This is a genomic window from Leptolyngbya sp. DQ-M1, assembly GCF_039962505.1.
In the GTDB taxonomy this organism is placed as follows: Bacteria; Cyanobacteriota; Cyanobacteriia; order Leptolyngbyales; family Leptolyngbyaceae; genus Leptolyngbya.
On record NZ_JAMPLJ010000001.1, the window covers coordinates 1,029,851 to 1,236,535 of the forward strand.

General features: G+C 48.6%; 187 protein-coding genes, 2 tRNA genes, 3 pseudogenes and 1 riboswitch (1 of these 193 running past the window's edge). Of the genes and pseudogenes, 106 read left to right on the plus strand and 86 right to left on the minus strand.

The genetic code is table 11. The features are described 5' to 3' along the window. On the plus strand, positions 1-611 hold the 3' portion of the coding sequence (locus NC981_RS05035) for a glutathione S-transferase family protein (RefSeq protein WP_348241782.1). Its footprint begins 355 nt before the window's first position; 611 of the gene's 966 nt are visible here — the last part of the coding sequence; its start codon lies beyond the left edge, outside the window; the stop codon is at positions 609-611. On the opposite strand, the gene NC981_RS05040 is transcribed toward NC981_RS05035, so the two are convergent. Beyond that, entirely contained in the window at positions 608-1,510 is a 903-nt protein-coding gene (locus NC981_RS05040) for a hypothetical protein (RefSeq protein WP_348241783.1), read from the minus strand. The genes NC981_RS05035 and NC981_RS05040 overlap by 4 nt on opposite strands. A gap of 51 nt (positions 1,511-1,561) precedes the next feature. Beyond that, positions 1,562-2,048 (minus strand): annotated as a pseudogene (locus NC981_RS05045) (glutaminase). Positions 2,049-2,094: 46 nt separating this feature from the next. On the opposite strand from NC981_RS05045, the gene NC981_RS05050 reads away from it, so the two are divergent. After that, entirely contained in the window at positions 2,095-3,369 is a 1,275-nt protein-coding gene (locus NC981_RS05050; protein WP_348241784.1) for an ATP-binding protein, read from the plus strand. 19 nt (positions 3,370-3,388) lie between these two features. Next, positions 3,389-3,940, plus strand: coding sequence for a Uma2 family endonuclease (locus NC981_RS05055; protein ID WP_348241785.1), 552 nt, complete (start codon positions 3,389-3,391; stop codon positions 3,938-3,940). 117 nt (positions 3,941-4,057) lie between these two features. On the opposite strand, the gene dusB is transcribed toward NC981_RS05055, so the two are convergent. The 3 genes from dusB to NC981_RS05070 form a co-directional block, all read right to left on the minus strand. Continuing rightward, positions 4,058-5,110 carry a tRNA dihydrouridine synthase DusB gene (dusB, locus tag NC981_RS05060; RefSeq protein ID WP_348241786.1) on the minus strand — a complete coding sequence of 351 codons (1,053 nt, stop codon included), beginning with the start codon at positions 5,108-5,110 and terminating at the stop codon, positions 4,058-4,060. Positions 5,111-5,197: 87 nt separating this feature from the next. After that, positions 5,198-5,812, minus strand: coding sequence for a triacylglycerol lipase (locus NC981_RS05065; protein WP_348241787.1), 615 nt, complete (start codon positions 5,810-5,812; stop codon positions 5,198-5,200). Between the two features lie 82 nt (positions 5,813-5,894). Continuing rightward, positions 5,895-6,329: a Na-translocating system protein MpsC family protein gene (locus NC981_RS05070; RefSeq protein ID WP_348241788.1), complete on the minus strand. Its 435-nt coding sequence runs from the start codon at positions 6,327-6,329 to the stop codon at positions 5,895-5,897. A 162-nt stretch (positions 6,330-6,491) separates the two neighbouring features. On the opposite strand from NC981_RS05070, the gene NC981_RS05075 reads away from it, so the two are divergent. Continuing rightward, a complete protein-coding gene (locus NC981_RS05075) occupies positions 6,492-7,406 on the plus strand; it encodes a tetratricopeptide repeat protein (protein WP_348241789.1) in 915 nt (304 codons plus the stop codon). Between the two features lie 278 nt (positions 7,407-7,684). Here NC981_RS05075 and aroF read toward each other — a convergent pair whose 3' ends face one another. After that, positions 7,685-8,539, minus strand: a complete 855-nt coding sequence (gene aroF / locus NC981_RS05080) for a 3-deoxy-7-phosphoheptulonate synthase (protein ID WP_190375457.1) — start codon at positions 8,537-8,539, stop codon at positions 7,685-7,687. Positions 8,540-8,931: 392 nt separating this feature from the next. After that, positions 8,932-14,724, minus strand: coding sequence for an AAA family ATPase (locus NC981_RS05085; protein WP_348241790.1), 5,793 nt, complete (start codon positions 14,722-14,724; stop codon positions 8,932-8,934). 318 nt (positions 14,725-15,042) lie between these two features. Here NC981_RS05085 and NC981_RS05090 point away from each other — a divergent pair, with 318 nt between their 5' ends. Further along, entirely contained in the window at positions 15,043-16,020 is a 978-nt protein-coding gene (locus tag NC981_RS05090; protein ID WP_348241791.1) for a TIGR03885 family FMN-dependent LLM class oxidoreductase, read from the plus strand. A gap of 1 nt (position 16,021) precedes the next feature. Here the strand turns inward: NC981_RS05090 and NC981_RS05095 are convergent, their stop codons facing one another. After that, a complete protein-coding gene (locus tag NC981_RS05095) occupies positions 16,022-16,519 on the minus strand; it encodes a sterol desaturase family protein (protein WP_348241792.1) in 498 nt (165 codons plus the stop codon). Positions 16,520-16,609: 90 nt separating this feature from the next. Here NC981_RS05095 and NC981_RS05100 point away from each other — a divergent pair, with 90 nt between their 5' ends. Beyond that, a complete protein-coding gene (locus NC981_RS05100; protein ID WP_190375461.1) occupies positions 16,610-16,930 on the plus strand; it encodes a c-type cytochrome in 321 nt (106 codons plus the stop codon). A gap of 73 nt (positions 16,931-17,003) precedes the next feature. Beyond that, positions 17,004-17,423, plus strand: a complete 420-nt coding sequence (locus NC981_RS05105) for a hypothetical protein (RefSeq protein WP_348241793.1) — start codon at positions 17,004-17,006, stop codon at positions 17,421-17,423. Here NC981_RS05105 and NC981_RS05110 read toward each other — a convergent pair. Continuing rightward, positions 17,420-18,718: a glycosyltransferase family 2 protein gene (locus NC981_RS05110; RefSeq protein WP_348241794.1), complete on the minus strand. Its 1,299-nt coding sequence runs from the start codon at positions 18,716-18,718 to the stop codon at positions 17,420-17,422. The genes NC981_RS05105 and NC981_RS05110 overlap by 4 nt on opposite strands. On the opposite strand from NC981_RS05110, the gene NC981_RS05115 reads away from it, so the two are divergent. Next, positions 18,701-19,384, plus strand: coding sequence for a TPM domain-containing protein (locus NC981_RS05115; protein WP_348241795.1), 684 nt, complete (start codon positions 18,701-18,703; stop codon positions 19,382-19,384). The two genes, NC981_RS05110 and NC981_RS05115, sit on opposite strands and share 18 nt — an antisense overlap. A 70-nt stretch (positions 19,385-19,454) precedes the next feature. Here NC981_RS05115 and NC981_RS05120 read toward each other — a convergent pair whose 3' ends face one another. Continuing rightward, the gene (locus NC981_RS05120) at positions 19,455-20,498 is read right to left on the minus strand and encodes a D-alanine--D-alanine ligase family protein (protein ID WP_348241796.1); all 1,044 of its coding nucleotides are present in this window, start codon (positions 20,496-20,498) and stop codon (positions 19,455-19,457) included. Positions 20,499-21,126: 628 nt separating this feature from the next. Between NC981_RS05120 and NC981_RS05125 the strand changes: the two genes are divergently transcribed. The 3 genes from NC981_RS05125 to NC981_RS05135 all read left to right on the plus strand — a co-directional run bounded on the left by NC981_RS05125 (position 21,127) and on the right by NC981_RS05135 (position 26,736). Further along, positions 21,127-25,020 carry a PA14 domain-containing protein gene (locus tag NC981_RS05125; protein WP_348241798.1) on the plus strand — a complete coding sequence of 1,298 codons (3,894 nt, stop codon included), beginning with the start codon at positions 21,127-21,129 and terminating at the stop codon, positions 25,018-25,020. 162 nt (positions 25,021-25,182) lie between these two features. Next, positions 25,183-26,130 (plus strand): XdhC family protein, encoded by a 948-nt coding sequence (locus NC981_RS05130; protein ID WP_348241799.1) that lies wholly within the window; start codon positions 25,183-25,185, stop codon positions 26,128-26,130. A gap of 21 nt (positions 26,131-26,151) precedes the next feature. Further along, positions 26,152-26,736: an L-threonylcarbamoyladenylate synthase gene (locus NC981_RS05135; RefSeq protein ID WP_348241800.1), complete on the plus strand. Its 585-nt coding sequence runs from the start codon at positions 26,152-26,154 to the stop codon at positions 26,734-26,736. Between the two features lie 273 nt (positions 26,737-27,009). Here NC981_RS05135 and NC981_RS05140 read toward each other — a convergent pair whose 3' ends face one another. After that, complete coding sequence (locus tag NC981_RS05140) at positions 27,010-27,222, minus strand: hypothetical protein (protein WP_348241801.1); 213 nt, start codon at positions 27,220-27,222, stop codon at positions 27,010-27,012. 43 nt (positions 27,223-27,265) lie between these two features. Between NC981_RS05140 and NC981_RS05145 the strand changes: the two genes are divergently transcribed. Next, entirely contained in the window at positions 27,266-28,045 is a 780-nt protein-coding gene (locus NC981_RS05145) for a DUF2993 domain-containing protein (RefSeq protein ID WP_348241802.1), read from the plus strand. A 37-nt stretch (positions 28,046-28,082) separates the two neighbouring features. Here NC981_RS05145 and pstB read toward each other — a convergent pair whose 3' ends face one another. The 4 genes from pstB to pstS all read right to left on the minus strand — a co-directional run bounded on the left by pstB (position 28,083) and on the right by pstS (position 32,004). Next, positions 28,083-28,889: a phosphate ABC transporter ATP-binding protein PstB gene (gene pstB, locus NC981_RS05150; RefSeq protein WP_348241803.1), complete on the minus strand. Its 807-nt coding sequence runs from the start codon at positions 28,887-28,889 to the stop codon at positions 28,083-28,085. 41 nt (positions 28,890-28,930) lie between these two features. Beyond that, complete coding sequence (gene pstA, locus NC981_RS05155) at positions 28,931-29,806, minus strand: phosphate ABC transporter permease PstA (protein ID WP_348241804.1); 876 nt, start codon at positions 29,804-29,806, stop codon at positions 28,931-28,933. Positions 29,807-29,837: 31 nt separating this feature from the next. Beyond that, entirely contained in the window at positions 29,838-30,794 is a 957-nt protein-coding gene (gene pstC, locus NC981_RS05160) for a phosphate ABC transporter permease subunit PstC (RefSeq protein ID WP_348241805.1), read from the minus strand. A 91-nt stretch (positions 30,795-30,885) separates the two neighbouring features. Then, complete coding sequence (gene pstS, locus NC981_RS05165) at positions 30,886-32,004, minus strand: phosphate ABC transporter substrate-binding protein PstS (RefSeq protein WP_348241806.1); 1,119 nt, start codon at positions 32,002-32,004, stop codon at positions 30,886-30,888. Between the two features lie 517 nt (positions 32,005-32,521). Here pstS and NC981_RS05170 point away from each other — a divergent pair. Beyond that, a complete protein-coding gene (locus NC981_RS05170) occupies positions 32,522-32,818 on the plus strand; it encodes an RNA-binding protein (RefSeq protein ID WP_190375499.1) in 297 nt (98 codons plus the stop codon). Positions 32,819-32,882: 64 nt separating this feature from the next. On the opposite strand, the gene NC981_RS05175 is transcribed toward NC981_RS05170, so the two are convergent. After that, a complete protein-coding gene (locus tag NC981_RS05175) occupies positions 32,883-33,413 on the minus strand; it encodes a DUF937 domain-containing protein (protein WP_190375500.1) in 531 nt (176 codons plus the stop codon). Between the two features lie 145 nt (positions 33,414-33,558). Here NC981_RS05175 and NC981_RS05180 point away from each other — a divergent pair, with 145 nt between their 5' ends. After that, the gene (locus tag NC981_RS05180) at positions 33,559-35,154 is read left to right on the plus strand and encodes a DUF697 domain-containing protein (RefSeq protein WP_348241807.1); all 1,596 of its coding nucleotides are present in this window, start codon (positions 33,559-33,561) and stop codon (positions 35,152-35,154) included. Position 35,155: 1 nt separating this feature from the next. Here NC981_RS05180 and NC981_RS05185 read toward each other — a convergent pair whose 3' ends face one another. After that, a complete protein-coding gene (locus NC981_RS05185) occupies positions 35,156-35,302 on the minus strand; it encodes a hypothetical protein (protein ID WP_348241808.1) in 147 nt (48 codons plus the stop codon). A 125-nt stretch (positions 35,303-35,427) separates the two neighbouring features. On the opposite strand from NC981_RS05185, the gene NC981_RS05190 reads away from it, so the two are divergent. Then, the gene (locus NC981_RS05190) at positions 35,428-36,408 is read left to right on the plus strand and encodes an ABC transporter ATP-binding protein (RefSeq protein WP_348241810.1); all 981 of its coding nucleotides are present in this window, start codon (positions 35,428-35,430) and stop codon (positions 36,406-36,408) included. On the opposite strand, the gene wecB is transcribed toward NC981_RS05190, so the two are convergent. Both wecB and NC981_RS05200 read right to left on the minus strand, forming a co-directional pair. Continuing rightward, a complete protein-coding gene (gene wecB, locus NC981_RS05195) occupies positions 36,405-37,532 on the minus strand; it encodes a UDP-N-acetylglucosamine 2-epimerase (non-hydrolyzing) (RefSeq protein WP_348241811.1) in 1,128 nt (375 codons plus the stop codon). The genes NC981_RS05190 and wecB overlap by 4 nt on opposite strands. Positions 37,533-37,750: 218 nt before the next feature. Continuing rightward, a complete protein-coding gene (locus tag NC981_RS05200; RefSeq protein ID WP_190375505.1) occupies positions 37,751-38,125 on the minus strand; it encodes a hypothetical protein in 375 nt (124 codons plus the stop codon). A 421-nt stretch (positions 38,126-38,546) separates the two neighbouring features. Between NC981_RS05200 and NC981_RS05205 the strand changes: the two genes are divergently transcribed. The 3 genes from NC981_RS05205 to ribD all read left to right on the plus strand — a co-directional run bounded on the left by NC981_RS05205 (position 38,547) and on the right by ribD (position 43,838). Next, complete coding sequence (locus tag NC981_RS05205; RefSeq protein WP_348241812.1) at positions 38,547-41,993, plus strand: HEAT repeat domain-containing protein; 3,447 nt, start codon at positions 38,547-38,549, stop codon at positions 41,991-41,993. Positions 41,994-42,210: 217 nt separating this feature from the next. Beyond that, on the plus strand, positions 42,211-42,747 hold the full coding sequence (locus NC981_RS05210; protein WP_190375507.1) for a hypothetical protein: 537 nt from the start codon (positions 42,211-42,213) through the stop codon (positions 42,745-42,747). Further along, positions 42,747-43,838 (plus strand): bifunctional diaminohydroxyphosphoribosylaminopyrimidine deaminase/5-amino-6-(5-phosphoribosylamino)uracil reductase RibD, encoded by a 1,092-nt coding sequence (gene ribD, locus NC981_RS05215; RefSeq protein WP_348241813.1) that lies wholly within the window; start codon positions 42,747-42,749, stop codon positions 43,836-43,838. Before NC981_RS05210 ends, ribD begins: the two co-directional genes overlap by 1 nt. Here the strand turns inward: ribD and NC981_RS05220 are convergent. From NC981_RS05220 to NC981_RS05240, 5 genes are all read right to left on the minus strand, one after another. Continuing rightward, on the minus strand, positions 43,821-44,045 hold the full coding sequence (locus NC981_RS05220) for a hypothetical protein (RefSeq protein WP_348241814.1): 225 nt from the start codon (positions 44,043-44,045) through the stop codon (positions 43,821-43,823). The genes ribD and NC981_RS05220 overlap by 18 nt on opposite strands. A 172-nt stretch (positions 44,046-44,217) precedes the next feature. Further along, positions 44,218-45,174 carry a DUF362 domain-containing protein gene (locus NC981_RS05225; RefSeq protein WP_348241815.1) on the minus strand — a complete coding sequence of 319 codons (957 nt, stop codon included), beginning with the start codon at positions 45,172-45,174 and terminating at the stop codon, positions 44,218-44,220. 74 nt (positions 45,175-45,248) lie between these two features. Next, entirely contained in the window at positions 45,249-49,421 is a 4,173-nt protein-coding gene (locus NC981_RS05230; protein ID WP_348241816.1) for a DEAD/DEAH box helicase, read from the minus strand. A 72-nt stretch (positions 49,422-49,493) separates the two neighbouring features. Then, complete coding sequence (locus tag NC981_RS05235; RefSeq protein ID WP_348241817.1) at positions 49,494-52,517, minus strand: hypothetical protein; 3,024 nt, start codon at positions 52,515-52,517, stop codon at positions 49,494-49,496. A gap of 266 nt (positions 52,518-52,783) precedes the next feature. After that, positions 52,784-53,986, minus strand: a complete 1,203-nt coding sequence (locus tag NC981_RS05240) for an argininosuccinate synthase (protein ID WP_348241818.1) — start codon at positions 53,984-53,986, stop codon at positions 52,784-52,786. Between the two features lie 193 nt (positions 53,987-54,179). Between NC981_RS05240 and NC981_RS05245 the strand changes: the two genes are divergently transcribed. The 5 genes from NC981_RS05245 to NC981_RS05265 all read left to right on the plus strand — a co-directional run bounded on the left by NC981_RS05245 (position 54,180) and on the right by NC981_RS05265 (position 57,805). Further along, positions 54,180-55,103: a glycosyltransferase gene (locus NC981_RS05245; protein ID WP_348241819.1), complete on the plus strand. Its 924-nt coding sequence runs from the start codon at positions 54,180-54,182 to the stop codon at positions 55,101-55,103. A gap of 105 nt (positions 55,104-55,208) precedes the next feature. After that, positions 55,209-55,670, plus strand: coding sequence for a TspO/MBR family protein (locus NC981_RS05250; RefSeq protein ID WP_348241820.1), 462 nt, complete (start codon positions 55,209-55,211; stop codon positions 55,668-55,670). Positions 55,671-55,930: 260 nt separating this feature from the next. Next, a complete protein-coding gene (locus tag NC981_RS05255; RefSeq protein WP_348241821.1) occupies positions 55,931-56,218 on the plus strand; it encodes a type II toxin-antitoxin system HigB family toxin in 288 nt (95 codons plus the stop codon). After that, the gene (locus tag NC981_RS05260) at positions 56,218-56,451 is read left to right on the plus strand and encodes a hypothetical protein (RefSeq protein WP_348241823.1); all 234 of its coding nucleotides are present in this window, start codon (positions 56,218-56,220) and stop codon (positions 56,449-56,451) included. Before NC981_RS05255 ends, NC981_RS05260 begins: the two co-directional genes overlap by 1 nt. A gap of 286 nt (positions 56,452-56,737) precedes the next feature. Next, positions 56,738-57,805, plus strand: coding sequence for a CHAT domain-containing protein (locus tag NC981_RS05265; RefSeq protein WP_348241825.1), 1,068 nt, complete (start codon positions 56,738-56,740; stop codon positions 57,803-57,805). Between the two features lie 30 nt (positions 57,806-57,835). Here the strand turns inward: NC981_RS05265 and NC981_RS05270 are convergent, their stop codons facing one another. From NC981_RS05270 to NC981_RS05290, 5 genes are all read right to left on the minus strand, one after another. Further along, positions 57,836-58,549: a carbon dioxide concentrating mechanism protein gene (locus tag NC981_RS05270; RefSeq protein WP_348241827.1), complete on the minus strand. Its 714-nt coding sequence runs from the start codon at positions 58,547-58,549 to the stop codon at positions 57,836-57,838. Positions 58,550-58,558: 9 nt separating this feature from the next. Then, a complete protein-coding gene (locus NC981_RS05275; RefSeq protein ID WP_348241829.1) occupies positions 58,559-60,592 on the minus strand; it encodes a ribulose bisphosphate carboxylase small subunit in 2,034 nt (677 codons plus the stop codon). An 81-nt stretch (positions 60,593-60,673) separates the two neighbouring features. After that, positions 60,674-60,973 (minus strand): EutN/CcmL family microcompartment protein, encoded by a 300-nt coding sequence (locus NC981_RS05280; RefSeq protein WP_190375520.1) that lies wholly within the window; start codon positions 60,971-60,973, stop codon positions 60,674-60,676. Between the two features lie 6 nt (positions 60,974-60,979). Continuing rightward, positions 60,980-61,321, minus strand: a complete 342-nt coding sequence (locus NC981_RS05285; RefSeq protein WP_017290237.1) for a carbon dioxide-concentrating mechanism protein CcmK — start codon at positions 61,319-61,321, stop codon at positions 60,980-60,982. Positions 61,322-61,398: 77 nt separating this feature from the next. Continuing rightward, the gene (locus NC981_RS05290) at positions 61,399-61,707 is read right to left on the minus strand and encodes a carbon dioxide-concentrating mechanism protein CcmK (protein ID WP_190375521.1); all 309 of its coding nucleotides are present in this window, start codon (positions 61,705-61,707) and stop codon (positions 61,399-61,401) included. 487 nt (positions 61,708-62,194) lie between these two features. On the opposite strand from NC981_RS05290, the gene NC981_RS05295 reads away from it, so the two are divergent. The 7 genes from NC981_RS05295 to NC981_RS05325 all read left to right on the plus strand — a co-directional run bounded on the left by NC981_RS05295 (position 62,195) and on the right by NC981_RS05325 (position 72,327). Beyond that, positions 62,195-64,030 (plus strand): NAD(P)H-quinone oxidoreductase subunit F, encoded by a 1,836-nt coding sequence (locus NC981_RS05295; RefSeq protein ID WP_348241832.1) that lies wholly within the window; start codon positions 62,195-62,197, stop codon positions 64,028-64,030. Between the two features lie 20 nt (positions 64,031-64,050). Continuing rightward, positions 64,051-65,571: an NADH-quinone oxidoreductase subunit M gene (locus NC981_RS05300; RefSeq protein ID WP_348241834.1), complete on the plus strand. Its 1,521-nt coding sequence runs from the start codon at positions 64,051-64,053 to the stop codon at positions 65,569-65,571. 2 nt (positions 65,572-65,573) lie between these two features. After that, positions 65,574-66,713 carry a CO2 hydration protein gene (locus NC981_RS05305; protein WP_348241836.1) on the plus strand — a complete coding sequence of 380 codons (1,140 nt, stop codon included), beginning with the start codon at positions 65,574-65,576 and terminating at the stop codon, positions 66,711-66,713. Then, entirely contained in the window at positions 66,710-67,162 is a 453-nt protein-coding gene (locus NC981_RS05310) for a hypothetical protein (RefSeq protein ID WP_348241838.1), read from the plus strand. The genes NC981_RS05305 and NC981_RS05310 overlap by 4 nt, the downstream gene beginning before the upstream one ends. Positions 67,163-67,525: 363 nt before the next feature. After that, positions 67,526-69,424, plus strand: coding sequence for an NAD(P)H-quinone oxidoreductase subunit F (locus NC981_RS05315; RefSeq protein ID WP_348241840.1), 1,899 nt, complete (start codon positions 67,526-67,528; stop codon positions 69,422-69,424). 48 nt (positions 69,425-69,472) lie between these two features. After that, complete coding sequence (locus tag NC981_RS05320; RefSeq protein ID WP_348241842.1) at positions 69,473-70,990, plus strand: NADH-quinone oxidoreductase subunit M; 1,518 nt, start codon at positions 69,473-69,475, stop codon at positions 70,988-70,990. Positions 70,991-71,022: 32 nt separating this feature from the next. Next, positions 71,023-72,327, plus strand: a complete 1,305-nt coding sequence (locus tag NC981_RS05325) for a CO2 hydration protein (protein ID WP_190375528.1) — start codon at positions 71,023-71,025, stop codon at positions 72,325-72,327. Between the two features lie 108 nt (positions 72,328-72,435). Here the strand turns inward: NC981_RS05325 and NC981_RS05330 are convergent, their stop codons facing one another. Further along, on the minus strand, positions 72,436-72,837 hold the full coding sequence (locus NC981_RS05330; RefSeq protein WP_190375529.1) for a fasciclin domain-containing protein: 402 nt from the start codon (positions 72,835-72,837) through the stop codon (positions 72,436-72,438). A gap of 450 nt (positions 72,838-73,287) precedes the next feature. On the opposite strand from NC981_RS05330, the gene NC981_RS05335 reads away from it, so the two are divergent. Beyond that, positions 73,288-74,235 (plus strand): LysR family transcriptional regulator, encoded by a 948-nt coding sequence (locus tag NC981_RS05335; RefSeq protein ID WP_348241844.1) that lies wholly within the window; start codon positions 73,288-73,290, stop codon positions 74,233-74,235. A 47-nt stretch (positions 74,236-74,282) separates the two neighbouring features. Here NC981_RS05335 and NC981_RS05340 read toward each other — a convergent pair whose 3' ends face one another. Continuing rightward, positions 74,283-75,473: a Coenzyme F420 hydrogenase/dehydrogenase, beta subunit C-terminal domain gene (locus NC981_RS05340; protein WP_348241846.1), complete on the minus strand. Its 1,191-nt coding sequence runs from the start codon at positions 75,471-75,473 to the stop codon at positions 74,283-74,285. A gap of 334 nt (positions 75,474-75,807) precedes the next feature. On the opposite strand from NC981_RS05340, the gene NC981_RS05345 reads away from it, so the two are divergent. Next, a complete protein-coding gene (locus tag NC981_RS05345; RefSeq protein ID WP_348241848.1) occupies positions 75,808-76,500 on the plus strand; it encodes a response regulator transcription factor in 693 nt (230 codons plus the stop codon). A 198-nt stretch (positions 76,501-76,698) separates the two neighbouring features. On the opposite strand, the gene NC981_RS05350 is transcribed toward NC981_RS05345, so the two are convergent. Then, the gene (locus tag NC981_RS05350; RefSeq protein WP_348241850.1) at positions 76,699-77,670 is read right to left on the minus strand and encodes a stage II sporulation protein M; all 972 of its coding nucleotides are present in this window, start codon (positions 77,668-77,670) and stop codon (positions 76,699-76,701) included. 85 nt (positions 77,671-77,755) lie between these two features. Between NC981_RS05350 and NC981_RS05355 the strand changes: the two genes are divergently transcribed. The 6 genes and pseudogenes from NC981_RS05355 to NC981_RS05380 all read left to right on the plus strand — a co-directional run. Then, a complete protein-coding gene (locus NC981_RS05355) occupies positions 77,756-78,574 on the plus strand; it encodes a DUF975 domain-containing protein (protein WP_348241852.1) in 819 nt (272 codons plus the stop codon). Positions 78,575-78,616: 42 nt separating this feature from the next. Further along, positions 78,617-79,387, plus strand: a complete 771-nt coding sequence (locus NC981_RS05360; protein ID WP_348241854.1) for an RDD family protein — start codon at positions 78,617-78,619, stop codon at positions 79,385-79,387. A gap of 42 nt (positions 79,388-79,429) precedes the next feature. Continuing rightward, complete coding sequence (locus NC981_RS05365; RefSeq protein WP_348241856.1) at positions 79,430-80,011, plus strand: TIGR00730 family Rossman fold protein; 582 nt, start codon at positions 79,430-79,432, stop codon at positions 80,009-80,011. Positions 80,012-80,221: 210 nt separating this feature from the next. Beyond that, a complete protein-coding gene (locus tag NC981_RS05370) occupies positions 80,222-80,737 on the plus strand; it encodes a hypothetical protein (protein WP_348241857.1) in 516 nt (171 codons plus the stop codon). After that, complete coding sequence (locus NC981_RS05375) at positions 80,703-82,937, plus strand: Ig-like domain-containing protein (RefSeq protein WP_348241859.1); 2,235 nt, start codon at positions 80,703-80,705, stop codon at positions 82,935-82,937. Before NC981_RS05370 ends, NC981_RS05375 begins: the two co-directional genes overlap by 35 nt. Before the next feature lie 229 nt (positions 82,938-83,166). Beyond that, a pseudogene (locus NC981_RS05380) lies at positions 83,167-83,619 on the plus strand (class I SAM-dependent methyltransferase); the annotation flags it as partial. 300 nt (positions 83,620-83,919) lie between these two features. On the opposite strand, the gene NC981_RS05385 reads toward NC981_RS05380, so the two are convergent. Further along, on the minus strand, positions 83,920-84,876 hold the full coding sequence (locus NC981_RS05385) for a hypothetical protein (protein WP_348241861.1): 957 nt from the start codon (positions 84,874-84,876) through the stop codon (positions 83,920-83,922). A gap of 139 nt (positions 84,877-85,015) precedes the next feature. Then, a riboswitch (cobalamin riboswitch) is annotated at positions 85,016-85,157 on the plus strand. 17 nt (positions 85,158-85,174) lie between these two features. Here NC981_RS05385 and NC981_RS05390 point away from each other — a divergent pair. Continuing rightward, positions 85,175-85,921, plus strand: coding sequence for an energy-coupling factor ABC transporter permease (locus NC981_RS05390; protein WP_348241863.1), 747 nt, complete (start codon positions 85,175-85,177; stop codon positions 85,919-85,921). Further along, positions 85,918-86,205, plus strand: coding sequence for an energy-coupling factor ABC transporter substrate-binding protein (locus tag NC981_RS05395; protein WP_348241865.1), 288 nt, complete (start codon positions 85,918-85,920; stop codon positions 86,203-86,205). The genes NC981_RS05390 and NC981_RS05395 overlap by 4 nt, the downstream gene beginning before the upstream one ends. 46 nt (positions 86,206-86,251) lie before the next feature. Here the strand turns inward: NC981_RS05395 and NC981_RS05400 are convergent, their stop codons facing one another. Both NC981_RS05400 and NC981_RS05405 read right to left on the minus strand, forming a co-directional pair. After that, positions 86,252-87,295, minus strand: coding sequence for a SpoIID/LytB domain-containing protein (locus NC981_RS05400; RefSeq protein ID WP_348241867.1), 1,044 nt, complete (start codon positions 87,293-87,295; stop codon positions 86,252-86,254). An 86-nt stretch (positions 87,296-87,381) separates the two neighbouring features. Further along, positions 87,382-87,704, minus strand: a pseudogene (locus tag NC981_RS05405) (c-type cytochrome). Between the two features lie 973 nt (positions 87,705-88,677). Here NC981_RS05405 and NC981_RS05410 point away from each other — a divergent pair. From NC981_RS05410 to NC981_RS05425, 4 genes are all read left to right on the plus strand, one after another. After that, positions 88,678-90,036, plus strand: coding sequence for a CmpA/NrtA family ABC transporter substrate-binding protein (locus tag NC981_RS05410; RefSeq protein ID WP_348241869.1), 1,359 nt, complete (start codon positions 88,678-88,680; stop codon positions 90,034-90,036). A gap of 52 nt (positions 90,037-90,088) precedes the next feature. After that, complete coding sequence (gene ntrB, locus NC981_RS05415; protein WP_190375547.1) at positions 90,089-90,913, plus strand: nitrate ABC transporter permease; 825 nt, start codon at positions 90,089-90,091, stop codon at positions 90,911-90,913. Positions 90,914-90,935: 22 nt separating this feature from the next. Continuing rightward, on the plus strand, positions 90,936-92,909 hold the full coding sequence (locus tag NC981_RS05420; protein ID WP_348241871.1) for a nitrate ABC transporter ATP-binding protein: 1,974 nt from the start codon (positions 90,936-90,938) through the stop codon (positions 92,907-92,909). Positions 92,910-93,000: 91 nt separating this feature from the next. Continuing rightward, complete coding sequence (locus tag NC981_RS05425; protein ID WP_348241873.1) at positions 93,001-93,840, plus strand: nitrate ABC transporter ATP-binding protein; 840 nt, start codon at positions 93,001-93,003, stop codon at positions 93,838-93,840. Between the two features lie 48 nt (positions 93,841-93,888). Here NC981_RS05425 and NC981_RS05430 read toward each other — a convergent pair whose 3' ends face one another. Further along, on the minus strand, positions 93,889-94,818 hold the full coding sequence (locus tag NC981_RS05430) for a hypothetical protein (protein WP_348241875.1): 930 nt from the start codon (positions 94,816-94,818) through the stop codon (positions 93,889-93,891). 473 nt (positions 94,819-95,291) lie between these two features. On the opposite strand from NC981_RS05430, the gene NC981_RS05435 reads away from it, so the two are divergent. Next, positions 95,292-95,867 (plus strand): NYN domain-containing protein, encoded by a 576-nt coding sequence (locus NC981_RS05435; protein WP_348241877.1) that lies wholly within the window; start codon positions 95,292-95,294, stop codon positions 95,865-95,867. 205 nt (positions 95,868-96,072) lie between these two features. Here the strand turns inward: NC981_RS05435 and NC981_RS05440 are convergent, their stop codons facing one another. The 3 genes from NC981_RS05440 to NC981_RS05450 form a co-directional block, all read right to left on the minus strand. Then, on the minus strand, positions 96,073-98,451 hold the full coding sequence (locus NC981_RS05440; protein WP_348241879.1) for a response regulator: 2,379 nt from the start codon (positions 98,449-98,451) through the stop codon (positions 96,073-96,075). Positions 98,452-98,557: 106 nt separating this feature from the next. Next, positions 98,558-98,965, minus strand: coding sequence for a universal stress protein (locus NC981_RS05445; protein WP_348241881.1), 408 nt, complete (start codon positions 98,963-98,965; stop codon positions 98,558-98,560). 126 nt (positions 98,966-99,091) lie between these two features. Then, positions 99,092-99,481, minus strand: a complete 390-nt coding sequence (locus NC981_RS05450) for a response regulator (protein WP_348241883.1) — start codon at positions 99,479-99,481, stop codon at positions 99,092-99,094. Positions 99,482-99,698: 217 nt separating this feature from the next. Between NC981_RS05450 and NC981_RS05455 the strand changes: the two genes are divergently transcribed. Continuing rightward, positions 99,699-100,385, plus strand: coding sequence for a DUF305 domain-containing protein (locus NC981_RS05455; protein ID WP_348241885.1), 687 nt, complete (start codon positions 99,699-99,701; stop codon positions 100,383-100,385). Between the two features lie 372 nt (positions 100,386-100,757). Here the strand turns inward: NC981_RS05455 and NC981_RS05460 are convergent, their stop codons facing one another. After that, entirely contained in the window at positions 100,758-102,398 is a 1,641-nt protein-coding gene (locus tag NC981_RS05460; RefSeq protein ID WP_348241887.1) for an iron ABC transporter permease, read from the minus strand. A gap of 86 nt (positions 102,399-102,484) precedes the next feature. Here NC981_RS05460 and NC981_RS05465 point away from each other — a divergent pair, with 86 nt between their 5' ends. Then, on the plus strand, positions 102,485-103,552 hold the full coding sequence (locus NC981_RS05465) for an ABC transporter ATP-binding protein (protein WP_348241889.1): 1,068 nt from the start codon (positions 102,485-102,487) through the stop codon (positions 103,550-103,552). A 9-nt stretch (positions 103,553-103,561) separates the two neighbouring features. On the opposite strand, the gene NC981_RS05470 is transcribed toward NC981_RS05465, so the two are convergent. Further along, entirely contained in the window at positions 103,562-104,224 is a 663-nt protein-coding gene (locus NC981_RS05470) for a hypothetical protein (RefSeq protein ID WP_348241891.1), read from the minus strand. 239 nt (positions 104,225-104,463) lie between these two features. Between NC981_RS05470 and NC981_RS05475 the strand changes: the two genes are divergently transcribed. Next, the gene (locus NC981_RS05475) at positions 104,464-105,306 is read left to right on the plus strand and encodes a transglutaminase family protein (protein WP_348241893.1); all 843 of its coding nucleotides are present in this window, start codon (positions 104,464-104,466) and stop codon (positions 105,304-105,306) included. Here NC981_RS05475 and NC981_RS05480 read toward each other — a convergent pair. From NC981_RS05480 to NC981_RS05495, 4 genes are all read right to left on the minus strand, one after another. Continuing rightward, positions 105,286-106,050, minus strand: coding sequence for a proteasome-type protease (locus NC981_RS05480; protein ID WP_348241895.1), 765 nt, complete (start codon positions 106,048-106,050; stop codon positions 105,286-105,288). The two genes, NC981_RS05475 and NC981_RS05480, sit on opposite strands and share 21 nt — an antisense overlap. 81 nt (positions 106,051-106,131) lie before the next feature. Then, on the minus strand, positions 106,132-106,704 hold the full coding sequence (locus NC981_RS05485; RefSeq protein ID WP_190375561.1) for a TIGR04376 family protein: 573 nt from the start codon (positions 106,702-106,704) through the stop codon (positions 106,132-106,134). Between the two features lie 57 nt (positions 106,705-106,761). Then, positions 106,762-107,829, minus strand: a complete 1,068-nt coding sequence (locus NC981_RS05490; protein ID WP_348241897.1) for a hypothetical protein — start codon at positions 107,827-107,829, stop codon at positions 106,762-106,764. A gap of 284 nt (positions 107,830-108,113) precedes the next feature. Continuing rightward, entirely contained in the window at positions 108,114-108,611 is a 498-nt protein-coding gene (locus NC981_RS05495; protein WP_190375563.1) for a hypothetical protein, read from the minus strand. Between the two features lie 60 nt (positions 108,612-108,671). Here NC981_RS05495 and fmt point away from each other — a divergent pair, with 60 nt between their 5' ends. Further along, positions 108,672-109,688: a methionyl-tRNA formyltransferase gene (gene fmt, locus NC981_RS05500; protein ID WP_348241899.1), complete on the plus strand. Its 1,017-nt coding sequence runs from the start codon at positions 108,672-108,674 to the stop codon at positions 109,686-109,688. Here the strand turns inward: fmt and NC981_RS05505 are convergent. The 3 genes from NC981_RS05505 to NC981_RS05515 form a co-directional block, all read right to left on the minus strand. After that, positions 109,636-109,992: a DUF6464 family protein gene (locus NC981_RS05505; RefSeq protein ID WP_190375565.1), complete on the minus strand. Its 357-nt coding sequence runs from the start codon at positions 109,990-109,992 to the stop codon at positions 109,636-109,638. The genes fmt and NC981_RS05505 overlap by 53 nt on opposite strands. Before the next feature lie 96 nt (positions 109,993-110,088). Continuing rightward, positions 110,089-111,621 (minus strand): DUF4335 domain-containing protein, encoded by a 1,533-nt coding sequence (locus NC981_RS05510; protein ID WP_348241901.1) that lies wholly within the window; start codon positions 111,619-111,621, stop codon positions 110,089-110,091. Further along, positions 111,618-112,253 (minus strand): DUF3038 domain-containing protein, encoded by a 636-nt coding sequence (locus NC981_RS05515; protein ID WP_190375567.1) that lies wholly within the window; start codon positions 112,251-112,253, stop codon positions 111,618-111,620. Before NC981_RS05515 ends, NC981_RS05510 begins: the two co-directional genes overlap by 4 nt. 515 nt (positions 112,254-112,768) lie before the next feature. Here NC981_RS05515 and psbP point away from each other — a divergent pair. The 3 genes from psbP (at position 112,769) to NC981_RS05530 (ending at position 115,101) form a co-directional block, all read left to right on the plus strand. Then, positions 112,769-113,311: a photosystem II reaction center PsbP gene (gene psbP / locus NC981_RS05520; protein WP_190375568.1), complete on the plus strand. Its 543-nt coding sequence runs from the start codon at positions 112,769-112,771 to the stop codon at positions 113,309-113,311. Between the two features lie 4 nt (positions 113,312-113,315). Further along, entirely contained in the window at positions 113,316-113,999 is a 684-nt protein-coding gene (locus tag NC981_RS05525) for a nucleoside triphosphate pyrophosphatase (RefSeq protein ID WP_348241904.1), read from the plus strand. Positions 114,000-114,072: 73 nt separating this feature from the next. Continuing rightward, positions 114,073-115,101 (plus strand): serine/threonine-protein kinase, encoded by a 1,029-nt coding sequence (locus NC981_RS05530; protein ID WP_348241906.1) that lies wholly within the window; start codon positions 114,073-114,075, stop codon positions 115,099-115,101. On the opposite strand, the gene NC981_RS05535 is transcribed toward NC981_RS05530, so the two are convergent. Beyond that, complete coding sequence (locus tag NC981_RS05535) at positions 115,089-115,517, minus strand: pentapeptide repeat-containing protein (protein ID WP_348242048.1); 429 nt, start codon at positions 115,515-115,517, stop codon at positions 115,089-115,091. The two genes, NC981_RS05530 and NC981_RS05535, sit on opposite strands and share 13 nt — an antisense overlap. A 109-nt stretch (positions 115,518-115,626) precedes the next feature. On the opposite strand from NC981_RS05535, the gene NC981_RS05540 reads away from it, so the two are divergent. Next, positions 115,627-116,082 carry a YraN family protein gene (locus tag NC981_RS05540; protein ID WP_348241908.1) on the plus strand — a complete coding sequence of 152 codons (456 nt, stop codon included), beginning with the start codon at positions 115,627-115,629 and terminating at the stop codon, positions 116,080-116,082. 9 nt (positions 116,083-116,091) lie between these two features. Here NC981_RS05540 and NC981_RS05545 read toward each other — a convergent pair whose 3' ends face one another. Then, positions 116,092-116,481 carry a hypothetical protein gene (locus NC981_RS05545; RefSeq protein ID WP_190375573.1) on the minus strand — a complete coding sequence of 130 codons (390 nt, stop codon included), beginning with the start codon at positions 116,479-116,481 and terminating at the stop codon, positions 116,092-116,094. Positions 116,482-116,662: 181 nt separating this feature from the next. Here NC981_RS05545 and queA point away from each other — a divergent pair, with 181 nt between their 5' ends. Continuing rightward, positions 116,663-117,739, plus strand: coding sequence for a tRNA preQ1(34) S-adenosylmethionine ribosyltransferase-isomerase QueA (gene queA / locus NC981_RS05550; RefSeq protein ID WP_348241910.1), 1,077 nt, complete (start codon positions 116,663-116,665; stop codon positions 117,737-117,739). Here the strand turns inward: queA and priA are convergent. Then, positions 117,731-120,151, minus strand: coding sequence for a primosomal protein N' (gene priA, locus NC981_RS05555; RefSeq protein WP_348241912.1), 2,421 nt, complete (start codon positions 120,149-120,151; stop codon positions 117,731-117,733). The two genes, queA and priA, sit on opposite strands and share 9 nt — an antisense overlap. A gap of 687 nt (positions 120,152-120,838) precedes the next feature. Between priA and NC981_RS05560 the strand changes: the two genes are divergently transcribed. The 4 genes from NC981_RS05560 (at position 120,839) to NC981_RS05575 (ending at position 123,514) form a co-directional block, all read left to right on the plus strand. Further along, on the plus strand, positions 120,839-121,984 hold the full coding sequence (locus NC981_RS05560; RefSeq protein WP_190375637.1) for an RNA polymerase sigma factor, RpoD/SigA family: 1,146 nt from the start codon (positions 120,839-120,841) through the stop codon (positions 121,982-121,984). Between the two features lie 21 nt (positions 121,985-122,005). Next, positions 122,006-122,527, plus strand: coding sequence for a GNAT family N-acetyltransferase (locus NC981_RS05565; protein WP_348241914.1), 522 nt, complete (start codon positions 122,006-122,008; stop codon positions 122,525-122,527). Between the two features lie 40 nt (positions 122,528-122,567). Then, complete coding sequence (locus NC981_RS05570) at positions 122,568-122,774, plus strand: glycogen debranching protein (RefSeq protein ID WP_190375576.1); 207 nt, start codon at positions 122,568-122,570, stop codon at positions 122,772-122,774. Between the two features lie 62 nt (positions 122,775-122,836). Continuing rightward, a complete protein-coding gene (locus NC981_RS05575; protein ID WP_190375577.1) occupies positions 122,837-123,514 on the plus strand; it encodes a TrkA family potassium uptake protein in 678 nt (225 codons plus the stop codon). Between the two features lie 35 nt (positions 123,515-123,549). On the opposite strand, the gene NC981_RS05580 is transcribed toward NC981_RS05575, so the two are convergent. Next, positions 123,550-124,173, minus strand: coding sequence for a nitroreductase family protein (locus NC981_RS05580; RefSeq protein ID WP_348241916.1), 624 nt, complete (start codon positions 124,171-124,173; stop codon positions 123,550-123,552). 216 nt (positions 124,174-124,389) lie between these two features. On the opposite strand from NC981_RS05580, the gene NC981_RS05585 reads away from it, so the two are divergent. Continuing rightward, a complete protein-coding gene (locus NC981_RS05585; RefSeq protein WP_348242049.1) occupies positions 124,390-124,974 on the plus strand; it encodes a spore photoproduct lyase family protein in 585 nt (194 codons plus the stop codon). A 9-nt stretch (positions 124,975-124,983) separates the two neighbouring features. Here the strand turns inward: NC981_RS05585 and NC981_RS05590 are convergent, their stop codons facing one another. Beyond that, positions 124,984-125,262 (minus strand): hypothetical protein, encoded by a 279-nt coding sequence (locus NC981_RS05590; RefSeq protein WP_348241918.1) that lies wholly within the window; start codon positions 125,260-125,262, stop codon positions 124,984-124,986. A 289-nt stretch (positions 125,263-125,551) separates the two neighbouring features. Here NC981_RS05590 and NC981_RS05595 point away from each other — a divergent pair, with 289 nt between their 5' ends. Together NC981_RS05595 and NC981_RS05600 are read left to right on the plus strand one after the other, a co-directional pair. Next, on the plus strand, positions 125,552-126,433 hold the full coding sequence (locus tag NC981_RS05595) for a spore photoproduct lyase family protein (RefSeq protein ID WP_348241920.1): 882 nt from the start codon (positions 125,552-125,554) through the stop codon (positions 126,431-126,433). A gap of 125 nt (positions 126,434-126,558) precedes the next feature. Beyond that, positions 126,559-127,122, plus strand: a complete 564-nt coding sequence (locus NC981_RS05600) for a pentapeptide repeat-containing protein (RefSeq protein ID WP_190375580.1) — start codon at positions 126,559-126,561, stop codon at positions 127,120-127,122. Between the two features lie 599 nt (positions 127,123-127,721). Here the strand turns inward: NC981_RS05600 and NC981_RS05605 are convergent. Beyond that, positions 127,722-128,183, minus strand: coding sequence for a response regulator (locus tag NC981_RS05605; protein ID WP_348241922.1), 462 nt, complete (start codon positions 128,181-128,183; stop codon positions 127,722-127,724). 216 nt (positions 128,184-128,399) lie between these two features. Between NC981_RS05605 and NC981_RS05610 the strand changes: the two genes are divergently transcribed. Genes NC981_RS05610 through NC981_RS05620 form a run of 3 tightly spaced genes read left to right on the plus strand, consistent with a single transcriptional unit; the run spans position 128,400 to position 132,882 of the window. Next, on the plus strand, positions 128,400-130,754 hold the full coding sequence (locus NC981_RS05610) for an ATP-binding protein (RefSeq protein WP_348241924.1): 2,355 nt from the start codon (positions 128,400-128,402) through the stop codon (positions 130,752-130,754). Positions 130,755-130,810: 56 nt separating this feature from the next. Further along, a complete protein-coding gene (locus NC981_RS05615) occupies positions 130,811-131,935 on the plus strand; it encodes a hypothetical protein (protein ID WP_348241926.1) in 1,125 nt (374 codons plus the stop codon). Beyond that, entirely contained in the window at positions 131,932-132,882 is a 951-nt protein-coding gene (locus NC981_RS05620) for an NAD-dependent epimerase/dehydratase family protein (RefSeq protein WP_348241928.1), read from the plus strand. The genes NC981_RS05615 and NC981_RS05620 overlap by 4 nt, the downstream gene beginning before the upstream one ends. Here the strand turns inward: NC981_RS05620 and NC981_RS05625 are convergent. Next, on the minus strand, positions 132,872-133,942 hold the full coding sequence (locus NC981_RS05625; protein WP_348241930.1) for a tetratricopeptide repeat protein: 1,071 nt from the start codon (positions 133,940-133,942) through the stop codon (positions 132,872-132,874). The genes NC981_RS05620 and NC981_RS05625 overlap by 11 nt on opposite strands. Before the next feature lie 45 nt (positions 133,943-133,987). Here NC981_RS05625 and NC981_RS05630 point away from each other — a divergent pair, with 45 nt between their 5' ends. Next, positions 133,988-134,314, plus strand: a complete 327-nt coding sequence (locus tag NC981_RS05630) for a YbjQ family protein (RefSeq protein ID WP_190375586.1) — start codon at positions 133,988-133,990, stop codon at positions 134,312-134,314. Between the two features lie 172 nt (positions 134,315-134,486). After that, positions 134,487-135,137 (plus strand): hypothetical protein, encoded by a 651-nt coding sequence (locus NC981_RS05635; RefSeq protein ID WP_348241932.1) that lies wholly within the window; start codon positions 134,487-134,489, stop codon positions 135,135-135,137. A 118-nt stretch (positions 135,138-135,255) separates the two neighbouring features. Here the strand turns inward: NC981_RS05635 and NC981_RS05640 are convergent. Continuing rightward, positions 135,256-135,329 (minus strand) — tRNA-Arg (locus tag NC981_RS05640). Between the two features lie 38 nt (positions 135,330-135,367). Here NC981_RS05640 and moaC point away from each other — a divergent pair. Further along, positions 135,368-135,874, plus strand: a complete 507-nt coding sequence (gene moaC, locus NC981_RS05645; RefSeq protein WP_348241934.1) for a cyclic pyranopterin monophosphate synthase MoaC — start codon at positions 135,368-135,370, stop codon at positions 135,872-135,874. A gap of 58 nt (positions 135,875-135,932) precedes the next feature. On the opposite strand, the gene NC981_RS05650 is transcribed toward moaC, so the two are convergent. Next, positions 135,933-136,085, minus strand: coding sequence for a hypothetical protein (locus tag NC981_RS05650; protein ID WP_190375588.1), 153 nt, complete (start codon positions 136,083-136,085; stop codon positions 135,933-135,935). Between the two features lie 77 nt (positions 136,086-136,162). Here NC981_RS05650 and NC981_RS05655 point away from each other — a divergent pair, with 77 nt between their 5' ends. Beyond that, on the plus strand, positions 136,163-136,963 hold the full coding sequence (locus tag NC981_RS05655) for an SAM-dependent chlorinase/fluorinase (RefSeq protein WP_348241936.1): 801 nt from the start codon (positions 136,163-136,165) through the stop codon (positions 136,961-136,963). Here the strand turns inward: NC981_RS05655 and NC981_RS05660 are convergent. The 5 genes from NC981_RS05660 to NC981_RS05680 all read right to left on the minus strand — a co-directional run bounded on the left by NC981_RS05660 (position 136,953) and on the right by NC981_RS05680 (position 142,078). Continuing rightward, positions 136,953-137,768: an inositol monophosphatase family protein gene (locus NC981_RS05660; protein ID WP_348241938.1), complete on the minus strand. Its 816-nt coding sequence runs from the start codon at positions 137,766-137,768 to the stop codon at positions 136,953-136,955. The genes NC981_RS05655 and NC981_RS05660 overlap by 11 nt on opposite strands. Beyond that, positions 137,765-138,355, minus strand: coding sequence for a Uma2 family endonuclease (locus NC981_RS05665; RefSeq protein ID WP_348241940.1), 591 nt, complete (start codon positions 138,353-138,355; stop codon positions 137,765-137,767). Before NC981_RS05665 ends, NC981_RS05660 begins: the two co-directional genes overlap by 4 nt. Beyond that, a complete protein-coding gene (locus NC981_RS05670; protein WP_348241942.1) occupies positions 138,355-139,740 on the minus strand; it encodes a BCD family MFS transporter in 1,386 nt (461 codons plus the stop codon). The genes NC981_RS05665 and NC981_RS05670 overlap by 1 nt, the downstream gene beginning before the upstream one ends. A 152-nt stretch (positions 139,741-139,892) precedes the next feature. Then, a complete protein-coding gene (chlP, locus tag NC981_RS05675; protein ID WP_348241944.1) occupies positions 139,893-141,116 on the minus strand; it encodes a geranylgeranyl reductase in 1,224 nt (407 codons plus the stop codon). A 194-nt stretch (positions 141,117-141,310) separates the two neighbouring features. Next, positions 141,311-142,078, minus strand: a complete 768-nt coding sequence (locus tag NC981_RS05680) for a site-specific DNA-methyltransferase (protein ID WP_348241946.1) — start codon at positions 142,076-142,078, stop codon at positions 141,311-141,313. Between the two features lie 603 nt (positions 142,079-142,681). Here NC981_RS05680 and NC981_RS05685 point away from each other — a divergent pair. From NC981_RS05685 to NC981_RS05710, 6 genes are all read left to right on the plus strand, one after another. Continuing rightward, complete coding sequence (locus tag NC981_RS05685; protein ID WP_348241948.1) at positions 142,682-142,954, plus strand: hypothetical protein; 273 nt, start codon at positions 142,682-142,684, stop codon at positions 142,952-142,954. 104 nt (positions 142,955-143,058) lie between these two features. Then, positions 143,059-143,754 carry a deoxyribose-phosphate aldolase gene (gene deoC / locus NC981_RS05690; RefSeq protein WP_348241950.1) on the plus strand — a complete coding sequence of 232 codons (696 nt, stop codon included), beginning with the start codon at positions 143,059-143,061 and terminating at the stop codon, positions 143,752-143,754. A 38-nt stretch (positions 143,755-143,792) separates the two neighbouring features. Further along, positions 143,793-144,632 (plus strand): DNA repair protein RecO, encoded by an 840-nt coding sequence (recO, locus tag NC981_RS05695; RefSeq protein WP_348242050.1) that lies wholly within the window; start codon positions 143,793-143,795, stop codon positions 144,630-144,632. 3 nt (positions 144,633-144,635) lie between these two features. Further along, positions 144,636-146,159 carry an MFS transporter gene (locus tag NC981_RS05700; protein WP_348241952.1) on the plus strand — a complete coding sequence of 508 codons (1,524 nt, stop codon included), beginning with the start codon at positions 144,636-144,638 and terminating at the stop codon, positions 146,157-146,159. Between the two features lie 77 nt (positions 146,160-146,236). Continuing rightward, positions 146,237-147,478, plus strand: a complete 1,242-nt coding sequence (locus NC981_RS05705; RefSeq protein ID WP_348241954.1) for a glycosyltransferase family 4 protein — start codon at positions 146,237-146,239, stop codon at positions 147,476-147,478. Positions 147,479-147,725: 247 nt separating this feature from the next. Then, complete coding sequence (locus tag NC981_RS05710) at positions 147,726-148,166, plus strand: hypothetical protein (protein ID WP_190375598.1); 441 nt, start codon at positions 147,726-147,728, stop codon at positions 148,164-148,166. Between the two features lie 128 nt (positions 148,167-148,294). Here NC981_RS05710 and lysS read toward each other — a convergent pair whose 3' ends face one another. Then, complete coding sequence (gene lysS / locus NC981_RS05715; RefSeq protein ID WP_348241956.1) at positions 148,295-149,794, minus strand: lysine--tRNA ligase; 1,500 nt, start codon at positions 149,792-149,794, stop codon at positions 148,295-148,297. Between the two features lie 127 nt (positions 149,795-149,921). Here lysS and cysE point away from each other — a divergent pair, with 127 nt between their 5' ends. The 5 genes from cysE (at position 149,922) to NC981_RS05740 (ending at position 153,938) form a co-directional block, all read left to right on the plus strand. Further along, positions 149,922-150,680 (plus strand): serine O-acetyltransferase, encoded by a 759-nt coding sequence (cysE, locus tag NC981_RS05720; RefSeq protein ID WP_348241958.1) that lies wholly within the window; start codon positions 149,922-149,924, stop codon positions 150,678-150,680. A gap of 121 nt (positions 150,681-150,801) precedes the next feature. Next, positions 150,802-151,425 carry a DUF4142 domain-containing protein gene (locus NC981_RS05725; protein ID WP_190375601.1) on the plus strand — a complete coding sequence of 208 codons (624 nt, stop codon included), beginning with the start codon at positions 150,802-150,804 and terminating at the stop codon, positions 151,423-151,425. A gap of 131 nt (positions 151,426-151,556) precedes the next feature. Then, a complete protein-coding gene (locus tag NC981_RS05730; RefSeq protein ID WP_348241960.1) occupies positions 151,557-151,787 on the plus strand; it encodes a DUF2997 domain-containing protein in 231 nt (76 codons plus the stop codon). Between the two features lie 4 nt (positions 151,788-151,791). Next, positions 151,792-152,391, plus strand: a complete 600-nt coding sequence (locus tag NC981_RS05735; RefSeq protein WP_348241962.1) for a molecular chaperone GrpE — start codon at positions 151,792-151,794, stop codon at positions 152,389-152,391. Next, entirely contained in the window at positions 152,388-153,938 is a 1,551-nt protein-coding gene (locus tag NC981_RS05740) for an Hsp70 family protein (protein ID WP_348241964.1), read from the plus strand. The genes NC981_RS05735 and NC981_RS05740 overlap by 4 nt, the downstream gene beginning before the upstream one ends. A gap of 21 nt (positions 153,939-153,959) precedes the next feature. Here NC981_RS05740 and NC981_RS05745 read toward each other — a convergent pair whose 3' ends face one another. Next, positions 153,960-154,376: a secondary thiamine-phosphate synthase enzyme YjbQ gene (locus NC981_RS05745; RefSeq protein WP_348241966.1), complete on the minus strand. Its 417-nt coding sequence runs from the start codon at positions 154,374-154,376 to the stop codon at positions 153,960-153,962. A gap of 184 nt (positions 154,377-154,560) precedes the next feature. Here NC981_RS05745 and NC981_RS05750 point away from each other — a divergent pair, with 184 nt between their 5' ends. Continuing rightward, entirely contained in the window at positions 154,561-155,214 is a 654-nt protein-coding gene (locus NC981_RS05750; RefSeq protein ID WP_348241968.1) for a GerMN domain-containing protein, read from the plus strand. Positions 155,215-155,224: 10 nt separating this feature from the next. On the opposite strand, the gene NC981_RS05755 is transcribed toward NC981_RS05750, so the two are convergent. After that, positions 155,225-155,581, minus strand: coding sequence for a metalloregulator ArsR/SmtB family transcription factor (locus NC981_RS05755; protein WP_190375643.1), 357 nt, complete (start codon positions 155,579-155,581; stop codon positions 155,225-155,227). 484 nt (positions 155,582-156,065) lie between these two features. Here NC981_RS05755 and NC981_RS05760 point away from each other — a divergent pair, with 484 nt between their 5' ends. The 3 genes from NC981_RS05760 (at position 156,066) to NC981_RS05770 (ending at position 158,938) form a co-directional block, all read left to right on the plus strand. Next, the gene (locus NC981_RS05760) at positions 156,066-157,109 is read left to right on the plus strand and encodes a Gfo/Idh/MocA family oxidoreductase (protein WP_190375644.1); all 1,044 of its coding nucleotides are present in this window, start codon (positions 156,066-156,068) and stop codon (positions 157,107-157,109) included. Positions 157,110-157,759: 650 nt separating this feature from the next. After that, positions 157,760-158,338, plus strand: a complete 579-nt coding sequence (locus NC981_RS05765) for a CAP domain-containing protein (protein ID WP_348241970.1) — start codon at positions 157,760-157,762, stop codon at positions 158,336-158,338. 171 nt (positions 158,339-158,509) lie between these two features. Beyond that, positions 158,510-158,938, plus strand: coding sequence for a SufE family protein (locus tag NC981_RS05770; RefSeq protein WP_190375608.1), 429 nt, complete (start codon positions 158,510-158,512; stop codon positions 158,936-158,938). Between the two features lie 95 nt (positions 158,939-159,033). On the opposite strand, the gene NC981_RS05775 is transcribed toward NC981_RS05770, so the two are convergent. Beyond that, complete coding sequence (locus tag NC981_RS05775; protein WP_190375609.1) at positions 159,034-159,231, minus strand: hypothetical protein; 198 nt, start codon at positions 159,229-159,231, stop codon at positions 159,034-159,036. Between the two features lie 226 nt (positions 159,232-159,457). Here NC981_RS05775 and NC981_RS05780 point away from each other — a divergent pair, with 226 nt between their 5' ends. Further along, positions 159,458-159,655, plus strand: coding sequence for an NblA/ycf18 family protein (locus tag NC981_RS05780; RefSeq protein WP_190375610.1), 198 nt, complete (start codon positions 159,458-159,460; stop codon positions 159,653-159,655). A gap of 108 nt (positions 159,656-159,763) precedes the next feature. Here NC981_RS05780 and NC981_RS05785 read toward each other — a convergent pair whose 3' ends face one another. Further along, positions 159,764-161,062 (minus strand): homoserine dehydrogenase, encoded by a 1,299-nt coding sequence (locus NC981_RS05785; RefSeq protein ID WP_190375611.1) that lies wholly within the window; start codon positions 161,060-161,062, stop codon positions 159,764-159,766. A 148-nt stretch (positions 161,063-161,210) separates the two neighbouring features. Here NC981_RS05785 and NC981_RS05790 point away from each other — a divergent pair, with 148 nt between their 5' ends. Further along, complete coding sequence (locus NC981_RS05790) at positions 161,211-162,194, plus strand: alpha-ketoacid dehydrogenase subunit beta (protein ID WP_190375612.1); 984 nt, start codon at positions 161,211-161,213, stop codon at positions 162,192-162,194. 436 nt (positions 162,195-162,630) lie between these two features. Here NC981_RS05790 and NC981_RS05795 read toward each other — a convergent pair whose 3' ends face one another. Beyond that, positions 162,631-163,119, minus strand: coding sequence for a hypothetical protein (locus NC981_RS05795; protein WP_190375645.1), 489 nt, complete (start codon positions 163,117-163,119; stop codon positions 162,631-162,633). A gap of 542 nt (positions 163,120-163,661) precedes the next feature. On the opposite strand from NC981_RS05795, the gene NC981_RS05800 reads away from it, so the two are divergent. The 8 genes from NC981_RS05800 (at position 163,662) to NC981_RS05835 (ending at position 169,907) form a co-directional block, all read left to right on the plus strand. Beyond that, positions 163,662-163,871, plus strand: coding sequence for a hypothetical protein (locus tag NC981_RS05800; RefSeq protein WP_190375613.1), 210 nt, complete (start codon positions 163,662-163,664; stop codon positions 163,869-163,871). A gap of 24 nt (positions 163,872-163,895) precedes the next feature. Further along, positions 163,896-165,317 (plus strand): protein translocase subunit SecD, encoded by a 1,422-nt coding sequence (secD, locus tag NC981_RS05805; RefSeq protein ID WP_190375614.1) that lies wholly within the window; start codon positions 163,896-163,898, stop codon positions 165,315-165,317. Then, positions 165,317-166,276, plus strand: coding sequence for a protein translocase subunit SecF (secF, locus tag NC981_RS05810; RefSeq protein ID WP_348241974.1), 960 nt, complete (start codon positions 165,317-165,319; stop codon positions 166,274-166,276). The genes secD and secF overlap by 1 nt, the downstream gene beginning before the upstream one ends. 10 nt (positions 166,277-166,286) lie before the next feature. Further along, a complete protein-coding gene (locus NC981_RS05815) occupies positions 166,287-166,694 on the plus strand; it encodes a hypothetical protein (protein ID WP_348241976.1) in 408 nt (135 codons plus the stop codon). Positions 166,695-166,757: 63 nt separating this feature from the next. Then, complete coding sequence (locus NC981_RS05820; RefSeq protein WP_348241978.1) at positions 166,758-167,537, plus strand: tryptophan-rich sensory protein; 780 nt, start codon at positions 166,758-166,760, stop codon at positions 167,535-167,537. A 49-nt stretch (positions 167,538-167,586) separates the two neighbouring features. Then, positions 167,587-168,042 (plus strand): DUF4385 domain-containing protein, encoded by a 456-nt coding sequence (locus tag NC981_RS05825; protein WP_190375618.1) that lies wholly within the window; start codon positions 167,587-167,589, stop codon positions 168,040-168,042. Positions 168,043-168,094: 52 nt separating this feature from the next. Then, complete coding sequence (locus tag NC981_RS05830; protein ID WP_348241980.1) at positions 168,095-169,006, plus strand: phosphorylase; 912 nt, start codon at positions 168,095-168,097, stop codon at positions 169,004-169,006. Positions 169,007-169,040: 34 nt separating this feature from the next. Next, complete coding sequence (locus NC981_RS05835; RefSeq protein WP_190375620.1) at positions 169,041-169,907, plus strand: polyphosphate kinase 2 family protein; 867 nt, start codon at positions 169,041-169,043, stop codon at positions 169,905-169,907. Between the two features lie 74 nt (positions 169,908-169,981). Here NC981_RS05835 and NC981_RS05840 read toward each other — a convergent pair whose 3' ends face one another. Then, positions 169,982-170,449 (minus strand): hypothetical protein, encoded by a 468-nt coding sequence (locus NC981_RS05840; protein WP_348241981.1) that lies wholly within the window; start codon positions 170,447-170,449, stop codon positions 169,982-169,984. A 302-nt stretch (positions 170,450-170,751) separates the two neighbouring features. On the opposite strand from NC981_RS05840, the gene NC981_RS05845 reads away from it, so the two are divergent. Further along, positions 170,752-171,534 carry an RNA polymerase sigma factor SigF gene (locus NC981_RS05845; protein WP_190375622.1) on the plus strand — a complete coding sequence of 261 codons (783 nt, stop codon included), beginning with the start codon at positions 170,752-170,754 and terminating at the stop codon, positions 171,532-171,534. 126 nt (positions 171,535-171,660) lie between these two features. Here NC981_RS05845 and NC981_RS05850 read toward each other — a convergent pair whose 3' ends face one another. From NC981_RS05850 to NC981_RS05860, 3 genes are all read right to left on the minus strand, one after another. Continuing rightward, a complete protein-coding gene (locus NC981_RS05850; RefSeq protein WP_348241982.1) occupies positions 171,661-172,383 on the minus strand; it encodes a GDSL-type esterase/lipase family protein in 723 nt (240 codons plus the stop codon). A 257-nt stretch (positions 172,384-172,640) separates the two neighbouring features. Then, positions 172,641-172,714, minus strand: a tRNA-Pro gene (locus NC981_RS05855). A 110-nt stretch (positions 172,715-172,824) separates the two neighbouring features. Beyond that, positions 172,825-173,985, minus strand: coding sequence for a ferrochelatase (locus NC981_RS05860; RefSeq protein ID WP_348241983.1), 1,161 nt, complete (start codon positions 173,983-173,985; stop codon positions 172,825-172,827). 103 nt (positions 173,986-174,088) lie between these two features. Between NC981_RS05860 and NC981_RS05865 the strand changes: the two genes are divergently transcribed. Next, entirely contained in the window at positions 174,089-174,601 is a 513-nt protein-coding gene (locus NC981_RS05865; RefSeq protein ID WP_348241984.1) for a hypothetical protein, read from the plus strand. Between the two features lie 305 nt (positions 174,602-174,906). Next, positions 174,907-176,745 (plus strand): biosynthetic-type acetolactate synthase large subunit, encoded by a 1,839-nt coding sequence (gene ilvB, locus NC981_RS05870; RefSeq protein ID WP_348241985.1) that lies wholly within the window; start codon positions 174,907-174,909, stop codon positions 176,743-176,745. 205 nt (positions 176,746-176,950) lie between these two features. On the opposite strand, the gene NC981_RS05875 is transcribed toward ilvB, so the two are convergent. Further along, positions 176,951-177,985 (minus strand): hypothetical protein, encoded by a 1,035-nt coding sequence (locus NC981_RS05875; protein WP_348241986.1) that lies wholly within the window; start codon positions 177,983-177,985, stop codon positions 176,951-176,953. 79 nt (positions 177,986-178,064) lie between these two features. On the opposite strand from NC981_RS05875, the gene NC981_RS05880 reads away from it, so the two are divergent. Beyond that, complete coding sequence (locus NC981_RS05880; RefSeq protein WP_348241987.1) at positions 178,065-178,622, plus strand: YIP1 family protein; 558 nt, start codon at positions 178,065-178,067, stop codon at positions 178,620-178,622. Here NC981_RS05880 and pheS read toward each other — a convergent pair. Continuing rightward, positions 178,619-179,620, minus strand: coding sequence for a phenylalanine--tRNA ligase subunit alpha (gene pheS, locus NC981_RS05885; RefSeq protein ID WP_348241988.1), 1,002 nt, complete (start codon positions 179,618-179,620; stop codon positions 178,619-178,621). The two genes, NC981_RS05880 and pheS, sit on opposite strands and share 4 nt — an antisense overlap. Before the next feature lie 68 nt (positions 179,621-179,688). Between pheS and surE the strand changes: the two genes are divergently transcribed. The 4 genes from surE to NC981_RS05905 all read left to right on the plus strand — a co-directional run bounded on the left by surE (position 179,689) and on the right by NC981_RS05905 (position 183,138). Beyond that, the gene (surE, locus tag NC981_RS05890; protein ID WP_348241989.1) at positions 179,689-180,477 is read left to right on the plus strand and encodes a 5'/3'-nucleotidase SurE; all 789 of its coding nucleotides are present in this window, start codon (positions 179,689-179,691) and stop codon (positions 180,475-180,477) included. Positions 180,478-180,479: 2 nt separating this feature from the next. After that, complete coding sequence (locus NC981_RS05895; RefSeq protein ID WP_348241990.1) at positions 180,480-180,845, plus strand: hypothetical protein; 366 nt, start codon at positions 180,480-180,482, stop codon at positions 180,843-180,845. A gap of 37 nt (positions 180,846-180,882) precedes the next feature. Beyond that, complete coding sequence (locus NC981_RS05900; protein ID WP_348241991.1) at positions 180,883-181,257, plus strand: hypothetical protein; 375 nt, start codon at positions 180,883-180,885, stop codon at positions 181,255-181,257. Between the two features lie 120 nt (positions 181,258-181,377). Then, positions 181,378-183,138, plus strand: coding sequence for a tetratricopeptide repeat protein (locus tag NC981_RS05905; RefSeq protein WP_348241992.1), 1,761 nt, complete (start codon positions 181,378-181,380; stop codon positions 183,136-183,138). Between the two features lie 38 nt (positions 183,139-183,176). Here the strand turns inward: NC981_RS05905 and NC981_RS05910 are convergent, their stop codons facing one another. Both NC981_RS05910 and NC981_RS05915 read right to left on the minus strand, forming a co-directional pair. Continuing rightward, entirely contained in the window at positions 183,177-184,730 is a 1,554-nt protein-coding gene (locus tag NC981_RS05910; RefSeq protein WP_348241993.1) for an LCP family protein, read from the minus strand. Between the two features lie 294 nt (positions 184,731-185,024). Beyond that, positions 185,025-187,190: a pentapeptide repeat-containing protein gene (locus NC981_RS05915; protein WP_348241994.1), complete on the minus strand. Its 2,166-nt coding sequence runs from the start codon at positions 187,188-187,190 to the stop codon at positions 185,025-185,027. A 201-nt stretch (positions 187,191-187,391) separates the two neighbouring features. On the opposite strand from NC981_RS05915, the gene NC981_RS05920 reads away from it, so the two are divergent. Then, positions 187,392-188,495 carry a hypothetical protein gene (locus NC981_RS05920; protein WP_348241995.1) on the plus strand — a complete coding sequence of 368 codons (1,104 nt, stop codon included), beginning with the start codon at positions 187,392-187,394 and terminating at the stop codon, positions 188,493-188,495. Here the strand turns inward: NC981_RS05920 and NC981_RS05925 are convergent. Then, positions 188,492-190,546, minus strand: coding sequence for a recombinase family protein (locus NC981_RS05925; protein ID WP_348241996.1), 2,055 nt, complete (start codon positions 190,544-190,546; stop codon positions 188,492-188,494). The genes NC981_RS05920 and NC981_RS05925 overlap by 4 nt on opposite strands. A 177-nt stretch (positions 190,547-190,723) precedes the next feature. Between NC981_RS05925 and NC981_RS05930 the strand changes: the two genes are divergently transcribed. Further along, positions 190,724-192,172, plus strand: coding sequence for a proton extrusion protein PcxA (locus NC981_RS05930; protein WP_348241997.1), 1,449 nt, complete (start codon positions 190,724-190,726; stop codon positions 192,170-192,172). Here NC981_RS05930 and NC981_RS05935 read toward each other — a convergent pair whose 3' ends face one another. The 4 genes from NC981_RS05935 to NC981_RS05950 form a co-directional block, all read right to left on the minus strand. Then, complete coding sequence (locus NC981_RS05935) at positions 192,173-193,015, minus strand: alpha/beta hydrolase (RefSeq protein WP_348241998.1); 843 nt, start codon at positions 193,013-193,015, stop codon at positions 192,173-192,175. It abuts the gene before it with no gap. Between the two features lie 66 nt (positions 193,016-193,081). Beyond that, on the minus strand, positions 193,082-194,038 hold the full coding sequence (locus NC981_RS05940) for an RNA polymerase sigma factor, RpoD/SigA family (RefSeq protein ID WP_348241999.1): 957 nt from the start codon (positions 194,036-194,038) through the stop codon (positions 193,082-193,084). 603 nt (positions 194,039-194,641) lie between these two features. Continuing rightward, a complete protein-coding gene (carB, locus tag NC981_RS05945; protein WP_348242000.1) occupies positions 194,642-197,878 on the minus strand; it encodes a carbamoyl-phosphate synthase large subunit in 3,237 nt (1,078 codons plus the stop codon). Positions 197,879-197,948: 70 nt separating this feature from the next. Then, positions 197,949-198,320, minus strand: coding sequence for a DUF6883 domain-containing protein (locus NC981_RS05950; protein WP_348242001.1), 372 nt, complete (start codon positions 198,318-198,320; stop codon positions 197,949-197,951). A 56-nt stretch (positions 198,321-198,376) separates the two neighbouring features. On the opposite strand from NC981_RS05950, the gene NC981_RS05955 reads away from it, so the two are divergent. Together NC981_RS05955 and NC981_RS05960 are read left to right on the plus strand one after the other, a co-directional pair. Continuing rightward, on the plus strand, positions 198,377-199,702 hold the full coding sequence (locus NC981_RS05955; protein ID WP_348242002.1) for a 16S rRNA (cytosine(967)-C(5))-methyltransferase: 1,326 nt from the start codon (positions 198,377-198,379) through the stop codon (positions 199,700-199,702). After that, entirely contained in the window at positions 199,695-200,108 is a 414-nt protein-coding gene (locus tag NC981_RS05960) for a TerB family tellurite resistance protein (RefSeq protein WP_348242003.1), read from the plus strand. Before NC981_RS05955 ends, NC981_RS05960 begins: the two co-directional genes overlap by 8 nt. A 24-nt stretch (positions 200,109-200,132) precedes the next feature. Here the strand turns inward: NC981_RS05960 and NC981_RS05965 are convergent, their stop codons facing one another. From NC981_RS05965 to NC981_RS05985, 5 genes are all read right to left on the minus strand, one after another. Further along, entirely contained in the window at positions 200,133-200,336 is a 204-nt protein-coding gene (locus NC981_RS05965) for a hypothetical protein (protein ID WP_190378945.1), read from the minus strand. Positions 200,337-200,439: 103 nt separating this feature from the next. After that, positions 200,440-202,725 carry a penicillin-binding protein 1A gene (locus NC981_RS05970; protein WP_348242004.1) on the minus strand — a complete coding sequence of 762 codons (2,286 nt, stop codon included), beginning with the start codon at positions 202,723-202,725 and terminating at the stop codon, positions 200,440-200,442. Positions 202,726-203,046: 321 nt separating this feature from the next. Then, the gene (chlG, locus tag NC981_RS05975; RefSeq protein WP_348242005.1) at positions 203,047-204,051 is read right to left on the minus strand and encodes a chlorophyll synthase ChlG; all 1,005 of its coding nucleotides are present in this window, start codon (positions 204,049-204,051) and stop codon (positions 203,047-203,049) included. A gap of 4 nt (positions 204,052-204,055) precedes the next feature. Continuing rightward, positions 204,056-205,153 carry an ArsA family ATPase gene (locus NC981_RS05980; RefSeq protein WP_348242006.1) on the minus strand — a complete coding sequence of 366 codons (1,098 nt, stop codon included), beginning with the start codon at positions 205,151-205,153 and terminating at the stop codon, positions 204,056-204,058. Positions 205,154-205,267: 114 nt separating this feature from the next. Continuing rightward, complete coding sequence (locus NC981_RS05985) at positions 205,268-205,462, minus strand: cytochrome b6f subunit family protein (protein ID WP_348242007.1); 195 nt, start codon at positions 205,460-205,462, stop codon at positions 205,268-205,270. A gap of 303 nt (positions 205,463-205,765) precedes the next feature. On the opposite strand from NC981_RS05985, the gene NC981_RS05990 reads away from it, so the two are divergent. Then, positions 205,766-206,515 (plus strand): SH3 domain-containing protein, encoded by a 750-nt coding sequence (locus tag NC981_RS05990; protein WP_348242008.1) that lies wholly within the window; start codon positions 205,766-205,768, stop codon positions 206,513-206,515. The last annotated feature ends 170 nt before the right edge of the window (positions 206,516-206,685 follow it).

Sequence of the window (206,685 nt, forward strand, 5' to 3'; positions counted from 1 at the left end):
AAAAGTATACGGGGCGAATTACCGTTCCGGTGCTTTGGGATAAAGAGAAACAAACGATCGTGAATAACGAATCTCGCGAAATTATTCGGATGTTTGACACTGAATTTAACGAGTTCGCAACGCAAGAAATTGATCTTTATCCGCAGGGTTTACGGCAGCGAATTGATGACGTGATCGACAAGATTTATACGCCAATTAACAATGGGGTTTATCGATCGGGATTTGCCACCACTCAAGAAGCTTATGAAGAAGCAGTTAAAGAGCTTTTTCAGAATCTAGATCATTGGGAAACGGTGTTATCAGAGCAGCGGTATTTATGCGGCAATCAACTTACAGAAGCGGATGTTTGTATGTTTACAACGCTGCTGCGGTTTGATTCAGTGTATTACAGCCATTTCAAGTGTAATGTGCGTCGAATTGTTGATTATCCGAATCTGTGGAACTACCTGAAAGATCTCTATCAGCATCCGCAGATTAAGCCAACCTGCAATCTCGACCACATTAAGCGGCACTACTACATGAGCCAAACGCAGATCAATCCGACTCGGATTGTGCCGATCGGCCCTGAGATTGATTTCGACGCGCCACACGATCGTCACCGCTTTCACTAATCAAACCAACCCATTTCTTGATCTGAAACTTTGGGCGACGCAGGATCAGTTGGGAAAACTGGGTGTGCTAAAGCGGCAGCTTGACGCTTTCTCAGAATGTCTTGATGACTTCTGAAGTCTGTATCATTGGCTGGCGCTTTGGGCGCTAATTTCGATTCTGGTTTCGACTGCTTTTCTTGAAGCTTCTGACTTTCTTCGATTAGTTTCTGATTAGACTCTGCGAGTTGCAATGCAGTTTGTTGAGCCTGTGCAAGCTCTGCACGAAGCTGCTCAGCTTTGTCAGCGTTCGTTTGAAGCTGTTTGTTCTCTTCAATTAATTTTTGGTTGGCATCCGCGAGTTTCAGCGCGTCTTTTTGGGCTTTGGTAAGCTCGGCTTGAAGGTGAGCCGCTTTTTCAGTTTGCGATCGAGAATCTTGATGTTCTGCAATCAATTTTTGGTTAGCTTCTGCAAGTTTCAGCGCATCTTTTTGGGCTTGTTCAAGCTCTGCTTGCAGATGAGATGCTTTTTCAGCAGCAGTTTTCTCCGCCTGCTTGAGCTTATTTTGCAACTGCGTCACTTCTTGAGTGTGGTGCTGATTCTCCACTGTTAGCTTTTTATTTTCTTCAGCTAGTTTCAGTGCGGTTTGCTGAGCTTCTTTGAGATCAGATTGAGCTTGATTCGCTTTTTCGAGATTAACTTCGAGCGTTTGGGCGATCGCCGTTTGCTCCTCGATTTGAGTTTGCAACTGTTCGATCGTGTGTTGCAGTTTTTTCTCGTTTTGTTGCGTTTGTTCTAGCTCATGCTTCAGGTCTTCAATTTTTTCGAGCAGTTCTGCATTGTTAGAAGGACTAGCTTCTGGTGCGATCGTCGGAGTTTTGCCGTTTTGAATGGGTGTTTTTCGCTGCCGCTGCGTTGCCATTGTTCGTTCTCTTAGTTGCTATCTTCAACCCTACACCCGATTCAAGATTGCTTAAACCGATGTTGATGAATCTTTGCTTGAGAGCTTTTGTAGGAAGTGAGTACAGCCCATCGGCAAATCAAAGATATGCAGTTGAAAATGGCGGGAAAGTTCTTCGCACACTCTAATACCACGTACACTATTTCCGTGAACATCGAGCAATGGCGAAAAGACAGCAATGCCAACCTGATTGGGAACGACTGCGATAATACCTCCAGAAACGCCACTTTTTGCCGGAAGCCCAACTTTATAAGCCCATTCGCCCGCGATCTTCCAGTGCCATACCGTAGGCAAAGACTTTTGAAATCGATTGAATCGTAAACAGTTGGCTTGAATCTCCAACTTCAAATACTTGCCCATCAACAGTAACAACGCAAATACTCAACCAATCTGGATCGGCTTTCGCAAGCTCCGGAATATAGGTCGCAACTTCGCCGTCTTTGAGATTGCGATACTTTAGATATAGTTCTTCGAGGAAGCCTTGGAACGGATGAGACATTGATTTAACCGACGCAGCAAACAGATAGTATCGCTATTTTCCTAATATGTTTCAAACGACGCGACGACGATTAGCACTTTGGTACACAACGGTAACAGCAGTATTGCTGTTTGTATTTGCGAGTGGATTCTATTTCTATGTCCGATCGACGCTAATCGAGCGGATTGACGATACGTTAAATCACGTTGCCGAAGTGGTGCAGCGATCGCTGGTCATTCAAGCGGTGGGCGATCAAGTCAGCGTTAATGTCGAAGCCAGTTTTCGCGATAATTCGATTTCACTCGAAGATGATCACATTGATCTCGAATGGTTTGATCCGAATGGAAAGCAGCTTTGGTCAACCTTTGCCGACCCGCTTTCTGTGCCGTTACATCTTAATCATGATGGTGAAACCGTTCATGCTTCAGAGACACAGCTTTTACGGCAGGTTACAGAGCGCGTTCAGATTGGGCAGCGAGTATTGGGATATTTGCGCGTGAGTCATCCCTGGTTTGAGGTGACAAAGCCAACTCGTCAGCTATTTCGTGATTTAAGTATTGGGACAGCAACGATGATCGGGATTGTTGCCGCGATCGGTTGGTTTCTTTCCGGCATTGCTATGCAGCCGATTCGTGAATCTTATCAGCGCTTAAAACAATTTACAGCGGATGCTTCCCATGAACTGAGAAACCCGATTGCGATCATCCAAACAAACGTACAAGTTGCACTTTCTGATCCAGATCCAGAGCCACAAACGCAACAGCAACATTTACAAGTGATTGAACGCTTGACTCGACGCTTAGGAAAATTAGTCGATGATTTGCTTTTTCTTGCTCGGCAAGATAGCGGCATTGTTCAACCGCAGCGTAGCACGATCGAACTCGATGAATTACTCGATGAAGTGTTGGAAGAACAAGGAATGACGGCAGCAGAAAAAGAAATTTCACTCTCATACAAAGTCGATCGCAGTCTAGAATATTGGCTGCAAGGCGATCGCGATCAGTTATCAAGATTATTCACAAATTTAATCAGCAACGCAATTAAATACACTCCAGAGAACCGAGAAATCATAGTAGAACTAGCGCAGTTGAAATCTGGATTACAAACGAAAGTGATTGATACTGGAATTGGAATTCCAGAAGATGCGATCGTGCATTTATTTGATCGCTTTTATCGCGTTGATCCAGCCCGTACAAAGGCAACAGGCGGATCAGGATTGGGTTTAGCGATCGCGCAAGCGATTGTCGAAAACCACAACGGACAGATTCAGATTGAAAGTCAGGTCAACCAAGGCACGATCGTTACTGTGACGCTGCCGCAATCTCAGATAGAAATAGCATGATCTCTTGTGCTTGCTTTTTATGTCTACGATCGCTCAGAGAATCATTCGTCGATCGTCCGATGAAGTTCCTGTCTGGCAGATTGCCACATGGAACGATTATCTAGCTTGTTGTAAAACCGCCGAAATCGAGCAACCAGAGCATTTCAAGATCTATTTCAATCAAGGCTATCTGTATATTGATATGGATTGGGAGGGCATTGATCACGCTAGAGTGCGAGAACTGATTACGATGCTGATTGCTTTTTGGTTTAGTCAACATCCCGAACAATCCTTTGACTGTCTCGGAGGCTGTGTTCTCGAAAAGCCGAATCAACGTGCTGCTTCTCCGGATCAGGTTTTGTATCTTGGAAGCAATTCTCCCCGTTGGCAAGAAGGTGAACCTCGACGCATTAACTTACGTCAATGGCACGTTCCGAATTTAGTCTGTGGAGTGGCAGATACAACTCTAGCAACTGATCTCGATGAGAAAAAACAGATTTATGCAGCGCTAGAAATTCCAGAGTATTGGGTGATTGATGTTTCCGGGGCAAGAGTGGTCGCGTTTGCACGACAAGCAGACGGCAGATATTAACAGTGCGAAAGTTCGATCGCACTGCAAGGATTATCAATCCGGTTGATTAAGCAAACATTATCTCGGTTAGCCTACGAGACCAATGGAACGGCTGCTTTGTGGTTTGTGCAACAAATCTCAAATCGCTAAGAGTTCTGCTTCTGGTTCTTCTTGCCAACCTGATCGAGACAATCGCTCGATCGCCTGATTCAACAATTCCAAACCTTGATTCACATTCTCGATTACGCTTAACTGTCCGCGCAGTTCTGCCGCTCCTGCAAAGCCTTTCGAGTACCAAGTCATGTGTTTTCTGGCTTGGCGCACACCGCGATCGCCCTTGTATTCCCAGAGCATTTGTAAGTGATCGCGGGCGCATTCTAATCGCTCGATCGGCGTGGGTTTAATTTTCTCGGTTCCAGTCTTGAGAAAGTAATCAATTTCGCCGACCAAGAACGGATATCCCAACGTTCCCCGCGAACACATCACACCGTCCGCTTGGGTGAATTCCAAGCACTTGACAGCCGCTTCAACCGAGAAGATATCGCCGTTAGCAATCACCGGAATCGAGAGAATTTCTTTGACCTTCGCGATCCATTCCCACTTTGCAGCACCGTTGTATCCCTGAGCGCGGGTGCGTCCGTGAACCGTGATCATTTTGGCTCCCGCATCTTCCATGCGCTTAGCAAAGTCAAGAATATTGATTTCCTTTTCTGTCCAACCGATGCGGGTTTTGACCGTAACCGGAACATCGACCGCTCGGACGACCGATCGCACAATTTCTTCTGCCAGTTCTGGTTGGCGCAACAGCGATGAACCGCCCCCATTTTTGGTGATCTTATTCACCGGACAGCCCATGTTGAGATCGACTGTATCTGCACCTTCACCGACTGCTTTTTGCGCTGCTTCTGCCAAAAAATCAGGACGACAATCAAAGAGTTGAATGCTGATCGGACGTTCGTTTGGATCAACTTCCATTAAAATTGGTAGCTCTTTGACATAGTGCAGACCTGTTGCATTTACCATTTCCGTGTACATCATCGAATCGGGCGCGTGACGACGCACTAATCGACGAAATACTAAATCCGTCACACCCGATAGCGGCGATTGCAACACGCGGCTTTTGACCTCGAATTCTCCAATCTTCAGAGGTTGAGCAAGGCGGGTTTGCAGGTCGGAGGAAAGAGTCAACATAGCCAGCACAAGCGATCGTATTCGACGTTTTCCAGCATAGACGATCCTGCCAGAGTTCGGCTGAAATGCTTCAGCTTCCGAGAATGATTAGTGTTTATATCCGGCTTCGTGTTCACGCAAAGGTCTTCTTAATGCTTCTGCAACAAGATTGATCGAACGTTTATCCGTCACCATCCAAGCATGAAGCGGTACGGGAATTTGGATCGATTCACCCACCGGTAACACTGAACTATTTGCAGGCACAATAATTCCATCAAACGGTGTCCAAATTGAGGTGAAATTGATGCGATCGAGCATCTTCACATCGCAATTCAAATCATTAATAAATTTGCTATTTGGACGCATTTGCGAACAACCCGGACGTTGCGACAAATAAGCTGCGATCGTGCCATTGTGCGGCGCAGAAATGCTGACAAAGCGCTGTACTCGATCAATCCCACCTAAGCGCTGAACATAATAGCGACTCACCAATCCGCCCATACTGAATCCGACTAGATCGATCGACTGATTTGCAGGTAAGTTCGCTTCGATAAACTCTGACAATTGTTGCGCGAGTCGATCGAGTTCACAATCTCCATTTGCCGGAAGCAAATCTAATCCATAAGTCCTCCAACCTTGACGCTCAAGCGCTTGAGTCATCGTGTTAAACAGCGCAAAGGTATCAGTAATGCCATGAACTAAGACAACTGGATTGAGGGTCATTGTCAATCGAGAAACGTATTTCTTCTACGCTACTATTTTCGGTTGCAGTTGGTGTGATGAAATAGACAGCCGCGCAAATGTCCTATTCGGGCGCTTCTTCTGGCGATCGTTCTGTGTCATTCCGGCGTTTGGATTTTGGAATTGACTCTGGATCGCGCACACTTGGCGGCTCTTTTAGGATTGCAATTAATGCCGAAACTCCAGCTTGTAAATTTGTGCTACTCAGCACGTCAACGACTGCGGCAGCAGCAGCCTCTTCGATTAAAGCAATGGTTTCAGCTTTCATCTGGTTTTCAAGTTCACTCCGAAACAGTTGAGCGATCTCCTGCTGTCCTACTTCAATTAGAAAACATTCTGCGGGTGTCGAGATTTGTTCTAGAACGATCGCGAGTTTCTCATCAAAGAATTGACAGGTGACTTTTTCTGGACGCTGGCCGGTTCGCTCTCGATAAAGTGCTTGTAGTTTTTGTCCAATCGTGCGCTCAATCTGTCCACGGGTTGGATTGTCGTTTGTCATGTTGAATCAAATATCTCAATCTCAATCGAAATTGAGCAGACAAGTATAAAGTTACATTTAACCTAGACTTAAGGTAGGAAGTTTAAGTAATTTTCTCCTCTATCAATAGAAAGGATTTAAGAGAAGAATGTCCGCTGTTCCTGAAATTTCTCAGAGTGTCTTATGTCAATTCTCAAAACGATTCTAATCTCCAGTGGATTGCTTGTTTTTTTGCCTGGAGTGCTATCTGTTCAAGCAGCTCCCCTGCACATTGCACAAGCGGCTAAACCGTCGGCTGAGTCTAAAGTCAATCAAGGCTTAGCGCTAATTCAGCAAGGCAAACTGAATGACGCGATCGCTGCCTTTCGTCAAGCCACGCGCCTCAATCCTAACCTTGCTGCGGCTCACTATAATCTCGGTCTTGCCCTCAGACAAGCGGGACAGCTACAGCCTTCTGCGGATGCTTTTTATCAAGCGCTCAGAGCCGATCCAAATTTTGCGATGGCTTATGCAAATTTAGGAGCGGCGCTGCTTGAGGGCAATAACATCAAGCAAGCACGAGACTATTTGACCAAAGCAGTCCAACTTGATCCAAGTTCTGGCGTGGCGCAATACAATCTCGGTTTAGTGCTAACGCAGGAAAAGAACTATGCAGGCGCAGCGCAAGCCTTTCAAAAAGCAGCAAACTTAAGTCCGAATGCACCGGAGCCTTTATTTCAGCTAGGGCAAGCTTATCAGCAGCAGGGAAAAGCCCAGAACGCGATCGCCGCCTTTCAGCAAGCGATTCAGCGCAATCCTAACTATGTTGAGGCGCACTACAGTTTAGGCTTAGTGTTTTACTATCAGAACACTCTCGATCGAGCATTAGATGCCTTTCGTCAAGCCACGAAAATTAATTCCAAGTTTGCGAACGGCTATTATGCCGCAGGTCTAGCCTTTGTGCGGCAGGGCAAAACATCAGATGCAGAACGAGTCTTGCGGTATGCAAAAGATCTGTTTGTGGCTCAGGGCAATGCAGCGTGGGCAAAGAAAACAGAACAGCAGCTACAGCAGCTTGAGCGGCTTGGACGCGGGCAACTGCGAAACCGAGTCAACTAATGCGGAATCATGACGATTTGCCAATGGGACAAAAAGGAGATAGACCCGAATCCATTAAAATGAGTCCGAATCTGCAATGATCTAACCTTCTATCCGACCGCAATTTTGGCGATCGTTGGCATTATCGTCGCAACCTTCATGCTGAAGCGTCCTTCTACTGCATCTGTGCCGGAAGAGATGCCACAAAGCTAGATCTCAAGCTGATTTGAATGCGGTAGGTTTTTATCGATTGCGTCTGCTCGTAATTCATAAAAATCTGCCGCATTCTTTGTTTTGGTTTAAGCGATCGCAAACTGCGGACATTCCACACCGTACATTTTTCGTCCGACTGCTTCGGCAACAGGCTTGATGCTGCGAACCAATTGCATCATTGTTTCTATCGACAGCGCTTGCTGAGCGTCCGACACGGACTGATCCGGCTCAGGATGACACTCGATAATCAATCCATCCGCTCCACAAGCGATCGCCGCTCTCGACAAGTCCGCAATCAATTCCCGCCGTCCCGCTGCATGACTCGGATCAACAATCACAGGCAGGTGTGTAAGCTGTTTCAGGGCTGCAACCGCACCTAAATCGAGAACATTGCGCGTGTAGCTATCGAAGCTGCGAATACCCCGCTCACAGAGCACTACATTGGGATTACCGTGGCTCATCACATATTCGGCTGCCATGATGAATTCTTCGATCGTCGCTGCCAGTCCGCGCTTCAGTAGGATTGGTTTCCTTGCCTGTCCCAAAGCTTTGAGCAGATCGAAATTCTGCATATTGCGACTTCCAACTTGCAGCATATCTGCATATGCTGAAATTTCTTCAATCTGTGAAATTGCCATCACTTCGGTGATGACAGGCAGATCATAACGCTGGCGCACCGTTGCAAGAATTTCTAACCCTTCTAAACCAGCCCCCTGAAAAGCGTAAGGGGAAGTGCGTGGTTTGTACACACCTCCCCTTAATGCTTGAATCGGAGCCGATTTGAGTTCGCGGGCGATCGTTTCCATTTGCGTCAGACTTTCGACTGCACAAGGGCCGCCAATAATCACGACTTCCTCACCGCCGATCGACACCTCCTTAGATAAAGAAACAATTGATCGCTGATCAGGGGTGGCTTTGCGGACTAATCTTGCATCTTTCATGGACTGAAACTCCTGTGGATGGAATGAACTTCAACAAAAAACCCGGAGCCTTCTGGGTTCCGGGTTGGCAATTGCAAATGCAAAAAACTCACCCAGAACGCCTTTGGGTAAAAAAATAAAAACCGTAAAGCCAGGAAGTGAGGTGAGTCATTGCAATCAGAAATTGAGGACATTAAAAAAGCCGCAGATCTTAATTCTGCGGCTCACCAGACGGACACATGAGGATTTACCTCGCCGGGTGAGCCGCCGATCGCCAAAAAAAGTAAAAGTAGGAAACGCTGTAACGCATTTGCTGATTTGGCTATAAAGTTCGATACTTTGAACCGTAACAGAGAAATCGAGCGGAAGTCAAGCCCCCGATCGGGTAATGTCATGATTTCAAGAATGTAGCTTCAAGCGCTTTCATGTTTGATCGGAAGTGAAATTACGAATTCTGTTCCTTGAGCGATCGCCGAATGCACTTCGATCGCTCCTTGATGTTTCTCGACCACAATTTGACGGACGATCGCCAATCCTAATCCTGTACCTTTGCCCACCGCTTTCGTCGTAAATAAGTGATCAAAAATCTTCGATTTGACCTCCTCGGACATTCCCTTGCCGTTGTCGCGGATGCGGATTTCTACCTTGTTCGCTTCGGTTTTGGCGGTTTGAATCGTGATTTGGTAAGGATTGGCTTCTAGCTCAGTAAAGGAAGAGTGTTGTGCCATCTCATCGAACATATCGATCGCGTTCGCCAAAATGTTCATAAACACCTGATTCAGTTGCCCCGGAAAACAGTCAACATTGGGAATGTCTCCATAGTTCGTCACGACTTCAATGGCAGGACGTTGATCATTCGCTTTAAGCCGATATTTGAGAATCAGAATGGTGCTGTCGATGCCTTCGCGAAGGTTTGCTGTGATCGTACCCTCTGTATCAGCGCGGGAGAAGGTTCGCAGGCTGGTACTAATCGCCTTGATTCGCTCCGTTGCCGTTCTCATCGAGCGTAACAGTTTAGGCAGATCGGCTTTGAGAAACTCAACATCAATCTCGTCCGCAAACTCTTGTACAGGCGGAGCCGCATTCGGATGATGTTGCTGATACAGGTCTACATACTTCAGTAAGTCCTGCACAAACTCTGCTGCATTATTAATGCTGCCATTCAGGAAGCCGAGCGGGTTATTGATTTCGTGAGCCACACCTGCCACTAAGTTACCAAGCGCTGACATCTTTTCACTTTGCACCATCTGCATCTGAGCTTGCTGGAGCTTTGTTAAAGCTTGCTCTAAGCTCTGATTCTTCTCCTGGATAGCAAGCGCTAGGCGTTGACGATCGGTCACATCCAGCGCGATCGAAACGCCCCCTAAAATTTCTCCATTTTGGGCAATCAGCGGTGCATTAAACCATTCGCAGGTAATGCGTTCTCCATCCTTCCTAATGTTTTCATTAATCGCATGGGTTCCGCCTGTTTGCTGCAAAATTCCGTTTACAACCTCATTGACATAAGGCTGAAACTCCTCTGGAATAAACATTCGGCAATGCTTTCCCATAACTTCTTCGGCTGAATACCCAAAGACAGCTTCGGCAGCGTGATTCCAGGCTTGAATTTCAAATTGTTTGTTCCACTCTAATACCGCGATCGGAGATTGCTGGATCAAGAGGTTTAATCGCTGCTGGGATTGTTCGATTTGGTAAGAGCGTTCTTGCTCTCTTGCGTAAAGCTTTGCATTTTCGATCGCAATGGCAGCCTGTCCCGTTAGAATTTTCACAGTCTCTAAGCGATCAGTCGTAAACGCTCCTTTTACCAGGTTGTTCTCTAGATACATCAATCCAATGAGCTTTCCTTGATAAATCATTGGAGTACACAGGAGCGACTGAGGCTGATGCTTGAGAACATAAGGATCATTCGCATAGGTGCTTTCAGATGCAGCATCGCTTGAGACGATCGAAGTCTGAGTGCGAGCTACGTACTGGAGGACAGTTAAGGGAACATCTTGGCTTTGGGTGAGCGGGATTGCTTCTACGACAACTGCTGAGTTTTCTTGGTCGGTATCTGCTACTTCAATAAAAAGCTCACCCTCACGATCGAGGACAATACAGCCTTTCTGTGCGCCCGCATTTTCTAGAATGATATGCAACAGTCGATCGAGCAATTGATTGAGCACCAGCTCGCTAGAGATCGCTTCGGTCGCTTTGAGAATGGTTGCTAGGTCCAAAAATCCGCTATTCGTACTGCTGCTGCTCTTGGTGTGGGTAATAATAGCAGGGTGTATGGGATCAGGTGTAGAAAAATAGCGAGGATACTGCGCTTCGAGCTGCTTAACTTTTGCAGTTGCGCCCCACTGCTGATACTGTTGGTACGCTTCGATCAAGTATGCCTGAGCAATTTTTGGCTTGCTCAGACTGAAGTAGAATTTAGCAGCAAGTTCATTTGCTAATGCTGCTTCTTGAATATAACCATGCTCGATCGCACCTGTGATCGAGCGATCATATTGTTCCATGGCTGCATAAGTTTCTCCAAGAATGCGATAGCGCTCAGCTTCCACAAGATCATACTTATGTTGGAAGTTCATCGGAGCAAACCGCGCCCAGATTCGCATTTGTTTTTGGTTGAGAGCGACGCTTTCAAGCATTGAGGCACTATCAGCAGGATAGTCTGAGCAAGCTGCCAAGCTCACCAGTGAATCATACAGATTGTAGATAGCAACACAGTACATCCCCGTAATGCTATGAATGCACGTTTTAAGCTGATTGGAAGTCGCGATCGCAATATCATATCTTCCAAACCCGTAGCTGAGAATTAAGGTATTGAGTAAGCGGTAACAGCCTTCAGTTAGATTATTTTCAAAACAGTGACTTTGCTGCTGGATCAAACGGTAAACATCACTAGGCTGAGAAGTTAAGGCTGCAACACCCGATGTCCAGATTTTGTGAAAATTCAAGATTGCTTCTTGGTGCAAGCTATCCATCTTTTGTTCCCACAATAGCATTTCTGAGTGTAGGGGCTGTAGCTTGTTGCCTGCAAAGTAAGCATGGACACAATAATAGTGTAGGGCAAGCGCAGCAAACTCTAAATCTCCACCTTCAAGGCTAAGTTGATGCGCTTTGAGCAGTTGGGGGACTGTCTGTCGAACTGCGATTTCCCAAGGCTTGATAAATCCTTCCAGATTAACCAATGTTCGAGCCTGTAAGTCCTTGTTGACTACATTGTTCAATAGCTTTGAGGCAAGCCGCCCAAACTGTAATCCTAATCGTAAACTCGCAGTATGACTGCACAGAACCAACCCATAAACCGCGTAGAAAAACACAGTTTCTGGTGCGTTTCCGTGCAGCATTGATAGACGAATTGCAGTCTCAACTAGCGGACGATGTAATTTTGAAGTGGTAAAGTAAACGATCGGTTCAACGCTGGCACAGATTCGTAAGGCCGCCAAATAGCGACGATCGCGCATCGGGGGGAGTTTAGCAAGTGACTCAACTTCTGCTTCAGAAAGAACCAGCAAGTTAGGTTGAGCCGTTGTCGCATCAGTTAAACTTACTGAATCTTTGCGAATGGAAACTCCTAAAGCTTGCAATATGACGATCGCAAAATTGACGGCATCAACCATGTGATTTTGTGCCATGCAGGCTTGAATCCAAAACTCCCAGACTTCCACACGATCGAATAAATCTAGACTATTCGCTGAGACTCGGTTGCATAGTGCTTCTAACTGAACAAATTGCCCTGTGAGGTAAGCCATTTGTGCTGCATCTTCGTACAGGGTCAACGTAGCGTGATAGTTCGTTTGCCAGCAATCATTCGGTAAACAACGAATTGCAGCTTGCAAATAGTTTAGAGCATGTTGATAAGCAGCAGAGGATTTCGCTTTCGATGCAGCAATTTGATTGAGCTGTACAAGTTGGCTCCGCTCTGCATCAGAAACTACGAGATCGATCGCGATATTCCAATGATTGACGATTTCAAAGATGTTCAATTCGATTTCGGAATTTGAGAGATGCTGTTGTAGGAGACGAGCAATTTCAAGATGTGTGACTTGCTTTTGATCCTCAGCAATTAGGGTGTAGGCGGCTTGCTGGACGCGATCGTGGAAAAACTTAAATTTTGGATTTTGGACTTTCAGATCTATAGTCCCGGTTTCATCTAAAAAAGCACGATAATGCTGATCTAATGGCAAGATAAATTCTTGTTCGATCGCACTCCACAGCGCTTGTAGGGTCTGAAAGGCAGAGATCTGACTAACGGTAGAAAGCGTTTTGAGATCAAATTGATTTCCAATACAAGCAGCTAATTGCAATACAAATTGAGTCTGTGCTGAGAGCGTTTGAAATTTTGCAGTCATTAACTCCACAACATCTTCGCTGATCTTGAATTGACGAATCTGCTTAATGTCCCATTGCCAGGAATTTGTCTCAAAATCAAAGGTGAGAAAGTCTTCAGAATGCAACGACTTGAGCAGTTGCATCAAAAAGAAAGGATTTCCTTGCGTTTTGTCATAGAGCAATTTTGCTAAAGGTTGAACTGTGAAATAATGACAACACAAGGTATCTGCAAGAAATTGCATTACATCATGCAGCGACAAAGGCTCTAAGGTGATGTGTTCAAACCTAAACGCCTTTGATTCCACTTTTGATTTCAATTGTGCTGATTTCAATTGTGCCAACACCTGCATCAAGAGGTGAGTTAGATCGACTTCGTTATCCCGATAAGCCAGAATTAATAGGCGATATCGATTCTCTGGGCAACTCAAAAACTCAGGCAGCCTTGAAATTGTAGCTGCATCTGCCCATTGCAAATCGTCCATAAACTCAACTAGGGGAGCCTCTGGTGTTGATGCTGCCAGCATAAAGGCAGAAAAGGTTTGATAAAAGCGGTTTTGGGCTTCTACTGGGGGGATTTCGGGTAAGGGCGGCTGCTGCCCGATCAACCATTCCAACTCTGGAATAATGTCAATCACAGCCTGCCCATTCAATCCGACCGCAGCAGAAAAGCGATCGCGCCAGAATTCTACCTGTTCCTGAGTTTCGCCCAGGATTTGGCGAATGAGTTCCCCGTAGGCTTCTGCAATACAGGTGTAGGGAACTTCTCGCTTGAACTGATCGAACTTGCCCGCAATAAAATGAGCATGACTTGCAGTAACAGGCTTGAAGAGTTCTCGAATTAAGGCGGTTTTGCCCACTCCAGAATAGCCGCCGATCACGACTAATTCACAACTCCCTTGTCTCGCTCGCTCAAACGCTGCCAACACTGTTTGCAGTTGGGAATTGCGCCCATACAGCTTTTCAGGAATGTTAAGTTGGGCAATGCGATCGAGCCTGCCAATTTCAAACGGTGCGATCGCTCCGGTTGTTTTAAACTCATCCAAGCAGTGCTGCAAATCCGCCTGTAATCCCTTTGCGCTTTGATAGCGATCTTCTGCGTTTTTTGCCATCAGCTTCATGACAATTTTGGCGATCGCACCGGGCACTTCTGCTCTGAGCGCTTGAAGCTCAGGGGGTTCCTTTGCTAGATGACTGTAGACAATCTCAAGCGCATCTTCCCCAACAAAGGGGACTTGTCCGGTGAGAAGCTCATAGAGCGTCACACCCAGCGAATAGAAATCGCTGCGGTAGTCGATCAAACGATTCATTCGTCCCGTTTGTTCGGGAGAGAGATAAGCAAGAGTTCCTTCGAGTTGATTGGGGTGCTGGAGTTCCTGAGTTTGATCAGACAGTTGAGAGGCAATGCTGAAGTCAATAAGGCGGATTTGTTTTGCGTCAGGATCGATCAGAATGTTTGCAGGCTTGATGTCTTTATGAACGATTTTATGATTGTGTAAGTGACCGAGTGTAATGCTGAGTTGCAGCGCGATCGAGAGAAAGTCAACGATCGAGATTTGCTGATACTGTTGTTTGATTTGCTGTAAGTAGTCAGCCAGAGACAATTCGCCAAAATCTTCCATTACGAGTACATCCCCCTCTGCACAAGACTCTAATCCAATCACCTTGACGATTCCGGGGATCTCTAGCTGTTTGACCAGCGTATATTGATTGCGAAACCGTACCTGTTCTTCTAAGGACGACGCTTCATGACGCAATCGTTTGAGAATAACTGGCGTTTGATCAGCGATCCGGACAGCACGATAAACCAGAGTCCTCGAGCCTTGATAAAGTATTCCGATCGCTGAGTAGCCCGATAATCCAGCTATTGGGTCAAATGTTGCCTGCATGATGGGGTTTAAGTCTCTTAAAGCCGCAAATCTTATGCAGAGAATACCCCCAATTTGTGGGGCGCTCATGTCATGAGATCACACATAGCAGTAGATGTAGATCACAAAAAATCATTCGAGCCATTTTCAGCTCAGGCGCGATCGCTTAATTGAATTGTGGGGTTTCTTTCGATCGATAGAGGTCGTCTGATTTGTAAATCGATATCTAATCAATAAGCTGCTTGAGGAAAGCGACCCTAAGTGCAGACCCTAAATGCAGACCCCAAGTGCAGACCCTAAGTGCAGTGCAACAATTTATCAGACGAGCAGGAAATCAAAATGGTTGAAATTGGCTATCATGCCTCGCACGAGCAATTCAAGCCGAGTACATTAATCAAGCTTGTGCAAACAGCAGAGCAAGCCGGATTCACCCGCATTTCTTGCTCTGATCACTTTCATCCTTGGAGTGAACGTCAAGGAGAAAGCGGATTTGCTTGGTCTTGGCTGGGTGCTGCGATGCAGGTGACAAGTTTGCCGTTTATCGTGGTGTGTGCGCCCGGACAGCGCTATCACCCGGCAATCATTGCTCAAGCCGCTGCAACTTTGGCGGAGATGTTTCCAGAACGGTTTTCGATCTGTGTTGGCAGTGGGCAAGCGCTGAATGAATTAATCACCGGCGATCGCTGGTTAGCTAAAGCCCAACGCAATCAGCGCCTCAAAGAATGTGTGGATGTGATGCGATCGTTGTGGGCGGGAGAAACGGTAACGCACTATGGTTTGGTGCAAGTGGAGGAAGCGAAGCTGTATACAAGAGCGATCGTTCCTCCAAAGATAATTGGAGCTGCAATCACGCCTGAAACGGCAAAATGGGTCGGAGGATGGGCAGATGCACTGATTACGATTGCTCAGCCCCTGCCAAAACTGAAGCAAGTCGTCGAAGCGTTTCGGCAAGGGGGCGGAGCCGGAAAGCCGATGTATCTCAAAGTCCAGCTTTCGTATGCTGAGAATGCAGCGTTAGCGCGTGAAATGGCGCACGATCAATGGCGCACGAATATCTTTCAGAGTGCGGTGTTATCTGATTTACGGAGTCCTCAGCAGTTTGACCAGATGGCAGAATTAGTTCAACCCGAAGAAATGGATGAATTTGTCTTAATTTCTGCTGAATCGGGTCAGTTTGTTGAATGGCTCCAGCAATATGTTGATTTAGGCTTTGATGCGCTCTATTTACATAATGTGAATCGCGAACAAGAACAGTTTATTGAAGCGTTTGGCAAGGGTGTGTTGCCTACGATCGCACGTTCGCGACTCTACGCTTAACCTACCACCAGCGCAACTGTAAGTAATTGCGATCGGGCTGGCTTAATTCTTGCTCGGTCAACCATTCAACGGGCTTGTAAGTGCCAAACACATGATCCCACCAATCTACAGCTAAACCAAAATTGTGATGCCACATACCGTATTTATGATGTACGTAATGAACAGGCATTTTCATCCAAAAGCATTTGGTGGGATTTTCGTGTTGTAGCTGATGCGCGTAGGACGAAAACGCAGCGTAGACCAATCCACCCAAGAACCAACCGATTCCCGCTTCGATCGACACAAAGAACAACAGCCCCATAATCAAAATTGTGCCCTTGAGGTAGTCGAAGAATTCCCAGAGTACGCCTTGTCCTTCGTTGCGGCGATGATGATCGCGATGCCGTTCGCCCAATTTATACGGCTTGTGCATCAGTCGATGTACCCAATATTCAACCAAGCTTGCCAACACAAACGCGATCGCAAAACACAATACGCCAACGCCGATTCTTCCAAGCACAACCCGCTTCTCCTAACCTCACAACATTTGTTATTGTGCCGAAGATTTCCCGGATGTGTCAAAATCCGAAAATAAGATTCTGAGATTCAAATGCTGAAAATCATTGCGATCGCGTTAACGGCTTTATTTCTGTGCGCTACTCCGGCTTGGGCAGCAGAACCCAGCGGAGCAAAGCTGTTTGAGGTGCAGTGTGCCGGATGTCATGTGAATGGCGGCAACATTGTGCGACGGGGTAAAACGCTGAAATTGAAAGCATTGGAGAAGAACGGATACAGCACCGTAGACGCGATCGCCAGCATTATTACCAACGGCAAAGGGAATATGTCGGCATACAAAGACCGACTCAGTGAGACCGAGATTCAGACAGTGGCTCAGTATGTCCTCGATCGAGCCAGCCAAAACTGGAAATAAGACTGCTCTAAGTTGGAAAACTTAGGCTATCGTGTGGAACACGGAAAATCGATCGTGAAAAGGATGCTTTGCCATGTCTCAAGAGGTTGTCGGTTGGCTCAGAGAAGTCAAAGACTTACAGCAGCAAGTGAAAGCAGTGCGGGCTTCGGAACTGATGGCACATGCCAGTGCTGATAACTGGCGTAAACGCTATGAAACTGAAGCCGAACAGCGCCGCAATCAAACCCAAGCGATGCAGCAGACGATCGCGCAATTGCAGGCTGAACTCGATCGCTTAAAAAATCAGTCCTTCTCTTCTGAGATTGATCCTGAAGTTGCCCAACTGCAAACCGTTGCTGAACTGCAAGCCCAATTAACTCAGGTCTGGCGCGATCGCAATCAACTCGCCCAAGCTCTCAAAGCCGAACAACTCAGCCACGCTCAAACCCGCAACAACCTGACCACCGCACTAGGCGACACTGTAGATATGCTCTCGAAGCTGAAGCAAACCTAAGAAGGCGCACTTAACGATCGTCCACGCCATGTCCAGCCCCATCCGGTTTCGGTTTTGACGATCGATCCCAGCACGATCGCACACAGAAGCAATCCGCCTATCCCCATTGCCCACCAGTATCGCGGCGAAATTGAGAGCAGCGGTTCGTTCCTGGCTCGAATCAAATAATGCTGCAACAATGCGATCGCGCTCAATCCCAAAACGATCGCGTTCCAAATCGTCAAACCGGAAAATACAAGATTCGTTAGCCCGATCGCTAGCCCAATCGAAGGTACTGCAAAAATCAGCAGCGTCACAAACACACAATAGAGCGTAGACTGATAATTGCGATTCGATCCCTCAAACCAATTTTTTGTCCAGCCTTCCCATAAAGCCGAAAACGATCGATACATCTGCACCTCAGCAAGTCCCCGCCCTAAGCCGTACCACAGCTTCAACCCTTTCTGTTTAATCCGGCGACCTAGCTCAACATCTTCAACCACATAATCATGGACGGCAGCATGACCCTCGATCGCCTCATACGCGCTGCGACGAAACAACATAAACGGGCCGGCTGCAAATGCAGTGTCTGACTTTGGGTCGTTGACGGGAGCAAACTCAAACCCGACAGCCAAGAGCATCACAATCAGGGGTTGCACTAACCACTCCGACCAGTGCCGACAAAGAACCACAACTGCCAGCGATAATAGATCAATCTTTTCTTGTTGGGCATAGGCGATCGTCGTTTCAATACACTGCGGCTTGAGCCGCACATCCGCATCAATGAACAGCAAAAATTCGCCCTGTGCGTGTTTTACCGCTTGAGTACAAGCCCAATTTTTCCCGACCCAAACTTCACCCGCAGGACGCTCTCCCGCCGAGAATAGCTTCAATCGTTCATCCTGCCGTGACTCCTGAAAAAGCTCCACGATCGCTTTAGTTTCATCCGTCGATTGATCGTCGATGACTAGCACTTCAAGCTGATCCGCATTTAGCGTTGTACTTCCCAGCACGGCTGTCACACAAGCTTCAATATTCGCAGCTTCGTTGTACGCCGGAATAATCACAGAGACTTTGGGCAACGGCTCAACGGACTGCGATCGCACCACAATCGTCGGCGCACCTTTGAGCGCTCGATCGAGCCTTTGAGAAAAAATCGCGATCGCAACGACTGAAACAACCAGGACAAACGCAACGAGCAACACCATGCCGAACCTAACACCCAACGCCTTTAACCTTATCGCATAGATTTCAAAACCGTTGTATTTTGAGAGAGAAAGAGATACCACGATCGCACTATGAAAAAGCTCCTCCATCCTTTCTGCCGGGGCTGGCTCCTTGCTTTGGTTTTGGCTACCTTGGCTTGGACTACTCCCGCTTTTGCAACCAGTTTGTACGAAGTGCCGCCTGTTACTGATGACGTGCGCGTGGTTGATTTAGCTGAGATTATCAGTCGCTTCAATGAAGGCAAACTGACCGAAACCTTCACTGATTTAGCAAACAAAACGGGACAAGAAGTTCACTTTGTCACGATTCGACGGCTCGACTACGATGAAACGATCGGTTCGTTTGCCGATAAATTATTCAAGCAATGGTTCCCCACGCCTGAAGCCAGCGCCAATCAAACCCTGGTGGTTTTAGACAGCGTGACGAACAATTCTGCGATCGTCACTGGCGAAAAAGCCAAGTCTATCCTGTCTGAGCAGATTGCTCAGAGTGTCTCTCAGGAGACGATGCAGGTTCCCTTGCAGAAGGGCGATCGCTACAATCAGGCATTTTTGGATGTGGGCGATCGTTTAGTTGCGGTGCTGTCGGGTGAACCTGATCCGGGGCCTCCTGTAGTGGTCGATCAGGTGAAAACCGAGGGAACCTTCGCATCGCGAGAAGAAACCGCGCAAAGTAATGCACTTCCCTGGGTGGTTGGCTTGCTGATTGCAGCAACGGTAATTCCTATGGTGACTTACTACTGGTACGTGCGATAGCATCCGGCACTGTAGCGACGCGATTAATCGCGTCGCTACCAGAAATTCTAAAGTGGGTTGCGATCGTCGCTCAAGCTTCCAGCGCAAGCTGAATTAACTGATCTACTAAGCTTGGATAAGAAATTCCTGCCGCTTCCCACATCATCGGGTACATACTGGTTGCCGTAAAACCAGGCAATGTATTGATTTCATTGATCAAGATTTCACCCGTGGATTCCACATAAAAGAAATCCACGCGGCTTAAGCCCGAAGCATCCACGGCACGAAACGCCTGTAGTGCTCGCTCTTGAATCAAGCTAGTAATTTCTGGAGGTAAATTCGCTGGAATGACATGGCTGGACTTGCCTGCGGTGTACTTGGTTTCATAATCATAAAAATCGCTATCAAAGCGGATTTCACCCACCACCGAAGCCTTCGCTTGATCATTTCCTAACACTGCACACTCGACTTCACGCGCTACGACTCCCGCTTCAACGATGATTCGTCGATCGTAACTCGCCGCACTGTCTAACGCTGCTTCTAGCTCTGCACGAGTCCGCACCTTTGAGATTCCGACTGATGAGCCGAGATTAGCAGGCTTGACGAAGCAAGGATAACCAAGCTCCGCTTCGATGCGATCGCACAGCTTAGGAAAAACACAGGGGTTTGAGTAGACTTCAGCCCGACTGACTGCCAAATATTTCACCTGCGGTAAGCCTGCTTGAGCAAACGCCATCTTCATCGTCAGCTTGTCCATTCCCACGGCAGATCCCAACACTCCAGAGCCAACAAAGGGTTTCTGCATCAAGGTCAGCAAGCCTTGGATCGTACCGTCTTCCCCATTTGGCCCGTGCAGAATCGGAAACCAGACATCGACCTGTGCTGCTTCTGAGGGAAATTGCCAGAGATTCGTGGCGAGATCGGGACAATCGATCGCACCGGACTGCAACACCGATCGCGCCACGTCAGGCGAGCGCCATTGTCCGTCTTTTTGAATGTAGAACGGCATCAAATCGTATTTCTCGGCATTGGTCAGATCGCTGAGAGCTTGGGCAATCGATCGCGCCGATGCGATCGAGACTTCATGTTCACCAGAGCGCCCACCAAAAAGCAATCCAACGTTAAGCTTTGTCATAATCTGATCCCAATTTTCTTTGGCACTTTAGACCATTTGGAGAACTGCGTCTAGGGGAAGTCCAGAAATTCTGCAACGATCGATCAAGTGCAACGTGCATAAATCAAATGGGTATAACACCAGCTACAGAGCGTGATCACCTATTTCTTTGAAATCAAGCATTATGAAACTTTTCTCTAAGAAGAAAACTTCTCTTTAAAATTTCGTTAAAGTTCAGTCGCTGCCTTCTACGTATTTTCCGAAGCAGTGATATTCTCCGAGCAAGTGCATCAGAATAGCGCCTTAAGCTAGCATCTCCTCATCTACTGCATGGAGTCAGATTCTCAAGCAGGATTTGAAATCAGCGCCTACACCGCCAGCAATTACATCTGAACTGATGTTTTGCGAGTTAATTCGCAGCAATTACCTGAACGTGATTAACCTTTATCACAGTGCTTTAAGTCTGTGATGTCCGCAGGATGCGCGCTCAAGTATCTAGAGTGCGCCCAGGGTGATCGATGCCGCAACCTTACATCTTGTACATCTGCCGATTCAAGTCAGGTTGGGTCTTGCCTTACGATTTTTGGCGACCCCATTTTTAGTGTCAGGTTGACGCTTGCCCCCACCGTCGATTTTATGTTTAAGAAAAATGCAAAATTCTTCTAATGTCTTGAATGTTCTGAATTCAAGACATTCTTCCCTGTTTGATCCTACCCCGTTTAACCTAACTAATTCAACCAGTTCGCAGACACTCCGGGCAGCGCAGCCAGAGAGCTTGCCCGATCGCCTGGTTTTTATCGATTCCTCGGTTGAACACTTTCAAAGTTTTGCCCAAAGCGCGATCGCGGGTACAAAAGTTGTGCTGCTTGATCCCGGCAGCGATGGAGTTGATCAAATTAGCAAAGTTCTCGCAGAATATCGAGACATTGCCAGCATTCACATTCTGTCTCACGGCAGCATCGGTAGCCTCACTCTCGGCAGCGCAACACTCGATCTCGGCTCGATCTCTCACTACCGTAATCAACTCCAAACCTGGTCAGATGCGCTCTCTGCTGATGCAGATTTGTTGCTGTACGGCTGTAACGTTGCGGCTGACAATTCCACGCTCATCACCCAACTCAGTGAAATTACGGGAGCAGATGTTGCAGGTTCAGTTGATATCACAGGCAATCTTGCCCAAGGTGGCAACTGGATACTCGAAGCAGCAACAGGTGCGATCGAGTCCACCTTACCGTTTGAGCGCGATCGGCTTGCCTCCTATACAGGCGTGCTTGCCGAGGGGAACGGTCTACGGGGTGAATACTTCGACAACCTCGACTTCACGAATTCAAGACTAACCCGCACCGATAGCACCGTAAACTTCAACTGGGGGAACGGCTCACCCGATGCTGGCATCGGTGCAGATACCTTCTCAGTTCGTTGGACAGGTCAACTGCTTGCCCCCACCACCGGAGCCTATCAGTTCTTTACCACGACGGACGATGGAGTACGGCTGTTCATCAATGGACAGCAGGTGATCAACAGCTTCGTTAATCAACCTGCAACTGAGCGCACCGGCACGATAAACCTGGTTGCCGGGCAGCGATACGACGTTCGTATGGAGTATTTCGAGAACGGAGGACAAGCGGTTGCACAACTCGCTTGGGCGGCTCCAGGGATCACAAAGCAAGTCGTCCCCACAACTCAACTGTTTAGCACTGCGCCCCCACCCCTCGCACCTGAGAACGGTCTACGGGGTGAATACTTCGACAACCTCGACTTCACGAATTCAAGACTAACCCGCACCGATAGCACCGTAAACTTCAACTGGGGGAACGGCTCACCCGATGCTGGCATCGGTGCAGATACCTTCTCAGTTCGTTGGACAGGTCAACTGCTTGCCCCCACCACCGGAGCCTATCAGTTCTTTACCACGACGGACGATGGAGTACGGCTGTTCATCAATGGACAGCAGGTGATCAACAGCTTCGTTAATCAACCTGCAACTGAGCGCACCGGCACGATAAACCTGGTTGCCGGGCAGCGATACGACGTTCGTATGGAGTATTTCGAGAACGGAGGACAAGCGGTTGCACAACTCGCTTGGGCGGCTCCAGGGATCACAAAGCAAGTCGTCCCCACAACTCAACTGTTTAACAGTAGCACCCCAGGTACTCCGCCACCGCCACCCACGGGTACGGGTAATGGTCTACGCGGTGAATACTTTGACAACATCGACTTCACAGCCTTTAAATTTGCTCGGACTGATGCAAACGTGAACTTTAACTGGGCAAGGAGTTCACCGGATTCGAGCATTGCTCCTGATACCTTTTCGGTTCGCTGGACGGGTCAGGTTCAGCCTCTCTACAGCGATACCTACACCTTCTTCACCACCACCGATGATGGGATACGGCTGTTTGTAGATGGGCAACTGGTCATTAACAACTTTGCGGATCAACCTGCAACTGAACGCAGAGGCACGATCGCACTGCAAGCCGGACAGCGATATGACATTCGCATGGAATACTATGAAAACGGTCTCGATGCCTTGGCGCAACTTGGTTGGTTTAGTGCCAATCAAGCTCGTCAACTCATTCCGCAATCGCAGCTTTACAGCAACAGCTTCTCGGCAAATCCGGGAACGATCGTCATTGGAACGAATAGCGTCAGCGTCAACGAAAATGCAGGCACGGCATCGATTCGCGTCGATCGAGTCGGCGGTAGCGATGGAGCTGCAACCGTCCGCTACACTACCGGAGAAGGAAGCGCCAAAGCAGGGACAGACTTCACTGCCACTGTAGGTCAACTCACCTTTGCAGCAGGCGAAACCAGCAAAACAGTGACGATTCCAATTCTGGATGACGGCATCGCAGAAGTCACCGAAGATTTTGGCTTTGGGTTGGGAGAAACCACGGGCGCAGCCTTGGGTATCAACCGCACGGCATTGATTACCGTGATCGATAATGATTCGCCGTCTAGCTATACCTTTAGTGCTGCGGTCTACAACATCAACGAGAACGCTGGATCGGCAACGATCACGGTTCGACGCAATGGAAATACCGCCCTCGCCGGCAGCATTAACTATGCCACCAGTAATGACACTGCAACGGCTGGTTCAGACTACACCGCCGCTTCTGGTATCCTCACTTTTGCTACCGGAGAAACCAGCAAGACCTTCACGATCGCGCTCAGAGATGACGCAGAGGGCGAGCGCAACGAAACCGTCAATGTCACCTTGAGCAATCCGAGCGGGGGTAGTTTAGGCACTCAGCCAACCGCAACGCTGTCGATCGCAGACAATGATTTCGGTAATATCAGTCGTCAAGCAGTAATTTCGGGACTCTTGCAGCCGACTGCGTTCGATTGGACACCAGGCGGTGAGTATATGTTCATCGCTCAGAAAAATGGCGTAGTGCGAGTCACTCGCAATGGAGTGTTGCAACAAACGCCAGTCGTCGACATCTCTGAGATCGTCAATAGTCCCCGCGATCGTGGTTTGCTCGGTTTAGCGGTGCATCCGCAATTCTTCAATAGCAATCCGTATGTCTACTTGCTGTATTCGTATGACCCGCCTGAGACGCGCAGTGCTTCTGGCTTGGCGGCTCGTGATGGCGTAGGCAACCGTACCGCGCGATTAGGACGATTTACCGCAACGATTACCAACGGAGTGGTGTCGATCAATCCGGGCAGCGAAGTGGTGATTCTTGGTAAAAACAGTCTTTGGCAGTACATCAGCCGACCAGACTTGAACAGCACCAACGACTTCAGCATCCCTGAATCGGGTAAAGACGCGAATGGCAACTACGTTCAGGACTTCCTGATTATCGATAGTGAATCCCATACAGTCGGAACAGTGAAGTTTGGTACGGATGGCTACTTGTATGTGAGTAACGGCGATGGGGCTTCATATAATGCAGTTGATCCAAGAGCATTCCGCAGCTTAACGCTCGACAACTTATCTGGTAAGATTCTGCGGATCGATCCGATTACAGGTAATGCGCCGTCCTCGAATCCGTTCTTTGATGGCAATCCGCAAAGCAACCGATCGAAGATCTGGCAATACGGCTTGAGAAATCCGTTCCGCTTTACGATTAACCGAGATAACGGACAACCTTACATCGGCGAGGTCGGGTGGTCGCAGTGGGAAGAAGTCAACACCGGACGGGCTGGCGCAAACTTCGGCTGGGTGGCATATGAAGGCAACTTCAGAACAGGCGGTTATGACAGACTGCCCAATGTCCAAGCATTTTATAGCAGCGGTCAAACGGTGACGAATCCGATTTATAGCTATCGTCACGATGGCGGTGGTGGTAATGCGATCAATGTTGGTGACTTCTACACCGGAAGCACTTTCCCTGCGGTCTATGACGGTAATCTATTCATCACCGATATGAGCCGGGGCACTGTGGATGCGTTGATCTTCGATGAAACAGGCACATTTGTTGGTCAGCGACGCTTTGACGAGGGTTTGTTTGGCTTGACGCAAATCAAAACCGGGACTGACGGCAACCTATATTATTCCAGCTTGGTCACGGGTGAGGTTGGACGCTGGCGACCTGTATAGCTTGGACTAATCATCACGCAAGACAGGGTTGATTAGCTTGCAGCCCTGTCTTGCGTTGGAGACTCACGTTAAGCAGAATGAGACGATCGACGCATCCCAGTAGGTCTAGAAGAAGCACAGAGATTCTCATTTACAATCAGGTCATGTCCGCTCAGTTGGGTCATGCTTAATTGTTATCGTCAACTGTTAGAAAAAATGCCTGCGGTGCTGGCAACCGTGATGCAAGTCCAAGGCTCTGTACCGCGTGAAGTCGGCGCGAAAATGATCATTACCGAAACCGAAATTTTTGGCACGATCGGGGGTGGAGCCGGAGAAGCAAAAGTCATTCAGAAAGCTCGGAAGGTGCTGCAAACTGGAGAAAAGCAATGGGTAGAAATTGACCTCACAGGCGCATTGCAACGGGACACGCAAGGGATTTGCGGCGGAATAATGCGCGTCTGGCTGGAGCGCTGGGAGAGCGATCGCTATCTTGCTCTCACTCAGCAAATCCTGACCCAACTCGAATCTGGACAATCGGTGTCGATCGTGACTCCTTTCGCTCCACATCAGTCTCCTTATCTCTCAGAAGACTGTCTCGATGAAGCATTCATTGAGATCATTGAGCCATCCCCAACATTACTAATTGTCGGAGCAGGACACTGCGGGATTCAATTGGCGAAGGTTGCCGATTTAATTGGATTTCAAGTGATAGTTCAAGACGATCGTTCAGAATGGGCAAATGCCAATCTCTACCCCAATGCCGAGGTTTTTAACTGTCCGATCGCTGATGCTGTCGCTCAACTTGCAACACATACAGAACTTTATGCAGCGCTGGTTACTCGCGGGTATCAGTATGATTTAGCTGCCCTCCAAGCATTACTTGATCGTACTTTGCCTTGTCGTTATCTTGGAATGATTGGCAGCGAAAAGCGGGTAAAACAGGTTTTTCGAGCGATCGAGAAAGCCGGAATTTCACCGGAGAAACTTCGATCGATCTACGCGCCGATCGGGTTAGATATTGGTGCATTAACACCGGAAGAAATCGCCGTGAGCATCAGTGCAGAACTCATTTTAGTCAGACGTGGGGGAACAGGTCGATCGCTCTCGCAATCGTTGAGAATGATAAACTGAGAGCCTTAATTTGAATTACCTATGCCACAAGTTGAATTCAAAACATTAGTAACTTCAGTTCGAGGTGGAACACATCTTGCAAGTTTTCCGACCGACACTGTTCCTGCATTAGCCGCAAGACCCGATCGAGCCGAGCTAATCTATGTCGCTAAACAACGTAGCCTTGATAAGCCTTTGATTTTGATGGCAAGTGAAATCGAAGAACTTTGGAACTATGTAAAAGGCAGCGATCGAGAATTAGAAATCTGGAATTCGATCGCACAAAAATATCTACCGGGTGCATTAACTCTGGTTCTTCCAGCAAACGATCGCGTTCCTGCGGCGATGAATCCGAGTGATCCGACAACAATCGGCGTTCGAGTTCCGAATCATACGATCGCACGGCAAATTCTCGCCCAGACTGGAGCGTTGGCAACCACCAGCGCCAATCGATCTGGGCAACCTGCATTACTGTCGATGAGTGCGATCGCAGCAGAGTTTCTGGAGGTGTTAGTGTTAGATGCCCAGTCTGAAGAAATGGCTTCGGGTACTCCTTCAACGGTGGCAAAATGGACGAGCGAGGGATGGAAGATTCTGCGGCAAGGTGCGATCGATCTGCAAGCCTAACTTGACGTGAGTTCGACAGACAGAATTCGCTTCGATGCTGAATCCGGGTTGCCCCCTAAATTCCCTATGAATGCTACCGTGTACACACAAGTTGTAGCTCGCTGCGTTTGAGTCGACTTCAGCCCCCTAAATCCCCCATGAATGGGGGACTTTGAATAAAAGAAGTGGGCTTGAAGTCCCCCATTCATGGGGGATTTAGGGGGCAAGCAGTCGCTCAAACCGCAGCGAGAAAACTCGTCGAACTTACGTTAACTTGACATACTCACTGCTCCTTCAAGGCAACAATTCTTGACGGAACAGTTTGATACGGCTAATCGCGCGGATTATAAACTCAACGACGGGGTTTGCAGACTCGATGACGAGATTCGCAGACTCAACGACGAGATTCACAAACTCAACGACGAGATTCACAAACTCAACGACGAGATTCGCAGACTCAACGACGAGATTTTCAGGCTTGATGCAGCTATTAGCAGTATCAAGCACATCAAGTATCAATTAAGTATCAAGAATTGCGAGTTACCCGGATATGGACTTCTTCACCATCTTGCTCTCAAGCTTACTCGGCATCCTTTCCCCAACTGGAATCGTAGTCGATCGCGTCGCCGAAACCCAAATCCGCAAACAACTCGTTGCCGCAGAACAGCTTCAGGTGCGAGTCGATAATGCTCCGAGTTACCAAATTATTCAAGGTCGCGCCAATCTCGTTCGCATTGCTGGACGAGGACTTTTCCCAATTCAGGAATTCCGCATCGATACGTTAGAAGCCGAAACCGATCCGATCTCGCTACAACTCAGAAGCCGTAAACTTGCAAAACCGTTGCAAGCAGGTGTTCGCGTGGTTCTCACCCAAGCAGATATCGATCGCGCTTTACGATCGCCCTTTGTCACCGCTCGGCTCCGCAATCTCGGACTTCAGCTCCTGCGGCGACAAGCAAGACAGATCGAGCGTTACGACTTCCTCAATCCCCAACTGACCCTACTGCCACAAAACCGAATCCGGTTTCAAATTGAACTCCAAGAGCAAGGCGATCCTGCGAAGCTTAAAATCGTCGCCGAAGCCGAACCGCAAATCGTTTCAGGTCGATCGCTGCAACTAAACAATCTCAAAGTCTGGGCAAACAATCAACCGAGTCCCGAACCTGTGACCCGCGCCATCGAAGCTCTAATTCGCGATCGTACCGATTTACGCCAGCTCGAAGCCTCAAACATTACCGCCCGCATTCTCAACCTGAAGCTCGAATCCTCTCGGTTAGAGGTTGCCAGCTTTGTGCAGATTCGCAACCCGCAAAAAAAAGAAGCAAGATAAACCTTGCTCCCTCCTCTCAGCCTGTCAAACCTGTGATTTAGCCAAAACGACCGCTGACATAAGCTTGAGTCGCTTGTTCTTGCGGATTTTGGAAAATTCGCTCCGTGCGCTCGTATTCCACAATGTATCCGGTTCTTTGTCCTTTCGAGTTCGCTTCTACGTTGAAAAATGCGGTGTAATCTGATGCACGAGACGCTTGCTGCATATTGTGCGTCACAATCACGATCGTATATTTCTCTTTCAACTCTTGCAGCAAATCTTCAACCTTTAGCGTCGAAATCGGGTCAAGTGCCGAACAAGGTTCGTCCATCAAAATCACTTCAGGCTGCACCGCGATCGCCCGCGCAATACACAATCGCTGCTGCTGACCTCCAGACAAGTCGGTTCCATAAGCCTTGAGCTTATCTTTTACATCGTCCCAGAGTGCCGCCTGCTTGAGCGATCGTTCCACCAACTCATCCATATCGCCCTTGAACCCAAGCAACCGAGGCCCAAACGCAATATTGTCATAAATGGTTTTGGGAAATGGGTTCGGCTTTTGGAACACCATGCCAATCTGCCGCCGCACTTCGACCGGATCAACCTCAGGCGCATAGAGATCTTGATTGTGATAATAAATCTTGCCGTCGGTGCGGAACGAATTGATCAAATCATTTAATCGATTGAAGCAGCGAATCACCGTACTCTTACCGCAGCCCGAAGGCCCAATAAAAGCGGTGACAGCGTTTTTGGGGATCTCGATCGACACATCTCGCACCGCCAAAAAGTCGCCGTAGTAGATGTTAAGGTTTTCAGTGCGAAAGACGCTTTCGGTTTGACGAACGTCCTGAACTCTAGAAGTCATAAAGTGAATAGAGGAATAAGGGATCGAAGCGGTAAAAAGACTTATCGACGTTTAATCACCATGCGCGACAAAATGCTTGTGATCAAAACCAACAAAACTAAGACTAATGAGCCTGCCCAAGCAAGCTCTTGTTGCGCTTTAAACGGAGACGTAGCAAAGTCAAACACTAACCGCGACATCGTTGCCGTCGGTTGCCACAAGGTTGTATTCCAGAATCGGTTGAAAGAAGCCGTGAACAGCACCGGAGCCGTTTCACCCGCAGCCCGTGCCAATGCTAGCAAAATTCCGGTGACGATCGCCGGAGTCGCTGACGGCAGAACAATCTTCAAAGTCGTTTGCAGCCGAGTCGAACCCAGTCCGATCGCCGCTTGACGATACTCATTTGGCACAGCTTCCAGCGCCTCGGCTGCGGTTCTGACGATCGTCGGCAACATCAACACCGCCAGCGCAAACCCACCTGCCACCGCCGAGAATGTCCCCGTCCGCAGCACCACAACCGCATACGCAAACGCCCCAATGACGATCGACGGCACACCGCTCAAGACGTTCGTTAAGAAGTTCACGGTCTCCGCTAGCTTCGTGTCTCGTCCAAACTCAGACAAGTAAATTGCCCCAATAATTCCAAACGGAATTGCCATCAATGAGGCGATGCCAACGGTCAACAACGTTCCCAAGAACGCATTGCCGAATCCTCCACCTGCCAGTCCGGGAGCCGGAGGCAGTTCCAAAAAGACGCTAGGCGTGAGTCGAGAAGCGCCGTTAATCAGCACATAAATCATCACCGCCGCTAGCGGAATCAGTGCCAACCCTGCACAGAGAAACGCCACAACGGTCATGGCGGAAGAAAACAAGGTTCGGGGAGAACCGGGCGATCGTTTTAAGCTGCGCCCTGATGTCGCAAATTCTGGAGAATCCATACAAGTTCTTATCTCAATTTGATCGTAGCGCCTAAAGCTTCATGCTGAATCGGCGAACGACAATTTCCGCTAACACATTTACAACCAGCGTTAAGGCAAACAAAATCAGCGCGGCATACATCAATGATGCCACTTGCAGCCCACTCGCTTCCGCAAATTGGTTCGCTAACAGCGAAGCCACCGTCGAACCTTGAGACAAAATCGAGAGCGATCGGATCGAATCGACGTTACCAATCACCATCGTCACTGCCATCGTCTCACCCATTGCCCGACCGAGTGCCAACATAATGCCACCGACAATTCCAGAAAACGCGGCGGGCAACAAGACTCTAAAAATTGTCTCCCATCGAGTTGCACCTAATCCATAAGCAGCTTGGCGCAATTCAGATGGAACCGCCACGAGCGCATCCCGCGAAATTGCTGCAATAATCGGCAAAATCATGATTGCCAAAATAATTCCTGCTGCATAGATTCCAGGCCCTGCAGGAGCCGTACTGAAGATCGGAATCCAGCCCAGCGTCGAATTCAACCATATTCCAAACGGGCGTAGCACCGGGATCAGCACGAAAATGCCCCACAATCCGTATACCACGCTCGGAATTGCTGCCAGCAGTTCAACCATAAAGACGATCGGCTGCTTTACACGCGGCGGCAAAAAGTCTTCGCTCAAAAATAGCGCCACTCCAATGCCAACAGGCACCGCCAGTAACAGTGCCAAAAACGAAGTCACCAGCGTTCCATAAATCTGAGTCAGTGCGCCAAACACTTCATCATTGACGCTCCATCGGCTCGTAACGAGAAACGCAAGCCCAAATTTCTGAATTGCCGGGAGCGCATCCGTTCCGACTCGACCTGCGATCGCTAATAACAACACCCCAACGCCAACCGCAAATGCAGCCGTCAACCAAATAAATCCGTTATCGATCAAGCGAGACGCAGGTGTACGTCTCCAAGACATTCGCGATGATCGCTCCGCAGGCGCAGCCATAAAAACCGTTTTACAGAAAGTGATAAAAACAATACCACGCGATCGTGCACTGGCTAGAGAGCCATTTGTTCTCTCTAGCCAATCACCGCAACTACTTCGTTGCCGCAACCTTGATTGAATCTAATGCGGAAGCCGCCTTTGTCGACACATCTTCCGGCAGAGGAATGAACCCTAATTCATTCGTAAAGGCTTTGCCGTCTGTGTAAGCCCATCTGATGAAATCGTTAAACGCCTTTGCTTTAGCGGGGTCTTTCGGATTTTCGTACAGCAGCAGGTAAGTCAAGCCGGCGATCGGGTAGGCATCTTTGCCCTCTGGATCAGGAACCTTCATCGCAAAGTCAGCCGGAACGCTCGCGCCGGAGAATGCTTTAGCCGCAGCTTCAGGAGTCGGGGCAATGAATGCACCCGATTTGTTCTGCAAACTCGCAGCCGCCACATTATTTTGCTTTGCAAAAGAATACTCAATATATCCAACCGCGCCCGGGGTCTGCTGAATCTGAGCAGTCACACCCTCATTGCCTTTACCGCCAGTTCCGGTCGGCCACTCCACGGACTTACCTGAACCTGCTTTCCAATTCGGGCAGGCTTTGGCAACGTGCGAGGTGAAAATTGCTGTTGTGCCACTGCCGTCAGAGCGGTGAACAAAGGTCAGCGGCTGACTGGGAGCATTCGGGTTATCTTTTTTGATTTTCGGGTCGTCCCAAGATTTGATCGAGCCATCGACAATGCCGCAGAGCGCTTCGCGCGACAGCTTCAGATCCGCCAGCCCAGGCACGTTGTATCCCATGACGATAAACAACCCTGTCGAGGGAACCTGAACCGCTTTGCCGCGCTCCGCCGGAACTTTGGTTCGATCCTCGTCTTTCAGCGGATCGTCAGAGGCTCCAAAATCAACGGTTTGATCGATGAACCGCTTCACGCCTGCACCGCTACCCACAGAGTCATAGCTGATTTGGACACCTGGGTTTTGCTTGTTATATTCCTGGAACCAGCGTTGGTACAGCAGACTCGGAGCCGTCGCTCCCGCTCCGTTGATCGAGACTGCTGCTCCTGCATTGGGAGCCGAAGCAGTTGGAGCAGTGGGACTGCTGCCCGTAGCGCCCTGAGGTGTGGTCGTAGTTTGAGGGGAACAAGCTGCTACGCCCATCATCAGGGCTGCAATCGAGGAGAAAGACAGACCCAAACGGATTCTTTGTTGAAAAAACGCCATAAAAATAAAACGCAAGGCAACGTATGTAGGTATTCTCACAGAGTACACCTACAGACTTAAGGCGAGGTTAAGAAAAGAAGTTTTCTCTCCTAACCTAGCTGATTGTTGCCTGCGCTACAGACAGAAGCGAGAGATTCTTAAAAAATTTCGAATCTTACTCGTTCCTGCTAAACTCGCTCGTTCTAGAACAGCGCACTAGCACCGATTCCTATCTTCTAGGTTCGCTAACTCTGTAACGTTTTGTCAACTTTCTGAGAAAAAATCTTTCAATTCTTACCATTGAAAACGTTTCATCAGGAATTACACGGATGCTTCGATAGAAATTTGCAGGGCAAATGATAGAAATTCCTGTTTTTACAGGTAGACGAATGGCAGTAACTGTGCTTCTCAATTCAGAATGAGTCTAGTATAATACTCTCAAAACAAGAGTTCGGCGACGGCTGTTGGGTTGCATTGATGTTCTGCTCGATCGGCTTTCTCCGAGTTCGCCCCTCACAAGAATGGTTTGGAGAGTAACGTGACTATTTATATTGGAAACTTGTCCTTCCAGGCAACCGAAGAGGATCTCAAAGAAGTGTTTGCTGAGTACGGCACAGTTAGCCGAGTGAGCCTTCCGACAGACCGAGAAACGGGCAGAAAACGGGGATTCGCTTTTGTCGAGATGGCAGAAGATGCTCAAGAAGATGCGGCGATCGCTGAGTTAGACGGTGCAGAATGGCTGGGTCGAGAACTTAAAGTGAATAAAGCGAAGCCGCGAGAGTCGCGGGCAGGCGCAGCCGGGGGTGGCAAGAGCTTTAGCAAAAACAATTACTAAGGAAGTATGAAGGCGGACAGGATCTTGAACCTGTCCGCTTTCTTGCTTTCTGGGTGACTAGCGTTTAGCGTTGACCCAAGAATCGCCCAGCCATGCCCATGACATCACCGACATCGACATCGCCATCGCGATCGGCATCGAGAAAGGTATTCAGCACTGGGTTTCCACCGCCCGATTGAGCGCCCTGCTGCATCGAGCCGCTTTGCAGGAGATTGAGAACTAGCGGCACAAGCACGGGCAGCATTGACTGAATCATGCCTGGGTTCAGTCCAGTCTGTTGTGCAATATTTTCAGACACCTGCTGCTGGGCGGCTCCTGGGAAGAGCGTGTTAACGGCTTGAGGATTACTGCCGAGTCCCGCAAATTGACTGACCAAGTTTTGCACCTGAGCATTGCCTTGAGTGGCTTGCGTTTGCTGCAAGGACGATCGCACATGCCCACCAAGCAACGACATTACCGTTTGGGTGAGATTTGGATCGAGTCCTTGGTTGCCTGCGACTTGCTGAGCAACACCTAAAATGCTGCCGAGTTGGTTAGTAGAGGCTTGCTGCTGGGGATTAGAGACAGCGCTGACGATTTGATCAAAAAGACTCATGGTTTTTGCGTTTTAGAATTTTGAGAGTATCGACGTTTTGACGATAGAAAATCTTGCTCAGAAATTCAACTGACGATCGTTCAGGTTGCTTATCGATAAGAGGCAGATCCGCCACAATAGAGAAAAGTCGCTCTAAGTAAAAGTCATGCGCCTATCTCGACTGATTACGCTGGTTGTCGGTATTGCGGTGATCCTGGGACTGGTGATCTGGCTAATCGACTCGATCACGCGATTAAGTTGGGCGATCGCAAATCCATTTCTGGCGAATTTGGTAATTTTTCTGGTAATTGTGCTGCTGGCGGTTTTGATCGCAGCCTTTACCTATTATTTTTTCTGGTTGCCAAATCAAACCAAACGCCGCAGACGGGCAATTCCCAAAGTTTCAGAAGTCAAAACAGAAGCGGCACAAGAGAATTTACAAGCAGTTCGGCAGCAGGTCGCGCAGATTCAGGATGAGATTGCACGACGAGAATTGATGTTGCGATCGAAGCTGATTGAACAAGATTTAGCGCGAGGGGAATTTCGGCTTGTGGTGTTTGGAACGGGATCAGCCGGGAAAACTTCCCTGATTAATGCGCTCATGGGGCAGATTGTCGGGGAAGTGGGCGCACCGATGGGCACAACGGAAGCAGGCGCAACGCATCGATTGAAGTTAAGCGGAGTCGATCGAGAGATCATCATCACGGACACGCCTGGAATTTTAGAGGTGGGAGTCGTGGGAACCGAGCGTGAAACGCTCGCGCGACGATTGGCAACTGAAGCAGATTTAGTTCTGTTTGTGCTGGATAACGACTTGCGGCAGTCGGAGTATGAACCCTTGCAAGCATTAACCCAGATTGGGAAGCGATCGATCCTGGTTCTCAACAAAGCAGATCTCTACACCGAGGAAGATTTAGAGGCAATTTTGGCGCGGTTACGGCAGCGAGTACGCGGGACGGTAGCATTCGAGGATGTTGTGGCGATCGCGGCAAATCCTCCAGCGATGCGGACTGAAACCGGAGAGTGGCTCTATCCTGACCCAGAAATGACAGCGCTGATCGATCGCATTGCCCAGATTCTACGCACTGAAGGCGAAGATCTGCTGGCGGACAATATTCTGATTCAGTCGCAGCGTTTAGGCGAAGAAGCACGGCGATTGATTGATGAGCAACGACGCAGACAAGCAGAGAAATTAGTCGATCGCTATCAGTGGATCGGAGCCGGGGTGATTGCTGCGACCCCAATCCCAATCATTGATTTGCTGGCAACAGCGGCGGTAAATGCTCAGATGGTAGTTGAAATTGGGCGAATTTATGGGTGTGAGATTACGACTGGCCATGCGCGGGAGATGGCGATTTCACTTGCAAAAACGCTGGTGGGATTGGGAATTGTTCGAGGTGCGATCGAGGTTGTGACCACTGCGATGCAATTCAGTGTTGCAGGCTTCATTGCCGGTCGAGCCATTCAAGGGGTGAGCGCTGCCTATCTAACGCGCATTGCAGGTCGGAGCTTTATCGAATATTTCCGCAATGATCAGAACTGGGGCGATGGTGGCATCTCAGAAGTAGTGCAGAAGCAGTTCCACCTCAATCGACGCGATGAATTTATCAAAGCGTTTATGCAAGAGGCAGTGACGCGAGTGATTCGACCGTTGCAGCTTGAGATGAAAGCAGAAGCGCCAGAACCTTTAGAAGAATTAAGAATGCCAGAATACGAGGAAATTCCGCGATCGTCCGAAGATACGATCGACGATTGGAGATGATTTAGAAAAAGAACGGCGGAATTACTTCGATCGGAGCCGGAAGCATTTCCCCGCGAAAATCGAGCAATTGAACCAGCAACAAGTAACCCACACCCAGTACCAGAGAGATAATTCCGGTCAGCACTGCAACAAATTTTGAACGAGTCATAAACGAGGAAAGATACGCTTCTAACCAAAGTTTACAAAATTTCGCGGAGGGACGATCGCAAAGATTACTGCGGCGGGAATGATAGGAGGTGATTAAATGGCTACTCAGTAGAGCTTGGAGTACCTATGGATTCTGCTGTTGCAACTCGCCTTCAACTTCCGGTCATTGAACGTTTGATCGCGCTTCAAACCTACGAACTCGGTAAAATCTACCGCACTGGGTTCTGGATGAATAAGAAGGTGCCTTCTCTGAACTCCGTCAGTCTCACCGTATACGAGGGTGAAACATTTGGGTTGCTCGGACAGAATGGAGCCGGAAAAACAACCTTGCTCAAAACGCTATTGGGAATTGTGCGTCCCTCATCAGGGCGGGCCACTGTGTTAGGCGCTTCTCTTGGCGATCGCACCGTGAAGCAACGCATCGGCTATCTCCCCGAAAATCCCTATTTTTATGACTATCTCACAGGCTGGGAGGTGCTGAATTTCGCTGGAGATTTATTTGGAATTGAGCGATCGCAACAGCGCAAACGAATTCCTGAACTGCTCGATCTTGTCGGTTTAGCTCAGTCTGCTGCGAAGAAAAAACAATTGCGGCAATACTCAAAAGGAATGCTGCAACGCATTGGAATGGCGCAAGCGTTGATCAACAATCCAGATTTGGTGTTTCTGGACGAGCCGATGTCAGGACTCGATCCGCTGGGACGTTACCAAATGCGTGAGATTATTTTGTCGCTTAAATCACAGGGCAAAACAATTTTCTTTAACAGCCATGTGCTGTCGGATGTGGAGAAGATTTGCGATCGCGTGGCGCTGCTGGCAAAAGGCGAACTGATTGCGATCGGCTCGATGCAAGAGCTTCTTGGAACGGCTGAGCAGTATCACGTTTCGGTCAAAGGCGGAAAACCAGAAATGCTGCATCAATGGATTCCAGATTTGGAACTTCAAGATGGACTATGGACAGGACACCTTCAGGGCGAACCTCAAGATTTCTTAGGCAGCTTGCGCTTGATGAATGGGCAATTGATTTCAATCGATCTGGCGCGTCCTTCGCTTGAAGAATTTTTTGTGAATCAGATAAGAGCGCGGGGAATTCAGGCAAGTAGCTAAGCTTCAGTCGCTCCTGACAAGTACCGTTCTACAATCTGAACAATTCTTTCAGAAGCCAAACCATCTCCGAACGGGCTGACAGCATTTGCCATCGTTTGATAAGCGATCGAACTACTCAACAGTTCACCCGCTTCTTTCAAAATATTGTCCGCGTTTGTTCCAATCAACTTAGCAGTCCCCGCCATGATTGCCTCTGGTCGCTCGGTTGTCTCCCGCAGCACCAAAACAGGCTTACCTAAACTCGGTGCTTCTTCTTGAATTCCACCCGAATCCGTGAGCAATAAATAACATCGCTGCATCGCGCCGACCAGGTCTGTATAGTCAAGCGGCTCCGTTAAAAACACTCGTGGGTGATCACCGAGAATTGCGGTTAACGGTTCTCGAACAGTCGGATTGCGGTGCAACGGCAGCAGCAGCGCCGTATCTTCAAACTGAGTTAGAACTTTGAGAAACCCTTGAGCAATATCTTCGAGCGGTTGTCCCCAGTTTTCACGACGATGCACCGTTGCCAAAATCGTGCGGTACTTCGACCAATCCAACCCCGGAATCTCGCAAGGAGGATGTCGATCGGCAACCGTTAACAGCGCGTCGATCACCGTATTTCCGGTTTGATGAATCTCACCCAACACCCCCGATCGCTGTAAATTTTCCACGGAAAGCGAGGTTGGTGCAAAATGAAGCTGAGCGATTTGCGAAACTAATCGTCGATTTGCCTCTTCCGGATATGGATTAAAAATATTCTCCGTTCGCAATCCTGCTTCAACGTGAGCGATCGGGATTTTTTGATAAAACGCTGCCAGTGCTGCCGCAAATGCGGTCGTCGTATCTCCCTGCACTAAAACCATTCGCGGCTGAAGCTTTTGAAATAACTCTTCTAATCCCCGCAGTGCCCAACAGGTAATATCTGTCAGCGTTTGCTTTGGCTGCATGATCGCCAGATCGTGCTGTGCAGACAAATCGAACAATTGCATCACCTGATCCACCATCTCGCGATGCTGACCCGTCAGAACGACCTGCGTATCAAACACAGGCGATCGCCCAAACGCTTGAATTACCGGAGCCATCTTGATTGCTTCGGGGCGCGTTCCCACAATCACACAGATCGGAATCGGTAACTTTAGCATGGGAACTCACTCAACTCAGCAAAACTTTACTTAGCGGCATTCGACTTAGATAGGGCTTAAAGAGATAAGACTTAAGAATCCGGAGTCGATCGTCCACTCATCATAATTCGGGAACTGCGATTAAAACATATAAAGAAGTGTAAAGTAAACACTCATAAAAAAGCCCGACCAAAGTCGGGCGTGTCAGACCAGTTCACCGAATGATATTGATGCGAAGCTTATTCGCTGAGTTCACAAGTTAAGGGGCAAGACGCATACACCGAAGTATGCAACGGGTTTTCTTTACCATTCAACCAGCGCAGAAACTCAACTTCTTGAGGATGAATGCCTTTTGCCGTCAACCATGCTGCCGCAAACATAATCCCAAAAGCATGAACGCCAATCACGAGCGCCGATACAAACAGAATCGAGCTAAAAGGCAGAATTGCATTCAATGCAAATGCGGCGACAGCACTTACTGAAACGACTAAAACAAACACCGGAAAACCAATCACAATCATGCAGACAGTCAGTGTAAAGACCCAGATTAAGAAGCTTTTCAAGGTAAACAAGATATGAGAATTTTCCAGGCTTTGACTGTTTGCCAGGGTCATCACTTTACTCCTAAAGATAAGGTTTATTGAAAATGCGAAAACTTTTTCGGTGCGGCTTAACTAACCGCTCTTATGAAAGTCAGTATAGGGAAAAGATTAGAAATGGTGAATAGTAATTAAAGAAAGTTTAAACAATAAATTAATCTATGACGCTCATTGAGTTTAATCACTGATTTTTGCTCTCATCTTGCCCTAAGAATAAATACTTAGCAGAAGGAAGTTTGATCGAACCAGTTAGAGCGCTGCTTTTGCCTGGAAGATCGCGTTATTTAGTCGATCGCTCTGGGAACTATTACGGAGTCAGGGTTGCATCGTGTTTGAAGACTAGGAATTTTACGGATCTTCTCACCGTCAAATTCATCCGCATCCAAATCCGAGTTGTAGCCCTGCATACGATGGATCTCGTTTGCAGGCTTTTTCTATGGCAGCGCACACCCCCAAGATTTTCACATTAGCGAGTCAAGCAACGCTGTTATGTCTGGCGCTAACACTCGCCTCAAGTTCAGGCTCAGCACAAACGACGCCCGCAGAAATCCGCAAGCTGGTAACGACAGAACAATCCGCCGCAGATCTCAAAAAGCGCGGCAAGCCCACGATCGCAGCCCTGATCGCCCTTGCTCAAAACGAGAAAGAACCGCAACGATCGCGCTTGTTTGCAATTGCCAGGTTGGGTGAACTGAACGCCAAAGCTGCAACTCCAGTCTTCATCGAGGCGATCGGTAGTTCATCTAAAGAAATTCGGCTTGCCGCTTTAGCTGCGCTTTCAAAATTAGAAAATCCCGAAAAAAGCGCGATTCCAGCCTTGATGATTGCACTTAAAGACAAAGATGCCGACATTCGTATCGGTGCGACACAAGCCATTGGCAAGTTTGGCAGTGCAGCAAAGGAAGCCGTCCCAGATTTAACTGCCGCACTCGAAGATCCAAATCGCACTGTTCGGATTAAAGCGATTAACGTGATCGCAGAGATTGGAGCCGATGCTAAACCAGCAATTCCTGCGCTCACCGATGCGCTGAATGCACCGGAAAGAGACATGCGACTAGCGGCGATCGTTGCCCTCAGTAAGCTAGGCGCAGATGCCAAATCGGCAGTGCCCATCTTGGCGCAGTTGCTAGCCGACCCAGATGCAGAAATTCGGATGACTACTGCATCGACTTTAGGGGCGTTTGCAGGAGAGGCAGGTGCAGCCGTTCCGCAACTGAGAAGCACTTTGCAGCACCCCGATCGCAAAACTCGATTGTTTGCAGCACTAGCATTAGGGCGAATTGGCGCAGCGGCAAGCGCAGCGGTTCCGGAACTGACTTATCTGCTCAAAGATCTGGATAAAGATGTCCGCTCTAGTGCGGCAACTGCCCTGGGGCGGATCGGAACGAATGCACGATCGACGCTGCCAAAGTTAGTTAATGCACTCAAAGATGAGGATTCAGGAGTGCGGATCAACGCCGCAGTATCCGTGGGACGATTGGCAGGGGTATTGCAGGATAAAGCAGCAAAGCTATCTGCTTCCGAGCTAGTTGCGGCTTACAGCACTCTCGAAACAGCATTGCCTATTCTGGAAAACCCGCAAGCTCAGTTTAACGAAGAAGTTACCGCTACTGTGCGTCGATCGCTCAACGTTCTTAAGAACGAAAAGGATTCGCGGCTATTCGAGCGGGTGTTTGAGTGGTCACAGGCGAATCCCGCAGCCGCATTGATCGCGCTTTATCTGTTATCGATGCCATCGCTGTGGCTCACTGTATTACTCGTTCGTCCCTTATGGTTACTTAAACTAAATAATGCACTACAACCTTATACGGATTTTGAGATTGCGAGTCCTTTAGGCGGCAGTATTAAAATTCCATTGCGGTTCGTGTTGTTTATTGGTTGGCTGCATTATCACCCGCGAGTGTTAGATGCGTGGGTGAAGCAGCAGATTAACGTTGCACGGGAGGCATTTGCTCACAAAAGCACGGTCAGCGATCGCAAGGTGTATATTCCAATTCCGGTGGTGATGGACGGCAACGCGATCGCAGAACTGAGCAGCCATGATTTACACACAACGTTTTGGGACGGGCGGCAGTGTTTATTAATCTGGGGCGAGGGTGGAGTCGGAAAAACGAGCCTCGCCTGTCACTTGGCAAAATGGGCAATGTCAGACGATCCGGATGAGCGCCTAAGCCGGCATCGAATGCTGCCTGTTCTGATCGAGCAGGAACTAGATTTCAAGCTACCCGAAGAGAAGAGTCCGTTCCGTGAGGCAATTCGGGGACAACTGCAAGCCTTGATTGATGCCGCCGATCCACTCTGCGATGAGTTTTTAGAGAAATTGCTGAGACAGCGACGAATTTTGGTGATTGTCGATCGACTGTCTGAACTGAGCGAAGAAACACGCCAGCAAATCCGCCCCGGACATCCTGACTTTCCAGCCAACGCTTTGGTCGTCACCTCGCGGGTTGAAGAAACCTTAGACGAGGTTCCCAAAACAACCGTGAAGCCCCTACGGATCGAAGGAAATCGCTTGTCTTCATTTCTGGAAGCGTATTTGAATCAACGCCACAAGCGGGAATTATTCACAGATGCCGAATACTTTGATGCGTGTAGTCAACTATCGAGAATGGTAGGACAGCGCAATATCACCGTTCTACTGGCAAAGCTTTACGCAGAGCAGATGATCGCGAAAAAAGAGGGCAGTGAGGGCGTTCTGCCGGATAATATTCCGGACTTGATGCTGAGTTATCTCAACGAGCTGAATCGCGATGCAGCAGAAGATGAGCCAGATAATCTCACGGTGCATGAAGACACAAAAATTATTGCTTGGGAATGCCTGAAGCATTTTTATCGTCCGGCTCCAGCGAAACGCGAAGCAATTCTGGATGCGCTGCAAGCTCAAACTGAGGCAGACGAAGAGACCGTAAAAGCAAGGCTCAGGCACCTGGAAAAACGATTGCGAATTGTCCATGCGATCGGCCCTGCCCAAGATCAAATCACATTTTCTCTTGACCCGCTAGCCGAGTGTTTAGCCGCGCTGCATTTAGTAGAACAGTATCAGGACGATCGCACGGCTTGGAGTACCTGGTTGATGCAGGCAGATACCATGCCGGGTGCGCCGGACACGATTCAAGGATTCTTGCTGGCGATGCGGGATTGCTGCTTAACGCGGAGTACCGAGATTGATGTGCCGGATTTTGTTCTCGAAGAACTGGGGCAGCGAGTCGGGCTGAGCGCGGAGGTGTTGCGTAAATCTCAGATCGAGCAACGACTGAGACGCTTAACGCCAATGCTTTCAACCGGAGAGACGATCGCGCGGATTGAAGCGATCCGAGAGCTTGGGGAACTGGGTACGGTATCGAAAAATGTGTTGCCTGCGCTAATTCGAGAGTTTCAGGATCGTGATTGGTGCATCCGGCGGGAAGTGGCACGGACGATCGGGAACATCGGTCCCGAAGCGCGAACTGCAATTCCCGCTTTAGTAGAACGCTTACGCGACGAGGATCGACGAGTCAGCGGAGAAGCGATTGCAACGCTGGGTAAGCTCGGTATTAGCTCACTTCCAGCTTTGATTAGCGCTCTAGACTCGAAAGTGGCTCATGTTCGGAGCAGCGCCGCTTGGGTTTTAGCGAGTTTTAACGCCGCAGCAAAGCCAGCAATCCCCGCCTTGATTGCTGCGCTTAAGGATGAAAATTGGCAAGTTCGATGGGTGGCAGCTTATGCCCTCGGTTGTATCGGGCCAGATGCAAAATCTGCGATTCCCGCGTTGATTGAGTCGTTTCGAGGCGAATATGAGTTGGTTAGCAAGGAAGCTAGTCGGACACTGTGGCGCATTAGCGGCGAAGCAGAAGTCATCGTGGCAGCGCTGGGAGGAACCAACCAAGGGCACGATCGCAACTAAACCTCGCATTCGCTGTAAGAGTAGGGAGAGATATAAAGTGGGACAAGCTTCTCTATCCAATCCTGTAAACCTGTGACTGATCTAGAGCTAATCTTCTTGTAACAAAGTTGTTATAAAACTGATAAAAACAATAATTAAATTCCTCCTTCGGTGCATAGGTAAATCAAGCGAGAGGGTTTAGAATTCAGGGATAAATTGCTATTCCTGAGCTACTCCTGTGTCAGTTACACGGTTCCTCCGCAAAAATGGCTTGATGCGTCGTCAATCTTTCCTTGCCGTGATGGTTTTCCCGGACGAAGCTTCTGTTTTTCAAGCCTACCGCCTGCTCCATTATCACGGCATTTCCCCTGAACACCTTGCGATCGTCGGTACAGGTTACAGCAATCCCGAAAGCGTCGGACTGATGAAGCCGATGCAGCTTGCCGTTCGCAAAGCACGGCTTCTGAGTGTGACCCTTGGAACGATCGGCGCGATCACAGGACTGCTATTCGTCGTTGCAGGTCACATGGGCTGGTTGAGCATTCCAGAGCTGCAAAATCCTTTATTAATTCCGGCGTTGTCGATCGTCAGTGGCTTTTTAGGGGCAGTGATTGGAGCGCTGTTTGGCTTGTTCGGAGAGGGGACGACTGCCAGTATTTATCGTCACCATCTCGATCGGGGTCAGTACTTGCTGATGATCGAAGGCTCAGAGCGGTTGGTACGGTGGGGACAGGAGATTTTGAGCCATTACTCGACTTCTAGCAGTCTGTACTAATGTCGGCAGCGTTTGATCGAGCGATGATGCAGCGCTGCTTGGAGTTGGCGCGAACTGCGATCGGGCGGACAGCCCCGAATCCGATGGTAGGCTGCGTTATTGTGGCGGATGAAGAAATTGTTGGGGAAGGGTTTCATCCGAAAGCGGGAGAGCCACATGCGGAAGTGTTTGCGCTGAGACAGGCGGGAGCGAGATCGCAAGGAGCAACGCTATACGTCAATCTCGAGCCTTGTAATCATCATGGCAGAACGCCGCCTTGCTCGGAAGCCGTAGTTGAAGCGGGAATTCGGCGTGTGGTGGTTGGTATGGTTGATCCGAATCCAAAGGTCGCAGGCAGCGGAATTGCGACTTTGAAACAGGCAGGGATTGAAGTGAGTGTCGGGGTTGAGGAAGCGGATTGTCAGACGCTGAATGAGGCGTTTGTGCATCGAATTTTGCGGCATCGTCCGTTTGGCATTCTCAAATATGCAATGACGCTGGATGGCAAGATTGCCGCAACTAGCGGACATAGCAGTTGGGTGACAGGTGAAGCATCGCGACATCGGGTTCATCAACTCAGAACGATGTGTGACGCGATCGTCATCGGCGGCAATACGGTTCGTAACGATAATCCGCAGTTGACAACCCACGGACTCTCTCAGCATCAACCGCTGCGGGTCGTGATGAGTCGAACTCTCAATCTGCCGCTGAAAGCGAATCTTTGGAATACAGAGAGTGCATCGACGATCGTATTTACTCAGTTGAACGCCGACCAAGCTGTTCAAACGAATCTTATCCAACAGGGTGTTGAGGTCGTGAATTTAGAGGAGTTAACGCCTGATGCGGTGATGATGCAGTTGTACGATCGCGGCTTGAATACGGTGCTGTGGGAATGTGGGGGTATATTAGCAGCTCAGGCGATCGCACAAGGCTGTGTACAAAAAATTTGGGCGTTTGTGGCACCGAAAATTATTGGCGGAAGCGATGCCCCAACGCCGATCGGGAATTTAGGTTTAGAGAAGATGACGGACGCAATTCAGTTAGTGCGAGTGAGGTGGCAAACGATCGAGTCGGATTTATTGATCGAAGGGTATTTAGGCGGGAACGGCTAAGCGATCGGAAGCCAAGTCGCGAATTAAACTCACTCGCGAATGGAGATAGCTTGAGATAAGTTTCATTTCTTCAGAGTTGAGCGGTTGTTGGATACTGAACTGCCGGAGAAGAGACTGAACAAGATGAGCATCATCAAGGTTTAGAAGGTGTGGGGCTTGAGTCGCTTCGACGATTGCCCAGACTTGACGGAGAAGAGTTGGATTCATAAGAACGAAGGATGAGGTTCTTTTACGATACTGAATCTGCCCAGAAGTAGGGTTAGACCTTACAAGCTGCAACAACAGTTATTAAAAGATCATTAAGCCATTACAGCGCGTAATCCAAGGGCCGAACCGCATAAATTTTTCTCATCCTTCGCGTTTTAGCTCATGGTTTGGCTCAGCGATAGGCTGCCATTGGTTCTTTGATGAATCGAATGTAAAGATGCTTGAAGGTGGATTTGAGAACGCGAGGCGCGCCAAAATCGATCGGCATCATCTTGTCAGGGAGTCGCCAGTCTGCGATTTGTAAATCGATCGGGCAAAGGTGCGGAAACTCGATTTCGTCGGTCGTTGAGCAGAGTCCTAAGCGCTGACTTGCGATCAGGGTCGGAACCGCCACCGGATCGACTTTGAGAATGTCAACAATGGCGCGATCGAGCGCAAACACGTTCCGTGATGCCCCCAATACACCTAAATTTCTCGGCTCACCGCCGCTCGGCCCATTGCCTTCATGCCCGATAATGCCGTCAATAATCGTGAGGTCTGGGTTGATCGTGCGAGCCGTTTCGACCAGCATTGTGCCGAAGCGATCGGGATCTTTTCCGGCTTCCATGTGCCACCAAGCTTTCATTTTGCCAGGAACGCAGCCGAACAGATTCTTCACGCCCATTGTTACGGTCAGTTGCACGTGGGATTTTACTTTAGGCAAGTTAATCACGACATCGGCTTCGATCGCTTCCTTGCACAGCAACAAATGATTGAACTCTTCGCCGATCGTTTCGTAGCGTTTGCCTTTGAATTCAACGATCGGCAAGTTGAGCGATTCGGTTAAGGGTAAGTAACCACTGGCTTTGGCAACTCCTAGCGCACTCCCAAACGCAGGGCTATCGCCGAGAAATGGCTTTCCGCCTGCCTCCTGCACCATTTTCGCGACACAGTAGACGATTTCTGGGCGGGTGACGCATTCTTTTCCAGGACGCGCGCCTGTGAGCAGATTCGGTTTGAGCAGAACACGATCGCCGGGTTTGACGATGCCGCCGATTCCTCCGAGCGGTTCGAGTAGGGTTTCGAGGGCTGCGCGGAGTTCAACGAGATCGTAAGATGTGGCACGCAGCAAACTAACGGCAGGTTTCATAGGTCAGTGAGGTGAAGTTTTTTGAATACTGTAACCCTGATTGCTAAAAATTCCAATTTGGAGGAGCGATCGCCCTAACCGGCTTGAATTAGTTGCAGTAGGTCTTCAGTAGAGACCTTGCCGCTAATCTCTGTGCCTTCAAGTAGGCTGTCAGCGAGTTCGCGTTTGTGTTGGTGCAAGTCTACGATTTGATCTTCGATCGTATCTTTCGCCACCAGTCGGTAGATTGTCACCGGACGCTGTTGACCGATGCGATGAGCGCGATCGCTGGCTTGATCTTCAACCGCTGGATTCCACCACGGATCCATGTGAATTACATAGTCCGCAGCAGTCAGGTTCAGTCCAGTTCCTCCTGCTTTCAGGCTGATGAGAAAGACATCCCCGATTCCAGATTGAAACGCATCAATGCGTTTTTTGCGTTCGGGAGTTGAGGTGCTGCCGTCGAGATATTGATAGGCGATCGCTTTTTCGTCCAAATATTCGCGCAAGATATGTAGGTGATCGACAAATTGACTAAAGACTAGAACTTTATGGCAGTTGTCTAATAATTCTTCTAGCACTTCCCCAAATAGCTGAAGTTTTGCACTCGGTAGCGGTGATTTCGGGGTGACTAAGCGGGAATTGCAGCAAGCCCGACGCAGCTTCATCAGTTCCGCCAGCACCTGTAGATGTTTTTGACCTGCGGTAGCATCAGATTCGGCAAGACGTCCGATCGCGCTCTTTCTCAGTGCTTCGTAGAATAGCCGTTCTTCAGTGCTGAGTTCGACGTGCAGCGCAATTTCGGTACGCGAGGGCAACTCCTGTAAAACTTGACTTTTCGTGCGGCGGAGGAGGAAGGGTTGAATGAGTTTTCTTAAGCGAGTGCGGGCTTGTTTGTCCTCAAAGCGTTCGATCGGAACGGCAAATCGCTCGTTAAATTGCTCTAGCGATCCGAGTAATCCAGGATTAATAAATCTGAATAAATTCCATAACTCGCCTAAGTGATTTTCGATCGGTGTTCCCGTTGTAATGAGTTTGAATCCACCTTGTAAATTCATTGCAGCTTGCGATCGCTTCGTTGCAAAATTTTTGATCGATTGGGCTTCATCGAGAATGATCGTTTCCCATTTCACTTTTGCTAACAGTTGCGCCACATCATCTTGCTGAAGTAAGCCGTAACTGCAAATCAGAACGTCGAAAGGTTGTAATCGATCGATGACTTTCTGGCGATCGCCGCTACCGAATTGAATAACATTCAATGTGGGCGCAAATCGATCAATCTCGCTAATCCAATTCAGACAAACCGAAGTAGGGGCAATTACTAGCGTTGCTCCGTTAGCAGCGCGGGTGAGAATAAGCGCGATCGATTGCAAGGTCTTTCCAAGTCCCATGCCGTCCGCTAAGCACGCCCCAACGCCCCAATGCGCCAGTTTTGCCATCCAGCGAAACCCTTCAATTTGATACTCTCTTAATTCTGCCTGTAACGTTGATGGAACGATGGGAGCAAGTGCTTCAACTTCTTTCAATTTCTTGATATGTTGCTGCCAATATTTGTCGGCTTCAAGTTCTCCAACTTCATCCATCCAGTCTTCGATCGCGACTGCTGCTAGGGGATGAAAGCGTGTCTTTTTACCGTGATTCTCTGCGATCGCTCTGAAGTCATCCAGACGTTTGCGAAATTCTTGCGTGAGCGCGAGAAATTGACCATCTTCGAGGCGAATAAATCGGCTGGATGTTTGTCCTAGCAACTCTAGAAGTCGCTGCATTTCCAAGACAGAATCTTCGTCTAATTTCACTTCGCCGCTCGCCTCAAACCAATCGCGCTGGCGCTGAATCTTAAGCTGAAAATCTCCCAATCCAACCTGCTTGCGAATGCGGAACTTCTCGCCTTCGGGATGCGAGATGATCACCCGATCGCCCAATTCTTGCAGTTCAAGCAGCAGTTCTAAACAAGCTTCGGGATCTTCAATCCACCATTCGCTGTCCTCCTCCTCGTACTCTTCTAACGTGCGGCAATCTGCAATAACGCTCTTTGCTAATTTTCGTTCTTGTCTTAGATCGCGTGTCGTTTGCAATCGCTTTCCTTCAACTTCAGCAATCACTGTTTCACCACCCATACCGGGACGGTAGTATGATCCGCCTGTTGCAAACGGACGCACTAACACTGCAACTTTTAGCCCCGTTCCCGCAGGTAGGAGATGAATGTTCGGAGTTGCATCGGCAGGGACTTCTTCCGCACTGACCCCGCCACCGATATCAGAATGGACTGTGACTAGATTAGAAATCGCATGAATGGCGGCAAGGACTTGATCTTTTGCGATCGCAGGCACATCTAACTGATTTTTTGATCCTAGAATCTCAGCGATCCGACGATGCTCTAGAGTCATTTCGATCACCTTGAGTCGCGTCGGGCTTTCTTTCACAACTACAATGCTCTGGTTGTCTTTCACAGCAGGTGATAGTTGCAGCTTTAGATTTTCGTTTCTGCCTTTTTTAACAATCAGTTCGGGTTCCCCTTTCACAATCTCGATGCGCGTGTTGGTATCTTCCCAGAACACATGAGGATGTCCAACCAGTGCCGCGATTGCTCGCTCTCCGAAGCGATAGTCCATCTGTCCGTAGTAGCTACTTGGAGTCGCTTTAAGTTCAGTACAAGCTTTGCGATCTTGTTCAGTGAGGTAAGGAAATTCTTGTAGCGACTTATCTAATCGTCTTAGCGCAATGTTCCGACCTTTGCCCCATTCCCCTCTAGCGTTGATCGATTGTTCACGGGGTTGCAGTAACCATTGATTCTTGAGTAATGTTACAAACCAAGCTAAACGCCGTTCTGCCTCTCCTTTGGTCGGTTTAGCGGGTTCTTTTTGCAAGTTTACCAGTGCGTTTAGACATAGCTCCCAAGGTTGCTGCGATCGTAGTAAATCAATGATGGGTGTAATCGCCATAGATTGCTGCAACTGTTGTGCAACATCGTTAAACTCACCTTTAGGCTTGATCTTAGATAAGAGCAGTGCAGATTCAAGTGCGATCCAATCATAGCCTGCTGCTTTTGCAGTTTGATGGAATGTTTCTAATGAGTTTGTCAACAAGGGTTTAGCAGCATCGGCATCTGCCCAGTAGAGCGCCAATGAGTTCAACAGTGTTTCAAGACTGTGCTGATTGCGGTAAGGCACGAGATCAAAAATCCACTCTTTCTGAGCAATATCACCTTGTTGCAGTTGAATGAGTTTCTCTAGGGTTTCATAGGTCAAACTGAGCCAGTGTTTTGCTTGTCGTCCGCTCGCAGCATAGTTCTTCGCTTCGTCGAGTCGTGCTGAAGAGCCTTCTTTGATCAGCGCCAAAATAAAGAACAATCCAGTTGGGGCTTGGAAGTAAGCTTTGCGTTTTCCAGTCCCTTTTCGCAGCGCCGCAAGCGCGATCGTAAACTGGGCGATCGCAGATTCGGCATTACCTTTGAGAATGTTGAACCATCCCCACAATGCAGCACCACTATCGCGGTATTCTCTTGGTAACTGTTCTAAAACGGCTTCCGCCTCGGTCAGTCTTCCTCTTAATAACAACTGTTCTGCAAGCAATAGAAACTGCCAATTGAACTTTGTTGCTCCCGTTGCACAGTCTTCTTGTAGCAGTTTGAACGCTTCATCTGCTGGAACTAAATGCAAATAAGAATAACTAAGAATTCCAATCAATCCGGCTTGATAGATATCTGGTGTTAAAGACCGAAACCAATCTGGATCAAACGGATTGCTACAAACATCAGATAAGACTTCGTCGATCGTAATCTTCCGCTTTTGATAGCCATATCTGTAATAGTCCTCGAATTGTTGAGCCACAGACTTCATATTATTCTGATAAATTCCAATGCGAACTTCTCGCAGGAATTGGCGCTCGTTGGTGAAGTATCTGGGCCCTGTTTGCCCGTAGCAGTGAATCGGCAAGTGTTGATTGATAGCACTGACGATCTGATTAAATTCTCCTAGTGCAACTGCTTCACGAGTTGCAACCTCCACAATCAACGGATTACATTGTGGCCCTTGACCCGAATACTGAACTAAAAAGCCATCTTGAAATAAGCGATCGAGATGCGACTTAATTCCAGTGGTAGTGTAAGCCTTCCCAGTCTTATCTTTCGTGTCTAACGGATTAAAACAACTCAAAAAAGCGGTGCGGCTCACAGGCTCATAAATCACTGAAAAGACGCGCAGAATTTGGCGCTTGAGCGGATCTAGCTTGCGGTAGCGATCGATTAACTGAGTTTGTTCAGCATCCATTGACATTCAATCTGGGAAATATGGATGCAAATAAGGATAACAAGAAAGCTCGATCGCTGCTCAGAGAGAACTCTAAGAACACGCTGAACGATTACCACTTAATCGACAGCCTGTTTGCATTAATGTTTCTAGATCAAAGTCCCAAATCTTCAAGCCATAGCGATTTCCCACACTTAACAAAGTTTTGCTATCTGAACTAAGCGCAATCTGCTCAATCTGATCTTGAGATCCGAGCAGCGTTTTCAAAAAGGTTCCGTCCTGCATATTCCACAGTCGGATTGTGCGATCGCGACCACCTGATGCAAGAACTTTCCCATCTGCAATAAAACTGATACTTGTGACCGCCGCTTCATGACCGGATAAGGTCTGAGTCGGAACCGTTTCTCGCTCAGAGCTTGCCTTACCCGCTGTCCAGAGCTTAATGGTTGAATCTGATCCGGCTGAAGCGATCGTTTTTCCATCTGGGGTAAATGCGAGATCGTTGATTGCTTGTGCTTCAGAGCGACTCCCGTGAGTTCCAAGCAGAATCGGATTTTGACTGTCGGGATACCAAAGATGAAGAGTATTCGTAAGCGTTCCAGCCGCTAGAATTCGACCATCGGGACTAAAGCGAATGACGCTGGCTGTCGCATTATGGCCTTTGAATGTGTCGAGAATCCGACCTTTGGAAACATTCCAGAGTTTAATCGTTTGATCCGCGCTTCCGGATGCCAACACTTCTCCGTCCGATCGAAAACTGAGTGCCGTTACTGCTTCCGTATGAGCGGAGAGCGTTTGAATCAGAATGCCCTTCTCAATATTCCAGAGCTTAATCGTTTTATCTTGACTTGCAGAGGCTAGACGCTTGCCATCTGGACTAAACACTATCTGGGTAACGGCGGCTTTGTGCCCTTTAAACTCTGCCCGGATTGACTGAGGCTGATTCCCGGCACGTTGCCAGAGTTGAATTGAGTTGTTGCGGGTCACAACGGCAAAGGTTTTTTGATCCGGGCTAAGGCTAGCACTTGAAAGCGAATTGCTCAAAGGAGATAACGGCGGCTCGGATGCTGCGATCGCTTGTTGCAATGTGACGATCGTGCTAATTTTCAGGCTTTCAGGCACAAAATTCCAGGGACGATCGACTTGCTGAAGTTTGTGCCCTGCTTCAAGGGCAGTGCTGAGCGCTTCTCTAGCTTGATTGGCTTCAAGCTGTGTGGTTGCCGCACTTGAGAGATTTTGTATCGTCTCAATTTGCTCACTGCGAGATTGATATAATCCAACTCCCACACCCGCAACTGCAACCACACCGACGATTTTTACTCCGGTTGTCACCATCTTCTGAGTTTTAGGCTTCTGGGTTTGCTCAAGCGTGGATTGTGTGAGATTTCGAGTGGCACGACCGAGGTGCTGCACCGTGGTCGCTGCAATTTGATTTGCTTCTGAGCTTCTCTGACGATAGAGAGCTTGTCCAGAACTTGCAGTCTGAAAAATCGATTGATTCAAGGCGCTAATCTTTGTGGTCGCAGCGCTCTTGAGTTGGACAGCGCGTTGCTTTGAGAGTTGAGCCGTGGTTACTGCAATTTGACCGATCTCGGAGGCGCGTTGCTGATAGAGAGTTTGTCCAGAGCTTGCGGCTTGAGAAATCGATCGATTCAGCGCGCTAATTTTTGTAGTTACGGCACTTTTGAGTTGAGCCGCCCGTTGCTTTGATTGAGTCTGCTGTGCGATCGCAAATTCTCCGGCAGCTTGGGTGGCTTGCACGATCGCACCTTGCAGCGAAGTCAGCGTCGTTCCTGCTTGATTGAAGTGCTGTCTAGCCGCTTCCTGAAGATGTCTAACTTGACGCTCCCCTGTCTTGCGAACAGGTTTAGAAGCAGGCGATTTAACTAGGCTCTTGATCGTTGCAGATTCAACAGGGTTAGACGCGATCGTTGGAAAAGAGGTTACAGGCGTTATCTCAGGTTTAACCCATTCAGCAACAGGTGATATTGCAGTCTGGTCAAGAGCAATGGTTTGAATCGTAGGAATAGTAGGCTCGATCGCGCTTGGTATTGCAGGCTCGACTGGTTCAGCAACACTAGGCTCAGAAACAATCTTCTGAACGATAGGAATCTCAGGCTCGATCGTACTCGGTTTCTCGATCGAGGGCGGAACGATAGTCTCGGTTTCCAGCTGCGGCTGATAGGGCTGAGTAGAGCGAGGAAGCGGGGGGTCAATATTCGGTGCTTCAATCTCTGGAAACAAAAGCTCTAATGGATCTTTAGGCTTAATGCCCAAAACGGTTTGGGCTTGACCAATGCGGACTGGCGTTTGCAGAATGGCTTTAGAAGATCGATTTTTTGTATCGCGGTGCAGCCACTCTATCTGCTGGTTGCTGCGATCGACATAATCCACGGTGCGATCGTGGACATAGTTCCCCAGCACCGAAGTTGTCACAGTTCCCTCTGCGTTTGCAGCCGCTCCCCGCAGTCCTTCGATCAGGAAGTGAGCAAACACTCCATGCCCTAATTCTGGAAACTTCCAAGACTGCTGAATTTCACGCCCAGAGGCATTACAAGAGAGAAGCGCTTGAAATCCAGGATGCTGCATTGCTTGCTGCTGCAACATCTGAATCAACTGCCCAACCGGATTATCCAGCAATTCTGCCGCATCCGTCTGAGCCGTCATTCCGTTCGCGTGCCAGACATCGATCCATAAGACCTGTTGCTTTGCCGCACAATTCCCCAACAGTCCCAACAATCCGATCGCGCTGAGTCCGGTTTGTCGCATTGCATCTTTCTGCGTATCGGCTAAGCAAAATACTGCCTGCTGCAAGCGCAGATCAAGCGCCGCATGACCGCAGAAATAAACAACGACGGTATCTTCTGGCTTTGCCTGCTCGGTGATCGTCTGCAAACTCACCTTCACTTCACTCAAAGAGGGTGCCGCAGCAGCATCGTGATGCACCTGAATCGAAGTATTCGGAAACTCTTGAGTCACATCGACAAACGCATCCGCAAGAGACTGAGTATCGATCGTTGAGTATTGCAAGATCGGAAACTTCCGATCTTCATATCGGCTTACTCCGATCAGTAAAATCCACAGTTTCGCTTGTCCAGTTTTGAGCGTAGATTGCATTATGATGTTGCGCTAGTTCAGAGGTCGTGAAGTGAGATGGACGCACCCAATTTGTTTCGCGGTCTACGATCGATTGTGACCGATCGACATTGGGTGAGTCAAATGCTCAAACTAGCAGCACTGACGGAAAATACTGATTTTTGGCTGAATCACGTTCAGAGATTCACAAACTCTATGTGTAGATAAAGTAATTGTGAATTACACTCCTGAGAAATTACAGCAAATTAGGGACGCTCTTAGAACGCCCCTTTGCAAAATAGATGGTCTTACTTGCGGTGTTGCTGCGACCAAACGCGAGTCGGCAGTCCCCAGACGTAAATAAATCCTTCCGCCGCTTTGTGATCAAACTGATCTTCTGACCCGTAAGTTGCCAAATCGGGCGTGTACAGCGAATTTTCGGACTTGCGACCGACGATCGACGAATTGCCCTTAAACAATTTCACCCGAACCGTACCGCTCACTTTCTCTTGCGTCTTCTGCACAAACGCATCTAGCGCCGACTTAAGCGGACTGTACCACAAGCCGTTATAAATCATCTGCGAGTAGGTTTCTTCGATACCGCGCTTGTAGTGTGTTACATCTGCGGTCAAGGTCAGACTTTCTAGATCTCGATGCGCCTGAATCAATACCAACAACGCAGGCGTTTCGTAGATTTCCCGCGACTTAATTCCGACCAAGCGGTTTTCGACCATATCGATCCGTCCGATGCCGTGATTGCCAACGCGCTCATTCAGTTCGGTGATTAGATCGATCGAGTTGAGCGACCGTCCATCCAAGCTCACAGGAATCCCCATCTCAAAGCCGATTTCGACGTAATCTGGCTCATTCGGCGTTTCCTCGATCGATTTGGTCATCGCGTAGATTTCTTCGAGCGGTTCTGTCCAAGGATCTTCGAGCGGGCCTGCTTCGATACTGCGACCGAGTAAATTGCGATCGATACTATAAGGCGACTTCTTCTTCACCGGAGATGCAATCCCAAAGCGCTCTCCGTAGGCGATCGTTTCCTCGCGGCTCATGCCCCATTCTCGTGCAGGAGCGAGAACTTTCAGATCGGGATTGAGGGCAGCGATCGACACATCAAACCGCACCTGATCATTTCCTTTTCCGGTACAACCATGCGCTACGGCATCGGCTCCATATTCTGCGGCGGCATCTACCAGCAGCTTGGCAATCAAGGGACGCGCTAACGCAGTCGAGAGCGGATAGCGGTTTTCATACAGGGCATTTGCCTGAATCGCCGGAAATGCGTAATCCTTGATAAAGTTGACCTTTGCATCTGCCACCAGCGATACGGATGCGCCCGAAGCCAGCGCTTTCTCGCGAATCGGCTCCAACTCATCCCCCTGTCCTAAATCCGCAGCCAAGGTGATGACTTCTTCGACTCCCCACTCGTGCTTGAGATATGGAATACAAACGGATGTATCGACCCCGCCTGAATAAGCCAGCACAACTTTCTTCGCACGACCCATAAAATTTCCGCTCTCTGTAACGTCAAGACACTCAAGTTTACAATGATGCTGCGAAAGTTCTGTATCACAGATCAGAAGTTGTACAGGATCTAGGTTAAAAATCAATACTGTTTTGAGAAGAGAACCCATTTGGAACTTAATCGGGTTCAACGACGATCGAGGATACTAGGAACGTGCCTTTGAGGAGAATGCTGTGTTTTTGAGTGTTGTGATTCCGACCTACAACCGCAAACCCATCTTAGAAAAGTGCCTCCGAGCGCTCGAATGTCAGCAGTTTTCGGAGTATGAAGTGGTTGTCGTCGATGATGGCTCAACCGATGGCACAGTGGAATGGTTGCGATCGAATGCGGCTGATTTTCCTCACGTTCGCCTGTTCTGTCGGAATCATCAGGGTGCGGCGGCAGCACGAAATTACGGAGTCGAACAAGCAAAAGGCGACACGATCGTTTTTATTGACAGTGATTTAGTGGTGACGGATGTGTTTTTACGATCGCACGTTGAAGCCTTAATTCAAGCACAGAAAGAATTAGGGAGCGATTGCTGCTTTACTTACGGTCGTGTGATTAATACGGCAAATTTCGATGATCCCACTTCTGAACCTTATAAACTGACTGACTTTTCTGCGGCTTATTTTGCGACGGGGAATGTTGCGATCGCGCGTCATTGGCTAATCAAGGCGGGATTATTTGATACAGGATTCAAACAATACGGTTGGGAAGATCTAGAACTCGGTGTACGGCTGAAGAACTTAGGATTAAAGCTCATTAAATGCCCGGAAGCTGTGGGATATCATTGGCATCCTGCGTTCTCTTTAGATCAAATTCCCCGCTTAATCGATGTTGAATTACAACGGGGTCGAATGGGAGTTGTGTTTTATCAGAAACATCCAACTTGGGATGTGCGAATGATGATTCAAATGACCTGGATTCACCGAATCCTGTGGGGCATGTTATCGCTGGGTGGATTGTTGAATGAGAGAACACTTGCGCCTGTGATGCGATCACTAATCAAACAAGGCAAACCTCAACTTGCAGAACAAGTCGCCCGCATTTTCTTAAATTGGTACAACGTCAAAGGTGTTTATGCGGCTTATGCCGAAGTTCAGCACAAGCACTAATATTTTTGCCTAATTTGCTCTCTTTCTAGATTCACTCTTGCGATCGATTCCCGAATGATTAACCTCTGACACAATGCAAGTCAGATGTTTTGGAGCGCTGATCGTATGCTTCCCTCTTGGTTAGTTATTGGTGTTGTCACTTTCCTAATTGCATTAGGAAGCAGCATTCTTCGCCCCAAAGATATCAAATGGTTCAATCGATTGCAGCGCCCTAGATGGCTGACGTTTGAGAAAGCGATTCCGTTGATTTGGACGATCGTTTTTATCTGCGGCGCTTGGTCAGCTTACATCGTCTGGGAAAAGACCCAAAACTGGGGATTAATGGCATTCTATGCATTGATTGAAGTCACGATCGTTGCCTATTCTCCGGTGCTGTTGTGGACAAGAAGCTTACGGAATGGCACGATCGTCGGTGGATTAGGCTTTGTCTTGGGACTGTTTTTAGCGTTTCAAGTTTTATCAATCTCCGGCACAGCAGCGCTCTTACTCTTGCCTTATTTGATTTGGAGTCCGATCGGAACCTACACCACCTGGGAAATGGGAAAACTCAACCCCGAATCGTTCTAAGTCAGAGTCTCCAAACGATTCTAAAGAATACACTCCTTCAAGATCGAGGGGTGCGATCGCATTCCTCGATTGATCAAAGAACGCGAACACCTTCGGCGAGCGAAACACCAACCTTCCAGAGCAAAATCTCCACCTCTAACACCTCAATCCCCACAACGGCGAAACTGATTTAGAAATTAGGCGATCGGTGGAGCGGAGCGATGCCTCCAGCGCACGAGTACGTGACCGCTGTATGATGGAGCGGAAATGAGTCAATTAATATGCACGTCATTACCCGTAAACGGCTTAATGAGTTTGCAAAGCTTCATCCAGATACAAAAACCGCTCTTGCTCAGTGGTACAAAGCTGTCAAACAAGGCGAATTTGCTTCGTTTCTAGAACTCCGTGAGCGATTTCCGTCTGCTGATCAAGTCGGAAAACTCACCATCTTTAACATTGGAGGAAATAAGGTTCGACTGATTGCCGCTATTCATTACAATCGCCAGAAGATTTACATTCGGGCTGTCCTAACTCACGCAGAATATGATGAAGAGAGGTGGAAAGAGTAATGCAAAATCTCAACTTAGAGAAAACAATTACTGCTTGGTCGTCGATCGCTGAAACCGTTTTTGTGCCTCATACAGAACAAGAGTATGAGCGGCTAGTTTCCTTGCTTGATCGTTTGATTGATCAAGTCGGTGAAGATGAGGATCATCCTTTGGCTTCAATGATGGATGTGATCGGAGTTTTAATTGAGAATTACGAGGCTGAGTTTGTTCCAGAGTTAGACGAAGTCGCTTAATTGAGTTTCTTAATCCTCGGACTACTGGACGATCGAGTTCTCTTCGAGAGCCGCGATCGCACCCCTTGATCGACTCAAGAACGCGATCGACCTTCCAGAGCAAAATCACTTCATCCCCAACGCCACAAACCGCGCACCAGCGAGTCGGGTACTGAGTTGGATCGTATAAAACTCAAACTAATGTGTATTAGATATCAAAAGTAATGCAGCCAAAGAGTTATTAGTGCGATGCCAATAATTGAGCAGGAAATTACACTGGAGAAGAATCTAATTACGTGGAACCAGTATGAATAGCGCTGCTTCACCTCGAAAGATTTTAATTTTGGCTTCTAATCCAAAAAATACCTCACATTTGCGTTTAGATGAAGAAGTAAGAGAAATTAACGAGGGACTAAATCGAGCAAAGCATCGTGATCAGTTTGAATTGATTCAGAAGTGGGCAGTACGTTCAAGAGACATTCATCGTGCTTTATTGGATGTAGTTCCAAATATTGTGCATTTCTCAGGGCATGGTGCGGGAGAGAATGGATTAGTTTTCGAGGATGAATCAGGACAGCAAAAATTCGTCACAAAAGATGCTCTATCTGGGCTATTTGAATTGTTTGCTGACCAAGTAGAGTGTGTAGTTTTAAACGGCTGTTATTCTAAAGTCCAAGCGGAAAGCATTGCTCAACATATTCCATACGTGATTGGAATGCAGCAAGCAATTGGCGACAGAGCAGCAATTTCATTCGCTGTTGGTTTTTATGACGCTTTGGGAGCAGGTCGCTCTTTTGACTTCTCATACAGATTGGGTTGCTATGCTATTCAAGTCGAAGGTATCCCAGAGCATTTGACACCAGTACTAATTAATAAGAGAAATATAGAATTTGAATCTTCAATCAAGCAGCGAATAGAAAGAAAATTAAAGCTACCTTTTTTTGACAACATAATTAGACTTGTTCAACAGCGTATTGAATCGCTGTCAGATAGGCAAATAGCTTACTATGTGGCAATCCTTGTGTCAGGAATCGAGGAACGTTTTGCTTTGCGAGATGTAGAAGATTTTTCAGATGGAAAAGCCTTCACTTTCTGGTTTCTTATGAAGGTACTATTACGATTAGATTTGTCACGACAAAGCAAGATCATCAACCATATTGAGAAGCAAGAGTATGAACACGAGAATCTCACCATGCTTGCTGCTTATGACCTAATAGAAGCAGCAGGCGGTGTTTTGGGTGAACATTACTATCAAGATGGTGAGAGTAAAGTGCCGTTGGATGCAGGATGGGAATTACTTGGTCAAGTGTTTAGTAATGATGATTTTTTTGCTGTTGTGAATACTTCATTAGAAGATATCGAACCGCCTCATTAACTACTCAACAAGCCACCTTGTTTGTTTTTGTTAGGATGGATTGCCATTATCGTTTGCTGATCGCTGCCCCGGAAACATCTTACCCAACAATCGATTCACATAAGCTTGCCCATACACCTGCCCATTTTGCGAAGCTGGAGATTCAATTTCATCCGACTCTTGCGCCTCTACTGTCGGCTTTGCTCCATTCACTTCAGCAGCGGTGGTTTGTGGCTTCGCTCCATTTGTTTGAGAAATCTCTTCTATCTGTGGCTTCGAGCCATTATTCTGCCAAACATCCTTCACAAGCTCCGGTTCTTTCACTGCTTCAGGTTGCTTGTTCTCAGGTGGCGGTGGACAGAAACCAGGCTCGTAAACTTCTTCAGTTGGCTCTTCTACCGCAGCCGATCGCAGTTCCTCACACAACAACGACCCCGGAGGCACGATCGACAAACTCGCAATCGATCGATTCATCACCGTTGTCCCCGTACCCACACAAGCACGATCGCCCACGGTCAACTCACCAATCAGCAACACCCCAGCCCCGATGATCACGCCTTCACCGAGTTCGATCGTTCCCTCATGCGCCTGAATCACTGATCCAAGCCCCACACAAACGCTTTGATGAATTACAATCCGACTGCCCGGATCAGCTTGCAGCAAAACGCCTGGTGCGATCGCTGCCCCTGGGTGAACCGTGACATTCCCACTCACATAGTAGTGGGTCGTACTCACGGGCATTAACTGTAGAGGCGGCGATTGCATCAGAGTAAACTACTTACCAGGTTGTTGAATCACCATTTCAGCTACACGCCGCTTTGCTTTCGGATCAATGCCGATTAGGCGCACATATAGACCGGAATAGTTCGCGATCGCTGCTTCAACCTCTAAGATTGCCTCAGCATCACGGTTAGTTTGAATCGAAGTTGCAGTCTGCCAAGAACTGGTTTTATAACGTCGCTGATCCGCGAACTCAACCCCAATCTTGTAGCCCTGACGCACAAGCTGACGAATCTGCTCCACAGTGTCCGGACTTAGACGACCGTTACCATTGCTGGAAGGTGTGTAAAGCGGAGGCTGAGATTTGTAGCTCGAAGGCTCGTTATACATTGGCGGTTCAGAAGCGGCTGAACTGCTGTAACCACTGGCGTTACCGTTAGAAGCATGAGCTTTTCCGGGGCGATGAATCACACTTTCTGCAATTCGCTTTTTCTGTTTTGGATCAACGCCAACCAAGCGGATGTAGTGATCGCGATGCTCGTTGATAAACGAATTGAGAGCCGCGATCGCGCTTTGAGCCGAACCCGCCTGAATCGTTGGCGCACTGTTCCAAGAGCCATACTTAAATCGACGTTCATCTGCAAACTCCAAACCCACCACTGCGCCTTGCGCTAACAGTTGTTGAATTTGCTCTGTTGCATCGCCCGCAAGTGCGCCATCAACCGTGTGATGAACAGCAGGTTGATGATGAGAGGTAACGTGCGAAGTCGGTTGAGCCACAGGCTTTCCATCTGGACGCTGAATAATTGCTTCCAGCATCCGTCGCTTGTTCTGAGTGTCAATCCCGATCAAGCGAACATATTCGCCGCTGTGTTCTGCTAAACATCGCTGTAACTCTGTCATTACTGCGGATTCATTTGTAGTCTGAATCGGGGCGCAGCTTTTCCAGGAACTGGTTTGGAACTGGCGCTTGTCTGCGTGTTCGGTTCCAATCCGACCACCTTTCGATAGAATCTGACGAATCTGAGCTACCACAGTCGGATCAAGTCCGCCGCTACTGTGACCGTTTCCATTCGATGCAGAACCATAGCTCGAAGCCGAACTGTAGCTCGAATTTGCTGCACTATAAGACGGAGCCGAATAGCTCGAACCGCCTGAGAAACTTGTAGGCTTATCACCCGGACGCTGAATAATCGCTTCCAGCACCCGCTTTTTATTCTTCGTATCAATCCCAATCAAGCGAACATACTCACCGCTGTGTTCCGCAAGACAGGATTGTAATTCTGCCAACACAGCCGACTCGCTCGTTGCTTGAATGGGCGCACAACTCTTCCAAGAACTGGTCTGAAACTGCCGCTTATCTGCGTGTTCCATGCCGATTCGGTAGCCTTGCGCTAATAATTGCCGAACGTGGTTAACAACTTCGCCGTTCATAATTGACCCATTTTCTGTAGCGCTACTGCCAGCTTTAATATCTGTCGTGGACTTCGCGGCACTCCGACTCGAAACTGCCGCTTGAGAACTTGTCGTTGATGCAGTGCCGACAATGTAGGAAGCAAAAGCACGATCGCGCTCACTCACTTCCGGTAATCGATCGGCTTGCTGCTGAGTCGTAATCACTGCACCCGACGGCACATACTTCCCAGGCGGCACTTCCACATCTTGAACCAGTGCGTGCATCATAATAATGCACCCATTTCCGATTCGGGCGTTAAACACCGTCGATCGAAAACCAATAAAACAATCATCACCCACATAGGCAGGGCCGTGAATGATCGCCATGTGGGTGATCGCGGTATTGTTTCCAATCCAGACCGAATAGGAATCGCCGTCGTCCCCAACGACTCGCCCCTGCTCCAAGCCGTGAATCATCACCCCATCTTGAACCGTCGATCGCGATCCAATAAAAAAGGGACTGCCTTCATCCGCCCGAATTGAGGTTCCCGGCGCAATCACTACGTTTGCTCCGATCCGCACATCGCCAATCAGATTAGAAAACGAATGCACAGAAGCCGATTGATCGATCTTCGGCTCGGTCAGATTCCGCGACCAGGGTGTAGGCGGAGCCGCATCACTACGGACTGCCATAGCATTTCTCCTAACAAAACCGCACAAGCAAGCTAACTGTGCAGGGAGGAGAATGGAAGGTTCGACCCTAATGATCGAACCCTAGTATTGAGTTCCTTTGTTGTACAGCGGGCGATTATCCACGCTCACCGTATCAATAATGGCGATCACAGCAGCATCGACTGGGCGGTTCTCGCTACCGGGAACCTGCCTCGCTGCGCTGCCGCGACTCACTAATACCCACTCATCGACCCCTGCGCCCACGTTGTCAGCAGCCACTTCATATAGCGGAAGTGGCTGCCCTTCTTCATCGAGAACCTGCACTAAGAGGAATTTTACGCCTCTGAGACTCGGCTCTTTCTGCGTACTGACAACAGTTCCCCGAACTTTTGCAATTTGCATCGGGGACTATGGACGGTTCAGCGGACGGATACCGCTCACGCTTTCACGGAACGGTTCAACTGCCTCGGTATAGCGAATCGGCAGCACGTACTCCAGGTTTTCGTGCGGACGCGCAATGATGTGAGTAGACAGCACTTGTCCACCGTTGACGCGCTTCACATTCTCAATTCCAGCCGCGACCGAAGCTTGCACTTCTGAAACGTCGCCCCGCACAATCACAGTCACCCGACCGCTACCGATTTTCTCGTAACCCACCAAGGTCACACGAGCCGCCTTGACCATTGCGTCTGCGGCTTCCACAACTGCGGGAAACCCTAACGTCTCGATCATGCCAACTGCAATAGCCATTGTAATTCTCCCTTCCAATCAAAAAACGATGTCAATTCAAACTCGATGTCAATTCAAACCCAAACGATCGCGCACATTTAACTTCGGAATTGTTCCACCGCTTCGGTGTATCGAATCGGTAAGACATATTCTAGGTTCTCATGCGGACGCGCAATAATGTGACTTGATGCAGTTTCACCTCCATTAACGCGCTTGACTGATTCCAGTCCCGCCGCCAAAGAAGCTTGCACCTCGGACACATCGCCCCGAACGATAACAGTCACGCGACCGCTACCAATCTTTTCATAGCCAACCAGGGTGACACGAGCGGCTTTCACCATTGCGTCTGCGGCTTCAACCACAGCCGGAAATCCCCGCGTTTCAATCATTCCCACAGCGATCGGCATTTCGTCTCTCCATAGATTGAAGTGGAACTAATTCAACATCGTAAACCAAAAGAGCGACGGGGATCGCCCATCATTCTTACTGTTGTCGAGTTTTCCACTGTGCTACTTCTTCAGAATAGAGTTGAGTCTGTCACTTGACAATATAATGTTCTATGATAGTTGCAAATTCATGACATAAGCGGAGCTAATGTCTCTGATTGAAGTCGCTGGAATAACCTGAGTCAACATGTAACCATAGATTGATTTCAATCCGAAAAATCGAATCGTTAATAAATCATTAAAAGTCTATATAAATCCAAGCTAATCTCAATGATTGAATTTGTCTATCGATCACATTTTACTTTTAAAGGGTTGAAGCGCTAAGCTGAATCCTAAGACTTTAGAGCGATTATTTTCGGTTTTGAATCCGGAAGATTATGTAAAGCTCCCCCAGGTTCAAGCGAATTTGGTTCGGGGAGCATTTTTAGCAAATTTCTAGGCGAAGAGTATGCAGCAGTCCCTAATCGAAACAAGCTGGTGGATTCCTTGCTACGGACTTCTAGGTGCATTTTTGACGCTGCCTTGGTCTGTGGGACTGATTCGGAAGACAGGTCCTCGTCCTGCGGCTTATCTTAATGTATTAACGACTGTGCTAGCGTTTGTGCATGGAATCGCACTGTTTGGCGCAGTCTGGGGACAGGAACCGCAGCATTTCGCCTTTCACTGGCTGCAGGCAGCAGATTTAGATTTGACGTTTTCGTTGGAGCTTTCTCCAATTAGTGTTGGTGCAATGGAGCTGGTGACGGGCTTGAGTCTGTTTGCTCAGGTGTTTGCGCTGGGGTACATGGAGAAAGACTGGGCGCTGGCGCGATTTTTTGGATTGATGGGATTTTTTGAAGGTGCAATGAGCGGATTGGCAGTGAGTGATTCGCTCTTTCTGACCTATGCACTTCTAGAAATGCTGACGCTCTCAACTTATTTGTTGGTGGGGTTTTGGTATGCTCAACCACTTGTTGTGACTGCGGCGCGAGATGCGTTTCTGACCAAGCGGGTTGGAGATGTGTTGCTGTTGATGGGTGTTGTGGCACTGTCTGCGCTTTCTGGAAGCTTAGATTTTCCGGGACTTTATGATTGGGCAGAAAAGGCAGAACTGTCACCTGTGGTGTCGGCGTTACTGGGACTAGCGTTGATTTCAGGCCCAATTGGGAAGTGTGCCCAGTTTCCGCTACATCTCTGGCTGGATGAAGCAATGGAAGGTCCGAACCCTGCGTCGATTTTACGGAACTCAGTTGTCGTTGGATGTGGTGCTTACGTATTGATCAGGCTTCAGCCGATCGTTACGTTGTCGCCTGTCGCTTCCACTGCTCTGGTGACTTTAGGAACGATGACTGCGATCGGGGCTTCTCTGGTTTCTCTCGCTCAAATTGACATGAAGCGGGCATTGTCTCATTCCACCAGTGCTTATCTCGGATTAGTCTTTATTGCGGTCGGCATTGGCTGGACGGATTTCGCCTTCATTCTGTTGTTTGCTCATGCGATCGCAAAAGCGCTTCTGTTCATGAGTACCGGATCAATCATTATGACCACCAGTTCTCAAGACATCACAGAAATGGGCGGCTTGTGGTCAAAAATGCCTGCGACAACCACTGCGTTTCTAACAGGTTCAGCCGGATTAGTGGGGCTGTTTCCGCTGGGTGGGTTCTGGGCATTGCAGCGCGGAATTGATGATTTTTGGTATGACAAGCCTTGGCTAGTCGTGGTCGTGCTGGCGGTGAATGCACTGACCGCTCTAAACCTGACGAGAGTTTACCGATTAGTGTTCATGGGTAAGGTGCAGCCAAAAACTCGACGCGCTCCAGAAGTTCCCTGGCTGATGGCTGTGCCTATGGTGTCACTAAGTGTTTTAACCTTGATGATTCCGATCATCCTCAATACTCTGAACCTATTGCCTCATTGGGAGATTATGAATTGGTCAGCAGCAGGACTGTTGATTCTGTCTGGGATCGCGGGTACAGCGTTGGGATTTGCAATCACGTTGAACTATGCCTGGATTCGTCCCGTCCAAGCTCCGCTCCGATTTTTCCAAGATTTGCTGGCGTATGACTTTTACGTGGATCGTCTATATCGCGTCAGTGTGGTTTTGGTTGTAAACGCGATCGCTCAATTTAGCGCCTGGTGCGATCGTTACATCGTGGATGGAGTAGTCAACTTCGTCGGATTAGCTTCGCTCTTTAGCGGTGAGACTTTGAAATATAGCGCTTCAGGACGATCGCAAGCTTATATGCTGACCATTTCGCTTGTGGTTGGCTTGTTAGGTGCGCTTCTAACTTGGTCGATGTGGTAACTCTTTCTAAAGAATGACTTATGTTGAGTACGTTGATTTGGATACCGATTTTGGGTGCGATCGTGATTGGACTGTTGCCGGGTTCGATCTCCGATCAATCTTTGAGAAGAACAGCGATCGCAACCGTTAGCATTGCCTTAGCTGTGTCGCTTTGGATTGCGACTCAGTTTGATGTGATTAATATCGGACTTCAGTTTCAAGAAGATCTGCCCTGGCTGGAACCACTGGGACTGACTTACCGATTAGGGTTAGACGGTTTGTCGCTGCCGCTGATTGTTCTGAATTGCTTTTTAACCCTGATTGCGCTGTTTTCCACGCCCCCAGCCGTTCAACGTCCTCGGCTTTATTACTTGCTGATTTTAGTGATTAATGCTGCCGTTGCTGGAGCATTTCTCGCTCATAACTTATTGTTGTTCTTCTTGTTCTATGAGTTGGAACTCATTCCACTTTATCTACTGATTGGAATTTGGGGAGGAGCAAAGCGGGGGTACGCTTCGACGAAGTTTCTGATCTACACGGCGGTTTCAGGAATATTAATTCTAATTGCATTTCTAGGTTTAACTTGGTTAAGCGGCGCAACCTCGTTTGAATACAACCCAGCATTAACCGAAGCACTGCCGTTAACATCACAAGTGATATTGCTGGGCGCGATTCTAATCGGATTCGGGATCAAGATCCCGCTGTTTCCGCTACATACTTGGTTGCCCGATGCTCACGTTGAAGCTTCTACGCCAATCTCAGTGCTGCTTGCAGGGGTATTGTTGAAGCTTGGAACTTATGGGTTGTTGCGGTTTGGATTGCAGTTATTTCCGCAAGCTTGGGCGGTATTGGCTCCATACCTGGCGATTTGGGCAGTCGTGAGTGTGTTGTTTGGTGCCTTTACTGCGATCGCTCAAACCGATATGAAAAAGATGGTGGCTTACAGTTCAGTCGGGCACATGGGATTTATTCTTCTCGCTGCCGCAGCGGCAACACCGCTAAGTCTGTTGGGCTGTGTGTTCCAGATGGTGAGCCACGGTTTGATCTCCGCGCTGCTATTTGCCCTAGTCGGTGTAGTCTATACCAAAACAGGAACCCGTGACATTACCGTTTTGAAAGGATTGTTAACTCCAGAGCGAGGCTTACCGATCGTCGGTAGTTTGATGATTTTGGGTGTGATGGCGAGTGCTGGAATTCCAGGAATGGTTGGGTTTATTTCGGAGTTTCTGATATTCCGGGGAAGTTTCATCGCATTCCCAGTGCAAACACTGCTCAGTATGATTGGCACAGGTTTGACGGCGGTTTACTTTTTGCTATTGGTGAATCGCACCTTCTTTGGGCGGCTGCCGGATCAGTTTGCAAATCTGCCACCGGTGTCTTGGTCGGAACGAATTCCTTCTATTGCGGTGGCGGTTTTGATTGTGCTGTTGGGTTTGCAACCCAGTTGGCTGGTGCATTGGACTGAGACGACAACGACTGCAATGTTGAGCGAATATCCAACGATCGCAGTTCATTCCGCCCCAACTCAATCTCATCCCGTTTCGGTCTTACCGTTGGAGTAACTATGGTTGTCGCACGTTCAAAATCCTCGCACTCGTTAGCCGATATCATTGAGCGCATCGAGTCAGGCGGCGCACTTTTGCCGGAATCGCCCACGAACTTGATTGAAGTCGTTGGCGTTCTTAAAAGCTATGGCGTTGTTTTAGGCGCTTATTCTCGCAATCTCGAATTCATTGCTGAGAATCAGTTTTTAGTGTTGTTTCCATTTTTCAAGTATTTCGACGGAGACGTTTCAACGAAGAAGCTTTTAAAGCATTGGTGGCACGATCGAATTAACTACGAATTCTCCGAATACTGCATGAAAGCTATGTTGTGGCACGGCGGTGGTGGCTTAGATCAGTATGTCGATAGCTGCGAATTTATTGATCGCGCACAACAAGCAATTCAAGCCAAGATCAAAAGTAACTTCTTTATCCGAAATCTGTCGCAAATTTTCCCAAATTTTCTGCTGGAACAAGTGCGAATGTCTTGTTATTACAGTGCACTTGGGCAGTTTTGGACGGTGATGAGCGATATGTTTCTCAATCTGTCCGATCGCTATGACAACGGTGAAATTAAAACCATTCAAGATGTCGTCAATCATGTGAAAGCGGGATTGGTGAACAATGCAGCACTACCCATTACTTATGCCGTGAAGATTGGCGATTGTACTTACGAAATCATTCCAGAATCCGCAGGCTTACAGTTTTTGATGGATACAGCAGTGCCTTATGTGGAAGCGGTATTCTTCAAATCTTTTCCGTTCATGGGAACCGTCTCTTACAATGCTCAAGCGCGACAAATCCCCTTAGAGCAGGAACGATTCTCCTATGGTGCACTGTATGCGGATCCATTACCGGTTGGCGGCGGTGGAATTCCACCTACGTTGTTGATGCAAGACATGACGCATTATCTGCCGGAATACCTGCTTGATTTTTACCGCCGATCGCTCAGAGGCGAAAGTGATATGCGTGTCAAAATCTGTATTAGCTTCCAGAAATCGATGTTCTGCGTGACAACAGCCGCGATTTTGGGATTGGCTCCTCATGAAATCAACACCCAAGATCCAAAGGAACAGGAGGAAAATCGCAAATACTTAGAAGGCTGGATGGATAAACTAATAGAGTCACGCCTGATTAGTTTTCAAGCTTGCGACGTTTTATGAATCAACAGATTGGCGGCATCATTCAAGCAGGATACGGGGTTGCATCGGGCAGAACAAACAGCAGCCCCTATCCTAAAGGCACGATCGAGATGCAAACTCCATTTTTCAAGCAGTTGGGACTCGATCTCACACCATTTTTTCCGGGTACCCTCAACGTCAATATCAGCCCGAACGAATTTGAACTAATATCGCCTCTACATACATTTAGAAATGTGCAATGGGCGGAAGGATTTGAGCCGGAGGATTTTTCTTTTACGCCCTGCCAAATTATCCATCAGAACAAAAGCTTCGACAGCCTGATTTACTATCCGCATCCAGAGACAAAAATCGGGCATTTTCAGAATCCATCGATCGTAGAAGTGATCGCTCCGCTCATTTTCGATCTGAAATATGGCGATCGCGTTACGCTCAGCGTCGATCCTCGACAAGTGCGGATTCTTGAGAGATAGACTTTTGGCGATGGAATGCGATCGTAATATTAATCGATCAGCCGATGAATAATCTCTGTCATCACCATAAAGTTTTTCAATAGTTAAATTAAGTATTGATAATAATTGATTCGGACAATTCCAATCATAGGTAATAGATTATAAGCCCTACAATGACTGGATTTCAGCGCCTCACCCAAATGGTTCGCTGTGTTCCTTTCAATGCTTAAGTGTGATAAACATTATAGTTACTACAGAGTGTTTAAGAATTTGTAAAATAAGTCCCAGAGCGCTGTTGCGGTGAGTTGGGCACTGCTTGTCTCTGGCAGACATTCTCTCATTCATTTGATTTCGATTCAGCTTGCTATCTAGAGGTGAATTTCGATGGCTCACCCATTGCTTCAAAGCATTTGGTTAATCCCTTGCTACGCTCTTCTTGGCGCTATCCTTTCTGCGCTTTGGTTTCCGGGTATTACTCGACGGACTGGACCACGCCCATCCGGATACCTCAACGCGCTCATGTCTATGGCAACATTCTTGCACGCTGCGTTCGCGCTGCCTGCGATTTGGGGACAGCCTCCCCAGGAGATTTTGATTCCCTGGCTGGATGTTGCGGGACTGAATCTGACGATCCCGATCGAGATTTCCACCCTTAGCGTGGGTGCGATCGTTCTCGTTGCTGGAATTAATCTTCTGGCGCAGACTTACGCTTTCGGCTACATGGAAATGGATTGGGGTTGGGCACGATTCTTCTCGCTGCTCGGCTTGTTTGAAGCGGGAATGACCGCCCTCGTTCTATGTAATTCCCTCTTCTTTAGCTACTTTATTCTGGAAATCCTAACGCTTGCCACGTATCTGCTTGTCGGCATCTGGTTCAATCAGTCTCTTGTGGTGACAGGTGCGAGAGATGCCTTTCTGACCAAACGGATCGGGGACTTGTTCTTGCTAATGGGGGTGGTTGCGCTTTTGCCGATCGCAGGAACCTGGAACTTTAATGAACTGGCAGAATGGGCACAAACGGCTCAAGTTGATCCGAAGGTGATCACCCTCGTGGGCTTGGCGTTGATTGCAGGTCCAATGGGTAAATGCGCTCAATTTCCTTTGCATTTATGGCTAGATGAAGCAATGGAAGGTCCGGTTCCAGCTTCAATTTTGCGGAACTCCGTCGTAGTTGCAACTGGTGCTTGGGTGATGTACAAGCTTGAACCTGTTTTAGCACTGTCTCCAACGGTTCTAGCGACCACGGTTTTTATCGGTGCGGTTAGCGCGATCGGTGGCTCATTGATTGCGATCGCTCAAATCGACCTTAAGCGGACACAATCCTATTTAGTCACCGCTTACATGGGCTTGGTGTTTATCGCGATCGGAACTCAGCAACCCGAAGCGGCTCTCCTGCTCGTATTGACTCATTCGCTGGCATCTGCATTGATCATCATGGGCGGTGGCGCAGTCGTCTGGAACAGCATCACCCAAGATGTCACTCAACTCGGAGGCTTATGGTCGCGCCGTCCGGTTTCAGGCTTTAGTTTCTTGATTGGTTTGGCTGGATTAGTCGCGCTCCCTCCGTTCGGTGGATTTTGGGCGGCGCTAAAAATTGCACAAGGCGTTTGGGAGACTCAGCCCTGGATTGTTGGAATTATTTTGCTGGTGAATGCGTTTGCAGCATTTGGAATCACACGAGTCTTCTGTTTACTCTTTATGGGTGAAGCAAAGCAAATGGCTCAACGATCCCCAGAAGTTCACTACTGGATGGCGCTGCCGATGATTGTAATGATGGGCTTTACGCTGCATCTGCCGCTCATTCTTGAAGCTTTGGATCTTCTACCAAGTTGGGCAGACATTAATACCGACGTTGCACTTTTGCTGATCTGGTCAACGATTACAGGCATTGCTTTAAGCGCGATCGTCTATACCAACAACAACATTGCAAAACCCGTGGTTCTTCCCTGGAAAGGACTGCAAGACCTGCTGGCCTATGACTTCTACACTCCGAATCTGTATCGCAGCAGCATTGTTTTCGTCGTTGCGCTCGTTTCTCAAATCACATCCTGGTTTGATAAATACCTCGTGGACGGAGGACTGAATCTCTTTGGTGTTCTCACCCTGTTTAGCGGTCGGAACCTGCGATACAGCACCTCCGGTCAATCGCAGTTCTATATGCTGACGATCGTGTTCGGAATTGCCTTGATCAGTGTATTGCTGAGTCTGCCATTCCTCTCGCATGTCACAGTCTCGCTTTTCCCACAGAACACCACCGAAATTGTCATGAGTGTTCAGCGTTAATCGCCATTTCAATTCTCTCTAGATTCTCAAGCTAAAGGAAAGTGTTCTATGCTGAGTCCGTTGATTTGGCTACCGCTGATTGGTGCGTTAGTCATTGGGTTAATTCCTAAACTGTCTGCAAAACAAGCAAAATTGGGTGCGATCGCGGTTTCCGGTGCCGTTCTAGTTTGGACGATCGTGCTGATGCTCAACTTCGATTTGAGCCAGCCCGGGATGCAAATGCAGGAGTACCACACCTGGATTCCAACTTTGGGAATTAGCTATAGTTTGGCGATCGATGGATTGTCTCTGCCGCTCGTGGCGTTGGGCAGTTTGATTACGATCGTGGTAGCTTCCAACAGCGAAGTTGGACTAAAACCCGGAGAAGCTTTACAGCGTCCGCAGCTGTTTTACTCTCTCCTTTTGATTGTGCATTCGGGGGTGGCGGGTGCGTTTCTGGCGCAAAACTTGCTGTTGTTTTTCTTATTCTATGAAGTCGAACTCGTTCCGTTCTATCTGCTGATTCTGATTTGGGGCGGACAGAAGCGCGAATATGCTGCGATGAAGTTCCTGATTTACACAGCGATTTCAGGCATTTTGATTTTAGCAGCATTTCTAGGCATCGCTTGGTTAGGTCATTCTGCAAGCTTTGACTACAGCGACATCAACACAGCGGTTCTGCCTCAAAAAGCTCAGTTAATTTTGTTGACTCTTTTACTGATTGGATTTGGGATCAAAACTCCGCTGGTTCCACTGCACACTTGGTTGCCTGATGCTTATGTTGAAGCTTCGACCCCGGTTGCTATCTTGCTCGGTGGAATCTTAGCGAAGCTTGGAACCTATGGGCTAGTTCGATTCGCGCTAGGAATGTTCCCAGAAACGTGGAAGCTGATTTCACCTGGACTTTCCATCATTGCGGCCGTTTCAATTCTCTACGGTGCATTGTCGGCGCTGGCACAGCATGACATTAAGCGGATGGTAGCATTTAGCTCAATCGCTCACATGGGCTATGTATTGCTCGGAGCGGCGGCACTGACACCGCTGGCAATGGTCGGTGCAGTATCTCAAATGATTGCACATGGTTTGATTCTGGCGCTGCTGTTCTATCTCGTGGGCTTGGTCGAATCGAAGACGGGAACTCGCGATCGCGACATTCTCAACGGGTTACTCAATCCCATTCGAGGATTACCCCTCACCAGCGCCTTGCTCATTCTGGCTGCAATGGCGAGTGCTGGAATTCCGGGACTTGCTGGATTTGTAGCTGAGTTTCTCGTATTCCAGGGTAGCTTCTCAACCTTCCCGGTGCAGACCTTAGTAGCAATCCTTGGAACGGGGTTAACTGCGGTTTATTTCGTCATCCTGCTGAATCGGACTTGTTTCGGAAAGCTCGACAACTACACCGCCTACTATCCCAAAGTCAAATTTACTGAGTACGTTCCAGCACTCGTTCTGACGGCGTTGATTTTCTGGCTCGGTATCCAGCCGACTTGGTTAGTGCGCTGGAGTGAGCAAACAACGAAAGCACTCGTTACAGCCGCAGTCCCTCAAGTTGAGCAGGTTGCATTTAATTCTGTCGATCGTTCTTAAGTTCGCGCCACTGAATCAGGAGAGAATTCGCTATGAATATGCCCGCTCCCACTAAAACCAAGCTTCCTCCCTCACAGCACCCGTTTGCGGAAGTGATTCATCGCCTCGAAGCAGGCGGCGCAATGCTTCCCGACACGCCTGAAAACCTGATGCAGATTATTGGACTGTACAAAGCGTATGCAGTGCCAATGGACTTCTACTGGCGCGATTTGCTCTACATTGGTGAGCAAGTCTTCCTCAATCCGCTGCCCGTCTTCAAGTATTTCATCTCGGATGAGTACATGAAGCGTCACAACCACTATGCAGGCGACGATGCAGATTTGCGAATTTGGCGCGGTACTGCAGAAGCGCATCCAGAACTGATTGAGTTCATGGAAAAAGGCGAGCTGAACAAGAAGTTACCCCGCGCCTTGCATCACCTCTGGCACGATCGTATCAATATGGAGTTCGCGGAAGAGTGTATGCGGGCGATGCTGTGGCACCGAGGCATGTATGTTCCGGTGAATCAGTTCGATCCGTACCTCGATAGCGATGAGTACAAGGCAAATGCCGATCGAGCGATCAAGGCATACTTCCGCAAGAATCCGGTGATGGCAGGCTTGTACAAACTGTTCCCCGATATGTTCTTAGAGCAGTGCCGTCAAGCTTCCTATTATGCGAATCTCGGATTGTTCTGGGAAGTCATGGCTCCGGTGTTCTTCGAGATGTCGGATTTGTATGATGAAGGCAAAATCGCGTCGGTTCCACAAGCGATGGACTTCTTGGTGAATGGCATCTTCGCGATCGCAGGTCGCCCAATCTATCACCACGTTTACATTGATGGTGAATGCTACGAAATCATTCCCAAATCGAAAGGATTTACTTGGCTATACGAAGCAGCTTTACCTTACGTGGAAGCTGTGTTCTACAGAACATCTCCGTTCCGAGGTACGAAGTCTTATAACGCCCAAGCAGGACAAGTTCCATTTGATCAGAAAGACTTCCATTATGGCGTTCTGTACGCAGATAAATTTCCGGTTGGAACCGCTGGAATTCCGCCGACATTCTTGGCTCAAGATATGCTGCATTTCTTGCCACCTTACTTGGTGGAATATTACAAGCAGCATTGTCGAGGTGAAGACGATATGCTGGTGCAGCTCGCTGTCAGTTTCCAGCGATCGATGTATTGCGTCACCTCTGCGGTAATTCAAGCGTTGCGAGCTGCATTGCTGTATCCGCTCGATGACACCAATCCAAATCACCTGATGGCAAATCGACGCTTCTTTGAATCGCAGCTCGATCGTTTCTTACGCCCTGAGTCGCGAATTCGTGAGATTCAGAGCCAAGACTACCGGTAATTCAAGACTTTGCGGTTCGTTCTGATATTTCCAAGCGAACCGCAAATCCAGCAGGCACACAAAAAAAACGATCGCGATTCCACGATCGTTCTCTCATTTACTTGATTCTTATCCCATCAAAATAACGGTATCAATCACGTGAATGACCCCGTTATCTGCTTCGATGTCAGCCGCTAGAACCGTTGCATTCTTTACCTCAAATCCATCCTCGAAGTGAAATGGAATGGGTGATCCTTCAAGTGAAGTCACCGAGCCTAATTTCTCCAAGTCTGCTTTCATGTACTTCCCTGAAGCAACGTGAAACGTCAGGATTCGGGACAGTTGCGGAATATTTTGAACCAGCGTTTGAATCGTTCCGGGTGGAAGCTTTGCAAAGGCATCGTCATTCGGCGCGAATACGGTAAAAGGCCCTGGACTCTTGAGCGCATCCACCAAGTTTGCCGCCTTTACTGCGGTTACAAGGGTGTTAAATGAGCCAGCGCCAACTGCAATATCAACAATATCTGCCATAGTGCGATCTGAGGATAAAGGGTAACGGAAAGAGCGTGACAGAACGTTTACGTGACAGAACGTTTAACTGAAGTCACCCCACTGAACTTTACAATGAGAAGGCTCTTTTGGTTGTTAAAGTTCTGTTGCGTTCGCCAGCGTGAGAAAGTGTTCGATTTATGACCCGCAAACCATAAGAAAAGCGTTACACGCGATAGACCTGAAGGGGTAGAGCTACAAACTGCGACAGAGTACAGCGAACTCACTCCAACAAAATTCTGATTCGTGTAACGCCAAATTGGAAGGGAGCATATGCTCTTGTGTATTATCATAACTACAAAAGCTATAAGGAAAAATCGCTGTTCTCTATAAGTTTCATAGAACTGATTCTATACAGCGATTTTGTTACCTCGAATAAATGCAAGTTTTGACCGTTTGTTGCGATCGTTTCTCAAATCAGGAGAGTTTATTTTGCAGAATGCTACATTGCACCAGTTAAAGGTTTTTGAAGCGGTTGCCCGCCATAGCAGTTTTACCCGCGCTGCTGAAGAACTATTTTTGACTCAGCCCACGGTTTCGATGCAGGTAAAACAGCTATCGAAAACAGTTGGTTTGCCCTTGTTCGAGCAGGTCGGCAAACGCTTGTATTTGACAGCAGCCGGAAAAGAACTTTATTCGACCTGTCGCGATGTATTTGAGCGTTTAGAGCAGTTTCAGATTGCGATCGCCGATCTCAAAGGCCTTAAACAAGGGACGCTTCGCCTTGCTGTAGTTACAACCGCGAAATATGTGATTCCGCGTATTTTAGGTCCGTTTTGCCAGCGCTACCCCGGAATTGATGTTTCGCTGACGGTGACGAATCATCAGTACGTCCTTGATAGCTTGGCGGATAACCGGGATGATTTGTACATTCTCAGTCAGCTTCCGGACGATTCAGAGGCGCACTGTGAACCCTTCATGGAAAATCCGCTGGTTGTGCTTGCGCCGAGAAACCATCCGCTCACTAAAGAGAAGGATATCCCACTGTCTCGGATTTCTGAGGAGCCGTTTATTATGCGGGAACCAGGGTCTGGAACGCGCAAAGCTGTTCAAAAGCTGTTTGATGCTCAAGGTCTGCCGATGAAAGTCAAATTAGACTTAGGCAGCAATGAAGCGATTAAACAAGCGATCGCAGGCGGGATGGGTTTATCGGTGTTGTCGAAGCATACGTTAGCGCTGGAAGGAGTCAACAATCAGCTTGCCATTTTGGATGTTGAAGGCTTCCCGATCGAGCGGTATTGGTATGTGGTGCATCCTTCTGGCAAACAGCTTTCTGCGATCGCGAAGGCGTTTTACGATTACCTGATGAACGAGGGCAAGCGAGTGGCTGAAGAGACTTCTGTTTTAGGCGTGTTGGAAAAGGAAAAAGTAGAGGTGTAGAAAAGGTGGGAGAGTTTGCTACACCTGAATAGCAAACTCTCCTTCAGTCACTCAGGCAGCTTGTATTGGCTCACAATCTTTTTGGCATAACCGGGAACGTGCTGTTCTAGCTTTTCAGGATGATTGCGTTTCACATATAGATAGTTGCGAGTGAAATGCGAATCGATCGAGAATCGAGCATACTCCAATCCTTTCGGGCCAATTTTCTCGATCACAACACCCATCAGCTTTGCTGCCCACATGGGTAACGTCACGCCTTTATCGTATGCAGGAATACTCTGCTGAACCGCTTGACGGCGATCGCCCTTTGACATCACCGGCTGAGTTTGAATTTGATCTTGAACTAAATCAAGCATTTCTTGACCCCGATCGTTTCTGACCACAATCCATTGCCAGCCGAATGGCGCACCCATATATCCCACAACCAAATCCGCGAGTGAATTCACATAGTCAAAGCAGCTTAAACACGAGGGCGCAAACACATCTTTGAGTTGGTTGGTTTTCAAGCCGAAGAACGGTACTAATTCGGTTGAGCCATCCTCGTGCTTGAAGTGGACTTGGAAATCCTGCATGAATTCGTAATACACGACCGTTTCAGGCGATCGGCTGGTGGTATCCAGAAATTTCTGTAAGCCTTCGCGGGTGACATTATCGGTACAGGGCGTTCCTAATACATACAGCTTTTCTAGCCCTAACTCTTTCTCAACTGCCCGCAGAGCCTGAATTTGACATCCGACTCCAATCACTAGAAGCCGTTTCATTCCTGACTGTTCGATTTGCTCCAAGACCGAAAGATTCGGCGAAAGCGTCGGCTTGTTGACTCGTGCTGCCAGAATTTCTTCAGGAGTTGTTGCAATAATCGGGTGCGGCTGAAAGCGATCGTCCTTCGTGTTTTGCACACAGACTACGCCTTCTACAAGTCCGCGGGTCAGCATCTCAATGGCGATCGTGCTCACAATTCCTGTCCACTGTGCCCCCGCGATCGGCTCAGTTTTGCGGGCCGCTATCATCTCTTGATGCACCCCAAAATACAGATCGTCCGCATTCTCTAGATCTCGACTGCGCCCGTGGGTCTGTTCTTCTAGGGAAGGAATTTGTTGATTGATAAACGCACAAGCTTCCTTCACATAATGAATATAGTAGGTATCACAGAGTCCACATTCACTACACAGTTCTTTCGCAGGACGGCGACTCGAAGGTTTGAGTGCTTTTGCTTTTTTATGAGGAACCAGGGTCATTTTTGAAAGATTGAATTTGATCGCTATTGATCACAATAACTCAGGACTGTCGCCCAATTTAGCGATCGCGCAGCAAATCGATAGACTGTGATAATTCAAAATGATCTAATCTGCACAGGTTGATGATTCTCTGTAGAAGTAGCGGAGTTCAGCATAATTCTGTATTAAAACTTAACAAAAACCAGCCCTTAGATAGAGTTCTGAACCGATTTTTTTCCTTGTAAACCTCTGACTGTGGGTAGACCGAGAATTGCAGCAACTCGGTCTAGAATTGTTTCAGCAAAATAAATCTGCAATTGAGCGTAAAGATTATATTTCTATTGGAGTAGCCAAGATGGATAAGATTCGAGTTGTACTGATTGAAGATCATGATCTGACTCGGTTTGGTATTCGTGCGCTCCTGAAAGAGCAAGGAATCGAACTGGTCGGAGAAGCGCGTGATGCTCGATCGGGATTAAACCTGATTCGCTCGGTTCAGCCGGATATTGCCATCGTAGATATTGGCTTACCCGATATGACAGGAATTGAGCTGACTCAACAATTTAGAGCCGAAGCCGAGTCACCGGACACCAAAATCTTGATCATGACGATGCACGATGATGAGGAGATGGTGCTGGCAGCGTTTGCCGCAGGTGCGGACTCATACTGCATGAAGGATATCAGCGGTAGCCGCTTGGCAGAAGCCATTCAAACGACCGCAGGGGGAAATGCTTGGATCGATCCGGCGATCGCTCGAATCGTTCTCTCCCAGGTGAAGGTTGGACAGCCTGCTGCTGCCACAACCGTCACGATCAATCGGCTTTCTTCAGAAGACAGCGGCATGATCTCAGATTATCCGCTGACGACTCGCGAACTCGATGTGCTGGAACTGATTGTAGACGGGCGTAGTAACGCTGAGATTGCGGAGCGGCTTTACATCACGATCGGAACTGTGAAAACGCACGTTCGTAACATTCTGAACAAGCTGTGTGTGAACGATCGGACTCAAATCGCAGTCCGAGCATTGCGGGCAGGATTAATCAAATAGTTCGGGTGTAGAGCGGTTATTTTGTTAGGCTCAATTGCACTGTAAGCTCAACTTGATCTGCATTAACTCAAAACATCAGCTTTCCGTCTGGTTCAGGAGCAAAGCTGATGTTTTTTTTAGAAACTGTTCAACTGTGATCTATTGTGATGTGATCTTTTTCGAGCCTACAGATTCTTGTCAGCAGAGTTCAGCAGTTTTTCAGGCGGATTGGGTCGATCGTCTGCGGCTGCAATAGCGCACAAGGGCAATAAATAAGCCGATTCCAACCAGATACTTTAATGGATCAGGAACAATTGGACTCGGTGAGAAAAAACCTTCAATTACCCCCGCTACGATCAACAGTGGAATTACACCAAACATTAACTGTGCGGCTTTCAAGCCATAGACTTTAATGGCATCAATACGGCGGTATTGTCCTGGAAGCAGAATGCCGCGTGCAATTAGTAATCCTGCGCTCCCAGAGAAGAAGATGGCTGGAAGTTCTAGCGATCCATGCGGAAAAACAAATGCCCAAAATGGAAACGCGAGATTGTTCTGAGCCACCAGTGTTCCTACGCCACCGATTAGCAAGCCATTCATAAACAGGATAAACATCGTAAAAACCCCGATCGTCATCCCTCCAGCAACCGCTTTGAACGTCACGCCCAAATTATTCGTCATAATCTGGCTGGCTGCGGTCGGTTCACTGCCTAAAATCGAACCCATCCAGAGTTTGCCTTCGTCGCGGACTGTCCGAATCAGATGATCAGGCACGACCAATGCAAGAAATTGCGGGTCGCGCCACGAAAACCACCACGCAATTAATCCACCCAAGAGAAACAATCCGGTTGCGATCGCCGTATACGCGATTGTTTGCTGTATGACTTCCGGTAAGCCCCATTTGTAAAAGTCGATCGCACTTTTCCACTCTTGTTTACGCGATCCCTGATACACCTGGCTATACCCGCGAGAAGTCAAACGCTGGAGATCTTGCACGATCGTATGACCAACCAACGTTTGATGAGTCCGCGCTCTGGCAAGATCAGCCGAAATCGATCGATATAGACTTGCAAGCGCTTTGATCTCTTCGGTTGAGAGCGATCGTAGTCCGCGTTTTTCAATGCGCGTTAGCAATTCATCTAGCCGTTTCCAGTTTGGCTCGCGTCGAGCAATCCAGCGTTTTACATTCATAGTTTTGTGAAAAAGAGGGGAGCGTTTTTACCAACCTCGCCTAAGATAGCCTCAGCCTTTCTGGTGATTCATTCACGTTGAGCTTATGTCTAATCTCAATCCAACTAACCCAATTCAACCACTCAGTGTTGGGGATGTCGTTAGCGCGGGTGTTCGCATTTATCGCTCTAACCTCAAACGCTATCTGATTTTAGTCTTGAGATCCTACCTCTGGATCTTTGTTCCAATTTATGGATGGGCAAAATCTGCTGAAATTTCTGGACGCATTTCTCGCCTTGCTTATCAGGAGTTGATTAACCAACCCGAAACACTGACAGAAGCAGAGCAAAAAACGAAACCGCAACTTTGGAACTTTTTTGGGGCTGCTTTGCTGCTGGGTCTGATTTATACCGGGCTGTATATGGCATTCGCGATCGCATTTCTCATCCTAATCGGTCTAACCGCAGTATTTGTAGCAGCAAATCCGGTATTAGGTTTAATTGGTGGACTGTTGATGGCAGCATTGGTGATTGCAGCGATCTTCGTATTCATTCGAGTATTCTCACGATTGTTAATCTATGAGGTACCTTTAGCGGTTGAGGAGAATGTCGATGCAACAACTTCTCTAAGTCGAAGTTGGAATCTAACCAAGGGTTCAGTCGGTCGAATTCAGTGGATTGTCATCGTCGCGTTTCTGCTGACGTTAATCGTCAATATACCAAGCCAAATTGCCGGGGCGGCAATGCCTACAGGCGACACTGTTGATCCAGGTGTGGCAGCGATCGCGCTCTTGCTGTTTGTCGTGGTGAGTTTGGCATCAAGTGCGCTGATCACACCGTTTTGGCAGGTGATTAAAGCTGTGATTTATTATGACTTACGATCGCGTAGAGAAGGCTTGGGCTTAGAGTTGCGTGATCGCGGCTAAATTGGGCATGGCTGAGACATTCCTCGAACTAATTGCACCGCTATGAGCTTGTTTAATCGCATCAAAATCCGAACTCCCGAAAGCGTCGAATTAGAGTTTACGCTGGCGGGAATTGGCAATCGCACGATCGCGCTCGTGGTGGATTATCTAATCTGGGGTGCGGTGCTGATTGGGGTGCTGATTTTTTGGGGTGTCTTGTCGTTTCAGCTTCAGCGATATTTTCCCACGCTTGACAATATTGAACTCTGGCTGACTGCGATCGCGATTCTGATTTCGTTTGCGGTGTACACGGGGTATTTTGTTTTTTTTGAAACCTTATGGCAGGGACAAACCCCAGGAAAGCGATACAGTAAGATTCGTGTGATTCGCGATGATGGGCAACCTGTGGGAGCCACGCAAGCGATTCTTCGGGCTTTGATCCGTCCGATCGACGACACTTTTTTTATCGGAATGCTGTTGATCATTCTGACTAAGCGCGAGAAACGATTGGGCGATTTGATTGCAGGAACATTGGTGATTCAAGAAGAACGCCCGATCGCGGCTTCCACGTTCGCCATCTCTACTGAAGCGGAATCCTTGGCAGATCAATTGCTGGCAACTCAAAATTTGAATGCACTCCTTCCCAATGATTTTGCAGTGATTCGGGAGTATTTGCAGCGACGATCGATGTTAGCTCCCGAAGCAAGGACTGATTTAAGTTTGAAACTAGCGCGACAGGCGAGAGACTTGATCGAAATGCAAGAGCTACCGTTTCAAATGACACCGGATCTGTTTTTAGAAGCGGTTTATCTGGCGTATCAAAAGCGCGACTGACTTTTGTGGTAAAGTTTGCACTCAAGTTTTGAGGGAGTTCCTGTGCGATCGATTTGTGTATTTTGTGGGTCGAGTATGGGGCAAAATCCCGACTACGAGAAAGCAGCAGTAGAGTTAGGGACTGCGATCGCCGATCGCGGTATCAATCTCGTTTACGGAGGTAGCCATCTAGGATTAATGGGCGCTGTTGCAGATGCCGCACTTGCCGCAGGAGGAGAAGTCTTCGGCATCATTCCAGGTTTTTTGGCATCTAAGGAACTCGCACATCAGGGATTGACCCGATTGGAAACGGTAGAGTCAATGCACGATCGCAAAGCCAGAATGGTAGAGCTTTCAGATGCGTTCATCGCGCTGCCGGGAGGTTACGGCACCCTAGAAGAGTTTTGCGAGGTGCTCACTTGGGCACAATTGGGCTTGCATCAGAAGCCGCAAGGATTGCTGAATGTTGCAGGGTACTACAATTCGCTGTTGCAGTTCTTTGATCAAGCGGTGGCAGAGAAGCTGGTGCGTCCGATTCATCGCGCTTTAGTGATTGAGGCAACAGAGCCAGAGGTGTTGCTTGATCGTTTGTCTGCCTACCAGCCGCAGACTGTGGATAAGTGGATTAAGCAAGAGGAAGTTTAGGGCGACCTGCGCCAATCGCGAAAAGCGCTGCACTCTATCATAAGCAATGCAGTTAAAGTTATTTCCTGCTCAGAATAATTTTGTGTATTACGTAATTCTACGAACTTCAACCGCCTCAAGAGAAGATTCATACAGAACTCAGTACGAACCGAGAGGGCGCTGTAAGTTGTATTACCTACCATGGGCACGTGTATTTCTCAATCTGAAAAAATGCAAACCCCGGAAAGCATCAATAATCTTGGCGTTCTCGATACCTTCAAAGAATTTCAAAGACACGTTCCGTTATCTGCTGAGACCTACAACTTCGAGGTTAGAGGACGAAGTAGTTTCAACGCAATCTTATCGAGTCTCGACGGCGATTCAAATCTCAAACTCACGAAGACTGGTAGCAATCTGGAAATCACCTCAAACAATCCAGGCAAGATTACCGATGGCATTACCCGCATTCTTGATCCAGGCACTTACACGCTAACCGTCTCGACCTCAGATGCAGGTAGCTACGATTTGTCGTTATTTGCTGAACCTGGCATCTCAAGCTCGATCGTTTGGCGCAACTCACTCGCCGATCAAACTGCTTTTTGGAATTTAGATCGAACTAGCTCAGTAGACGGTGCGTTTGTCAACAATGCCCCGCAACTCGGCAGCAATTCCGACTGGAAACTAATTGGCGCGGTGAACACACCAAACGACAGTGGCGATCGATCTTGGTGTGGCGCAATGGTGTAATGGTGTAACGGATGAAACAGCTACTTGGACAGCCGATGTAAACGACAATTTTATAGACGGCGGGTTCATCAAAGATGCGCCGCAACTCGGTAGCAACTCGAACTGGCAACTCATCGATGCCAACATCGTTAACGACGATTTGAGATTGCTGTGGCGTGATGCGGTAGGAGATCAGACCGCATATTGGACGATCAATGACAGTTTGGTTATAGCGGGCGGTGGCTTCTTTACTAACACGGCGGCCCTCGGCAGCAATTCGGATTGGAAGCTGCTTGATGAACTGATTCTGGAAGACAACACACAGTTAGTTTGGCGCAATGCAGCCAGCAGCGAAACGGCATACTGGACAGTCGATGCGAGTAGGTCTGTCGTGGATGGTGGATTCTTTGATGCACCCAAAGTGGGCGGAAAATGGGAACTGACAGAAGTTGCTCAAGTGGGCAATGATCCGCATTTCATCTGGCGCAACAGTGCGACCAACGAAATGGCAGCATGGTTCTTTAATGGCACAAAGTTTCTGTCTGGCACATTCATTGATGCACCCAAGGTAGGCAGTGAGTGGCAAATTGTTAGCGTGACTTCTCAGTATGCTGAACCAATGTTGATGCCGTTGGGTGGCGAGTCGATCGACACTGCGTTCAATATTGGTGTGCCGAGTAAAGATGCGAGCTTCACTGATTCGATTCTGCCTGGTAGCTCAAACTTCTATACTTTCACCGTCAATGAGCCACAAGCCCTTCTCTATAACTTAGAGGTTCCAGGTCTGGAGACGAAGGTGCTGAATGCGGAAGGCAAGGAGTTCATGCTTGAACCGTCTCAGCCGCTGGCTCCCAGCAAATACTATTTCCAAGTGACCAACACAAACCTGACAACCACAACGGCGAAGATCGATCTGTTTGCGAACATTGCGCCACAGTTCACCTTATCGAGTACAACCATTGGCACCTATGAGCAGTCGCAAGGCAGCGCTCCAGTGATCACTGGTACACCCTCGATCGCAGACCCCGATTCTACACAGTTAGCGCTTGTAAGGGTGAGCATTACAAATCTCAAGGATGGAGCCGATGAAAGGCTAACCTACGCTCAAGCAGGTTCCTTGATTGCCAGCACCTACAACGCCAGCACCGGAGTTCTCACCCTCTTTGGCGCTGGTTCATTTGCAGATTACGAAGCCGCACTGAAACGCATTTCATACAGCAATACCGCACTCAACCCGGACAAGAGCGATCGCGTCTTCTCGGTTGTGGTAGCTGACAGTTTCACAGACAGTGCAGCCGTGACCACGACGCTGAAGTTGTCATTTAACACGGCTCCTTCACTTGGTGCAGATGTATCTCTCGGTTCGATTCTGGAGAATGCGGTGACTGCTGGAGAAGCAATCTCCACCCTCTTGAGCAATCAGTTCAGCGATCCAGATACCAATTCCAGCTTGAAAGGCATTGCGATCGTCGGGAATACCGCTCCAAGCAGTCAAGGCGGTTGGCAGTATTCACCCGATGGCAGCAATTGGGCAGTTGTGGGTGGAGCATCCGAGACTAGCGCCCTGGTGCTGAGTGCGACGACGAAATTACGATTTGTGCCTGCCGCATTCTATAACGGCACCCCAGACAGCTTGACCATTCGGACGATCGATGACACCTACACCGGAAGCTTCTCCACAGCGACCACAACCTTCAGTGGCGGCTACATGGTAGGTAACATTGTGATGCCACCTATGCCAACTACGACTATTGCATTCGTTAGACAAGATGTGACCCGAAATGGTGGAACAAGCGCGATCGCAGGCACAACCAAATCGATCGGCACCACCGTCCTGTCCGTGAACCAAGCACCAACCTTCACGCTCGGGGAAAACCAATCGGTTGACGTGAGCGCAGGCACTCAAGCGGTGAATGGTTTCCTCACTAACGTCACCAAAGGGGCACCGAATGAGTCGAACGAAACCTTGACTTATGAGGTTACAGTCGATAATGCTGGATTGTTTACGACGAATGGACAGCCGACGATCGACCCGGAAACTGGAGCGCTCAGCTACACTCCGGCAGGAAAGGCAGGAACCGCAACGGTGACGGTCACGCTGAAGGACAATGGCGGCACGGCAAACGGCGGTAGTGACACCACTTCGAAGACGTTTACGATCGCGCTGAATGACCCAACACCAGAGCCAGAGACACTAATAGAGGTAGCGGTCGGCTCCTAAATTAGGTTCAAACAAGTAGGACAACCCCAGTCCTGCTCGTTTTTCTATATTCGGGTAGATGCTCTGAACCAGACGATCGCGCTAAATCTGCAACAGTTTTTTCGAGGAGGTAGCTGTGCGCCGATCGCTTAAATTTCTTGGAGTCCTGGTTGCGATGTCGATCGTTGCCGCTGACATTCCGAAAACTCACGCGGCAGATCAACCCAGTTCGGGATTGGCGATTCCTGCGGTTCCTTATGTTCCTACACCTGAAAATGTGGTGATGGGAATGTTAGAACTGGCAAAGGTGGGACGCGACGATATTGTTTACGATTTGGGTTCAGGCGATGGCAGATTAGTGATTACTGCGGCGCAAAAGTTCGGCGCAAAGCGAGGAGTCGGAATCGAAATTAATCCCGGTTTAGTCAACAAAAGTAATGAAAATGCCCGACAAGCGGGAGTCAGCGATCGCGTTCAATTCCTTCAGCAAGATCTATTTCGGGCAAATTTCCGCGATGCCACGGTTGTAACGCTGTATCTGCTCCCTCGAATTAATCTTGAACTGCGTCCGAAGCTCCTGAGCGAACTCAAACCCGGAAGCCGCGTTGTTTCTCATGCCTTCTCAATGGGAGATTGGCAACCCGACCAGCGAACCACCATCGACGATCGCACTGCCTATCTTTGGATTATTCCCGCCCAAGTCGAAGGCACGTGGACAGGAACACTTTCGACCCAATCGGGACAATCGATTCCTTACACCCTGCAAATGAAACAATCGTTTCAGAATGCAAGCGCAATGGCGCAAGTTGCAGGCACAACGATCAGCCTACCGAACATTAAATTAGCGGGCGATCGCTTGTCTTTTGAACATCGTCAAAAGATCAATGGGCAAGATGTCCGAGTCCGAGTGAATGCTCAAGTAGCGCAAGATACTTTGCAAGGAACGGCTGAAGTGTTAAGCGGCAATTCAACCGAAACCTTAAACATGACTGCGAAACGCACCTCAACCCAACAAGGCGGATAAATCGATCGCACCTGCAATGTTCGGTGTCGTGAGATTGCTAGTCACAATGCCCTGATCAAAGCTGATCGTGCCTTGTGTGTTTGCCAAACTTGAGCCGAAATCTTGAGCGAGTTGTGGGAGGTTTAGTGTAGTTCTCACTGTGCCTAAACCTCCTGTTGTGTCGATCGTCGCAATGCCATTGTTAAACGTCACCGTTCCAGAACCATTCAAGGCATCTGTCACTGCTTCAGTTACAAGGGCTGATAGATCAAAGTTTGTTGCTAACGTCCCAAATGGGGTCGGAATGTTCAAAGTTGCTTGTCCATTGTTGAACACTACAGTTCCACTGATGGCATTAATCGGAATTGCAATGTCTTCATCTTGAATTTGCGGCTGTAAATCCAGAATCACCAAGCCATCATCGAAATTTACAACCCCTGGAATACTGCCAGCATTAAACTTAACTTGTTCTTCTAAGTCGATCGATGAGAAATAGTTTCTGATCGGCGTACTTAGATTTGTCACTAATGCGCCGTTACCAAACTCGATCGTGCCATTCGCCAAAGATGGCACATCAATCACCAACCGACCATCCGAAAATGGAATACTCCCCGAAATACTTTTAACCGCATTCTCTACAAAATTGCTTACTGTTTCAGCAAATGCGATCGTTCCGATGAAGCCCCCGATCGCGGTTGTGAGATTGCTAGTTACGCTGCCCTGATCAAAGCTAAGTGTTCCTTGAAGCTGCTCAAGTGCGCTAGAAAAGTCATTCGCGACTGGTGCGATCTCAATAATATTGCTTCTCTCTCCCGTCGGAGTATTAACGTCGATCTCGAGTTGCCCGCTGTTAAAGCTCAGTGTTCCACTAGACTGTCTCAGCGTTGGGAGGCTCAGAGGAGCGATCGTAGATGGTTTAAGGGTTGGCAGTGTTGTTAGGGTAGATGTCTCAAACATAGGAGTCTTATGCGCAGTGCTTGTACCTTATCAAGCCAACCGCACCGGAATTTACGCCCTTGGAGGTAAATCGTAAGAGCCAAAAATATGGAATTGCGTGAATCAAAATCAGAGTTTTTTAATTGCATAGTGATACAGTAAGGCACGGATAAAAGTTGGTTCGATCTGAGGATCAGTCGATCGAGGAAACGGGGAAAGAGCAGTGCAAATCTGCCGCTGTCCCGCAACTGTGAAGAGAATTATCTCCAGTCAGAATGCCCGCCAGCTTTTTCGTTCTCAAAGTTCTGCGAGGTACAGAATGAAGACTAAAAAATGGATGAGCCTTGCTGCAATGGCAGGGCTAAGTTTGTATCTAGTGATCGGTGCCGCCGCTCCTGCACAGGCAATGCACATTGCAGAAGGATTTTTACCTGTTCAGTGGGCGGCTTTGTGGTGGGCAATTTCGCTGCCGTTCTTCTTAATCGGATTACGATCGCTCACCCGTATCACCCGCCAAACTCCAGAATTGAAGTTGCTTTTAGCGCTGGCAGGAGCATTCGCGTTTGTTCTATCTGCACTTAAGATTCCATCTGTCACCGGAAGTTGTTCACATCCGACCGGAACCGGACTCGGCGCAATTTTGTTTGGCCCTTCGGTGATGACCGTACTCGGTGGATTGGTGCTGCTGTTTCAGGCAGTCTTGTTGGCACACGGAGGAATCACAACCCTCGGAGCAAATTTGTTTTCGATGGCGATCGTTGGCCCTTTCATTGCTTATGCGGTCTATCATCTGATTTTAAAGACAGGTCATCAAAAAGCAGCGATTTTCCTTGCTTCCGCTTTAGAGAATTTACTTACGTATGTCACAACTTCCTTTCAACTGGCATTAGCATTTCCCGCCGCATCCGGTGGCGTTTGGGCAGCATTTCTCAAGTTTGCCGGAATTTTTGCCTTCACGCAGATTCCATTAGCCATTAGCGAAGGACTGTTAACGGTATTAGTTTGGAACTGGCTACAAACCTACAACCGCAGTGAATTAGAAACCTTAAACCTGATTAAGCAATGAAACGCTCTTTAGCTCGACAAAATTGGTTACTTGCGATCGCCGTTGTCAGTCTCGCAGCTTTCCCGTTAGTGTTTGTCCGGGGTGAGTTTAGCGGTTCAGACGGTCAAGCAGAAGCCGCGATTCAAAACAGTCATCCCACTTACCAACCCTGGCTTAAGCCTTTATTCGAGCCTGCAAGCCCCGAAATTGAAAGCCTCCTATTTGCGACTCAAGCTGCGATCGGAGCAGGCGTGATTGGCTATGTAATCGGATTGTACAAAGGTCGATCGCACCGAGACAAATAGGCGGTTTCCAGCGCGATCGCTCATCTTCCGGCGATCTCACTGTCCCTCATTCGTGATCTTGCTCAATCCTCGCAATTCCGGTTTTCGGATAGTACCGCGCTAAAATTTGCCGATAGGTATGTCCGTTTTCTGCGAGTTCCAATGCACCAAGCTGGCTCATTCCTCGACCGCGAAACGCCTCCGCAACAATGTCATCTGAGGCAGCATACAGCGACTCGACAATCCCGCCCCTGTAGCTAATGAATTCACCCGCAGTCTGATCCACGGCTTGATTCGTGCGTTCTGATTCCCGCGATATTCCGCTATAGACCTGAAAATACTCGTCCGACCCCATGTGATAGAGCGGTTGCGCCCGTCGAAAATAATAAGTCAGCGCATACGATCGTGCTGCAACCGCCTGCGCTTTCAGGGCTTCTTTGTTCCAACTCGGCGACACTTCGCTTGCCACCACACTGTAAAGATAGTGGCGCAGATCAATATAGTTCACGACCCAAATTCGCCCACCCTGCGCTGCTAACAAAAAGCGCCCTCGATACGGCTTGTCACCCAAATACAGCACTCCATTCGGTGCAGGCTGAATCATTACCATTCCCGGCAACTGCCCATTGCCAAAATTGATCTGGTCGCCTGCTGCCTGAATGGTATAAGGATTTCCTGCCGCAAGCTGACTTAGCGATCGACCCTCTGCACCTGAAATTGTCGCCCCTTGAGAGGCAGTAATCGAAATCGTGGGCTGCCCCATTGCGATCGCTACTTGCATCTCAATCAGCGAATCTACGGTTCCTACGGATGCGACAAATGCGGCTTTCGATCGCTCATTAATTGCAGCTTGCTCTTTTGTATATTTTTTCGGATCGATTGGCGTTAAGGTCGGTTTCGGAGTCGGAGGCTTAGGGTTTAGTTGCGGTAGGGGAGAAGAGAGCGCAAATGACGTAGGACTAGGAGAGGCAGCAGGCAGAGACGGTACAGATTTTGCCTCGGTTTGAGTGTGTTGATTTAAGTACAGTCCAGTAAGGGGAATCACTGCCAGCAACGGTGCCAATAGCCAAGGACGGTGTTTCAGCCACTCTAAAATTGATTTATGCCACATAGCCGCAAGTTTGGGAATTCAGCACGATAAAAGTCGAACAGAATCTCTACCTTAACCTTTATACACTGCTGAATTCCCAAATCCGCTTACCAACCCTTGCTTGCTTTTTCTAAAACGTACATGGCAACCGATTGAATTTGATCATCTTTCAGGCGACTTTAAATGCAGGCATCGCGCCTTTGCCATTGGTGACTTGAGCCACGATCTCCTCGATCGTATCCTTGCCGTTTGCGGTCAGGGCAGCCTGCTTGAGCGTCTTGGACGGGTTGATTGCATTACCGCCACCTGCCTGGCAAGCACAGTTTGCAGCAAATACCTTCGCTCCTGTCGCAACACCTGCTGCTAAAGCAGGCTGGTTCAGCAATGCCCCCAGAAGCAAGATTGAAAGCGCGATCGTAGCTATAGCAATCCTAAATGAATGATAAATGAGGCTTTGTCGCTCCGTTTCAGTATGCTTCTGCCCCCTAAATCCCCCAAAATGGGGGATTTAGGGGGCGCAATCAACTACGCATCTCACAAATGACTTAGGATTGCCATAGCAGTGTTCTCATCATTTGAATTATCTTTTTCATCGTTCATTTCACAAGCGTCAACAAGTGAGCCATTTCACTCCTACTCATGCTGTCGCCAGAAATTTCTTCCGTTAAAAGACGAATTATAAAATATTTCAAATCCGTAATTTAACTTAGCAGTTAGCAGAATTTTAGAAACAAACGTCGCGCCGCGTTTTTATTACCCTGATGCCGAAAGCAGCGTATTCAATCCCCAGCGCCTTTCTCGCTCACAAATCCTTTGACTGGGTAGGGCTTGCGATCGCAGCAATTGATTTAGTTCTAAACAAACAAAGGAAGATTTCTATACTTTAATTCGATCGATTCAACGATTAGAAAATCTGCCAAGAAATGGCGCAAAATCGCTCAACTATCTATTCATCTCGATACTAATCAGAGGTACAGTTTGAATGAAGTTAAATTTCTTATTGTTTGAATTTAGAATTTCTTTAGTTCCAACTGTTTTTTCACTAGACGCACGTCCACAAAGACGATAATCTTATTTCAATCCAAACATTGAATTTAATACATTCAATCGAATGGTTACCGGGACAAGTAGAAAGACAAATAGAAACAATTGGCTTAAATCAATCGTTTCTATCGCATTCAAAACAGCTATTTCCTCATAAAAATACGCAAGCATGATTCGTCCTTTCTGACGATCCATTTCAATCCAATTTAGCAACTTCAAACTTGCCAATTTGACTAAGTTGAACGCTGAACGATTGAGTTTGAGTCAGTCTGCAACGAGCCATTGCTGCTTGTGAACCTCCCCGCGGATCGCGTCTGATTTGTCGTGGGAGAAGCCTTGCTATCCTTGGAGACTCGACCATGACCGAATTCGACTTCTTGACTCGCCGAAAGTTCTTATGGACGGCTAGTGCAGCAGCCGGAGCCGTTGCACTAAAAGGGTGTACCTTAACTCCCCCTTCTCCGTCCGATATGTCCCCAAAAGCGCAAGTTCTTTCACTTTCGCCAGCTGAACAGCCTGAAACCACTCGGATCAAACTCGGCTATATTGCGATCGTTGAATCTGCTCCCTTGATTATTGCTCAAGAAAAAGGATTCTTCGCTCGGTATGGCATGGCGAATGTAGAACTTTCTAAACAGCCGTCGTGGGGAGCAGCTCGCGATAATGCTGAACTCGGCTCAGCCAATGGCGGTATCGACGGTGGACAATGGCAAATGCCAATCCCCCATCTGTTGAGTGAAGGATTGATCACCAAAGGAAACCGTAAGATTCCAATGGTTGTTCTATCGCAGCTTTGTACGCATGGCAACGGAGTTGCAGTTGCAAACACTCACATTGGCAAAGGCTTCGAGTTAAACCTGGCAAAATCTGGTGGAGCAGACTACATTCGCGAGCTGAAAAAGGCAGGGACACCCTTTAGAGCCGCTTATACGTTTCCCAAGGTGAACCAGGACTTTTGGATTCGGTACTGGATGGCAGCAAACGGTATTGACCCAAACACTGAAATCAATTTGATGGCAGTTCCATCCGCACAGACGGTTGCCAACATGAAAACGGGAACAATGGATGCCTTTAGCACAGGTGACCCTTGGCCCTACCGGATCGTGCGCGATCGTGTCGGCTTCCTCGCTGTCTTAACGGCACAAGTTTGGCAATATCACCCTGAAGAATACCTCGCGGTTCGCAAAGAATGGATCGAGAAACACCCAAAAGCAACCAAAGCTGTCCTCAAAGCGGTGATGGAAGCTCAGATGTGGTGCGACAAGCCAGAAAACAAAGAAGAACTCTCTCGGATCTTAGCGCAGCGTAAGTTCTTCAATGTTCCGCCCGACTTCCTACGTGGGCCTTATGCGGGACAGTATCAGTTAGGCGACACCCAGAAAACCGAGAACAACCCAGAACTCGCGGTCAAATACTGGAAGGACGGCAGAGGCAGCGTGTCTTATCCCTATAAGAGCCACGATCTGTGGTTCCTCACTGAAAGTGTACGCTGGGGATTCCTGCCGCAGGGCGCACTCGGAGAAGCCGATCGCATTGTGAACGAAGTCAACGGCGAGAAGTTTTGGAAAGAAGCCGCTCAGGAAATGGGAGTGGCACAAGCAGAAATTCCACAAGAGTCATCGCGTGGAGTTGAAAAGTTTTTTGATGGCGCGGAATTTGATCCAACAAAACCGCAGGCGTATCTTGACAGTTTGAAGTTCAAGAGTTTGAAAGCCTAGTTGCGACTAGGACGAAAGATGTTTGCACTCACTTGCAGTAAGGAGAATCGACATGACAGCTACGTTGGGGAAGAGTAGAGCAGGATTGGGCGGAATTAATTTTGCGAAGATCGGCAAAGAAATTTTGCCGCCTTTGATTGCGATCGCAATCTTCTTAATCGTTTGGGAATTGCTTTCGGCAGCGAAAGTAATTCTTCTGCCGCCGCCGTCAAGCCTGTGGACAGAAGAGCGGACACGAGAACTGCTGTTATATCCGTTCTTCGATCGCGGTGGCACCGATAAAGGGATTTTCTGGCAAACCTTCGCGAGTCTACAACGGGTCGCATTTAGCTACACTGCGGCTGCGATTGTGGGAGTTGCGATCGGAATTCTCGTAGGCACAAAGCCTCTGATCTCAAAAGCCCTCGATCCGCTCTTTATGTTCCTGCGTACCGTTCCGCCGTTGGCATGGGTGCCAATTTCGCTGGCTGCACTGCAAAAGAACGAGCCTGCTGCATTGTTCGTGATTTTCATTACTGCCATTTGGCCCATTTTGATTAACACCGCAGTTGGTGTCAAAGAAATCCCTCAGGACTACAACAACGTTGCAAAAGTGCTGCAAATCTCGCCGAAAAAATACTTCTTCAAGATTTTGCTGCCGTCTGCGCTGCCTTACATCTTTACTGGCATGAGAATCTCGATCGGTCTTGCATGGCTGGCAATTATCGCGGCAGAAATCGTGATGTCCGGGATTGTGGGAATCGGTTTCTTTATCTGGGAAGCGTATCAGAACAACTACATCAGTGAAGTGATTCTGGCGTTGGTCTATATCGGTGCAGTGGGTTTGTTGCTCGATCGCTTCGTGGGCTGGATTCAGTCCCTCATTGTTAAACAGTAATTTCTAGAGGGAGAATAAGCACATGAGCAGTTTTGTTTCTGTTGAACAGGTTGACAAGTCGTTTCCGCTTCCTGGTGGACAAGAGTATATAGCACTCAAAGGCATCGATTTACAGATTAGAAAGGGCGAATTCATTTCGCTGATCGGTCACTCTGGTTGCGGTAAGTCCACGCTGCTGAATATGATTGCAGGCTTGGATAGTCCAACCGGCGGCATTGTCACCCTAGAAGGACTGGCAGTAAAGCAACCCGGCCCCGATCGCATGGTTGTGTTCCAAAACTACTCGCTCTTACCGTGGTTAACGGTACGCGAGAACGTCGGATTGGCAGTGGATGAAGTGCTGACTGAGAAATCGCCCCAAGAGCGTGTAGAACTGACCGAGAAGTACATCAGACTAGTCGGACTCGGACACGCGATCGACAAGTATCCGCACGAAATTTCCGGCGGGATGAAGCAGCGGGTTTCGATCGCTCGGGGTCTGGCAATTCAGCCCAAACTCTTGCTGCTCGATGAGCCGTTCGGTGCCTTGGATGCTTTGACCAGAGGCAACCTACAGGAGCAATTGATCAAGATCTGTGAAGAGAACCAAGTCACCGCCGTCATGGTGACGCACGATGTGGATGAGGCAGTGTTGCTCAGCGATCGCATCGTGATGCTGACCAACGGGCCAAGTTCCAAGATTGGCAATATTCTCGATGTTGATATTCCGCGTCCGCGTAAACGGATGGAAGTGGTGAAGCACCCTAGCTACTACAGCTTGCGGAGCGAACTGATCTACTTCTTGAACCAGCAAAAGCGCGTGAAGAAAATCCGAGCGCAGAAAGTTGCAACGGTTGCGCGACATGGCTTAGAGAAAGTCAACCTCGAAATCGGCTTTGTGCCGCTCACCGCTTGCGCTCCGCTAGCGGTTGCAAAAGAGAAAGGCTTCTTTACAAAGCATGGTCTCGATGAAGTGTCGTTGGCACGGGAAACAAGCTGGCGCGGCATTGTAGACGGTATGACTGCTGGCTACTTAGATGCGGCTCAGATGCCTGCTGGAATGCCTCTGTGGATTACACTCGGTGGCAATGAGCGCAATGATAACCCCACGGTAGTTACGTCATTAACAATGACCCGTAATGGGAATGGCATCACCCTCGATCGCCGCTTCCAAGAACAAGGCGTGGATTCCTTGGAAAGCTTCAAGGCAATGGTTGAGCGCTCTCCCGAAAATCCACACCGCTTCGGCGTGGTTCATCCCTCCTCGATGCACAATCTGCTGCTCCGCTACTGGTTAGCTTCTGCCGGAATCGACCCCGATCACCAAGTGCATCTGCAAATCATTCCCCCTGCTCAAATGGTAGTGGACTTAAAAGCAGGCACGATCGATGGATTCTGCGTCGGCGACCCGTGGAATCTCAGGGCAGAGCGCGAAGGCGTTGGCACCACGATTGCATCGGATATCGATATCTGGCGCGGTCACGTCGGTAAAGTTCTCGGTGTGCGTGAAGAATGGGCAGCAAAATACCCGAATACGCATATTGCCCTGGTGAAAGCGTTACTCGAAGCCTGCCGCTACTGTGCCAATCCAGAAAACACGACCGAGATTCGTCAAATCCTGTCGTGTAAAGAATATGTTGCAACTCAGGTAGAGTATATTCAGCTAGGGTTAGGAACTTCTGATCCAGCCCATCATCTCTTCTTCGGCGAAGGCGCGAACCGTCCGAGTCGGACTGAGCATCTCTGGATCATGACGCAGATGGCGCGATGGGGTGACATTCCTCTGCCGCGCAACTGGGTGGAAGTATTGGAAAAAACCTGCCGCGTCGATGTGTTTAGTACAGCAGCGCGGGAGCTGGGTCTGGCAGAGCTGAGCTACGCCCGCAACAAAATCGAATTGTTTGATGGCGTTCCCTTCAATGCGGAAGACCCGATCGCTTACCTCAACAGCTTAGCGATCAGGCGGGACTACACAATGGCAGAGATTGCTCTGCAACCCGCAAGAGCCACTGCTTAGGTTGAATTGGGGCATTGCGAATGCCCCTGATTCTCGCCAATGTCCACATTCATAACCTCACAGCTTCATCTCTATGAATCTCCCCATTGCCATGAACACAACAGCATCAGGTACCATTACTTCTGTTCACTCATCGTTGACCCAACCGTTTCTTACTTTAAAGAATGTCGTTAAGGTCTATAACACTCGTACTGGACCTCAAACGATCATTAAAGATATTCATCTTGACGTGAAGCAGGGTGAGTTTATCTGTGTGATCGGTCACTCTGGCTGCGGTAAGTCCACGATGCTGAACACGGTTTCTGGGTTTGTTACTCCGACTGAAGGCGAAGTGAGACTGAAAGGGAAACTGGTTGAAAAGCCAGGTCCTGATCGCATGATGGTGTTCCAAAACTATGCGCTGCTTCCCTGGTTGACTGCGTTTGAGAACGTTTATTTGGCGATCGATTCCGTTTTCCCACAAAAATCGAACTCTGAGAAAACCACGATCGTCAATGAACACTTGGCGATGGTGGGTTTGTCGGAAGCTGCGCAGAAAAAGCCGCCTCAGATGTCAGGTGGGATGAGACAGCGCGTTGCGATCGCTCGTGCCTTGTCGCTCCGTCCTGAAGTGCTGGTTCTCGATGAGCCATTTGGAGCATTGGACGCAATTACCAAAGAAGAATTGCAGGAAGAACTCGCAAAGATCTGCTTGGATCATGGTTGTACCGTGCTGATGGTAACGCACGATATCGACGAAGCGTTGTTCCTCGCGGATCGTCTAGTAATGATGACGAATGGCCCCGAAGCAACGATCGGAGAAATCCTTACGATTCCGTTTGCTCGTCCTCGCGATCGTGCTCAAGTGATGGAAGATCCGCTCTACTACGATTTGCGGAACCAAGCGCTAGACTTCCTTTACAACCGCTTTGCTCACGACGATATTGAATAAGGAATGGGGAGCCGGGAATGGGTTCGTTTGTCATTCCCGATTTTCTTTTTAATCGCGCTCGAGTTTCAGTTTCAGTTGACGATATTGGATTTGATAGGGTTCTAAAGTTGCGATCGTGCCATTGCGTTCTGCAATTTCTAGGTCATACGGCATCGTTGTACAAGGCTCCATCACAAGTACGTAATAATCGTTCCAGCCGCCGTAGCTTTGGAACATCCAAACATAAGGAAAATCATTCAAACTAAAATTCATCATCAGACTGGAGCACGATTGCGGATTTCTCACGCCACATTGCCCGATCGATAATCCAGAACTGTAGTAAAACTCCTGGAGCTGCGACGATCGCGCCGGAGCTTGATGAAGATAAACCACTTCACCGTTTTTATCGAGCGCAGTAGGAAATCTTGTTTTTCCGGGCTGTCCAATAATGCGGCTAAAGTCGAGCACGACGGGTTCGATATCGCAATCGGGCAAGATAATTTCGTCGCCTGCCTCGATCGCGATCGCTGCGTGTTGTTTGAACAAAAATGAAACGGGCTGATCCGAGAGATTCTTGAATTCGTAGCCTAGTTGAATCTCAGCCTTTTCGACACGGATCGTTTTTTGAACTTGAACCGGAACTGTATGACAAGTTAAGCCGAGCGTGAGGCAGTCCGGCTTGTGTTCTAAGACAGTCCAAGACCCTGACCAAAACTCTCCGTGATCCACCAATTGCCGTCCTTGGAACTCTCCTGCTGTATCGTTTGGGAAGATTTCATCCCAGCCCCCTGTCCAATGCCGATCGAAGGATTCGCCAATTGCGATCGTTCTGGTTTGCGTAGAGTCATAGTGCGGCGGGTGCCAGATCCAATCGTGCCCGGTGCGTTTGTCGAGTAAGCGATCGATTCGTGCGCCTAAATCGGGTCGAATCACGACCTCAATCTCTACAGTTTCGAGCGTGATGGCAGGGACTTGTAAAAGTTCAAGATTTTGCGGCACCGTCTTATCCTCAGCAATAGTGGTGCAAATTCTACTGCTATCTAAAATTCAATTGCTTCTGCCCTGAGAAACAGGCTGAGATCGAGGCCGATTTTGTTTGCGATCGTCTGCTTCTGCAATCTACTTGCACTGGGTTGCAGCTTCAGATCTAAGTTGATTCAGGGTTGAATCGAGCTTCAACAGGAATAATTTTGACGATAAATTCGTATACTTTCGCTGTTGAGTATGCGATCGCTCTTATTTTTCCTACCGAAAACTAAGTTTTGTATAATTTTCTAAACTGCTTTAGCCCCTTCAAGAGAAATCGGGTTAAATCTAAGGAAAGTGTTAAGGAATATAAAAAGAATTAAGCCGCCTGCAAGACTGCGCTACTCTCTTGGGCTTGTAGACGCTCTCAGCTTTGGAAGACCGAGGCAGAGTTTTATGTTCTTGATGCTGATTGACTAGCTCTCTATGTTCTAGGAGTGGTTCCGATGCAATTAGTTTCACGATCGACTCAAGCCTCTACGCAACCCAGTTCACCGCTTCCAAGCGTTAACCAACCTGGAACCGCTCCATCTGAACGAATCGTTGTTTTTATCGATGGTGCCAACTTGTTTTATGCAGCGATGCAGCTTGGGGTCGAGATTGACTATACCCGACTGTTGCACTGTTTAACCAAAGGTCGATCGCTGATTCGCGCCTATTTCTATACTGGAGTCGATCGAGCGAATGAGAAACAGCAGCGCTTTCTGCTCTGGATGCGCCATAACGGCTATCGAGTTATCGCTAAAGACTTAATTCAATATCCCGATGGCTCTAAAAAAGCAGATCTCAACATTGAAATGGCGGTTGATATGCTGACGCTTTCCGAACACTGCGACACGATCGTATTACTGAGTGGCACTGGAGATTTAACTTATGCAGTGAACCATGTGTCGTATCGGGGTGTTCAAGTTGAAGTTGTCAGCTTACCGACAATGGTGAGCGAGAGCTTGATTAATGTGTGCGATCGCTTTACCGATCTAACCAAGCTGAGATCTGAGATTGAGAAGCTCCGTCCAAGTTAATGGATATGTATGTCTAATGGATAGGTCTGATTCAAGGCAATAATACCCTCTAACGAGAACCAGTCATCTTTCGGTAATGGTCTAGACCTGTGGAGCAAGATAACAGAACCTATCAGCAATCAGCATTGCAACGAAAGGCATCTCCAGGTCTAGACCACTACCAAGATGAAAAAGCAATAAGAAACTCGACAGAAGTACAAAGCGATCAGGATTTCAGCAAAAGTTCGGATTCTGCGGGAAGAATTGAACTATAGGGATGCGCTTCTTGCTGCAATCGTTTTGCTTGACGGAGTGCCAAATTTGCAACACGATACAGAGTCCTTAAGTCTTTGCCGTCAGCGGGATACTGTGCAACTCCTGCACTGAAGGTCACTTGCAAGGCTTCCCCAGTGTCGGTTAGCATTGCTTGCTGATTGATGCGTTCTAGCACTCGAATCAAGCGCTGTACACCGTCTTCTCGCGTCATGCCATACATTCCAACGACAAATTCTTCGCCGCCCCAGCGAGCAACAATATCCTCGTCGCAGAAAGATTGTTGGAGCAAAATAGCAAACTGCCGCAGCACGGAATCTCCTGCTGTATGACCGTATTGAGCATTCACATCTCGTAAGCGATCGATGTCAATTACTGCAAGCGCAGTCGGTTGATTATTATAGCCTGACGATCGTAAAAATGCCTCTAGGCTTTGTGTCGATTTTTGTCGGTTTGCAACGCCTGTAAGCCAATCAGTTTCTGTGAACTGTCGCAACAATTTTACTCGCTCTAATTGGTTGAATAGACGTGCTACTAACTCTGATTCAAGGATTGGCTTGCTAACGAAATCATCGGCTCCAGCAGTAAAGGCTGGCGCGATTGCATCAGAGCGCGACTGTGTTGCCAGTATGATTATAGGGAGATGAAGCCAGCGCCAGTCATTACGAACGACCTGACATAGCTCAATTCCATTCACATCCGAGAACTCAAGATCGAGTATTAACACATCTGGTGCAATGGTTTCTAGGGCTTCACAAAGGCAGTGGGGATTATTCAAAGTGAATACATTTAAGCCCGATAGGCTTAATCGTTTAACTAAGACCCCTAATAGAGCAATATCATCGTCTACTATTAAAATCCTTGCTGAAGGGTGTGGAGTTTTTGGAATGACTTGATGAATTGCTTCTAGAGTTTGTGCTCCTGTGGTTGATCTTGGAAGCAGAAGTCGTCCGCCTCGTCGAACCACTTCTAAACGCTCAGTAAAGTCATTTCGAGCCGTAAATACGATCGCCGGAATTACAGGAGAATGGTGCTGAAAAGATGAAAGCAATTCTAGTCCAGTGTTTAACGAGTCAAAGCATTCGAGATCAAGCAGGACAAGGCTGGGGGATTCATTCTCACAAAGCTTAATGACGGATTTAGGAGTTGATGCGATCGCGTTTTGATAGTTCCAGACGCACATCTCTCTTTCAATTGGGTTAATAAAACTAGGATCACGCGAGACGATCAAGATGAGGGGCTGGGGTATGGTTGCTTTAGGTAGATCTGTACGCGATTCTTTTGTACGGGATTCTTTTGTACGCGATTCCGCGCAGGTTTGATCAGTTGTAGAAGCAGGAAGATCAATCACTCGGCGCAAAGTTGAGATCAGTTCCTTCAATTGATTTAAGCTTTTGGCGTTCAGGGATGGTTTCGCTAGAATCGATTCAATCTGGCGTGCAATTTGCGATCCTTCTGAAAAACCCAGCGATCCGAGTGATCCTATGAGTGAATGAGCTTGCTGAATCGCTTGCGGCTGTACTCTCGCATTTGCCTGATGCACCGACTTCTCAATGATGGCAATTTGCTGAGTGACTTGATCTTTGTGATGGTGCCAGATTGTACTCAGTTTCGATCGAAGCTCCTGTTTTACCGATCGAGCATCAGTAGGAACTGAACTGATTGGCTTCAATCGATAGCCTATTCCATATACTGTTTCGATAAAATCAGGGGGTGCACCTGCGGACTTAAGCTTTTGCCGCAATCCTTTAATGTGTGTTCTGACCGCTTCTTCACTGGGTGCATCTTCAAATGCCCATAAGTGTTCGATGATACTACCGCAGCTAAAAACGCGCCGTCCGTTACGCAGAAAGAGTTCAAGCAGTGCATATTCTTTAGGCGTAAGGATGAGGGGATGCGATCGATACTGAACTTCACAGGTACTCGGATCGAGTTGAAGGTCGTTCCATTCTAGGAGCGGTGAGGATGCAGCATTCCCTCGTCTAAGCAGGGCGCGAATTCGTGCCATTAGCTCCTCCTCATCGAAGGGCTTGACCAAGTAATCATCCGCGCCTGCATCAAGCCCAAGCGCTCGATCGTGATAGCTCTGATAAGCAGTTAGGAGCAGAATCGGGAGTTGGGCTGGAATTGAGCGGATACGCCGACAAACTTCGATGCCGTCGAGATCAGGTAGTCCTATATCTAGAATTAGTAAGTCATATTCAAAGCTATTAAGCAGGGCGAGTCCTGCTTTTCCGGTTGTTGCAACTTCGATCGCGTAGTGATGAGCAGTGAGAATGGTCGCGAGCGTCTCTGCGGTCAACCTGTCGTCTTCGATGACTAGAATTCTCATAGAACATCTTCTCGACTGTATTATTCCTCATTGCCAAGTTTAAAAGGTTCGCATTCTCCTGGTGTGGAACAGTTACAAATCGACAAAGAGATTGCGTCAGTTCAAGTTACAAACTGGGAGTGAGAGCGAGGAGTCTTTCTAGATGGCTACGTACTTCTAAGTTGGGAGCTAGCGGTTTTAACTGCATGGTGATTGAAATCGTTTGATCGTCTTGCCGCACGATCAAAACCGAGCAAGGCAATGTTCGCTGCAACTCTGGATTCAAAGCGCGAGCCGTAACAATAAGATCCGCATTCCAAAGCTGAGCTGCTTCAACTAAGGCTTGATCTGTTTGTTCTACAAGCTGAGCGATGTCGATGTAAGCATCACTCCCAGCCTCGATTAGAAGCTTATCTTCAGATGAAGTTATCAGACGGATCTGAGCTTGATTTGCTCTGGCGTAACTAAGAGCCGTAGTCAGAACACAATGACAGGATTGAGTAGGGTCGAGAACAGCGAGAATTTTTTGAAACATTGTTTTCACCCATTTGCAATGTGCTCATCTTAATTAAGCAATCTGAGGAAGTTGTGAGGATAGTCAAGCTTTTGTCTATAATCAGAGCTTGAATCAGAGCCTGTCTGTGAAGCCACGCTAACGCCCTCAAACTCTTGGAGTGTCCCAGCCTAGCACTTGAGCAATTTCGGCTGATAAGTGGACTGGCTCGAAGGGCTTGACGATTACAGCCTTAAATCCCATCTTTTCGTAAGAGGAACGCTCGTCTGGTAGGACTTTTGCGCTGAGCAAAATTACTGGAATAGACTGAGTTATAGGGTTGGACTGTAATTTCTGAAAGGTTGAAATTCCATCCATGTCAGGCATCATCACGTCGAGTAAAATCGCGTCTGGCTGCGTTGTCTCAGCCTTGGCTAATCCTTCTTGTCCGGAGCCAGCAGTTGTCACTTCCCAGCCTGCAACCGTTTCTAGACAAATTTGGGTCACTTCTCGAATTAAGGAATCATCGTCGATCATCAAAATGCGCTTAACTATCATGAGAGATGCCGCTTCAGATGTAATTTGCTGTTTATCTTTCCTGAGAGTACGTCATTTAGTAAGGCACCTCAAGGAAAAATTCGATCGCTCTTTTCAAGACTTGACCCTGAGCAAACAAGTTAAACTAAGAGTAAAGCATCGGGGAATACTTTCGCTTCACAATTCCTCAGTGCCCGCACTCTAAAAATCGCTTCCATCTCCTAATAGAGGAGGAATTATGATTCATCGCCAACCGATTATTTTTTATAGTCTTGCTGGTGTTCTAGCCGGAAGCATTATTGCCGCCTTGATTCTGCTGACCGCTAAGCCAACGGCTCCAACTTTTTCTAGCAGTCAGCCCTCTCAGACTGACTTAAATTCAGCAACTCCCGATCGTTCGACACCTACTCCCTTAGAACTCAGAAGACACGGACAAGCTGATCAGCACTTTATTGTAATGATGATTCCGCATCATGAAGATGCTGTAGAGATGTCTAAGTTAGCTCTACAGCGCGCAACGCATCCTGAGCTTAAAACGTTAGCAAGCACCATTCAAACCACTCAAACGCGCGAAATTGAGCAGATGAGAACCTGGTACAAGCAGTGGTACGGAACGGAGGTTCCTGCATGGCAGTCTGGTGTTCATAATTCTGGTATGAGACACCAAGGAATGATGAGGATGCGAAGCGATCTTGCAGCGCTACAATCTGCAAAAGACTTCGATCGAGCTTTTCTAGAAGAGATGATTCCGCACCATCAAATGGCAGTCATGATGGCACAAATGTTACTGTCAAATCCCCAGCATCCTGAACTTCGGGATTTAGCTACATCGGTGATTAAAACTCAAACAGATGACATCAATCAGATGCAACAGTGGTATCAATCTTGGTATCCAACTGACGCGCCAATGGCAGGACTGCGTTAAAAATGCACGAATTCTCGATGATCCCAAAGCAGATAAAACGATCGCGGCTAGAGAAGGCCCAAAACTGGCTAAAATCCCTAAGACCGTTGCGGCAACTTCTGCAAAGGGTAAAACAAGATTCGCACAAAGATTCGCGCAGAGCCAACAGAGCCAAGACCAGCCGAAAGCAATCAGACAATAGGTGAATAAATTTGCTGTGTAGGAACGTTGGTTTTCAGAGGGTTGCATCATTGCTTAATCGGGAAGTAGAGAAGCCTAATCAGAAGTCTAATCAAATGTAAGACTGCCGATCTGCCTTGCACTCATGGGGAATTTAGGGGACGACCCAGATACAGCATCGAAGCGAATCCTTCCCGTTGAACTCGCATTATCTTACCTTTTCTCCATTTGCCAACTCAGCAGCATCACCGGAATTAAACCAACTAGCACGATCGCCAGTGCTGATCCAGAAGCTTCTGCCAATCGTTCATCGGAGGCGAGGTTGTAGACGTGAACCGCTAATGTATCAAAGTTAAACGGTCGGATAATCAAGGTTGCAGAAAGTTCCTTCATGACATCGACAAACACTAAAATTGCAGCCGCCAGAACGCCTTTCCACAATAGCGGGATGTGAATGCGGAACAGTGTATTCGTTGCTCCAAATCCTAAACTCCGAGACGCATCATCTAAGCTCGGTTTAATGTTCGTCAAACTTGCTTCGATGCTATTAAAGGACAAGGCTAGGAATCTCACCAAATAAGCAAAGATGAGCGCAAAGATAGTTCCACTGAGTAATAATCCAGTCGAAATGTTGAAGGTCGATCGCATCCAGCTATCGATCGCATTATCGAACAATCCAAACGGCACTAAAACTCCAACCGCAATCACTGATCCTGGCACCGCATAGCCCATTGAAGCAACGTAAGCTGCAATCCGCATCGTGATCGATCGATTCAAGCGCAATCCATACGCCAGAATGATGCCGATGACGATTGCAACTCCTGCCGCTAACCCTGAGACAATTAAACTATTGCTAGCAAAGTCCCAAAATCGCTGATCAAAGGCTTGCTCCCAATTGTCCAAAGTCATTTTTAATAAAAATCCTCCAGGAACAAAGAAGCCTAGCAATAAGGGCACTAAACAGAACAGCAAAGCTGCGATCGCCCTCAAGCCTCGAAGCTGGTATTTCTGAATCGACTGTGATCCACTCGACTGATAGTATTTTCCCCGTCCGCGTGAGAGCTGTTCTAACAGAATCAGAGCAAAAATAAACATCAACAAAAACGCAGATAACTGAGTCGCAGCCAGTCTTTCACCCATGCCAAACCAAGTACGATAAATTCCAGTTGTAAAGGTACTCACCTCAAAAAACTGTACGGTTGCATAGTCATTCAGCGTTTCCATCAATGCAAGCGACAATCCCGCTACGATCGCGGGACGCGCTAACGGTAATGCTACTTTTCTAAAGCTTTGCCAAGGGCTACAACCGAGACTCCGACTTGCTTCGATCGTACAAACCGACTGTGAAAGAAATGCCGATCGCGCCAACAAATACACATACGGATACAGCACCAGAACGAGCATCAATGCAGCACCCCAGAGCGATCGCACATTCGGAAACCAGTAATCCTGCATTGTTTTCCAACCGAACCACGATCGCAAACTCATCTGCACAATTCCGTAATAATCAAGCAGATCGGTATAGGTGTACGCCAAGATGTACGCTGGAGCAGCTAACGGTAGCAACAATGCCCACGTTAAAATCCGACTTCCCGGAAAACGGCACATCGTCACCAGCCAAGCGGTTCCAGTTCCAATTACACCGACTCCGAGTGCAACCCAAACCATTAACAACAGGGAATTGATCACATAAGTTGACAACACCGTTTCGGCTAGATGTTGCCAAACTGATCGCGCATCTGCGAACAATCCACTTAAAACTGAAATAATTGGAAGTGCGATTAATAAAGCGATCGCCATCACCAACATTGTCCAGCCACTCAGCCCCGTCTTTTTCTCCGATGAAATCTGCATACAGTTTTGAACAAATTCTTCAAACTACTTTACTGTGGTTCCAAAATTGTTGATGATAAGTCTCAATAAGCTCGACATCATCAAAAATGCTTGAATCCATTCTCCTGCAACTTGACAACGTTTCAAAACGGTTTTCTGATACTCCTGTGGTTGATGCAGTATCTCTGAAACTGCGGCAGGGAGAGCTATTGAGCCTCTTGGGTGCTTCTGGCTGTGGGAAAACAACGTTATTGCGATTAATTGCCGGATTTGAGCGTCCTCAATCCGGCAGTATCGAGCTTGCAGGGCAGGAAGTCGCAGGCGCAAAGCGATGGCTCCCCCCCGAACAGCGCGATATTGGGATGGTGTTTCAGGACTATGCGCTGTTTCCGCATCTGACCTTGGCAGAGAATGTGGGCTTTGGGTTAAAAAAATCTCGTCGAAAGAGATCGAGCTATCCTTCTAAGGAAGCCAAAAAGCTGATTGCCGACGCGATCGCTCAAGTTGGACTGTCTGGCTTAGAAAAGCGCTATCCGCACGAGCTTTCTGGAGGACAGCAGCAGCGGGTCGCCCTTGCGAGAGCGTTAGCGCCTCAGCCCGCTCTAATTTTGCTCGATGAGCCTTTGAGCAATTTAGATGTGCAAGTGCGAGCGCACCTGCGTCAAGAAATCCGCTCAATTATCAAAACAGTGGGAACAACTGCAATTTTTGTTACCCACGATCAAGAAGAAGCATTATCAATTTCCGATCGTGTTGCCGTGATGAACCAAGGGCGGATTGAGCAGTTAGCTACTCCTGAAGCGCTTTATAGTGAGCCTGCTACGCGATATGTTGCTGAGTTTGTCACGCAGGGGAATTTTTTACCTGCAACTTTTGATAGCAAAGGCTGGAAAACTGAGATCGGAACAATCGTTCTTAACCATCTAAGTGATCCGATCTCAGATCAAGCAGATTTGATGATTCGGCAGGAAGATATTCGTTTAGAACCTGATGCGAACGGTGCGATCGTCGTGGTCGATCGACAGTTTTTAGGACGGGAGCATCGCTATTGCATTCAATTTAGTTCTGGAAACCGTTTGCAAGCGTTAAGCGCCATCAAACCTGCCCTAGAAATCGGAACGCGAGTGAGGATTCGAGCGAATTTATCCGCGATTCGAGCTTTCTTTACTGATTAAGTCATCGTCCTACTTAAGAATCTTGCTTAGATCAAAGTTTTTTTGCCATTTCTGTTGTTGTTCCGGTGTGAGGACTTGTGCAACTGCATCTTTGTAGTTACTCAAAGATTGTGAGAGCGTTTGGTTCAATCGTCCTGCTTGTAAGTCTGCTTTGAGTTGATTGACTAACCGAGGATTATTTTTCAATTGTTGAACGATTTCGGTCTGCATCTGGCGATGTGCTTTCTCAACTTGAGCGGCTTGATCAGCAGATAGCTTAATGCCTTTGAACTCATCCGAAAGCACGCTCGATCGCTGAGTCACTTCTCCTGTAATGGCTTCGCGGAGCGCACCAACCACACTCTGCTTCAGATGATCACGCTGTTCTATGGTCTTCTGCTGGATGAAGCCCGCGATCGTACTTTTTGAGTCTTGCACTTTAGTATCTGCTTCCTTAGAAAGCTGTTTGAGCAGTTGAGCCGCATTCGATTGCTCTAATTGACTGGTGATGTCTTGAGATCGACTTTGTGCTGGTGTCTTCTGAATGGGTTTTGCGATCGGCTCTATCTTTGTCGGTGGCGCTTCAAACACAGCCATACGCGGCGGTGATTGTTTCAGAGCAAGCCCTACTCCCACCAATCCTGAAACCACTAACGATAGCGCAAGCAGCACCTTGCCTTTGTTCGGATTCATCACCTTTGTCCAAATCACTACTGTTAGGATTCACATCGATCGCCCGATTTTACACGCGATCGCCAAAGAAAAAGCAAACCTCATTGATATCGTCACCTCTATAATGATGTACAAGTTCGCAAACTTAAGTCAATTGGAGATTCGGGCAATGTGGGACTGAATTTAGAAGAACTTAGCGAAACGCTGTTGGGTTTCACAAATCTGTCTGATTTAGAACATTGGTTAGCGGAACACAGATAGTGCTGTATCAAATCTCTCATACCACAACTTACACTTACAGCGACCCTGTAACTTTGCAGCCGCATTTAATTCGATTGCGACCCCGATCGGATAGCTGGCAAATGCTTACAATGTTCTCGCTGCAAGTTACACCGATCCCGATCTCACAATCCGAACTCACCGATCTCGACGGCAACATATTCATCAAAGTTTGGTTTTCTCCTGAACTAACCACCTCGCTCAATGTTCAAGCTCTCTCGCAAACTCTGACCCAACAACCAAACCCGTTTAACTACCTGCTGGAACCCTGGGCGATCGCGCTTCCGATCGACTATCCCACTTCACTATTGAAACAACTTCAACCTTATGTGGGTTCAACAGATAGTGTTGCACTTCAACTCGCTTACGAAATAGCAGAAGCTTCAGGAAACAGTGTGACTCAGTTTCTGAATGAACTAAATCAGAGGATTTATACAAGCTGTCAGTATAGGACTCGGGAAACAGGCAATCCTTATCCTGCTGGACTCACTTGGACGCAGAAACAGGGATCTTGTCGAGATTTAACCGTGTTATTCATGGAAGTCTGTCGATCGATTGGACTGGCAGCACGATTTGTGAGCGGCTATCAAGAAGGTGATCCCGAACATCCCGATCGACATCTTCACGCTTGGGCAGAAGTGTATCTTCCGGGCGCAGGATGGCGCGGATATGATCCGACACACGGATTAGTGGTGAGTGATCGACACATCGCACTCGCAGCCAGTGCCCTTCCTGAGTATGCGGCTCCGATTGTCGGCAAAGTCACACGATCGGGAGGAGTACAAACAACAATGAACTATACCTTACAAATTCAGCGGCTCTGATCCGCGGCTCAAATAATGCTCCCAATCAATGTTCGGCATCTGCTCAAATGCTTCGTTCAAACACCGTTCCCACTGTTTGCGAATTTGAGTCAAATAAGGCGCATCAATGTTCAAACAAAGCTGATGTCGAACTTTGAAACTATCCGCTTCGTACATCACTAAGTTAATTGGCGGGCCTACCGAGATGTTAGAGATCATCGTGGAATCGATCGACAACAGCGCACACTTCGCCGCAGCCTCGATCGGAGTGTGAAAGGACAACACGCGATCGAGAATCGGTTTGCCATATTTCGCTTCACCAATCTGCAAAAAGGGCTTTTCTTTAGAGGCTTGGATGAAATTGCCTTGGCTGTAAATCATAAACAGTTCAGGTGCAGTCCCGCGAATTTGACCACCGAGCAAAATGGTTGATTGAGAATCAATGCCGTCTTTTTCTAACCACGGACGATTCTCATCTTGCACGTGTCGCATGATTCCACCCACATAACGGGCAATCTCATACAAGCTCGGCAGCGTGTGTAGGTTAATGTCTGACTTGGCAGCGATCGCCTGCCGCATTAGAGCCAGAACTGACTGAGTGACAGAAAGATTTCCAGACGTGCAGAAGAACAATGCGCGATCGCCTTCGATCGAAAAATCAAACAGTTTCCGATAGGTCGAAATATAGTCCACTCCCGCATTAGTGCGCGAGTCTGCTGCCATGACTAAACCTGTTTGGGTCAGAATTCCAAGGCAATACGTCATAGAAAAAATCCTGTACATGAAGCAGTAGCAGCATCACTGTACAGGCATTTCACGGAATTAATCCGACTGTGCAGAAATCTTTTATTTGCCCATATTGCGCTTCATTTCGTTGAGTTCTTCTTGAGTCTCCCACTGCCGGAATTTTTGCTCTAGTGGATCAGTCGATTTCTCAGTTTCAGTAAAGCTTTGATTCCAGCCATCAACCGCCCAGCGTTGTTCTACTTGAGCCGCTTGAGCCGATTTCACCTGCCGCAATTCCGATTGCACTTCCTGACGGCGAATCTGAATTTTGCGCTGGAGTTCTTCGGTTTGCTGAATTCTTTCCTTGAGCACCTGCATTTGTCCCCATTTCTGGTTGCCCTCGCGCAGCAGAGAAGCTTCATGTGATTCAGCAGGTTCTGCTAAATCCTTTCGTCCTGCCGATCGCGCCTTCTCAATCCGAACGTGCCAGCGCTGAATCTCTTGAGCCGTGGTTAAAATCTCAGATTCCACCTGCTTTTCTCGCAGGCGCAGATCTGCTAGCAGTCGGCGCGTTTCTTGTTCTTGCTGATACAGCTTTTCTTCTAATGCCTGAAGTTCAAGCTGCGGATTGTCCTTCAAAAATTCGTCAATCCGCGTTTCTAGAAAGCGTCCTAAATCGTCGAACAATCCCATAAGCAACTCCAAGAAAGGCTGAAGGATGAAGAACGCTCTTCATCCTTGCTCTTTATTCTAGAGTTTTTGACCCATGGAGATCGATCGAACCTCACCGTTACGCCGCACACTCACATAATTACTCGAAATATCCACCACGCTCCAACCACTCGACCCGACGCTTTCTCCGATGTAATAGCGCTGAGTCACGCCATTCATTTCAAACAGAATCGCAGATTGGCTCGGATCAGACGCGATCGCAATGCCGCGCAAGATCCGTTGCGGTTCGCTAGACACTGCCTGAGCAGGCTGGATCGCGATCGGAGCCGCAGACATGGCAGACCGAGGAGCCGGATTGATCGACAATCGCTCCAAAACCGAAGTTAAGCGCGTGAGCACTTGATTCAGCTCTTGCGGACTCTTACTCAGAGCGGTTGCAACGGGCATCGGCGAAGGGAGCGGAGGAACATTCACCACGACTGGCAGCTTATTTGATTCAGCATTCGATCGTGCGGTTCCAGGCATCGAAGTCGTCGGTAAGCTGCTATTTAAAGCGACTGGAATCGCGGTTGGAGTCTTAAGGTTGGCTTTGCGATCGATGTTTTCCAGTGACCGTTTCATGTATTGGGCAAACTGAGCGTTCGCATCGATCGACATCGCTTTCGGTACAGACGCGACTACCGCTGGTTCTCGCGTTGCCACGGCAAAAAGTCGCTGCATGGTTCCACGCTGAATCAGCCACGCAGAAGCCGCAGAAAGTGCCGACAGTCCAAAGACGATCGCAACGAACTTGGGAAAGCGGGAGTTACGCCTGATGGCTTTCTCGGCAATTTGATTGCCAGCTTTTGGCACAACGGCAGGAGAAGTCCATTGTGGGAGTTGTGGCTGGGCAACGAGCGGTGCCAGAGATGCTACAACGGGACGCGGAAGGTCGAGCGCGGGCTTGGGTCTTGCTTTGGACGATTCAGGAGGAGGGACGCTGCCCGATAAGAGGTCTTCCACATCCTCAAACAAGTCATCCATTAATCGATCGGCGTAGGTATCGACCTGGACAGGTGCTGGCATCAGCCCATGAGAATTCGTTGAAGGCTGTGCGGAAGTCGCCTGTGAGGATTGGTTTTGAGCGCCGCTGATGGTTTGAGGCATAGCTTTGGATTCAAAGGCTTGTCAAGTATAAGAATTGCTAGACATCCAACAGAAGGATCAAAATAAAGTGAACAAAAGTTAGCCTTGCATTACGCATGGGGCGATCGAGCCTCAAATCAAGATCTGAGAGTCCTACCGCTATGCGTGTTTGGGATTATACTCGACGATTTTTTGGACGGCGCAGTGCGGCGCAAGAAACCCCGGATTCTACGGAGATCGAGCGAAAGATGAGACAGTAACCAGCTAATTGTGAAGTCCGATCGCGGTTAAAAAGCTGTAGAGCACTACTCCTGCGGTAGATTCTCAAACACCTGCTCAACAATTCGCTTCGTTTTGTCTTCTAAAAGATTCCAATCCACTTCGCCTGTCGGATCAAACAGAGTCATATCGATTTCAACCGGAAAATCATCCCGCCATTCGCCGTTCTCCGATCGAAAGCAAATTCGATAGCATAACGCCCATAGATCAATATTGACTTGTCGATCGTCCTTCTCTAAACACAGTTCATACCCCGGATACGGCGAGGGCAAATGCACTAATGTTTCCTGAATTTCTGCAGCTTGTTCTGGGAGAGCAGTTTCGAGTTGCTGCTGAAGCTGAAGTACCGTCTGTTTGGTTTCGTCGGGGATGTCGTCTGCCCACACTTGGACATCGCGGTATTGCCCTCGCCAAGTTGAGGTATCGAGTTGTTTGCGTAAATTGTCAATTAGGCGAATGAAGGCAGGCTGCATCAAGAGTTCTGCCTGCTGCCAGGTTTCGATCGTTGCAAATCTCGGCTTCATAGGTTCAAAATATCAGCTTGAATAAGTGTAGAACGTCTGCCAGGAGCGAGAGTTAGATTGATGAAAATTGTATTTTTTGGAACCCCTCAGTTTGCTGTGCCGACGTTGGAAGCGCTGTTAGAAGTGGCAGAGTTCGAGGTCGTTGCTGTAGTTACACAACCAGATAAACGACGCGGACGCGGCAATGAATTATCTCCAAGCCCGGTGAAATCCGTGGCGCAGACGCATCAGATTCCCGTTTGGCAACCCAAAAGCGTGAAGAAAGATGCCGAAACCCTGGAAAATTTGCGATCACTCAACGCCGATGTTTTCGTTGTCGTCGCGTACGGGCAAATTTTGTCGCAGGAAATTCTCGATATGCCGAAATACGGCTGTGTGAATGTTCACGGGTCAATCTTGCCGAAATATCGGGGTGCGGCTCCGATTCAGTGGTGTCTGTATTACGGCGAAGCGGAAACAGGAATTACGACAATGCTAATGGATGCGGGAATGGATACGGGCGCGATGCTGTTGAAAGCGACGACCCCGATCGCACCCTTCGATTCCGCGCAGGATTTAGCCATTCGATTGAGTACGATCGGCGCAGATTTGCTCGTTGAAACCCTGCCAAAACTGGTTGAGGGTGAAATCCAACCGATTTCGCAAGACAACGATCAAGCAACATACGCACCGTTAATCAAGAAACCCGATTATGAGTTGGATTGGTCGCGCAGCGCGATCGAGCTTCACAATCAAATTCGTGGATTTTATCCAAGCTGTACAACTTCATTCCGGGATTCTGCGCTGAAAGTGCTGCAAACGATTCCGCTTGAACCAGAATTTTTGGGCGAGTTTGAAGAGTTAAAGACGATTACGTTTGAGCCCCGCTCTCCCGGTGAAGTGGTGAGTGTTGTGAAAAACTGGGGGGCAGTGATTCAAACCGGAAATGGCGCATTGCTGCTGCGGCAAGTCCAACTAGCAGGTAAGCGACCTCAATCCGGCTGGGACTTTGCCAACGGAACCAGAATTGCGATCGGAGAACCGCTTAATCCTGCGGGCGGTAGTGACGACAGCCTGCACAGAGACCATCAGGATTAACCGCACAGCGCATAATCTCCGATCGCGCATTATATTCGCAAGTGGCATCACCCAGCACCCAGCGCCCTTCAACGAGCGATCGCTCGATCGGACGTTGTGCGGTTTGAACATACAGCGCCACTTTGTGTAAGCGATAGCGCCCTGACTTCAGTTCATAGCGGTGACGACGCTCCAGAACAGCGTAGGTCTGACCTTCCAAATCGAAATAGGCTCCGGGCTGTGGCGACCAGTCGAGTTGCACACTGCCCAGAGATTTACGAGGATGGTTCAGAATAACCTCTGTGGGAAGTAGTTGTTGCTCCATGAAAATGTGCTTTAGCAAACTCAGAGTTATTCGATGGTATCGCACTCGCGTCCCGACCCGGAGCGAGTTTAGCTTTTGAACAGGATTAGAGTTTGCTTATCTCGATCCGTACCAGGGGTTAATTTGCAAAACTCCACTCGGCTTAAACACCACCTTGAACGATGCCGCAGGTTCAGCAGGGGCATTCGGATCAATCTGTTTCCCTAACTGTGGGAGCGGCGTGTCTTTGGCGTACTGACCTGCTACTGAGTTGTCGGGTTCATACCCAGCGATCGTCCCGTCCGGTTTAATCCGAACTCGAAACACGAGATCTTGATTAAACGGAGGTCTGCCTTTCCAATTTTGATTGATCGTATCGTAGAGTTTGGGCTGCAAGTTATCGAGGGTCGATTCGTCGGTCAGTTCTGTCTGAGTCGTCGCGGGATTTGCAGCAACAGCGGGACTTGAAGCTGGATTCGGAACGATCATCGTATTGGTCGTCGGACTTGCCGCAGGACTCGGAGGCGTGGCGGAAGTGGGCGACGCGATCGGCGTGACTTCAAAGTTTCCTTGCGGCTTGAAGACCACGCGATATTGCGCCAGAGGCTCTGATGATGGAGGACTGCCATCTGCGGGTAAATACAGCAAATCGAGCAGCGGTGTACGTCGGGCATTATCCAGTGCTGCAGGGCTTTCGGCTTTAAACCCAACGACATCTCCAGTGCGAGCCACGCCAACGCGATAAGCTAACTCCTCGGTTACAGCCGATTGCGTTTTCCATCTGTCCCGAATTTGAGCCGACAAGCGATCGCTCAGCGATCTTAATTCTTGAGGGTCGGTAATCGGAGGAGCCGCATTCAGCGCAGTTTCAAGCTGTGCTAGATCCGGAGAAGCTGTTGGGCTGGGAGATGTCACAGCGCTAGGAGATGCCGTTGGGCTAGGAGATGCCGCAGCAGTCGGAGAAGCAACGGGGCTAGGGATCGGGCTTGCGCCTGGACTTGGGGGGGTTGCAACGACACCCGGACAATCGGATGCCCCAGGAGTTAAGCATTCTGGCGTTTTCACCCGCATCGTGGGCAACGAGAAGAACGCGATCGCCGCCAATGCCAGTCCCGATACCCCGATCGAGGCAGGAACGACTTGTTTAGCGAGCGGTTCACCCGATCGCGCATACCGTTTCGGAACGGGCGAAAGATTCAGCGACCAATACGGCAACGTTTGAGTATCAGCGACGAATTGATCAATCGCCTCAACCAAATCAAACAACTGCACGGTCGTTAAATCGACCGCTCGTTCTTCACTGTTGGGATGGTTCGGATCTTTTTCGACAATCAAGCGATGATGAGCACGATCGATCCGCTCCAAGCGAATAAATGAGGGACGATCGCTATAAGTATGCCGGGGTAAATGAACACCGCTCAAAAATTCTTGAGCGTACAAACTCACAGCCGTCACCAGACTTTCAAAAAATTCGCGCCCGCCGACAAGTGGCTTGTCTTGTCCGGGTAAATGACATTCTGCATTAATCAGCAGCGACATCACCGGGCGAATTTCTGGTTGTGCAAATCCGGTTGTATCCGACAAGCCTTCTAAAATTAACGTGCAATTTGGCAAGCTGTACTGGCGTTGCAGCGTCATCGCGTTCGTCATTGCACTTCTCCGTCAAACAAACTAATCCACAATCGTTGGACTCCAGAAGTCCCCGTACAGAATAAAAGCTGCTCTAACAAATCCAGCGCCAGTTCGTTTAGCTTCTCATCGGAACTGTAAGCCATTACGCCTGCGCGTCGAGGATTCATGCGGCTGCGGTAGTGAGCGCGAAATCTCTCTAAATATTCTGATAAGCGAAAATGATGATCGATCGATAAATTCTTTTCGCTGAGTTGCTGATACGCCAGCAATAATTGCCGAATTAGCACCGTTAAGCGGCGGGCTAAGTAGCACGTCACCACCACTAATGCTTTCGCTTCCACTAGCGTCAAGGGTCGGCGTTGGGCGTAACGGCGGAATGGGTTCGTCGATCGCATCCGCCACAGAGTAACCCGATTTTTCAGCACTCCGCGCAGTTCAAACTCCGAGGCAACCGCCAAAATTGCTTCTGATCCTGCTAAATCCAGCGCTTCGATCGCCAACAGCAGCAAATCGATCTGCATCCGGGTGCGACGCGGACATACACCCTCGGCAACAGGCGGATCGGGCAGACTATCGAGAATAATCGGCGTGGGGGGCGGTAGCGGAGCAGGTGGGCTATTCAACTGCATTACATTCACGGAGGCACTCATTCCTTATTAATTTATTCGTAATGGGGGTTTGATTGAAGCAACCTGACTGAAGGTGGAAATCCTCTAAATTTGATCGCTTCCGACTGATATACAGTTCCTTTCACTCACTACGAATTGCGTATCCCAAATTACGAAGTTCCAGCATTTTACCGAAATCTCACGACAAATCTGTGGATGATCTACTGAGCCAAGCAAATTGTGAAGCCGAAGTTAAATTCGTGCCTCCGTAGACTTGCGGGAAGTTGCAATTCTAGAGACGCTCTGCCCAAACAGTTTTACAGTTTAGCGGACATTTTGGATGCTGATTCATTCTGCCAAATTTGATCGGGAGTTGGAGGGGGAGGGGGAGTAGGGGAAGAGGGGTGCTGCGTTTTCTTCACTCTCTCCAACTCCCTCTGAATTTCTCGGCACGATCGCGCTCCCGAAAATGGGAGAATAAGAAATGTTGTCTGCCCGATAGCGCGTCGTTTGTGCGTGGTTTGACAGAGTAAGACGTTTTGTGGAGAAGTGGTTTGATGCTCAAACGAATCATTGCGGTGATGCTCGTTGTTCTGGCGCTAGGGCTACAAGGTTGTGTGTCTGGCGTGGGTGGACTGAAAAGCTTTATTGATAGTACCGATGGCTATCGATTTTTATATCCAAATGGCTGGCTACCTGTGAAAGTGACAAACGGGCCAGATGTGGTGTTTCATGACATCATCGTGCAAACCGAAAATATCAGTATGGTGATTAATCCGGTTCCGGGTAAGAAAAAGCTAGCGGAATTGGGAACACCAAGCGAGGTGGGGTATCAGTTGGGTAAAAGCGCGATCGCGCCCCCTGATTCCGGTCGCACAGCGGAGCTAATCAGCGCCGAGTCACGCGAGATTGCCGATCGAACCTATTACCTGCTGGAATATCTAGTCACCTTGCCAAATCAGGAGAAGCGGCATAACTTAGCCAACGCGATCGTCTATCGCAGCAAGTTGTACACGCTGAATGCTTCGACCTCAGAGGAGCGCTGGGAGAAGATGGCTCCGATTCTCACGAAGTCGGTGAAGTCGTTTATGGTGGATTAGATCGATGGTGGTTCCCTTCGTGTTAGCTTCGGCATCTCCGGCTCGTCGTCGGCTCTTGGCGATGGCAGGAATTTCTGCGATGGTGTATCCGAGTGACTTTGACGAGTCACAGATTCAGATTACTGATCCGGCTAAATTGGTGCAGGTTCTTGCCGAAGGGAAAGCCCGATCGACAATGCAGTCGCTCTTTTCCAGGCAGTCTGAACTGCCGTCTGGATTTTTTTCAACCACGCCCGGACTCATTCTCGGCTGTGATTCGATTTTGGCGATCGATGGCGAGATTCACGGCAAGCCGAAAGATTCAGACGAAGCGATCGCTCGATGGAAAAAGATGCGCGGCAATGTGGGTGAGCTGTTTACAGGGCATGCGTTTTTGCAGCCTTACACAACCGTTCAGGGCGCGTTGATGCCTTATCCGCCCTTGGTACAAACCCAGATGACGCGGGTATATTTTGCTGACATTAGCGATCGACAAATCGAGGCTTATGTCGAAACGAAAGAGCCGCTCAGTTGTGCAGGGTGTTTTGCGCTAGAGGGTCGCGGTGGGCTATTTGTAGAAAAAATCGAGGGCTGTCATACCAACGTCATCGGCTTAAGTCTGCCTTTGTTGCGTCAAATGCTGTCAGCGCTTGGATATGATGTCACCGATTTTTGGCAGGATAAAACCGATAACCGATTTTTAGTGTGAAGATTTTATTGGATATGGAATAGCGCTTCTAAACTGGAACAAGTTGTGCGTTTGCATGATGGTGTAGTGCGACATGAGCTTTGGCGCGGATTCTTCACAGCAGCGGATCGATTTGAGTCAGTCCGATCGGTTATTACGCGATCGGTATTTGATCGATCGGATGCTGGGTCGAGGTGGCTTTGGTGTAACGTACCTGGCGCGGGATACCCGCTTGCCGGGACATCCTCACTGTGTGATCAAGCAGCTTTGCCCCAAAGTCCGCGACCCCGCCGCTCTGAAAAAAGCCCGTCAGCGATTTGAACAAGAGGCGAAAACGTTAGCGCGGTTGGGGAGCCATTCACAAATTCCACAACTGCTGGATTATTTCGAGATCGAGGGCATCTTTTATCTCGCTCAAGAATTCATTCGGGGACGGACGCTCGCTCAAGATGTGCAGAAATTCGGCGTATGGACAGAAGCAGCCGTCAAACAGTTTCTGAAAGAGTTTCTGCCGTTGTTGCAGTACGTTCACGCTCAGCGGGTGATTCACCGAGATATCAAGCCCTCAAATATCGTGCGCTGTCGAGAAGATGGACGTTGGGCGCTGATCGATTTTGGAGCGGTAAAAGAGCGCATCTCATTATCTGAGCCGACTTCTCGATCGCTTGTCACCCGATTTGTAGGGACGATCGGATTTGCGCCGCCCGAACAAGTTGCCATGCGTCCGGTATATTCGAGCGATATTTATGCGCTCGGAATTACCTGCTTGTATCTGTTGGGGGGACGGGTTCCCACCGAACAAGACTACGATGCTTATACGGGGGAATTGCAGTGGCGAAAACTGGTGAGAGTCAGCGATTATTTTGGGCGTATTCTCGACAAAATGCTGCAAGCCTCGACGTGCGATCGCTTCAAGTCCGCCGATGAGGTATTTCGGGCGCTAGAACTCGAAGCACATTTAGATAGCTTGCGCCCTTGTTTAAGCCATCATCCGCTCTCTCAAACTGAACCTACCGCAGCAAGTCACGAATTCGTCTCGCCAATGATGAGAACAGCGATGGCAATTCGAGCTTGGCAAGTGCGGCTTGCCGCGAGACAAGCGAAAGAAAATCAGTCACAGTAAAGCGTTTCGCGGGTGTCGCGTCCGGTTGTCGGATTCGTTCCCTTTGCCACAGAGCACAGAATCTTTTGGGCATCGGGTCTGAGCAGAACATCGGTAAAGTCGGCTCCATCGATGATCGCGCCCTCAAATTTTGCATTTGCCGCAAATGCGCCTTCTAAATTGGCATTGGTCAAGTTGGCGCGGGTTAATCGGGCTGAATCCAGTACACAGTCGCGCAAATCTGCCCCTTCTAAGTTCGCTCGGTCTAGGTTCGTCGCAAAAAATCTCACGCCTCTCAAGTTCGTATGGCTCAAATTACCGTCGCGCAAATTCGCTTTGGTAAACTCCGAATCGGTTAAATCCTGCCCTGAAAAATCAGCCCCGATTAGGATTTCTTTGGTGTAGTCCAGCGCAAAAACGGGTGCAGCGAAGAGCATCCAAGACGCGAATAGAGCCACGACCGCGCAAACGAAACTTTTTAAGCAATTAGAACGCATTGGCAAAATTAGGGAATGTTTTAAAGAGAACACTTTAAAAATCCTACCTGTGGATCAGCCGAATTCGACATCTAATCTCGGAACCTCCGGCGAAGACTTCGTTGCGGACTGGCTTCAGTCACAGGGAGCGCTAATCTTGGCGCGCCAATGGACTTGTCGATCGGGTGAACTCGATCTGGTGGTCAAAACCAGCGATGCGATCGCAGAGCGCGGTGCGAGCATCGTTGCCTTTGTCGAAGTCAAAACCCGCAGTCGAGGCAATTGGGACAGCGATGGGGTTCTATCAATCACGCCAGCCAAGCAAAGAAAACTCCTCACCACAGCAAAGTTCTTTTTGCTCACGCATCCACACCTGTCAGAATTCCCTTGTCGCTTTGATGTTGCCCTCGTCCGATATCAGGCTCAGACACGAAAAAGGGGAAATCAGCCTTCTGCGGCGACTTCCCCCCACCTCACCAAAAATCAATTCTCAATACAAAACTATATCCGCGATGCGTTTAGTTAAACCATTTAGTTAAGCCAGCGTTTCGGGGCAATATCCCAACCCTTGAACAAACTGCTTGCGGAACTCTTCGATTTCTTCGCGTTCGGGGCTACCATGCGAAACCACTGCCACTTGATAGCGCTGCATCACATCGATCGGGGATTGTCCTGTTTCGAGTCCCCACAATACCATTTGAATGCGAATGTTTGGACAATAAGGAATGCCTAACTCATTTAGAAACGCTCTAAAATCGCCTTCGGTCTGGGCATCGATCGCCTGAGATAGCTTAACCCTGACAACCCAACCATCGATTTGGTGAATGACAGTCAAGAAGCTGAGCGGGAGTTGCTTCGAGTGATGCAAGTGTTCCACAATTCTCAGGGTTAGACTGGCATTCGCGAGGTAGTAGAGGTACTCCATAGAATTGACACCTAGCAAATGCGGCTTACATTTCTATTGTGCGGTAGCACCCACGATTGCAATAGGGGAGAAGCCCCCGATATCGCCTGGGGAATCTCACCCATTTTGTAAATTATTGAGTGATCCGGATCAAAATTATCCGAAAATACTAACCACTCACCTGTAACGATCGCCCCTAATTATGACCGTGGAAGCTGACCAACTCCTTTCGGCTTATGACTATCATTTACCTGAAGAGCGTATTGCTCAGAATCCCGCCACTCCAAGGGATAGTGCGCGGCTGCTCGTGATTGAAAGTCAAACTCAGCACTGTCATCGGATTTTTCGGGAGCTAGATGAGATTCTGCGTCCTGGGGATTTGCTGGTGTTGAATAACACGCAGGTCATTCCGGCGCGACTGCACGGGCACAAAACGACGGGGACTGAAGTGGAGATTCTGCTGCTCGAAGAACATCAGCAAAATCAGTGGTTAGCATTGGTCAAACCTGGAAGGCGTTTGAAGCCTGGCAATCAAATTGTGTTTAAGCCGCATGGGGAGACCGAGGTTGAGTTGACGGCATCGATTTTAGCGAGTGATCCAGAGACACGCGGGCGGATTCTGCAATTTCAGGCTTCAGACGGCCGATCTCTGCTTGAAGTGATTGACCAGTTTGGCGAAGTGCCTCTACCCCCATATATCCACGAAACTGAAGCAGAACCCAATCGGTATCAAACTGTGTACGCCGATCGCAGGGGAGCGGTTGCCGCACCGACCGCAGGACTCCACTTCACGCCCGAACTTCTAGAACGTTTAGAGCAAAAGGGCATCGAAAAGACTTTTATTACGCTGCACGTTGGGGTAGGCACGTTTCGTCCGGTCGAAGTTGAAGATATCACGCAACATCAGATGCACGGAGAATGGATCGAGGTTTCTCCGAAAGCGGTGGAGAAGATTCGAGAAACGCAAGCGAGAGGGGGACGAGTGTTTGCGGTGGGGACAACTGTGGTGCGATCGCTCGAAGGGGCATCGCAGTCGGGTCAGATTGAACCTTACTGCGGCAAGACAAATTTATTTATCTATCCGGGCTATGAGTGGCGCACCGTTAACGGTTTGATTACAAATTTTCACTTACCAAAGTCCAGTTTATTGATGTTAGTCAGCGCCTTGATTGGACGTGAGCGGTTGTTAAAGCTGTACCAGGATGCGATCGAGAACGAATATCGCTTCTATTCTTTTGGTGATGCGATGCTAATTCTGCCGGAAGCGCGATTACATTAGGTTCATTGGATCGACATCGATCGTTAAACTCACCGTCGAGGGACAGTGCGATCGCAGTTCCATCACATCAGGAATGCGATCGTCAGTCAGCTTGAGTAAGATTTGCCATCGGTAGCGCTGAGCGATTCTGACAATGGTTGCGGGTGCAGGGCCTAAAACTTGATAATCTTCGTCGGATTTAAGTAAGAGGTCGGCGATCGTTTCTGCAGTGGACTGAACGGTGCTGGCATTGAGACCGCTAAATCGCAGCAACACCAAGCGTCCGTAAGGGGGATAGTTGAGCAGCGATCGTTGTTCGAGTTCGCTGGCGACAAAAGGTTCATACTGCTGGCGTTTGACCGCTTGGATCACCGGATTTTCGGGAGCATAGGTTTGTAGAATCACTCGTCCCGGTTCAGTGCCTCGTCCGGCGCGTCCTGCCACCTGTACCAAGGTTTGAAAGGCTCTTTCACTCGCTCGAAAGTCTGCCAAGTTGAGTAAACCATCGGCTGAGATGATTCCGACCAGGGTGACTTGAGGGAGATCAATCCCCTTGGTAAGCATTTGTGTTCCCACTAATAAATCTGCGTCACCGTGAGCAAATTGGCTTAACAATGCTCGATGCGCTCCTTTAGCACGAGTCGTATCACTGTCGAATCGAATTGTTTTTAAGTCAGGAAATAGCTTAGCGAGTTCTTGAACCACTCGTTGAGTGCCGCTTCCAAAGTTTTTGAAATACGATGAACCACAAGCGGGACAGCGCTCTGGTTGACTCTGAGTGTGATTACAGTAGTGGCATCTTAAAAGCGGTTGAGCATTTTCGTGAACATGATGATAGGAGAGCGAAACATCACAGTTCGGACAGTCCATCACATAGCCACAACTGCGACAAGACACAAAGGTACTGTGTCCGCGACGATGAATGAATAACAGTCCTTTTTGATTGTTTTCTTTGAGTTTCTTCAGTTTAGATTGCAACGATCGGCTCAAAATTGAGCTATTGCGATCGTGCAGTTCCCGCCGCATATCAATCACGTCAATCTGCGGTAAAGGTCGATCTAAGATGCGCTTCGGTAACGATAGATAAGTTGAAGATTGCGCCGTTAACCAAGACTCTAGCGAAGGCGTTGCAGATCCGAGAATCAAGGGACAATCTTCTAGTTCAGCACGCCATTGCGCCACGGATCGCGCATGATAACAAGGAGCAGGCTGATCCTGCTTAAAGCTTGAATCATGCTCCTCATCCAGCACAATTAATCCTAAATTGGGGAGCGGCGCGAAAATTGCTGATCGTGTCCCGATCGCAACTTGTGGCGAACCTGTGAGCATCTGTCTCCAAGTATCGAACCGTTCCCCATCAGAGAGCGCACTGTGATACACACAGACTTGATCACCAAATCGCGCCCGAAAGCGATCGGTTAACTGTGGCGTTAATCCAATCTCAGGCACTAACACTAAGGCAGATTGACCGCGCTCTAGAATCGGGGCGATCGCTTGCAAGTAAACTTCAGTCTTTCCTGATCCGGTCACACCATGCAGCAAGATCTGTTCAAATCCCGTTACCGCTTGAATTCGCTCTAGTGCTTGAGCTTGATCCGGGGTGAGTGATTTAGCAGCATCATGATTAACTTGTGGACTGTGTTCACTCCGCAGAACTTCCCGACCTTGAAGAATCACACAGCCTTGCTCTTGCAGCCGCTTCACCGTTGCAGAAGTCGTGCGGCAATGCTGCAGCAAGTCAGTCAGCCACATCTCACCTCCGTTGCGCTTCAGAACTTCTAAAATCTCGCGCTGACGTTCTCGTAACTCTGTCTGTATCGAAACCAGGATCACAGCTTGTCGCAGTTGCGGTCGAATCGTTGCAGGCGGCTCTAGATAGCTTTCGACATAATTGAGCTTCAGTAAGTCCTGAAGTCCCCGATGCGCCCCTTTGACCTGTCGCTGAATGAATTGCCAGGAATAGCCTTTAGTTTTACTCGCTTTTAGCAGCTTGAGAATTTGTTGCGCGGCAGGATTGAGAAAGACTTCATTCGCTTCGGGATTAATCAATCGAATGCGTCTTTGCGATCGCGCTAACAATCCCGGCGGTAAAGCCACTCGCACCACCTGCATCAGCGAAGTCTGATAATAACGTGCCACGCGATCGAGCAATGTCCAATACGATGCTGGGAAAAAGCCTGCACTCACAATCGAATCAATCGATCGAATCTGCTCTAACTTCGGCAGATCATTCAGTACCCGAACTGCAATTCCCCCTACTTGCTGTGCCCCAAACGGAACACTGAGAATGTCCCCAGGCTGCACCCGCAATCCAGACGGCACAGAATAGGTGAACACTCCCTGCGCCCCCGGACAATCCACTAATACCTCAACCCACATTGGCGCAGTCAAATACTCTGCCCTCGATTCCGCCACAGATTGCAACTCAGACATATCAGCAAATGAAGAGAAAAACTTAAGAAGTCCTGTAAGGAAGAAAAACTACGGTATGAAATTACCAAGAAATCGAAAGTAATGCAGTGCGGATGAACTATTGATTAATTTTAACGTGAGACTGAGTGTACCGGATCGATCGCCCTAATGGCTGAGGACTTGTCTAAAGATAGATTGAAACCTCTGGCTTTGGCTTTTCCCACCATTGGTAGAGATGAAAATCGGAACGGGTATGAGAGTCTGTTATAGCAACCGGACGGTTCGAGATCTTGTCTTATGGGCAAAATTTCTAACTCGATTCAAGTGCAATTCGCTACTCCAGCGAATCGGAAACGTGCCGAAGCTGAAAACGCATCTCCAGGATTCCTCCCGATTCAGAGACGGCGGTTCCGAGCAGACTTTCTATCCTGCTCATAAACTAAACGTTTCCAAAAAGTTTCTCACCAAACTTACAAATTCGTCATAGGTTCAGGAGGAGTTCTAAGGCTACATGATTCAAATTTAATTAGAAAACATTCAAGATAAAACGACTCAATACTGGCTTAAATCTTCAGCCTAAATTGATCACTTAACTGGCAACTCTCTCATTAACTCGATCGCGTAAAACTACCTCAATATCACATCACTATGAACGAACAAAGCAACAGTTCTCACACAGAAGCCCTCTCTAGTGATTTGGACTTTGCAATGGACGTTGCTGAGTTAGATTCAGTGGACTCTTTGCAATTAGAAGCCGATTTCGCAGACAGCACTCCGATCGAAATTGAACCTGATTTACTCGAACTGACTTCGGTTGCCGCTGATTTAGAAGACTCAACCGATTCCGGTGAATCTGAAATTGATCAGATGGCATCGGCTCGATCGTCTGGATATAACAAAACCGTTGCGGATGATGCGGTTGGCGCATTCTTTAAAGAAATGGCGCGTTACCCGCTCCTTAAAGCCGATGAAGAAGTCGAATTAGCTCGGCGAGTACAGTATCTTGTAGAAGTGGATGAGGTACAACGTAAGCTTTATAGCGAATTAGGTCATATGCCCACCAAAGCCGAGTTGGCAGAACGTATGGGCTTGACCGAAAGGCAATTAGAACATCGATTACACCGCAGTCGTGTGGCAAAGCGGAAGATGATTCGATCGAATCTCCGCTTAGTCGTCTCGATTGCGAAACGATATCTCAATCGCGGTGTTCCATTCTTAGATTTAATTCAAGAAGGGGCTTTAGGATTAAATCGGGCAACCGAAAAGTTTGATCCCGACAAAGGCTATAAGTTTTCAACCTATGCGTACTGGTGGATTCGGCAGGGGATCACGCGAACGATCGCGAATGATGCTCGCACCATTCGCTTACCCATTCATATTGTTGAAAAGCTCAACAAACTGAAAAAAGCGCATCGCGAACTCAAGCGCGAACTCGGGCGCAATCCAACTGAAGCAGAAATGGCTCAATCGCTCGAATTAACCGTTGAGCAATTACAGCATCTCCAACAAGTTCGCCGTCAATCGCTTTCGTTAAATCACCGAGTTGGTAAAGGTGAAGATACAGAATTGATGGATTTGCTCGAAGATGGAGATACACAATCGCCAGAGTCCCAAATGAGTGAAACTATGTTGCGCCAAGAGATTTGGGATGTGTTGGGCAATGTTCTGACCGAGCGTGAGAAAGACATCATCTCATTGCGCTATGGTCTGACCACCAGCAAGCCTTGTACGCTTGAAGAAGTGGGCGGAATGTTCAACCTATCGCGAGAACGGGTGCGCCAAATTCAAAGTAAAGCGATGCGGAAGTTGAGAAGACCTCAAATTGCAGAGCGGTTAAAGGGCTGGTTAGGCTAGTCAATCCCCGAAATATGAGTTATGAGTTTTGAGTTGCTGCAACTTGAAACTCATAATTTTATGTTTGAAATTCGTCCTGCGACTCCTGCTGATGTGCCTGAGATTTTCGCCTTGATTCAGGCACTCGCGGAATATGAAAAATTGTCCCATCAAGTTACGGGATCGATCGATCATCTCCACAATCACCTTTTTGGCGAAAAGCCTTACGTAGAGGCACTTGTCGCCATTGTTGAAAATAAAGCGATCGGCTTTGCACTATTTCTACACAACTATTCAACTTTTTTGACAAAGCCGGGAATATACCTAGAAGACCTCTTTGTTCGACCCGACTATCGAGGATGGGGGATCGGTAAAGCACTGCTAACAGAATTGGCTGGGATCGCAGTAGCTCGGGGCTGTGGGCGTTTAGAGTGGAGCGTCTTGGACTGGAACGAAAGCGCGATCGGATTTTACAAACGCATGGGGGCAACGGTGCTTCCAGACTGGCGAATCTGTCGAGTGACGGGAGAAGCACTAACGCACATGGCAACAAGCTCCTCGTAAATATGGCAAAATTCTCTGTAGGGTCTTGGAGGACACAATTATGGCAATTTGGGTAAACGAACAAGTTGATCCATCGGGGCTGATGTATGCGTGTATCGCCTGCTGCAATGAATCTCAAGCGCAAGAATGCCACGAATCCTTTGAAGCAAATCTGACCGACAAACAAAAAGCAGAAGGTTGGGTTGCCCGGATGCGCCTCGTTAAATCTTGGGACGAAGTTCCGGTTAATTCGCTCAAGCTTGACTAAAAGATCCGGTTTTTGATTGCTCATGCTTTAGGCTAGAAGCATCATCGTGAGTCAGAAGGTCTATGTACGTTTTAATCGGAGGCGCGGGTCTGATCGGTCTAAATCTGGCTCAGCGTCTCATTGCTCTGGGGCATACGGTTGCAGTGATTGATGTGAATCCTGCGGCTTGTCGGTATGCGCGGGAACAGTTAGGGGTGATGGCATTCGAGGGCAGTGCGGTAAGTACCGAAGTGCTGATTGAAGCTGGAATTCGTAAGGCGGATGCGATCGCGGCGGTGCTGCGGGATGATGCTTTGAATTTAGCAATGGTGACGCTGGCAAAGCATTATGGTGTGCCGATGATTATGGTCAGAATGCGGCACAAGGATTTTGCTGAGCCGTATCGATTTGCCGGGGCAACTCATGTGATCAATGCGATCGAGCTTGCGGTTTCGACAATGGTGAATTTGATCGAGTACCCGGAAGTGGAATCGATGATGCACTTTGAGCAGGGTCAGATTGAAGTGTTTAAGCTGTCGATTTCGCCGAATTGCAACGTAGTCGGTCGCAGTGTGGCAGAGGTGGCGCAAGATCCTCGATTTCCGCGTGGCTCTTTGATTATTGGCTATCAACCTCACTCCCAAATGGATCTGGAGATTCCCAACGGCAGCACGATTTTAGCACCAGATTCTACGGTGCTGATGGTGACCAAACCGGGATTTATGCACGAAGTGATTGATTTTATTCAGAAGTGCAGTTAGGTGCGAGTCCACTTTGCGTGTTCGCACCAAAGCCATTAAATCAAGTTTGAGGATTGCTGCCAGCGTCCGGTAAAGACAAAATCCTGAATCGGTTTGCGCGATCGTGGAGCCGATAGTCTTTGCTGCAATCGCTCCGATAACTGATGAGGATCACCGAGATACCCTAGCGCGATCGCATCAACAGGTTCATATCCTTGAGGAATGCCATACAGTTCTTTTGCTTTGGCAACATCAAAGCCCGCCATTTGGTGAACATGAAGACCTAACGCGGTCGCTTGAGCGGCTAGATTTGCTTCTGCTGCTCCCACATCATGAAAGGCATGACGATTTTCATTGCCATTCTTTTCAAAATTGAGCTTAGCCACTGAAATCATCAGTATCGGAGCGCTCTTTGCCCATTCCTGATTTCCTTCTGCTAAACAGCCAAGCAATCGATCGAACTCCTCTGGGTTGTCTTTCGCTGCAACAATAAAACTCCAGGGTTGCTCATTGAAGGAAGAGGCTGCCCATCGCGCCGCTTCGAGAACACTAGCAAGCTTTTCCGGTTCAACAGGACGATCGGAAAAAGCAAGCGGACTCCAGCGATTTTTGAGAATGGATTCGATCGGGTACTCGGTAGGGACAACCTTATCGACTAATGGATCAGAACTAACTGCCATAGCACTTTACTTGAAGAAACGATCGCTTAATCGTGATCGAAGCACTTCTCAATGCCCTCACTCTTTAGACGGGAACGCATCTAGCGTAGATCCCTACATCGCGCATCGGATCACCTCACTGAGCCGTTTAGACGGCAACGCTAAACTAGAGTTGAAGAGTATAAGACCTGTCCTTTGACTTCATCACTTCAGCATTCCACCGCATCAAGCGACGATATTACTCGGCTTCTCAACATTCAACAGATTTATTTTGAACCTGCGGTTCTCGACTATCCCCGCGCTCACGAGATCTTTGCACAGTATCCCGATGCCGATCGCACAGAAGTTGAGTCTCACTGGCAAATTCCAGACCTTCACGGGAATGAAGATTCTGTAGGAGAGTGGAATCGGATTAAGCGATCGGCCTTAGTTCTCGGTATGAAGAAGTCGCTTTCTGCCCGCCCGAATTGTCGTAGCTCTGATTTTGTCGCGCCTTCTCATGCCAATGGCTGCGCGATGGCTTGCGCGTATTGTGTTGCTTCTGGCACCCTGATCTCTACTCCTCAAGGTCAAGTACCTGTCGAGCAAATTCAGGATGGAGATGTCGTATTTGCTTACGATAGTTCTTCGGGACAGCTTGTAGAAGCCGTCGTTTCTGGAACGGCTCAACGGGACGTTGACGAAGTGCTTGAAATTCAGGTTGGTGAGCAAGTGCTTCGTGTAACGGCTGAACATCCGATAATGACTCGTAGAGGATGGGTAAAAGCTGGAGATCTAACTGAAGACGATGAAGTTCTGTGTGATGATACCCACACAGCGTAATGCCATTGTTCAAATCCAAGGCGTATTGTGGAAATAGGGCGACAGGGATGACGTGATGGGCTTGTAGAATTTTGGTTTCTCCGCAGCATCGGCAAGCCCGATCGCGCTCAAGAATGTTTCCAGCCCATTCTTTTCCTTTGCGTCGATGTCTAAACGTTTGGTTAACGCTGCCATTAACATAGTTTGGGTTGCCTTGTGCAAGGTAGCGTTCTGCAATGATTTTAGCTTGCGATTTTCTTCCTTCCCCTGCTTTTGAGCAGGTTGGACAATATCCTTTACGATTCTCATGCGCTTTGGATAGTTGACCGCAAATCCGACAATTTTTCAGCTTGCTGTGCAGATTTGGAAGCGATTTATCAATAGCAAATAGGATGCCTTCATACTGCCGAATTGTTCGTGTATCTTTTCCTAGAGACTGACTGGCTTGACGGTAGGAGTAAAAAGACTTGAAGGGCTTTTCAAGCATTGCCGTATGCGCCTGTTCGCACTGATTACAGCAGAACAACTGCTCGGTCGTATTTCGTCTGCACCATAAGCAGTTTTGTTTAATTCCTCTTCCCATCGTTTTATCCAACTTATGCCGAGTTATCAGAAAGTTTCAAGCATTAAGCGCATCAGCCAGCCTACGACTGTCCATAATTTTCATGTTCCCAAATATGAGTCCTTTGTTGCAAACGGCGTTGTGACACATAATTGCTATGTGGCTCGGCGCAAGGGCTTTGCAAATCCGATTACAACGTTTGTGAACATCGATCGCATTCAGCAATATCTCAAGCGCCACAGTACCAAGCAAGGCATGAAGCTAGAGCCGAATCAGGTTGATCCACAGTATTGGGTGTATGAGATTGGTGAGAATAGCGACTGTTCGGTCGATGCTGCCGTTTGCGATAATGTTAAGGATTTGATTGCATTGTTCCGCACGCTGCCGAATGCTAAGGCAACCTTTGCCACGAAGCGAGTCAATCGTGAATTATTGAATTACGACCCGCAAGGCAAGACCCGGATTCGCTTTAGTTTGATGCCACAGGCGAAAGCACAGATTGTAGATATTCGCACATCCCCGATCGCCGATCGCATTGCTGCCATCAATGACTTTGTGGATGCAGGCTATGAGGTGCATGTGAACTTTGCTCCTGTGATTTACGACGATCATTGGCTTGAAGACTATTCTGAGCTATTTGAGCAATTAGATAATGTGCTGAGCGATCGAGCCAAAGCACAGCTTCAAGCTGAGATTATCTTCCTCACGCACAATGACAAGCTGCACGAAGTGAATCTCGGTTGGCATCCGCAGGGAGAAGCACTTCTATGGCGACCAGACATTCAGGAGACTAAATATTCTCAGACAGGCGGTAAGAATGTGCGGTATCGACGCGGCTTCAAAGGAACATTGATCGAAGGTTTGACCGAGTTATTGAGCGATCGTCTGCCTTACTGCAAGATTCGCTACGCTTTCTAGTTCATCGAATCGAGAAAGCATTGCTTCTTCGTTCTTTACTGGAGGTGTACCAATAGGAAGGCGTAAGAGCTTGCGTAACTTTTCTATCATCAAGCATAGTGATTCAGCCTAGAACGGAGCCAGCAATGGATAAGCAAGAACTACTAGAGCGTTATGCCGCAGGAGAAAGAGATTTCAGCGTGGCAGATTTGCGAGAAGCATCACTAGAAGGTATTGATCTGCATGAAAGCATACTGCATGGTGCCATCTTGGATGGAGCAAACTTGCGTGGAGCAAACCTAAGCCGAACAGATCTCAGCGGAGCTGCACTGAACTATGCAGACTTAAGTGGAGCGGATTTAACAGGTGCAGATCTACGCGATGCCATGCTCAATCACGCGAATTTAGAAGGCGCAAATCTAGAAGCCGCTATCTTAGAAGAAGCAGATCTGATTGCAGCAAGTTTGATCAAAGCAGATCTAGAAGATGCGGATTTGAGTGATGCAGATTTGAGTGAAGCGAATTTACAATCAGCAGACTTAAGCCGCGCTGAATTGGATTCTGTCAACTTTCAAGCCGCAAATCTGAGCAATGCAGAACTCGATCACACTGATCTGACAGATGCAAATTTTGCCAATGCTGACTTAACAGATGCTCTGTTGGAAGGAGCTAACTTGCAAGGAACACAGCTTGAAGAACAACAGACATAAAGTTACTGCTTTGATCGTGATGGAAGCATCACGATCAAAGGAATCCTTTTAAGCAGCGGTGATGAATCAGCTTATCTCTCTTGAAATGGGTTGCTTCCATTGCCTTCTGCGTAAAACAGTTTGGAGCATACTAAAGCTGTGTTTTTTTGAACAGCAGATTACGGTTCAAGCAGCAGATCTATACATAGCTTGATGTTGTTGCATAACGATCGCTCTTCTCCATCTGAGGGCGGGTCGTTGTTCTACCAAAATGAGGAATTGGGCGAGGTCTTAGGCGTTCAGGCTGACTAGGAGAAACCCATCCACTATTTGTAATCTTTGTGCGCTGTTGAAAATCAGTTGAAAACTTTTCACGGCAATGGCTACAGTACCAATATTTCTCTTGATGTTGGATATGTAAAAGCAATGTATGTGAGCAGATAAAGCAATGATTTGAAGCGTCCATAATGAGATAAATCGCCCTAATTGCCGGTGCTACTCATAGCATAGGACGTTAGAATTTCCTGACAAATCGCTCTTTAGGTATAGGCAGTATTAAGAAATTATTAAGGTGTTGATGTGGACAAGAATTCCTGTCCACGACAAGAAAAACAAGGTATTCAGGCACGATCGATCACGTTTGGCAGGGTAACAGCTTCAAACCAATGCTCCACAAATAGTTGGACTGTTCGCTTAAATTTAACGGTATCGATCGGCTTAATTAGGTAAGCATTTGCGCCAAGACTGTAGCACCCTCGAATATCTTTAGGATTATTGGAGGTAGATAGTACCACCACAGGAATCATCTTTAGAACCTCATCTTGCTTTAACCGCGCTAAGATATCTCGTCCATCCATACCCGGCAGGTTCAGATCCAGCAGAATCAGCGAGGGCGGAAAAGCAGACAGGGGAAACAGTGTTTCCCGTGAGTCTCTAGAAAAGAGAAAAGTTAACGCTTCGTCTCCCTCGGAACAGCGTTGAATCTGACAGGCGATCGAAGTTTGGCGAATTGTTCGTTGCAGTGCTTCAAAATCTTCATCACTATCTTCCACAACTAACAGGATGGCACTCTGTTCTCCCATTGGCTAACACTCGCTTTAGATTCAAAGGCTGATATTGTTTAGTAGACTAAAATTAGATTATATGACCTGATCTAGAAGATTTTATGAATTGCATCTACCCGAAGACGGGTTTTTAGGCAAACATATCGCTGAGAAGCAGCCTAATGACTAGAATTAGCTCGGCTGTAGATAAGAGAACTCGGTAGAATACAAAGGACGTTCTGCCCCCGATCCTCAATGCAATTGCCCGCTCATCGTGTTAGTTCTGCGTCCCAATCAAGTGAGCGGCAACCGAATCAAGCTGAAAACATTGCCCCTGAAGAAATCAATCTCACAAACTGCGATCGTGAACTAATTCATATTCCCGGCAAAATTCAGCCGCACGGTGTGTTGTTAGTTTTGAGTGAGCCGGACTTAACGATCGTACAAGTCAGCAACAGTACGTCTTTATTGAAGCGATCTCCAGAAGAATTACTGAATCAGCCTTTAAGTTGCTTACTCGATTCCAAGCAGATTCAATTCATTTCAGACTGCTTGAACGAAGATTTTGAGAGCGTGAATCCGCTGCATCTGTTAATTACAACTCCACAAGAAACTCTTGCTTTTGATGGCATCATTCATCGCAGGGCAGAATTGCTAATTTTGGAGCTAGAACCCTCGCGCAGTGAAAAAAGAGCCGACTTTTTCGGGTTTTATCATCTCGTCAAAGGCACGATTCACAAGCTGCAAAATGCTCATAGCCTGAGTGAAATGTGCAATTTGATCGTCAAGGAAGTGCGGCGATTGACCGACTTCGATCGTGTGATGGTCTATCGGTTTAATGAGGAGGGCGCAGGACAAGTCGTTGCTGAAGACAAACGCGATGCGCTTACCCCTTATCTAGGATTGCACTATCCTCCTAGTGATATCCCCAAGCAAGCCAAGCAGCTTTATACGCTTAACGGGTTGCGAATCATTCCAGATGTTAGTTATCAGCCCGCAGCATTGATTCCAACTATCAATCCGATCACCCATCAAGTGACAGATTTGAGTCTATCTGTGTTGAGGAGTGTTTCACCTCTGCATATCGAATATTTGCAGAACATGAGCGTTGGTGCTTCGATGTCCATCTCGCTGATCAAGAACAAAAAACTATGGGGATTGATTGCCTGTCATCATGCCTCGGCGAACTATCTCACCTATGAAGTGCGGACTGCCTGTGAGTTTTTGGGGCAAGTGATGTCGCTAGAACTGATAGCGAAAGAAGAAAATGAAGACTTGGATTACAAAATGAAGCTCAAGGAGATTCAGTCGAACTTTGTCGAAGTCATTCCGCAGCATAAGAATATGCTGGATGGTTTGGTGAGCAATGAATCGAATCTTTTAGAACTCGTTAATGCTCAGGGTGTAGTGATTTGCTGGAATGAGCAATTTTATTCGATCGGTCAGACTCCCTCCTCAGATCAGCTCAGAGATTTGTTGACCTGGATAGAAACGCAGTTTGAAAGCAATGTATTTTCCACAGCAGCACTCTCTAAAGTCTATCCAGCCGCTGAAGCCTTTCGAGACATTGCTTCAGGACTGTTAGCGTTAGCCATTTCTCGCGTCAATCGCAACTACATCTTATGGTTTCGATCTGAAGTGGTGCAAACCGTAAACTGGGGCGGAAACCCTAATAAACCCGTGGAAATCTCCGAGAGTGGAGAAGTGCGCTTGTCTCCGCGTCAGTCTTTTGCGCTATGGCAGGAAACGGTGCGCGGTCAGTCTTTGCCCTGGAAATCCTGCGAAATTGAAGCGGTATTAGACCTCAGAAGCGCGATCGTCGGCATTGTTCTACGCCAAGCAGATGAACTTGCCCAAATTAACATTGAGCTAGAGCGCAGCAACAGTGAACTCGACTCGTTTGCTTACATTGCCTCACACGACTTAAAAGAGCCACTCCGGGGAATTCACAACTATTCCAGCTTTCTGATCGAAGACTATGGAGATGTTTTGAATGAAGATGGAGTCTCAAAGCTGCACACACTGGTCAGATTGACGCAGCGAATGGAAGATTTAATCAATTCCTTGCTGCATTTCTCGCGTCTGGGGCGAGTTGGGCTTGAACTGAAGCAAACGGACTTAAACGAACTGGTACATACAGTTCTAGATGTGCTGCGGATTAGTTTAGAGCAAACTGATGTTGATATTCGGATTCCTCGATCGTTGCCAATAGTCCTGTGCGATCAGGTTCAGATGGGGGAAGTGTTTACGAACTTGATCAGCAATGCGATTAAATACAACGATCGCGCTGAGAAATGGGTTGAAATTGGCTTTTTAGATCCGGTGCGATCGTCGCGGAAACGGTATGTAGACGACGAAGCACCAGAAATGGTGACAACTTTCTATATCAAAGATAATGGCATTGGCATTCCAGAACATCATCTTGATAGCATTTTCCGCATCTTCAAGCGGCTTCATGGCCCAAACAAGTATGGAGGCGGAACAGGGGCAGGACTGACGATCGCGAAAAAGATTGTAGAGCGGCATGAGGGTAAAATTTGGGTCGAGTCGATCAGCGGCGAAGGAAGTATCTTCTACTTCACGCTGCCGCATCAGCCTAGTTCTAACTAATTTTTGCATTGGGGCTGGTATAGTCAGCATTAACCTGATAGATGAATGAATGAGCGATGCCAACCTTTGAAGTATTTCCGGTTACATCTGCGACTGAACAGGAAATGTTCATCAATGTTCCCTGGGTCGTCTACGCAAATGATCCCAATTGGGTGCCACCCTTGCGGAGCGATGTGCAGAAGAAGTTTCAGCCAGAGAATCCATTTTTTCAATACGGCAAGCTGAAGCAGTTTATTGCCATCTCACGCGGAACGGCGATCGGTCGAATTGTGGCAGCCGTGAATGATCGGTTGATTGAGCGTGAAGGCAAGCCGATCGGGATTTTTGGGTTCTTTGAATGTGTTGAGGATATCCAAGTCGCAGCCGCCCTGTTTGAAGCGGCAGAAAACTGGCTACGATCGCTAGATATTACAGAAGTTCGTGGCCCGATCGACCTTTCAACGCATAATAATTGTCTCTTTTTGGTCGATGGCTTCGATTCTCCTCCGATGGTGATGATGCCTTACAATCCGTCCTATTATCCAACTTTTATTGAGCAGTTAGATTGGACAAAGGCAAAAGATGCGTATGCTTACGATTTTCCATTAGATAAACCGCTTTCGCCTGAATTTGAAAAAGGCTACAGAATTGCTTGTAAATCCGGCGTGACATTTCGACCTTTGCACACAAAAGGCGAAGAATTTGAGCAAGATTGTATTAATCTATATCACTTGTTTAATCAGGCATTTTCAAGTAATTGGAGTTCAACTCCTCGCACCCTTGAAGAATTTTTAGAAGAAGCGCGATCGCTGCAAGATTTAGTCGATCCGGATGTGTTTCCGGTTGCAGAATACAACGGAGAAATGGTCGGGTTCTGGATGGGATTGCCTGACTACAATATTCCGCTTAAATTTGTGAATGGTCGGCTCAATTGGGTCGGGATTCTGAAGTTCTTGTGGTACCGTCGCCGGATTGATCAGGGTCGCGTGATTGCGATATGTTCACTTCCAGAATTTCAAAGAAAATTGGTTCCATTGGGATTAATTTACTTGGGATTACAAGGCGGATTAAAGAAGGGAAAACCTTATAAACGGGCTGAGCTTTCCTGGGTTTACGAAGACAATTCTCGATCGCGCAAATTGATCGAAGCGGCGGGCGGTAAAATCTACAAAACCTATCGAATGTACGAAAAATCCCTATGAAAGCTTTAGTGACTGGAGCAAATGGATTTACCGGATCGCATCTGGTTAAGGCACTTTTGCATCGAGGCGATTCTGTAATCGGTTTCGTGCGGCGATCGAGCAATCTGTCTCGTTTATCCGGGTGCGAGATTCAATATGCTTACGGTGATATTACCGATCGCGCTGCTCTGAGCGAGGCGATGCAAAATGTCGATGTTGTGTTTCATACGGCTGCCTATGTTGAGCTTGGAATTGTTGATGCCGCAGAAATGGAGCGCGTTAATGTTGAAGGCACTCGCGCCGTTTTGGAAGCAGCAAAAGCAGTTAATCTACCTAAATTGATTTATTGCAGCACGATCGGGATTTTTGGCGATACGCAAGGTAAAGTGATTGACGAAACCTTTCAGCGCACTCAAAAAGACTTTTCTTCCGCTTACGATCGCACGAAATACCAAGCGCAGCAATTAGTCGATCAAACCCAAGAATTATCGATCGTCAGCGTCCTGCCTTCTGGAATTTTCGGCAGCGATGATCCACACTTTAAGCCTGTTCTGAACGCCTTTCTAAATGGGCGGCTCAAAGTTTGGGCAGGCGGCGGACGAGTGACAGGAATTGTTCACGTTGATGATCTCGCTGAAGCCATGATTCTTGCGGTCGATCGCGGCAAATCTGGCGACTATTACATCATTTCTGCAGGCGACTTGACCACTAGAGAAATGTTTGAAATCTTCAGCCAAGAAACTGGAATTCCTGTTCCCCGCGAAGCTCCAGAATTGATCGTGCGTCTCGTCGCCAGCGTTCTCGATCCAATCGGCAGAGTCGCCCGTTGGCAACCGCCGATCGACAACGAGCGAGTTCATTATGTTTACGATCGCTGTGTGCGTGTCGATGGCTCCAAAGCAAGACGCGAACTCGGATGGAACCCGCGATCGCCCGAAGCCACCCTAAAGTCACTGGTCAAGGCTTAGCTTCGGAGAGCGCCTGCTCTACTTTTTTCATTTCGTCGGTCTTGCCTTGCTCCTCAAACAGCATCTTGGCGCGGCGAAACGCCTCGATCGCATCCTGGGTGAAATTCCGCGCTCTCAAAGCAAGCCCCATTTGATAATGCGCTGCTGCGTTATTCGGTTCGAGCTTAATCACCTCGCGAAACGCCATCACCGATCGCATCGTTTCGTTGTTTGCCAGCGCCGCTTCTGCCAGCGCAAACTGCGCTTCGGCTGACTCTCGATCCAAATTCACCGATCGCTGAAATGCGCTTAAAGCGGCGGTATTATTGCCTTTCTCGCGTAGAATCTTGCCAATTTGCAGGTGCAGCTTAGAATTACTTGGATCAATTCGCACCGCTTGATTAAACGCATTCAGCGCCGCTTGTGAGTTGCCTTGATCTAGCAGCGCAATGCCCATTGCAACATGAGAACTCGTCCGCCTTGGATTTAACCGTGTCGCTGCTTGCAGCGCAGTCATCCCCTGCGTTGTTCGTCCCAGTTGCAGCAGCATTAAGCCGATCGATTCCTGCGCCTCGGCGCTGCGGCGATCGAGTCTTGCGGCTTGCTGATACGCTGACAACGCCTGAGAAAACTGTCCCTGACGAGAAAGAACCGTTCCCAACCCCAAAAACGCATTCACGTTGCGCCTGTCTAATTGGGTCGCTTGACGGTAAGCCTCTTCGGCTTCGCTGTCGTTGCCCAGATTTGCCAGGCTGAATCCCAACGCATAGAAAAAATCAGCATTGGTCGATTCCAGCGCCACCGCTTGACGATAAGCTTCCGCCGCTTCTTGAAATCGCCCTTCCTGAGCAAAGGCAAACCCCATTCCAGAGAAAATCCGAGCGTTGCGATTGTCGATCGCCGATGCCCGCTGAAACGCTGCTAGTGCTCCTGACCAATTCCGCGCCTCAACAAACTCGCGTCCCTGTTCTAGCAATTTATCTAACTCATCTGATTGAGCGTAAGCCACCTGAGGCATCGCAACCGACACCAGAATTCCAGCAGCAACGAGCGATCGACGGAGGTGAGATATTGTAGCCATAGTGATCAACAATTACAGAAACTCCAGTTTGAGCGAGATGAAACGATGCTAATGACAACCACCGATACAATACAAGATGTTGCGATCGAATCATACCTCGGTGTCGTTACGGCCGAAGTGGTCTACGGAACGAACGCCCTCAAAGATTTCTTTGCCGGCATCCGTGACATCGTTGGTGGACGTACCGCAGGATATGAGCGCGTCTTTGAACAAGGGCAGCAAAACGCCCTCGCAGAACTCCAAAAACGGGCACAAAGTCTAGGCGCAAATGCCGTTGTGGGAATCGAAGTGAATACTGGCACAATCCAACTTGATCAATCCGGCGTTCTTCTTTTAATTACTGCGGTTGGAACTGCTGTGAAAATTCGTTGATTCGGCTCACGTTCACAAACTGAATTCGATCGTGATCCCCAATGATTTCTCTCTAACGGGGTATCTGTATGGTCTCACTCCCGGTAGAGTGATTTTATTTCTGCAAACCTTATAGTGATGCCAAGAGTAATTTCTTTGCAAATAACTATCTTGTTAGGGGAGACAATTCACAATGGCATATACTAATCGTCCTGTCGCTGAAGCGGCTGTTATCCCGGTTGCGGGCGACTATCATGACCGCGTTCGTTGGGGCCCGATTATCTCCGGTTTGATGGTTGCACTGGTGTCTCAGTTAATTCTGAGCGCGCTGGGTGCAGCAATTGGCGCAACCTCGATCGCAAACTCCGGTGCGCCCCGGACGGAGGCAGGCGGAGTCGGAACCGCAGTCGGAATTTGGGCAACGATCAGCTTGTTGATTTCGCTGTTTATCGGTAGCTGGGTGATGGCACGCGCTTGTGGTCCGATGAACCGCAGCACCGCATTGCTCAACGGTGCAATTCTTTGGGCAACCACTTTGGCACTGAGCGCTTACCTGTTGGCAAGTGGTGTTACGGGTGCATTTGGTTTGGCGGTTTCGAGCGCAGCAAACGCAGCAGGTGCCGCTCTGCCGCAAACGGGTGTTCCGAATGTTGATCCGAACGCTGCAAGACCGAACATTTCTGCTCAAGATGCTCGTAACATTGCAGGCAACACTGCAACCGCAGGCTGGTCGTTCGTGATTGGTTCGTTGCTCGGTTTGGCAGCATCTTTGGCTGGTGCAGCAGTAGGAACCCGCAAGCCCCGCGCAACCACCGCTTACGTTGAGCCGAATCGCGGCATGTAAGATTTGGGTTTGATCGATCGCTCTAATAACCCCTCACTTTGATTGAGGGGTTTTTTAGTTTAAAGAACAAATTTAAAAAACAAAAGGGATGTTGCTTGAACATCCCTAGAATATAAAACGGGCTAGGAGGGATTCGAACCCCCGACACCGTGGTCCGTAGCCACGTGCTCTAGTCCACTGAGCTACAAGCCCTTATCGGCACTTATTCAATATACAACGATCTGACGCAAATGACAAAACAATCTGAAAAATTGATCGAACTTTCTCATCTCGATGCCACAGGACAAGCACAAATGGTAGATGTCTCGGCAAAAGCGGCAACGGTGAGACAAGCGACTGCGATCGCGCATGTTCGGATGAAATCAGAGACCATGCAGGCGATCGAGTCCGGAGATACACCGAAAGGAGACGTGCTGGGAACCGCGCGAATTGCCGGGATTATGGCGGCAAAACAAACGGCAAATTTAATCCCGCTGTGTCATCCCTTGCCGATTCAAAAAGTGGAAGTCAAGATCACAGCGCAACCAGAGCGACCGGGGTTTGAGATTCAAGCGACGGTGAAGATCAAGGCAGAAACCGGGGTGGAGATGGAAGCGCTGACGGCAGCTTCGATCGCGGCGTTGACTTTGTATGACATGGCAAAAGCGATCGAGAAGTCGATTACGATCGAGCAAATTTATCTTCTCAGCAAGACCGGAGGCAAGTCCGGCGATTACTTCCGAGCAGAGAGTTTATAATGCAATAAAAAAGCGCGGCTTTCGTCGCGCTAAATTTGAGATTTTACAAAACAATGAATTATCTCAGGTAGCTTGCTTCTGCTTCCAGCATCCGCAGCAACGCTTGATCACCCCGCGCTTTAGCTGCATCCATGCGGCGTTGCAGGTTTCTTTGTAGGTTTTCGCGATGGACTCTCGCAACTTCTGCTGAATGCAGGCGATTTCTGTTCATAATTGGAATTTCCTAGAGGTTAGCTTTGCTTATCACCATTATTTAATTTTAGCATCGGTCATTTCAAACGGTAGCTTATGCTACTAAAAATTCATACTTTCGACGGACAAATGTTAATCACGCTGCTGACTGACTTCGGACTAAATGATGTCTATGTGGGAGTAATGAAGGGAACGATCGCACAAATCAATCCCCAGATTCAGACGATCGATCTAACACACCAAGTTCCGCCACAGGACATTGCAACCGCGCGATTTCACCTGATGAATGCTTATCCTTATTTTCCAAGTGGAACGGTTCATCTTGCCGTCGTTGATCCGGGAGTCGGGAGTCAGCGGCGATCGATTGCGGTTCGACTCAAATCTGGGTTTGTGGTCGCACCAGATAACGGGTTGATTAGCGGTGTTTTGAGCGATGCGATCGCGGCGGTTGAACTGAGCAATCCGCAGTATTGGCGATTACTAACTCCGAGCACTACGTTTCACGGACGCGATATTTTTGCGCCGGCTGCGGCACATTTGGCGAGTGGAGTTCCCTTACAGGAGCTAGGCACTGCGATCGATTTAAGTTCGATCGTGCAGTTACCGACTCCGGATGTGATTGAAACGGAAGCAGGATTGCTCGGCGTGATTCAAGCGATCGATCATTTCGGCAATCTCATTACCAACATTCCAGGAGAGCGAGTGCGCGATCGTCCTTGGAGAATTCGCATCAATGAGGCAATCTTTTCAGGAAAGACGACTTATGCAGATGCTGCGATCGGTGAGGTTATTGGATTGATTGGCAGTCATGGTTGGATTGAGATTGCGATGAATCGCGGCAATGCTCAGAATTATTTGAAGTTAGCGGTTGGAGATACGATCGTCATTACCCTTTAGATTGTTGCCCGATCGTTCTCACTAACGGTTTAAACACGGGCACTAAATCTGCTCGAGTCACGACTAAAGTGGGAAACGATCGCGTACTGTAATCCTTGCCGACTTCTAGCGGAAAAATCGGAGACGATTCCAAGGGATGCCAAACCGCGCCTGCTGCTTGTACGATCGCCCAAACTGCGGCAATATCCCAAATCTTTGGCGTTGCTTCTACGCCGCCCATCGTCGCCCCTGCCGCGACTGTAAGTAAGTTATAGGTCGCAACTCCTAGCATCCGAATCTTTGCCGGAAATGGATTTTTCAGCACTGAGGTACTGCGGGCACATAGATTAAAAAAGTGATTGCGGGTGAGAGCTTCTTGGCTTGCGTGAATTGGTTTGTCATTGAGAAATGCCCCCGATGGTAAATCTAGCCCCGATTCGCCGCACCAATATCCATGAAACGATTGATTCAACGGCGGCAGATGCACATAGCCGAAGACTGGGGTGCCTTGATAGAGAAGCGAGATCGAAATCCCCCAGAGCGGTAAGCCCCGCGCAAAATTCGTCGTTCCATCTAGCGGATCGATAATCCAGCACCACTCACGATCGGGAAAACAATGCTCCGCTTCTTCACTTAAAACACCGTGATCGGGAAACTTTTGCGAGATTGCTGCCCGAATTTGCTCATCTGCCCAGCGATCGGACTGTGTAACAAGGCTTCCGTCTGCTTTTTCCGCCGCCTGCACCTGTCCAAAATCTTTCAGCAGTTGTGCCCCAACTTTATGAGTAATCGTTTCTGAAAAGGTTTTGATTTCTAAAAAATTCATGCTCCTGCCTCTAAAATTTGCGCTGCTGCTAATTGCAGGTTTGGAAACGTGGGGGAAACGAGACGATCGTTGTTTCTAAATTCTTTCGGTTGATAGCGATCGTTCTGTAGCGTTAGCACAAGTGCCACAGCTCGATTGGGGTCAATCAGCCAATACTCAGGAATTCCTCGCGCCGCGTACTCCCTGGGCTTCTCAATGTAATCGCGGTTATAGTTGTCGCTTCCAGGCTCCCCTGGCGAAACGACTTCGATCACAAGCAAAGGTGCAGGCATTGTAGCCGACAGAAATAACTGAGCAGTTCGATTCATGGCATCACGCGATGCTTCGGAATGAATCATTAAATCTGGATCGCGTGCAGTCACTCTCGACGAACTCACTGCAATCAAATGTTTGATGTCAATTCGGGATACTGGAATTCCGAGCTGTAGAAAGTATCCGATCAAGAAAACGGCGATCGCGGTATTAATTGGCTTTTCTGCGCCCATCTCTACCAGCACCCCATCAACCAATTCGTAGCGGGTGTCAGTTCCATCATCGTAATCAAGATACTCTTTGATCGTCTGAAATCGGGGTTTTGCTTGAGTCATTAATCCAACTCACCTTGCAAAATCGTTGAAATTGCAGCTTTTGTATTATTGCGAAACGCTTTGACATCGACGCGGCTCAGCAATCCGACCGCAACGAGCATTCCGATCGCTTGTAATCCGAATACCACCGCATACGATAGCGTCAAATTCGAGAAAATCGCTTTGCCCACATCTAAAGCGCCACCGCCGAAAATCGTTGCTAATGCTCTCGCCAACGCTTGTGCTAATCCCCATGCCCCGATAAACGTTCCTGCGGTTTCAACCGCCGTTAGATCGAGCATTAAGCTAATCGCGCCCGTGGTTGTGATTCCCGATGCTAAACCAAACAGGAATAATCCACTTTGTAAAAGTTTGGGGTTCGCGGTAAAGCCTGTGAAGATGATAAAGATCATGCAGGCTGCAACGAGAACACATCCGAGTTTGGCGGTTCTAGTTTTTCCGAGGCGAGGCACGATCGCAAATCCGGCGCTACTAATTCCAATCAAGGTGCCCATGCCCCAAAAGGCGTTTAGGCGAGTCGTTTCTGCAACCGACATTCCAAACACTTGTCCGCCATAAGACTCCATCACCGCATCTTGCATAAACAAGCTAATCGTCATGAATAGCAAGAAGGTGAAGAATAATCCCGTTTGCGGTGAAGCCGTTAACACTCGAATCGCTCGGCTTAAGGTAATTTGATCCTCGCGATCGAAGGTCGTCCGTGTACTAAACCGCGAATACTTCTTTTCAACTCCAAGCGTTGCTAACACACACAGCCCACAGACAATACTTGGAATGATTACAAACACGCGATCGACCGCCGGACGCAACGCGGCTAAATTCGCAGTTCCTTCGGCTGGTAACAATCGAGAGGTGACGATCGCCCCGATCACAATTCCCACCATCAGCATCGACCAAACAATTCCGACCAATTTCGATCGTTCTTCTTCTTCGCTCACATCGACCAATAGCGCCGCAAACGGAGTCGATCCCGCGCTCAAAGTCAACCCATACAGCGCAAAGACCAGCCCTAATACGCCGATCCAAAGCTGTGTTTGTAGACTCCATCCAACCGTCTGCAAACTCGCGCCCACTTGCCACATCACCTGAACTGCCAGAAACGCAGTCAGCGAAAACAGCACCGACGCGATCCACACATAGCCCGTCCGGTGATAGCCTGCGATCGGTTTTGCGTCCGACATCTGCCCAAACCACAATCGAGCGGGAGCCATGAATTGATGCACCGCGATCGCGCCTGCTGCGATCGTTGCCGGAATTGCCAATTCTTTAATCATGATGCGATTTAGCACACCAAGCGTTAACACCGACATCATGCCCAACCCCATCTGATACAGACCGAGTTGGAACATCGTCAAAAGCTTGATTCTGGGCGGTTGCGTGATCATAGTTTGGAACTCAGAATAGCGGTTTGGGGTTTCTATGGCGATCGTAAACGAAGTAAAGGTAGGGAGAACCGAGCAATTGCGAATTCAGATCGACCAATAAAAAGCGATCGCGCAGTGCTGCACGATCGCATCTTAGCAAAGGCAATCTTGACTTAGGGCGCTAACGCATTGCCGCGAATCAGGCTGCCGATCGTTTTCGCCGTGATCTTCAGTTGCACCAACGGATTTGCCGGGACAACCGTTTTGTAAAGGTAGCTATCGAAAGTGAGCTTTTGCACATCGATATCCGAACACATTTCGACAAAGGCTTCGCGGGTTGCATCGGTTCGGTAGAATACCGTTTGCAAAATGTCCAGCACTTTGTAGGTGAGCCCGTACTTCTTATCCCAACGCTTCAGATACACTTTCAAATCGGCTTCCGTGGGAATGCGACGACCGTTTTCAGAAAATTCGACGATCGTTTCTGCACACATCCGCGCCGATTTCGCAGCGAAATAAATGCCTTCACCCGAAGATTTGGTCACGGTTCCAGCTGCATCTCCAACTAAGGCAACGCGACCAACCACACGGCGAGGTCTCGGATGCTCTGGAATCGGATGTGCTTCAACCCGAATGATCTTTCCGCCTCTGAGTTTTTTCGCGGCTCTTGCCCGAATTCCAGCCTGTAGCTTTTTGATGTCTGCTTTGTTCGGAGCCATCGTTCCGGTTCCCACCGCAACGTGGTTGTACTTCGGAAACACCCAAGCGTAGAAATCGGTGGAAACATCGTCGCCCACGTACATCTCAGCGAGGTCTTCGTAGTACGCCATCTTGTCATCAGGCAGCATGATCCGCTCTTGGAAGGCGATCGCATAGTTGTAATCCCCGGCATCGATCGCTTTTGCCACTCGCGAGTTTGCGCCATCTGCACCAACGACCAGATCGACTTCGAGCGTTGCGGCTTTTCCTTCCAAGCTGCCATCCGAGTGATCGGCATAGTGCAGCGTGTAGGAGCCGTTTGCGCTGGTGGGCAATTCCAGCTTGTGCATCGTGCCATTAATCAACTTTGCGCCGAGGGAGACGGCACGATCGCGCAGGAAGCCATCTAGGACTTCGCGGCGACACATTCCGATATATTCGTCGTCTTTTAACGTGCTACCGATACTAACTTCGACATTCGAGGGGGAAATCATTTTCATCTTTCGCACTTTGCGATCGATGATGTTTTCGGGCAAGTCAAATTCCGACACCATACAGAGGGGGATTGCCCCACCACAGGGTTTAACGTTGTCTAACTTGCGCTCAATAAGATAGGTTTCAATACCCGCTTTTGCTAAGGTCTCTGCTGCGGAAGAACCAGCAGGACCACCGCCTACAACTGCAACCCGGAGTGTCAAAGGTTTTCTCCCAATTTCTTTAAAGCTACGAAAGCCATCGTATCACGCGGCTTTTGCCCTTCTGTTACGGACTACGGCAACTTGAAACAGAGCTTAACAATTTAATTATTTTGTCGTAATAAATTAGCGATCGCCAAGACAGAAATAGAAGACGCTCGATGATGTCATTTGAAGCATCGAAGTCACGATCGCGCTTATTTCTGCTGCGATGCGAACGTATTGCGCTCCCAAAATACTCCGTCTGACCAGCCTTGAATCCGGCGATCGTTCTCCGCCAGTTCCAATCGCCGCTCGGTTAACAGACAGTATTCTTCGTTTAAATCGATGCCGAGATAACATCGATCGAGCTTCTTCGCCACCACCGAAGTCGTCCCACTGCCAACAAACGGATCAAAGACAAAATCCCCCGGATTCGAGCTTGCCAAAATTAGCTTGGCGAGCAGTTTTTCGCTTTTTTGAGTGGGATGTTCTGTATTCTCAGGCATCGACCAGAACGGGATCGTGATATCTGACCAAAAGTTTGATGGATGCGTATCGCGGAAATTCCCCTGCTCGGTCGATTCCCAATCTTTCGGCGTTTTGTCGATCGTCCGATAGGGTGCCAGCACTCGTCGCCGCAATTTCACGGCATCTAAGTTAAAGGTGTACTGATTTGAAACGGTACAGAACCAAATATCTTCGCTCGAATTCTTCCAGTTCGCTTTTGCACCTCGTCCTTTCTCACGCTCCCAAGTAATCCGATTGTGAACCGTGAAATGAGCGGAAGCCGCCGTGTAAATCGAAGCCGAAGACAGCCAATCGCCGCAGATATAAAGGGAGGCTGTCGGTTTGAGCAATGGTTTAAAGGCAACGATCGCAGCCTCTAGCCAAGCCGTATACGCTTCGACTGAGCGACGTTCAAATCTCAACCCGTTGAAATTCTTTGACAAGTTGTAGGGCGGATCGAGGATTAAAAGATCCACAAATCTATCGGGTAGCAGAGCGGAAATCGCTAAGCTATCTGCTTGAATAGTCCCTATTGGTGGGTTGGTAGAAAGCTCAGCGATCGAAATCAGCCTTGATCTCAGGCGTTGTCGGTCGAGGTCGCTTAATTCAACACTACGATTTCTGCTGGCTTTGGATTTTTTCACGGGCGCGATCGAACAGAGTCTAAAGTTTTATAGTTTTATAAGGTTTCGTAATTGCACAGTTGTGTTTAATAAGGTTAGGTGCACACTGTCAACTTTTATGAAGAGACTATAAAGTAAAGATTAGGTTTTGGAAAAGCTCTTAGAAAAGATCTAAAAGTTAACAGATAAAGGGAGCGAGACGAGCAAAGTTTCTTAGGAGAAAAATTTTCAACAAACTTAAAAACCTGAGACAACATCACGGATCGGCATGAATATTTTATAAAAATCGCAGAATTGAGTTATTAAAGCTTTCGCGAGTAGAAATCCTCTCTATGCTCCTGTGCAATTACTTAAGTATCATTTCGATTCTATAAAACCGCGATAAGACTACCGTATAAACACTGGAATTATCTTGCTGGATCAATTAAGATACTGTGAAGGAAGTGAATAAGATAAATGCTTTATCTCCATCGGTTGCTGCAAATGAGTACGTTCTCAAGGATGGCACTGACAGCAACTCTGGCTTTAGGTGCATCGCTCTCACTGGCAAAATTTGCTCAGGCTGAAGTTATTACGATCGCAAGGAGTGTAGCAGCGCCATCCGCTGGGAAAGCGCTGCACTCCGCTTTCCACCATGATTTTCAGCCTATCACTAAATTAATAGATTCAACCTTCGATCCCGAACCGAATGCTCCGCCCAGTAGCACTGGGGGATCTGGTACTCGTTAATTCAGCTTCTTTATTTATAACCATTTGCTAGATGTCCGTAGTTCAGAAAGTTGGACTACGGATTTTTATGCGATTCTGAAGAGTGCAGTTTCCAAAAGAACGCAATGAGTCAGTCTTATCCAGATATCGATATTGCGGCTTTTATTGATCATTCCTTGCTCACACCGATCGCGACTCCTATTCAAGTCGAGCAGTGGTGCGAGGAAGCCGATCGCTATCACTTCGCCTCCGTGTGCGTCCTTCCGATTCACGTCAAGCAAGCGACAAACCTGCTGCATACCAAGCAGCCTAAAGTCACGACGGTAATTGGATTTCCCTTAGGGGCAAACACCTCGATCATCAAGCGCTATGAGGCAGAAGAAGCCGTCGAAAACGGCGCGACAGAACTAGATATCGTGATTAATCTCGGTTGGTTAAAGTCTGGTAATCTCGATGCCCTTTATCGAGAAATTGCAGAGATTCGGGAATCCACCGGCTGTCCGATTAAAGCCATCTTGGAAATGTCACTTTTGACCGAAGCGGAAAAACGCACTGCTGCCCAAATGTGCATGGATGCCGGAGCCGCCTTTCTCAAAACCAGTACAGGCTGGAACGGAGGAGCGACTGTCGCAGATGTCCGCCTTTTGAAAGAAATCGCCCAGGATCGGGTCGGAATTAAGGCTTCTGGGGGAATCCGCACTGTCGAACAGGCTTTAGATTTGATTGTGGCGGGAGCGACACGGCTTGGAACATCCAGGGGTGTCGAGTTACTGCGTCAGCGCGATACCCTAGAAAAGACCCCCAATGAATCTGGTTCATGAGCCGAACTTACAAAGCGATCGGAATCAATCTTAAAGCGATGCCCCTGGGAGAGGCAGATCGAATCGTCACGATTTTGACGAAGGAATTCGGATTGCTTAGAGCCGTAGCGATGGGGGCGCGTAAGCAAAATTCTAAACTGGGGGGGCGCAGTGGCTTGTTTGTTGTGAACGAACTGCTGATGGCAAAAGGACGATCGCTCGACAAAATCACGCAAGCCGAAACGCTGGAGTCTTATCCAGGCTTGGGGCGCAACCTGAAGAAACTGACCGCAGGGCAATATTTAGCCGAACTCACCCTTCAGCAAGCCCTCAGCGAACAGCCTCAAGAAGAACTCTTCTATCTATTAAATGAGCACCTAGCCCGAATCGAGCAATGCACGGATGATGAAGTGCTGCCTCGGTTAATTCACGCCGTTTTTCAGCTTTTGGTGGTGGCTGGAGTCGCGCCTCAAGTGCATCAGTGCAGCGTCACCGGAGCCACGATCGAGCCAGATTTGAGCAGTTCTGAGCCGCAAGCTGGATTTAGCAGCGCGATCGGCGGAGTGGTCAAGCTCGAAGAACTCGATCGCCTGATCCAAGAACAGTCCCCGCAGTACCGAGTCCAGTCACCTGTGGGAGAATATCGGGTGGCAGGATCAAGCGTTTCGACTTCCCCTCGAAAATTCCACGCTGCTTTGAATGTGCCACTCTACGCCCCCGAACTTGCCGCGCTTCAGCATCTCCCCCAGGCTGAACCACCTGCGCCAGACCAACATTCCACCGCCGTCTGGCTCACTCTCGAAAAGTTGCTTCGTCAGTACGCGCAGTATCACTTCGATCAACCGATTCGATCTGCTGCCCTGATTGAAAGCTGTTTTGCAACCGACTCGATGCCTTAAACCATGATGCGACCCTCCCCAACCGACTACGTTTTAATGTCCGCGCTCGATCACGATTCAGCCCGCCTGAATCCTCATCCTGAGCCGTTTCGCTCTCAGCCGCCGAGTCGCTCGATCGAGCCGCGATTGATGCCAAAAGAGAATACCCTCCCTGATTTCGATGGCGAGGTTTCTGAAAATGGGAAGGTGGTATCGCCAGATCAACCTGTACCAGAACCGCCTGAAGAGCCAGAACGAGGATTTGCACCCGTCCTGAGAAACCGTAATTTTCTTACGCTCTGGTCGGGTCAGGTATTCTCGCAGTTGTCAGATAAGGTCTATCTGGTGCTGATGATTGCTTTGATTGCGAGTCGCTTTCAGTCGGAGGGGCAGACGATTAGCGGTTGGGTGTCCTCGATTATGATCGCATTCACAATTCCGGCGATTTTATTTGGTTCGATCGCGGGGGTCTATGTCGATCGCTGGTCGAAAAAAGGCGTTTTAGTCTCGACCAATCTACTGCGCGGGGCGCTAGTATTTGCGCTGCCGGTTATGCTTTGGCTGACTAAAGGCTGGACAACATTCAAAGACTTACCGGTTGGGTTCTGTCTGCTCTTAGTCGTGACCTTCTTGGTTTCGACGCTGACGCAGTTTTTCGCACCCGCAGAACAATCCATCATGCCGCTTGTCGTGGAGAAACGACATCTGCTTTCAGCCAATTCGCTGTACACCACGACTGCAATGGCTTCGGTGATTATCGGATTCGCGGTGGGTGAACCGTTGTTGGCGCTGGCGGATACGATCGCCAGTCAATTTGGCAGCAGCACGGACTTTGGTAAAGAATTGCTCGTGGGGGGTGGTTATGTGATTGCAGGTGTTCTCCTGCTATTGATGCGCACTGGGGAGAAGCCACAGGAGGTTGCACCGGAAGATCAACCGCACGTTTGGGCAGATATCAAAGACGGACTGCGCTTTCTCGGTAAACACGCTCATGTCCGGGGCGCACTGATTCAGCTTGTGATTCTGTTTTCGATTTTCGCGGCACTCGCAGTTTTGGCGGTGCGACTCGCGGAAGTGATGCCCGAAATTAAGTCTTCACAGTTTGGGTTTCTCTTGGCAGCAGGCGGCGTCGGCATGGCGGCGGGAGCGGCATTGCTGGGGAGTTTTGGACAGCGTTTTGCTCATGCAAGACTGGGAACGATCGGGTCGATCGGCATGGCATCCTGTCTGGTTGGAATTGGCTTTTTCTACAGTCATCTTTGGATTACCCTCGGATTGCTGGTGGCGCTGGGAGCCTTTGCCGCATTGATTGGAATTCCGATGCAAACCACAATTCAGCAAGAAACACCCGAAGATATGCGAGGTAAAGTCTTTGGTCTGCAAAACAATGCTGTTAACATCGCGTTGTCGTTGCCGCTGGTTTTAGCGGGCGTATCTGAAACGATCTTTGGGTTGAGAATCGTGTTTCTGGCGCTTGCTGCCTTGACGATCGCGGGCGGATCGCTAACCTGGTATATTGCACATACGAATGATAATAACCAGGAATAAGAGCTTAGGAACCAGAGACGTGTTGTTTCTACGACCTTGAGCCTCACATCACCCTTAGTCTCTATTACTAAACTCAAATGCACATCGCTTGGCTTGGCAAGAAAACACCGTTTTGCGGCAATGTTACCTACAGTCGAGAAGTTACGAATGCTCTGTTAGATCGAGGACATCAAGTTAGCTTCTTCCACTTTGCTCAGGAAGAAGGAGTTCCCGACAACTTTCCCGATCTCAGAGAAATTCAGATTCCCTTTTTATATAAATCGCAAATCTACACGATCCCGACGCTAAAATCCGCCAAAGTTCTCGAACAAGCGCTTAAAAATCTATCGCCAAAGCCCGATTTGGTTCACGCCTCGCTGACACTATCGCCGCTTGACTTTATGCTGCCGGAGATTTGTCAGACGTTGAACCTTCCTTTAGTTGCAACGTTTCATCCTGCGTTCGATCGCAAACTTCGCAATCTCACCTCTGGGACTCAGCATTTGATGTACCAGCTTTATGCACCCTCTTTGGCGAAGTACGATCGTGTGATTATTTTCTCCAGAATCCAGCGAGATTTACTCATCAAACTGGGTGTTCCAGCAGAAAAGATCGCGGTGATTCCAAACGGAGTGGATATTGAAAAATACTCACCGGGAGCATCGTCGTTTAAAGCCAGGGTGGGTGCAAAACGGTTGTTTTTGTATCAAGGTCGAATCGCACCCGAAAAGAATGTTGAATCCCTCTTAAAAGCTTGGAAGCAGGCGAATATGGGTGAGGATTGCAAGCTGGTGATTGTGGGTAATCATGGAACTTTAGCGGCTTCGCTGATTCCGTTTTACGGCGAGGAACACGGGATTAAATGGCTAGGATTTTTGGCAGATGAGCGCGATCGTATTAACATCTTGCGCGATACGGATGTGTTTATCTTGCCGTCGCTCGTCGAAGGCTTATCGCTGTCTCTTCTAGAAGCAATGGCGTGTGGAGTCGCGTGTGTGGCGACCGATGCGGGGGCAGATGGTGAAGTCTTAGAAGACGAGGCGGGAATTGTTCTAGAAACGCAGCGAGTCACGTCACAGTTGAGAGCATTACTTCCTCAACTGCGAGATCACGCAAGTTGGACAACGATACTGGGGCAGAAGGCGAGACAGCGGGTAGAAGAGCGCTACACGCTGAGCAACAATATTTCTCAAGTCGAAGCGCTGTACGAAGACTTGCTAGAGAAACATCGACACCGCCGCCGAGTGCCATTTTTGAATAAAGTTCCGTCGATTTGGAGATCGATCGATTTACCCCAGGGGCGTTATCCGGCTGCGATTGATCTACCGCTTGATATTTAATTTGGGGAGTTTAGCGATTGTAAAGTGAGAAAAAAAGCTTCACATTTCTTCTCATCAATATTGGAGTTTTCACGAAGTTCTTCACCTTTTGAGGGAGTTATTCAGATTGCTCTGTAGGTGAAATTTAAAGCAGTCAACAATGAAGTAGCTCCCTAAATTCCTCACAAATAGGGAGCTATTCACGCTTAGAACAGTTTTGATTTAACCGTTTTTTGAAGCAATTAGAAATAGAAATTAGGGAAAAACGATGAACTGGTTTATTTCTTTTGAACAACTTGGAGATCTGGCAATGGCTCGACCCGATCCTCCTTATTTTTTGCTATTTGTCGGCTTTTTTATCGCTGTGACTAGCGCAATTCCATTTGTCGCTTTGGTTAGAGAACGCATTGATTATTGGTCTAAACATTTCTCTGCGAGTGACCTACCCTTCAGAGGAGCGGTGCAAATTATCCTGCCGCTGACCGGCATGATGAGTGGAATCTACATCCTCACTGCCTCCGGATTGGAAGTGCTTGGAGTTCCAGTTCTGCCTGCTTTATTTTTCTCTCTGCTGTTTATCCTGCTGCTGAGCTATTTGACATGGTTACAGTTGGGCAGACTGTTAAGCCAGAGAGCGGTTAGCCATTATTTGCATGAGAATCAAGATTTTCCCAATCACGATCGAGGAGTTTCTTCGGCGGCTAGATAGCGCTATGTCAACACCAGGTGATCGACCCAATTCTGGGATCTAAAGCAGTCAGGCGCGATTCGATGTTTCTGACTGCTTTTTGCAGCGATCGTGCAAGATCTCGCTCAGTAAAACAACATTTGTTGCAATTACTCTTCTTTCTCAGGTTTCAATAGCGGGAAAGCGATCACATCGCGGATACTAGCTGAATCGGTTAACAGCATTACCAGGCGATCGATGCCAATTCCCAAGCCTCCGGTCGGCGGCATTCCGTACTCTAAGGCGGTCAAGAAGTCCTCATCGACACTATGCGCTTCGAGGTCTCCGGCTGCTTTTCGCGCTGCTTGCGCTTCCAAGCGATCGCGCTGATCCAACGGATCAGTTAACTCCGAGAAACTATTCGCGGTTTCGCGCCCGACGATGAACAATTCAAAGCGTTCGACCAGTCCGGGCTGCGATCGATGCGGTTTTGCTAGAGGTGAAATCTCGACTGGATAATCAAGAATAAAGGTCGGTTGAATTAGCGTGGTTTCGACGGTTTGCTCAAAGGCTTCGTTGAGGAGTTTACCGATCGACGAGCAATCCTCAATGTCGCGAATTCCTGCTGTTTTCGCCGCTGCTTTCGCGTCTTCTAACGACGTGAATTGAGCAAAATCGATCCCGGTTTTTTCCTGCACAATTTCGTGCATGGTGATTCGCCGCCAAGGGGGAGTGAGATCAATTTCTTCGCCTTGATAATTAATTTTGAGCGTTCCAATCACCTTCTGCGCCACGGTGGTAATGATCGCCTCGGTGAGATTCATCATGTCGTGGTAATCAGCGTAGGCTTGGTAAACCTCGATCGACGTAAACTCAGGATTGTGTCGTGTCGAAATGCCTTCGTTTCTGAAAATTCGACCCAGTTCAAACACTTTCTCAAAGCCGCCCACAATCAGCCGCTTTAGATGCAATTCAGTTGCGATCCGCAGATAAAGCTGCATATCCATGGTGTTGTGATACGTGATAAACGGGCGGGCATCTGCCCCACCGGCTTCACTCATCAACACAGGTGTTTCAATTTCGATAAAGCCTTGCTCATCCAGATAGCGGCGAATGCCTGCGGTAATTAATGCCCGCTTACGAAACGTATCGCGCACTTCTGGATTCACAATCAAATCCACATAGCGCTGACGATATCGCTTTGCCACATCGGTCAATCCATGCCACTTATCTGGCAATGGCAACAGCGATTTGGTCAGCATCATGTAATCTTTCACATACACCGACAATTCGCCTTTTTCGGTGCGCTTAATCGTGCCCCGCACTCCCAGAAAATCACCTGCATCCGTTAGCTGTTTGAGCTGATTAAACGCCTCTGGATTATCTGGCATGAATTCTTGAATTCGGCTTTTTTCTAGATAAAGCTGAATCGTTCCGGTCTCGTCTTGCAGCGTAAAAAACGCCAATTTTCCAAAGACGCGACGCGTCATAATTCTGCCCGCGATCGCAACCTCGATCGGATCTTCTTCACCGCTTGGCAACTCAGCAAACTTTTCCTGCAACTGTGCCGCCGCATGGGTTGTTTCCCACCGATACGCATAGGGATTGATTCCCAACTGCTTGAGTTGTTCTACTTTCTCGATTCGAGTTTGGCGAAGTTCGTCTGACATGAGTAGGGCGTGAAAGAATGCAGTCTCTCATTATAGGGGGTTTGCCGAATTACCACGCGGATGATCTCGATTCACTCGACACGCTAAGATAGTTTTTGGTCTTATCACGCCACATAGGGATGCCACTGTGCTGAAAAGCCTGATTGCTGACTTCAAAATTATTTTCGATCGTGACCCCGCTGCCCGCAATTGGTTAGAGGTACTGTTCTGCTATCCGGGGTTACAAGCCTTGATGCTGCATCGGATCGCTCACTGGCTATACAAAGTGGGCGTACCCTTTGTGCCGAGATTGATTTCACAGATTGGACGATTTTTTACGGGAATTGAGATTCACCCTGGAGCCACGATCGGTCAAAGCGTCTTTATCGATCACGGAATGGGTGTTGTGATCGGTGAAACAGCGATCGTCGGAGATTACGCACTGATTTATCAAGGGGTGACGCTGGGCGGAACCGGAAAAGAATGCGGCAAACGACATCCAACCCTCGGAGAAAACGTGGTCGTGGGTGCAGGCGCAAAAGTGCTGGGAAACATTCAGCTTGGCAACAATGTGCGAATCGGGGCGGGATCAGTGGTGCTGCGGGATGTTCCCTCGGATTGCACGGTTGTGGGCGTTCCGGGGCGGATTGTGTATCGTGCCGGAGAGCGAGTTGAACCCCTTGAACATGGGCGCTTACCGGACTCCGAAGCGCAAGTGATTCGGGCATTGGTCGATCGCATTGAGACTTTAGAGCAGCAGATCCAAAGCCTGCAAACTCGTGAATCATTAGCCGCTTGTTATGCCATGCCTGCGGTCGAGCCGAAGCCCGAACCCGTGAATGAAGGAGAAGCCTGTCGATTGCGCGATCGCGTGATCGATGAGTTTCTCGACGGTGCTGGAATTTAACTTTCAGGAACACGCCTCTAGGGAGAGGAAACTGTTTCTCAAGCTACGAACATGAATGAAGAGCATCTGTGGAATTTCCCCGAATCATGCTCTTCATTTTTGTAGAAATAGGATAGGTTTCATGTTTAGAAAGTATTACATCGTAGCAATTTCTGCGATCGTGGGATTGTGTTTCGCGATCGGGGGTTCGTTCTTTTCTCAGGTTAATGCTCAACAGTCGCCGCGTATCCCTACCGTCAACACCAATCAAGCCAACGCGGTTGATCTTGCATTTGTTAACGAAGCCGCGCAATTTGGACTAGCTAACATCATGTTGGGTGAGATGGCGCTGCAGAAATCAACCAATCCGTCAGTGCAAAAGTTTGCACAAGCTGAGATTGCAGAGCAACAAAATGTGAAGCAACAGTTAACGCGCATTGCTCCTCAGCTCCAGGTAACGCTGCCGACCGCTCCAGGTCCGAAGTATCAAGCACTTATGCAACGGTTTTCGCAATTGTCAGGAACGCAGTTTGATACTGCTTATCTCGATGAAGGTGGTATCAATGCTCACTTAGAGGCGGCATCTCTTTATCAGCGCGAAGCAGCATTCGGGCGCAATCCGAGTTTGCTCACCGTAGCAAATCAAGGATTACCAATCATCAATCAGCATTTTACGATCGCGAGCAGTCTAACAAGCTATCGCTTTGCTCAAGTGCCACGGCGGTACAACGAAGCTTCAGCGCCCACAGCACCCAGCGCTCAATAAGCATAATTGAAGCAATTGAAACCCGATGCTTGAGAACTCGAACTCAGGGTCGGGTTTTATAGTACAATTTTTCTAGTTTGAATTTAATTTCCTGTACATAATGCAGGTGCAAGCTTACTTTTTCTAGAACGATGGCAAACTATCAGCAGATTGAGTATCGCATCGGTAAAGATGGCAAAGTTACAGAAACGGTGCTAAACGGATCAGGTGAAAGTTGTACCCTGGCAACTGAAGATTTAGAACGATCGCTGGGTTCGATCGAGGCGCGGGAGTTGTTGCCCGAATATCACGACAGCGAGGACAATCTTTTAATGGTTGAACAATTAATGGTTGAACAATCCCAAACTATTCAGCAGGAGTAATCGCATGGATCTCGTGCTGAATAGTTTGTTGTTTGCGGCGATCGGGTGGGGTGCGCTGTATTGGCGAAAAGCTACCTCCGAGTTGCGATCGGACATTGATGCTCTAAAGCAAACACAAGCTGATTTAGAACAAAAGCGAGAAACCGCTATTTCAGATTGGCAAACGAGCCAGCGAGAAAAAGCAGCTTTAGAAGCTCAAATCGAGGAATTGAAGCAGCAGTGTGTGAGATTGCGATCGCAGCTAGAAATACAATCCGTTCAAACACAGCAAGATTCTAAAACGAAAGCTTTTGAGCAAATTCAATCTCTGTTAACACAGTATCCCAGTGTGCGACAAATAACAGAGACAAAGCCAGATTTACCTGCTCGGAACTTAGTTGGAATGTTCACTGCACTCGATAACTTAATTCAGTTTTGGGGCTATCAAACGATCGGCAAACCTTGGGAGCAAGTCGAGTTTGATCCACAACTGCATCAGGGCGATGTTGCTGATTTAGCACCAGGAGAGCTGGTGTATGTGAGATTTGTGGGCTATCGATCGAGTAGTCAAATCTTAGTTCCTGCTAAAGTCAGCCGAACTTTACCTGCGGGAGCAACATCATGACCGCAGTTGCGATCGATTTTGGCACCAGTAACACGGTGGTTAGTGTGTTGGAACCTGATACACAGACTCCGATGACTTTGAGAGTTCCTGAGATTTCTCGATGGTTCAATGATGTTGCCGTTGTACCCAGTTTGGTGTTTGTGCAAGGGCAAGGAGAGTTTGTGGTTGGGGAGCCTGTGCGATCGCAGCGTCTCGGATTAACGCAGCCTCAGCGATTCTTCCGCTCGTTTAAGCGAGATTTAGCGGCAGATTTTCAGCCTCCAGCCAGAACATTAGATGGACAGGTTTATGATGCGGAGGCGATCGCGGTTCAATTTCTAAGTGGGATTTGGCAAGCGATTAAAGCCGCACAGATTCAACCTTCATTGCTAATTTTCACAGTTCCGGTCGGAGCATTTGAAAGATATCTCAATTGGTTTCAGGATGTTGCACTGAAGTTTGGTTTTCCTGCTGTGAAGTTCGTTGATGAATCAACTGCCGCAGCATTGGGATATGCAGTCGATCAACCCGGATCAACAGTGCTAGTCGCTGATTTTGGCGGCGGAACATTAGATTTAAGCTTGGTGAGAACTTCAACGATGTCAAGCGGTCAGGAAGTTTTACAGGCTGAAGTGTTAGCAAAATCAGATGCTTACATTGGGGGTGAAGACCTTGATCGCTGGATTGTTGAACACTATCTACAACAATTGAATACGACGCGAGAGGCAATCAGTGAGATGGGTTGGCAGAATTTATTGTCGATCGCAGAACAGTTAAAAATTCGGCTATCCAGTGCAGAGGAAGCAAAAGAAAGCTGGTTTGATGAGGAGAATTTTATCTATCATGACTTGATGTTGACGCGATCTCAGTTTGAAGACCTGCTAGAAGCTCGACAACTCTTGGAGCAAGTGCGACAAGCGATCGATGAAACCTTGCAGTTAGGTCTGCGTAAAGGGGTTCAGAAATCTGACATCGAACAAGTGTTATTGGTCGGGGGAAGCTGTCAGATTCGAGCCATTCAGCAATTGTTTATGTCATATTTCGGGCGGCAAAGAGTTCAGGTACATAAACCCTTTGAAGCGGTAGCGCATGGAGCGCTCTTCCTGACACAGATTGCGAGACTCGAAGACTATCTCCGGCATGGTTATGCGATTCGATTGTGGGAGCCTTATTCTCGATCGTATACCTACTTTCCTTTGTTTGAACCTGGCACAAAGTACCCTTGCAAACGCGAAGAATCTTTGACCTTGCAAGTGGCTTTAGAAGGACAAACTGAGATTCGATTAGACATTGGTGAAGTAGCGCAAGTGACCGAAGCAGAAGTCACCTATGATGCTCAGGGACGAATGAGCAGTACACCACTGCGCCACAAAGAAACTTACCGATCGCTCGATCGCGATCGCAATCAAATCTGTGTTGCCCGACTTGATCCACCCGGAAAACTTGGAGCCGATCGAATCTCTGTGGAATTGCAGGTCACAGAACAGCGAATCTTAACGGCAACCATTCGAGATTTACTAACTCAGAAGGTGCTACTGGAGCAAGGCGCGATCGCGAAACTCCGCTAAACAAAGTCAACTCAACAACGATCACTCACCCATCAAATGCACCACTAACTCCCGTGTGTGACGCTGTTGGCGATGCTCCCATAGATAAATGCCCTGCCACGTTCCCAACACTAATCGTCCCTGAGCGATCGGAATCTGCTCAGACGAGTGAGTCAGCACTGTCCGAATATGAGCAGGCATATCATCCGCTCCTTCCGTACTGTGAATATAGTTCTCCCACTCTGGAACCAGCTTCGCGAAAAAATTCTCTAAATCCCGCAGCACATCTGGGTCAGCGTTCTCCTGAATAATCAGACTCGCAGAAGTGTGCCGTAAAAATAGATTACACAAGCCCGTTTTAATGCCCGACTCCACCACGATCGCGCTCACCTGCGAAGTAATTTTATGCAGCGATTTTCCCTGCGTTGCAATTCTAAGAATCTTCTGATACTGCGTCATACCTAATCCCCTAGCTACCCTCATTCAAGCGAATCCGACTTACAGTTTCAAGCGATCGCAAATTTATCAATTTCTGAAGAATCCCGAAATGACGCTACAACACTCTGTAGCTTTGTAGAATCTGGAGGTCGCGCTACCACTTATCGAAAATTCTATCCATCAGTTTTACGCCGAGGTCTTCCTCATGCCAAAGGATAAACGCCGCTTTCCGCTCGGAATCGTAGTCGGACTCTCTACCCTCGTCGTCGCAACGGGGGGTGCCACCGCCTTTTTTACTTGGCAAAACACCCACAACAACCAACCGACTCCAGTTGCCGTCAAGTCCCCTCAAGCAAATGCTCCTGCATCAGTTCCTAGCGCTCCCGCAGCCTCACAAAATCCGATTCAAGTAGCCGCAACCGAAAAAACTGCTCAAGTTTATTGGCTGAAAGATAGCGCCACCGATCTCGAACTTGCCCCGGTTGCGGTCAAGGTCAAATCTGCCGATCGAGACGAAGCCCCACTCACCGCCGCCTTCAATACTCTGTTCAGCGCCGCCCCGAGCCAAGATTTAAGCAGTGGTGTTCCCAAAGGCACAACGCTCCGCAGCCTTAAGGTGAAATCAGATTCTATCTATGTTGATCTCTCTAAAGCATTCACCTCTGGCGGTGGTAGTTCATCGATGACGGGTCGCCTCGCTCAAGTTCTCTACACCGCAACCAGTCTCAATCCCAATGCCAAAGTCTTTCTCTCAGTCGAAGGAAAGCCGCTCACGGTATTAGGCGGTGAAGGGCTGATAGTCGATCAACCGCTCACTCGATCGCAGTTTGAGCAGGAAACAGGCACCAAGCAAGAATAAGCATCCCTTTCTAGCGGCGACTGGCTAAACTAAAAGCGCGGAAATGCTGCGCCTGTTGTTCAATGCGACTGGCTAAACGATCGCACACTAAATTACACAACTCAAAAATCAAATCATCCTCGACGCGGTAATATGCCAGCGTTCCTTTCGATCGACGAGTCAGGATTCCCGCCTGGAGCATCACTTTCAGATGCTTCGAGACGTTCGCTTGACTCGTATCCGTCGCCTCCACTAGATCTTGAACACACTTCTCCCCATCACGTAACAAATTGAGGATGCGAAGACGCATCGGTTCGCCTAGCACACTGAAATAATCAGAAACTTGTTGTACGACTTCGAGGGGTACAGGCTGCGCGGGTGATTTCATGCCAACTTTGACAACAGAATGACTTGATCCCCAAATCTTAGCCACTCCAATTCTCTATAGCAATAGAGTCATCTTTGTTCACCGTGATTTTAGCGAAAACTTCATAAAACCTCCGGCAATTTTGTAGAGAATATACAGTGATTTCACGGATACACTCCGAAAATTAAATCCGTGCCGCTGTCGAGAGAAAACGATCGTATAGGCAGCCGAAATTGCACAATAACGGCTTGAATCCAATCACCGAGAGGAGATTACATCGAGAGACCGTAGTAAAACTCCGTCTCCAGAGGTAAAACATCAAAAATCGAACCTCCTATTGTAGGAGGGAACTTGCTAGGCCCTTTGGAATTCTTCATAAATAATGTCGCTGTGATAGTATCTGGATGTCTGAGGAGATTTTACGGCTGTATATCAGCACAAGTTCGGTGGTGGAGGAGTAGTAAGCGTGCAAAATAATATCCCAATTGGGTATTCCCAGTTTGGTATGCTCCGGAGTCAGCCAGATCCGCTACGTATTGGCGTGATCGGTGTCGGCAACATGGGACAGCACCATACACGGGTCTTAAGTCTGCTGAAGGATGTAGAGCTAGTTGGCGTATCTGACATTAATGTAGAGCGTGGATTGGACACAGCCAGCAAGTATCGGGTTCGATTTTTTGAGAATTATCATGATTTGCTGGAGCGGGTTGACGCGGTTTGTATCGCCGTACCAACTCGTTTGCATCACTCAGTAGGAATGGCGGCTCTGAAAGCCGGAGTTCATGTTCTGATTGAAAAGCCGATCGCGGCAAGTATTGCAGAAGCAGAATCGTTAGTGAATGCCGCCGCAGATTGCCAACGAATTCTGCAAGTGGGTCATATCGAGCGGTTTAATCCAGCGTTCCAAGAGCTTTGCAAGGTTCTGAAAACTGAGGAAGTGCTAGCGCTTGAGGCACACCGGATGAGTCCGTATAGCGATCGAGCCAATGATGTTTCGGTTGTCTTGGACTTGATGATTCACGATATCGACTTGCTGTTGGAATTAGCCAATTCTAAGGTGGTAAAACTCACTGCAAGTGGAAGTCGTGCCTCTAATTCTGGTCAGCTTGACTATGTAACTGCAACATTGGGATTTGCGAATGGAATTGTGGCAACACTGACCGCTAGCAAAGTGACTCACCGCAAGATTCGGCGGATCTCAGCCCATTGCAGAAGCTCGTTGACTGAAGCAGATTTCCTCAACAATGAAATTCTGATTCATCGTCAAACGACCGCCAACTACAAGACCGATTATGGTCAGGTGTTGTATTGCCAGGATGGATTAATCGAAAAGGTGAAGACGAGCAATATTGAGCCGCTTCATGCTGAGTTAGAACACTTTGTGCAATGTGTTCGGGGTGGGATCGCGCCTTCGGTTGGAGGCATTCAAGCGCTCAAAGCTCTAAGGCTGGCAAGCTTAATCGAGCAGATGGCGCTAGATGGAAAAGTGTGGCATTCTGCGCCAGACTCTAAGGTAATTGAACTGGAAACGGCAGCGATCGCAGTCTAGTTCAGTTTCAATCTGAAGGTTTGAGGGATGGAAATACCGTCCCTCATTTTTTTCGATTCGTTCTCCGGGGAATTGATCGAGCTTCTCCAGAGTTTCACAGCTACGACACTAAACTTTCTCAAGCTAAGGTAGACACTCAATCAAGCGGCACAAGAAAACTTGATTTTAGTAAAGGCTTGAGGATACAAACTTGCAGCAATACAATTACAGTTCACTTTAACTGCATCTATCTAGTGATGGAGGGTATTGCATCCTCTAGTGCAGCTACCGAAAGGATTAAACATTGCTCAACCTACATCACAGCGAAAAATTTCCCTTCGCGAGCGAACTTATTACGGCAGTAGAAGTGGCACAGATGCCAACACGGTCAGTTTACTTTCCCTTTACATTAACCCCCGTGCATCCGCCGCATTACTACTCCAAGACTCAGGTAGCGATCGCTGCAATTCCAAATTAGGCTGCGATCGCTCACGATTCAATCAGGTTTTCACACAGTTAATCTCACGACTTCACCAAGGTTTCTAGTCGTTCAAAGATGCGATCAACGTGTGCGATCGCACCGTTCAGAATGCCCGCTTCAAATCAGATCCCAAATCGGGGTCAAATTTGGCATGGCGATTTCTGCATATTGTTATTCAAGGTAAATCAACATGATATTTCGCTCAGTTGACCAATTGAATCCATTTCTGCGAAGCGAACAAGCCCTTCAAGGGAGGCGTTTTCTCGATCGATTCAGTTTCGGAACTCAGCCCGACGTACTGCCCGTGCAGCCTCAATCTAGCAGTCCTGCACCGCTTGAAACTGCACCGCCACCTAGCCCCGTTCAAGCCGCTTCCGATCCAGCATTTGGTGCATTTGAGCAGCAGGTTTTCGACCTCACTAATCAGCAGCGGATGCAGCAAGGACTGCCACCCCTGACGCTCAATTTGACGTTGAATGACGTGGCTGAAAAGCACAGTCAAGACATGGCAACGCGCAACTATTTTAGTCATCAAGGACTCGATGGTTCCCAGCCTTGGGATCGAATGCGGACTGGAGGCTACAGCTATTCTAGAGCTGCCGAAAATATTGCATTTGGACAACCCACGCCTCAAGATGTTGTGACTGCCTGGATGAATAGTCCTGGACATAGACAAAATATCCTTAATCCCAATCTAAAGGAGCTTGGTGTGGGATACCATAATGGATACTGGACGCAAAATTTTGGCACGGCAATGCAATTAGCTTAATTCATCCAAATTGAATCGCTAGTTCTTTTGGCAAAACTCTGACGCTTCATGAGTCAGAGTTTTCTTATCCTTGCAAAATCTACGCTGAACGGCTCAGCCGCACATACTACAATGGAATAGCAGCGCTTGTTGAAATTCAACTGAGTCGTCTAACCCGATCAGCTAAGAGTCATGTCATTGTCATCCACGCAACTTCCCCCCGCACTCGATCGCATTGTGCAACGCTTAGCGCGATCGACCGAACCCAAACGCAAGTACGAGCTTCTCATCACCCTGGCTCAGCGTCTTAAGCCGTTTCCAGAGTCGGAAAAAATGCCAGAAAACAAAGTTTCAGGCTGTGCATCGCAGGTCTTTGTGGTGGCGAATTTGGCAGACGGAAAAGTGCAGTTTGAGGGCGATTCGGATTCGCAGTTGGTGAAAGGATTAGTGGCGCTATTGGTTGAAGGACTCAGCGGATTGCCCCCGCAAGAAGTCGTCGATCTCTCGCCGGAATTCATCAAGGCGACGGGACTGGATGTGAGCTTAACTCCTTCGCGGGCAAATGGGTTTTATAACATCCTGGCGAAAATGAAGCAGAAATCGCAGGCATTCATTGAATAAGCGATCTCCCTGAGTCGATCGATAATCTTGCAACCTGAGCGGCTTGAATTTGAACTGGTTCGGCTCAGGCTTGTGCGTATTCTGCTGCAATCGTGTCACAGCACAGAGAACGGGATCAGCCGCAACAGTAAAAATCCCACGATCGCACAGCCGAGCGAAAATCCCAGAACTTTTAATCGCCCTTGCCAATTTCCCTCGATCGTCCAAAGCAGCAGGCTTGCGATCGTCATCAAGCTGCCCAGAATCGCTGCTATACCGCCAATCCAGGCAAGCGTCACCCAAAAGATAATCATCGTCTCCCCTCAGATGTACGGATATCCCCCAGGTTATTACCCCAGTGGCGGATGGTCGTTTTGTCAAATGCTTGTTATCTTTTTTAATATCAAGTTCGGAATTTAGATTTATTTTAGGGAATCCCCAAAAGAATCAACCGAGTTTGTTCAGGATAAACCCCATTGACTTTTAAGTCATTGAATCCTGTAATTGGTCTACTCTCTTTTTATCTGGAGCGTAATTGCTATGAGTCAACCTGTTGAACTTTCCTTGGAGCAACAATTCAGCATTCGATCGTTTGAAACTCAGGTTCAGCAAATGAGCCGTGAGCAAGCGCAAGAATTTCTTGTGAAACTCTACGAGCAGATGCTGATGCGTGAGACGATGTATCGTCACTTCCTCAAACAGCAGTGGGGCTTGGAACCCGATTCGTCGACAATCTAAGTCTGTTTCTAATCTTGCGGGCGACCTCGAACTTTTGCTTGATTCTGAAGGCTTAGAAAGAAGCAGGGGTGTGGGGCGTTTACCCAAGATTCGCTTCCAAAAGTTAATCTAGAGCACTCGTAAAACGCTCGCTACTTTTTCAACCGTGTCCATCTGCTCAATTTGGCTGAGCGCTGCACGGAAATTTCCTTCCTGAACTTCATGGGTCACGACCACGATCTCGGCGGCTCCATCTCGAATTCCCGCCTGAACGACAGATTCCAAGCTGACCTCATGATCTCCGAAACAGGTGCCAAGCTTTCCAATAACTCCCGGATAATCTCGCGTCAAGAACCTTGCATAAAAGCGGGTTGATAGCTCTTTCATAGGCGCGATCGTGCAGTAATGCTGATGTGAACACGCTAAGAGCGGATCAAGCACAGAGGATTCTCCGCGCTGAGTGGTACGCTCGACTTTCAGCAATGCCGCGATATTGAGGACATCTGCAACCACAGCACTGGCGGTAGGTCCTGCACCTGCTCCCCGTCCAAAAAACATTACCTGACCGATCGGATCGCCTTCGATCAAAATTGCATTGTAGACGTCGTTGACGCTTGCTAATGGGTGGGCTTTTGGAACCAGTGTGGGGTGCACTCTGACTTCGAGTTCATCGCTTGATTTGCGTTTCGCGATCGCTAGCAATTTGATCACGAATCCGAGTTTTTCGGCGTAGGCAATCTCGATCGCGCTGACATTCCGAATGCCTTCGCAATAGACTTCTGGCAGTTTGATCCGTCCGCCAAATGCAAGAGATGCCAGAATTGCGATTTTATCCCCAGCATCTAACCCATCGACATCGGCAGTGGGATCAGCTTCAGCATACCCAAGCTTTTGAGCATCGGCAAGAATTTCGGCAAAGTCACCGCCTTCAAGCTGCATTCGGGTGAGGATGTAGTTTGTCGTGCCGTTGACGATGCCTGTTACGGTGTTGATCCGATTCGCGCAGAGCGATTGTTTGAGCGGTTCGATTACCGGAATTCCACCGCCGACTGCTGCTTCTAGCAGGACGTAAACGCCCGCTTCCGATGCGGCTGTAAAAATTTCAGCGCCAAATCGAGCGATCGCGGCTTTATTTGCGGTGACAACGTGCTTTTTATTGGCGATCGCTTTCAGCATTAGCGATCGAGCGGGTTCTAAACCGCCCATCACTTCGACCACAATATCGATTTCCGGGTCGGTCACGATCGACTCTAAATCGGTCGTGAGCAGTTCTGACGGAACGATGCGGGGTTTGTCAATCGATCGCACTCCGACTTTATGAATCACAATCTCTTGCAGCAACGGGTGACGTTGAGCCGGATCACGGAGAATTTCAACTGTTCCAGTCCCGACCGTTCCCAATCCCAACAAACCGACTTTAAACGCCACAGCTTTTTACCCATTCACGACAGATCTTCAATTTTATGGGAAGGCTGGCATTCGCGGGAAATCGTGTTTGTTGCGAGATCACTATACGGAATGTCCTTGCTCCTTATAAAATGAGACCTTGCACGTACTTTATTTAGATTGAGACGCAATGGCAGAGACACTCTTCTTTAATGCCCTTCGGGAAGCGATCGACGAAGAAATGGCAAAAGACCCGACGGTTTTGGTGATGGGAGAAGATATCGGTCATTACGGCGGCTCCTACAAAGTCACGAAGGATTTATATAAGAAGTATGGGGATCTGCGGCTGCTCGATACGCCGATCGCTGAAAACAGCTTTACCGGAATGGCAATCGGAGCGGCAATGACCGGATTGCGCCCGATTATCGAAGGGATGAACATGGGCTTTTTGCTGCTGGCGTTCAACCAGATCTCGAATAATGCGGGGATGTTGCGCTATACGTCGGGTGGGAACTTCAAGATCCCGATCGTGATTCGTGGCCCTGGTGGAGTCGGTAGTCGCTTAGGTGCAGAACACTCGCAACGGCTGGAAGCTTATTTCCAAGCCGTTCCCGGATTGAAGATTGTTACGTGTTCGACTCCCTACAACGCCAAAGGATTGCTGAAGTCGGCGATTCGAGATGACAATCCGGTGCTGTTTTTTGAGCACGTTTTGCTTTACAACCTGAAAGAAGACCTGCCGAGCGAAGAATATTATCTGCCGCTTGATAAAGCTGAAGTCGTGCGGAAAGGCAAAGATGTCACGATTCTGACGTATTCGAGAATGCGGCATCATGTGATGCAGGCGATGAAGACGTTAGATAAAGAAGGGTATGACTGCGAAGTGATTGATTTGCTTTCGCTTAAGCCGTTGGATTTTGAGACGATCGGCGAATCAATCTGCAAAACGCATCGCGTGATCATTGTCGAGGAATGTATGCGAACCGGGGGAATCGGGGCGGAACTGACGGCTTCGATTAACGATCGCTTTTTCGATGAACTCGATGCGCCTGTGTTGCGGATGTCTTCGCAAGATATTCCGACTCCTTACAATGGAACGCTTGAGGCTTTAACGATCGTGCAACCACCGCAGATTGTAGAAGCGGTTCGCAATATGGTTCCGTTGAAGGTTTAGAAGGGAGTTGAAGTCGCTGGCAAACTGCCCCCTAAATCCCCCATTCTGGGGGACTTTGACAATAAGGAATTCTGGGATTCCAGGAAATTTTTGTCATTCAAAGTCCCCCAAATTTGGGGGATTCAGGGGGCTGAAGCTGACTGAAACGAAGCGATCGACAACTCCTTCTAGAAACTGGCACTCATCCACGAGCGGTCAAGACTCATCGACGAGGATTCGAGACTCGTGCGTGAGTGATCAACACTCGTGAACGACGTTCGAAGACTTGTGCGTGAGTGATCAATACTCGTGAACGACGATCGAAAACTCGTGAATGAGTGATCAACACTCGCCCGCGAGGATCAAACACTCGTGCGTGAGTCATAAAGACTCGTGAATGAGTGATCAACACTCGCCAACGAGATTCAATGATTCATCAGCGAGTATTGGAGCTTGGTTAAGAAACGGATGCAGGAGTCGGCGCTTCTTTCGATGCCTTGGAGCGAGTTGCTTTGAAGCGTTCGCCCAACTGATCGGCAACAGCTTTGAGTCCCGGAGTCTTTTTAGAAGCGGTTTTGATGTAGTCGTAGACGGTGAGGCTATCGGTCATCGCTTCGCTGCTCACAGAGATTAAGGTATCGTCTACTTTTTCGGTGAGTTGTTGCAGTCTCAGAAGCACTTCGGTCAGGGTAGTCGCGAGTTCATAGTTGCTGCTGAACTTGTCGAGATCGAAGCTGGCAGGGAGAATATCGGGATTGGATTGAGCGGCGATCAAGCTGTTGTTGACAAACGAGAGGCTTTTGTTGCCCATCTTGAATAGCTTGCGGCGTTCTTCGGTGCTGAGATGCACTAGAAACGGCATCTGGGCTTCGATCGTCGCAAGGGCGGCTTTGATTTCTTCGAGGTCGGTGTCTGAAAGCTGGGCGGGAAGATTCTGGGATGCCATCGGGTAGAACTGCTTTAGGGATAGAAAGGTATACCGTCTGAGGATGCCCAATGGAATCAGCGATCGCACTTGATCTCTGCTGATTCCGCGTTACTGAATTACGGCAAAGCCTGCTGTTATGGCTTCCAAAAGCAGGTTGACTCAGCGATTGCCATTCTGCAACACGCCATTACCTGTGGTTGAGTAATACCAGATTGATTTGTGGATGCGACAGATTCTCGCCCCCTAAATCCCCCATTCTGGGGGACTTTGAGTATGATCTGTCGCATTTTATGTTTAATTTGGTATAAATTGAAGAGAAATTTCGTCGGCAAGACGATCGATTCCAAGCGCTCCTCAACCCCGACTAATCGATCGTGCAGTGCCACTTCCAATCCTTGATCGCCATCGCCTCATACCAAATTGATTTTTGAGTGCGACAGATCTTGGAAGCCCCCTAAATCCCCCACGAGTGGGGGACTTCAAGCCTAAATCTGTTTCGGATTCTCAAAGTCCCCCAGTATGGGGGATTTAGGGGGCGAAGGATCTATCGCATTAATAAATTGATTCGGTATCAGATTGATTTGATCGTGAAGCGCTGTCAGTATACTTGTGCGATCGCAGCCTACAACTCAGAAGACGAAAGCCGACCTTCGATCGATTCACACTTAGGGATGCCAACACAAAGCGCGATCGCTCATCTTTCCAATCAGGCGTTTTTGTTGCTGAAACCGTATCGAATGCAACGTCATACAAAGAAAGCGCTATCATAGCCTTTGTCATAATAAAGACTGGCTATGGGACGGCAACGAGGATTATTAATACTGATTTTGGTGCTGGTGCTGGGTTCGCTCTACATCATCTTCGATCAGCGCCATTTTCCAGCCCTGCTCGGCTTGGATCTGCGCGGCGGATCGCAGATTACGATCCAGGTCAAGCCAACGGGTGATGTGCAAAGAATCACGCAGCAGCAGCTTGAAGACGTGCAGCGCGTGATCGAAGGTCGGATTAACGGATTGGGCGTGTCCGAACCGCTCGTTCAGACGGCTGGCGAAGATCAAATTTTAGTCCAGTTGCCCGGAGTCAACGACCCGGAACAAGCCGAGCGCGTTTTAGGCGGAACCGCACAGCTTGACTTCCGGGCACAAAAAGCCGGAACCGAAGACAGGCTCCGGATCGAACAATCGATCCGCCAAGAGTTCCTCAGAAAGCAAGCCGAACTGCGTAAATCCGACGACGCAAAAGCAATCGAGGAAAATCAAGCCGCCATCAAACGCAGCAACGAAGCGATCGCAACACTATTCGATCCACCCGCGCTAGTCGGTAAAAATTTACAGAATGCCTTTGCAGAATCCGCCCCTGGCTCAGATGCGTTTAGCGTCGGTCTCAAATTTGACCAGGAAGGCGGCGATAAGTTCGCCCAACTGACCAAAAGTTTAGCGGGAACGGGTCGATCGCTGGGCATCTTCCTCGATAACGGATTAATCAGCTACCCGTCTGTGGGTGCAGAATTCGCTCAAACCGGAATTACAGGCGGAGGAGCCACGATTACCGGACGCTTTACCGCTCAAGAAGCAACCGACTTAGCGGTGCAATTACGCGGGGGTGCGTTACCGTTCCCGGTCGAAGTCGTTGAAAACCGCACCGTCGGCGCAACTCTGGGACGCGATAGTATTCAGAGCAGCATTTACGCAGGAATCGGTGGATTGCTGTTGGTTCTCGGCTTCATGATTGTGTATTACCGATTGCCGGGTGTAATCAGCGCAATTTCTCTGATCATCTATGCGCTCTTAACCTATGCCGGATTCAAGCTCTTAGGCGTGACCTTGACACTGCCTGGAATCGCCGGATTCATTCTCAGTATCGGGATGGCGGTTGATGCGAACATTCTGATTTTTGAGCGGACTCGTGAAGAGTTACTTGCCGGAAAGACTTTGTATCGATCGGTTGAATCCGGCTTCTTCCGCGCCTTCTCCAGCATTCTTGACAGTAACGTGACGACTGCGATCGCTTGTATTGCCTTGATCTGGTTCGGTTCAGGACTGGTCAAAGGATTTGGCGTAACGCTGTTGTTAGGGGTTGCGATCAGTATGTTCACCGCAGTCACTTGCAGCCGCACACTGATGATGTACGCGATTACGTTTCCGGGACTCCGCAAGCCGGCATGGTTCTGTCCCAATCTGCATAAAGCTAAACAATCGATCTCGGAGACCACTTGATGAAACTGAATGTCATTCGCCAACGGGGATTGTGGTGGACGATTTCTGCCCTCTGTATTCTTGCAGGCATCATTGCGATGGTGATTCTGCAAACTCAAATTGGTACGCCGTTGCGTCCAGGGCTTGACTTCAAAGGCGGAACGCGGCTTCAGGTAGAACTCGATTGCAGTCAGCCTGGAAACTGCGACAAACCGATCAGCCTCGACGCGATCCGCGAAGTGCTGCGCGATGAGAATCTAGGAGATGCTAGCCTGCAACTCGTCGGTCAAGACCAGCGCGCTGCCCTGATTCGGACGAATACGCTCAGCGTAGATCAGCGCACTAAACTGCAAGCAGAACTCGAATCAAAAGTCGGTAAGTTTGATGCGAAAAAAACGCAGATCGACACGGTTGGGCCGACGATCGGGCGACAACTGTTTCAATCCGCCCTAATCGCACTGATCGTTTCCTTTGCAGGTATCACGCTCTACATGACGTTCCGCTTTGAATTGGATTACGCGCTCTTCGCCATCATCGCGCTGTTCCACGACGTTTTGATCACGGTCGGCTTCTTCGCGATTCTCGGACTCACCCCGTTGAAAACCGAAGTCGATAGTTTATTTGTCGTGGCGCTGTTAACGATCGTTGGTTTCTCGGTCAACGATACGGTGGTGATTTACGATCGCGTCCGCGAAACAATCCAACTTAATCCCGGTCGGCATATCAACGAAATCGTGGATGATGCGGTAAATCAGACGTTAACACGATCGCTCAATACGACATTAACCGTCTTGTTAACGCTGTTTGCGCTCTTTTTCTTCGGAGGAGAAACGCTGAAGAACTTTGCGTTAGCGTTGATTATCGGATTTACGATGGGAGCGTATTCAAGCATCTTTATTGCCAGTACATTGTTAGCACTTTGGCGTGAAAAGCGGGGACGCGCATTTGCACCTGTGACGGCTGAGGCGACTAGCGATTAGATTGAAGAATATGACACCTCCTGACTCACCCGAAGTCGAACTTGATCCAAAATTTCAAGCGGCAGTTCAACGTCTGCATCGATCGACGGTGATCGGGCGGTGGCTTGTGGTGATCGGGTTGTGGCTAACGATCGGGGCATGGAGCCTCTGGGAGCTGCGCTACCCGATTTCACTCATGCAGGACTATTTCACTTGGGCAGCCCTACGACACGGGCTGATCTCGAATTTGCCTGCCACTGTCGGACTCGGATTCTGTATTGGCATGACGCTGAGCGTATTAGTTTGGCAGAGCCGGAATATTCTATTTGGGTTGCCGATCGAGGAGCAGCAAAAGCTCGAACAAACCGTCTTAAAAATTCGCCAGCAAGGGCAAAGCCACCCGATGTGGAAGTGGATCGAACCGAGCGAGAAATCTTAAATCAGAAAGAGGATCGCAGCCCAAAATATCGCTACGGTATAAGAGCGAGTTCCGAGAGGTGATATGCAGGAATCTGGGCGAAATTCTTCGGTTACAGTGGCGCTCCAATTTGGAACTATTGCCGCAATTTTGGCTGCGATCGTCATTAATGCACTCTCTAATTTCTTCCCGCTGCGAGGATTGAGCATTGGAGCAGTCGCAAACACGATTCTAGGCGGTGTACGGATTACGCCAGCAAATTATGCGTTTGCGATTTGGGGCGTGATTTATCTTGGGCTGATTGGTTTCGGAATTTATCAAGCATTACCGTCTCAGCGTTTTAATTCCCATTTGCTGAAGTTACGCGCTCCAATCATTTGGGCATCTCTCTTTCAAATTGTTTGGGTGTATGCCTTTCAGTTGCAGCAGTTTTGGTTATCTGTTGCACTGATGTTTGGAATTCTGATTAACCTGGTTGCTGCCTACTTGTGGTCTAGATTCCCCAATAGCCGCGTTCCGCGTGAGGAAAAATGGTTAGCTCAGGTTCCAATTAGTATTTACTTGGGCTGGATCAGTGTTGCGTCGATCGTGAATGTTGCGTCTGCTTTGTATGCTTCGGGCTGGACTGGAGCGGGGATTGATGGCACGATCTCGACAGTGATCATGATTTTGATTGCCGCAGCGATCACAGCCGCGATCGTGATTCGATATCGAGATGTTGCATTTACAGGTGTGATCGTTTGGGCATTGTTGGCGATCGCCGTTCGTCAGTTTGCTCAATTTGCCATTTCAGTCACGGCGATTGGCAGCGCGATCGCGTTGGTTCTGCTGTTCTTTTCCAGAAATCGTTCTCGTGGGGCATGACTAGAAATCTTGCGCCTGCTTGAATCGGTTTAGAGTCGAATTTCCACCGATGGCATTTGATTACTCGATCGATTTCACTCAGGTCAATTTCAGAGAGCACCCGGAACTCTACCGCGTCGGGAAAGGCGAACAAGGTGTTCTGTTAGTCGAGCCTTACAAAAGCGAGATTCTGCCACACTGGAGATTCAAGACTCCAGAGATTGCGCGAATTTCAGCCGATAAGATCTATCAGCTTTTTCAAGACTACAAAGCGCAAGGTGATTTTGTCGGCATGGACATGGCGCGGAAATTTTTGCAGATGGGATACACCCGATCGCGCCGCTACGCGAACCACAAATCCGGCCGCAAATACGCCACCGATAAAACCGTACTGCCCCGTGAAGAAGACCCGATCAAAGCCGAATCCGCCAAGATTTTTTACGAAAAGTGGCAGCTTGCAAAACTTGATCCCGGCTACATCACCCAACTGACCGCGCATCGCCAGCGCTACGAAGATGTGAAATAGTTGAAAGTGGTAATTCTTGCTCTTTACTATGTCTGAATTTGTGTCTGAATTTGTGTCTGACTCTGTGCATCTTCGGTTACTGGAAAATCCCGGAGTTCTGTGGCAACGCACGATCGAGCAAACGCAACACGCGCTTTCTTGTGGCGCACTCCTTTCAATTCCAACCACTCACGAATTTATCGAGCAAGCAGGCGCGAAATTTCTCGTCCGCACTGTCACCAATCTGATTCGCAAAGAAGTCTCCGACCTGAAACAAAAACAAGAAGAGATTGCAACTGGAAAACCGATTAATCCATTTCTTCCCTACGATCGCGATTTATTTGTTGTTGATATTTCTGACACTCACGTTTGTCTTTTGAATAAATTCAACGTTGCCGATCATCACCTATTAATTATTACTCGTGCCTTTGAAGAACAAGAAGCTTTATTAACGCTGGACGATTTTGCAGCACTATGGGCATGTTTAGCCGAAGTGGATGGATTAGCGTTTTATAATGCCGGCTCAGTGGCAGGAGCAAGCCAGCGTCACAAGCATCTACAACTGGTTCCATTCCCGTTTGTTGAGGGAATTCGTTTACCGATCGACCCCTTAATTAACGCTGTAAATTCTACCGATCGCATTACCACAATTCCCGAATTTCCCTTTATTCATGCCTTCACAAAACTTGATCGAATTGATACCGCTAAGCAACTTCTAGAACGCTATTGGGAGTTACTCGAAGCCGTAAGAATTGATTCTAATCAAATTATACAATCGGCTCCCTATAACTTTTTAGCAACGCGAGAATGGATGATGATTGTGCCGCGATCACAAGCCGAATATAGTGCGATCGCGGTGAATTCTCTTGCCTTTGCAGGTGCGCTTTTAGTCCGAAACTCCGAGCAACTCGAAACGCTGAAACAATTGCGTCCGCTAAATTTTTTAAAGAACGTTGCGATCGCGTCCTCATCCTCAGCAGGCTAACCATAATTGGGGAATAGCCTCCATGAGAATCCTTATGAAACACGATCAATTTATAGTGCCGCCCAATCAGAAAATTAAGCTAAAGGACTACGATCCAGCTCATACAGATGGCTTAAGAGATAAAGTAGCGGCTCAAGCCGAGCTTCAGACAGGCGTTCAGAAGCTCGCAAAATATCAAGACATTCTCTATGCTCACGATTCCTACGCCTTGTTAATTCTATTTCAAGCGATGGATGCGGCCGGAAAAGACAGCACTATTAAGCACGTCATGTCAGGGATAAATCCTCAAGGCTGCCAAGTCTTCAGCTTCAAAGCCCCTTCTTCAGAAGACTTAGATCACGATTATTTGTGGCGATCGACGAAAGCTTTACCCGAACGCGGGCGCATTGGAATTTTCAATCGCTCTTATTATGAAGAAGTTCTAGTGGTGCGGGTTCACCCAGAATTGCTAGCAAAGCAAAAGCTACCCAAAGAAGCACTAGGCAAAGATTTTTGGGAGAAGCGATTTAAGCAAATTAATCACTTTGAAGAATACTTAGTTAACAACGGAGTCATTGTTCTAAAGTTCTTCCTAAATGTCTCGAAAGAGCAGCAGAAAAAGAGATTTCTCGATCGAATTGAGCAGCCCGAAAAGAACTGGAAGTTTTCCGCCACGGATGCAAAAGAGCGGCAACATTGGGACAAGTATATGGAAGCTTACGAAGAGGTGTTCAGCCATACCAGTACAGATCATGCACCCTGGTACATCATACCAGCCGATCATAAATGGTTTACTCGTCTGGCTGTCTCCAACATCATCATCAGTAAACTCAAGTCCCTGAATTTGTCCTACCCCGAAGTCAGCGAACAGCATCGACTAGAACTACTCGAAGTCAAAAAACTTTTAGAAAGCGAAGGCTAACTTTGTTCAAAAGCAAGGGGCGATCGGGATTCAAAAGTCTCGATCGCCCCTCTTTGTTGATGCGAAATCTAAGCTTATGCTTCCTTCTCTGCTTTTGCCGCAGCTCGCTCGATCTTGTGGCTAAACGTGATTAACGCTTTACCCAACGTATGCATCGGGCCTTTCACACCACGACCCGCTTCGTCGCCGATCTCGTTGGTTTGCTCGCCCAGTTTCGCCAGCACTTCTACAATTTGGCTTGCTTCGGTCTTTTTACCCTTCAGAAGTTTTTTCAATTCTTTCAGGGATGCTGACAGTTCTTTGATGTTTTCTTCCTTGTGACCCTTGAGAAAATCCACCCACTCGTCGATCGAGTCGATCGCTTCTTCGGACTCAATTTCAGTAGGATCGCCATGTAAAATTTCAGTCAAAGATTCAATATCTGGTGCGTTATCCACCTCAGAATTTGCTGATTTTTTTGCAGTTTTTGGCTCTTTTTCAACTTCAGAAGAATGCGCTTCTTGTTGCATTGTTTTTTCGTCTTTAGCTGCCATAAATTCCATTCCTTCTAAGTTTTAGTAAGGTATAGCATCACAATAAAATTCGTTACATTGGTTTCCCTCTGTCAAAAGAAGCGACCTCGATCACACTCTAGACAGAGTGCAATCACATTAGGAATATGACGCAGATCACAGCCTAAAACTAATTCAAATGCCGTCCACATAAAGACTGAATATCTGCGTAATTTTGCCGAATTCGTACCAGCATAAATTCGATCAGTACCGTAGATCGACGATGGTTTTACAATGCCTCTCTACAGAAAATAGATTCAACGCTGATGTGAACCTTGATCTTGTGGTGGATGATGGCAACTCAATCTTCTTTACGTTCTCGCGGGATGGAATTACTGGTTTCGTATCACCAAAATCCCTCGGTGAAACTCCGCAATCAGTTGGTACAAATGAACGCAGGTTTGGTTCGTAAAATCGCTCATCGGGTAAGTCATCAATGTGCAGAACCCTACGAAGACCTTGAACAAATTGGCTACTTAGGGCTAATTCGAGCGATCGAACGCTTTAACCCAAACCAGGGTTGTGCTTTTAGCTCGTTTGCGGTTCCTTATATTCGGGGTGAAATGCTGCATTTCCTCCGCGATCGAGCCGGTACGGTAAAAATTCCCCGTCGCTGGCAGCAATTAAACAAAGAAGGTCAGAGAGTTCGAGAACAACTGATGGAGGCGTTCGGGCGTCAACCGAGCGACGAAGAGATTGCAGATGTCCTGAAAGTGTCCGTCAACGAATGGCGCGAAAGCAAACTGGCGGCGAAGAACCGCTTACCGCTAAGTTTAGATGCGACGGTTTGCCAGCAGTTAGATTCGCCGATGACGCTAGGTGACACGCTGCCTGATGCCCGCTATCAAGCCTTGCAGGTGCTTGAGGAGGATCGCCAACAGTTGCAGAGGGCGCTCAACCAGCTTGAAGATAAAACGCGCCAAGCGATCGAGTATGTTTTCCTGCATGATTTGTCGCGCAAAGAAGTGGCGGAACAAATCGGAGTCAGTCCGATGACGGTGACTCGTCGCATTCATCGCGGCATCCAACAAATGGTGGGATTGCTCCATCCGCAAGTGTTGCAGACTGATCCCTAATTCCTACGCCTTAGTTTCCATCGATCTATCAAGTCACCGGATTGAGAATTTCAGTTCGGTGTTTCTTGTCGAATGGGGTATGAAATTCGCCCGATCGTGTCAGTCGGTTCGCTGCATGAGAATCATCTAATTCTTAGAAGGGGATCTCAATGCCTGCTGAATTGCCGCCGCTGCAAGCGGAGCCATAACAGCATAACCCTTTGAATTGGGATGCAGTCCATCGTCTGACAAATCGGCTCTCAGCCTGCCTTGGGCATCTAGCATTGCGCTGTAATAGTCTAAATAAGTGCAATACACGGCAGCGCAGTATCCTTTAAGCCATTGATTCAGCGCCTCAATCTTTGTGGGTGGTCGCCCTGGCGAAATCTTGTTTGCAGCATAATCATGAATCGGCAGCACAGACGCAAACACCACGCGAGTCTGATGCGCTCTTGCTAACTCTGCGATCGACGCATAATTATCCTGAATTTGGTCCAAGGTCATCGCACCCGTATTGCCCGCAATATCATTTGTTCCTGCGAGAATTATGACTACACGCGGCTTCAGTGCAATCACATCCGGACGAAATCGAATCAGCATCTGAGGAGTCGTCTGCCCAGAAATGCCTCGGTTGATATAGGGGCGATTGGGGAAATAGGCAGAGAGATTCCAAAACTGGGTAATAGAATCGCCAAAGAACACGGCTCGATTCTCATCCATTGTGGTAGGTAACAAACTAGCGTTGGCTTGTCTATAAAGGTCTAGCTGTGCCCAATCTTGCAGACGCTGTTGTAGCTGCTGAATCTGTTGGCGCAGTTGGTCTGGGGTTTCTGACCCAGGAGTCTGGGCGGCAGCGGGCGGTTTGAACATAATCAAATTGACCACTGTCGCCAAAATGAAGATAAAGAAGCGATGCATGGATGTATTTGGACGCTGAAAGTGCGATGTGGGTAGTGGAAAACGTGCAGAAAAGGCTACGATCGTTTCCGACATATAATAATGAGCTAGCGAATCGGTGTCCCCCTTATCGCTCTGCTTTTGTATAGAGTAGATGTAGCCCCCAGCTCAGACTTACAGATTCAGTCTTACGCTTTCTTTCGGGAAATTGCATTTTCCTTCACAAGAAATCGGGATGACAGGATTTGAACCTGCGGCATCCTGCTCCCAAAGCAGGCGCGCTACCAAGCTGCGCTACATCCCGTAACTAGGCTTTGACATTATAACGCGATGTTTAAGATTGCACAATCAAAATCTTTCAACTGAGCAGGAGAGAAGCGCAGAACCGCCTCTCCCCTTAACGTTCACTGATTATTAATGATGGTGATGTCCATGATCGTGTGCATGGTGATGCCCGTGATCATGATGATGGTGAATTTCTCCGTGAACGGGAACAACCGCTGCCGCTTGCTCAGACAAAAGCGATTCAATCTGCGGATCTGCCCATGTTGCAACCATCTTTAGAAAGTCAGGATTGTCATTCACGCAAGGCATCCTGACATATTTCACATCTGAGTGCTTGCGATGCAGCTTCTCGATAATGTGTTCAACATCTAGCAGCGTTTCGTGGTTTTCGGTGGCAAAGCCGATCGGCATAAAGACGATCGCTTTCGCGCCGAGGTTGATCAGGTTTCTTGCTGCAAGATCAGCGTTGGGTTGCGTCCATTCAATCAGCGGCGTTTGGTGATTCAACCAGCCTACTGAAATCAGCGGATAGCGATCAATCAAGCGATCGCGCACTTTGTCGTAAAGCGCTTGGCTCTCGGTGATGCCGGAGGTGAATCCTTTTGCTTTATGGGGGCAGCCGTGATTCATCAAAACAATGCCGATCTGCGAGGGAAGATAGGCTCCAGCGAGATCAGAGTGAATTTGAGATTCGACTAACCGCGCCATCAAGTCGATATATTCGGGTCGATCGAAAAATGAGGGAATATAGCGAGTCCCTTTCAGCCAATGTTCGCCATCATCGACTGAATTTTCTAAAGCTTTGTTCACCTGCTCGACGGCAATCCCACTGGTAAAAATAGAATCAACGACCAGTAAGGGATAAATCAGAACTTTTGTGAATCCCTGATCTTTAATCTCGGCTAATACTTGTTCAGGTAAGAATGGCTTACAGAAGTTAAACGCCTTGAAAACTTGGACGCGATCGCCCCATTTTTCTTGCAGTGCGGCTTCGACTCCTGCACGTTGCTGTTCAAAGATCGCATTATGGGGAGAAACAAACTGACCGTGCTGATGTCCCCACTCGTGCAGATCGAAGACTGCTAAAAGCTTTGCTAAAGGTGGATAAACCCAGGTAGGGACAGGTGCAAACTTTGCAGTCAGGAGATTTAAAGCTTGTTCGTTGTAATTTGCGAAGTCTTCGTAGCTTTCGACCTCGCCATATCCCATCAGCAGTACAGCTACCCGCTCTGAGTTGGAAGATACATGATGAGAGTGAGAATGTTCGAGCTTTTCTGGAGTCGCGACCACGGTGTAAAACCCCTTGCTTTCGTAGAATGTCTTGGTCTAGCTTCAGGCTAACATCCCCCACCGGGGGACGGAGCGGATTAGTGAAATATTGTTACCCAGAGTAATGGAAATTCTTATTTGTCCAGGAATGCACCCGCCTGCGCTCACCGATGCGTTTCTCTCAAAGCTATCTTTGGGAAACTGTCAGGTTTTTCCGTCTGACCGCTTCCCCGTTTATTCACCCCGGCATCTTCTCGATTTCTTTTCCCCGCAGGACGCAGTGCTGATCATTGCGTTTAGTGCTGGAGTCGTGGGTGCGATCGCGGCGGCTAGAATATGGCAGCGCCAAGGAATCCGGATTGCAGCGCTGATTGCGATCGATGGTTGGGGCGTTCCTTTATTCGGGGAGTTCCCGATTCACCGGGTCAGCCATGATCACTTTACTCACTGGAGTTCTCTAATGATGGGGGGAAACGCAACTCATTTCTACGCCGATCCACCCGTTGAACATCTGATGCTATGGCAATCTCCCACAACGGTTAAAGGAATTGTTAAACCCTCGAATGCTGTAGTTACGGCTGCAACTTTCATTAGTGAGATCATTAGTGAAATCGTTGAGCATTACAAGCTAGATTAAAGTTATGAATTCCAGACAGGACTCTTCCCTTAGTTCAGCCACAACACAAGCTGGATTAATTAAGATTCTCCTGATGGGTAACGATCAATGTTACGGAGCTTGAAGTGATGTCAAGATCTTCTGACGCAGCGATCGTCCGCTAAATTTCAAACGTCTGACGCAGCGGGAATTCTTGAAAAGATTTCCTCAGTCTTTCTCTCGACACAGATAGGGATCAGCTTTACACTATATTTCTATTACTTGCATCCTACGATACAAAAATCTTCCAATTTATCCAATCGCGCGTACTCGAAGAGGTTACTCCAGTGCAGTTGCAGCAACGATCAGCAGTCCAAAAGGTGACGGGTGCTTTTGCTTTAATCGATAGTCTTAGTCGCCACGGTGTTAAGCACATTTTCGGATATCCAGGCGGGGCGATCCTGCCCATTTACGACGAGCTTTATCGGGCTGAACAAGCTGGAATCCTCAAGCACATTCTTGTGCGTCATGAGCAGGGAGCCGCTCATGCAGCCGATGGATACGCTCGTGCAACCGGACAAGTGGGAGTTTGCTTTGCAACCTCTGGCCCTGGTGCGACCAATCTTGTCACCGGAATCGCCACGGCTCACATGGACTCGATTCCGATGGTGATTGTGACCGGACAAGTTCCGCGACCCGCGATCGGCAGTGATGCTTTTCAAGAAACCGATATCTACGGGATTACTTTACCGATCGTCAAGCATTCCTACGTTGTGCGCGATCCGCGAGAGATGGCGCGAATCGTTGCCGAAGCGTTTTACATTGCAAGCAGTGGACGACCGGGGCCTGTGCTGATCGATGTGCCGAAAGATGTCGGTGTTGAGCAATTTGATTATGTTCCCGTTGAGCCAGGTTCGGTGCGCTTGACGGGTTATCGTCCGACGGTAAAAGGCAATCCGCGCCAAATTGGGCAGGCATTAAAGCTGATTCGGCAAGCGCAGCGTCCTTTGCTGTATGTCGGTGGTGGCGCGATCGCAGCAGGCGCACACGCAGAAATCAAAGAACTGGCAGAGCGCTTCAAGCTACCTGTCACCACAACTCTGATGGGATTGGGTGCCTTTGATGAGCATCACCCGCTCTCGGTTGGAATGCTGGGAATGCACGGCACGGCTTACGCAAACTTTGCGGTGACTGAGTGCGATTTGCTGATTGCCGTAGGAGCGCGATTCGACGATCGTGTGACTGGAAAGCTGGACGAATTCGCCTCTCGCGCCAAAGTGATTCACATCGATATCGATCCGGCAGAAGTGGGTAAAGTGCGTTTGCCAGATGTGCCGATCGTGGGTGACGTGAAGCAAGTTCTAACGGATTTGTTGGAGCGTAGCAGCGAAGAAGGTGATCCCGCGAACCCGACGCAGACCGAAGCGTGGCTTGCAAGAGTCGATCGCTGGCGCGAAGATTATCCGCTCGTTGTGCCGCAATATCCGGGGGTGCTGTCGCCGCAAGAGGTGATTTTTGAAATCGGACAGCAAGCCCCGAACGCCTTTTATACCACCGATGTAGGACAGCATCAGATGTGGTCGGCTCAATTTCTCAAGAATAGCCCCCGCCGCTGGATTTCTAGCGCAGGGCTAGGAACGATGGGCTTTGGAATGCCTGCGGCGATGGGTGCAAAAGTGGCAGTTCCAGACGAAGAAGTGATCTGTATTAGCGGTGATTCCAGCATTCAGATGAATATTCAGGAGCTTGGAACGCTGGCACAGTACGGCATCAACGTCAAAACCGTGATTATTAACAACGGTTGGCAGGGCATGGTGCGCCAATGGCAAGAAGCGTTCTACGATGAGCGCTACTCGAATTCCAATATGCAGGTGGGGACACCAGATTTTGTCAAATTGGCAGAGGCATTCGGCATCAAAGGCATGATTGTGGAGACGCGGGAAGAGTTGCAAGCTGCGATCGCCGAGATGATTGCTCACCCTGGTGCGGTGCTGATGGATGTCCGCGTGAAGAAGAACGAAAACTGCTATCCGATGGTTCCATCTGGTAAGAGCAATGCTCAAATGATGGGATTGCCTGAACGCAAGCTTTTAGAGCGGGCAGCAGAAACGATCGAATGTAGGAATTGCAGTACAGAGAACGTTCCGACCAATAAGTTCTGCCCGAACTGCGGCACGAAGATCTAAAGACCTAAGCGATTTTGGCGGCGGTTTCATTCAGGCTGATTGAGTCTGTGTGTGAAGCCGCCGCTTTTTAATAGTATGAGAAGCGATCGATCGCTTCTCATACCAAATTGATTTGTGAATGTGTCAGATCCTCGCCCCCTAAATCCCCCATTCTGGGGGACTTTGAGTACAATCTGTCGCGTTCTATGTTGAATTCGGTATCAAACTACTGAGTTGAGCGCTGGAGACATTGAGATACTAAAGATTGGTTGATCGACCAAATCGGCAACTGTGCAACTTGATCGATCGTTTGTTCAACATAGGGGCGATTGTTGGGCGCGATCGCAGTTCCGAAATAGCCTTTATCCCCGCTATGCTCATGCGATCCACTACTGCATACCGTGAATCGCCCTTGCCGAAAAGCTTGATTGATCGGAGAACCCACTGTCCAATTCCAGCGCGACGGGAAAAGCACATAGCCCAGCGTTGGCACTAAGTCTTGCTGACCTTGAAAATGATAAATGTGATCTACCTGATCAAATCCGGCTTTCCCGTCGAATGCTCCTCCGATCGAAACCACGGTTAATCGAGCATTCAACCATTCAGCAAGATAAGGAGTTACCCCCAGTGCGACTTGAGCACCACCACTGGTACTGATCAAAATTAAGTTAATCCGCTGCTTGGAAATGGGGTGAGCCGCATTCATGCGATCGACGATCGTGTCTGCAATTCCCATACTGTAGACCGGCCTATAGCGGTAGTCGGATGAAATCGCAAATCGCCAGAGGTTACGAAGGGGAATCAGAACGCTACCAAGCAATTCGTCGTTATCCCTTGCCAGTTTCCACAACGGCTGGAACACTCGCTCACTGCCTAAATCTCGGTTTGCGACTGAGTAAGGAAAGACATCTTTTACTGCAACACAACTTTGATGTTGTTCGACGAGTCGATCGAGGAAGTATGTTTCACCTGCCGTGATTTCATCGGGCGAAAAGTTGCCGATTCCGGGTAGGAATACAATGTAACAATCGATCTTTGCGCCTGAGGCGCTTTGAGGTAAATCAGAGACTGGGTTCGACCCCGGCGCTGTGACCCAACCTAGACTTTCAGCATTCTGGTTGAGCCACCACACGATCGTCCCCACGGGCGCAACCACTCCCCACAGGATCAAAAATCCACCCATTGAGACGATAAGCTTGAAGGTCGAGCCTCTTAGCTCTCGACCAATCTCTTGAACTGTGCGGTTGATCCACTGCCACATTTGAACTTTTTTATGAAAGTGCTGTTACGGATCACTATCTCAGCCCCTTGTCAGCAAATGAAGTTTCGCAGGATAGATTATGAATGAACGTGCTACTCAGGCAGGAATTTGGCAGACCATTCGTGCTGCGCTGACCTTGAATGCTCAGCTTTATGAAACGGCTCAAAATACGCCCAAAACGCATCGACTCGCTTTTACGATCGTTCTTCTCGCGGCTTTGTCTCGCGCTCTCGGCAGTGCGGCCATCCTGCTGCTGACGCGAACTACACCCTTCACTTTTATCCTGGTTTTACTGCTGAATGTTTTGAGTGTGATTGCCAGTTACTATATTTGGACGTTTACGATTTGGAAAATTGGACGGTGGCTAAAGTCCGACGCACCGAGTTATCGCGCCCTACTTAGCCCGATCGGGTTTGCCTATTCGCCGCAAATTCTCAACTTTTTGACGCTGATTCCATTGTTAGGAAGCGCGATCGAGATAATACTCGCGGTCTGGACATTGATGGCTGTGATTGTGGCAGTCCGTCAAGCGTTAGATGTTAGCACTCGTCGGGCTGCCTTGATTTGCTTGCTTTGTTTCCCGATCATTCAGATTGCGATCGGGGTGATTCAAGCGGCACAACAGCTCATTGATTAGAACTGCTTGAGGAATCTCAAATCACTGCTGTACAAACGGCGAATATCATCGATTTGATGCAGCACCATTGCCAGCCGCTCCACTCCAAATCCAGCCGCAAATCCCGTATAAACTTCTGGATCGTAGCCCACAGCTTTCAGCACATTCGGATCGACCATGCCACAGCCGAGGATTTCGAGCCAGCGTCCTTTCCATTTCACATCCACTTCTGCGGAGGGTTCGGTGAACGGAAAGAAACTTGGACGGAACCGGATTTCGACCTCGCCAAACAACTCCTGTAAGAAGACTTTGATCGTTCCTTTGAGGTCAGTAAAGGTTAGACCTTCATCGACGGCTAGAATCTCGATTTGGTGGAACACTGCCGAATGAGTTGCATCGACTGTATCGCGGCGATAGGTTCGACCGGGAACTGCCACGCGAATGGGCGGATCATTGGCTTCCATGTAGCGAATTTGCACCGGAGACGTATGCGTTCTCAGCAAATTGCCGTCCGGCAGAAAAAGTGTGTCTTGCATATCTCGCGCAGGGTGATCCGGCAAGAAGTTCAGCGCCTCGAAATTATAGTAATCTGTCTCGACTTCGGGGCCTTCTGCGACGGTGTAGCCCAGTCCTACAAAGATATCGAGGACTTGATCGATCGTGCTGTTCAACGGGTGCATCCGTCCCTGCGATCGCCCCACTCCCGGCATGGTGACATCGATCGTTTCCGCTTCGAGTTGCGCCGCGATCGCTGCCGTTTGCAAAGCAGCTTTTTTCTGATCGATCTCGATTTGGATTGCTTCTTTCACCTCGTTGGCGCGTGCCCCGATTCTGGGACGTTCCGCCGGATCGAGTTTGCCCATGCCGCCGAGAACTTGCGGAATTGGCCCTTTTTTGCCGAGATACTTGACCCGCAATTGTTCAAGCTGATCGAGCGATGGGGTTTCGGCGATCGCGCTTTTCGCTTCTTGCCGAATGGCATCTAATTGTGATTCAAGTTCGTTCGGTTGAGCCGCCATAATCAGTAGTTTATAAGTCCTAATTCGCGTCAAAATGAACTGCGAACTTGTTTATTGTAGTGGAAAGCATGAGACTCCTGATCAGCAACGATGATGGTGTTTACGCGCTCGGCATTCGGACGCTGGCGAATACTCTGGCAGAGGCGGGACATGAAGTGACGGTGGTGTGCCCCGATCGCGAACGATCGGCAACCGGGCATGGGTTAACGCTGCATGATCCGATTCGAGCGGTGCAGATGGATCAGGTGTTTCGTCAGGGGGTGAAAGCGTGGGCGTGTTCGGGGACTCCTTCGGATTGTGTGAAGCTGGCGCTCTGGGCATTGCTGGATGAGAAACCTGATTTTGTGCTTTCCGGGATTAACCACGGGTCGAATTTGGGAACGGATGTGCTGTATTCGGGAACGGTTTCGGCGGCAATGGAAGGCGTGATCGAAGGGATTCCGAGTATTGCGTTTAGTCTCACCAGTTTTCAATCACAGGAGTTTCAGCCTGCGGCAGATTTTGCTTGTACGCTGGTGCAGCAATTGAAGAAAGATCCGTTGTCTGAATTGATGCTGCTGAATGTGAATGTTCCGGCGATCGAGCGCGATCAAATTCGGGGTGCGATTCTGACTCGTCAAGGAGTGCGGCGCTATACGGATGTGTTTGAGAAGCGGGTTGATCCGCGAGGCAAGATTTACTACTGGCTTTCGGGTGAACTGCTCGAAGATGTCGAAGATCCAGACATTCCCAATGAAGGAATTCCAACAGATGTGGAGGCAAATCGCGATGGATATATCACCGTCACGCCACTGCATTACAATCTCACCTCTCCACTGGGCTTAAAGCTGATGAAAGATCGAAAATTGAGTTCTTGATCGTGATCAAGAAGGCGATCGTTCTTGTTTTCAACACAATCATTCCAGTTTTGAAGGCGATCGTTTCGATTTTGAAGACGATCGTTCTTGTTTTTGACACAATCATTTCGATTTTGAAGACGATCATTTCGGTTTTGAAGACGAGCGTTTCGATTTTGAAGACGATCATTTCGGTTTTGAAGACGAGCGTTTCGATTTTGAAGACGATCGTTTCGGTTTTGAAGACAATTATTCCGGTTTTGAAAATGATGGTTCTTGTTTTTGACACAATCATTTCGATTTTGAAGACGATCGTTTCCGTTTTTAGCTTTAATGTTCAGGCTTTTTATAAAAACGTTGAAGTTTTGCGGAGCAACTATCAGTTTTGAAGTAGAAAAGATATAGCTTCTACTAGGAGTCATGCAAATGGAACCGATGACCTTTACTGCTGCGGCGATCGCAACTTTAGTTTTTAGCGAAACATTTAAAGAAGTGGGGAAAACGTTGGGGAAAGGAGCGTTAGAGACGGGTGGAAAATTAGTAAGGTTGCTGTGGGAAAAACGACCTGGAGCAGCAAAAGCACTTCAGGCGGGAGAAGAAACGCCAGAATATAAAGAAGCGATCGTAGAAGTGGAAACGTTGGCGCAACAGGATACGGAAGTTGCAGCGGCGATTCGAGCGGTGATGGAGGCGATGCAGGTTCAACCGCAAGGACAACAGATCGTGAATTCGTTTGTGCAGAAAGCAGCGAACGTCTATAACGCTCCGGTGACGATCGAGAACCAAAGTATTACGCTTTGACTGCATTCGTCGGCTTCCGGCTCCGACAAGGTAACGCCACTCTATGACATTCCTTATCGATCGTCTCCCCATTTCGTCGGGCGGACGTTCGAATTGGCGCGGTTGGATGAAATTTTTGCCGTGTCCGATCGTGCTGTCGTTTCGGCGGTGGCGGGAATGGGAGGCGTGGGGAAAACGCAGCTTGCCGCAAAGTATGCGAGTGAAAATAAGGCGAAATTTCCGGGGGGCGTGTGTTGGTTGAATGGGCAGACGGGAGATTTGATTGCTCAAATTCTCGATAGGGTGCAAACTTCCCTGACTCCGGAGCAATTGACCGAGAAAGTTAAGGAATTAAGCGAGCCGAAAAAGATTGCGGTTTGGTGTTGGCGACATTGGTTGCCGAATGGACGGGTGTTGATTGTGCTGGATGATGTGGCGGAGTGGGCGAAAGTGCGATCGCTCCTCCCAACCGACGATCGATTTCGAGTTTTGGTGACGACGAGGCGACAGGATCTTTTACCAAAGCAAGTCACGATCGCGCTGGATGTGTTGGAACCAGAGGAAGCGCGATCGCTGTTGGCAAGTTTGGAAGAACATGAGCGAGTGGAGCGAGATCCGGAGACGGCGGATCGGCTTTGTGCGGCGTTGGGCTATTTGCCGTTGGGGATTGAGTTGGTCGGGAGCTATTTGCAGCACGATCGATATCGGACGATCGCTCAGGTGATCGGGAGTTTGCAGGAAAAAGGAATGCAAGATCCGGTGCTGGTGCGATCGGATGAGGATGATCTGCTAGCAGAGCGAGGGGTAAAGGCGGCGTTTGATTTGACGTGGGAGACGCTGGAGCCGGAAGCGCAACGGGTGGCGCGGTTGTTGAGTTATTTCGCGTTGGATTGGATTGAGTGGGATTTAGCGGAACGAGTGATGCGGCGTGTGGAGGGAGAAACGTATGAATTGGGAGGATTGAAGGCGCGATTAGAGAATGCCTCACTGGTGCAGTTTGAGCAAGAGGTTCCGGGGTGGTGTCGGTTGCATCCGTTGATTCGACAGTATTTGCGCGAGGAGGAAGCCGTTGTTGTTCGAGAGATAGGAGAAGCAGCTTTTCGATCGGCGTTTGTAGAGGAGATGATTGTGATCGCAAGTCGAATGCCACATAATCCAACGACGAAAGATATTGAACGGTTTGAAGGGGTACGACCCCATCTTCAAGAAGTTGCAGAACAGCACACAGAAGGACTGCAAGGAGACGATTTGCTGTGGTCGTTTGTCTCACTCGCGAGATTCTATCAAGGGCAGGGACTTTATCGCCAAGCGGAAGCATGGTATGCAGAATGTCTGAATGTCACAGAGTCCCGCTTTGCGGGCGACCATCCCGATGTGGCACTCAGTCTCAACAATCTGGCATTGCTCTACGATTCGCAAGGACGATTGAGTGAAGCCGAATCGCTCTACCTGCGATCACTCGAAATGACACAGCGACTGTTTGCGGGCGACCATCCCGCTGTGGCAAGGAGTCTCAACAACTTGGCATGGCTCTACGATTCGCAAGGACGATTAAGTGAAGCCGAACCGCTCTACCTGCGATCACTCGAAATGAGACAGCGATTGTTTGCGGGCGACCATCCCGCTGTGGCAAGGAGTCTCAACACTCTGGGAGCGTTTTACTATGAGCAGGGTCGAGTGACAGAAGCAGAACCCTTATTAGCCCATGCGTTAGCAATGCGGGAGAAAATATTAGGATCTGACCATCCCGATACAGCTGATACTCGTCAATGGTTAGCAGATGTTCGTCGGGCAATGCAAGGTGCTCCACCGCCTCAACGGAAAGCATCGATAATCAGGCGAATCCTGCGGCAAATCCGATCGCTCATCCAAAAAATTCTGAGATGGTTTCGCGATCGTTAAAGTTTGTTTTTATCGATCGCAGCACCCAGCCCTCAATATTAATTCGATAGCTTACTGGTTGACTTGTCTGAAGGCTGTTCAGCAGTCGGACGCTTAACCGATCGCTTCGGCTGCAACGCATCTCGACCAAGCTGAACCGTCACATCCGATCGCAAATCTCCTGTATTCTCGATCCGGACTTCTCCAAACCCCAACGCTTCCCGAATCGCCTCAGCGCTACTGACATCTCCCCATTCCGCCACAATCCGCGTCACGCTCAACGGCTCGTTCCAGTCTTGCCCTTCGTAGACATTGCGATAACCCGCATTATCCAAGGCGGTCATGGCCGTCTGGATGCTCTTGGCTTGCTTCGTACTATCTTGAATTGCAACTCTCAACGCGGCAGGATCTGGAGCTTCTAGACTTGAGGTTCCATAATTAAAATACTGCGCCATCATCCCGTTAATTCGCTTCGGATCGGGCAACCAATAGCTTGCTTTGTACTCGCCGGGGGAGCTAAATTCGCCGGGAACCATCAGCATTTTGGTGTTCGATCGATTCACCTGTGAAGCAAATCCAACTAAGGCAACTAATTCTTCAACGGTCAGATTCGTATCAATATATGATTGCACCACGCCCAACACACTCGGAAAACGGGCAACTGTGCCGGGATTCAGCGATTGTTCCATCAATGCCCGCATCACCATTTGTTGGCGCTGAATCCGTCCGATATCGCCGTTCTCGTCTTGACGATAGCGCAGGAGTTGCAGCACTTTGCTGCCGTCTAGCTGTTGTCGTCCCGCTTTGAGGTTGATGTACAACCGTTGGCTATCGTCCTGGTATTTCATATCTTTGGGGACGTGAACGGTGACACCCCCAAGGGCATCGACTAAAGCCTGAACGCCTTGGACATTGATCGTCATATAGCGATCGATCCCCACTCCCCCGAGCAGTTCACTCACCGATTTGGCGCTCAGCGCAGGGCCGCCATAAGCGTTCGCTTCGTTGATCTTGGTCATGCCGTGATTTGCAATGTAGGTGCGCGTATCACGCGGAATCGACATCACCACGACCTTCTTATTCTCCGGATCAAATCGGAGCAGCAGCATCGTATCCGTTAAGCCCTCGAAAGAGTTCACCAAGGCTTGATAAGGCAGCTTCTTCAGGTCTTCGGGAGCGTTACTGACATCGGTGGTGAGAACTTTTGTGCCGAGGACGAGGATATTGACTGGACGAGTTAAGGCAGGCAGTTGCAGACTCATCCGGGTCGAAAAGCGATCGCCCTTCTTGAAAATCGAGGCTTCAGAGGCGGAAAGTTGTCGCTGCATCAAGGGGGTACTGGCAAGAGAGACTGCTAGCAGCGCTCCTGCGGTGGCTGAGATCATCGCAATTCCGCTAAGAGAAAGCGCCATAAATAACAGCCGCATTCCTTTCGATCGCTGGACAGGCTTCTTTTTGCGGAGCTGTCCCGATGGGGATAACGGTTTAGTTTTTTGCGGCTGTCCCACTTTTTGCGTCGCGACCTTTTTCAAGGTCGATTTTTGCGTGGGCTTAACAGGCTGTACTTTCTGCTTCACAGAACGTTGATTGTCGCTTTTCACGGGTTCCCTCATCACACCATCTTTAAAGTCGGACTGAACAGATCACACTTGCAATTTCGGACTTTAATTGTATTCAACTAGCGCCGAATGCGCGATTTTTTAACGTCATTCCTCCTTTTAGGAGAAGACTAAAAGCAGAAATGAATCAGTTTCTTCTAATTTGTCTGAGTTAACCGGACAAAATCAGCAGTGGTTGCATCGATCGCAGGATTGATTTAGGGCAATCCGATCAACGACTGAATTGATTTTAGAAGCAAAGATTGAAATAAATCACTTTTTTGAAATATACCTCTGGGCTGAACCTCATTACTTAAAGTAGATCAAGAGATTGAGTCCTGGGATCGTCCGGGAAAGCGTCCACAAGAGTAATGCGATATATAGCGTACCCAATGTCCACTGATACCATACGAGGATTGAAACAAGTCCCGGTAGATGCTCGTCCCTGAGCCGAATATCATTGAAGCCAAAGCGCAAAAAATTATTGAGGCTGAAATCAAAATAGTTTAACCAACTCCATTGCTTGTTCCACAAGATTGGCAAGTAGCGCTCTCGAAATAGGGGATATCTCGGAATGGTTGGCAGTCTTCCAACTAGGATTCTCAACTGTCGCAACGTGCCTTCTTCCAGGAAGTAGCTCACCTCCATTAACCCGTGGTATCGCCCTCGCAGGTATAACCAGACGGTCAAGCTTAAGGGCACAGGGATCACGACGATCGCCCAGCACAGCAGCGTGATGAAGGGGCGATCTGCGGTTTGAATCACGGCGGTTAAGCCGAGTAAAAACAGCACGATCGCGAAACTAAGGGTCGAAATCGTCTCAGAAGCCGTCGGCAAAATCGGTTTAGGATAACGCCGCCGCGCTCGATCGACCAGCCAAAACAACACACTAAAATAGGCGACCGTGACGATGCCAATGCCAAAACTCAGCCAAAAGCTCGTTCCGTCTCGACTGAGTAATAAAAGCAGACTTAAACAAATCCAGCGAAACCCGATCGAAAAGCGCCACCAGAGATTAAATGCAGGCGGTAATGGATCAGCCGCAATCACGCGATCGCGGACGTTAATATAAGTCGCGATGCCGATTTGATCGAGCGTGAGCAGTTCGGTGAGATTGCGGAAGGGTTGTTCTATTCGGTGTCGAATAATGGCATTAGCCTGGGTTTCACTAAATCCAATTTGCTTTAATTGGGTGACGCTTGCAGAGTTGAGATCGGTTCCGAAAAACTGGCGGTTAAGTTGGCGCGATCGTAATAACTGAGTGGTGTAATCGATCTGATTGGCATCAGAAATTTGCTCCAATCGGCGAAAGTTTCGCACCAGTTCGCGCAATAAATTCTCGTTGCCTTGGAGTGTTGGTACTGAAATCACCCGCCCAATTTGCCCCGGATCGCCTAGGATTTTGGCTTTATCCGAATCGAATCGTAATCCTGCCACATTCAGATAGGCGCTTTTTGCAAAACTGCAATAGCTAAAATCGGCACGATCGAGAATGGTGGCTCCGCGCAGATTTGCCAGTGAATTGAACTGTGCTTCGCGAAAGACGGCGGCTTTCTCGAAGGTGGCATCGGTGAGAAAGAGCGATCGGCTAAATTTTGCTTTACTAAAGGTGGCTTGCTCCCGCCATCGGGTCTGAGCAAAATCTGCATTGCCTTGCCATTGCACCCGCGTAAAGTTAGTCGGTTGATAGAAAACGGCTTGATTGAAGTTTGCTGTGGCTTGGAATTCTGCGCCCTGAAAATTCGCCTCGCCGCGAAATTGGACTTGATTGAATTCAGCTTTCGCAAAGAAGATTATGTTGCGAAACTGAACTTCTCGACCAAAGTTCGCACCCGCAAAATTCATCGGCAAGCTAAATCGTGACTGAGAAAAGTCTGCGCCTGCTGGAAACAGTGCCCCCTGAGCTTCGACCCGATTCAGGAAAAATGTATTTGTTAGGTCTGCAAATCCTGTGATTCTAGTTTGTACTAATTTGATCGGGGCACGAAATACAGTGAGTTGCAGAGAAGTTGTAATTCCGGTTTCTTTTGGCGCGACCAAAAGTGATTGCGAGAGGGTGCTTAATCTGTATAAACGTCTGCGATCGCGCCTTAGCTGCTCTTGTTCCGTGGGTGTAAATAATTTTGATAAGGCTTCTCCGTCGTAGATCGGCGCACGTAACCCTAACTTGCTCGTGGTAAAGTCGCCTTCGATCTGCGAATTGCTCAGATCTAACCCGACTGGCACACCCGGACGCTGAAGTTGCACCTGCACCAAACCGTAAAACTGATCTCGAAACGCCGCATTTTCAGGACGCAGATCGATCGTCATCCGTCTGAGATCGACCATTCGCGTTCCTTCACTGGGCATCGGGGAGCGCAATCGCTCCTGCAACAATTCTAAAGTCAGTGGCACTCGTTCTAGTTCTGCGGCTTCAGCAGGAAGCGCGTAAAACCACACCAAAATCGTTAATAAAACTGCAAAAAACGGGCGCACAGTTTACCCAAAACTCTCTGTTTGTTTATACCGAACATTGGTGAGGCAGGCACAACTTTTTTCAGCGAGATCGTAGGAATGCGTGGTCGCGTAGATCAAATCAAGGTGACGTTTTTCGATATAAATACTGAAGGTAGATATTAAAATCTGGGGTGCGAATTAAAATATTTCAGTGTTTTCCATCTGTTCGCACTCGCTTTTATGCTCCGTGAGAAGTTTCGTCAGTATCCTCTCAGCGCCTTACTCTTATTGATCGCGGTATCGATCGCGGGACTCCTCTTTAGCAGGGTCATTCTGCAAATCATCCCACTGTTCAGTCACAGCACCTCTGTGAGTTCTAGCTTATTGGTCTGGGGAATTGGGGCGCTAGCGATTGCCTACGGATTCCGCTCTACTATCTGGGGAATTGGAGCGATTTTACTCATCGGGCTGGGGTATTGGGGAGACTGGAATAACATTTACCTCAATGCTGAATCTCACTCAATCGCGCTGCAAATGCCGATCGTCGCTGCAATTTTGTTTTTGCCGTTGGCATATTGGTGTCGATCTGGAGTGCTGTTTGGGTTGAGCGCGATCGCGGTTTGTTCGGCGTTAATCAGCAGCTTGGCTGAGATTGTGACTAAAGGAAGCGTGTTACCGCCTTTGGTGCTGGGTCTTCCTGCTGCATTGTTGTGGTCGTATGACGATGCAATCTGGACGCTGGGACGGCAAGAAAAGCAGTTTCAACCGATCGCACGTCGATTGGCAGTGCTGTATTTGAGCGGGCTATTTTTTTGCCAGTCGTTTCAGTGGACTTGGGCGAATCATGCCTGGTACAGCATTCTTTCAGGGTGGCGATCGCTTCCCAGTGTGGTGTTCTTGGCGGCGATCACGATCGGGCAATGGCTGTACTTGTTTATTTCAATGCGGAAGTGCAATTGGCAGACGATTATGATCGCCTCGATGATTGCACTGTATGGAATCGTTCAGGTTTGGCATCTCCGAGTGCAACCGATTCCAATCTTTGCGGCGATCGTGTTTAATCTGATGCTGGTTGTATTATCGATTACGACAATACGAAGCAGTTTACGAGCCGGAGAGCGATCGACGTTTTGGTGTGGGGTAACGTTTCTAATTTTGCAGATTTCAAGCCGCGCACTAGAGTACGACCTACCCGTGAAGCCGTTAATTTTTGGATTGTGTGGAATGGGCGCGATCGTCTCCGGTCTTTGGTTTGAACGTTATTGTCTACTCTCAAAGTCCCCCATTCTGGGGGATTTAGGGGGCAAACAACCGCTCAAACCGAAGCAGAAAATCTTCATCTAACTCAACGGAATTGCGGCATTCACAAGCGAGGTCAGAATTCCTGTCTGTTCCTGTCCGCTTGTCGAAAGATCGCTGTAGCACAAGAACAATCGCGCTTCTGTCCGTCCTAACAAATCGAGCAAAATGCGGCGTAATCGCTGCTCGTTCATCCGTTGCGTGTCTTCCACCTCCCACACCTGCCCCGACCAATCCTGCAAAAATAACGGAGCCGCAAACAGCGAATCCACCCCGCTCAACCAGCGCGATGATCCCGCATCTAACCAAAATTGCCAGCGATGCGATCGTCGCATGGAACGATACTGAAATACCGTGGCTAACGTCACGGAATTGGGTTGCACTAACCGCACCGGATAAGGATTCGCCGTCACCGTACCACTTCTTAGGAGTTGGATAAAGTTTCGCACGGTGAGCGATTGCGGTGCATCGCTTAGATCGCTGCGTCGGAGGCGATCGTCTACTTCCCAATAATGCTGCGCCGTTTCCATCAGTTCCCGCAGTCCTGCAAGTTGATCAAACGGTAAATGACTGCCACCGAGAAAGAATCGCTGAATCGCTCGATCGAGCATCACAACCGGACTGGCAATCATTCGGGTTTCTAACTGCGATCGCTGCAATTCGATCCAGCGCACTAAGCCTTCATAGGCTTCTGAAGCTTGATACCCCAAACGATCCCAGCGTGGAAACGTATTCGCAGGGAGTAAGCGCGGCTGCTCCGGATGCGGCTCAAAACAATGATCGGCAAGCAACCCCGCCCGAACTGGATCGATCGCATAAGTCGTAGGCGATTCGGATTTCTGACTGAGAATTACCAGCATTTCTGCGATCGTGTCCCGATTGGTCGCTCGTCCGAGTCCCGGATAAATCAGTGTCAATAACGTTAACAGAGCGCGCACGATCGGGCTACTCGCTAACGGTCGCTGATCGTTGAGAAACTCAACTGGAATATTTTGGCGCATCAGGATTTCCCGCAGTGCATACCGAGAAATTGGATCGATCCCAGGCCCAATCAGTGCAATGTCACGCGGCTCAGCCGTTCCCGATTGCACGGCTTTGATAATGATTTCTGCGGTTTGGCGAATGAGTTGCGCCTGCGTTGTGGTTTGAATCGTTTGAATCGTATCCGGCAAACTGGCAAAGAAAACGGGATCAGTCACAAGATCTAAAATGGCTTCGCCGAGTTCGTCCATCAGACAGGGTGAAACCCGATCGCTCAATTCCACCACCGAACATCGATCGCTCAGTTCGGCTAAATACACCGGATCGGCTCCCAGCCCCAAGCGTACCGCTCCATCTGGATTAAAACTAAACGCACAAGGGATGCGTCGATCGATCAAAAACTCAAACAACGATCGCACGATCGCGGGATACTCATCGACATCATCTGCAATTACTGCTTGATACCGTTCAAGTAAATGCTCTTGATACGTCGGGTTATGCAGCAAATAACGCCCGTATAAATCGGTAATCAAACTATAAGTGAGCAATCCCCGTCGCAAACACCACGATCGCCAGCGCTGCATCATGTCGCCGATCGTTTCTGATGAGAGCGGCAATTCGGAAAATCCTTCCTCAAATTTCGGTAAACCTTGATCGAGCATCGCGGGAATGTCCTCGATCGCAACCCCACCTAACGCACCAAGCTGCATCAAATCCAGCACCCGCCGCACTAAACGCGCTTCTGCAATTCCCGATCGTGCGATCGCTTGATCCAACTCAACCCGCCATAATTTTGTCGCTAACTCCTGCTCATTCTCAGGACGCAACCGCACCGGAAACTGAGCCTTCAGATCCAACTGCTGCACCAACAGCGACCAAAACAGCGTCACTTCATCTTCAAAGAATCCGAGCGGAGTTGTCGCTCGAAACGGAAACTTGCCCTGAGTCGCATCAGTCAGACGATCGCTCAACTCCAATCGATTATCCCCGATCGCCGCCAACACCAAAATTCCAGATTTTCGCACCCGCATCCACTCGCACGCCTGCGCTACCAATCGGGCAGTTTTACCAGTGCGAGTTGCGCCTGTAATCCAGACTGACGGAAATGTTTGCATTTGCCCGAACCCTCTCAATCGGATTTGTTAGGATACTTAGCACTTGCTTAAGATGCTCTTTCTATCCTAAACCTTTAGCCAAAAGCAGTTTTAGAATAGAGCGATCGCCAACAACCTGACCGATTCGTTACGCTGTCATGCCACATTCTTCGATCGACGATTTCTGCTACACAAGCCATGAACAATAATTCGCTACTTTCGCAGTTCAGAGCCTATGTGCGTCGGGCTGAGCGATGGTACCTCGAAACGCCCGATCGCGCTCTCGATCAGGCATATGATGCTGCTCTCAAAATCAAAGCGATCGAAAATGAGCATTTTGGCGGTAAGAAGATCGCGCCTCATTCGACTCAACTGCGCGGTAGTGCGTTTGAGTATTTCTCAGCCGATTTACAGAAATATCTCCGCATGATGCGGATGCGATTAACCGAATTTCGTCGGAGTCGTGCTGCATTGGCAATTACGAATCCGAATAAAACAACGCAGGAAGTTCGCACGATCGAAACGACGGAAGTTGGCTCATCCCGGTTTGTGCCCACCCTGCGCGATAAGTCTTCAATTACGCTAGAAAAACTTCGATTTATCGACGAAATTCTAGCTCGATATGCAGATGAACAATTAACACTTGAAGCCGTTTCAACGGCAATGCTTTCGGTCGAGCGCAATGGCGGTCTTGCTAAAAAGAATTCCGATCAGGATCTAACCGTACCTGAAGCTCAAAAAGTCCCAACAAACGATGTGCAAACTTCCGAAGATTTTGAAAGCATTTCTGATAAAACAGGGCTGCTTCCCCGATCGATCCTGGCAACACTGAGACGATTAAGACGTGATCTTGATCCTAAATCTGAAGACGAAGTCGTTCAAAACTATCGCATTTCTAAGGTCAAAACGCTATTAGCAGTCCGATTTGTTTTGGTCTTAATTCTTGTACCGTTATTGGTGCAGCAAGTGACTCGTAATTTTGCGCTGAGCGATCGATTACCTGTTGGTGCTTGGATTTCGCAACAGTTCACGATCGAAAATCCAGACCGAATCTTTATCAATGGCGAAATGGCAGAAGAAGCGCTGAGAGAGATGCAGGGATTTGAGGAGCGCTTGAAGTTTGAAAATATTATCAAAGAAACCTTAGAACGGAATATTCTCAGTTCTGAAGAAGTCGAAGCCAGAGCGAAAGTGAGATCGCAACAAGTCGAAGTCCAAGTTCGTGAGAAAGCGACCGAAATTGCAGAACAATTTTCAGGTGAAAGTGCAAACGTGATCCGCAACTGGATTGCTGATATCTTGGGCACGATCGCGTTTACGTTCGTGCTGCTGAACGGCAAACGCGAAATCGAAATTCTCAAGTCTTTTATGGATGAAACGGTTTATGGTCTTAGCGATAGTGCTAAGGCATTTATCATCATTCTGTTTACTGATGTCTTCGTTGGATTTCACTCGCCTCACGGTTGGGAAATCATTCTCGAGGGGGTCTCAAGACACTTCGGTTTACCCACAAGTCGTGATTTTATCTTCTTGTTTATTGCAACCTTCCCGGTGATTTTAGACACGATTTTTAAGTATTGGATTTTCCGTTACCTCAATCGGGTTTCACCGTCTGCTGTGGCAACGTATCGTGAAATGAACGAGTAGTTATGCCATTTCAATTTGCCTGGTAAATTCAAGCACCATTGAAGTAAATTTCTCTGGATACCAAAGCCCCCATTCGTGAAAGCCTTCTGGCACAGTCACCAGTTTGGCATCCGGTAAAGTGGCTGCCATTTCACGCGCGATCGCTAACGGCTCTGTTAAATCCTCTTCTGACCAGAGCAATAATGCGGGGGCTTGAATCGTGGGTAATAAATGCCTCAAATCCCCGTACAACGAAAGCAGCAACGCTTGCAGGACGTTCGCTGTGTTGAATAGCAAATTATGCGTAAAGACCTTTGGAATTGTAGTTAACTTTAATTCCAACTTAGGTAAAAACAATTGTGCCGTCATTTCTGCTGCGCGTCTTGGAATAATTTCGGCAACCGAAACGGTTGGAATTCCGGTACTACCAAGCAGGGCAAGACTCTTCACTCGCTCCGGGAACAGGGCTGCGATCGTCAGTGCCACTCCTCCGCCAAACGAATGCCCCATGATATGTACTTGCTCCAAATTCAACGCATCTAAAAACTCCACCAGAAACGTTGCATAAGTCTTGTAGTCCGGGATCATCTTGTCGTAGGACGATCGCGCAAAGCTCGGTAAATCTGGTGCAAACACCGGATGCTGATCTGACAGCCGTTCTAAAACTTCCTGATAAGGCTCAGCCGAGATTCCCCAACCGTGCAGAAACAGGATAGGCAGCGATCGTAATTCTTGCCCGCCTTGCTCATAGTGAAGCTGACACTCACTGAGATTTATGCTGCGACTGACTAATCGAGTATTCACCCACCCTTTCTCCAGAGCCAGAACAATTCTCCGACTGTAACAAGCCTTGAGAATTTGCATGACTATCTTGAGAGTTAAATAGGTGACTCCGATCACCTCAGCTACGCAGAAATTGATGGGAATCAATCAGCTTGCGAGATATTCACCCATATCACCTTTGCGCTTCCGCAATTTCGTCAGCGCTTCACGTTCGATCTGGCGCACTCGTTCGCGGCTGATATTGAGCCGATCGCCAATCTTTGCCAGTGTCAGCGCTTTGCCGTCATCTAGCCCAAACCGCAGAATTAAAACTTCCCTTTGCTGCTGGGTTAAATCTGCCATCAGCGCATCAAGATCGAGCTTGAGTGAAGTCTGGGTGGTGAATTCTTCGGGCGACATTCCCGTGTCTTCGAGCAGTTCGCCTAGCTCAGTATCCTGGTTATCTCCGACCCGCAAATCTAACGATAAGGGAACTCTCGCCCGTTCGAGATAATCCCGCACCTGCGAGATGGGAATGTCTAATTCGTTCGCTAATTCTGACAATGTAGCGGCGCGTCCTAACTGCTGGGACAAACTCCGCTGCGCTTTCTTAATCTTATTCAACTTCTCGGTGATGTGAATCGGTAGGCGAATCGTGCGACCTTTCTCTGCGATCGCTCTTGTGATCGCCTGACGAATCCACCAGTAAGCGTAGGTCGAAAAACGGTATCCCTTCGTGGGATCAAACTTCTCGACTCCGCGCTGCATTCCGATCGTGCCTTCTTGAATTAAGTCCATTAATTCAACATTGCGCTTGGTGTACTTCTTTGCCACCGAAACGACTAGACGTAAATTCGCCTCGACCATTCGCCGCTTGGCAAGCTCACCTTCCGCTAACACCTGCCGAAGTTCTGTTTCTGAGAGTCCTGCCGCCTGCGCCCAGGTTGGATCATCTGGCGCTGCACCCAGTTTCTCAACCAGCTTTGCCCGGACAGCGTTGGCGATCGCGAGTCGCTGTACCTGTTTGCCATACAGCACTTCTTGCTCGTGCGTCAGAAGCGGCACACGACCAATTTCACGCAGGTAAGCCCGAACGGAATCAGTGGGGGTCTGAGCAGTTTTCATAGCGACTTCAACGAGTGTGAGGGAACAAAGAGAAATTGGGAATGCTGAAGCAGTGAGACATTTGTGAAGCTTGTGCGGCTTAGAGCGAAATTGCCTATAGAAGCAAAAGTAAGGCGACTACAACTCGGTCAATGGGCGTAAATTGATGAGCGTAAACGGATGTGCTGCTTCTAACATTGCTTCAACCGTGGCACTAAGCAGTTGTATTAAGGATTATCCCTTAGTGAGTTAAGCTTTGTAAAGATTATGAGAGAAGATTTAACAAAGTTCATTCTAATCGTGCGAGTCTAATTCTTGATCTATAGCCTATGCAACACATTACCAAAACTACAGATTCCGTTTGTTTCTTAGGCAACGGAATTATAAATTTAATCAAAGCCTGGTCATTTAAACGAGATGTCATTGATAGTGAAATGGCTCAATTATGAGAACGTTTTGTAAAACTTTAAGATTTAGTCTAAAAGTGCTGGCACGATCGTAGTTAAATTTAGTGCTTGAATTTCCGTAATTGTTCTATAGGCATACAGGTTTCGTTCTGTAAATGTCATCTACCCTCTGACAGAGGGTGAAAGCGGAGCGGAGCTAGGCTCCGCTTTCGGCAGATTAGTGAGCGATGTAATCTTGCAAAGCCCGAACCGTTAGTGCCTCAGATTGTAACGATCGAATTGCTGCCGCTGTCGCTTTGGCCCCCGCGATCGTTGTAATCATAGGAATTTTGTACGTCAAAGCGGTACGACGAATCAGGCGATCGTCTTCGTGTGCCTCTTGTCCAGTGGGAGTGTTGATGATTAATTGAATCTGCTCATTTTTGATCGAGTCGAGAACGTGCGGTCTACCTTCATGCAGCTTCAGGACGAGCTCCACGTCGAGACCCTGTTCTTTCAGGGTTTTACGAGTTCCAGCCGTTGCGACAACTTTGAAACCGAGTTCCATTAACTCTTTCACAGCTGGAACCACCGCCGCTTTTTCTCGATCGTTCATCGAGACAAAAACCGTTCCCTGACGCGGCAGACGTTGACTCGCGGCAAGTTCTGCTTTTGCATAAGACTTGCCAAAATCAGTATCGATCCCCATCACTTCTCCGGTCGATCGCATTTCAGGTCCAAGAATCGTATCGGTTCCGGGGAACTTCTCAAACGGCAGAACGGCTTCTTTGACGGAAATATGCTTCGGGATCACTTCTTGCGTGAAATTGAGATCGGCAAGCGTTTTACCAGACATAATCCGGGCTGCCATCTTCGCAAGCGGATAGCCGATCGCTTTTGACACAAACGGAACGGTTCGAGAAGCCCGCGGATTCGCTTCGATAATGTAAACCTGATCGCCCTGCACGGCAAACTGGATGTTCATCAAGCCTACCACCTTGAGCGCTTTTGCCAGTTGAATTGTCCAGGTGCGGATGCGATCGACGATTTCGGGCTTCAGCGTGACGGTCGGAATCGAGCAAGCAGAGTCGCCGGAATGAATGCCCGCTTGTTCGATGTGTTCCATAATGCCGCCGATCACAACGTTTCCGGTTTGGTCGGCGATCGCATCGACATCGACTTCGATCGCGTTTTCGAGGAAGCGATCGATCAAAATTGGGTGATCCGGTTCAACCTGAACGGCATAAACCATATATCGTTCGAGTTCTGCGTCCGAGTAAACAATCTCCATTGCCCGTCCACCGAGGACATAACTGGGGCGCACGACCACCGGATACCCGATTTGCCGTGCGACCTTTTTCGCGTCTGCATAGTCTCGTGCAATTCCGTTTGCAGGTTGCTGAATGTTTAACTCGCGCAGAATCTTTTCAAACCGTTCGCGATCTTCGGCAGTGTCGATCGAATCTGGCGAAGTTCCCCAAATTTTCGTCGGCACGGTGCCTTGCTTGAGAAACGCAGCGAGCGGAACCGCTAACTTTAAGGGCGTTTGTCCCCCAAATTGAATGATCACGCCTTCGGGCTGTTCCGCTTCGATAATGTTGAGAACATCCTCTTTGGTCAGTGGCTCGAAATAGAGGCGATCGCTGGTGTCGTAGTCGGTTGAAACGGTTTCGGGGTTTGAGTTTACCATGATCGTTTCGTAGCCGTCTTCACGCAGCGCAAACGACGCATGACAGCAACAGTAATCAAATTCAATCCCTTGTCCGATGCGATTTGGGCCTCCACCGAGAATCATTACTTTCGGCCTGCTCGATGGTAGAACTTCGGTCTCTTCTTCATAAGTCGAATAATAGTAGGGGGTCAAGGCTTCAAACTCAGCCGCACAAGTATCCACTGTTTTATAAACCGGGATCACGCCGATCGCTTTGCGGTGAGCGCGAACTTCATCTTCAGTCGTCTTGGTGGCGAAAGCAATTTGACGATCGCTAAAGCCCTTCCGCTTAATTTCACGCAGTTTCTCAACCGTTAGATCTTTAAGGCTCGATCGTTTCAGCGCTTTTTCGGTTTCAAGCAAATCGAGCATCTTATCGAGAAACCAAGGATCAATACTGGTTAGCTCAAAAATCTCATCTACGGACATTCCCATCAGCATCGCGTGGCGCACGGTGAAAATGCGATCGGGATTCGGCGTTCTCAAACCTGCACGAATCTGCTCTAGGCTTGGGAGAACTTCTTGCTTATCACAACCCCAGCCTGCCCGTCCGGTTTCGAGCGATCGCAAGGCTTTCTGAAACGATTCTTGAAACGTCCGCCCGATCGCCATGGCTTCACCAACCGATTTCATCTGCGTGGTGAGATACGGCTGCGATCCAGGGAATTTCTCAAACGCAAACCGGGGAATTTTGGTGACGACATAATCGATCGTCGGTTCAAAACTCGCAGGTGTTTTCTTCGTGATGTCGTTGGGAATTTCATCGAGCGTGTAACCGACTGCGAGTTTTGCCGCCATCTTCGCGATCGGGAATCCAGTCGCTTTAGAAGCCAGCGCCGAACTCCGAGACACACGCGGGTTCATTTCAATCACGACCACTTCACCGGTGACCGGATTCACTGCAAACTGAATATTCGATCCGCCCGTTTCGACTCCAATCTCACGAATAATCTTGATCGAAGCATCCCGAAGCCGTTGATATTCTTTATCCGTGAGGGTTTGAGCCGGAGCAACCGTGATCGAGTCTCCGGTATGAATGCCCATCGGATCGAGGTTCTCGATCGAGCAAATAATCACGACGTTATCCGCCAAGTCCCGCATGACTTCGAGTTCATACTCTTTCCAGCCGAGCAGCGATTTCTCAATCAAAATCTGCGATACCGGACTTGCATCCAAACCGGACTGCGCGATTTCTTCAAACTCCTGCTGATTGTAGGCAATGCCGCCGCCCGTTCCACCAAGCGTAAAGGCCGGACGAATAATCAACGGATAAGACCCAATTTGCTGACCGATCGCTTTCGCGTCTTCGAGCGTGTTTGCTAATCCTGACGGGCAGACTCCGACCCCGATTCGCTCCATCGCTTCTTTGAATAGCTTGCGATCTTCTGCCATCTCGATCGCGGGCAATTTTGCGCCAATCAATTCGACGTTGTATTTATCCAGAACGCCATTTTTCGCCAACGCCACCGCCAAATTGAGCGCCGTCTGTCCGCCCATTGTCGGCAGCAGCGCATCCGGACGCTCTTTAATAATGATTTGCTCCACCAGTTCCGGTGTGAGTGGCTCAATGTAGGTGCGATCGGCGGTTTCGGGATCAGTCATGATCGTCGCCGGATTCGAGTTAACCAAAACGACCTCGAATCCTTCATCCCGTAGCGCTTTACAGGCTTGAGTCCCGGAGTAATCAAACTCGCTGGCTTGCCCGATCACAATCGGACCAGAACCGATTAATAAAATCTTATGGATGTCTTGGCGACGGGGCATAGTGTCTTTCCGCTTTCTTCTCTAAATCCAACTCATTCTAGTGGGTTTCGTTTGGATTTCTGTTGCCCCTTTATCTAATTCCCAGAATTGCTCTGACGACGGATGTTTCTGATTGAACGAAATGCTCCTTCAGCACTAGCGATCGCGCAAATTCAAACACCTGCTTGCGGCGATCGTCCGGTAATTGTTCGACGATCGCTGCCACTTGCTCAGAGATTGAAACATCAGATTTCGTTGCCGATCGCCAAACCACTACAAATTGATCCAAAGTCACTGCTGCTTCCAATAACGCAATCTCTAAAATTTCTTTGTTGTCGAGTGTGATTCCAAGCCGACTTCTGAAGAGGATTGCTTTATTTCTGCCTCTAGAGTGCGCAAGATTCAGACAGTATCGCTCAACTTTATCTCCAAGTTGAGCATTCTCACCATTTGGCAACTTCATCAACGCACTCGATCGATTGTTATTCTAGATAAGCCAATCTTAGCCCTTGCCGATCGTTGTCTCAAAATCCCCGCCAACTCGCGTTTCTCGCACTCCGAGCCATCCAGAAAGGAGCCTTTGCGGATGTTGCCGTTGATCAAGCGCTGCATCAAGCCGATGTGAATGTGCTCGATCGCCGTTTGTTCACCGAATTAGTTTACGGAACCATTCGCCGCCAGCGCACTCTCAATGCGCTGATTGATCAGTTTGCCAAAAAGAAAGACCAGCCTCCTGATTTACGTCTGATTCTGCAATTGGGACTGTATCAACTGCGCTATCTTGACCAAATTCCAGCCTCTGCTGCCGTAGATACAAGCGTCGAACTTGCAAAGCAGAATAAGCTAAGCGGATTAACTGGGGTTGTGAATGGATTATTGCGGCAGTATCTTCGTTCACAAACGATTCTGCACGCTGATCCACTGCAATTACCCGAAGACGCGATCGCCCGAATCGGAACCTTACACAGCTATCCTGATTGGATTGTTCAAGTCTGGTGTGATCAGTTCGGAATTGAAGAAACCGAAAAGCTGTGTGAATGGATGAATCGATCGCCCCAGATTGATTTGCGAATTAACACACTCAGAACGAATATCGATCAAGTTGAAGCCGCAATGCAGGCGCAGGATATCCACGCCGATCACATTCCGAACGTACCGAATGCACTGCGGTTGCCTGCGGTGGGTGCAATCTATAGCCTACCGGGATACACCGAGGGCTGGTGGATTGTGCAAGATAGTAGCGCTCAGTTGGTGAGCTATCTCGTCGATCCTCAACCTGAAGAGATTGTTGCCGATGCTTGCGCGGCTCCCGGTGGTAAAACATTGCACCTTGCAGAACTCATGCGCGATCGCGGCACGGTTTGGGCGATCGATAAAACCGCATCTCGCCTGAAGAAGCTACAGCAGAACCTCGATCGCTTATCCTTCCAGTCGATTCAAACCCTCATCGGTGATAGTCGCAATGTGCCGCAGTTGAAAGGGGTGTGCGATCGGGTTCTAGTCGATGCGCCTTGTTCTGGATTGGGAACGCTCAATCGTCATGCCGATGCTCGTTGGCGACAAACTCCCGAGAGTGCCACACAACTGGCACAACTTCAGCAAGAAATTCTCACCGAAGCGGCAACCTGGGTCAAACCGCGAGGAGTCTTAGTTTATGCAACTTGCACATTAAACCCGATCGAAAACGAAGCCGTGATTAGACAGTTCCTAGCGCACCATCCTCAATGGTCAATCGAAAGCTCTGATTCACTTGCAGAATTTACGACACCGGAAGGCTGGATTAAAGTTCTACCGCACCGCCATAATATGGACGGATTCTTTATGGTCAGACTAAGACATGGATGACGCAAAAACGCTCGTTAAAATTCTGATCGGGGTCGCTTGGCTTGATGGATGCATTCAGCCCGAAGAACGACTGCATATCCAGCGCATCGCCAAAGATAAAGGAGTAGACCAGGATCGCGAAATTCAGCCAATTCTCTACGAACTGCGATCGGTCAAACCTGAAGAATGTTATCAATGGGTGCAAGACTATCTCGGTGAGCATCCCACGGCTGAACGGTGCCATCAACTGCTCGAAGCGATTAGTCAATTAATTTATGCAGACGGAACGATCGCCCATGAAGAAGCAAAACTTCTAACTCGACTCCAGATTCTTGAATCCGAACCTGCACCCAGTTTGCACACAAAAATCATTGCTGCGATTTGCAAGCTTTATCAACACGGCATTGCAAAAATTGAAAAGCTCTGAACGATCGTCCAGAGCTTATAAAAATTAGAGACCGGGAGTTTCTTCTTTCTTCACTTCAGGAACAATATCTGGGCGCTCTTTATCTTCCCAACCCACCGGGCGTTTTGAGTTGTACCAGGTGATCGAGCCGAAGGTCACTGCTGCAATAAAGCCAACCACATAAACAGCCGTGAATGACACCGGAAACTGCATTCCAGGCTTCGTTGCGACTTCTAATAGAAGGTTCATGTAAATACTCCTGTAATTTTCTACTAGAGATAAGTTATCAAAGCCATCATATCAGGGCATCTTTCAACGGTTCGATTCGCAATGACGAATCAGGTAATTTTCCCTAATTCCCAGGGGGAGGAGCGGGATCAGTCGCGGCGGGGGGCTCCGGAGCGGGAGGTTCTGGAGCCGCAGCAGGGGGTTCTGGAGCCGCAGCAGGTTCTGGGGCTGGCTCCGCTTGACTGGGCGCAGGCTCAGAATACGCTGGCTCAGAGCGACGGGGTTCTGAATAGGTCGGTTCCGGTGCAGGTTCTTCGTAATAGCGCTGTCTGGGTTGCTCTTCTGCCGGGTCAGGCTCTTGACCGAGCGATCGTGTTCGCGCTGCTCGAATCGGTTGCGGTTTAATCGTGCCTTTGCGGTCTTCGAGATTCGCTGGAATTTCCGCAAATTTCTGCACAGGCATTCCCTGCACGACTTCTTTCATAAACTCTTGCCAGGTATAGGCTGCCGTTCCGCTCGTTCCCCCGGTCGGCGAGCTATCATCGTTGCCCAGCCAAACGCCTGTAACAAGCTGCGGGATATAGCCAATAAACCATAAGTCTCGCGCTTCCTCAGAGGTTCCAGTTTTTCCAGCTACGGGACGACCGAGTTGCGCGGCGCGTCCGGTTCCCTCGGTCACGACCTCGCGCATCATCCAGTTGGTGATTGCAGCCGTTTCTGCATCTAAAACTCGCTTGGACTTGAAGTTAGAATCGAACAAAACTTTGCCGTTGCGATCGAGCACGCGCCGAATGGCATGAGGCTGAACAAAATTTCCTTGCGCCGCAAACACGCCATAAGCGCTGGTTAGCTCTAGCGGATTGACTTCATACGCACCCAGCGCTAGCGCTAGCGTTGGTTCCACCTTAGAGGCAATACCTACGCTGCGAACTAAATCAATCGTGGGCTTATATCCCACATCCATCAGCACTTTCACGGCGATCGTATTAATCGATTTCGTCAGCGCCGATTTCATACTCATCCAGCCAGAATACTTGTTGCCATAGTTTTTCGGCTGGTAGCCATCGATCGAGAAGCGTTCATCAAGATAAGACTGATTCGGAGAAAACCCAGCGCCGATCGCGGTCGCATAAACAAACGGCTTAAAGGTTGATCCAGGCTGTCGCTGTGCTTGAGTCGCTCGGTTGAACTGGCTATCTTTGTAAAAATCGTAGCCGCCCACCATCGCGCGAATCTCACCGTTCCGCGGATCGATCGACACGAGCGCGCCTTGTTTGAAGCCTTCTGCGCTGCCATCTTCACGAATAGCGGTTTTCAACGCTTTTTCTGCTGCTTTTTGCCATTTTGCATTCAGCGTCGTTTCAACCGTGACCCCGCCTGCAAATAGCGCCTCTTTCGGCACCAATTTTTCAAGCTGCTGCTGCACGTAGTAGGTGAAATACGGTGAAGAACTCTGAATATTTCTCGGCGTACTCGGTTTTACCACCAGTTTTTCAGCCTGTGCTGCTTGTGATTCTGCTTCGGTAATGTAGCCCGCGACGACCATTTTATCGAGCACTACATTGCGCCGCTCTTGTGCTTTTTCTAGGCTGACCAGTGGCGAATACAAGCTCGGAGCGGGGGGTAGTCCGGCGATCGTTGCCATTTCTCCCAGCGTTAACTGCTCGACGGACTTACTGAAATAAATCCAAGCGGCATCTGCAACTCCGTAGGCGTTAGAGCCAAGATAAACAAAATTGAGATATTTCTCTAGAATCTTCTGCTTGTCGATGTCGCGCTCAAGTTTCTGCGCGATCAGGGCCTCCCGCACTTTTCGTCCAATGCTGCGATCGTCTTGATCGAGAAACACAATTCGAGAAAGCTGCTGCGTGATCGTACTGCCGCCTTCAACGACATCGCGAGAGGTTAGGTTCCGAAAAACCGCTCGTCCAATACCCTGAAAATCAAGTCCACCGTGATCGTAAAACCGCCGATCTTCTGAAGCGACAAACGCTTGCACGAGGCGTTGGGGAATTTTATCGATCGCCAATTTCTGTCGGGTTGCAGGGCCTAGCTGATGCAGCACCGTACCATCCGATGCCCGAATCGTCAGAGTTCCAGGACGAGCAAACGTTTTAATTTCAGCAGGATTGGGCAGGCTGCTGTCAATCTCGATCGCAGCGACTCGAAGTGCACCAATTCCACCGATCACCACCACGCCGCCAACAATCCATCTCCAAGTTTTCGCCTCTTTCAGCGGTGCGGGGATTTTTTCTCCCAAAGGTTTGAGCCGGGCTGTGACTCCAGTGATCCAATCCCGAACTCCTGTCAAGCGAGAACTTTCCGTCAGCTTGCGCGCACCCCGCCGCGTCCGCTTGCGCTCCGATCGCGCTTTCGGGGTGCGTTTTTTTCCGTCAGTTCCGTCTGTCATAGAGTCTAGCCCTGTTGGGGAATAATCAGGTTGAGTGGGTTTCCCGTTGCGCTTCGAGCTACTCTTTGCCACATTCGTACCTCACACACACTGCTAGTCTTGCGGAAATCAACCTTCGTTCGATCAATGGCAAGCGACTGTATCAATTGGATCTCAGGCAAGCCGGGCATCTCCCAACCCTGTATCAGAAGACGCTTCAAAATTTGTACAAATACTCACGCTTAGTTTACAAGACTTTAGAGATTTTGCAATCGCGCCTCCAAATTTTCCGGCTTGCGGATTGTCATCAGAAGCGCGAATTTGCTTGTCCGGAAGCCAACCTTAAATAGCCGCATGACCTAGCGCCAATGCCGTCACCAGCATTCCAAACACTAGGAAAGGTTGGGCGCTGGCTTGATATTTCACGTCGTTTTCCACAGGATTGCGAAGGAAATACATGTCTTGAAACGTGATCTGGGGAATGATCAGAAAAATCAATAACGTTGCGTACAGATTCTGATGAATTGCCATCAAGTACGCCGCAACTCCGCTCTGAAATACATCGATCATCAGCACACAAATCCAAGCGGCAGTCGGAACCCCAAACGTCACAGGCAGGGATTTCAGTCCCAAAGCCCGATCGCCCTCAACGCTTTTAAAGTCGTTGACGATCGCAATTCCCAACCCTGCAAAACTATAGAACAGCGTCAACGCGATAATCGTCGGATTTAAATCACCAAACAGCGCATGACCTGTCCACCAAGGAATCGCAATATAGCTTGCACCGAGCGCATAGCAGCCGAGCCAGCCGTTTTGCTTCAGCTTGAGCGGGGGTGCTGAGTAGATGTAGGACAAGAATGATCCGACAACCGCCAACACCGTAATGGTTGGGAACTCATGACCCGCCCAGCGATCGAGCACATACGCCAACCCGACTCCACTCAGCAGGAGCACCCAAATTTGGATGATGACTTGTCCCAATGGAATCGCACCGGATGGAATCGGGCGATATGGTTCGTTAATCGCGTCAATTTCGCGATCGTAGTAATCATTCAAGATCTGGGTGTAGCCTGTCAGCAAGGGGCCGGCTAGCAGCATACAGGTCGCTGATTTCAGCACGTCTTCGAGAACCCAGTGGTAGTTGCCCGATGAAGCCGCACCGCAAAGAATTCCCCACATTAGCGGAATCCAGGTAATCGGCTTCATTAGCTGCAGTCGAATCTTCCAGATCGAAGATCCTTTCACGTCAGCTCCCTTCATGCCGAGAAGCTGGCGAGTTTTTGCAGAGCGGTTCTCCGGGGAACCGCTCTCTTGAGTGTCCGTAGTCAGGTCAGGAGAATCAGTCATAAGGTTAGAAGGAAATAATGAGGTAGCCGTCTTGGAATTTTGCACCGCTCACAGGCTGTCCCCGTAAAGCTGGTGGTAAATCAATATTTCGTCGCTGGTCGCCGGCTTCGATCGTGATCTCTGTCCCGTACTGCGTGAGTTTGACTTGTTTCTTGTCAAACCCTGGTAAGAATAAGCTTACTTTCCTTTCCGCTACATTCACTGCGATCGGGCGGGGCGCTTCTGAAGCGCGATTAAACTCTGGCAGCGCGTCGATCAAGGGTTGCCAATCATTCACAGGCTGAACTGGAATGGTGGAAACTGGAAGCGGCTGAAACGCTTCGTCTAATGCAGAGGCATCGGTCGAGCGATTGAGTAAAACGCCGCCGACCGTTAATCCAACTTGCTGAGCGCTACCCCAAAGGTATTTTGCGGCTGCGATCGCGCCTTCATCCTCAGTTGTCACCAAATACGCCGCCATCCGTTTTGGATCGTTGACCGCTTGCTTGCCCTGCTCTAACAAGTCATTCACTTGTCCCGTGGGTTGAGCAAAGTTATCGCCTGCAAAATTTGCATTGGTCAGAATAGCACTGGCAACAGGTTGAATAAACGGCGATAGCGTTCTACCCAAATCTGAATCGACGAAGACCTGCCGGAATCGACGAATATACCAGCTTGCTACCTCAGCCGTTCCGATCATTCGCAAGGTATTTTGGTCACCTGTGCCGTCATAGACGATCGTATCGTAACGATTGCTTTGATTGAATTCCCGCAGCGCGTTTAACGCCAAGAGTTCATCCAATCCTGGAAAAACGCCTAATTCCTGACCAAACACATTTGTAAAGAACGGAGTCCGCAGGTACTGAGCTTCGAGCTTTTTCACTTCGTCCCAACTGCGCTCTAGGAGTGTAGTCGTCTGAAGCTGAACTGCGCTCAAATTCGGTGCAATTTCTTGTGGATCAGATCCGATCGGGGTTCCTAACGCTAACCCAAACGCTGGACTGGAATCCTGTCCAACCAAAAGAACGCGCTTTCCTTGGCTGGCAAGCTTTTTCGCCGCCGCGATAGCGATCGTCGTGCGTCCAGTCCCGCCCTTACCCAAAAACGTCAATATAAAAGCCATATCCAGTATTTTGAACAAACAGAGAGTTGGACTTCAAAAACCGAGAATACATTCCCAGTTTTCGACTCCCAACTCTCTTATGGTATCGACTGCCTGAATGCTTCTTCAGATCAATTAGTCGTATTGCTCTAATTCGTCCTCAAAAAACCAGGTCGAATATTTATCGTCAAACTGAACCAACATTCCAACTCCTTTGCCGTCCACAACTTTGAATTGCCGGACAATTCCAACCGCTCCGAGCTTTTTGATCACTTCTTGAGAGACGCGATCGCGCAACCGACGAACGCGAACTTTTTGACCGATTTCCATTACCACTATTGATGCTTAACCATGTCATGAAGTTTACCAGAATGTTGCAACATATTAAGCTCAGCGCGAAGAAACCAGCGACGGAAGAAGAATCAGGCTTCCACTCAGGATGCCCAGAGATTGTCAAGTGTAAGAACACTATGAATTTGAAGCTCGAACTCGACACGACTGATAAAAGTTCTGAATGCAATTTAGGGTTAGTTAAGGCAATCTACAAAGAGAGCATAAAATCTTCGTCTCGCTCCTCCTGGCTCATTGTCAATTCTGAATCCGCTCTGAACTTGATCAGCTTGATGCATCACCATGTCGGTTAACCTAAAAACCATTCTCAAATCTCCGCTGATGGTTGGGGCTTGTCTCACCGCCACCGTCACTTTAGTTGGCACTATGTACGCACTGACTCATCCGCGATCGATGGTGAAACTCGCCGATTCGAGTCCATCCGGGCAAGCTACGAGTTGTAAAACGGTGGTTTTCGACGATAAACCGCCGCTGAATGTTCGAGCGACTCCCGCTGTTCAACCCGGAAATATTGTGGCATCGCTTAATAATGGCGAGACTGTGACCGTGGTTGGAGAGCAGGACGGTTGGCTTAAAATAAGCGCTCCTACGACTGGCTGGGTTTATCAGAATTTGACTCGTCAGAAATGTGAGGGCGATCCACCAGCTGCAAGGCTATCTAGCAGGCGTGTAGTTGATCCGGCTTTAGAGGTGCTGCCGGATGAATCAGGAACCCGGCTTTACCGCGAGGCGGTGTCTCAGTTTCAAGCAGGAAATTTGCCGGGTGCGATCAAACTTGCTCAAATGATCTCGGCGGACAGCGCAGCTTATCCTCATGCTCAAACTGCTTTGAAGATAATGCCGCAAGCTTGGGATCAAGCTAAAGTTCAATACCAAAAGGCGGTCAATGCTGAGAAGCAGAGCCGCTGGAATGATGTACTTAAAATTGCGATCAAGTATCCGGATATTCGGTACTGGCGCGAAAAGCTAACGCCGATCGTGAAAAAGGCGATTCGGATGCAGTATTTTGCTGAGAGTCAAGCAGATCAGTAGTCTATTTGAAGCGAATAGGGTTCACAATGTCAGTCGTTCACGAAGCGGCTGGCATTACTACTTTAACCTGAGTTCGGGATAAGGATTGAGACAAGAAAGGGGCAAACCCGATAGGCTGAAATTGCTAAAAATCGCGCCCAGTTTGCCCTCATGCTTAGTCTAGAAGACCT

What these genes read in the sequence shown, in the direction of transcription:
- NC981_RS05960 (WP_348242003.1), top strand. Translation starts at nt 199,695, where the DNA reads ATGGATGACGCAAAAACGCTCGTTAAAATTCTGATCGGGGTCGCTTGG.
- NC981_RS05240 (WP_348241818.1), bottom strand. Translation starts at nt 53,986, where the DNA reads ATGGGTCGTGCGAAGAAAGTTGTGCTGGCTTATTCAGGCGGGGTCGAT.
- NC981_RS05985 (WP_348242007.1), bottom strand. Translation starts at nt 205,462, where the DNA reads ATGGAAATCGGTCAAAAAGTTCGCGTTCGTCGGTTGCGCGATCGCGTC.
- NC981_RS05700 (WP_348241952.1), top strand. Translation starts at nt 144,636, where the DNA reads ATGATGCGACCCTCCCCAACCGACTACGTTTTAATGTCCGCGCTCGAT.
- NC981_RS05605 (WP_348241922.1), bottom strand. Translation starts at nt 128,183, where the DNA reads ATGGGAGAACAGAGTGCCATCCTGTTAGTTGTGGAAGATAGTGATGAA.
- NC981_RS05580 (WP_348241916.1), bottom strand. Translation starts at nt 124,173, where the DNA reads ATGGCAGTTAGTTCTGATCCATTAGTCGATAAGGTTGTCCCTACCGAG.
- NC981_RS05255 (WP_348241821.1), top strand. Translation starts at nt 55,931, where the DNA reads ATGCACGTCATTACCCGTAAACGGCTTAATGAGTTTGCAAAGCTTCAT.
- NC981_RS05825 (WP_190375618.1), top strand. Translation starts at nt 167,587, where the DNA reads ATGGCATTTGATTACTCGATCGATTTCACTCAGGTCAATTTCAGAGAG.
- secD (WP_190375614.1), top strand. Translation starts at nt 163,896, where the DNA reads ATGGGACGGCAACGAGGATTATTAATACTGATTTTGGTGCTGGTGCTG.
- NC981_RS05710 (WP_190375598.1), top strand. Translation starts at nt 147,726, where the DNA reads ATGAACTGGTTTATTTCTTTTGAACAACTTGGAGATCTGGCAATGGCT.
- NC981_RS05420 (WP_348241871.1), top strand. Translation starts at nt 90,936, where the DNA reads ATGAGCAGTTTTGTTTCTGTTGAACAGGTTGACAAGTCGTTTCCGCTT.
- NC981_RS05265 (WP_348241825.1), top strand. Translation starts at nt 56,738, where the DNA reads ATGAATAGCGCTGCTTCACCTCGAAAGATTTTAATTTTGGCTTCTAAT.
- NC981_RS05755 (WP_190375643.1), bottom strand. Translation starts at nt 155,581, where the DNA reads ATGAAATCACCCGCGCAGCCTGTACCCCTCGAAGTCGTACAACAAGTT.
- queA (WP_348241910.1), top strand. Translation starts at nt 116,663, where the DNA reads ATGACCGTGGAAGCTGACCAACTCCTTTCGGCTTATGACTATCATTTA.
- NC981_RS05460 (WP_348241887.1), bottom strand. Translation starts at nt 102,398, where the DNA reads ATGCAGATTTCATCGGAGAAAAAGACGGGGCTGAGTGGCTGGACAATG.
- pheS (WP_348241988.1), bottom strand. Translation starts at nt 179,620, where the DNA reads ATGGCGGCTCAACCGAACGAACTTGAATCACAATTAGATGCCATTCGG.
- NC981_RS05610 (WP_348241924.1), top strand. Translation starts at nt 128,400, where the DNA reads ATGCAATTGCCCGCTCATCGTGTTAGTTCTGCGTCCCAATCAAGTGAG.
- NC981_RS05705 (WP_348241954.1), top strand. Translation starts at nt 146,237, where the DNA reads ATGCACATCGCTTGGCTTGGCAAGAAAACACCGTTTTGCGGCAATGTT.
- NC981_RS05455 (WP_348241885.1), top strand. Translation starts at nt 99,699, where the DNA reads ATGATTCATCGCCAACCGATTATTTTTTATAGTCTTGCTGGTGTTCTA.
- NC981_RS05650 (WP_190375588.1), bottom strand. Translation starts at nt 136,085, where the DNA reads ATGAACAGAAATCGCCTGCATTCAGCAGAAGTTGCGAGAGTCCATCGC.
- NC981_RS05200 (WP_190375505.1), bottom strand. Translation starts at nt 38,125, where the DNA reads ATGACCCTGGCAAACAGTCAAAGCCTGGAAAATTCTCATATCTTGTTT.
- NC981_RS05565 (WP_348241914.1), top strand. Translation starts at nt 122,006, where the DNA reads ATGAGTTTTGAGTTGCTGCAACTTGAAACTCATAATTTTATGTTTGAA.
- NC981_RS05770 (WP_190375608.1), top strand. Translation starts at nt 158,510, where the DNA reads ATGTCATTGTCATCCACGCAACTTCCCCCCGCACTCGATCGCATTGTG.
- NC981_RS05070 (WP_348241788.1), bottom strand. Translation starts at nt 6,329, where the DNA reads ATGACAAACGACAATCCAACCCGTGGACAGATTGAGCGCACGATTGGA.
- NC981_RS05745 (WP_348241966.1), bottom strand. Translation starts at nt 154,376, where the DNA reads ATGACGCAGTATCAGAAGATTCTTAGAATTGCAACGCAGGGAAAATCG.
- NC981_RS05880 (WP_348241987.1), top strand. Translation starts at nt 178,065, where the DNA reads ATGAATGAACGTGCTACTCAGGCAGGAATTTGGCAGACCATTCGTGCT.
- NC981_RS05300 (WP_348241834.1), top strand. Translation starts at nt 64,051, where the DNA reads ATGTTGAGTACGTTGATTTGGATACCGATTTTGGGTGCGATCGTGATT.
- NC981_RS05600 (WP_190375580.1), top strand. Translation starts at nt 126,559, where the DNA reads ATGGATAAGCAAGAACTACTAGAGCGTTATGCCGCAGGAGAAAGAGAT.
- NC981_RS05275 (WP_348241829.1), bottom strand. Translation starts at nt 60,592, where the DNA reads ATGGCAGTCCGTAGTGATGCGGCTCCGCCTACACCCTGGTCGCGGAAT.
- NC981_RS05965 (WP_190378945.1), bottom strand. Translation starts at nt 200,336, where the DNA reads ATGAACCTTCTATTAGAAGTCGCAACGAAGCCTGGAATGCAGTTTCCG.
- psbP (WP_190375568.1), top strand. Translation starts at nt 112,769, where the DNA reads ATGCTCAAACGAATCATTGCGGTGATGCTCGTTGTTCTGGCGCTAGGG.
- carB (WP_348242000.1), bottom strand. Translation starts at nt 197,878, where the DNA reads ATGCCCCGTCGCCAAGACATCCATAAGATTTTATTAATCGGTTCTGGT.
- NC981_RS05065 (WP_348241787.1), bottom strand. Translation starts at nt 5,812, where the DNA reads ATGACCCTCAATCCAGTTGTCTTAGTTCATGGCATTACTGATACCTTT.
- ntrB (WP_190375547.1), top strand. Translation starts at nt 90,089, where the DNA reads ATGACAGCTACGTTGGGGAAGAGTAGAGCAGGATTGGGCGGAATTAAT.
- NC981_RS05790 (WP_190375612.1), top strand. Translation starts at nt 161,211, where the DNA reads ATGGCAGAGACACTCTTCTTTAATGCCCTTCGGGAAGCGATCGACGAA.
- NC981_RS05390 (WP_348241863.1), top strand. Translation starts at nt 85,175, where the DNA reads ATGAAGACTAAAAAATGGATGAGCCTTGCTGCAATGGCAGGGCTAAGT.
- NC981_RS05310 (WP_348241838.1), top strand. Translation starts at nt 66,710, where the DNA reads ATGAATCAACAGATTGGCGGCATCATTCAAGCAGGATACGGGGTTGCA.
- NC981_RS05180 (WP_348241807.1), top strand. Translation starts at nt 33,559, where the DNA reads ATGCGCCTATCTCGACTGATTACGCTGGTTGTCGGTATTGCGGTGATC.
- NC981_RS05775 (WP_190375609.1), bottom strand. Translation starts at nt 159,231, where the DNA reads ATGATTATCTTTTGGGTGACGCTTGCCTGGATTGGCGGTATAGCAGCG.
- NC981_RS05410 (WP_348241869.1), top strand. Translation starts at nt 88,678, where the DNA reads ATGACCGAATTCGACTTCTTGACTCGCCGAAAGTTCTTATGGACGGCT.
- NC981_RS05230 (WP_348241816.1), bottom strand. Translation starts at nt 49,421, where the DNA reads ATGGATGCTGAACAAACTCAGTTAATCGATCGCTACCGCAAGCTAGAT.
- secF (WP_348241974.1), top strand. Translation starts at nt 165,317, where the DNA reads ATGAAACTGAATGTCATTCGCCAACGGGGATTGTGGTGGACGATTTCT.
- NC981_RS05135 (WP_348241800.1), top strand. Translation starts at nt 26,152, where the DNA reads ATGCCACAAGTTGAATTCAAAACATTAGTAACTTCAGTTCGAGGTGGA.
- NC981_RS05480 (WP_348241895.1), bottom strand. Translation starts at nt 106,050, where the DNA reads ATGACGTATTGCCTTGGAATTCTGACCCAAACAGGTTTAGTCATGGCA.
- NC981_RS05205 (WP_348241812.1), top strand. Translation starts at nt 38,547, where the DNA reads ATGGCAGCGCACACCCCCAAGATTTTCACATTAGCGAGTCAAGCAACG.
- NC981_RS05525 (WP_348241904.1), top strand. Translation starts at nt 113,316, where the DNA reads ATGGTGGTTCCCTTCGTGTTAGCTTCGGCATCTCCGGCTCGTCGTCGG.
- NC981_RS05225 (WP_348241815.1), bottom strand. Translation starts at nt 45,174, where the DNA reads ATGAAACCTGCCGTTAGTTTGCTGCGTGCCACATCTTACGATCTCGTT.
- chlG (WP_348242005.1), bottom strand. Translation starts at nt 204,051, where the DNA reads ATGACTGATTCTCCTGACCTGACTACGGACACTCAAGAGAGCGGTTCC.
- NC981_RS05740 (WP_348241964.1), top strand. Translation starts at nt 152,388, where the DNA reads ATGACCGCAGTTGCGATCGATTTTGGCACCAGTAACACGGTGGTTAGT.
- NC981_RS05575 (WP_190375577.1), top strand. Translation starts at nt 122,837, where the DNA reads ATGTACGTTTTAATCGGAGGCGCGGGTCTGATCGGTCTAAATCTGGCT.
- NC981_RS05980 (WP_348242006.1), bottom strand. Translation starts at nt 205,153, where the DNA reads ATGGCTTTTATATTGACGTTTTTGGGTAAGGGCGGGACTGGACGCACG.
- pstB (WP_348241803.1), bottom strand. Translation starts at nt 28,889, where the DNA reads ATGACTTCTAGAGTTCAGGACGTTCGTCAAACCGAAAGCGTCTTTCGC.
- NC981_RS05260 (WP_348241823.1), top strand. Translation starts at nt 56,218, where the DNA reads ATGCAAAATCTCAACTTAGAGAAAACAATTACTGCTTGGTCGTCGATC.
- NC981_RS05105 (WP_348241793.1), top strand. Translation starts at nt 17,004, where the DNA reads ATGTCTCAAGAGGTTGTCGGTTGGCTCAGAGAAGTCAAAGACTTACAG.
- NC981_RS05425 (WP_348241873.1), top strand. Translation starts at nt 93,001, where the DNA reads ATGAACACAACAGCATCAGGTACCATTACTTCTGTTCACTCATCGTTG.
- NC981_RS05560 (WP_190375637.1), top strand. Translation starts at nt 120,839, where the DNA reads ATGGACGTTGCTGAGTTAGATTCAGTGGACTCTTTGCAATTAGAAGCC.
- wecB (WP_348241811.1), bottom strand. Translation starts at nt 37,532, where the DNA reads ATGCTAAAGTTACCGATTCCGATCTGTGTGATTGTGGGAACGCGCCCC.
- NC981_RS05835 (WP_190375620.1), top strand. Translation starts at nt 169,041, where the DNA reads ATGAAACACGATCAATTTATAGTGCCGCCCAATCAGAAAATTAAGCTA.
- NC981_RS05040 (WP_348241783.1), bottom strand. Translation starts at nt 1,510, where the DNA reads ATGGCAACGCAGCGGCAGCGAAAAACACCCATTCAAAACGGCAAAACT.
- NC981_RS05100 (WP_190375461.1), top strand. Translation starts at nt 16,610, where the DNA reads ATGCTGAAAATCATTGCGATCGCGTTAACGGCTTTATTTCTGTGCGCT.
- NC981_RS05115 (WP_348241795.1), top strand. Translation starts at nt 18,701, where the DNA reads ATGAAAAAGCTCCTCCATCCTTTCTGCCGGGGCTGGCTCCTTGCTTTG.
- NC981_RS05530 (WP_348241906.1), top strand. Translation starts at nt 114,073, where the DNA reads ATGAGCTTTGGCGCGGATTCTTCACAGCAGCGGATCGATTTGAGTCAG.
- NC981_RS05345 (WP_348241848.1), top strand. Translation starts at nt 75,808, where the DNA reads ATGGATAAGATTCGAGTTGTACTGATTGAAGATCATGATCTGACTCGG.
- recO (WP_348242050.1), top strand. Translation starts at nt 143,793, where the DNA reads ATGCCCCTGGGAGAGGCAGATCGAATCGTCACGATTTTGACGAAGGAA.
- NC981_RS05930 (WP_348241997.1), top strand. Translation starts at nt 190,724, where the DNA reads ATGAACAATAATTCGCTACTTTCGCAGTTCAGAGCCTATGTGCGTCGG.
- NC981_RS05360 (WP_348241854.1), top strand. Translation starts at nt 78,617, where the DNA reads ATGAGCTTGTTTAATCGCATCAAAATCCGAACTCCCGAAAGCGTCGAA.
- NC981_RS05940 (WP_348241999.1), bottom strand. Translation starts at nt 194,038, where the DNA reads ATGAAAACTGCTCAGACCCCCACTGATTCCGTTCGGGCTTACCTGCGT.
- NC981_RS05795 (WP_190375645.1), bottom strand. Translation starts at nt 163,119, where the DNA reads ATGGCATCCCAGAATCTTCCCGCCCAGCTTTCAGACACCGACCTCGAA.
- NC981_RS05280 (WP_190375520.1), bottom strand. Translation starts at nt 60,973, where the DNA reads ATGCAAATTGCAAAAGTTCGGGGAACTGTTGTCAGTACGCAGAAAGAG.
- NC981_RS05485 (WP_190375561.1), bottom strand. Translation starts at nt 106,704, where the DNA reads ATGGGATTGTTCGACGATTTAGGACGCTTTCTAGAAACGCGGATTGAC.
- NC981_RS05285 (WP_017290237.1), bottom strand. Translation starts at nt 61,321, where the DNA reads ATGGCTATTGCAGTTGGCATGATCGAGACGTTAGGGTTTCCCGCAGTT.
- NC981_RS05535 (WP_348242048.1), bottom strand. Translation starts at nt 115,517, where the DNA reads ATGCTCTTCGCTGCACCCGTTTTTGCGCTGGACTACACCAAAGAAATC.
- NC981_RS05950 (WP_348242001.1), bottom strand. Translation starts at nt 198,320, where the DNA reads ATGAAGTTGCCAAATGGTGAGAATGCTCAACTTGGAGATAAAGTTGAG.
- NC981_RS05735 (WP_348241962.1), top strand. Translation starts at nt 151,792, where the DNA reads ATGGATCTCGTGCTGAATAGTTTGTTGTTTGCGGCGATCGGGTGGGGT.
- NC981_RS05290 (WP_190375521.1), bottom strand. Translation starts at nt 61,707, where the DNA reads ATGCCGATCGCTGTGGGAATGATTGAAACGCGGGGATTTCCGGCTGTG.
- NC981_RS05185 (WP_348241808.1), bottom strand. Translation starts at nt 35,302, where the DNA reads ATGACTCGTTCAAAATTTGTTGCAGTGCTGACCGGAATTATCTCTCTG.
- NC981_RS05780 (WP_190375610.1), top strand. Translation starts at nt 159,458, where the DNA reads ATGAGTCAACCTGTTGAACTTTCCTTGGAGCAACAATTCAGCATTCGA.
- NC981_RS05655 (WP_348241936.1), top strand. Translation starts at nt 136,163, where the DNA reads ATGCTACTAAAAATTCATACTTTCGACGGACAAATGTTAATCACGCTG.
- NC981_RS05370 (WP_348241857.1), top strand. Translation starts at nt 80,222, where the DNA reads ATGCAAACCCCGGAAAGCATCAATAATCTTGGCGTTCTCGATACCTTC.
- NC981_RS05545 (WP_190375573.1), bottom strand. Translation starts at nt 116,481, where the DNA reads ATGGAGTACCTCTACTACCTCGCGAATGCCAGTCTAACCCTGAGAATT.
- NC981_RS05620 (WP_348241928.1), top strand. Translation starts at nt 131,932, where the DNA reads ATGAAAGCTTTAGTGACTGGAGCAAATGGATTTACCGGATCGCATCTG.
- NC981_RS05760 (WP_190375644.1), top strand. Translation starts at nt 156,066, where the DNA reads ATGCTCCGGAGTCAGCCAGATCCGCTACGTATTGGCGTGATCGGTGTC.
- NC981_RS05145 (WP_348241802.1), top strand. Translation starts at nt 27,266, where the DNA reads ATGGACTTCTTCACCATCTTGCTCTCAAGCTTACTCGGCATCCTTTCC.
- NC981_RS05330 (WP_190375529.1), bottom strand. Translation starts at nt 72,837, where the DNA reads ATGGCAGATATTGTTGATATTGCAGTTGGCGCTGGCTCATTTAACACC.
- NC981_RS05820 (WP_348241978.1), top strand. Translation starts at nt 166,758, where the DNA reads ATGCAGGAATCTGGGCGAAATTCTTCGGTTACAGTGGCGCTCCAATTT.
- NC981_RS05395 (WP_348241865.1), top strand. Translation starts at nt 85,918, where the DNA reads ATGAAACGCTCTTTAGCTCGACAAAATTGGTTACTTGCGATCGCCGTT.
- NC981_RS05840 (WP_348241981.1), bottom strand. Translation starts at nt 170,449, where the DNA reads ATGGAATTTATGGCAGCTAAAGACGAAAAAACAATGCAACAAGAAGCG.
- NC981_RS05175 (WP_190375500.1), bottom strand. Translation starts at nt 33,413, where the DNA reads ATGAGTCTTTTTGATCAAATCGTCAGCGCTGTCTCTAATCCCCAGCAG.
- NC981_RS05570 (WP_190375576.1), top strand. Translation starts at nt 122,568, where the DNA reads ATGGCAATTTGGGTAAACGAACAAGTTGATCCATCGGGGCTGATGTAT.
- NC981_RS05850 (WP_348241982.1), bottom strand. Translation starts at nt 172,383, where the DNA reads ATGTTCAAACCGCCCGCTGCCGCCCAGACTCCTGGGTCAGAAACCCCA.
- NC981_RS05685 (WP_348241948.1), top strand. Translation starts at nt 142,682, where the DNA reads ATGCTTTATCTCCATCGGTTGCTGCAAATGAGTACGTTCTCAAGGATG.
- NC981_RS05315 (WP_348241840.1), top strand. Translation starts at nt 67,526, where the DNA reads ATGGCTCACCCATTGCTTCAAAGCATTTGGTTAATCCCTTGCTACGCT.
- NC981_RS05110 (WP_348241794.1), bottom strand. Translation starts at nt 18,718, where the DNA reads ATGGAGGAGCTTTTTCATAGTGCGATCGTGGTATCTCTTTCTCTCTCA.
- NC981_RS05750 (WP_348241968.1), top strand. Translation starts at nt 154,561, where the DNA reads ATGCCAAAGGATAAACGCCGCTTTCCGCTCGGAATCGTAGTCGGACTC.
- NC981_RS05630 (WP_190375586.1), top strand. Translation starts at nt 133,988, where the DNA reads ATGCTAATGACAACCACCGATACAATACAAGATGTTGCGATCGAATCA.
- NC981_RS05725 (WP_190375601.1), top strand. Translation starts at nt 150,802, where the DNA reads ATGTTTAGAAAGTATTACATCGTAGCAATTTCTGCGATCGTGGGATTG.
- NC981_RS05250 (WP_348241820.1), top strand. Translation starts at nt 55,209, where the DNA reads ATGCTTCCCTCTTGGTTAGTTATTGGTGTTGTCACTTTCCTAATTGCA.
- NC981_RS05925 (WP_348241996.1), bottom strand. Translation starts at nt 190,546, where the DNA reads ATGCAAACATTTCCGTCAGTCTGGATTACAGGCGCAACTCGCACTGGT.
- NC981_RS05235 (WP_348241817.1), bottom strand. Translation starts at nt 52,517, where the DNA reads ATGCAATCTACGCTCAAAACTGGACAAGCGAAACTGTGGATTTTACTG.
- NC981_RS05515 (WP_190375567.1), bottom strand. Translation starts at nt 112,253, where the DNA reads ATGAGTGCCTCCGTGAATGTAATGCAGTTGAATAGCCCACCTGCTCCG.
- NC981_RS05440 (WP_348241879.1), bottom strand. Translation starts at nt 98,451, where the DNA reads ATGAGAATTCTAGTCATCGAAGACGACAGGTTGACCGCAGAGACGCTC.
- NC981_RS05125 (WP_348241798.1), top strand. Translation starts at nt 21,127, where the DNA reads ATGCAAAATTCTTCTAATGTCTTGAATGTTCTGAATTCAAGACATTCT.
- NC981_RS05990 (WP_348242008.1), top strand. Translation starts at nt 205,766, where the DNA reads ATGTCGGTTAACCTAAAAACCATTCTCAAATCTCCGCTGATGGTTGGG.
- NC981_RS05355 (WP_348241852.1), top strand. Translation starts at nt 77,756, where the DNA reads ATGTCTAATCTCAATCCAACTAACCCAATTCAACCACTCAGTGTTGGG.
- NC981_RS05435 (WP_348241877.1), top strand. Translation starts at nt 95,292, where the DNA reads ATGCAATTAGTTTCACGATCGACTCAAGCCTCTACGCAACCCAGTTCA.
- NC981_RS05270 (WP_348241827.1), bottom strand. Translation starts at nt 58,549, where the DNA reads ATGCAATCGCCGCCTCTACAGTTAATGCCCGTGAGTACGACCCACTAC.
- pstS (WP_348241806.1), bottom strand. Translation starts at nt 32,004, where the DNA reads ATGGCGTTTTTTCAACAAAGAATCCGTTTGGGTCTGTCTTTCTCCTCG.
- NC981_RS05495 (WP_190375563.1), bottom strand. Translation starts at nt 108,611, where the DNA reads ATGAAGCCGAGATTTGCAACGATCGAAACCTGGCAGCAGGCAGAACTC.
- NC981_RS05595 (WP_348241920.1), top strand. Translation starts at nt 125,552, where the DNA reads ATGCCGAGTTATCAGAAAGTTTCAAGCATTAAGCGCATCAGCCAGCCT.
- NC981_RS05320 (WP_348241842.1), top strand. Translation starts at nt 69,473, where the DNA reads ATGCTGAGTCCGTTGATTTGGCTACCGCTGATTGGTGCGTTAGTCATT.
- fmt (WP_348241899.1), top strand. Translation starts at nt 108,672, where the DNA reads ATGAAAATTGTATTTTTTGGAACCCCTCAGTTTGCTGTGCCGACGTTG.
- NC981_RS05075 (WP_348241789.1), top strand. Translation starts at nt 6,492, where the DNA reads ATGTCAATTCTCAAAACGATTCTAATCTCCAGTGGATTGCTTGTTTTT.
- NC981_RS05445 (WP_348241881.1), bottom strand. Translation starts at nt 98,965, where the DNA reads ATGTTTCAAAAAATTCTCGCTGTTCTCGACCCTACTCAATCCTGTCAT.
- NC981_RS05400 (WP_348241867.1), bottom strand. Translation starts at nt 87,295, where the DNA reads ATGTGGCATAAATCAATTTTAGAGTGGCTGAAACACCGTCCTTGGCTA.
- dusB (WP_348241786.1), bottom strand. Translation starts at nt 5,110, where the DNA reads ATGTTGACTCTTTCCTCCGACCTGCAAACCCGCCTTGCTCAACCTCTG.
- NC981_RS05295 (WP_348241832.1), top strand. Translation starts at nt 62,195, where the DNA reads ATGCAGCAGTCCCTAATCGAAACAAGCTGGTGGATTCCTTGCTACGGA.
- NC981_RS05910 (WP_348241993.1), bottom strand. Translation starts at nt 184,730, where the DNA reads ATGAGGGAACCCGTGAAAAGCGACAATCAACGTTCTGTGAAGCAGAAA.
- NC981_RS05505 (WP_190375565.1), bottom strand. Translation starts at nt 109,992, where the DNA reads ATGGAGCAACAACTACTTCCCACAGAGGTTATTCTGAACCATCCTCGT.
- NC981_RS05765 (WP_348241970.1), top strand. Translation starts at nt 157,760, where the DNA reads ATGATATTTCGCTCAGTTGACCAATTGAATCCATTTCTGCGAAGCGAA.
- NC981_RS05625 (WP_348241930.1), bottom strand. Translation starts at nt 133,942, where the DNA reads ATGGCTACAATATCTCACCTCCGTCGATCGCTCGTTGCTGCTGGAATT.
- surE (WP_348241989.1), top strand. Translation starts at nt 179,689, where the DNA reads ATGAGACTCCTGATCAGCAACGATGATGGTGTTTACGCGCTCGGCATT.
- NC981_RS05900 (WP_348241991.1), top strand. Translation starts at nt 180,883, where the DNA reads ATGGAACCGATGACCTTTACTGCTGCGGCGATCGCAACTTTAGTTTTT.
- NC981_RS05385 (WP_348241861.1), bottom strand. Translation starts at nt 84,876, where the DNA reads ATGTTTGAGACATCTACCCTAACAACACTGCCAACCCTTAAACCATCT.
- moaC (WP_348241934.1), top strand. Translation starts at nt 135,368, where the DNA reads ATGACAAAACAATCTGAAAAATTGATCGAACTTTCTCATCTCGATGCC.
- NC981_RS05130 (WP_348241799.1), top strand. Translation starts at nt 25,183, where the DNA reads ATGCTTAATTGTTATCGTCAACTGTTAGAAAAAATGCCTGCGGTGCTG.
- deoC (WP_348241950.1), top strand. Translation starts at nt 143,059, where the DNA reads ATGAGTCAGTCTTATCCAGATATCGATATTGCGGCTTTTATTGATCAT.
- NC981_RS05815 (WP_348241976.1), top strand. Translation starts at nt 166,287, where the DNA reads ATGACACCTCCTGACTCACCCGAAGTCGAACTTGATCCAAAATTTCAA.
- NC981_RS05875 (WP_348241986.1), bottom strand. Translation starts at nt 177,985, where the DNA reads ATGTGGCAGTGGATCAACCGCACAGTTCAAGAGATTGGTCGAGAGCTA.
- NC981_RS05730 (WP_348241960.1), top strand. Translation starts at nt 151,557, where the DNA reads ATGGCAAACTATCAGCAGATTGAGTATCGCATCGGTAAAGATGGCAAA.
- NC981_RS05120 (WP_348241796.1), bottom strand. Translation starts at nt 20,498, where the DNA reads ATGACAAAGCTTAACGTTGGATTGCTTTTTGGTGGGCGCTCTGGTGAA.
- NC981_RS05055 (WP_348241785.1), top strand. Translation starts at nt 3,389, where the DNA reads ATGTCTACGATCGCTCAGAGAATCATTCGTCGATCGTCCGATGAAGTT.
- NC981_RS05305 (WP_348241836.1), top strand. Translation starts at nt 65,574, where the DNA reads ATGGTTGTCGCACGTTCAAAATCCTCGCACTCGTTAGCCGATATCATT.
- NC981_RS05670 (WP_348241942.1), bottom strand. Translation starts at nt 139,740, where the DNA reads ATGATCACGCAACCGCCCAGAATCAAGCTTTTGACGATGTTCCAACTC.
- NC981_RS05920 (WP_348241995.1), top strand. Translation starts at nt 187,392, where the DNA reads ATGCTCCGTGAGAAGTTTCGTCAGTATCCTCTCAGCGCCTTACTCTTA.
- NC981_RS05510 (WP_348241901.1), bottom strand. Translation starts at nt 111,621, where the DNA reads ATGACGAACGCGATGACGCTGCAACGCCAGTACAGCTTGCCAAATTGC.
- lysS (WP_348241956.1), bottom strand. Translation starts at nt 149,794, where the DNA reads ATGTCAGACGAACTTCGCCAAACTCGAATCGAGAAAGTAGAACAACTC.
- priA (WP_348241912.1), bottom strand. Translation starts at nt 120,151, where the DNA reads ATGTCTGAGTTGCAATCTGTGGCGGAATCGAGGGCAGAGTATTTGACT.
- NC981_RS05615 (WP_348241926.1), top strand. Translation starts at nt 130,811, where the DNA reads ATGCCAACCTTTGAAGTATTTCCGGTTACATCTGCGACTGAACAGGAA.
- NC981_RS05845 (WP_190375622.1), top strand. Translation starts at nt 170,752, where the DNA reads ATGGCAACTCAATCTTCTTTACGTTCTCGCGGGATGGAATTACTGGTT.
- NC981_RS05490 (WP_348241897.1), bottom strand. Translation starts at nt 107,829, where the DNA reads ATGCCTCAAACCATCAGCGGCGCTCAAAACCAATCCTCACAGGCGACT.
- ribD (WP_348241813.1), top strand. Translation starts at nt 42,747, where the DNA reads ATGTCGGCAGCGTTTGATCGAGCGATGATGCAGCGCTGCTTGGAGTTG.
- NC981_RS05350 (WP_348241850.1), bottom strand. Translation starts at nt 77,670, where the DNA reads ATGAATGTAAAACGCTGGATTGCTCGACGCGAGCCAAACTGGAAACGG.
- NC981_RS05590 (WP_348241918.1), bottom strand. Translation starts at nt 125,262, where the DNA reads ATGAGAATCGTAAAGGATATTGTCCAACCTGCTCAAAAGCAGGGGAAG.
- NC981_RS05470 (WP_348241891.1), bottom strand. Translation starts at nt 104,224, where the DNA reads ATGAATCCGAACAAAGGCAAGGTGCTGCTTGCGCTATCGTTAGTGGTT.
- pstA (WP_348241804.1), bottom strand. Translation starts at nt 29,806, where the DNA reads ATGGATTCTCCAGAATTTGCGACATCAGGGCGCAGCTTAAAACGATCG.
- NC981_RS05190 (WP_348241810.1), top strand. Translation starts at nt 35,428, where the DNA reads ATGGATTCTGCTGTTGCAACTCGCCTTCAACTTCCGGTCATTGAACGT.
- NC981_RS05220 (WP_348241814.1), bottom strand. Translation starts at nt 44,045, where the DNA reads ATGAATCCAACTCTTCTCCGTCAAGTCTGGGCAATCGTCGAAGCGACT.
- NC981_RS05325 (WP_190375528.1), top strand. Translation starts at nt 71,023, where the DNA reads ATGAATATGCCCGCTCCCACTAAAACCAAGCTTCCTCCCTCACAGCAC.
- aroF (WP_190375457.1), bottom strand. Translation starts at nt 8,539, where the DNA reads ATGAAAGATGCAAGATTAGTCCGCAAAGCCACCCCTGATCAGCGATCA.
- NC981_RS05665 (WP_348241940.1), bottom strand. Translation starts at nt 138,355, where the DNA reads ATGACTCAAGCAAAACCCCGATTTCAGACGATCAAAGAGTATCTTGAT.
- NC981_RS05635 (WP_348241932.1), top strand. Translation starts at nt 134,487, where the DNA reads ATGGCATATACTAATCGTCCTGTCGCTGAAGCGGCTGTTATCCCGGTT.
- NC981_RS05660 (WP_348241938.1), bottom strand. Translation starts at nt 137,768, where the DNA reads ATGAATTTTTTAGAAATCAAAACCTTTTCAGAAACGATTACTCATAAA.
- NC981_RS05050 (WP_348241784.1), top strand. Translation starts at nt 2,095, where the DNA reads ATGTTTCAAACGACGCGACGACGATTAGCACTTTGGTACACAACGGTA.
- pstC (WP_348241805.1), bottom strand. Translation starts at nt 30,794, where the DNA reads ATGGCTGCGCCTGCGGAGCGATCATCGCGAATGTCTTGGAGACGTACA.
- NC981_RS05340 (WP_348241846.1), bottom strand. Translation starts at nt 75,473, where the DNA reads ATGACCCTGGTTCCTCATAAAAAAGCAAAAGCACTCAAACCTTCGAGT.
- NC981_RS05865 (WP_348241984.1), top strand. Translation starts at nt 174,089, where the DNA reads ATGGAAATTCTTATTTGTCCAGGAATGCACCCGCCTGCGCTCACCGAT.
- NC981_RS05085 (WP_348241790.1), bottom strand. Translation starts at nt 14,724, where the DNA reads ATGCAGGCAACATTTGACCCAATAGCTGGATTATCGGGCTACTCAGCG.
- NC981_RS05970 (WP_348242004.1), bottom strand. Translation starts at nt 202,725, where the DNA reads ATGACAGACGGAACTGACGGAAAAAAACGCACCCCGAAAGCGCGATCG.
- NC981_RS05935 (WP_348241998.1), bottom strand. Translation starts at nt 193,015, where the DNA reads ATGCAAATTCTCAAGGCTTGTTACAGTCGGAGAATTGTTCTGGCTCTG.
- NC981_RS05450 (WP_348241883.1), bottom strand. Translation starts at nt 99,481, where the DNA reads ATGATAGTTAAGCGCATTTTGATGATCGACGATGATTCCTTAATTCGA.
- NC981_RS05090 (WP_348241791.1), top strand. Translation starts at nt 15,043, where the DNA reads ATGGTTGAAATTGGCTATCATGCCTCGCACGAGCAATTCAAGCCGAGT.
- NC981_RS05465 (WP_348241889.1), top strand. Translation starts at nt 102,485, where the DNA reads ATGCTTGAATCCATTCTCCTGCAACTTGACAACGTTTCAAAACGGTTT.